The organism is Burkholderia sp. RF7-non_BP4, from assembly GCF_001521935.1.
GTDB classification, from domain to species: Bacteria; Pseudomonadota; Gammaproteobacteria; order Burkholderiales; family Burkholderiaceae; genus Burkholderia; species Burkholderia diffusa.
Genome location: NZ_LOTA01000031.1, coordinates 114,562 through 334,475, shown reverse-complemented (window position 1 = coordinate 334,475; position 219,914 = coordinate 114,562). Strand labels below are relative to the sequence as shown.

Here is a 219,914-nt window from a genome sequence, read left to right as displayed (position 1 = left end):
ATGCTCGGCAACACGGTCGACGGCGTGTTCACGACGGTGCAGGACGTCGCGCAGACGGTGCTGTTCCTGTCGGCGTTCCCGAGCGCCGCGCTCACGGGCCAGTCGTTCATCGTCAGCCACGGCTGGTTCATGCAGTAACGTCCTCGCCTCCCTGACGGAAGGCGATTCCCGCATCACGTCCATTCTCACGACTCACGATGGCGTACCGTCGAGCGACGGCACGCCATCCGTCTCCGCCGTCCACGGCGGGATTTCTCGGAGCAACTGATGAAACCGCACGCGCGTACAGAAAAGCAGGCCGTCGATGCGGCGGACCTGCATCACGAAGCCGGCGCGCCGGCCGCTGCGCGGTCGCTGCCTTACGAAACGATCGCGCTCGTCCTGCAGGGCGGCGGCGCGCTCGGCGCGTATCAGGCCGGCGTGTTCGAGGGCCTGCACGAAGCGGGCATTCCGCTCGACTGGATCGCCGGCATCTCGATCGGCGCGCTCAACACCGCGCTGATCGCCGGCAATGCGCCCGAACATCGCGTCGAGCGGCTGCGCGAATTCTGGGAAACGATCTGCCAGCCGGCGTTCTTTCCCGCGATTCCAGCCGCGTTCGAGTTCGCGCTGTTCAACAGCATCGATCAGATCCGCACGTTCTTCACCGCGTCGCAGGCCGCGAGCGCGATGATGCAGGGCCAGCAGGGCTTCTTCGTGCCGCGCTTCCCGCCGCCGCTGCCGGGCGTGTCCGATCATCCGGAAAAGATCAGCTGGTACGACACGTCGCAGTTGCGCGCGACGCTGCTCAAGCTGTGCGATTTCGACCGGATCAACTCGGGCGAGACGCGCGTATCGGTCGGCGCGGTCAACGTCGGCACCGGCAACTTCGTGTACTTCGACAACTCGCGCATCCGCCTCGAGCCCGAGCACTTCATGGCGTCCGGCGCGCTGCCGCCCGCGTTCCCGCCGGTCGAGATCGACGGCGAGTATTACTGGGACGGCGGCGTCGTGTCGAATACGCCGCTGATGGAAGTGCTGCGCGCGCGTCCGCGGCGCGACACGCTCGCGTTCCAGGTCGACCTGTGGAGCGCACGCGGGCCGCTGCCGCGCACGATGGCCGACGTCGCGGAACGCACGAAGGACGTGCAGTATTCGAGCCGCACGCGCTTCGTCACCGACACGCTGCAGCGCGAACAGCGCTACCGCAACGTGCTGCGCCACGTGCTCGAGCAGGTACCGGAAGAGCAGCGCAAGAACGACCCGTGGTGCGTCGAGGCTGAAGCGATGTCGAGCGGGAAGAAGTACAACATCCAGCACCTGATCTATCAGCAGAAGGCGTACGAGCACCACTACAAGGACTATCAGTTCGGTCTGTCGACGATGCGCGACCACTGGAGCGCGGGGCTCGACGACATCCGCAAGACGCTCGCGGTCAAGGACGGCCTCGCGCTGCCCACCAACGACGCGGGCTTCGTCACGCACGACATTCACCGCCGCCGGTAATGCCGCGTGCGACGGACCGGCGCGCTGCCTGCGCCGGTCCGTCCTCCTTTCCGATTCGACATGCCGATTTTCATTGCGCTGTTCGCGCTCATCGCCCTGGGATGGGGCGCGGTTCACCTGTTTCACGTCATCGCCGCGCAGTTCGGCCAGCCGGTCGCGATCGCGGCCGCCGTGCTCGCCGCCGCGATCCTGATCGCGCTGGTCGCGTGGTGGATCAAGCGCCGCCGTGACATCGCACCGAACACGAAGGAACAAGGCTGGACCCACATCGTGCATCGCGCGTGGGGCGAGGTGCGCGTGTCCGCGACGCAGGGGCTGCTGTGGCTGTCGCATGACGGCGCGGACGGCCGCTATACGTTGTCGCAGCTCGACGGCTGCGAAGCCGCGCCGATCGATGGCCGCTGGCATCTGGTCGTGCGTGTGTGCGACGCCGTACGCGGCGAATGGAAGCTGCCGATGATGGACAAGCGCGATGCGCAGCGCTGGGCGCGCGTGCTGATGCTCGCGCGGGACAACCGGCTGTGACGGGCCACGGCCACGTGCCGACGCCTGACGCCTGACGAACCGGAATACCGCTGGCCGCTTTCTAGCGTGCGCCGAGCGCCCATAACGCGTCGAGCACGTGCTGGGTCGACCGCTCGACCGGGCCGGCCCGATGGGCGATGCCCAGTTCGCGCCACAACGCCGGACGCAGCGGCCGCATGACGATGCGTGCGTCCGGCAACGGGGCGCCCGCCTCGTGCGGCAGCAGCGTCGCGCCGTAGCCCGCGGCGACCAGACTCTTGATCGCATCGTTGTAGTTGAGTTCGATGCGCGGCTCGGGGCGGTGGCCACCGAGCGCGAACCATTCCGTCGTGAGCCGCGACAGGCGGGTGGTCGCATCGTTGAGAATCAGCGGACGCGCGGCCAGATAGGCCGGCGTCACACGCGCCGGCAGCCGCCAGTCCGCGGGCAGAAAGGCCAGCACCGGATCGCGCCGCCATGCGCGGATCGACACCCCCGCGACCGCCGGCTGCGGCAGCGCCACCAGGCCGACGTCGAGCGTGCCCTGCGCGATGCGCGCCAGTGTGTCGTGCGACGTGAGTACCGCGATCTGGACATCGATGTCCGGATGCCGCTCGCGCAGCCGGGCCACCGCCTGCGGCAACAGATGGGCGATCGCGCCGGTCGAGGCGCCGAGACGCACCCGCCCGGTCAGCCCCTGCACTTGTCGCTCCACGTCGTCGAGGGTCGACTCGACCTCGGCCAGCAGACGGCGCGCCCGCTCCACCAGCACGGCACCGATGGTCGACGGCTGCACGTTGCCGCGCGTGCGCGACAGCAACGGCGCACCGATGCGGCTTTCGAGTTCGGCAACATGAAGGCTGACCGTCGGCGGCGCGAGATGAAGCAGTTGCGCGGCGGCCACGAAGGATCCCTGGTCGGCGATCGCGACCAGCGTACGCAGTCGATCCAGACTGATCTCGCGCATTTCCACCTCTCGTTCAGGAAATCTGAATCTCGCAATCAGGAAATTCAACTTTTCCTATTCTAGGCGTTCGATGGACGATATGGCTTTCCCGACGTCCGAAGCGAGGAACGCGACCATCATGAGCCTCTCCACTGTCTACATCGACGGCGACCAAGGTACGACCGGACTGCAGATCCACGAGCGCCTGCGGAATCGCACCGACCTGCGGCTCGTCACGCTGCCGGATGCCGAGCGCAAGGACCCCGCACGGCGCGCCGAAGCGATCAATGCATCCGATATCGCGATTCTGTGCCTGCCGGACGCCGCCGCGCGCGAAGCGGTCGGCTTCATCCGGAATCCGGCGGTACGCGTGATCGACGCGAGCTCGGCCCATCGCACCGATCCGGAATGGGTCTACGGCTTTCCCGAGATGACCGACGGACATGCGCAGACGATCGCGCACGCGCGGCGCGTCACCAATCCGGGCTGCTATCCGACGGGCGCGATCGGCCTGCTCGGGCCGCTGCAACGAGCCGGCCTGCTTCCGCGCGACTATCCGGTGAGCATCCATGCCGTGTCCGGTTACTCGGGCGGCGGCCGGGCCGCCGTCGACGAATTCGAATCGAACGGAGCCGCACGCACGAAACCGCTGCAGGTCTATGGCCTCGCGCTCGCGCACAAGCACGTGCCCGAAATCCAGCTGCACGCCGGGCTCGCGCATCGTCCGCTGTTCGTGCCGGCCTATGGCGCCTATCGGCAAGGCATCGTGCTGACCGTGCCGATCGAGTTGCGCCTGCTCCCGGCAGGCGTGACCGGTGAGTCGCTGCATGCGTGTCTCGCGCACCATTACGCCGGCGCGCGCCACGTCGAGGTCACTCCGCTCGCGGATACGCGCACGATCACGCATCTCGATCCGCAAGCGTTGAACGGTACGAACGACCTGCGGCTCGGCGTGTTCGTGAATGCCGAGCACGGTCAGGTGCTGCTGTCGGCCGTGTTCGACAATCTCGGCAAAGGGGCATCCGGCGCGGCCGTGCAGAATCTCGACCTGATGCTCGGTGCGGCGAACGCGACGAGCACATCGAAGGCGGCGTGAGCCGCGGGCGGACGTTATCATTGGCAGGTCCGGCGCATCGCGGCCGCCGGTGCGCGCGGCACGCTACCGGATCGCGACGCGGTTGCGAGCCAACGACGGGCGTCCGCCAACGCTTTCACACGCCCCCGTAAAAGCTCACCTTTGGCCGATTTCAGGCCGCATCGTCCCCCGCTGCGGCGTTCAACCCGGCAAGCGCCTCCGCGAGAAAATCGACGCACACGCGCACTTTCGCCGAAGCCGCGACGCGTTCCGGATACACCGCCCAGATATTCGCCGGCTGAATGACGTCCGGCAGCACGCGACGAAGCGCGCCGCGCTCGATCAGCGGCCCCGCTTCCCAGATCGAGCGCAGCACGATCCCGCGCCCGGCCAGCGCCCATTGCACGGCCACCTCGCCGTGGTTCGTCGACAGCGCGCCGCCGACCTTCACCGTTGCCGTTTCGCCGCGCAGGTTCAGCCGCCAGACGCCGAACAGATGGTCGCGCTCCTTGATCGCGAGGCAGTCGTGCGATGCGAGATCCGCGAGCGTCCGCGGCGTGCCGCGCCGTGCGAGATAGTCGGGCGACGCGCACAGCACGCGATAGTTCGCGGCAAGGCGGCGCGCGATCAGGTGATCGGCGATCTCGTCGCCGATGCGCACGTCGAGGTCGTAGCCTTCGCCCGCGACGTCGACGAGCCGGTCGAACAGATCGAGCCGCACGTTCAGCTGCGGATAGCGCGCGGAGAAGTCGAGCAACGCCGGCGCGACGACATGACGGCCGAAACCGAAGCTGCTCGAGATGCGCAGCGTGCCGCGCGGCACCGTGCGCGTGGTCGACACGTCCTCGACGAGATGATCGACGTCGTCGAGAATCTTCTCGGCACGCGCGAACACGCGTTCGCCGGCCTCCGTGACCGTCACGCGGCGCGTCGAGCGATGCAGCAGCCGCGTGCCGAGCTGCGCCTCGAGCAGCGCGATGCGCTTGCTCACATAGGCGGGCGAGACCGCGAGCTGCTCGGCCGCCGCGCTGAAGCTCGTCAGGCGGACGACCAGGCTGAAGACGCGCAGGTCGTCGAGATTCGGTGATTTATTCACGATTCGTGGAAAGTCGATTAACCTTTCGCACGATTTTAATCTGAATGGAAATAAATAAAATGACGTCGTGTTCCGCTGCGCACGCTGCCGGCGGCCCGACCAGCCAAGGAGGCTTGCATGAGCGACAAGACGTACAAGATTGCCGTCATCCCCGGTGACGGCATCGGCCGTGAAGTGATGCCCGAAGGCCTGCGCGCGCTCGACGCGGTGACGGCGCGCTTCGGCATCCGTTTCCAGTTCGAGCAGATCGACTGGGCGAGCTGCGACTACTACGCGCAGCACGGCAAGATGATGCCGGACGACTGGAAGGCCCGGCTGTCGGGCATGGACGCGATCCTGTTCGGCGCGGTCGGCTGGCCCGCGACGGTGCCCGATCACATTTCGCTGTGGGGTTCGCTGCTGAAATTCCGCCGCGAATTCGACCAGTACATCAACCTGCGGCCCGCGCGCCTGTTCGACGGCGTGCCGTCGCCGCTCGCCGGCCGCAAAGCGGGCGACATCGACTTCATGATCGTGCGCGAGAACACCGAAGGCGAATATTCGTCGGTCGGCGGCACGATGTTCGAAGGCACCGACCGCGAAGTGGTGATGCAGCAGTCGATCTTCACGCGTCACGGCACGGAGCGCGTGCTGAAGTTCGCATTCGAACTCGCGCAGCGCCGCGCGAAGCGCCTGACCGTCGCGACGAAGAGCAACGGCATCGCGATCAGCATGCCGTGGTGGGACGCGCGCGCGGCCGAGATGGGCGAACGCTATCCCGAGATCGCCGTCGACAAGCAGCACATCGACATCCTGTGCGCGCGCTTCGTGTTGCAGCCCGACCGCTTCGACGTCGTCGTCGCGTCGAATCTGTTCGGCGACATCCTGTCCGACCTCGGGCCGGCCTGCACGGGCACGATCGGCATCGCGCCGTCGGCGAACCTGAACCCGGACCGCACGTTTCCATCGCTGTTCGAACCGGTGCACGGCTCCGCACCGGACATCGCGGGCCAGTACATCGCGAATCCGATCGCGATGATCTGGTCGGCGGCGATGATGCTCGACTTCCTCGGCAACGGCGCGGGCCGCGAACGCGAGGCGCACGATGCGATCGTCGCGGCGATCGAGGACGTGCTGCGCACCGGGCCGCGCACGCGCGATCTCGGCGGCCAGGCGGGGACGCAGGAAGTGGGAGAGGCAATCGCGGTGCGGATCGCCGGCTGACGGAACGATCCGAAGGCGCGCGGCTCGGAAGGGTTCGATCGACGTCGTGCTCAATGGTGAGCAGCACGACTGACTGCCGCGCACCTTCGTCGATTCCGACGCGCGCGCCTGGAGGCGTGCGCGTCGAAGTCGAGCGGTGAGCAACGCGATTCGGCGGCACGCACGGTTACGTGTCGATTCATCGCGGTGGCCTGCATCACGTCGATGTCGAGCGGTGAGTTGCATCGCGCATCGATATACACCGATTGAAACTTGAAACTCACCGCCATGCATGTACGCAACAAGTGCGACGCCGATGTCGCATGCCGCGCTTCGATCAGTGCAACCGCACCGTTCCCTGCGAAGATCGATCGGTGAGATGCAGGGCGTGAAGGATCGCACCGTCCCGCACGAAATGCCTCCTCTCCCGAAAACGCTCACCTCAACCTGCGGCTCCCGTATTCCCTCACCGTTTAGCACAGGCGTCGCGCTCGATGCACGATCGAGCGCGTTCGCGCGACGCCATCGTGATGCGTCACAGCCCGAGATCGGACAGGCCGGGATGATCGTCCGGACGGCGACCGAGCGGCCAGTGGTACAGGCGATCCGCTTCGCGAATCGGCAGGTCGTTGATGCTCGCGTGACGATGCGCCATCAAGCCGTTTTCGTCGAACTCCCAGTTTTCGTTCCCGTATGAGCGGAACCAATTTCCGGCGTCGTCATGCCATTCGTACGCGAATCGCACCGCGATGCGATTGCCGCCGAACGCCCACAGCTCCTTGATCAGCCGGTAGTCGAGCTCGCGCGTCCATTTCCGCTGCAGCAGTCCGACGATCTCGTCGCGGCCCGTCACGAACTCCGCGCGATTGCGCCACCGGCTCTGCGGCGTATAGGCAAGCGAGACGCGCTGTGGGTCGCGCGTGTTCCACGCATCCTCCGCGGCACGCACTTTCTGGCGCGCCGTATCGAGCGTGAAGGGCGGAACGGGCGGACGAACTTCCGGGGAAGCGGACATGGGATGCTCCTGTTCAAGGTTGGGGCTGCGCACAAACGCAGCCGGTTGGGACGCGTTACTTCGACGCTCGACACACCGTATCGAGCAAGAGTTCGGCGGTCGCGCGCGCATCGCGCGCCGCGGTCGCATCGCCGCTGACGAGCGCGACGCCGATCGCGCCGTCGATCAACACCAGCCATTGGCGCGCGAGGCGGGCCAGGCCACGGCGCTCGATGCCGGCGTCGTCGGCATACGCGTCGAGCCGCTCGCGCACGAACGCAAGCAAGCGCGCCTTGTGCATACGCGCGACGACGCGTACCGGATCGTCGGTGTCGGCAATCTCGCCGGACGCGTTCAGGAACGCGCAGCCGTGAAAATCGGGTTGCGAGAACCAGTCGCGCAGCACGTCGAACATGCCGAGCAAATGCGCACGCGGCGACTTGCCGCGCGCCAGCGTGGCGTCGACGAACCAGTGCATCCAGCGCTCGTCGCGGCGCTCGAGCGCCGCGACGACCAGCGCCTCCTTCGATTCGAAATGCGAATAAAAGCTCTTTCGCGCGGCACCGGATCGCGTCACGATCGCATCGACGCCCGTGGCATGGATGCCGCCCGAGTAGATCAGCGCTTCGGCCGCGTCGAGCAGCCGGTCGCGAACGGCCGGTTCGCCGGAGAAGTCATCATGTGTGTTCATGGGTTTACGGTAGAACGATCGTTCTCCACCGTCAACTTCCACGTGAAAAAGCCCTGTCGTCGGAAGGGCCGAGCGCCGCCTGGTTTCGATGGCGGGCAGCGCATTGCAGGCGGCGTTTACGACATTTTTTCTTGAAGCTGACGCAGGGTGCTCACTACACTTCGGTCAACCTATCTGGCCGAAAGGACATCATGCAGCGACCGGAATCCGCACGCTCCGAGCGTGCCTATGCGGCTTATGCGAAGCGGCTCGATGGCCGTGTCGTCGTACGGCGTTTCGATCCGCGCAGCGATTCGTACGAGTCTTTGACCGCGTTGCTGCATCGCGCGTACGCGCCTCTCGGCGCCGCGGGCTTCAACTGTCCGGGGGTCGACCAGCCGGCGTCGGCGACGCGCGAACGCATGCTCACCAACGAGTGTTTCGTCGCGCTCGGGAACGCGCATCTGGTCGCGACGATCACGATGCAGCCGCACGATCCCGATTCGCGGTGCGATCCGTACCGCAGCCGACGCGTCGCGACGCTCGGCCAGTTGGCCGTCGATCCGGTGTGGCAGGATCGCGGCATCGGCCGTGCGCTGCTCGCGTTCGCGCAACGGCGGGCGGCCGCGCGTGGCGCGACGCACCTCGCGCTCGATGCGCCGCATGCGGCTATCCGACTCGTCGACTTCTATCGACGCGAAGGATTTCAGTTGATCGACGTGATGCGGTTTGCAGGGCACAGCTACGACAGCGCGATCCTGTGCAAGGCCGTTGGCTCGTTCGATGGGCGGATACCTGCATCCGACATGACGTCGATCCACGTCGCGCGGCGCGCCGGAGCGGCGTCATGAAACACGAAGCCGACGACGACCGCGCGCGGCTCGCACTGACGCATGCCCGCACGCGGGCAGCGCTGCGCATGCGCGGGCTGGTGAAGCTGACTGTCATCACGATCGCGGTCACGCAAGTTCTGACGTTCGTGTTCGACGCCCTGCTCGCCGCGGTCGGCTACGCGCCGGAAGCCGCGACGTTGCTGCTGTTCCGTTTCGTCACGTGCGCGCTCGTCAGCTTCTGGCTTCAGGCTGACGCATCCCGTGCGTATCGGCATGCGGCGCAGCACGGGTTCGTGACGGTGTCCGGTGCGCATGGCGAACTGATCGAGATCGCACCGCAATGCCCGAAACGCTGGCTCGTCGTGTTGAGTCTGCAACTCGAACCGCGATGGTTGAACGGTGAGCGGATCAAATAGCGGGCAGCGCACCGATCGATGCGGCCGGGGATGCTGACAGGTGAGTGCGCATGTCGTTGATCGGCTCACGCATCGAGGCAGTGCCGTGACGACGTTGCGTGGTGACGTGCTGGCGTGGAAGCACATCGCGGCAAGCGGGCGATGCGACAGAGCCTCGCTATCCAGGCGCGGCAAACGAAACGGAAGGGCAGGAAGAAAGACATGCGCCGAACGACGCGATGACGTGGACGGGTGAGCGACGCTGACAGGTGAGGTGCACGCGCGATTGCATGTCACCGATACGTGGCTTGCTGCGGGATCGAAGCGCGATCACCCTCATATCGCCAACGAGAAACGACGTGCAGCCCATTGACTTACTTGCCTGCACGCCTCGCGAATGCACGATCGAGCCGTCATTCGGCACGCAAACACAGCTCCCGAATAATCTCACCTCACGCGTTCGTCGAAGCCGCCCTGCCTCGACAAACGCTCATGCCGACACGAACGGGGCAGTCGGCAAACGCGCCGAGCCGCCCCGCCGGCACTCAGACCGTCCAGTCGAGGATCACCTTGCCGCTTTCACCGGACAGCATCGCGGCGAAGCCTTGTTCGTAATCGTCGGCCGCAAAACGATGCGTGATGATCGGCGAGAGATCGAGGCCGCTTTGCAGCATCGCGACCATCTTGTACCAGGTCTCGAACATCTCGCGCCCGTAGATGCCCTTGATCTCGAGCCCCTTGAAGATCACCTGGTTCCAGTCGATCGCCGTCTGCGCGGGCGGAATCCCGAGCAGCGCGACCTTGCCGCCGTGATTCATCGCCTCGAGCATGCTGGTGAACGCGCTCGGCACGCCCGACATCTCGAGGCCGACATCGAAGCCTTCCGTCATGTGCAGGTCGGCCATCACGTCGCGCAGCGACTCGCGTGCGACGTTGACCGCGCGCGTCGCACCCATCTTGCGCGCGAGCTCGAGCCGGTAGTCGTTGATGTCGGTGATCACGACGTTGCGCGCGCCGACGTGCTTCGCGATCGCGACGGCCATGATGCCGATCGGGCCCGCGCCCGTGATCAGCACGTCCTCGCCGACGAGATTGAACGACAGCGCCGTGTGCGTCGCGTTGCCGAACGGATCGAAGATCGATGCGAGATCGTCTGAAATCTCGGGCGGAATCTTGAACGCGTTGAACGCGGGAATCGCCAGATACTCGGCGAACGCGCCCTCGCGATTCACGCCGACGCCGACGGTGTTGCGGCACAGATGCCGGCGGCCGGCACGACAGTTGCGGCAGAAGCCGCACGTGATGTGGCCTTCGCCGGACACGCGGTCGCCGATCGCGAAGCCGCGCACTTCCTGCCCCATCTCGACGATCTCGCCGACGTATTCGTGGCCGACGTGCATCGGTACGGGAATCGTCTTTTGCGCCCAGTCGTCCCACTTCCAGATATGGATGTCGGTGCCGCAGATCGCCGTGCGGCGAATCTTGATCAGCACGTCGTTGTGTCCGACTTCGGGGCGCTTCACGCGCGTGAGCGTGAGACCCGGGCCGCGCTCGAGCTTTGCCAGTGCTTTCATGGTCGCGCCTCCGTCAGACGATGCCGAGCGACTTGCCGACGCGCACGAACGCGGCGACCGTCTGATCGATCTGTTCAGGCGTATGCGCGGCGCTCATCTGCGTGCGGATGCGTGCGCGACCGCGCGGCACGACCGGGAACGAGAAGCCGATCACGTAGACGCCTTCTTCGAGCAACTTGTCGGCCATGTTGGTCGCGAGCTGCGCGTCGCCGAGCATCACCGGGATGATCGGATGCGCACCCGGCACGAGCGTGAAACCCGCAGCGGTCATCTGTTCGCGGAAACGCGCGCCATTCTCGCGCACGCGTGCGCGCAGCTTCGCCCCTTCGTCGCTGCCGAGCAGTTCCAGCACCTTCAGCGACGCCGCGGCAATGCTCGGCGTCAGCGTGTTCGAGAACAGATACGGGCGCGAACGCTGGCGCAGCAATTCGACGACCTCGCGGCGGGCCGCGACATAGCCGCCCGATGCACCGCCCAGCGCCTTGCCGAGCGTGCCGGTGATGATGTCGACGCGACCGTCGACGCCGCAGTGCTCGGGCGTGCCGCGGCCATGCGCGCCGATGAAGCCGACCGCGTGCGAATCGTCGACCATCACGAGCGCGCCGTAACGATCGGCGAGGTCACAGATGCCTTTCAGATCGGCGATGATGCCGTCCATCGAGAACACACCGTCGGTCGCGATCAGCTTGTGGCGCGCGCCCGCTGCGTCGGCTTCCTTCAGCTTCGCCTCGAGATCGGACAGGTCGTTGTTCTTGTAGCGGAACCGCTTCGCCTTGCAGAGGCGGATGCCGTCGATGATGCTCGCGTGGTTCAGCTCGTCGCTGATCACCGCGTCGTTCTCGTCGAGCAGCGTCTCGAACAGGCCGCCGTTCGCATCGAAACAGCTCGAATAGAGGATGCTGTCTTCCGTGCCGAGAAACGACGCCAGCGCGCTTTCGAGCTGCTTGTGCACGGTTTGCGTGCCGCAGATGAAGCGCACCGACGCCATGCCGAAGCCATCCTGGTCGAGACCGGCCTGCGCCGCGGCGATCAGGCGCGGATCGTTCGCCAGACCGAGATAGTTGTTCGCGCAGAAATTCAGCACGCCGGCACCGCTGGCGAGCCGCACGGCCGCCGCTTGGGGACTCGCGATCTCGCGCTCGGTCTTGTAAAAACCATCCGCGCGGATCTGGTCGAGCGTCCCGCGCACCTGGGCGAGAAAGGCATCACGCATCGCAAAGCTCCTGACATGGGTTCGCAATCCGCCGCGCGCCGCTCGTGGCGGCAGCGCAACGGCCTGCTACTGTTATAGTCGGTCGTTCGGTTGACCGCATTTATCCGATATTCCGAACTAGAATTCGAAATACCGAACAACTCTAAGCGAACGGAAACCAAATGGCAAGTTCCTCCGCGTCGCGGCGCACGCGTGCCGGCGCCGCACCGCAGCCGCCGGGCGTGACGCCGCCGCGCGTCGGCGAGCAAATCCAGCGCCTGCGCAACGAACGCAAGCTGACCCTCGACGACCTGTCGCGCGCAGCTGGCGTATCGAAGTCGATGCTCTCCGAGATCGAGCGTGACAAAGCCAATCCGACGATCGCGGTCGCATGGCGGCTCACGAACGCGCTCGGCATCACGCTCGACGAGCTGTTCTCGCAGCCGAAAGCGCCGGAAACGATCCGCGTGGACGGCCCGCACGACATCCCGACGCTCGCCGGCCACGACGGCCGCTATCAATTGCGCGTATGGGGCCCGATCGACCTGGCCGGCAAGTTCGAATGGTACGAGCTGACGCTGCCGGGCGGCGGCGCGCTCGTGTCGAACGCGCACGAACCCGGCACGCGCGAGCACCTCACCGTGCTGCAGGGCGCGATGGAAATCGAAGCCGCGGCGGCGAGCCGGCGCCTGAAGGCCGGCGACACCGCGCGCTACCCGGCCGACACACCTCACGCCATCCGCAACCCGGGCAAGGCCGAAGCGCGCGCACTACTGATCGTGATTCATCGCTGACGATGCGAATAGCTGGCCGAAAGGCCAGTTGCGGAAAATACTGTATGTTTGTACAGTATACGGACATTCCGCCATGCATTGGCCGGGCCGGCGCACCGAGGTGCCCGCTCCGGTCGACAGGAGCCTGCGATGACAGAAGAACAAGATTTGGCCGCGCTCAGCTTCAAGGCTGCCGCGCAAGACCTCGAGTTGATTGTGCGTCATATAGCCGGGCGCTACATCCATCAGCGCGTCCCGCTGTCGTGGCGCCTGCTGCACGCCATCGAAGCCGAGGCACTCGCCGATCTCGGCTTTGCCAGCCGGCACGAAGCCGGCATGCGCCAGTTGTTCGAACGGCCGTCGGACATGACCTTTCCCGAAACGGATGATCCGATCGACTTCGGACGATCGAATGCACTACCCGCTGTCTTCTCGTTCGCGGTCCTCGCGTATGAAGCCGCAGCCAGATCGCAGGAAGCGGCACCCCGCGAGCGCATTCATCGCCCGTCCAAGGCGTGGGGCGACTGATACCCGGCCCCGGCCGTTCGAGACGGCGGCCGGCTTCCGCATCCTACTGCCCGCGACGTTGCGGATAGGGCTACCATATACGCAACTAACGGAATAAACGACATGTCCCTACCCACATCCTCCGACACGCCCGCACGCCCGGAAGAAAAGGATCTGTTCGACCGCGGTGCGTCCGACTGGATCATCTCGCCCGAAGCCGCGTTCGACGCCTGGCTTGCCATGCAGGACTACCGCCGTTCGTCGGCCGACGTCTACCGCGCACAATGGGGCGCTTTTCTCGCATGGCTACGAGCACATCAAAAAAACCTGGCCACGGTCGATACCGCAACGATCGCGAATTTCGTCGGCGAGCTTCCTATCCGGAAAACACAGCGAATGCGCTATTTGAGGCTGATCGAACGCGTGCTCGACCACATCCGGCGCACCGAGCTCGCGTCCACCAACCCGGCCCGCTTCATTGCTCAGGATGGCGAAGCGAACTGGCGCCAGGCGCGCGACAACGAGCCGACCGGTTTCCTGACACCGGCCGAACGCGCGAAGTTGCTGGCCTACCTGTTTTCGCCGATTAGTGTATCCGGCTCCGCATACTGGAAGGAGCGGCGCGACCGCGCACTCGTCGCCGCATTTCTCGGGGCCGGCGTGAAAACCGGCGAAGCACGCGTGCTCACAATTAGTTGCATCAATACGAGTGGAACGTCGCTGCAGATCCCGTCGACGCATCCCGATTTCGCGCGCGAAACCCATCTGGCCTCGTTCGCGATCGCGTTGCTCGAAGCATGGCTCGTGGAGCGCAAGCGCCAGGAGATTCCGGGGGAGCTCGTGTTTCCGGCATCGCACGCCGGGCGGCCGATGCACAAGGCGACGATGCTGCGCGCGATCGATGCGATCGTCGAATCTGCGGGGCTCACGTCATCACGCACCGCACGCGCGAGCCCGCAAACGCTGCGCAACACTTACGCAGCGGAACTGTTCGAACATGACGTGCCGCCCGAGCGGGTCGGCAAATGGCTCGGCTTCATGCGGCCGATTTCGTCGAACCGTCTGCACCGCGCATGGAAAAACTGGCGCGATGATCTCGCGAATGGTGACGTGCCCGAGCAAGACGAAACGCTCTGATGCCGAGCCGGCAGCTCACGCGACATGACTCGTGAGCAGCCTTGCGCGGCGTAGCCTCACCGTTTCACAGCTCCCGGAAAACCTCACCTCACGCGTCCCGAATCGTCTCACCTGTGCGATCCCTGTGTCGGGCGACACATCAGTCGCGCGCAAAGCGCGCGATCGCTTCGAATCGGGAAGGCCAAGGCCCCGACGCATGTTCGCACTCGGGGCACGACACTTCGAATCCGTCATCGCCATGCGACAACTCCGGTTCCCCGTCGCAATGCGGGCACTGGGTCGGCACCGGAATTTCGTGGTCCAGTGACGTCCCGATTGCGGAAAACGCATCCGCATCGAGCTGACCTGCGTCGGCCAGGCGGCGAATCAGTGCGGAAATCTCCGGATTCATCCCGCGGCTCGCGCGCAGCGTATTCACGTCGCGTGTCGCGCGGTCCAGTTCGTCGCTCTGGGTACGCAACTGTTCCTCGAGCCGGTCTGCGCGGGCCTTGGCCGAACTCAGTTGCTGAAGAAAATCGAATTCCTTGCGCTGCACGTCGCGCAGACCGCTCTGGTACGTCGACGCCATGCTGCGCAGCGAGTCCAGCTCGACCAGCATCGGTTTGACGCGGCGCTCGGCTTCGGCCACCGCATCCTTGATCTGCTGCGCGTAGTGTTCGGTGCGCTGCTGCAATTCGGCTTGCAGCGTGTCGATGCGGTCGCGCAGCGTCGCATTCTGCGTCTGCTCGGTGTCGACGCGGCCGGCCATGACGGCCAGTTCCTTTTCAAGTCGAGCGACTGTGGTGAGCAGTGTCGCCTCGTTTGCCGAACCGTGCGTCGACTGCGAAGCCAGTTGCACCTCGAGTTCGGTCACACGCGCCTGCAACTGCTCGTTGCGGGTTTCACTGCGCGTCAGGGCGCCCTCGAGGGTTTCCTGGCGAACCGTGGCATCGCGCAGCCGTTGTTCCGCATCGGTCAGCCCAGCGCGAACCTGTTCGCGATCGACATCGAGGCTTTCCCTGGCCGCTTTCAAGGCCTCTTCATATAGCGCGCCGAGCAACGCGCCGGCCTTTTCTTCGACCGCTTTCGGGATCGCCGCACCGTCGAGCCGGATTTTCGATGCAGAACGGATTCGTTCCCAGAAATGATCGATGTCCTTTGGAATGTCGCTGGCGCTGCCGGTCTGGGTCAGGTCGCGAACGTTGGCGGCCGACGGTCGGATACCGAGATCGAAGAACAACCGCTTGCACGCATGCAGCGACAACTCCTGGCGGCGCGCGCCGCTCGCGCGAAGCGATTCCAGTTCTTCTCGGATGACTTCACGCATTTCATCTAGCGTCATGGGAGGACTCACAGACATTGATATGTTGCGATCATAACGAAATACGTATTTTTTGATACTTTTTTCGCGGAGTGTCGTGAATTTACGTCGCCGTGCAGAGAAACCAGGGCTGTGGGCCAATCCGGACGAACCAGCTCGTCGATTCCGTGAAACAAAGCGAAGAAAACGAGGCAAGTCCTTGTCCCGAAAGCATTTTTGAGTAGGCCCCGAAAAAGTGCATTTGTTTCACATGACCGACGTCATCGCAGCCGGTCGGTGTTCAGGCGTTGGGGCTCTGTGGAAAACTCGACGACCGATGTCTTGAGAGTATTAGAAGTAAACACCCTTGAACCCTTAGTTAAAAACGTTAACGCCACGGCACAGCCTTATGTAGCAAGGCTTTCCGGCCGACAAGGTGAAGTTTTACGGGAACCAAGGTGATCTTCTGCGGGAGCTGAAGTGATGGGGTTCGGGGATCTGCGTGAGCCGATGCAGGAAAGGTCGTGAGCGGATTCGGGATCACAGTGAAACATGAGATTCCCCAAAGGTGAGGTTTTTCGGGGCCACACAGCCACAGACCCCTTGCGGTGCCTACGCGCACAGTTTTCTGCCTGTGCAGACACAGGTGAGAATTTGCGGGACCTTCTTCGCGCCCCTATTCTGCCCATCTTTTGAGCAGTTTTCGGGAAAGGTGAGGTTTCACGGGACTCCACAGGGATTTGCTGTGAGGATTTCCGGGAAACGACCGTCATTTTGCACAGCAAAAGTGCCCGGTGAAGCCAGTGAGGCCCGAAAGGTGAGGCTTTTCGGGAGCAAAATCCGGGTTTTCCTGCACGGATCCCGATAAGGTGAGCTTTTTCGGGGCATCAATCACAGGCTGCCGGGCGCCTCACAGGTGAGGTTTTTCAGGAGCGCCATTTGCTCGAAGATTGGCCAAAGGTGAGGGTTTCCGGGATCGGGAGTGCAGCGAATTCGCTGAAAAGCCCACCGGGACTGGCGGAAATCTGATTTTCGCTGTGCCACTTTTTGGCACAGGTGAGATTTTTCAGGAGGCAGCACACAGCTGCCGCATCCGCCCGACCGCCGTAAAGGTGAGGCTTTTCGGGGGATGATCGCCGGACACAGCGGAACGCCTGGCGCACATAAGTATCGGATGTCATTGACATTTTTGATACCGCGGCGGTTACGGTGAGATTTTTCGGGAGCAGCTTCCGCGTTCGTTGGAACGTCGTTTTTATCGTCAAGGTGAGGTTTTTCGGGAGCCTTGAACTGCTGATCCCGCGTGGGTCGGGGATTCGTCGATATCGAGGTCACAGAATTTCGAGCCGACAAGGTGAGAATTTTCGGGACTGAACGGATTCTGTGCGCTGTACAATGCGCGCCCGGGCCAGTGAAACGGTTTCGATCGACGTTGCGGACACGCTTTTCGGTGCCGGTTTCCGGATGCGGGGCGCGGTCGCGACTGGCCCATCAGCCGCGCCTGTACATGCATACAGGGCGTTGCGAGCCTGTCCGCTCGATGCCGCGACGGCCAGTGGCGACGCTGTGACGAGCCCCCGGAAGCGCAGTCGTAAAATTACGACAAATCGAAAGGTGAGCCGATACGGGAGCAAATTTCGCACGTATCGAGCACAGGCAAAAATCTGTGAATCCGCGCATCCCGCGACACGTCTGGACGAGTCCGAAACGCTTTAAATCCGGACCGGTGAGGGTTTTCGGGAGAGGGTTGGGGTGAGTGCCGTTTTGCGCGCGCACTTCACCGGCTATGGTGAGCATGTCGTTCTGGACGCACATCACCACAGGCGCTATCCTTCCGTGAAACTTCTCCTCCGACCAGACGCATGGCCACGAAGCGCGCCAAGAAAACCGATGTGGATGTGGTGAGTGCCAGTTCAGCCGAATTGCGTAAGGCCGTCGAGGCGATCGCAATTCAGCCGAAGAGCGGCAAGATCACGCTACTGACCCGCAAGCTGTTCAACGTCCTGCTCGCCGTCGCGCAGCAGGCCGACGACTCGGGCGATACCTATCGCGCGCTGCTGTCGGACATCGTCGCCAACTCCGCCTTCGATTCGAACGACACCGCTCTGGTGAAGGAACACCTGCGCCGTATGGTGTCGGTCCAGGTCGAATGGAGCACGGGGACGTCGAGCCAGAAGCCGGGCCGCAAGTGGGGGATCTCGACGCTGATCGCCGATGCCGAAATTCTCGAGGATCCGGCCACCCGCCGCGTGTGGGTCGAATTTTCATTTGCACCGAAGATCAAGAAGAAGCTGCTCGACCCGGTCCAGTACGCACGTCTGAGCCTGCAGTTCCAGAGCCAGCTGCGTAGCAGCGCCGGTCTTGCGCTCTACGAAATCTGCGTGCGCTACCTGACGAACCCGAGCCACCTGACGATGCGCGAGCCGTGGGAATGGTGGCGGCCGATCCTGTCGGGCACACCCGATACGGAAGCCGGCGACGAGGCGAAGCGCGAGTACAAGTACTTCAAGCGGGACTACCTGCGTCCGGCGATCGCCGAGGTCAACGCGGTCACCAACATCTTCGTCGAGCTGATCGAGCATCGTGAAGGGCGGCGGGTCGCGGAGATCCAGTTCCGCGTGACCGAGCGCAAGCAGCCGATGCTCGCGCTCGACGAGCATCCGAACGTGTTCGACAGCACGCTGGTCGACCGGATGGTGAAGCTCGGGATTCCGCTCAAGGAAGCGCAGACGCTCTACGCGGACAGCGAAGAAAACCGGATTCGCGCCGCGCTGCAGATGACCGAGCAGCGGATGCGCAGCACGACGCTGCCGCCGGTGCGCAGCGCGCCCGCGTTGTTCAAGGACGCGCTGAAGAAGGGTTATGCGCCGCCGGTCGAGTCCGTCGACGTGCTGCCTTCCGGCATGCCTGCCGCGAAGGCCGTCTCGGCGCAGCCGGACGATCTGAAGGCGCGTCTGTTGAGCGAATTCGCGGCGTTCCGCCGCAAGGAAGCGAAGGTGCTGTACGAGGAGCAGGGCGACGCGGAGCGCGAAGTGGCGCGCGAGTCGTTCGAGTCGGAGGTGTTGCCGACGATGGGCTCGCACTTGCGCGACGACTGGCGCAAGCGCGGTCTCGATTCGAAGCTGGCCGAGACGGCCTTTTTCGACTGGCTCGCCCAGAAGACCTGGGGCGAGCCGACCGACGGCGACCTGCTGTCGTTCACCCTGAATCAATCTCGGGCCGCCTGAGGCCCGTTCAGGCCCCTCTGACGGGGCCGTCGCCGGCCGCCCGCCATCGGGCGGGCCCGGCGCCTCACCAGGCCCTGCCGGCCGTTTCCATCACTCCGACAACAGCATCCGCTCGAGCTGCTCGAGGATCGCGTCGCGCTTGTCCTTCGGGAGGCCGCGCAGGCGCAGTTCGATGCGGTCTTCGCCATACGACTTCAGGTCGCCGACCGACTTGCCGCCGAGCTTGATCTCGAGACGCTGCGCATAGCGCTGGCGACCTGCCGGTTTCGGCGTTTCCTGCGCCGCGACGCGGCCCTTGACGATGTCCGACACCTGGCGCGTGCTGAGATCGTCGGACACGATCTTGTTGATCAGCCGCAGCGTCGCCTCGGTGCCGCGCGCATTGTGATAACGGCCGACCTGATACGCCATGTTCGACCCGAAGCGATCGGGGCGCGCGACCATCTCCTGCATCACGCTTTCCGGCAGCTTGCCGATCGACAGCGCAACCGCGACCGTCGACTCGTCGAGGCCGAGATGCTCGGACAGTTCCTTCTGACTCTGGAAATGTTTGTCGTCGAGGAAACGGCGCCATACGACGGCGTTGTCGAACACCGTCTGCGAATCGCGTTGCACGTTCAGGTCGTAGCCGAGCTTGTAGCTCTGGATTCCGATCGGCACGTCGATCACGATCGCCTTCACCGACTCCTTGTTCGCTTCCTTCAACGCACGCACACGACGGCCGCCGTCGCTGACGAAATACGAACCCGGATTGTCGTAGTCCGGAATCACGTGAATCGCCTGCTGTTGCCCCTGCTTCGCGAGGTTGACCGCGAGTTCGGCAATCGACGACTTCAGATAGAAGTGCCGCGGGTTGAACGGGCTATGCTTGATCGCCTTCAGCGACAGCTCGATCACCTGGCCGGGCGCATAGCGGTTCTCGAGGCGCCACGCGCGATATTGCGGCGATTCGTCGGTCGACGGATCGAGCAGGACGTCCGGGGCCGGCGGCGGCGCGATGTCCTTCTTGGCGGACTTCGCCGGGGCCGGCGTGGCCGTCTCGGACTTGACGATGCCGTCGATGGCATTCAGCCGATCAAGCGCCGTGCGCTTCTCGCTCGTCGTGATATCCGGGCGCGCCTGGAATCCTTTTGCAAATTGGGAGGGTTTCATGCGACTCCTTTATGCGCATAAAGTCAGGGCAGCATGGCGACGATTTCGTCGGCACATGCGCGGATTTCCGCGGCGGCCAGCTTCGCGCCACGATCGTTCATCTGCAGCACGGTCTGACCGAGCGCCATCGCCTGCTTGTACGCTTCCCGGGTCGGGATTTGCGTCTTCAGCAACGGGAAGCCGAGTTCCTCGAGCGCGCGCTTGAGCTCGCGGGTCAGCATGCGCTTCTCTTCGGTCTTGTTCAGCAGGAAGACGGCGCGGAGATCTTCGTTCATCACCTGCGCCTGCTGGATCAGCTTGACCAGCCCGACGCTCGACCAATAATCGGCCGGCGACGACGAAGTTGGGATCACGGCGATCGATGCGGCCAGCAGCACGACGCCGGAGACCTTCTCGGTGATCGACGGCGGGCAATCGACGACGATGATGTCGTAGTCGTTGATGAACTTCTTGATTTCGCGATGGATCTGGCCGCCGGCTTCGGCGAGGTTGACGACCGGGAACGGGATCCCGGCGTCGCTGTCACCGGATGCGCTCGACCAGTGAACCAGTGTGTTTTGACCGTCTGCGTCGATGACGAGGACGCGCTTCCCTTTCTCATGGAATGCCGCGCCGAGATGCATGGCAATCGTGCTTTTGCCGACGCCACCTTTTTGTTGAGTGACTGCAATGATTTCCGCGGCCAATTTTCACTCCTGTTTTTGGTCGTTGGAATTCTACAGGACGATATTTATATTTCAATGAAATTGTCGTTCGCTAACTACGCGTTAGCCATTCGGGCGATTGGTTTATGCGCATAAACGAGCTGGGGATGTCGGATGGCTGGTGCCGGTGGAGGAAGCGAGGTCGCTGCGGTGGATGATGAATGGCGATGCTCGTGACGACGGGCGGCTTCAGTTTCACGTTCGGCACACAGATCGGCACTGCCCTATCCATCGTTGAAGGGGGCGCTGCCGTGGTGTCGGGGGAGTTTGTGCGCAGAAACTTCGGCAGTGCCGGAGAGCACCGACGACTCTGAGTTCTCGCTTGAGCGTGCTCCCCGATGACAAACGCTGCGCGGCTCAGACCGATGCGACGCGATACATGCCATGTTCAGTGACGAAGCGCGCTGGCCGTCCCCACTGTGTTTATGCGCATAAACCATCTGGAGGCTCGGCCGTTATCGAAGGTCGCACGCCCCAGACTCCATCACGCATTGCGCTGATGATCGTTCGGCGCATCGAAGTGCCCGCGCCGACCGTGATATCCGCGGTCCTTTCCACCAGGGGACGCGCTAGCTTTATGCGCATAAACCCCGCGCGGATATATGAGGTGGCGCCACGTCGGCGCCGTCAACACGACATGACGATGAGTCTGATCCCCTGAGCTATCCGCCACCGAAGACGGCGTCGCAAATTCCCCATGCAACGTACTTTATGCGCATAAACGCACCAAGCGGACTAGGCACTCGTCGGCGCAACTCACTCGCCCCTGCACGCCACACCGAGATTCCAATCCCCTTCCACCCGTGTACCGACACCCCGCCGAAACACCCGCAACCAGACTGGCTACAATACGGGCCTTTCTCATCCAGGCCCGAACGATGATCACGATCTACCACAACCCCCGCTGCTCGAAATCCCGCGAGACGCTCGCATTGGTCGAGACGTTGAACACCACCGGCACGCCGGTGAACGTCGTCGAATACCTGAAGACGCCGCTGACGGTCGAGGAACTGGAAGCGCTGCATCGTCAGCTCGGGCGCCCGGCGCGCGACATGCTTCGCGATGGCGAGGAGCCGTACAAGACGCTGGATCTGGCCCGTACGAACCTGACGGACGCGGAAGCCTACGAAGCGATTGCGGCGCATCCGATTTTGCTGCAGCGTCCGATCGTCGTGTATCGAGGCAAGGCCGCTATCGGCCGCCCGCCCGAGTCGGTGCGGGCGCTGTTCGAATAATTTTAGTTCGGCGTATTTTTCTTATCGGATCGATCCCGGCGCGAGCGCGCCGGGATCGATCCGACAGAATGCGCAACCGCCAGCGATCCCCGACGCCACGCAGCGGACAGCCCGTACTCGGCGCGCTCGCCCCAAAAGCCGCCTCCAGCGTCGCCCCTACGACGTCAACAACGACATCGCCAACTGCGACGCGCAACCACAGACCGACATCGGCAACTTAGCCCTTCGGCGCGTCGCCCGACGACTCGTCCCGATCACTCCTCGCCTCATCCACCATCCCCCGCCCCGCCGCTGCATGCGCCGCCGTCCGCAGCATCGCGATCTGCCCGCGATATGCGCGGCATCCGCTGCAAGCCGGCAGATGCACGTGCACCTGCATGCGCTCATGGAGCGTCAACGCTCGATCGAGCGCATCCGACAGCAGTCGCGTCACGTCTTTACATTTCCCCGGCAGCATCTTCGGTCGTCAGTCCTTTTTCGCTCAGGCAGGTGCGCAGGCGCGTGCGCGCACGATACAGCAGCACGCTGCAATGATTCGTCGTCAATGTCAGTTCGCTGCAGATATCGGCAATCTCGACGTCGAGAAATTCGCGCATCATGAATACGCGTCCGATGTGTTCCGGCAGGTGGTCGAGGCAGACCTGAAACAGCGTCCAGAACTGCCGTTGCTGCAGCAGCGTTTCGGGGCGTGCCCATGGTCGCGGCTTCGTGTGCGCGGCCCAGTGCCCGTTTTCCTTGAACAGCTCGCGATCGAGCACGGATTCGCCGTCGAGCTCCGCATCGAGTGCGGACAGACTCACCGTCCGCTGCCGTGCACGCAGAATGTCGATCAGCTTGTTGCGCAGGATGCCGAACACCCAGGTCTTGTGGGCCGACCGTCCCGCGAACTCGCCCGCATGCGTCCACGCAGCGGTCAGGGCCTCCTGCACGGCATCTTCGGCCGCATCGGCATCGCGCAGTTGGAGTCGCGCGAAGCGCAACAGGTCGCGGCGCAGTTGCGCGAGATAGGTGGGGTCGTCGTATGCGGACGGCATGGCGGGTCGGGAGCCTTACGGAGCGGAGGCGATCATGTGCGCGCCGTCGGGCGGGCGCATCGCGGTGCGAGCAGCTTACTGGTCGAGACGCCGCGCTGCAACGGATGTTCCGTCACGAATTCACGAAGCCGGCCGGCGCGCTGCGCTATGCTTGCCGGAGCCCCGCACCACGCGTCGTGAAATCGCGACGCGGGCGGTCTGTAACATCAGATCATAGCGGCCAAGTTATCCACAATTTCTGTGGAAAACCTTGTGGAAAGTCGGCCGGTCGGCCCCGTGGGACGGCTCGCGGGCTGGCTTGCCTATAAACAGACCTTTGTCGCCTGTTCGGAATCAATCGATCCGATTCCTCACCCACCGGAAGGAGAAAGCCATGTCCTATCGTGTTGCAGTCGTCGTCGGCAGCCTGCGCCGCGGTTCCTGGAACCGCGCGCTCGCGCATGCCGCGATCTCGCTCGCCCCCGCCGATTTCTCGTTCGAATTCGTCGAGATCGGCGAACTGCCGCTGTACAGCCAGGACTACGACGCGGATTTTCCGGAAGTCGCGAAGCGCTTCAAGCAGTCGATCGAAGCCGCCGACGCACTGCTGTTCGTCACGCCCGAATACAACCGGTCGATCCCGGGCGTGCTGAAGAACGCGCTCGACTGGGGCTCGCGCCCGTGGGGTCACAACTCGTGGTCCGGCAAGCCGGGCGCCGTGCTCGGCACGTCGCCGGGCGCGGTCGGCACCGCGCTCGCGCAGCAGCACCTGCGCAACGTGCTCGCGTATCTCGACGTGAAGACGCTCGGGCAGCCGGAAATGTTCATCAAGCATGACCCGGCGCGCATCGACGACGAGGGGCAGATCGTCAGCGAGGACACCCGCAAGTTCCTGCAGGGTTTCGTCGACCGCTACGTCGACTGGGTGCGCGTGCTGAAGGCGGCCTGAGCGCCATCCCCTTCCCGCCGCCGGCACCGGTCCGCATGCCGCGGGTCAGGCGCCGGCATGCCGCGCATCGCGCGCTTCGCGGATGCCGAGCAGGATCTCGTCGAGCAGCGCGATGTCGAACGGCTTCGACAGCACGCGCACGTTGACGGTACGCGTGCGGTCGAGTTCCTCCGCGTATCCCGTGACCAGGATCACGGGCAGCTTCCCCGGCCGCTTGTCGATCGCTTCGGCGAGATCGATGCCGTTCAGGCGGCCCGGCATGTGGATATCCGAGATCACCAGATCGAAGGCGTCGTTCGCGGCCGCGCCCTCGATCAGGCGCAACGCGTCGTCGGCGGTGGGCGCGTAGGTGACGCGGTGCCCGAGCAGCGTCAGCAGCGCTTCGGTGCCGGCCGCGACTTCGCTGTTGTCTTCGACCAGCAGCACGTGCAGGCCCGCGAGCGCGCCGGTGTCGTGCGCGACGGGCTGCGAGCGCGCGACGATGTCCTCGACGCGTGCCCGCGGCAGGTAAAGGCGCACCGACGTCCCGGCGCCGACCGCGCTGTCGATCGTCGCGAGGCCGCCCGAGCGCTCGCAGAACGCGAACACCTGCGGCAGCCCGAGCCCCGTTCCCATCCCCTGCGCCTTCGTCGTGAACAGCGGCTCGAACGCGCGCGCGAGCACGTCGGGCGCCATGCCCGAGCCCGTATCGTCGAGCGAGATCTGAACGAAGTCGCCGATCAGCGGAAAGCCGTCCTCGCGGCGCAGCGTCACGTTGCGCGCACCGACCGTGAAGCGGCCGCCCGCCGTCATCGCATCGCGCGCATTGACGGCGAGATTGATCACCGCGAGCTCGAGCTCGGCGACATCGACCCGGATCGGCCAAATGCCGGGCTCGATCGCGACGACCAGCGACGACTTCGAACCGAGCGACGTCTTCAGCAGTTCGCGACACGTGCCGAGCCACTGGCCGACGTCGATCGTCTCGTTGTGCAGCGGCTGCTTGCGCGCGACGCCGAGCAACTGGCGCGTGAGCGACTGGCCGTTCTTCAGCGCGCGTTCGATCGCGCCGAGTTCCTTGTCGAGATGCTGGACGCCGCGTCGCCGCGCGATCTGCACGTTGCTCGAGATGATCATCAGCAGGTTGTTGAAGTCGTGCGCGACGCTGCCGACCAGGTTGCCGAGCGCCTGCATCTTGCGCGACTGCCGGTATGCCGATTCGATCGAGCGCCGCATCGACGCTTCGGCCTGCCAGCGGTCCCACGCCTCCTCTTCCGCCTTCAGCCGCTTCAGCGACAGCCAGATCACCGACCACAGCGCGATCGACGGCGCGAACATCGAGATGAACAGCACGCTCAGGTGTTCGTACCATTCATGCCAGATCGCGGAGGTGCGGTACGCGCAGGTCACGTACACGGGGTAGCTGCCGACCTGGCGGTACGCGACGATCTCGCTGCTGGCGCCGTCGTGGCGCACGCGCACGACGCCCGCGCGCGGATCGTTGCGCGCGTTGCCGAACGTTGCCGTGAGATCGGTGTGCGCGAGCGACGGCGGCGGCGGATACGACGCGATCACCGCGCCGTCGGAGCGCGCGAGCGCCATCGTCATCGGCGTGGCCGCGCCGCCGAGCAGGTCGCGGTAGAACGCATTGAAATACGACGACTTCAGCGCGATCGAGACCATTCCGGCGAACGAACCGTCGCTGTGGCGTCGCGCGACGCCCGTGTTGAACACGGGGATATTCTCGAGCTTGAGCGGCCCCATCATCAGTTTCGAGATGTGTTCGATCACCTTGCCGTCGCGGATGCCGGCGAAGTCGTCGCGATACGCGATCGACGCATAGGGCGCCGGATAGTAGAGGCTGTTCGCGAGCAGCATCCCGCTCGCACCGAAGATCGACACCGCGGCCACCTGCGGATAGCCGCCGCCGATCGTGTTCAGCGCTTCGTGGATGTCGGATTCGTGGCGGCGCACGGTGGCGTCGTCCATGTCCTGCACGAGGTCGACGATGCGCGCGTCGAGCGTCTCGCTCAGGTCGAACACCTTGAGCGCATGCTCCTCGGCGACGCGCACGGTGCGCATCGTCACGTCGCTCGCCGCGGCCTCGCGTGCCTTCAGGTCGTTGTACGCCATGACCGACACGTAGATGCACGGCAGCACGATCGCCGCGACCAGCAGCACGATCAGCGTCACGCGCCGGACCGCGAAATCGTGCTCGGGTGCGCCGGACGCATAGCTGCCGTCGTCCTGCCAGTCGTCGGCGGGCGGGGAGACGGGTGTACGGGAGTCGGCGGGACGTTCGGACGTCATCGAGGAAGGCGGGCCAAGCTGAGATGTTCAATCATAAACGAGTTGCGCTTGCTCGCCGTACCCGCCGCGCGGATGGGCAACCTGATGATTCCGACAGGGGCGAAATGAAAGTTTGAAAACGCTATGAATCCGGCAGCGCAAACGTACACAAAGAAAAATTTTGCGTGCTTATCTTGAAAATGGTCGCGCCTGTTTTCGGAATGCCAGCCGATCGAACCGATTTTGTTCGAAATGGTGAAAATGGCGAGTTGCACTGCCTTCGGTTTACTCAGAGAATCGCGCCTTGCTTTCCCTATGACAGATATATGCGCCCGCCGGCGTTCGCGGCGCGGTGTGTCGCGTGCCTCGCGCCGCGACGCCCGCGCTTGATTGCACGGCGCCTCAAGAAGCGCGCCGCGCGGTCGTTAACGCGAGAGAGACCATTCCGTATACCGCTTCGCCGCCATGCCTTTGCCGATCGTGATCGCCGACGACTCCTTGCTCGCTCGCAAACTTCTGACAAAGGCGCTGCCGGGAGACTGGGACGTCGACGTCGCGTATGCGGCGAATGGTCGCGAGGCTCTGGCGCTCTATCGTGACGGCAAAGCTTCCGTGATGTTTCTGGACCTGACGATGCCCGACATGAGCGGCTATCAGGTGCTCGAGACACTGCGCCACGAAGATCTGAACACGTTCGTGATCGTGGTATCCGCCGATATTCAGCCGCAGGCGCAAGCACGCGTGCGCGAGCTGGGCGCGATCGCATTCGTTGCCAAGCCCGTGACGTCGGAGGCGTTGCTGCCCATTCTCAAGGAGTATGGGTTGTATGCCTGAATCGGTGTTCACGGCGGAGCAACGCGACGCGTTGCAGGAGATCGCCAACCTCGCGATGGGCCGCGCCGCCGCACGGCTCGCGTTGCTGCTCGGGCATTTCATCGAGCTGTCGGTACCGCGCGTGCGCGTCGTGAAGGCCGCCGATGCGGGCGACGCGCTGCGCGAGATGACGGGCATCCACGATAACGTGACGGCCGTGCGCCAGGGATTCCGTTCCGACATCAAGGGCGAGGCGATCGTGCTGTGCCGCAGCGCGGGCGTCGCGCGGCTCATGTCGCTGATGGACCGCACGTTCGGCGACGGCGTGTACGCCGGCATGGCCACGCAGGACGAACTCGTGTTCGATGTCGCGAACGTGCTGATGAGCGCGTGCGTCGCATCGATTCTCGACGAGCTCGGCCGCAAGCCCGTGTTCTTCCCGCCGGGGCTGCTCGGCGCGAACGTGTCGTTCGACGACGTGTTCCAGCCGAACGCGCTCGCATGGAGCGTCGCGCTGCTGCTCGAAGTGAACTTCGGCCTCGAGGATCACGCATTCCGCGCACATTTCGTGATGCTGATGGCCGAGGATTCGATCCGGCTGATGGGCGACGCGCTCGACGCATTGCTGTCCGCGCTATGACCACTACCCCGACCACCACCGCCGCGTCGCTGAGCGACCTCGTGATCGAACGCGTCGGCTTCGGCCTGTTCGTGCTCGACCGCACGATGAACGTGCTGATGTGGAATCGTTTCATGCAGGACCACAGCGGTATCCCGGCTGCCGACGTGATCGGCTGCAACCTGTTCGACCGCTTTCCGGAACTGCCGCGCGCATGGCTCGAACGCAAGCTCGAGAGCGTGTTCCAGCTCGGCAGCTTCGCATTCAGTTCGTGGGAGCAGCGGCCTTATCTGTTTCGCTTCGAGCACGACCGGCCGATCACCGGCGGCGTCGACTACATGCAGCAGGACTGCACGTTCATGCCGCTCACGCGCGGCCGCGAAGTCGAGGCCGTCTGCGTGACGATCTCGGACGTCACGCACGTGAGCGTGATGCAGCGCGAGCGCGAGGAGGCGGTCGCGAAGCTGCGCGAGCATGCGAATCGCGACGGCCTGACCGGCATCGCGAACCGGCGCTTCTTCGAGGCGCGGCTCGGCGACGAATTCGCGCGCTGGCAGCGCTACGGCGGCGACCTGTCGGTGCTGCTGTTCGACCTCGACCACTTCAAGACGATCAACGACCGGTTCGGGCACGCGGCCGGCGATGCGGTATTGCGCGAGACGGCGCGCCGCGTCGCGTCCATCGTGCGCGCGCAGGATACGTTCGGCCGCTTCGGCGGCGAGGAATTTGCGCTGCTGCTGCCGTGCACGAATCTCGACGAGGCGATGCGGGTGGCCGACAAGGTGCGCGACGCGATCGGCAGCACGCCGGTCGACGCGGAAGGCGTCAGCGTGCCGGTGACGGCGAGCGTCGGCGGCGCGTGCGCGACGGCGGGCGCGTCGGGGTTCGACGCGCTCGTCAACGAGGCCGACACCGCGCTCTATCGCGCGAAGCGGCTCGGGCGCGATCGGTCGATCGCCTACGCGTAACCGCCGCGCCGCCGCTTCCCGCGTGCGCTGCGCGCCGTTCAGCTTTTCGCGATATCCGCGAGCACGCCGGCCAGCACGGCCGGCTGCGACACGAACGGAGAATGGCTGCTGTCGAGCTGGTGCACGTGCGTCGGGTTGCCGGGCACGAACGCGTCGGCTTCGTCGATGAAGCGCTGCTGCAGCGCGGGCAGGATCACGCGATCCGCCAGGCACTTGATGTAGTGACGATCGATCGCGCCCCAGCGCGCGGTGGTCGTCGGGATCGCGGTCGCGAACGGCGCGGCCGGCACGTCGCAGGTCATCAGGTTCGCCACCGCCTCGAAGTCGGCCTGCGGCACGTCGTCGTACAGCGCGCGCTTCGCCAGCTCGCGATACGCGGCATCGCCGCTGCGCGGATCGATCCGCAGCGCGCCCGCGACGCGCGGGCTCGCGAGCATCAACGGGCCCAGCATTTCGCCCTTGTTTTCGGGCGCACGCACATAGTCGAGGCCCGGCACGCCCGACGCGGGCATGAACGCCGCGAGATAGACGATCTTGGCGATCTTCTCCGGCGCGCGCTCCGCCGCGGCCGTGATCGCGAGGCCGCCCATGCTGTGGCCGACGAGCACGACCTTGCCGCGGCCGAGCGCATATGCGTCGTCGACCGCCTGCATCACCTGCGTCGCGTAATCGTCGAGCGTGGTATTCGCGACCGGCGACGGCTCGGCGCCGAATGCGTCCTCGTCGAGCGGCCGTTCGAGATACGACGCGGGAAAGCGGGCATTGATGCCGTGCGCGGGCAGGTCGCGCGCGATCGACAGGTAGCCGCGCGCGGCCAGCGCGGCCGCGACGTGCGCGTAGCACCACGCACCATGCCACGCGCCGTGCACCAGCACGAAAACGGGATGGTCGGATTGCGCGGCGGCGGTTACGTTCGTCTCCATGGTGTCCGTGTCTTTTTTCGAGAAAGATGTTCATCTTAGACGAAGCCGCGCGCGTCCAAGCATGAACGCGCGGCCCGACCGTGCGCGCGCCCGGATCGGCCGTCACGATCCGGCCCTTTTGTCTCGTTCAGGCCACATTTCGTCCAGATCTGATTTGAATTTGCGCCGAAGCGCGCTAATTTGACGCTTTGTTACCGATTGCGCTCCATGAACGTCGACTACCTCTTCTACCGGCGGCCGGAAAAGCCTGGCCCCTATTCGCTCGACGATCTGGGCGAGATCGCGCCGCCGATCGGTCCGAGCGACGTGGTGCGCGCGGGGATCGCGCGCGTGTTCGAGCAGATCGACTGGCACGAGTCGCCCGACGTGCCGGGCGCGTGGTTCGGCACCGGCGGCCCGTCGTTCCAGTTCACGGCGGAGCCCGACGGGCGCGTGACGAGCTTCATGGGCTCGCGCCTCGAGCGCCGCTCGATGCTGCAGCTGACCCGCGAAATGGGGCTCATCGCGCTCGATCTGCAGCGCGACATCGTCTACGGCTGACGGGCGGCGCGACGCCGTTCCCAGTCGCGGCCGGCCACGCCGGCACCGGGCCCCGAGGCGGCCCGCCGGGCGCGGCGTGTGTCCGCCATCGAACTTCAAAGATTGCTATACTTTCGCCCAATTCCGGCTTCCGGCCGGTAATTTGTGCCTGTCTGCGTCGATCGTTCGCATATCTCGCACGCATTTGACGCCCTGACCAACCCAGCCGGGCATGGCCTCTTCAATCGCCCCGCGTGGGTGTCTCCGTGGAGCTCGTCTTGGCCGTTTCCAATCTCGTCGTGGACGAACAAGAAACCGACGCCGCTGCCGTCACATCGGGCAGTTCTTTCTATCTGGCGATGCGCATCCTGCCGGCAGTGCAGCGCGACGCGATGTTCCAGGTCTACGCGTTCTGCCGCGCGGTCGACGACATCGCCGACAGCGACCTGCCGCGCGCCGAGCGCAACGCGGGCCTCGATCGCTGGCGCGCGGACATCGACGCGTGCTTCGCCGGCCAGCCGCCGCGCCATCTGGTCGCGCTCGAGCGCGAGATCCGCGCATTCGACCTGAAGCGCGAGGACTTCCACGCGATGATCGACGGGATGGCGATGGACGCCGCCGAGGACATCTGCGCGCCGGACGAACCGACGCTCGACCTGTTCTGCGATCGCGTGGCGAGCGCGGCCGGCCGTCTGTCGGTGAGGATTTTCGGGATCCCGGAGGCGGAAGGCATCGAGCTGTCGCACCACCTCGGCCGCGCGCTGCAGCTGACGAACATCCTGCGGGACATCGACGACGACGCGGCGATCAACCGCTGCTACCTGCCGCGCGAGCTGCTCGCGCGCGAAGGCATCGCGATCACCGATCCGGCGACGATCGTGCGCGACCCGGCGCTGCCGCGCGTGTGCGCGACGCTCGTCGAGCGCGCGCTCGAACACTTCCGCGCGGCGGACGCCGTGATGGATCGCTGCACGCGCGCGCAGGTCAAGGCGCCGCGCATCATGTCGGGCGCGTACCGCTGCATTCTGGAAGCCGCGATCGCGCGTGGCTTCGCCGCCCCGCGCGTGCCGCTGCGCAAGCCGAAGGCGCGCATGCTGATGATCGCCGCGCGCTACGCGCTGTTCTGAGCCGATGCCCAGAACCGTCCACGTGATCGGTGCAGGACTCGCGGGCCTGTCGGCCGCCGTCGAGCTGCAACGCCGCGGGCGGCGCATCGTGCTGCACGACGCGCATGCGCATGCGGGCGGCCGCTGCCGCTCGTGGTTCGACGGGACGCTGAACACGACGCTCGACAGCGGGCTGCACCAGGTCTTCGCGGGGCAGTCCGCGACGCAGCGCTACCTGCGTGCGATCGGCGCGGCCGATCAGCTGACGGGCCCTGCGCTGCCTGAATATCCGGTGGTCGACGTCGCGTCGCAGCAGCGCTGGACGCTGCGCTTCGGCAACGGGCGCTGGCCGTCGTGGCTGTTCGATGCGGCATCGCGTGCGCCGGGCACCACGCCGCTCGACTATCTCGCGCTGGCGTCGCTCGCGTTCGCGCGCACCGGCCGTTCACTCGCACAGACGATGCGATGCGACGGCGTGCTGTGGGATCGTTGGCTGCGACCGTATTGGCTCGGGGTGCTGAACGTCGAACCGCGCCACGCGAGCGCCGAACTCGCGCGCGCGGCACTGTGCGGGATGTTTGCCGCGGGCGGCCCCGGTTGGCGCCCGCTCGTCGCGCGCCACGGGCTCGGCAGCGCATTCGTCGAACCGGCGCTGCGGATGCTGCAGCACGGCGGCGCGCAGATCCAGCTGAATTCGCGGCTCGATGCGTTCGAATTCGGCGCGCACGGCAACGCGGTCGATGCGGTCACGATCGGCGGCGAGCGCGTCGATCTCGCGCCGGGCGACGCGGTCGTGCTGGCGGTGCCGCCCGAGGTCGCGCAGCCGCTCGTCCCGGATCTCACCGCGCCCGACACGTTCAGTGCGGTCGTGACCGCGTATTTCGCGGTCGATACACCGGCCGGCAGCCCGCTGCAGACGGCCGTCGTCAACGGCATCGTCGACGCGGTGCGCACCGGCGATGGTCCGCTCGCGGCGACGATCCGCGACGCGGGCCGCTGGCTCGACATGCCGCGCGATGCGCTCGCGCGGCGCATCTGGGAAGACGTCGCGCGCGTGACCGGCGCGAACCCGGAAACCCTCCCCGCGTGGCAGCTCGTCGTCGAGCCGCGCGCGGGGTTCGCTGCGGTGCCGTCGCAGGAAATGAAACGTCCGGCCGTGCGTACGCGCTGGACCAATCTCGTGCTGGCGGGCGACTGGATTGCCACCGGCTTGCCCGCCACGATCGAGGGCGCGATCCGTTCCGGCCAATTGGCCGCGGACGTGCTCCAGACACAATAAGAGAGGGACCGATGAACGATCTCACCGATATGGCTACCCTGTCCGCCGGCACCGTGCCGGCCGGGCTCGACGCGGCCGTCGCCAGCGCGACCGACGCGCTGCTGGCCGCGCAGAACGCGGACGGACACTGGGTCTACGAACTCGAAGCCGATTCGACGATTCCCGCCGAATACGTGCTGCTCGTCCACTATCTCGGCGAGACGCCGAACCTCGAGCTCGAACAGAAGATCGGCCGCTATCTGCGTCGCATCCAGCAGGCTGACGGCGGCTGGCCGCTGTTCACCGACGGCGCGCCGAACATCAGCGCGAGCGTGAAGGCGTATTTCGCGCTGAAGGTGATCGGCGACGACGAGAACGCCGAGCACATGCAGCGTGCGCGCCGCGCGATCCACGCGATGGGCGGCGCGGAGATGTCGAACGTGTTCACGCGGATCCAGCTTGCGCTGTACGGTGCGATCCCGTGGCGCGCGGTGCCGATGATGCCGGTCGAGATCATGCTGCTGCCGCAGTGGTTCCCGTTCCACCTGTCGAAGGTGTCGTATTGGGCGCGCACCGTGATCGTGCCGCTGCTGGTGCTGAACGCGAAGCGTCCGATCGCGAAGAACCCGCGCGGCGTGCGTATCGACGAGCTGTTCATCGACCCGCCCGTCAACGCCGGTCTCCTGCCGCGCCAGGGCCACCAGAGCCCCGGCTGGTTCGCGTTCTTCCGCGTGGTCGATCACGCGCTGCGCGCGGTCGACGGCCTGTTCCCGAGCTACACGCGCGAACGCGCGATCCGCCAGGCCGTGTCGTTCGTCGACGAGCGCCTGAACGGCGAGGACGGCCTTGGCGCGATCTATCCGGCGATGGCCAACGCGGTGATGATGTACGACGTGCTCGGCTATGCGGAAGATCATCCGAACCGCGCGATCGCGCGTAAGTCGGTCGAGAAGCTGCTCGTCGTGCACGAGGACGAAGCGTATTGCCAGCCGTGCCTGTCGCCGGTGTGGGACACGTCGCTTGTCGCGCATGCGCTGCTCGAAACCGGTGACGCGCGTGCCGAGGAAGCGGTGCTGCGCGGCCTCGACTGGCTGCGCCCGCTGCAGATCCTCGACGTGCGCGGCGACTGGATCTCGCGCCGCCCGAACGTGCGGCCGGGCGGCTGGGCGTTCCAGTATGCGAACGCGCACTATCCGGACGTCGACGATACTGCCGTGGTCGTGATGGCAATGGACCGTGCGCAGAAGCTCAAGCAGACGGATACGTATCGCGAATCGATGGCGCGCGCGCGCGAATGGGTCGTCGGCATGCAGAGCAGCGACGGCGGCTGGGGCGCGTTCGAACCGGAAAACACGCAGTACTACCTGAACAACATTCCGTTCTCGGATCACGGCGCGCTGCTCGATCCGCCGACCTCGGACGTATCGGGCCGCTGCCTGTCGATGCTGTCGCAGCTTGGCGAGAGTGCGCTGAACAGCGAGCCGGCCCGTCGTGCGCTCGACTACATGCTGAAGGAGCAGGAACCGGACGGCAGCTGGTACGGCCGCTGGGGGATGAACTACGTGTACGGCACGTGGACGGCCCTGTGTTCGCTGAACGCAGCCGGCCTGACGCCGGACGATCCGCGCGTGAAGCGCGGCGCGCAGTGGCTGCTGTCGATCCAGAACAAGGACGGCGGCTGGGGCGAGGACGGCGACAGCTACAAGCTGAATTACCGCGGCTTCGAGCAGGCGCCGAGCACCGCGTCGCAGACGGCGTGGGCGCTGCTCGGCCTGATGGCGGCCGGCGAGGTGAACAACCCGGCCGTTGCACGCGGCGTCGACTACCTGATCGCGCAGCAGAATGAAGAAGGCCTGTGGGACGAGACGCGCTTCACCGCGACCGGCTTCCCGCGCGTGTTCTACCTGCGCTATCACGGCTATCGCAAGTTCTTCCCGCTGTGGGCGCTCGCGCGCTATCGCAACCTGAAGCGCGCCAATGCGACGCGCGTGACGGTCGGGATGTAACGCGTGGCACCGGCGCAGCACAACGGCACGTTGCCCGTCATCGCCGTCACGGGGATGGCGTTCGAGGCACGCATCGCGCGCGGCCAAGGCGTCGAGGCCGTGTTCGCCGCGCGGGCCGACCGGCTCGAGCGCGCGCTGGCCGAGGCGACCGCGCGCGGTTGCGCGGGCATCGTGAGTTTCGGCACGGCGGGCGGGCTCGCACCCGATCTCGCGCCCGGCGCACTCGTGATCGCGGACGCGATCGACGGGCCGTTCGGCCGCGTGCAGACCGATCCGGGCTGGAGCGCGCGGCTCGTCGCCGCGCTGCACGACACGCCGGTGTGGGCGCGCGTCACGCGCGGCACGATGGCGGCGGTCGGCGCGCCGGTGGTCAGCGAGCAGGAAAAGACGTCGCTGCATCGCACGAAGGACGCGCTCGCCGTCGACATGGAGTCACATATCGCCGCGGCCTTCGCGGCGTCGCGCGGCGTGCCGTTCGCGGTGTGCCGCGCGATCGTCGACCCTGCGTGGCGCACGTTGCCGCGCGCGGCGACGGCCGGCCTGCGCGATGACGGCAGCACGGCCATCTTGCCGATCCTGCGCGAACTGCTGAAGCAGCCGTCGCAGCTCGGCCCGCTGCTGCAGGTCGCGGGCGACGCGCGCGCGGCGCGCACGACGCTGATCCAGGCGCGGCACGCATTCGAGCGTGCCGGCGCGATGCGGATCGTCTGAGCGGCGCTCGCCGCTTTCCGCTTCTCCTCTCCCTTCCCTTTTCGTTTCGCATACGCGCAAAAAAAGAGCGCTGCATGATGCAGCGCTCTTCGGCTTGCGGGCGGATGCCGTGCGCGTTACTGCACGGCCGGACCGCTCGCGGGCACCGTCGGCATCGCCGGAGCGATCGGCGCGCCGTTGGCAGCCGGCGCGGTCATCGCCCCGGCCGACGCAGCAGCCGGCGCCGCTGCCGGCGCACTCGCCGGCATCGCGCCGTCGGCACCCGGATCCTCATACTGCGGCAACCCCGGCGCGGCCGGCGCATTGCCCGGTGCCGTGCCCGATGCGCCGCCCGACTCGCCCGGATCCTCGTAATTCGGCAAGCCCGGCACGGTCGGCGCGGCCGCCGGCACCGCACCCGATTCACCCGGCTCGGTGTAGTTCGGCGGCGCGGCCGATGCCGACTGGCCGCGATACGTCAGCGACTTGCGCTGCTGCAGATACGCGTCGCGGACGAACGAGTACGGATCGAGCGCCGCCTGCTTCAGCAGATCGGTCGCGCCGAGCAGGTCCGAACGCGCGCTGATGAACTGCGCGATGTACATCGGATTGCGCGCGGCCGGCTCGATGTAGTTGAGCAGGTTGAAGCGGACGTCCACCGCGCGGCCGACGCCATCGCGGATCGTGCTCGGCCCGAACACGGGCAGCACGAGGTACGGGCCGGACGGCACGCCCCAGCGCGCCATCGTCAGCCCGAAATCCTGGTGATGCTTGGGCAGCCCGGCCGGCGTCGCGATGTCGATCAGGCCGCCGACGCCGAACACCGAGTTCATCGCCACGCGCATCAGATCCTGCGTCGCATCGGTGATGCGCAGCTGCAACAGGTTGTTGGCCATGTTGCCGAGATCGCCGAGGTTCGAGAAGAAGTTGCTGATCGCGGTGCGCACGGGCGTCGGCGTGACCTTCTGGTAACCCTTCGCGATCGGCACGGCGATGTTCGTGTCGACCGTGTCGTTGAACTTGTACATCGCCCGGTTCATCGGCTCGAGCGGGTCGTTGGGGTTGCGGTTCGGGCCCGTCGCGCAGCCGCTCAGCACCGCGCTGGCAGCGACGGTCGCCGCAATGATTCGCACCTTGTTCATTATTTCCTTGCGATTGGTTCTTTGGCGCGTTTGACGCGCGGTTTGCCCATCAGGACGGGCTGAAACACCACGGCGCCGATCAGGGTGCAGGTCAACGCCAGCGCGAGCAGCTTGCCCATGCTCGACGTGCCTGGATGATGCGACAGCCACAGGCTGCCAAAGGCGGTTGCGGTTGTCGCGGCGCTGAACAGCACCGCGTGCGTGAGGCTCGACTGCAGCAGGCCCGTCTGGCCCGCGCGCCACGCCATCACGAAGTACACCTTGAACGCCACGCCGACGCCGAGCATCAGCGGCAGCGCGATGATGTTCGCGAAGTTCAGCGACATGCCGAGCACGACGCACATCTCGAGCGTGACGAGCCCCGACACGAGCAACGGCACCAGCGTGCGCAGCACGTCGCCGAAGCGGCGCAGCGTGATCCACAGCAGGATCGTGATCGACAGGATCGACCACAGCGCCGCGTGCAGGAACGCGTTGATGATCGTGTCGGCCGAATGCAGGATCGAGATCGGGCCGCCGATCGCGCCCGGCTCAGCGGCCTTCACCGCCTTCGCGAAGCGGCGCAGCATCGTGTCGTCGTTCGGGTCGACGCCCTTCGGCACCTTCGGCGAAATCTGCACGAGCGCGTGACCGTCCGGCGCGATCCAGTCGCGCACGAGCTGCGGCGGCAGCGCGTCGCGCGTGATGTCCTGCGGCTGCAGCAGCGTCGCGAGCTGATTGAGCGCGATGCGCAGCGTGTCGGAGAACGCGCGTTCGGCGCGGTCGCGCGTCGCGCTGTCGGCGGCGGCGAGCTTCGCGAGCGATGCCGACAGATGCTGGGCGGCGGCCGCGCCCGGGCCCGGGTGATCTTCCGCCGCGTAGCTCAGCAGGTCCGACACGCGCTTGAGCGCGGCGACGCGCTGCGCGTCGGTCGCGGGCGGCGCGGCCGGTTGCGTCAGCGCGGGCAGCAGGTCGCTCGCGGCCGCGGTGATCGCCGCACGCTTGGTCGGCTGGTCGGCCGGCACGAAGGTCGACAGCGTCGTCGTGCGGCCGACTTCCGGCAGCGCGTCGAGGCGCTTCGCGGCCGCGTCGGCCTCGGCGAGCGACGGCGCGAGCAGCGTGACGTCGTTGACGGCCGCTTCGGGCGAATCCTTCAGCGCGAGCAGCGTCGCCATCGATTCGCTGTTCGGATCCTTCAGGTGCAGCGGATTGAAGTCGAAGTGCAGGAACGCGAGCAGCGGCAGCGCGCCGATCACGACCGCGAGCGTGCCGATCAGGATCGGCTTGCGATGGCGATCGAGGAAGTCGTCGACCGGCGCGAGCCACGGAAAGCCCGGCGTCTTCGATTCGCCCGGCGGCGCGAACAGGCGCAGCAGCGCGGGCAGCAGCGTGAGCGTGGTCAGCAGCGCGACGAACATCCCGACGCCCGCGATCAGGCCGAGCTCGGACACGCCGCGATAGGCTGTGGGAATGAACGAGAAGAAGCTCGCCGCGACCGCCGTGGTGGCCAGCGCGAGCGGCATGCCCATCGAGTGCGCGGCGCCGATCAGCGCGTGATCGATGCGCGGATCGCGGAAGCGTTCCTCGCGGTATTTCACGCCGTACTGGATCGAGAAGTCGACGCCGAGGCCGACGAACAGCACCATGAACGCGACCGAGATCATGTTCAGCGAACCGACCATCGCGAGGCCGAGCGCCGCGGTCACGACGAGGCCGACGAACAGCGTGACCAGCACCGAGCCGATCATCCGCTTCGAGCGCAGCGCGAGCCACAGGATCACGAGCACGGCGAGGAGCGTGAGCGCGCCGTTGAGCGCGGCGCCGTCTTCCACCGATGCGAATTCGTCGTCGGCGAGCGGTTGTTCGCCGGTCAGGCGCACGACCGCGCCGTAGCGTTGCTCGAGGCCGAGCGCTTTTGCCGTGTCGCGGATCACCTGGGTCGTTTCGGCGCCGGCTTTCAGCGCACCGTAGTTGACGACCGGCTGCACCGTCACGAACGCGCGGGCGGGCTGGCGTGCGGCATCGCTGTCGACCAGCCCGCGCCACGAGAACGCGGCGGGCTTGCCGGCCAGCACGTCGTCGACCGTCGCGGCGCTGCGCGCGAGCAGCTTCGCCATCGCGGGCAGCTTCACCTGGCCGGTCAGGAGCGGCTGGCCGAGCGTGGTGGACAGCGTGGTCGCGAGCCCGGTCAGGCTCGGGTTCTTCGCGAGCTCGTTGACGAGCGGCCGTGCGCTCGCGAGTTGCGTCGTCGTGTCCGTCACTTCCTGCGGCGACAGGAACAGCAGCCCGTTGTGCTCGAAGAACGGGCCGCCGCCGGGTTCGGCGACCTGGCCGATGCGGCCGGCGTCGGCCTGCTTCTGCAGGGCTTCGGTGAGCGTATGCGCGGCGGCGGTCGCGAATTCGGGCGCCGGGGCCTCGACCACCGCGAGGATCGTGCCGTTGCGTTGCGGGAAGGCCTTGTCGACGGCCTGGCCGAGCGCGGCCCACTGGGGTTCCGCGTCGACGAGCTTGCTGATGTCCGTGCTGATCTTGAAGTGCTGCGCGACGTAGACGCCGCTGAAGACGGCGACGACGAGCGACAGCACGACGACCCAGACGGGGCGGCGTACCGACCATGCGACGAGTCGGACGATGAGAGATGTCACCATGTGGCGGTGGGGAGGGGCTGGCAAGGACAAAACAACGAGTATACCGGCGCAACGTGGCGTCGGTCGCGACGATGGAGCGTAAAGGGGCGGGAAGGATATTTGCTCCGCGGCGCAGGAATCGGCGCGCAGCGCCCGGCGATTCGTATGGGGATACTTACATAATCGACCGGCATCGCGCCGTGGCGGGGCCTGTGACAAAAGGGGTTGAAAGGTAACAGTCGGTCACCGCGCGGCAGGCCGGCCGCCGGGCCGCTATACTTCGACCCACCGGCCGATGCCACCGATGCAATCCGCCGGCCGTTTTTTCTCATCGAGTGCGATATCCGTATGAAACGTCATCTGTTTGCTTTCGTCGCGGCGGCCGCCGTGTCGGTTTCCGCTTTCGCGCAGAGCGCGCCCGTCGACATCGTCCGCAATGCGGTCGAAGGCACCGTCAACGCGATGAAGGCCGATCCGGGTGCGCGCGGCGGCGACATGGCGAAAGTCACGCAAGTCGTCGAGCAGCGCTTCCTGCCCGCGACGAACTTCGAACGCACGACCCGCATCGCGGTCGGCGATGCCTGGAAGCAGGCGACGCCGCAACAGCAGCAGGAGCTGTACAAGCAGTTCAAGCTGCTGATGACGCGCACCTATGCCGCGTCGCTCGCGCAGCTCGGCGGCCAGGACGCGAAGTTCTCGTTCAAGGCCGGCGGCGCGTCGGGCGCCGATGCGCTGGTGCAGTCGACGGTCACGACGCCGGGCGACAGCCAGTCGGTCGGCTATCGCCTCGGCAAGGTCGGCAACGACTGGAAAATCTACGACATCGACATGTCGGGCGCGTGGCTGATCCAGGTCTACCAGGGCCAGTTCAAGGGCCAGCTCGCGTCGGGCGGCATCGACGGCCTGATCGCGTATCTGCAGAAGCACAACGCGCGGACGAACTGATCGCCGCCGGTCGGCCGGCATGTTCAGCATGCCGGCATGCATCAAGGGCGCCCTCGGGCGCCCTTTTTCGTTGCGGGTTCGGAATGACGCGGGGACCCGTGTCGGGGCGCTACCGCCGCCGATGCTCGACCGCGAACTTGATCAGCTCCGCCTGCCCCTCGATCTCGAGCTTGCGCTTCAGATTGAGCCGGTGCGTTTCCACCGTGCGCACCGACAGCCCCGTCTGCTGCGCGATCTGCTTGCTCGACAGCCCCTCGGCCAGCGCGTCGAGGATGTCGCGTTCGCGCGGCGTCAGGCGGTCGAGCGGCGACGCGGCCGCGCTCGCCTGGATCATCCGCGCGGCGAGCCCTTCGCTGAAGAACGTCTGCCCCGTGAGCACCGCGCCGATCGCGCGCACGATCTCGCTCGCGGGCGAATCCTTCAGCAGATAGCCGCTCGCGCCTGCGCGCACGGCCTGCGTCACGTATTCGATGTTGTCGTGCATCGACAGCATCAGCACGCGAATCCCCGGAAAGCGCTCGTGGAAGACGCCGGCGAGCGTGATGCCGTTCATTCCGTTCATGCCGACGTCCATCAGCGCGAGATCGGGTTCGAGCGACGCGGCGAGCGCGAGCGCCTCGTCCGCGTTGCCGGCTTCGCCGACCACGGACAGGTCGGCCGCCTCGAGCCGCATCCGCAGGCCGTCGCGCACCAGCGGGTGATCGTCGACGAGCAGCAGTCGGGCGGCGGGCTGGACGGTATCGGGGGCGCTCATGGGCAAAGGTCTCCGGTGATGGGGCGCGTGCTCAGGCGGCGCGCAGCGGCACGCGCGCGGCCACGACGGTGTGGCCGACCTGCGACGTGATCGTCAATGTGCCGCCGAGCGCGTCGAGGCGCTCGCGCATGTTGCGCAGCCCGATGCCGCGGCGCGCATCGGTCTGCGACCGCTCGGCATCGAAGCCGCAGCCGTTGTCGGCGATGGTCAGCGTGGCGGCATGCGCGCCGACGTCGAGCGTGACGGCCGCGCGCGACGCCTGCGCATGATGCACGATGTTGCTGAGCGCTTCCTGCGCGATCCGGAACAGCGCCGTATTGACCGGCGCGGGCAACGGCCGCGCGCCGCTGTGCGCGACCTGCGTATAGCCGATGTCGATGCCGCTTTCCGCGCCGAGCTCGCGCACGAGCTGCTCGAGCGCGGCCGCGAGGCCGAGATCGTCGAGCATCGCCGGGCGCAGCGCATGCGAGATGCGCCGCACTTCGCGCAGCGTGTCGCCGAGCCGCCCGACGCCGGACGCGAGCGCCTGCTCGGCTTCGGGCATGCGCGTCGCGCCGCGCTCGAAGCGCGCGAGCGCGGATTCGAGCATCAGCTTCGCGGACACCATCATCTGGCTGATCCCGTCATGCAGTTCGCGCGACAGCCGCTCGCGCTCCTGCTCCTGCGATTCGACGACACGCTGCGCGAGCTGCTTGAGCTTCGCGTCGGCGCTGCGCGATTCGCTGACGTTCAGCACCAGCGCGCAGACGGCGATCGCAGCCGCGCCGGTCAGCGCGATCGCGGTGAGCCAGCTCATCGTCCGCTCGATGTTCGCGGACGCGCGCGCGTCGATGCGTTGCAGCGCGGTGTCGACGTCGTCGAGATAGATGCCGGTGCCGACCATCCAGCCCCAGCGTTCGAGCGCGACGACGTAGCCGAGCTTCGGCGCGGGCTTGCCCGTCGACGGCCGCTGCCACGTGTAGCGCACGTAGCCGCCGCCGTGCGATGCAGCGCCGATCAGCTGCTGGATCGTCAGCGCGCCTTGCGGGTCGCGCATCGACCAGTAGTTGTGGCCGACGCGCTCGGGCTCGCGCGGATGCATCAGCGCATTGCCGTGCAGGTCGTAGACGAAGAAATAACCGTCGGGGCCGAAATCCATCTTCTGCAGCATCGCGAGCGCCTGCGTGCGCAGCAACGCGTCGTCGCGCGCATTGCGGCCGCTCGCGTCGTACAGCGGCATGATCGCGCTCGTCGCGAGCTCGACGTAATGCTTCAGCTCGATTTCCTTGCTCGACAGGTAGGCGGCCTGGATCGTCGCGTGCTGCGTGCGCGCGAGCGACGTCGCCTGCTGGCGCACGCCGAAGCCGATGCCGGCGATCGCGAGCAGGAATGGCACGATCGCCAGGAGGAAAATCTTTGCCTTGAGTCTCATGATGGTGTGAAGCGGGCGCGGGCCGGCCGGCGCATGTGTCTGTCGCGCGGCGGCGGCGAGCCGACATTGTCGGCGATTTCGCCCGCGGGCGATCGGAAGGCTCGGCGAAGGCCTGCCGGGCCGCCGTGGCTCAGGCGCGCCGCGGCGTGCGATCGACGCTCACGGCCGTCTGCACGACGACCCGGTTGCGCCCGCGTTCCTTCGCGCGGTACAGCGCGTCGTCGGCGAGCTTCAGCGCGGCCTGGATGCTGTCGTCGCGCTCCGGATAGCAGGTCGTCACGCCGATGCTCGCGGTCAGGCAGTCGGACGAGCCCGTGGCGTGCCGGATGCCGAGATCGAGGATGCCGGTGCGGATCGCTTCGGCGATCGTCACGGCGCCGGGCGTGTCGACGTCGGGCAGCACGACGACGAACTCCTCGCCGCCGTAGCGGGCCGCATAGTCGGCCGGGCGCCGCAGGCAGCCGGCGATGCAGCGGCCGACCGCGGCGAGCGCGTCGTCGCCGGCCTGGTGGCCTTGCGTGTCGTTGTAGCGCTTGAAGTGATCGACGTCGACGAACAGCAGCGACAGCGCATGTTGCGAGCGTGCCGCGCGGCGCCATTCGCGCTCGAGCGTGACGTCGAGCATGCGGCGGTTGTCGAGGCCGGTGAGGCCGTCGGTGCGCGCGAGCGCCTGCAGTTCGGTTTCCGCGCGGTGACGCTTGCGCAGTTGCACGTCGAGCAGCAGCGACAAGCCGACGAAGCCGAGCGCGAGCATGGCCATCGCCGAGCCGATCGGGATCGCGCGGTCGTACCACGCAGCGTAGGTGTCGGCTTCCGAGCGCGCGACCATGATGATCAGCGGCAGATTTTCGAGATGCCGGAACACGTACAGGCGCCGAACGCCGTCGATCGACGCGGTATCGGCGAAGCTGCCCTCGTTCGCGGTCATGAAGTGACGGAACGTGCTGGCCTTGCTGATGTCGCGGCCGACGATCGCCGGATCGTACGGCTTGCGCGCGACCATCCGGCCGTCGGTGTTGATCAGCGCGACGGAGCCGCGATCGCCGAGCGCCAGGCGCGAAAACAGGTTCTGGAAATATTCGAGCCGGATCGACATCACGGCGACGCCGCCGAACGACCCGTCGGGCCGCGTGATCCGCCGGCTGAGCGCGATGCTCAGCGAGCCGCCGCGCAGCCGCGAACGGTACGGATCGCTGATGTACACGCCGACGTTCGGGTGGTCGCGGTGCACCGTGAAATACGGTTCGTTGCGGAAGTTGGCCTTGCGCGGCACATCGCTCATGCCGTCGACCGCGATGTCGCCGTTCGCGTCGAGCACGTAGATGCCGCCGAGGTATTTGGCCGTCGTCGCGCGGTCGAACAGCACCTGGCGGCGCAGCGACATCGGCAGCGCGGCGACCGCGGGATCGTTCGAGCCGTCGACGACGGCCTGCAGCGACAGCGAATAGATCTCGATGTTGCGCTCGATGTCCCACGACGCCATCAGCGCGATGTTCTGCTGGGTGGTGCGCGCGCGATCGCGTGCGTCGATGCGGCCTTCGTACAGCACGATGGCGCACAGCAGCAACAGGAGCAGCGCGATCAGCAACCCTGAATAGAAGATCAGGTGCGGCAGCAGGAACCGGCGAAATTGCGCGGCGATGCGGCCCGTCAGGCCGGATTCGCTGGGCATTGCGTAGTCGGTTTCTGCCATGGTCCGTGGATCGATGGGCATCGCCGCCAGGCGGCGGGCCGATGCGATTGTTCGTATGATTTGCCGGCGGCGATCCGGTGCGCGGTCTCCGATGCGCACGCCGCCCGATCGACCGGAGAACCGGAGCCGATCATCCAAGATTGCGGCCGGATAAACCGCAAAAATCGCTCCATTCACCGGGAGGATTGGCCGCGATTCGACGATCCGACGAATCGGGCGGCGCGGATTGTTCCGAGTATAACGCGCGTATTTGTATACGCGGAGAATGTTGCGGACCGTTGATCCGGATCAAATTATCGCCGTGACCAATACTTGCCAATCGCGCGTGGAGCGTTGCGGTGCAAGGCTTTGCGCCAGGCGCGGAGCGGCGCGCATTCCACGGTCGCCGGTTTTACCGTTTTAACGGCCGGTGAAGCGGGAACTTGAAGCGGTGCGATACGGACCGATTATCGATTTCGGTGTCCGCGTGAATTCGCAGATGAAAACGGGCGGCCACGATGGCCGCCCGTTTCGCGAAACCGCATGCGGGAAAGCCCGCATGCAAGGGTTTACGCGCCGTGCTGCTGCGCCTTGTACGCGAGCCGGAACCGATGCAGCAGCGGCTCGGTATAACCGCTCGGCTGCGACGTGCCCTGCAGCGCCAGCGCGCACGCGGCCTTGAATGCCGTCGACTGGTCATAGCCGGGCGCCATCGGGCGATAGTTCGGGTCGCCGGCGTTCTGCTGATCGACGACGCGCGCCATCCGCTTGAACACGTCGAGCACGAACGCCTCGGTGATCACGCCGTGGCGCAGCCAGTTCGCGATGTGCTGGCTCGAGATGCGCAGCGTCGCGCGGTCTTCCATCAGGCCGACGTCGTGGATGTCCGGCACCTTCGAGCAGCCGACGCCCTGTTCGACCCAGCGCACGACGTAGCCGAGGATGCCCTGCGCGTTGTTCTCGACTTCGCTCAGGATCTCGGCCTCGCTCCACTCGGCGCGTTCGACGACCGGCACGGTCAGCAGGCCTTCGAGCAGCGCGTCGCGTTCGCTCGCATACGGCGTCTTCTCGAGTTCCTGCTGGACGGCCTGCACGTCGACGAGGTGGTAGTGCAGCGCGTGCAGCGTCGCGGCGGTCGGCGACGGCACCCACGCGGTGTTCGCGCCGGCGCGCGGATGCGCGATCTTCTGCTCGAGCATCGCGTGCATCAGGTCCGGCATCGCCCACATGCCCTTGCCGATCTGCGCGCGGCCGCGCAGGCCGGCCGACAGGCCCGCGAGCACGTTGTTGCGCTCGTACGACTGGATCCACGCCGACGACTTCATGTCGCCCTTGCGGATCATCGGGCCCGCCTCCATCGCGGTGTGCATCTCGTCGCCGGTGCGATCGAGGAAGCCGGTGTTGATGAACGCGACGCGCGCGGCGGCGGCCGCGATACAGGCGGCGAGGTTCACGCTGGTGCGGCGCTCCTCGTCCATGATGCCCATCTTCAGCGTGTTGCGCGGCAGGCCGTACAGGTCCTCGATGCGCGCGAACAGCGTGTCGGCGAACGCGACTTCGACCGGGCCGTGCATCTTCGGCTTCACGATGTAGATCGAGCCCGTGCGCGAGTTGCGCTTCGCCTTCAGGTCGTGCAGCGAGCACAGCACCGTGACGACGCCGTCGAGGATGCCTTCCGGAATCTCGTTGCCGTCGCGGTCGAGCACCGCGCCGTTGGTCATCAGGTGGCCGACGTTGCGCACGAACAGCAGCGAGCGGCCGTGCAGCGTCAGCGTGCCGCCGGCCGGCGTCGTGTATGCGCGATCGGCGTTCAGGCGGCGCGTGAAGGTCTTGCCGCCCTTCGCGACTTCCTCGACCAGCGTGCCCTGCATCAGGCCGAGCCAGTTGCGATAGAGCTGGACCTTGTCGTCGGCGTCGACCGCCGCGACCGAATCCTCGCAGTCGATGATCGTGCTGACCGCGGCTTCGAGCACGACGTCCTTCACGTTCGCGAGATCGGCGCGGCCGATGGGGGTCGACGCGTCGATCTGGATCTCGAGGTGCAGGCCGTTGTGCTTCAGCAGGATCGCGGACGGTGCGCCCGCCGCGCCTTGATAGCCGACGAACTGCGCCGGCTGCGCGAGGTGCACGACGCCCTTGCCGGTTTCGACGGCGAGCTGGCCGTCCTCCACGCGATAACGCAGCGCGTCGCGGTGCGAGCCGCTCGCGAGCGGCGCCGCGTTGTCGAGCACGTCGCGCGCGTAGTCGATCACGCGCTGGCCGCGCGTCGGGTTGTAGGCCGAGGTGCGTTCGGCGCCGCCGTCCTCGGGCAGCGCGTCGGTGCCGTACAGTGCGTCGTACAGGCTGCCCCAGCGCGCGTTCGCGGCGTTCAGCGCATAGCGCGCGTTCGACAGCGGCACGACGAGCTGCGGGCCGGCCTGCGTCGCGATCTCGCTGTCGACGTTCGCGGTGGCTGCCGCGACGTTCGACGGGACCGGCACGAGGTAGCCGATCTGTTCGAGGAACGCGCGATACGCGGCATGGTCGCGCACCGGGCCGGGGTGCGCGCGATGCCACGCGTCGAGTTCCAACTGCAGGCGGTCGCGTTCCGCGAGCAGTTCGCGGTTGCGCGGCGCGAGGTCGTGCACCAGGGCCGAGAAACCGCTCCAGAAGGCGGCCTTGTCGATACCGGTGCCCGGCAGTGCTTCGTTTTCAATGAACTGGCTCAGCGCTGGCGCGACTTGCAGTCCTGCTTGGTCGATCATCGTGATTCCTCCCGGGGAAAAAATCGCGCGCGGCTTGGCTGGTTATGCCGCGACGCTTTGTGTGCCGGCGCGGGCGATCTGCGCGTCCTGTTCGGACTTTACGCCGGATACACCGATCGCGCCCGCAATACGGCCGCTCACCGTCACCGGCACGCCGCCTTCGAGCAATCCTGTCAGCGGCACGCTCAGAAACGCCGTGCGGCCACCGTTGATCATATCCTCATACGCCTTCGTCTCGCGACGGCCGAGCGCCGCCGCGCGCGCCTTGTCCTGCGCGATGCAGGCGCTGGCCGCCGATGCACCATCGAGGCGCGCGAACGCGAGCAGGTGGCCGCCGTCGTCGACGACGGCGATCGACACGGCCCAGCCGTGACGCTCGGCCTCCGCACGGGCGGCGGCGAGCATGCGGTCGACGTCGGCGAGTTCGAGTTCGGGCTTCGTTTTCATGGCGTTCCCTCCGGAATCAGCGGTCAGTTGACGAGTCGGTTGTCGACGAGCTCGATCCAGTGGCGCACGCGCGTGCGGCCCGCGCCGTTCAGGTGAGTCTGGCAGCCGATGTTGGCCGTGACAATCAGGTCCGGCCGCGCGGCTTCGAGTGCGTCGAGCTTGTTGTCGCGCAGTCTGGTGGCGAGTTCGGGTTGCGTCAGCGCGTAGGTGCCGGCGGAGCCGCAGCACAGGTGGCCGTCGGCGACATTCGTCAGATCGAAGCCGAGCCGCGTCAGGGTGCGTTCCACCGCGCCGCCGAGCCGCTGCGCGTGCTGCAGCGTGCACGCGCAATGAACCGCGACGCGGCGCTGCGTCGCATCGGCCAGCGCGTCGAGCGGCTCGGCCGCGACGACTTCCGCGAGATCGCGCGCGAGTGCGCTGATGCGCCGCGCCTTGTCCGCATAGACGGGGTCGGAGCGCAACAGGTCGCCGTATTCCTTCACGAACGCGCCGCAGCCGCTCGCCGCCAGCACGATCGCTTCCGCGCCGGCCTCGATCGCGGGCCACCACGCGTTGTCGGTGATGCTGGTCGCGCACGAGAGGAACATCGGGGCCGTGGAGGCGAGGTTGCGGGAGGGCCGCCGGGCGACGCGTAACAGACGCGCTTCGGCATTGTTCGCCAGGCGTGCGGAGAACGGGCGCCGCGCGTCACGGCACGCTGCGCGGAACGAAAAAAAGCCCGCCGAAGCGGGCAATCCTCTCGATGAAGAGGGGGAGATCCGAATTCGCGATTGACGATCGGCGGTCAGCGCGAATTCAACCTTTGGTCGCCCCGAACGTCAGCCCCGCGACGAAATGTTTCTGCATCGCGAAGAACATCGCGACCGACGGCAACGCGGCGAGAATCGACCCGGCCGAGACGAGGTTCCACGACGTCGTCCATTGTCCCTTCAGCGCCGCCACCCCCGCGGTGATCGGCGCGGCCTCGTCGCCTTGCGTGAGACACAGCGCCCAGAAATAATCGTTCCACACGAACGTGAACACGAGAATCGCAAGCGCCGCCAACGCCGGCCGGATCAACGGCAACACGATCCGCCAGAACACCGTCCATTCGCCGGCGCCTTCGATCCGCGCCGCCTCGATCAGCTCGAACGGCAACTGCTTGATGAAATTCCGCAGAAACAGCGTACAGAACCCCGTCTGAAACGCGACGTGAAAGAGAATCAACGCCTCGACCGTATTGAATACCCCGAGCCTGAGCGACAAATCCCGCACGGGAATCATCAACACCTGCACCGGCACGAAATTCCCCGCGACGAACGTCCCGAACAACGCGGCATTCCCGCGAAACCGGTAAGTCGCCAGCGCGAACCCGGCCATCGCGGCAAGCGCGATCGACCCGAGCACCGACGGCACCGTGATCTGCACGCTGTTCCAGAAGTAATGCAGCATCGGCGACGTGGTCAGCGCGTCGCGATAGTTCTCGATCATCGAGAAGTGTCGCGGCCAGCCCCAGTAGTGACCTTCGACCAGTTCCTCGGTCGAGCGCACCGACGTGACGAACACCGCGATCATCGGCAGCAGCCAGATCACCAGCGCGACGGGCAGCGACAGCTTGTACAGCCGGCGCGATACCGGCTTCCAGTGGGCAACGGGTGTCGGAAACATGATGAAGGCATCCCCGGAAAGTCAGGTCACTGCTCGTTGCGCAGCATGCGGCGCAACTGGAACACGATGTAGACGAGCATGATCGCGAACAGCACGACCGCGATCGCCGCGGAATAGCCGAGCCGGTAGTACTTGATCGCCTGGTCGTACATGTAATACGCGAGCACGGTCGAGCTCTCGAACGGGCCGCCGCCCGTCATGACCGAAATCAGGTCGAAGCTGCGCAGCGCGCCGATCACCGTGACGACGATCGCCATGAACGTGGTCGGCCGCAACTGCGGCAGCACGACGTGCCACAGCAGCGCGAAGCCGCGCGCGCCTTCCATCCGCGCCGCTTCGATCTGTTCCGGGTTCACCGACGTGAGGCCGGTGAGGTACAGGATCATGCAGTACGCGGTCTGCGGCCACAGCGCGGCGAACACGATGCCGAACGTCGCGTAGCGCGCATCGCCGAGCACCGGGATGCCGTGTCCGGCAATCAGCGCGAGCAGCCCGAAGGTCGGATCGTAGAACCACGAGAAGATCAGGCCGACGACCACGCCCGACAGCACGAACGGCGCGAAGAACAGCGACTTCACGAGCCGGATGCCGGCGACCGCCTGGTTCAGGTACAGCGCGAGCGCGAGGCCGAGCGGCGGCGCGAGCATGAACAGCGCGAGCCAGATCACGTTGTTGCGCAGCGCGGTGTAGAACGTCGGCGCGTGCAGCAGCTCGGCGTAGTTCGCGAGACCGATGAACGTGCGCTCGGTCATCCCGTCCCAGTTGCAGAGGCTCAGCCACAGCGTCGACAGGATCGGCCAGATCACATAGACGGCAACCATTGCGCACGCGGGCGCGAGAAAGAGCCACGCGGCGCGCTGTTGCCGCCGCACGGCCGGCGACGGGCGACGCGCGCGCAGTGCGGCGGGCGACCTGCCGGCCGGCGGCGCGGCGGCGGCCGGTGCGGCAGGCGTTTCGACGGGTCTGGACGTGATCGGACTGGACACGGCAAGCCTCCTGGGCGGACGCGGCGGCACGGAGCCGCCGCAGGGGCACGCGGTTACTTCTTGTAGATCCGCTTGCGGGTCTGCTCGAGTTGCGCGAGCACGGTATCGAGCTGCGCGGGATTCGCGAGGAACTGCTGCATCCCCTTCATCCCTTCGTCGGCCATTTCCTTCGTCATGTCGCGGTCGTAGAACTGCGCGACGCCGCCACGGGTATCGGCGAGGATCCGGAAGCCGATCCGCGAGATCGGATCGGCCGGTTCCGGCGACTTGCTGTTGGCCGACAGCGAGCCGAGCCCTTCCGCGAGCTTCGCGCCCATCTCGGGCGTTTCGACGAACGCGAGGAACGTATGCGCGTCGGCCTTGTTCTTCGCCTTGGTCGGAATGTGCAGCGATTCGACCGGGCCGTCCTCGGCGGTCGGCACCTTCGGGTCGATGATCGGGAAGCGGTAATAGCCCATTTCCTGCTTCACGTTCGGCGGAAAGCCTGCGGCGATGAAGGTGCCCATCAGCATCATCGCGGCCTTGCCCTGGAACAGGAACGGCTGCGCGCCGTCGAGATCGTAGGACAGCGCGTTGTCGATGAAATAGCCCGAATCGATCAGCGATTTCCACGTCGTGTAGACCTTCTTCACGCGCGGGTCGGTGTACGGCACGTCGCCGGCCATCAGCTGCTGGTGGAACGCATTGCCGTTCAGGCGCAGGTCGAGATAGTCGAACCAGCCGGCGAGTGTCCACGCGTCGCGGCCGCCGACCGCGACCGGCGTGATGCCGGCCGCCTTCAGCTTCCTGCATGCGTCGAGGAACTGGTCCCAGGTCTTCGGCTCGTCCGCGATGCCGACCTTGCGGAACAGGTCCTTGCGATAGAACAGCCCCCACGAGTAATAGACGGTCGGCGCCGCGTACTGCTTGCCGTTGTACGACGATGCGTCGCGCGTCGACGCGTACATCGCGCCCCAGCCGTTCTTCGCCCAGTCGCCGCTCAGGTCCTCGAACAGCCCGCGCTTCGCGTAGTACGCCATTCGCTCGCCCGCGTGCCAGTTCACGACGTCGGGTGCGACGGTCGTGAGCCATGCGGGGAGCTGCACCTTGTACGCTTCCTCGTCGACGAAGGTGGGCTTCACGTCGATGTCGGGATGGGCCTTGTGGAACGCCTCGAGCGTCGACTGCCAGACCGCGCGCTGGCTGGCGCCCTTGAACGCGATGTTGATCGTCAGCGTGCCCGCGTCGGCCGGCGCCGCGGCGCCGAACGAAGCGAACGCGATGGCGGCGGCGGTCGCAAGCCGGGCGGCGACGCGAAGGGGGCGATGTGTCATGTATGTCTCCATTCCTGTGTGTCGTTGTGCTTGACCGGCGCGTCGCGGCGCCGGGGGCGGTTGCTACGAACGGCTTCGGTACACGGCGACGCCTTGCGGCTCGACCTGCGCGGCGCCGACCACGAACGCGGACGGCGGCACCGCATCGATCGTGTGCGGCGTGCCGCCGTAGTTGAATACGTAGGTCAGGCCGCCGCGCCGGCTTACGCGCACGCCGTCGCCAAGCGGCGACGGTGTCAGGCCGGCTTCGGCCGCGACGTCGGCGAACAGGCGCGCGGTGGTCGCATCGTCGAACAGCGCGGCCCAGTAGTGCAGCGTGCCATGCGACACGCAGGCCGGATGACCGTCGGCGAAGCGTGCACGCACGGCGCTGCGTGCGTCGTCGTGCAGCTCGACGAGGTCGCGCCAGTGGCGTGCGTCGCCGGCGAGCGGCGAGCCGTCGCGCAGCGTGCCGTTGATCCGCTCGGTCACGTTCGGCCGCAGCGATTCGACGCGCCACACGCGCATCGGCAGGATCGCGGCGAGCGGGCCGGGCGGCAGCGTCGGCGGAATCTGCAGGTCGATGGTCTTCGAACCGGTGCGCGGCCCGAACACCGCATGCGCGCCCGAGGCGGCGAGCCGCGCCGCGAAGTCGTCCGGCACGATCGGCAGCGGCGGCACGACGACGAGCCGGTAGCCGTCGAGCGGCGCATGCGCGGAAATGATGTCGACGTCGAGGCCGAGCGAACGCAGCGCCGAGTAGTACTCGAACGCGAAGCGCGGGTAGTGGAAATCGGCGCCTTGCGGCTGCACTTCGAGCAGCCACTTCGCTTCGTAGTCGAACACGAGCGCGACGGGCGCACGCACGGCGCCGTTCGCGTCGGCATCGGCGCCGATCACGGCGGCAATCTCGTGCGCGACGCGCTGTGCTTCGCGGCCGCCCTCGTCGAGTCGATCGTCCGGCGTGTGCAGGCCCGCATGCATCTGCTCCTGCGCGAACGGCGCCTGCCGCCAGCGGAAGTACGACACGCAGCCGGCGCCGTGCGCGAACGCTTCCCAGCTCCACAGGCGCACCATGCCCGGCAGCGGCGCGGGATTCCAGTGCGCCCAGTTCACGGGCCCCGGCTGCTGCTCCATCACCCAGAACGGCAGCTTCGACATCCCGCGATAGAGGTCATGATTGAACGACGCGAAATCCGGGTGGCCGGTGCGCAGCCAGCGCGCCTTTACGTCGGGCGCGAACCATTGCTCCTCGAGCGCGCCGAGCGGATAGCTGTCCCACGTCGCGACGTCGAGGTCGCGCGCGACCTCGTAGTGATCGAACTCGGTGAAGAGCTGCATGAAATTGTGCGCGACGGGGCGGCCCGGCGAATGGGCGCGGATCACGTCGACCTGCATCCGGTGATAGCGCGCGACTTCGTCCGACGCGAAGCGCCGGTAGTCGAGGCGGTGCGACGGATGCGCTTCGGTCACGGTGCCGACCGGCGCGTCGACTTCGTCGAAATGCCGATACTCCATGCTCCAGAACACGGTGCCCCACGCGCGGTTCAGCGCGTCGATCGTGCCGTAGCGCGCCTGCAGCCATGCGCGAAAACGCACGAGCGCGGCGGGCGAATAGCTGACGACCGTCTGATGGCAACCGAGCTCGTTGTCGGTCTGCCAGTAGCGCACGGCCGGGTGGCGACCGTAACGTTCGGCGACCGCCGTGCAGATGCGGCGCGACGCGTCGAGATAGGTCAGCGACGAGAAGTCGTAGTGGCGGCGCGAACCGAACGTGCGCGGCCGGCCGTCCGCGCCGATCGCGAGGATGTCGGGGTGACGGTCGACGAGCCACTTCGGCGGCGTCGCGGTGGGCGTGCACATCACGATCTCGAGACCGGCCGCGGAGAGCACGTCGACCGCGCGGTCGAGCCAGCCCCAGTCGTATTCGCCCGGCGACGGCTCGATGCGGCTCCACGCGAATTCGGCGATCCGCACCTGCGCGATGCCGAGCGCCTTCATCCGGCGGGCGTCGTCGGCCCACATCGATTCCGGCCAGTGTTCCGGGTAGTAACAGACTCCGAGGCGCATGCCGATCCTTATGCGTAATGGTGGACGGGAAGGTCGGCGCACGCGGGCAGCGCGCGGCCGTCTTCGGTGAAGAGGTGGCAGGCCGCGGCCGGCGCATGCGCGTGCACGCGCTCGCCGCGACGCAACGGCGCGTCGCCGGGCACTTTCGCGATCAGCGGCGTGCCGCCGGGCTGGTCGAGGTGAACGTAGGTCTGCTCGCCGAGACGCTCGACGAGCACGACGTCGCGCGCGAGCGTGGTCGCGTCGTGCGCGGCGCCGAGCGTCAGGTGTTCGGGGCGGATGCCGAGCGTGACGGCCGCGCCGACCGCGAGCGCGGAACCGTCGCGAGCCAGCGTGAAGGTTTCGCCGGACGGCACGACGGTGACGATCGTGCGCTGCGCGTCGCAGGCGACGACGATGGCCGGCAGGAAGTTCATTCGCGGCGAGCCGATGAAGCCGGCGACGAAGCGGCTGGCCGGATGGTGATAGAGGTCGAGCGGCGCACCGACCTGCGCGATGCTGCCGTGCCGCGCGGTGTCCGCGCCGGCGTGCAGCAGCACGATCTTGTCGGCGAGCGTCATCGCCTCGGTCTGGTCGTGCGTCACGTAGACGACGCTCGCGCGTTCGAACTGCCGGTGCAGCTTTGCGATCTCGATGCGCGTCTGGCCGCGCAAGGCCGCGTCGAGGTTCGACAGCGGTTCGTCGAACAGAAACACGCCGGGCTCGCGCACGATCGCGCGACCGATCGCGACGCGCTGCCGCTGGCCGCCCGACAGCGCCTTCGGCTTGCGCTCGAGCAGCGTGTCGAGCTGCAGGATCCGCGCGGCGTCGCGCACCTTCCGGTCGATCTCGGCCTTCGGCACGCGCGCGAGCTTCAGCCCGAACGCCATGTTCTCGTAGACCGTCATGTGCGGAAACAGCGCGTAGCTCTGGAACACCATCGCGACGCCGCGTTCGGCGGCCGGCACGTCGTCGACGCGGCGGCCGTCGATCGAGAGCTCGCCGTCGCTCAGGTCCTCGAGGCCCGCGATCATCCGCAGCAGGGTCGATTTGCCGCAGCCGGACGGACCGAGGAACACGCAGAACTCGTGCGCGCCGATCTCCAGATCGACGTCGCGAATGACCGGCGCGTGCTCGCCGTAGGCTTTCTGCACGCGCCGCATCGAGATGCTCGCCATTGTCTCCGCTCCATGTTCTAATGCGCTCTCATCGATGCTTAAGCGCTTAACCATCGCGATCAAAAAAAGCGCCGATAGCGATCGTGGCCGAGTCGCGCCCGTTGATCGGGCGGCAGGGTGTGCGGCGATAGTGCGCCGCTTCGGTGAGCGAAGCAAATACTGGATCGGCATCTCATATAGTGGACACATCATGGCGACACTCGATGAAGTGGCCCGCCGCGCCGGCGTGACGGCCGCGACGGTCTCGAACGTGCTGCGCAACCGCGGCCGGGTCGGCGAAGCCACGCGGGCGCGGGTGCTCGACGCCGTGCAGGCGCTCGGCTACCGGCCGCATCTGGCCGCGCGGGCGCTGGCGGAAGGGCGCGCGCCGACGGTCGCGCTGATGGTGTCGAGCATCGCCAATCCGTTTTATCCGGAATTCGCGCTCGCGGTCGAACGCGCGGTGCGCCGCAACGGACAATTCCTGATCGTCTGCAATACCAACGAAGATCCGTTGCAGGGGCGCGCGTATCTCGACCAGATCGCCGGCACGATTTCCGAAGGCATTCTCGTGACCAACGCGAACCTGCATTTGCCGGATCTCGTCGACGTCGCGCGGCGCGGCGTGCCGGTCGTGCTGTGCCTGTGGGAGCGGCCCGATGCGCCGCCCGACGGGTTGCCGTGCGTGGCCGTGGATTTCCGCGAGGCGGGGCGGATCGCGACGCGGCATCTGCTCGAGCTCGGGCACCGGACGATCGGCGTGATCGTCGGCGGCTCGGCGAGCGGCGTGCAGGCGGCGCGCTACGACGGCTTCGTCGACGTGATGCGCGAAGCCGGGCTCGACGCGTCGATCGTCGCGGCCGAACCCGATTCGATCGAAGGCGGCGTGCGCGCGGCGGGCTGGCTGCTCGACGCGCATCCGGAGCTGACCGCGCTGGTCGCGACCAACGACCTGCCCGCGATCGGCGCGCTGCACGCCGCGGCCGATCGCGGCCGGCGCGTGCCCGACGATCTGTCGATCGTCGGCATCACCGATATCCATCTGGCCAGCGACACGCGTCCCACGCTGACGACCGTTGCGATCCCGACCGCCGAGGCCGCGGGGCTCGCGGTCGAACTGCTCAACGCATTGCGCGAGGCGGGCGGGCACATCGACGATGCATCGCGCGTGCGGACGGCGCCGGTGCCGCGGCTGATGGTGCGGGGTACGACGGGCGCGGCGCCGGGGCGGCGCGCGATGGCGTAGACGCCGACGGGGGCGCGAGTTTTTCCGGTACCGGGCGCGGGCTGGAAGCTGCACATGGGGCGGGCCGCGAACCGGTGGATGCAATGACGAGGCCGGGCCGGATCGCCCGGCATCGTCACCCGCCTTCGACGAGCCGCATCACGATGCGCCGTGCCGAATCGAGATGCGCGACCGTCATCGCGCGGGCGCCACGTGCATTGCGTTCGCGGCATGCTTGCAGGATTGCGTCGTGCTCGACCTGGAACGACGGCGTATCCGCGAGCAACGTGGTTTGCAGCCGCTCGTAGCGCTCGACTTGGCTGCGCAGTTCCGCGATCGCCTTCAACTGCCGCGCGTTGTCGCAGCACGAATACAGCAACGCATGGAATTCGCGATTCAGTTCGCCTTGCCGGCGCGGCACGTTCGATTCGCCGAGCAGCCGGTGCACGAGTTCGGCACGCGCGAGCGTTTCGTCGTCGAGCCGCTTCACGCTGCGGTAGATGGCATCGCCTTCGAGCAGCGCGCGCATGTCGTAGATTTCCTGCACGTCGGACGCGCTCAGCATCCGCACGACCGCGCCGCGATTGCGGAAGATGTCCAGCAAGCCTTCGCGCTCCAGACGCTGGATCGCCTCGCGCATCGGAATCCGGCTGATTCCGAAGCGCTCGGCGAGGTCGCGCTCGACGAGCCGCTCACCTGCGTGCAACTCGCCGTTGATGATCATCTCCCGCAACGATGCGGCCACGGCGTCCGCCGTGGAATCGGGTCTGGCTTCCATGCTTCCGGGTTCCTCATTTTGGAATAATGGTATACCAAACGACATTCCGGTGCCACAATGACGGCCTCACGTTCCGACAGCAGAGGAGAGCGAGATGGCGCATGGCGAACACAAGTACCGCGTAGCAGTGGAGTGGACCGGCAACCGGGGCACCGGCACGTCGGGGTATCGCGAATACGGCCGCGATCATGTGATCCGCGCGGGTTCGAAGCCGGACATCCCGGGCTCGTCGGATCCGGCGTTCCGCGGCGACGCGGCGCGCTGGAATCCGGAAGACCTGCTGCTGGCGTCGGTATCGGCGTGCCACAAGCTCTGGTATCTGCATCTGTGTTCGGATGCGGGCGTCCGCGTGCTCGCGTATGTCGACGACGCCGAAGCGACGATGCTCGACAGCCCCGAGCCGGGGCGCTTCACCGAAATCGTGCTGCACCCGCGTGTGACGATCCGCGCGGGCGACGACCGCGAACTGGCCGAGCGGCTGCATCATGACGCGCATGCGAAGTGCTATGTGGCGAATTCGGTGAATTTCCCGATCCGGTGCGAACCGGTGATCGAGTGCGCGGCGGGGTGATGCCACGTTTGGAGCGGGCCGGGTTCGCTGCGCGCCGGGCGTAACCGCAACGCGGCACGCGGGCCGGACGAAACCGGCCCGCGCCGCGTTACACCCCGACCCCGTAAACCTCCCTCGCCGCCGCCCGAATCGCATCCGCCATCACCTCGACAGCCGGCGAATGCAGCCGGTCGGTGCGCGTGATGATCCCGAAATCGTCCATCCGGCAATCCATCTCCAGCGGCAGCACCGAGACGATCCCGTGTCGCGCGTAGTACAGCGCGACATCTTCCGCGAGCACCGCGATCATGTCGCTCTGCTCGATCAGCTGCGTGATGAACAGCAGCGCGGCCGTCTCGACGACGTTTGCGGGCGGCGCCAGGCTCGCGCGCTGGAACACGAGCTCGAAGCGATGGCGCAGCACGCTGCCGGCCGGCGGCATCACCCACGCGGCGCGCTGCACGTCGGCGAGCGACAGCGGCGCCTGCGCGAGCAGCGGATGGCCGGGCCGCACGACCGCGGCGACCGGCTCGCCGGTCAGCGGCTCGTAGCGCAGGTGCAGCTTGTCGTGTTCGGCGGACAGCCGGCCGAGCACGATGTCGAGCTTGTCCTGCGCGAGGTGTTCGAGCAGCGCATTACTCGTGTCGATCGCAACGGACACGCGCACGTTCGCATGCGTGCCCTTCACCGCGGCGACGGCCGGCGGCACGAGCCGCAGCCCCGGCGACGTGATCGCGCCCACCGCCACGTGCCCGAGATGGCCGGCCTTCAGCGCGGCCAGTTCCTCGCGCGCCTGATCGAGGCTGCCGAGCGCCGCACGCGCGTGGCGGATCAGCACGTCGCCATACAGCGTCGGCCGCATTCCGCGCGGCAGCCGCTCGAACAGCACCGCGCCGATCGATTCCTCGAGCTCGCGCAGCAGCTTCGACGCGGCCGGCTGCGTCATGTTCAGCGCGGCCGCCGCGCGGTGAATGCTGCCTTCGTCGGCGAGCGCGACGAGCAGCAGGAGCTGGCGGGTCTTCAGGCGGTTGCGGTTTCCCCACGGGCTGGCTTCTTGCATCGTACGGGTTTATATCGATATCGGAATCGATATCGTAATCGCCTAAAACGTCATTAGCCAGTTATCAAAATTCTGCCTAGACTGCGCCGGTATCCCGTCACCACAGGACTGACGATGTCGGCAACAAAACCCAGGCTGCGCTCCACCCAATGGTTCGGCACGAACGACAAGAACGGCTTCATGTACCGGAGCTGGATGAAGAACCAGGGCATCCCCGATCACGAGTTCGACGGCCGGCCGATCATCGGCATCTGCAACACGTGGTCCGAACTGACGCCGTGCAATGCGCACTTCCGCAAGCTCGCCGAACACGTGAAGCGCGGGATCTCGGAAGCCGGCGGCTTCCCGGTCGAGTTCCCGGTGTTCTCGAACGGCGAATCGAACCTGCGGCCGTCGGCGATGCTCACGCGCAACCTCGCGTCGATGGACGTCGAGGAAGCGATCCGCGGCAACCCGATCGACGCGGTCGTGCTGCTCGCCGGCTGCGACAAGACGACCCCGGCGCTGCTGATGGGCGCGGCGAGCTGCGACGTGCCGGCGATCGTCGTGTCGGGCGGGCCGATGCTGAACGGCAAGCTCGAAGGCAAGAACATCGGCTCGGGCACGGCCGTGTGGCAGTTGCATGAATCGCTGAAGGCGGGCGAGATCGACCTGCACCACTTCCTGTCGGCCGAGGCCGGGATGTCGCGCTCGGCCGGCACCTGCAACACGATGGGCACCGCGTCGACGATGGCGTGCATGGCCGAGGCGCTCGGCGTCGCGCTGCCGCACAACGCCGCGATTCCGGCCGTCGATTCGCGCCGCTACGTGCTCGCGCACATGTCCGGCATCCGTATCGTCGAGATGGCGCTCGAAGGGCTCGTGCTGTCGAAGGTCCTGACGCGCGCCGCGTTCGAGAACGCGATCCGCGCGAATGCGGCGATCGGCGGCTCGACCAACGCGGTGATCCACCTGAAGGCGATCGCGGGCCGCATCGGCGTGCCGCTCGAGCTGGAGGACTGGATGCGCATCGGCCGCGACACGCCGACGATCGTCGACCTGATGCCGTCCGGGCGCTTCCTGATGGAGGAGTTCTATTACGCGGGCGGGCTGCCGGCCGTGCTGCGCCGGCTCGGCGAAGGCGGGCTGCTGCCGCACCCGGACGCGCTGACGGTCAACGGCAAGTCGCTGTGGGACAACGTGCGCGAAGCGCCGAACTACGACGACGAGGTGATCCGCCCGCTCGACCGGCCGCTGATCGCGGACGGCGGCATCTGCATCCTGCGCGGCAATCTCGCGCCGCGCGGCGCGGTCCTGAAGCCGTCGGCGGCGAGCCCCGAGCTGCTGAAGCATCGCGGCCGCGCGGTGGTGTTCGAGAACCTCGATCACTACAAGGCGACGATCAACGACGAAGCGCTCGACGTCGATGCCAGCTCGGTGCTGGTGCTGAAGAACTGCGGGCCGCGCGGGTATCCGGGGATGGCCGAGGTCGGCAACATGGGGCTGCCGCCGAAGCTGCTGCGCCAGGGCGTCAAGGACATGGTGCGGATCTCGGATGCGCGGATGAGCGGCACGGCTTACGGCACGGTGGTGCTGCACGTCGCGCCGGAAGCCGCCGCGGGCGGGCCGCTGGCCGCCGTACGCAACGGCGACTGGATCGAACTCGACTGCGACGCCGGCACGCTGCACCTGGACATTACGGATGACGAACTGCAACGTCGCCTGTCGGACGTCGATCCGACCGCGGCGCCCGGCGTGGCCGGCCAGCTCGGCAAGGGCGGCTACGCGCGGCTGTACATCGATCACGTGCTGCAGGCCGACGAGGGGTGCGACCTCGACTTCCTGGTCGGCATGCGCGGCGCCGACGTGCCGAGTCATTCGCATTGAGCGGCAGGCGGGCGCGGGCGATGTTCCGCGCGATGCGAAGTGGCGATACGAAACCGTGAACGCTTGATGGCCTCGCCTCGAGGCCGATGCAGGACCGAACCATGACATCGAGCAGCACGCCGCGTTATCGCGGCATCTTTCCCGTCGTCCCGACGACGTTTTCCGACACCGGCGAGCTCGACCTCGCGAGCCAGAAGCGCGCGGTCGACTTCATGATCGACGCGGGCTCCGACGGCCTGTGCATCCTCGCGAACTTCTCCGAGCAATTCGCGATCACCGACGACGAACGCGACGTGCTCACGCGCACGATCCTCGAACACGTCGCCGGCCGCGTGCCGGTGATCGTCACGACGTCGCACTACGGCACGCAGGTGTGCGCCGCGCGCAGCCTGCGCGCGCAGCAGCTCGGCGCGTCGATGGTGATGGCGATGCCGCCGTATCACGGCGCGACGTTCCGCGTGCCCGAAGCGCAGATCTTCGACTTCTTCGCGCGCGTGTCGGACGCGATCGACATTCCGATCATGATCCAGGACGCGCCCGCGAGCGGCACCGCGTTGTCCGCGCCGTTCCTTGCGCGGATGGCGCGCGAGATCGAGCAGGTCGCGTACTTCAAGATCGAGACGCCCGGCGCGGCGAACAAGCTGCGCGAGCTGATCCGGCTCGGCGGCGACGCGATCGAAGGGCCGTGGGACGGCGAGGAAGCGATCACGCTGCTCGCCGACCTGCATGCCGGCGCGACCGGCGCGATGACGGGCGGCGGGTTTCCGGACGGCATCCGGCCGATCCTCGAAGCCTTCCGCGAAGGGCGGCACGACGATGCGTTCGCGCGCTATCAGGCGTGGCTGCCGCTGATCAATCACGAGAACCGCCAGTCCGGGATCCTCACCGCGAAGGCGCTGATGCGCGAAGGCGGCGTGATCGCGTGCGAGCGGCCGCGGCATCCGATGCCGGAACTGCATCCGGACACGCGCGCGGAGCTGATCGCGATCGCGCGCCGGCTCGATCCGCTCGTGCTGCGCTGGGCGCACTGAGCAAGTGGCGAAGGAGGAACGCAGATGAGCAACGTGATTTCGCTGGGCGTGATCGGGATCGGCAAGATCGCGCGCGACCAGCACCTGCCGGCGATCGCCGCCGAACCGGGTTTCGTGCTGACCGCGTGCGCGAGCCGTCACGCGGAAGTCAGCGGCGTGCGCAATTATCAGGACCTGCGCGCGCTGCTGGCCGCCGAACCCGAACTCGACGCGGTGTCGCTGTGCGCGCCGCCGCAGGTGCGCTACGCGCAGGCGCGCGCCGCGCTCGAAGCCGGCAAGCACGTGATGCTCGAAAAGCCGCCGGGCGCGACGCTCGGCGAAGTGGCCGCGCTCGACGCGCTCGCGCACGAACGCGGCCTCACGCTGTTCGCGACCTGGCATTCGCGCTGCGCGAGCGCGGTGGAACCGGCGCGCGCATGGCTCGCGACGCGCACGATCCGCGCGGTGCAGGTGCGCTGGAAGGAAGATGTGCGGCGCTGGCATCCGGGCCAGCAGTGGATCTGGGAACCCGGCGGCCTCGGCGTGTTCGATCCCGGCATCAACGCGTTGTCGATCGTCACGCGGATCCTGCCGCGCGAACTCGTGTTGCGCGAGGCGACGCTCTACGTGCCGAGCGACGCGCAGATGCCGATCGCGGCCGAACTCGATTGCGCCGATACGGAAGGCGTGCCCGTGCGCGCGGAATTCGACTGGCGGCACGGCCCCGTCGAGCAATGGGAAATCGCGGTCGACACGTCGGACGGCGTGCTCGCGATCAGCCGCGGCGGCGCGCAATTGTCGATCGGCGGCGAGCCGGTCGAGATCGGGCCGCAGCGCGAATATCCGGCGCTGTATGCGCAGTTCCGCGCGCTGATCGCGCGCGGCGAAAGCGACGTCGACGTGCGGCCGTTGCGGCTCGTCGCCGATGCGTTTCTGTTCGGGCGGCGCGTCGGGACCGACGCGTTCGGCCGCTGACACCGTGCCGGCGCGCGCCATCGCGAGCGCGACCGCGCACGACGGTAGTTGAAGACCCAAGCCAATACAAGGAGACACCGCATGAACCGCACGATTCGCCGACACACCCTGCGCGCGCTGCTGGCCGCGCTTTGCATTGCGCCGTTCGGGATGCACGGCGCGGCGCACGCCGACGCGCCGCTGAAGATCGGCTTCCTGGTGAAGATGCCCGAGCAGGCATGGTTCATCAACGAGCAGAACGCGGCGTCCGCGCTGGGCCAGAAGGAAAACTTCTCGGTCGTGAAGATCGGCACGCCGGACGGCGAGAAGGTGCTGGCCGCGATCGACAACCTCAACTCGCAAGGCGCGCAGGGCTTCGTGATCTGCGCGCCCGACGTGCGCCTCGGGCCGGCGATCGCCGCGCGCGCGAAGCGCTACAACATGAAGTTCGTGACGGTCGACGACCAGCTCGTCGACTCGACCGGCAAGCCGCTCACGAACGTGCCGCACCTCGGGATGTCGGCGACCAAGATCGGCAACCAGGTCGGCCAGGCGATCGCCGACGAGATGAAGCGGCGCGGCTGGAAGCCCGAGGAAGTCGGCGCGCTGCGCATCACCAACTACGAGCTGCCGACGGCGAAGCTGCGCACCGACGGCGCGACGCAGGCGTTGCTCGCGAACGGCTTCCGCAAGGAGAACATCTTCGACGCGCCGCAGAAGACGACCGACGACAGCGGCGGCCTCGAGGCGGCCTTCCCGGTGCTCTCGCGCCATCCGAACGTGAAGAAATGGGTGGTCTTCGCGCTGAACGAGGAAACCGTGCTCGGCGCGGTGCGCGCGACCGAACAGCTGCACATCCCGGCGGCCGACGTGATCGGCGTCGGCATCAACGGCGCGGGCGAGGCGTTCGCCGAATTCCAGAAGAAGGAACCGACCGGCTTCTACGGAACGATCGCGGTCAGCTCGACGAACCACGGCAAGGACAGCACGCAGAACCTCGTCGACTGGATCCGTAACGGCAAGACGCCGCCCGCCGACACGCAGACGAGCGGCAAGCTGATGACGCGCACGAACTGGCAGGCCGTGCGCACCGAGCTCGGCATCTGAGCGTGCGGGGCGACGACGCGATGACGATGCAGACGATGACGGCCGTGTCCGACCACGACGACGCGGCCACGTCCGGCGATGCGCTGCTCGCGCTCGACGGCATCACCGTGACGTTCCCCGGCGTGCGCGCGCTCGACGGCGTGTCGCTGTCGGTGCGCGCGGGCGAAGTGCACGGGCTGATGGGCGAGAACGGCGCGGGCAAGTCGACGCTGCTGAAGGTGCTGTCCGGCGTGAACCAGCCGCAGGCCGGCACGCTGACGCTGAACGGCACGGTGCAGCGCTTCGCGTCGACGCGCGCCGCGCTCGAGGCCGGCATCGCGATCATCTACCAGGAGCTGCATCTGGTGCCCGAGCTGACGGTCGCGGAGAACCTGATGCTCGGCCAGTTGCCGAGCCGGCTCGGCGTGGTCGACGAACGTGCGCTTGCGGTGCGCGCGCTCGATGCGCTGGAGCGGCTCGGCGAGCATATCGATCCGGACATTCCGGTGAAATATCTGTCGATCGGCCAGCGCCAGATGATCGAGATCGGCAAGGCGCTGATGCGCGACGCGCGCGTGATCGCATTCGACGAACCGACCAGCTCGCTGTCCGCGCGCGAGACCACGCAGCTGTTCCGTATCATCCGTTCGCTGCGGGCGGAAGGCCGCGCGATCATCTACGTCACGCACCGGATGGAGGAAGTCGACGCGCTGTGCGACCGCGTGACGGTATTCCGCGACGGCCGCCGGATCGAGACGTTCGAATCCGTCGCCGATCTCGACCGGGACCGGCTGATCGGCTGCATGGTCGGCCGCTCGATCGAGGACGTGTACGGCTACCGGCCGCGCACGGCCGGCGACGTGCTGATCGAGGCGAAGGGGCTGATGGGGCCCGGCCTGTCCGAGCCGGTGTCGTTCGCGGCGCGGCGCGGCGAGATCGTCGGCTTCTTCGGGCTCGTCGGCGCGGGGCGTTCGGAGCTGATGAAGCTGCTGTACGGCGCGGCGCGCCCGAGCGGCGGGCACGTCGAGCTGGGCGGCAAGCGCGTCGCGTTCGCGAGCCCGCGCGACGCGGTGCGTGCCGGCATCGCGCTGTGCCCGGAGGACCGCAAGCAGGAAGGCATCGTCGCGATCGCGTCGGTCGCCGACAACCTGAACATCAGCGCGCGCCGCCATTTCAGCCCGGCGCGCGTGCTGCTCGACGCGCGGCGCGAACGCGAACTCGCGCAACGCTACATCGAGCGGCTCGCGATCAAGACCCGCGACGGCGAGACGCCGATCGGCGCGCTGTCGGGCGGCAACCAGCAGAAGGTCGTGCTCGCGCGCTGGCTGGCCGAGCGCATCGACGTGTTCCTGATGGACGAGCCGACGCGCGGCATCGACGTCGGCGCGCGCGCGGAAATCTACAACCTGTTCTACGAGCTCGCGGAAGCGGGCCGCACGGTGATCATCGTGTCGAGCGACCTGGCCGAGGTGATCGGCGTGTCGGACCGCATCGTCGTGATGAAGGAAGGGCGGATCGCGGGCGAGATCGCGAAGGCGCAGGCGACGCCCGATGCGCTGATCAAGCTCGCGCTGCCGCGCTAGCGCAGTCAACCGGAAAGCAACCGATATGAGCCAGGCAATGCAACCCCAACGTACTTCCCCGTCCCCGGATGCCGCGGCCGCGCCCGCGCGAGCGCGCGGCGGCGTGTGGCAACTGATCAACCGCTCCGGCATCGTGATGGTGTTCCTCGTGCTGTTCGCGACGCTGTCGCTGACCGTGCCGGACTTCCTCACGCCGCGCAACATCCAGGGCCTGCTGCTGTCGGTCACGCTGATCGGCTCGATCGCGGTGACGATGATGTTCGTGCTCGCGCTCGGCGAAGTCGACCTGTCGGTCGCGTCGATCGTCGCGTTTTCGGGCGTCGTCGCGTCGACGCTGATCACCGCGACGCACAGCGTCGTGCTCGGCATCGCGGCCGGCGTGCTCGCGGGCGGTGCGGTCGGGCTCGTCAACGGCGTGCTGATCGCGCGCTGGCGGATCAATTCGCTGATCGTCACGCTCGCGATGATGGAAGTCGTGCGCGGGCTCGCGTTCATCACGTCGAACGGCGACGCGGTGATGATCTCCGAGGAGCGCTTCTTCGATCTCGGCGGCGGGTCGTTCCTCGGCATTTCGTATCCGATCTGGAGCAACATCGTCGGCTTCGTCGTGTTCGGTTTCCTCTTGCGCAAGACCGTGTTCGGCAAGAACGTGCTGGCCGTCGGCGGCAACGGCGAGGCCGCGCTGCTCGCGGGGCTGCCGGTGATGCGCATCAAGATCGCGGTGTTCGTGCTGCAGGGGCTCGTGACCGGCTTCGCCGGCGTGATGCTCGCGTCGCGGATGAGCCTCGGCGATCCGAAGACGTCGGTCGGCCTCGAACTCGGCGTGATCTCCGCGTGCGTGCTCGGCGGCGTATCGCTGACGGGCGGCGTCGCGACGATTTCCGGCGTGCTGGTCGGCGTGCTGATCATGGGTTCCGTGCAGGACGCGATGAGCCTGCTGAACGTGCCGACCTTTTACCAATATCTGATACGCGGCGGAATTCTGTTGCTCGCGGTGCTGTTCGACCAGTATCGTCGCAACCAGCGGCGCGCGATGAAGATCTGACCCTGACGAACGCGCGTCCGCCCGCGAAGGCGACAGATATCGGGAGACGGCATGCAACAGATTGATCCGGGCGCGGCGGCGCTGCTCGTCGACAGCCGCAACACGCTCGGCGAAGGCGCGACGTGGTGCGACGCCACGCACGCGCTGTACTGGACGGACATCGAAGGCGCGCGGCTGTGGCGCTGCCGCGCGGACGGCTCGGACCTCGCGCAGTGGCCGATGCCCGAGCGGCTCGCGTGCTTCGCGCTGACGAACGAGCCGAACGTGCTGCTCGTCGGGCTCGCGACGCATCTCGCGTTTTTCGACCTGCGCAGCGGCGAATTCACGCGGATCGTCGACGTCGAACCCGATCTGCCGACGCGGCTGAACGACGGCCGCTGCGATCCGTTCGGCGCGTTCGTGTTCGGGATGAAGGACGAAGGCGGCGACCCGCCGCGCGCGGTCGGCGGCTTCTACCGGCTCAATCCGGACCTCACGCTCGAACGGCTTGCGTTGCCGGCGGCGGCGATCGCGAACAGCATCGCGTTCTCGCCGGACGGGTCGAAGATGTATTTCTGCGATTCGATGGTGCGCGAGATTTTCGTCTGCGATTACCGTGCAGGCGGCGATGTCGCGAACGTGCGGCCGTTCGCGCGCCTGACCGATCCCGACGGCGATCCGGACGGTTCGATCGTCGATCGCGACGGCGGCCTGTGGAATGCGCAGTGGGGCGGCCGGCGCGTGGTGCGCTACGGGCCGGACGGCGTCGAGACGGACCGCGTGACCGTGCCGACCGCGCAGCCGAGCTGCGTGACGCTCGACGGCGAAGGCCGGCTGTACGTGACGAGCGCGCGCGTCGGATTGAGCGACGACGCGCTGGCGAGCGATGCGCACGCCGGCGGCGTATTCGTCGCCCGGACGCGCTACACGGGGCTGCCGACCGCGCGATTCGCGGGGGCGCCGCGCGGCTGACCGCGTGTCGGATCCCGTTCATGGGATGCGTCCGACGCAGCGAGCCAGGCGATCCGGCGCGCGGTCAGCCGCGCATGCACGCGCGCACGGAGGCGGTCCGGCTTGCCGGAACACGCCGATCGCTCCCCCGACGTGCTGGTAAGATGGCCCGCAATTCCATCCCGCCCGCACCATGAGTTCCGCACCGACCAAGCCCGCGAACGCGAAAAACGCCGCGAAGAACGCCGCCCGCGCGACGGGCGACAAGCAGAAGGCCCGCGTGCCGCAGCGCCTGACCTACGTGGTCGGCAGTCTCGAACGGCTGCTGCGCCGCCACATGACCGACGCGCTCGCGCCGCTCGGCATCACGCTCGCGCAATACACGGCGCTGTCGGTGCTCGAGGCGCGCGGCGCGTCGTCGAACGCGCAACTGGCGGAACGCTCGTTCATCACGCCGCAATCGGCGAACGAGGTGATGAGCGTGATGGCCGCCCGCGGTTTCGTCACGCGCGAAGCCGACCCGTCGCACGGCCGCATCATCCTGCTGACGCTGACCGACGAAGGCGCGGCGATGCTGCGCGAATGCGAAGCCGTGCTGCGTCCGCTCGAGACGCGGATGCTCGGCGACGTCTCCATCGACGACGCCACGCACGTGCAGCGCACGCTCGAACTGTTCGCGCGCAACCTGCGCCGCTGACCCTTTCCCGAACCTGCACGACACGGGCCCGTGCGGCCCGTGTTCGCGTTCCCGCCCGCTCGCCGGTCGCCTGACCGTTCCCCGATTCCAGCATCGCCGCCGCTTTCCGCTCCGGGTTTACACCGGCGCTCGTGCCGCTTGCAATATCAGGTAGCCTGATATTAAATGAAGTCGTTCGCAGCAGGAATGCTGCGCACCGAATCGCACAGGAACGAACGACAGGAACAGACATGAGCAAGTACGACAACCGCTGGCAGACCGTTGAAGTGAAGGTGGAGGCCGGCATCGCGTGGGTCACGCTGAACCGCCCCGAGAAGCGCAACGCAATGAGCCCGACGCTGAACCGGGAGATGCTGGAGGTCCTCGACGCGGTCGAATTCGACGACGAGGCGAAGGTGCTGGTGCTGACCGGCGCGGGCGCGGCGTGGACGGCCGGCATGGATCTGAAGGAATATTTCCGCGAGATCGACGGCGGCTCCGACGCGCTGCAGGAAAAGGTGCGGCGCGACGCGTCGGAATGGCAGTGGCGCCGCCTGCGGATGTACAACAAGCCGACGATCGCGATGGTGAACGGCTGGTGCTTCGGCGGCGGCTTCTCGCCGCTCGTCGCGTGCGACCTCGCGATCGCGGCGGACGAAGCGGTGTTCGGGCTGTCCGAAATCAACTGGGGCATCCCGCCGGGCAACCTCGTCAGCAAGGCGATGGCGGACACGGTCGGGCATCGCCGCGCGCTGCACTACATCATGACCGGCGACACGTTCACCGGTGTCGAGGCGGCTGAAATGGGCCTCGTGAACAGCAGCGTGCCGCTGGCCGGCCTGCGCGACGCGACGATCGCGCTCGCCGCGCGGCTGATGGACAAGAACCCGGTCGTGCTGCGCGCGGCGAAGCACGGCTTCAAGCGTTCGCGCGAACTCACGTGGGAGCAGTGCGAGGATTACCTGTATGCGAAGCTCGACCAGGCGCAGCTGCGCGATCCGGAGCGCGGCCGCGAGCAGGGGCTGAAGCAGTTCCTCGACGACAAGACGATCAAGCCGGGCCTGCAGGCATACAAGCGCTGATACAAGCACGAGCGCCGATACAAGCGCCGACGCAACCGACAGAGACAGGCAAGGCAGGAGACGACATGACCGACAGACGGATGCTGATCGCCGGCGAGTGGTGCACCGCCCGCGACGGCCGAACCTTCGACCGATTCAACCCCGCGACGGGCGCGCTCGCGTCGCGCGCGCCGGCGGCCGGCCCGGCCGACGCCGACGCGGCGATCGAAGCCGCGCATCGCGCGTTCCCCGCATGGGCGGCGCTCGCGCCGACCGAACGGCGCCGCCGCCTGCTGAAGGCCGCGGACCTGATGGACGCGCGCATCGACGCGTTCATCGCGACCGGCGTCGCCGAAACGGGCGCGACGCCCGGCTGGCTCGGCTTCAACGTGAGGCTCGCGGCGAACATGCTGCGCGAGGCCGCGTCGATGACGACGCAGATCGACGGCGACGTGATCCCGTCCGACGTGCCCGGCAATCTCGCGCTGGCGATGCGCGTGCCGTGCGGCGTCGTGCTCGGCATCGCGCCGTGGAACGCGCCGGTGATCCTCGGTACGCGCGCGCTGGCGATGCCGCTCGCATGCGGCAACACGGTCGTGCTGAAGGCGTCCGAAGCGTGCCCGGGCGTGCACGCGCTGATCGGCGCGGTGCTGGAGGATGCCGGGCTCGGCGCGGGCGTCGTGAACGTGATCACGCACGCGGCGGCCGATGCGCCCGAACTCGTCGAGCGGCTGATCGCGCATCCGCACGTGAAGCGGATCAACTTCACCGGCTCCACGCACGTCGGGCGCATCATCGCGCGCCATGCGGCCGCGCACCTGAAACCCGTGCTGCTCGAACTCGGCGGCAAGGCGCCGGTGCTCGTGCTCGACGATGCCGATCTCGATGCGGCCGTCGACGCGATCGCGTTCGGCGCGTTCTTCAACCAGGGGCAGATCTGCATGTCGACCGAGCGCGTGATCGCCGCGCGGCCGATCGCCGATGCGCTCGTCGAACGGCTGGCCGACAAGGCGCGCTCGCTGGTCGCCGGCGATCCGCTGGCGGGCCATGCGCTCGGCACGATGGTCGATGCGGCCGCGGCCGCGCGTGCCGCGTCGCTCGTCGAGGATGCGCGTGCGCACGGCGCGCGCCTGCCGCTCGGCTGCCGGATCGAGGGCGCGACGATGCAGCCCGCGATCGTCGACGGCGTCACGCGCGACATGCGGCTGTATCGCGAGGAATCGTTCGCGCCGGTGGTGGCGATCCTGCGCGCGGACAGCGACGACGAAGCGGTCGCGCTCGCGAACGACAGCGAGTTCGGGCTGTCGGCGAGCGTGTTCAGCCGCGATATCGCACGCGCGATGACGGTCGCGCGCCGGATCGAATCGGGGATCTGCCACATCAACGGGCCGACCGTGCACGACGAGGCGCAGATGCCGTTCGGCGGCACGAAGGCGAGCGGCTACGGCCGCTTCGGCAGCCGCGCGTCGATCGCCGAATTCACCGAGCTGCGCTGGATCACCGTGCAGACCACACCGCGTCATTACCCGATATGAGCGAACCGACGATGAATGTTGCGACGCCCGTAAGCGGGCCGGCGAACGACACCGGCGGCGTGCGCTATCGCGCGGCGGCCGTCGCGGTCGGCGCGGCCGAGATTCGTCGCGCGGAAAACGGCACGTGGTACCTGCGCTCGCGCGAACCGCTCGGCGACTACCCGACGCGCCTGACCGACTGCCTCGTGCGCGGCGCGCACGCGCATCCCGACCGCGTGCTCGCCGCGCGGCGCGGCGCCGATGGCAACTGGATCGAAATCACTTACGCGCAGATGCTCGAACGCGCCCGCGCGCTCGGCCAGGGTCTCATCGATCTCGGGCTGTCGGTCGAGCGACCGCTCGCGGTGCTGTCCGGCAACGATCTCGAGCATCTGCAGCTGATGTTCGCGGCGATGCTGGCCGGCGTGCCGTATGCGCCGATCTCGCCCGCGTATTCGCTGGTGTCGACCGATTACGGCAAGCTGCGTCACACGCTCGGCGTGCTGCGGCCGGGCGCGGTGTTCGTCGCCGAGCGCGCGCCGTTCGCGCGTGCGCTCGACGCGACGCTGCCGGCCGATGCGGCGCTGATCGTCGCGAACGATGCGGATGCCGATGGCGTCGCGGCGGGCCGCGTCGTGCCGCTGTCGCGCCTGCTCGCGACCGTTCCGCGCACGATCGACGCGATCCATGAAGCGGTCGGCCCCGATCATCTCGCGAAGATCCTGTTCACGTCGGGGTCGACGAAGCAGCCGAAGGCCGTGCCGACCACGCACCGGATGCTGTGCAGCAACCAGCAGATGCTGCGCCAGACGATGCCCGAGCTGACGCGCGAACCGCCGGTGCTGGTCGACTGGCTGCCGTGGAATCACACGTTCGGTGGCAGTCACAACCTCGGCATCGCGCTGTACAACGGCGGCACGCTGTACATCGACGACGGCCGCCCGGTGCCGGGCCGCTTCGATGAAACCGTGCGCAACCTGCGCGAGATCGCGCCGACGATCTACTTCAACGTGCCGAAGGGCTGGGAAGAGCTGACCGTCGCGCTCGAACGCGATGCCGTGCTGCGCGACACGTTCTTCTCGCGCGTGAAGCTGTATTTCTTCGGCGGCGCGGGGCTGTCGCAGGCCGCGTGGGACCGGCTCGACCGCGTGACCGACGCGCATTGCGGCGAGCGCATCCGGATCATGGCCGGCCTCGGGATGACGGAGGCGTCGCCGTCGTGCCTGTTCACGACCGGGCCGCTGATGCGCGCCGGCTACATCGGCCTGCCCGCACCCGGCTGCGACGCGAAGCTCGTGCCGTGCGGCGGCAAGCTCGAACTGCGCTTCAAGGGGCCGAACGTGATGCGCGGCTACTGGCATGCCGACGTCGATCCGCGCGACGTATTCGACGACGAGGGTTATTACCGCAGCGGCGACGCGGGGGTCTTCGCCGATCCTGAGCGGCCGGAACTCGGGCTGCTGTTCGACGGCCGGCTGACCGAGGATTTCAAGCTGAGCAGCGGCACGTTCGTCAGCGTCGGGCCGTTGCGGGCGAACGCGGTGTCGAGCGGCGCGCCGTACGTGCAGGACGTGGTCGTCACCGGGATCAACCGCGACGACATCGGGCTGCTGGTGTTTCCGCGCATCGACGCATGCCGCGCGCTGGCGGGGCTCGCAGCCGATGCACCGGTTTCCGACGTGCTGCGCGCGCCGGCCGTGCGCGCGGCGTTCGCGTCGTGGCTTGCCGTGCTGAACCGGCATGCAAGCGGCGGTTCGACGTTCGTCGCGCGCATCCGGCTGATCGATACGCCGCCGTCGCTCGATCTCGGTGAAGTGACCGACAAGGGTTCGCTGAACCAGGCGGCCGTGCAGAAGCATCGCGCGGCGACGATCGACGCGCTGTACGACCCGGCGCGGCGCGATCCCGACGTGATTTACGCGTAGGCGGAAGCCAACCGAAGCAAACCGAAGCAAGCAGCGACAACGACCTGCCGGCCACGATACCGGCAGGCATTCTTGCGGCCAGTGAATCAGGCTGCCTGATAAGGCCTGCCGATGCAGGCCGACCGACTACAAGACATGGGACTGGAGACACGATGAACACTTACGTTGCCGAAAAACCCACGGTCGCGACCACGCTCGCGCTGTGTTTCGCGATCGCACTCCTCGAAGGGCTCGACCTGCAGTCGGTCGGCGTCGCCGCGCCGCGCATGGCGCGCGAATTCGGGCTCTCCGTGTCGCAGATGGGCATCGCGTTCAGCGCGGGCACCTTCGGGCTGCTGCCGGGGGCGATGCTCGGCGGGCGCCTCGCCGACCGGATCGGACGCAAGCGCGTGCTGATCGCGTCGGCCATGCTGTTCGGACTGCTGTCGATCGCCACCGCGCAGGTGTCGACCTTCGCGATGCTCGTCGTCGTGCGCGTGCTGACCGGCATCGGCCTCGGCGGCGCGATGCCGAACCTGATCGCGCTGTCGTCCGAAGCGGTCGAGCCGCGCTCGCGCAGCAGCGCGGTGGCGACGATGTATTGCGGCATCCCGTTCGGCGGCGTGATCGCGTCGCTGATCGGCGTGCTGCTCGCCGGCGACACCGAATGGCGGCACATCTTCTACGTCGGCGGCGTGGGGCCGCTGCTGCTCGTGCCGCTGCTGGCGTTGTTCCTGCCGGAATCGCGCGCATATCTCGACGTCGCCGGCACGCCGGCCGCGCGCACCAGCGTCGCGCGCACGCTGTTCGGCGATGGCCGCACGACGTCGACGGTCGCGCTGTGGGTCAGCTATTTCTGCACGCTGATCGTCCTCTACTTCCTGCTGAACTGGCTGCCGTCGCTGATGGCCTCGCGCGGGCTCGATCGCGCGCACGTCGGCCTCGTGCAGATCGCGTTCAACGTCGGCGCGGGGCTCGGCGCGCTCGGCATCGGCGCGGCGCTCGACCGGATGCGCGCGTCGCGCGTGGTCGGCGGCATGTATGTCGGGATCGTGCTGTCGCTCGCCGCGCTCGCGGCCGCGCCCGGCTTCGCGTCGCTCTCGGCGGCCGCGTTCGCGGCGGGGATGTTCGTGGTCGGCGGGCAGTCGGTGCTGTATGCGCTCGCGGCGATCTACTACCCGACCGCGATGCGCGGCACCGGCGTTGGCGCGGCGGTGGCCGTCGGCCGGCTCGGTTCCGTCGTCGGGCCGCTCGCGGCCGCGACGCTGCTGGCCGCCGGCCGCAGCGCGCCCGTCGTGATCGGCGCGAGCATCCCCGTCACGCTCGTCGCGGCCTTCGCTGCATTCGTGCTGATTCGCCGCCCGCAAGCCGGCGACTGAAACGTTTCGTTTTTTCAATGCGCGCCGTCAGAGCGCGCGATTCAACACGGTCTGGAGACGCAACGCTATGAAGACGAAGACAAGGAACGGCCTGCTGGCCGCCGGCGCGTGCTGCGCGCTCGCCGCGCCGGGCGCGCACGCGCAGTCGAGCGTGACGCTGTACGGGATCATCGATACGGGCGTCGAGTTCGTGTCGCACGCGAACGCGGCCGGCGATCACGTCGTGCGCATGCCGGGCGTGACGGGCGAGCTGCCGTCGCGCTGGGGCCTGCGCGGCACCGAGGATCTCGGCGGCGGCTACCAGGCGGTGTTCACGCTCGAAAGCGGCTTCAACGTGCGCGGCGGCGATCTCGGGCAGGGCGGCCGGCTGTTCGGGCGGCAGGCGTTCGTCGGGCTGAAGAGCGGCTTCGGCACGCTCGCGTTCGGCCGCCAGTACACGATGACCTATCTCGCGCTGCAGGGCGCGGACATCATCGGCCCCGACATCTACGGGCTCGGCTCGTTCGACGCGTACGTGCCGAACGGCCGCGCCGACAACGCGGTGACCTACGTCGGCACGTATCGCGGCGTGACGCTCGGTGCCGCGTATTCGTTCGGCCGCGACGGCGCGGGCACCGGCAATTCGCCGGGGCAGGGCACGTGCGCGGGGCAGGTGCCGGGCGATGCCGTCCAGTGCCGCAACTGGTCGGTGATGCTCAAGTACGACAGCGCGTATTTCGGTGCGGCGGCGTCGTACGAGGAGCAGCGCGGCGGCACCGGCGCGGCCGCGAACTTCTTCGACGGCGTCGCGCCGGTCGCCTTCACCAGCAGCGGCGGCAAGGACGCGCGCACGCACGTGAGCGCGTATGCGCAGGCGGCCGGCGCGCGCATCGGCGCGGGGTGGATCGGGCGGCGCGTGTCGACCGGTTCGCCGGCCGCGCCCGGCGCGCATTCGGATCTGTTCTTCCTCGGTGCATCGTATGCGATCAAGCCCGACTTCGTCGTCGACGGCGAGGGCTACCGGATCGTCAACAGCGCGCACGACACGCGCGCGACGATGGCCACGCTGCGCGCGACCTATCTGCTGACCAAGCGCACGGCCGTCTACGCGCAATCCTCGTATCTGTGGAACAGCGCGCATGCACGCTACGCGGTCAGCGGCGGCGGCCCCGGCACGACGCCCGGCGCGGGGATGGGGCAGCTCGGCGCGATGGTCGGCGTGCGGCACATGTTCTGATCCGGCAGCCTGACGAAGGGGAGATATCTTGAACGGAAAATCTGCATTCCTTTGCATTGCGCCGCTGTCGGCGGCGGCCATGCTCGCCGGATGCGGCGGCGACGATTCGGTCAGCGCCACGCCGACACATCTGAGCGCCGCGACGCCGGCCGCGATGACGCAGGCCTGCGACGCGCTCGCCGCGAAGCTGTCGTATGCGAACACGTCGTTCACGTCGGTGACGACCGCGGCCGCCGGCGCGCTGAAGGTGGCCGGCAAGCCGATCGCCGAACACTGCGTGATCGACGGGAAGATGAACGAGCGCGTGAGCGCGGTGGACGGCCAGACCTATGCGATCGGCTTCGAGATGCGTTTGCCGAAAGCGTGGAACGGCCGCTTCTTCTACCAGGCGAACGGCGGGCTCGACGGCAACGTCATGACCGCGACCGGCGAGATCGGCGGCGGCGGACCGCTGACCGACGCGCTGAACATGGGCTTCGCGGTGATCAGCTCGGATTCCGGGCACAGCGCCGCGCAGAACCCGCTGTTCGGCCTCGACCCGCAGGCGCGGCTCGATTACGGCTACGGCGCGGTCGACGCGCTCACGCCGATGGCGAAGCAGGTGATCCGGCTCGCATACGGGAAGATGCCCGACCGCAGCTATTTTGGCGGCTGCTCGAACGGCGGCCGTCACGCGATGGTCACGGCCGTGCGCAACGCGGGCGACTACGACGGGATCATCGCGGGCGACCCGGGCTTCCACCTGCCGAAGGCGGCGATCGGCGAGATGTACGGCGCGCAGCAGTTCGCGAAGATCGCGTCGGCGACCGGCGCGAACGGGCTGCCGGACATCCGTAGCGGCTTCACCGACACGGAGCGCCGGTTGGTCGGCGCGGCGATTCTCGACAAGTGCGATGCGCTCGACGGCGTGGCCGACGGGATGGTGCAGGACGTCGGCGCATGCCAGGCGCATTTCAGCGTCGAGACGGACATCCCGACCTGCGCGAACGGCACGCGCACGGGCGCCTGCCTGACGACGGCGCAGAAGAGCGCGCTCGAAAACGTGTTCGCGGGCGCGCGCAACAGCGCGGGCACGGCGCTCTATGCGAGCTTTCCGTACGATCCGGGCATCGCGGCCGGCGGCTGGGCCGCGTGGAAGCAGTCGAACTCGGTCACGCTCGACCCGGCCGCGATGGCGTTCACGTTCACGACGCCGCCGAAAACCGCCGCGACGCTCGCGAACCTCGCCGGTTTCGCGCTCGGCTTCGACATGGACAACGACGCGCCGGCGATCTTCGCGACGAGCGGCGTCTATACGCAATCCGCGTGGTCGTTCATGACGCCGCCCGACGAGACCAACCTGTCCGCGCTGAAGTCGCGCGGCGCGAAGCTGCTCGTCTATCACGGCATCGGCGACCCGGTGTTCTCGTACAACGACACGAGCGACTGGTACGGCCGGCTCGCGCAGGCGAACGGTGGCGACGCGTCGGACTTCGCGCGCTTCTATCCGGTGCCGGGCATGAACCATTGCTCGGGCGGGCCGGCAGCCGACCAATTCGACATGCTGACGCCGCTCGTCGCGTGGGTCGAGCAGGGGCAGGCGCCCACGGCGATCGTCGCCACGGCGCGCGACACGACGAACGCGGTGCCGAATGCGGATGTGCCGACGTCGTGGGGCGCGGGACGCACGCGTCCGCTGTGTCCGTATCCGCAGGTCGCGCGCTACAACGGGTCGGGCGACGTGAATTCGGCGGCGAGCTTCAGTTGTCGCTGACGCAGCGGGCGTGCCGGCCTGCACGGACCTGGCGATGCGCCACGCACGACGACGGCGTTTGCCGCCCGACACCGCATCCGGGGATACTATGGCGCTTTTCCGTCGGCGCGACGCGTCCCGATCGACGTGGCGCGCCAGGTATCCCTCCTCCGATTCGACCATGCAAACCGTAGCGGTACTCGACTTCGAAACAACCGGGCTTTCCCCGAACATGGGCGACAGGGCGACCGAGATCGCCGTGATTCTGCTGCGCGACGGCGAGATCGTCGACCGCTACCAGAGCCTGATGAACGCGGGGCGCCGCATTCCGTCCGACGTCGTCGCGCTCACCGGCATCACGAACGAGATGATTGCGTCGGCGCCGCCGGTGTCGAAGGTCATGAAGGAAGCCGCCGCATTCGTCGGAAGCCACCCCGTCGTCGCGCACAACGCCGGCTTCGACAAGCGGTTCTGGCAGGCCGAGCTCGGCATGCTCGGCGTGGCGGCCGAGCATGCGTTCGCGTGCACGATGCTCGTCGCGCGGCGCATCTACCCGCACGCGCAAAGTCACCGGCTGTCGAGCCTCGCCGACATGCTGCGGCTGCCGAAGGCAGGCCGCGCCCACCGCGCGATGGTCGACGCGGAGATCGCGACCCATCTGTGGTGTCGGATGCAGCGCGACATCGGCGAGACTTACGGGCTGCGACAAGTCGATCACGGGCTCATGTCGCGCTTGCAGACGACGAGCAAGGCCAAGGTCGCGACGTTTTTCGGTTCATTGGCCGCCGACCGGCGCTGACGCCGGTCGTCAGTCTCCGATCTCCACCGGCACCTCGAGCCCGACCTTCACGCGGCTGCCGCCGGAGCAGGGCGGCCTGCGCGCAGCCGGCTTTACGCTTCGGCCGCCCGCTTGCCCGGCGCGTCGGCCGTGCTCGTGCGATCGAGGATCGCCAGCACTTCGCGCGCGGTGTTTTCCGAATGGCTGCGCAGCACCTGCGGCAGCTGCGTGTGGTCGGGATCGGCGAGCGCGGCCATGATGGCTTCGTGCTCGTGCAGCGATTCGGCCCAGCGCAGCGTGTCCGCGTTCGCGGCGCCGCGTGCGCGGTGCACCTTCGACATCAGCGACGCATAGATGCCCGACAGCACCGGGTTGCCCGCCGCGTCGACGATCATCTGATGAATCTGCTGGTTCAGCCGGAAATATTCGACGCGCTTGCCGGCCTCGTGGCAATCGACCATCCGCCGGTGCTTCGCCTGCAACGCGGCGAGCGTCGACGCGGCGATGCGCTTGCGCAGCAACTCTCCCGCCATCGCCTCGAGCCCGTGCAGCAGCTCGAACGTCGACACGAGATCGTCGACGTCGATCGGTGCGACGCGATAGCCGATGTACTGGCGATGCGTGACGGCACCTTCCGCGACGAGCACCTTCAGCGCTTCGCGCAGCGGCGTCTTCGACACGTCGAACGCGAGGCTCAGTTCCTTTTCGTCGATCCGCGCGCCGGGCGGCAATTCGCCTTCGTCGATCATCACGCGCAGGCGCGCGGCGATCTCCGCGGCCATGCCGCGGGTGCGCAGAAGCAGGGGATTGCGGGGTGTCTGGCTCATGATGGGGCAAGCTTATCACGATATCGGGGCTTACCCTGCACCATCGTAGTGATCAAACAAATTCAATTAAACCAAGTGTTTACGCTAACGGTAATTATAAATTTCTAATCCTATACTCGGTTCCACGTTGCGCGACGTCCTGACCATCCTCGTTCACTCCTGGAGTCCGTCCATGTCTTCAACCTCCGGTGTCGCCGGCCTGACGGTCGGCAAATCCGCCGTCCGCTGGAAGATATTCGTCGTCATGCTGAGCCTCATCGCGATCAACTACGTCGATCGCGCGTCGCTGTCCGTCGCCATGCCTTACATCTCGCAGGAGTTCAACATCGGGCCGGCGATGGAGGGTCTGATCCTCAGCTCGTTCTTCTGGACCTATGCGGTGATGCAGATCCCGGGCGGGATGCTCGCCGACCGGTTCAAGCCGCGCATCGTGATCGCGACGGCGACCGTGTTCTGGGGCTTCTTCCAGGCCATCGCCGCGCTGTGCACGAGCGCGCCGGCGCTGCTGCTCACGCGCCTCGGCCTCGGCGCGTCCGAAGCGCCGATCTATCCGGCCGGCGGCAAGCTCAACGCGATCTGGATGACGCAGACCGAGCGCGGCCGCGGCGCCACGCTGCTCGACGGCGGTGCGCCGCTCGGCGCGGCCCTGGGCGCGGTGCTGATCGCCGGTCTCATCGCGCTGCTCGGCTCGTGGCGGCTCGCGTTCGCGGTGGCCGGGGTCGGCACCGTGCTGGCCGGTTTCCTCGCGTGGTACTACATCCGCAACACGCCGCGCGAGCACCCGGGCGTCAACGATCTCGAAGCCGATTACATCGAGGCGTCGCACGCGAGCGATCGCGCGGCCGAACCGGCCGATGCATCGGGCCGCTCGCGCGACTTCTTCAAGTACCGCTCGGTGTGGTGCATGTTCTTCGGCTGGATGTGCTTCAACAGCGTGTTCTACGGGCTGCTCACGTGGATGCCGAACTATCTGCACAAGGTGCACGGCTTCGACATCAAGCAGATGGGCGGCTCGACCTTCATCATCTTTTTCTGCGGCTTCGTCGGCGAGCTGCTCGGCGGCTGGATCGCCGACAAGTGGAAGGCCGCGGGCGGCCGGCCGAACGTCGTGATGCGCACGCTGTTCGGCATCGCGGCCGTGATCGCGACCGTGTCGATCTTTTCCGTCGCCTACGTGAAGAGCCCGGTCGTGTGCGTCGCGCTGCTGTCGTCGACGCTGTTCTTCCTGCGCTGGTGCGGGCTGTACTGGTGCATTCCGTCGTCGCTCGGCACGCGCGACAAGATCGGCTTCCTCGGCGGCTTCATGAACCTCGGCGGCAACATCGGCGGCATCACCGTGCCGATCGTCGTCGGCGCGATCGTGCAGTTCACCGGTTCCTATTTCCTTGCGCTGATGGTGTTCGCGGCGGCCGGCGTCGGCCTGCTCGCGTGCTCCAGCGCGATCGACTACGAAAACAAGCTCCCCGTCTGACCGACCCCTTTCACTGCATCGACTGCATTCACTGGTAGAGAGAAATCCATCATGAAGAAACGTACCCTGCTCGGCATGCTCACCCCGTCGTCCAACACGTCGCTCGAACCGCTGACGAGCGCGATGGTCGCCGGCCTGCCGGGCGTGTCCGCGCACTTCGCGCGCTTTCCCGTCACCGAGATCTCGCTGACGGGCCAGGCGCTCGGCCAGTTCGACGACGACAAGATCATCCAGGCCGCGATGCTGCTCGCCGACGCGAAGGTCGACGTGATCGCGTGGAACGGCACGTCGTCCGGCTGGCTCGGCTTCGAGGCGGACGAACGGCTGTGCCAGCGCATCACCGCAGCGACCGGCATTCCGGCCACGACCTCCGTGCTCGCGCTCAACGAGATCCTGAAGAAGACCAGCGCGCACGAGTTCGGCCTCGTCACGCCGTATCTGGACGACGTGCAGACGAAGATCGTCGACAACTATCGCCGCTCGGGGTTGAACTGCATCGCCGAGCGCCACCTGAACCTGAAGGTCAATTTCTCGTTCTCCGAAGTAACGGGCGACCAGATCGGCGCGATGGTGCGCGAAGTCGCGAAGGCCGGCCCGCGCGCGATCTCGATCTTCTGCACGAACCTGAACGCCGCGCACCTGGTGCCGGCGCTCGAGGAAGAGACGGGCATTCCGATCTACGACACGATCTCGACCGTGGTGTGGAAGTCGCTGCAGCTCGCCGACTACGACACGCGGCAGGTGAAGGGCTGGGGGCGTCTCTTCAGCGACGTGATCTGAGGCGCGCGCCATGTCGAACGATCTCGATTTCGTGATCCGTCACGCGGACGTCGTGACGGCGGCGGACCGGTTCTCGTGCGACATCGGCATCCGCGCGGGGCGCGTGGCCATGCTCGGCCACGGGCTCCCGCGCGCGCCGCGCGAGCTCGATGCGACCGGGATGCTGGTGATGCCGGGCGGCGTCGATGCGCACTGCCATCTCGACCAGCCGATGCCCGACGGGCTGAAGATGGCCGACGACTTCCTGTCCGGCACGCGCTCCGCGCTGTGCGGCGGCACGACCACCGTCGTGCCGTTCGCCGCGCAGGCGAAGGGGCAGTCGCTGCAGGCGGCCGTCGACGACTATCACCGGCGCGCGGAAGGGCGCGCGTTGATCGACTACGGCTTTCACCTGATCGTCGCCGATCCGACGCCGCACGTGCTGGCCGAGGAGCTGCCGCGGCTGATCGCGAACGGCTACACGTCGTTCAAGGTGTACATGACCTACGACGACCTGAAGCTGAACGACCGGCAGATGCTCGACGTGCTGTCGGTCGCGCGCGAGCACGGCGCGCTCGTGATGGTGCATGCGGAAAACTCGGACTGCATCGGCTGGCTGACCGAGCGGCTGCTCGGCGACGGCCACGTCGCGCCGCATTTCCATGCGCATGCGCGGCCGGCGGTGGTCGAGCGCGAGGCGACACATCGCGCGATCGCGTTCGCGGAACTCGTCGACGTGCCGATCCTGATCGTGCACGTGTCGGGCGCCGAGGCGATCGAGCAGATCCGCTGGGGGCAATCGCGCGGGTTGCCGATCCTGGCCGAAACCTGCCCGCAGTATTTGTATCTGACGGCAGCCGATCTCGGTCATCACGGTCACGACGGCTACGAAGGTGCGAAATGCGTATGCAGCCCGCCGCCGCGCGATCCGGCCAACCAGCAGGCCGTATGGAAGGCGCTGAAGCAGGGCGTATTCTCGGTATTCTCGTCCGATCACGCGCCGTTCAACTACGACGATCCGTGCGGCAAGCATCCGGGCGGGCAGGCCGTGTCGTTCGACCATATCCCGAATGGAATCCCGGGCCTGGAGACGCGCCTGCCGCTGCTGTTCGACGGCGTGCGCAAGGGGCAGTTGTCGCTGCATCAGTTCGTCGAGCTGACGTCGCTGCGGCCCGCGAAGCTGTACGGGCTGTATCCGCGCAAGGGGACGATCGCGGTTGGCGCCGATGCGGATATCGTCGTGTGGGATCCGGACAAGCGCGTGCGGATCGCGAATGCGTCGCTGCATCACGCGGTCGACTACACGCCTTACGAGGGGATCGAGGTGACGGGCTGGCCGCGTCATTGCCTGTCGCGCGGCGAACTGCTCGTCGAGGACGGCCGGCTGCTCGCGGCGGAGCCGGGGCGCGGGCGCTTCCTGCCGGCCAGCAAGCCGTGTCTCGATTGATTTCCCGGGATTCGACGCGACAGCCCGCCCGACGTGGCGGGCGCGCGTTTCAACAGGAGCAAGGATGAGCGTTTCCCTCGCAATGCGCGGCATCGCGGCCGCCGCGATCGTCGCCGGGTCGTGCGGCGGCCCGGCGCTGGCCGCGGGCGGCGCGCCGCAGGACCTGCCGAGCGTCGTGCCCGAAGCGGCCGGCGTCGATTCGGCGCCGCTCGTGCGGATGTCCGAATGGCTGCGCCGCGACCGGATGGACGTGCGCAGCCTCGTCGTCGTGAAGGACGGCAGGATCGTGTTCGAGCGCTACGGCGACGGCCTCACGCGCGACAACAACTACGAGCTGTATTCGGTGACGAAGACGATCACCGCGCTGCTCGCCGGCATCCTCGACGGCGAGGGCAAGCTCGGCCCGTCGACGAAGGTCGCGCGGCTGATCGCGGCCGCGCGGCCCGATCTCGCGAGCGAACTCGCGGACAAGCAGGACATCGAGCTGCGGCATCTGATGTCGATGTCGAGCGGCTTGCGCTACACGACGCGCGAAGGCACCGATCCGCTGTACTACGACGCGCCCGACCGGCTGCGCGTCGCGGTGACGAGCCGGGCCGCGCAGGCGCCCGGCACGCATTTCGACTACATCGACGTGAACCCGGTGCTGGTCGGCACGGCCGTGTCGATCGCCGCGCGGGAACGCGAGGACGACTTCGCGCGCCAGCGGCTGTTCGAACCGCTCGGCTTCGCGCATTACCGCTGGAGCGGTGCCGACGGCACCGGCGCGGTGGCGGGCGGCTGGGGCCTGCGGCTGCGCGCCGTCGACATGGCGAAGATCGGCATGCTGCTGCTCGACAACGGCCGCTGGAACGGCAAGCAGATCGTGCCGGCCGGCTGGGTCCGGCAGATGACCACGCCGTCGCCGGCCGCGGCCGACTACGGCTATTACTGCTGGATCGGCCACGTCGTCGAACACGGCACGCCGGAATTCGGCGCGATGGGCTTCAAGGGGCAGTTCATCACGGTGCTGCCCGCGCAGCGCGCGGTCGTCGTGATGACGAGCCTGCTGCCGACCGACGGCGGCTTGCGCGACGCGACCTATCTGAACCTGTATCGACGGATGGTCGGCGATTACATCCTGCCGGCGCTCACGCCCGCGCAGCCGCCGGTCGAGCGCGCGGAAACCACGCAGGCGCTGCGCGACGAACTCGCGCGCAGCCGTCGGACGAAGGGTGTGCCCGGCACCGCCGCTGCGTTCAACGATGCGCCGGAGATTTGATGAGGATTGCACATGTAATTGACCCTTCGTCCACGTGGCGTCGCGATGGGCGGCGTCCCGCGGCGCCTTTCATGCGACGGCTGCTCGCGCGGGTGGCGGCGCTGCTGATCGGCGGCGGCGTGCTGGCGTCGGCGCCGGTGCCGGTGCTGTCCGTGGCGCATGCGGACGATGTGCTGCCGCCGCTGCATGAAACCGGCATCGCGGCGGCCGCGCCCGAAGACGTCGGCGTGGATTCGCGCAAGCTCGTCGAGCTGTCGCGCTGGATTCGCGAACAGAAGCTCGACGTGTACAGCCTGCTCGTCGTGAAGGACGGCAAGCTGATCTTCGAGCGCTACGGGGCGAACGCGTCGCGCGATTCGACCTACGAACTGTATTCGGTGACGAAGGCCGTGACGTCGCTCGTCGCGGGCATCCTGGTCGATCGCGGTGCCGTGCATCTTGACGAGCCGGTGGCCGCGCGGCTCGCCGCATGGCGCCCCGATCTCGGCGACGCGCTCGCGGACAAGCGTGGCATCGAGCTGAAGCACGTGCTGTCGATGTCGAGCGGCCTGCATTACGACTTCAGCCCGAAGGACGATCCGATCTACTACACCGCGCCGGACCGGCTGAAGCTTGCCGCGTCTGCCGCGCCGAAGATCGCACCCGGCACCGCGTTCGAGTACACCGACGTGAATCCGATCCTCGCGTCGGCGATGCTGAGCGCGGCGGCCGGCGAACCCGTCGAGCGCTATGCGCAGGCGCATCTGTTCGGCCCGCTCGACATGAAGCGCGCCGCATGGGAGCGCGCGGACCGCACGGGGCTCGTATCGGCCGGCTGGGGGCTGCGGCTGCGCGCGGTCGACATGGCGAAGATCGGCATGCTCGTGCTCGACGGCGGGCACTGGCAGGGGCATCAGGTCGTGCCGCAGGCGTGGATCGCGCAGATGACGTCGCCGCGCGTGTCGCCGCATTTCGGCTACTACTGGTGGATCAACAACATCGTCGCGAGCGAGCCCGAATTCGACGCGATGGGCTTCAAGGGGCAATTCATCACGGTGCTGCCGAAGCGCAACACGGTGATCGTGATGACCGGCGTGCTGCCGGTGGACGGCGGCCTGCGCGACGCGGAGAACGTGAAGCTGTTCCGCCGGATGGTGAATGGCTACATCCTGCCGGCACTCGATGGCGGCGGTGCGTCGGGGCAGGATTCCGGCGGCGGCGACACGCGCGCGGCGCTGCGCGACGAGCTTGAAGCGAGTGCGCGCACCGCAGGCGTGCCCGGCACGCAGGTCGATCCGACGGATCTGCCGAAGTAGCGCCGGGCGTGCGGTCGGCTTGCCGTCGCGGGCGAGCCGAACGCTCGCTGCATCACGTCACGCCAGTTCGCCCAGGCACGCGTCGAACTGTGCGACGAGCGTATCGACGTCGGCGGCCGTCGTTTGCGGGCACACGAGCATCATGTTGTGGAACGGCGTGATCAGCACGCCGCGGTTCAGCAGGTACAGATGCACGATGTGCTCGAGCTCGCTGTCGAGCTGTTCGCCCGCGATCGTACCGTTGCGCGGCGGCACGGGCGTGAACTGGAACTCGGTGCGCGCGCCGATGCGCGTCACGCACCACGGCAGCCCGTGTTTCGCGATCGCCCGTTCGAGCCCGGTCGCGAGCCGCGCGGCCAGTTCGAACATGTGCGCATACGCGGCATCGGTCGCGACTTCGGCGAGCGTCGCGCGCATTGCATGCATGGCCAGCATGTTCGCGGTGAGCGTCGTGCCGATCCCGGAATGGCCGGGCGGCGCGTTCAGCTTCGCCTCTTTCGCGCGCGCCGCGAATTCGGCGCTGAACCCGTAGACCGCGCACGGGACGCCGCCCGCGATCGGCTTGCCGACCACCAGCGCGTCCGGTTCTAGACCGTGCGCGGCCGCATAGCCGCCGGGGCCGCTGCTGATCGTGTGCGTTTCGTCGATCACGAGCAGCGTGCCGTAGCGGCGTGTCAGTTCGCGTGCGGCTTCCCAGAAGCCCGGATCGGGCAGCACCATTCCGATGTTCGTCATCGCCGGCTCGGCGAGCACGCACGCGACGTCGCCGTCCTTCAGCGCCGCTTCGAGCGCGTCGAGATCGTTGAACTCGACGACGCGCGTGTTCGCGAGCAGGTCGTAGGACTGCCCGAGCAGGCTGTCGCGCTGCACCGGGCGGCCGTCGACGAGATCGACGAACACGTCGTCGACCGTGCCGTGATAGCAGCCGTTGAACACGACGATCGTATTGCGGCCGGTGGCCGCGCGCGCCCAGCGCAGCACGAAGCGGTTCGCGTCGCTCGCGCTCAGCGCGAATTGCCAGACCGGCAGCTTGAAGCGGCGCGCGAGTTCGCGCGAGACCCACGCCGCGTCCTCGCTCGGCAGCATCGTCGTGTAGCCGCGCGTCGCCTGCTCGGCAAGTGCGCGCGCGACCGGCTCGGGCGCATGGCCGAACATCGCGCCGGTGTCGCCGAGACAGAAGTCCGCGTAGCGATGACCGTCGACGTCGGTGAAGGTCGCACCGCGCGCTTCCTTCACGACCAGCGAGAACGGCGTCGACCAGTCCTGCATCCAGTGCAACGGCACGCCGAACAGCAAGTGCTCGGACGCTTCCGCGGACAACGCGCGGGAGATCGGCATGGCTTCGGTGAATGCACGGCGCTCGCGATCGAACAGTGCGCGGGCGCGGATGAGGTCGACTCCGTGGCGGGTCTGCAATTGAGGCTCCTGTGACGGGGTTGCATGGACGGGTGATGCTTCCGCGAGCTTGTCATATTCCATGCGCGCGGTCGATTCGGGCCTGACCGCGTATCCATCAGGTATGGAGTTTTTGCGCATAAAGATACGACAACATATGTCTTTTTCTCTATGGCTGAGAAGTGAGTGGGCGCACACAGGCGATCGTCGCGCAGGGGCCGATCCATGCGTTCAACGTGAGCGCGATGACGCTGACGAACGTGACGATCGCCGACAAGCGGTGACGGAGCGACGCGTCATGCCAGCGTCTTGACCATGTGGTGTTCGTCGTAGAAGCGGCCGTCGACGAACAGCGACCGCGGTTCCGTGCCGAACCGGACGAACCCCTGCGACGCGTACAGCCGTTCCGCGGTGCCGTTGATCGCGTTCACGCACAGGACCAGTTGCGTGCACTGCCACGCGTGCGCTGCGTGCGCGGTCGCGCTGTCGAGCAGCGATTGCGCGATGCCGCGCCCGCGATACGCGGGGTCGACGAACACGCCCCAGATCGTCGCCTTGTGCGCGACCTTCGCGCGCGCATCGCGGCGCACGCCCGTGATGCCGACGAGCGTTGCGTCGTCGAACGCGCCGAACACGGCGCGCTCGCGGGTCGGGGTGATGCGTGTCGCGAATTCATCGATCGGGACGCCTGCTTCTTCGTCGCGGGTCGGCAGGAACGAGGTCGGCGACGTGTCGACCGCGCGCAGGCGGACGGACTGGAATTGCGCCGCGTCGGCGGCGTCGAGCAGGCGGATCGCGATCATTGGTCGGGATTGTCGTTGGTGTGCCGGGATATCGGAATCTGCGGCGCGATGCGCGGCAGGGCATCGGCAATGCTAAGCGGAAACGCATGCGCTTGCTCGTGCGTTCGACGTGCCGCATCGGCATGCGTGAAGCAACGCGGCACCGATGGGCGAAGGGCGATGGAGGTGACGCGTGGAGAATCGATGAGCGTTCGCGATGCCTGCGGGCAATCGCGCACTCGGTGTCGAACGGATGCAAGCGGAAACGAACCGGATGCGGACATACCGGCCGCTGCGTTCGATGCGAGCCCGACCGCGGGTGGCGCGCGACGTGCGGTGCGTGACGACGCAACGCCGAACGCGACAAACATGCCGCGCGGAGGGAAGGAGCGGGATGAAGCGAGGCGCGCCCATGCGTTGCGCCGAAGCGGCGCACGGTGTCAGACGCGCGAAATGCCGACGCGACGTGAGGTGAGACGTTCGCGATGCGCCCGATCAGCTCAGGCGCATGCGACTCACGTCAATACCGCGACAGCTGATTGCCGTTGATCTGGACGCGATCGCCCGGGCGCAGGTTGCCCGGCGACTGCACGTCGAACGAGCGCGTCGAGCCGTCGCTGACCTGCACGTCGATCCGATAGCTGCTCGGCGGTTGGGCCGCGCCCATCTGCTGGCCGATCTGGTTGCCGGCGACGGCGCCGCCGAGCGCGCCGATCACGGTGGCCGCATCGCGGCCGTGGCCGCGGCCGAACTGGTTGCCCACCAGGCCGCCGACCAGCGCACCGACGACGGTGCCGGCCACGCCCGACGCGCCGATCGAGCCGCTGACCGGCTGGATGTTCGCGACGGTGCCGTATTGCGTGCCGTAGCCGTTGCCGTACTGGCCGCCGTACTGCGGGTTGCCGTATTGGTCGTACTGCGGCGCCTGGCTCGGATACGCCGGCTGCTGCACGTAGCCGGGTTGCGAATACGCGGGCTGCGCGTAACCGGGCGTCGCGTATTGCTGCTGCGGATAGCCGGGCTGCGCGCCATAGTAGCCCGGCGCGACACAGGCGGTCAGCGGAAGCGCCGCCACGGCGACGAGCGAGGCGAACAGAACGGTCTTCGTGGAAGGCATGCGCATCATGATGTTTCCTGCATCGGCAACGTGTTCGCCGACGAATTCCGGGACGGGTGGCGAACTCGGCGTGAGTATAAGGAAAGGGCGATTGCGCGTCCGGTGCGGCCGGGTAACAACGTGTAAAGTCTGTTGCCGCGCAAATCGCGGCCGGGCGCGGCGGCGCGATTCGCCCGACCGCGCCCGCGCCGATGCACGTTTATCGGCAATGCGGGCGCCGCCCCGATGATCGCACCCCATCGCCGCGCCAGGCCCGACGGGACGGCCCGTCCGCACATCGCGAAATCGAATGCACGGCATCGCGACATTTAATTGGCCACTGGCCGCCCCGTCCGATATCGTGACCGCATTCCCTGCCAACGGCCGTGCCGTGCCGGCCGCGGATCTTTCCCCCGTCCGCGCCGGCGTCGCGCAGCGACCGCCCCACACATTCCGAGTCATGACCGATCGCTTTTTCACCAACGCCGTCGATGCCGGCGGCCAGCCCGTCAACCTCGCCGTCCATGACGGCCGCTTCGTCGCAATCGGGGCCGATTGCACGGCCGCGCCCGGCGCGGAAACGATCGACCTCGGCGGGCGCGTCGTGCTGCCCGGCTTCGTCGACGGCCACATCCATCTCGACAAGAGCTTCGTCGGCGACCGCTGGGTGCCGCACGAACCGGTCGGCTCGCTGCGCGAGCGGCTCGCGGTCGAGAAGCGCCAGCTCGCGGCCGCGCCGCCGATCGTCGAACGCGCGAATGCGCTGATCGCGCAGGCCGCCGCGTTCGGCACGATCGCGATGCGCAGCCACGTCGACGTCGACGCGACGACGGGCCTGTCGAACCTGCAGGCCGTGATGGCCGCGCGCGAACAATGGCGCGGGATCGTCGACATCGAACTGGTCGCGTTCCCGCAGGCCGGCGTGGTGACGTGCCCGGGCACCGCCGCGATCCTCGACGCGGCCGTGCGCGAAGGCGCGGACGTGGTCGGCGGGATCGACCCGACGACGCTCGACGGCGACGCGGACGGCCAGCTCGACATCGTGTTCGGCATCGCCGAGAAGCGCGGCGCGAAGATCGACATCCACCTGCACGAACCGGGCGAGACCGGCATCGCGCAATTGTTGCGGATCGCGGCGCGCACGCGCGCGGCGGGCCTCGGCGGCCGCGTGAACGTGAGCCACGCGTATGCGCTCGGCCAGGTCGATCACGGCGACGTCGAGCGTGCGGCCGCGGCACTTGCCAGCGCGGGCGTGTCGATCCTGACCAACGCGCCGGGCGACTGCGCATTTCCGCCGGTGCGGCAACTGCGCGATGCGGGCGTGCACGTGTTCGCCGGCAACGACAACATTCGCGATGCGTGGTGGCCGTACGGCAACGGCGACATGCTGCAGCGCGCGATGATGATCGGCTACCGCTCGGGTTTCTACACCGACGAAGCGCTCGGCATCGCACTCGACATGGCGACGCATGCCGGCGCGCGCGCGATCGGCAAGGCCGACTACGGCATCGCGGTCGGCTGCGACGCGAGCTTCGTCGCGGTGCGCGCGCCGAACGCGGCGGCCGCCGTCGCCGGCGTGCCGGCCGAACGCTGGGTGTTCCGACGCGGCGAAAGCGATACCGGTGCGCCGTTCGCGCCGGCACAGCGTTTCACGCAATAACGCGATAACGACCTGACCGCCGTCGCGGTGCGTGCATCGTGACGGCCTTGCACTGACCGACCACACCGGAACCGACATGACGAACCTGCTGATCCGCAACGTGCGCACGCACGCCGACGAAGCGCTCGACATCCTGATCGAAGGCGAGCGCATCGCGCGCGTCGGCCCGTCGCTCGACGCGCCCGCCGGCTGCGCGATCGAGGACGGCGCGCGCGCGCTCGCGCTGCCTGGCCTCGTCGAAGGCCACACGCACCTCGACAAGACCCACTGGGGGATGCCGTGGTATCGCAACGCGGTGGGGCCGCGCCTCGTCGACCGCATCGAGAACGAACGCAACTACCGCGCGACGAGCGGCCATGAGGCCGGCGCCGCATCGCTCGCGCTGTCGCGCGCGTTCCTCGCGGCCGGCACGACGCGCATCCGCACGCACGTGGACATCGACACCGAGGCCGGGCTGCGGCATCTGCACGGCGTGCTCGCGACGCGCGAGACGCTGCGCGGGCAGGTGGAGATCCAGATCGTCGCGTTTCCGCAGTCGGGCGTGCTGAAGCGGCCCGGCACCGCCGCGCTGCTGTCCGACGCGCTCGGCGCGGGCGCCGACCTGCTCGGCGGGCTCGACCCGTGCGCGATCGAAGGCGATCCGGTCGAGGCGGTGGACGTGCTGTTCGGGATTGCCGAGCGTCACGGCCGCGGGCTCGACCTGCACCTGCACGAGCGCGGGTCGATGGGCGCATACTCGCTCGACCTGATCCTGCAGCGCACCGCCGCGCTCGGCATGCAGGGCAAAGTCACGATCAGCCACGGCTTCTGCCTCGGCGACATCGCGGAGCGCGAGCGCGACGCGCTGCTCGCGCGGATGGCCGAACTCGGCGTCGCGATCGTCACGACCGCGCCGGCCGCGGTGCCGGTGCCGCCGGTCGCCGCGTGCCGCGCGGCCGGCGTGACCGTGATCGGCGGCAACGACGGCGTGCGCGATACGTGGACGCCGTACGGTTCGCCCGACATGCTCGAACGCGCGATGCTGATCGGCATGCGCAACGATTTCCGCCGGGACGACGCGCTCGAAGTCGCGCTCGATTGCGTGACGCACGGCGCGGCACGCGGCTGCGGCTTCGCCGACTACGGTCTGGAGGCGGGCAAGCGTGCGGACGTCGTGCTCGTCGATGCGCTGACGTTCGCCGAGGCCGTCGTCGCGCGGCCGACGCGGCGGCTTGTCGTGTCGTCGGGGAAGATCGTCGCGCGCAACGGCGTGCTGGTCTGAGCCGAGCGCCGCATCGTGCCGGTATGATCGGGCCTTCTTCAGCCTGATCTCCGGGGAGACGACGATGCGATGCACGCGCACGAGGGCGGCACGCGCCGCCAGATGGATGGCGGCGGCAACGTTCGCGGCGACCGCCGCGCATGCGATGGCGGCCGGCCCCGACGACGCGCGGCAGGAAGCGAATCGCCGCACGGTGCTCGCGTTTTACGAGAAAGGCCTGAACGAGAAGGATGCGGATGCCGCGCTCGCCTATGTCGGCGAACGATACGTGCAGCACAACCCGAACGCGGCCGACGGCCGCGACGGCTTCCGCCAGTTCGTCGCGTTTCTGCGCGACAAGTATCCGCGGTCGCACAGCGAGATCAAGCGGTCGTTCGTCGACGGCGACTACGTGATCCTGCACGTGCACGCGGTGCGCGAACCCGGCACGCGCGGTAGCGCGATCATGGATATCTTCCGGCTCGAGCACGGCAAGATCGTCGAGCATTGGGACGTGAACCAGCCGGTGCCGGAGCAGGCGGCAAACGGGAACACGATGTTCTGATGCGCGTGCATTCCCCGGTTACGCGGTTGCTCGGCTAATGCCGACCCGCATCGCCGCGCTCAATCCTCTTCGTGCTCCAGCATCGCCGCGAGCGCCTTCGTCAGTTCGCCGACCATCGGATCGGCTGTCGGCCGATGCAGGATCGCGATGTCCATGTTCTCGATCGGCGCGAAGCCGCCGTGTTCCTCGGTCAGCACCACGTGGTCGTCGGTCACCACGCGCGCGGGCAGCACGCTGATGCCGAGCCCGTCCGCGACGGCCGCCTGGATGCCGCTCAGGCTCGACGTCGTGAAGCTGATCCGCCAGCGGCGGCCGCGTTCCTCGATCGCTTTGATCATGTCGTCGCGATAGAGCCCGCGCGGCGGAAACACGACGATCGGCACCGGGTCGAGCTCGATCGTCGGATGTTGCGCGCTGTCGATCCAGCGCAGCTTCTCCGGCCAGCGCGCCACCGCCTCGCGGCTGTCGCGCCGCTGCTTGATCAGCACGAGATCGAGCTCGCCGCGATCGTAGGCCGCGCAGATGTCGCGGCTCAGCCCGCACATCACTTCGAGCTTCACCTGCGGATGATCGCGCTTGAACGCGGCGAGCGCATGGGTCGTGCGGCCCGCCGCGAAATCGTCGGGCACGCCGAGCCGGATCGTCAGCGCGACGGTCGCGCCCGACAGCGCCTCCAGCATCTCGTCGTTCAGCGCGATCATGCGTCGCGCGTAGCTGAGCACGGTCACGCCGGCGTCGGTCGGCCGCACGTCGCGCGTGCCGCGGTCGAGCAGGCGGTGCCCCGCGATCTCCTCCAGCCGCCGCACCTTCTGGCTGACCGTCGACTGCGTCGAATGCAGGCGCGCGGACGCGGTCGTGAAGCTGCCGCAGTCCGCGACCATCACGAGCGCGCGCAACAGGTCGAGGTCGAACAAAGGTCTATTCATATCCGCACTTTTTCGGCTTGCAACATTTCATTTTCAAATACGCGCGACGATTTTTAACATGGGCCGAGCCCGTGGGCAATCGCGGTTTCGCCGGACCCGGCGCCCCGCGGACCGGCTGCGCGGCGCGGTTGATTGCGGTGCACGGGCGGCGATGATGTGGAAGCGGTGCGGGCGGGTATGAACGCCGATCACATGAGTCGGTTCGACCGTGGCATCGATGCGGTATAGGTCGGAATCGCGGCCAAGGTGACTCCCGAAGGGCGACGGTCTGATTTGCCGGCGATTTCTGATCGTCCCGGTTTGTGGATATCCGATCAGATATGCTCTCTGCTGGCTGTGCGCAGCACCGGGTAAACGCCTGAACACCCACAAACTCCCGGCAAGTTTCTATATTTGGTGGGTTAGATCGCTCTTTCTGCGCGATTTCTCCGCGTAATTCCCGCCCGTCCACTCCACCTCCATTTCTTCGGCTTGCACTCGAAAATCGAGCGGTCTAGACTGCATCGCAGTTTCATCGAAGTCCCAGTCTTTCGCGTACCGCGCCGGGCCTGCCGGCACGACGCTCCCCAACGGACGCCCGGCGCTCGCCCGCCGCGTCGAGACCACAAGGACACACCATGAACCGCACTGCAAAGCTCGTCGTTTCCGCGCTGGCGTTCGCGCCGCTCGTCTCGGTCGCGCAGGACACGGCGACGATCCGCTGGGGCATCGATCCCACCTATCCGCCGTTCGAGGCGAAACAGCCCGACGGTTCGCTCGCCGGCTTCGACATCGACCTGCGCAATGCGATCTGCGAGCAGTTGCGCGCGAAATGCGTGTGGGTCGAGCAGGGCTTCGACGGGATGATTCCGGCGCTGCGCGCGCGCAAGTTCGACGTGATCATGTCCGCGATGACGGCCACCGACGAGCGGCTCAAGCAGATCGACTTCTCGAACAAGCTGTACGCGTCGCCGGGTGCGCTCGTCGCGCCGGCCGGCTCGAAGCTGCTGCCGACCGCCGCGTCGCTTGCCGGCAAGCGGGTCGGGATCGACCAGGGCACGACGCAGGAGGCATACGCGAAGGCCGAATGGGCGACCAAGGGCGTGACGATCGTGTCGTACCAGAACCAGGACCAGGTGTATCAGGATCTGGTGAACGGCCGTCTCGACGCGACCTTCCAGGACAAGACGCAGGCCGGCTATTCGTTCCTGAAGACACCACGCGGCAAGGGCTACGCGTTCGCGGGCCCCGACGTGACCGACGTGCGCATCACCGGCTACGGCGTCGCGATGGGCGTGCGCAAGGGCGACGCCGAGATGAAGAAGCGGCTCAACGACGCGATCGCCGCGATCCGCGCGAACGGCACGTACCAGAAGATCGCCGCGAAATATTTCGACTTCGACATCTACGGCGCGAAGCAGCAGCTGACCGCCGCACCGTGACCCCGTGACTCATTCAATCGACAGGCAAGCCATGACGAGTATCCAGGACCGCGTCGCGACAGCCGTGACGCCCGAACTGATCGCCGCCTTCCGTGAAGAAGGCGCGGTCTGCATCAAGGGCATCTTCTCGCCCGACGAAGTGGCCGCGCTGCGTGCCGGCATCGACGCGAACCTCGCGCAGCCCAGCGAGCGCGCGAAGGTCGCGAGCCGGCCCGACGACCCGGGCTGGTTCTTCGAGGACTTCTGCAACTGGCAGCACAACGACGCGTACCGCGACTTCATCGTGCGCTCGCCCGCGCCGTCGGTGGCCGCCGCGCTGATGGGCACGCGGACGGTGCGGCTGCATCACGACCATCTTCTGGTGAAGGAGCCCGGCACGCGGCAGCGCACGCCGTGGCATCAGGACCAGCCGTACTACAACATCGAAGGCGACGACAACGTCAGCATGTGGATTCCGGTCGATCCGGTGCCGCTCGAATCGACGCTGGAGTTCGTCGCGGGTTCGCACCGGGGGCCGTGGCTGATGCCGCGCACATTCATGGACAAGGAGGCGAAGTGGTTTCCGGAAGGCAGCCTCGCCGACCTGCCCGACATCGAGGCCGACCGCTCGGCGTTCCCGATCCGCCACTGGGCGCTCGAGCCGGGCGACATGGTGTGCTTCCGGATGCTGACGCTGCACGCGTCGGGCGGGACGCAGAATCGTCGGCGCGCGTTTTCGATCCGCTTCGTCGGCGACGACATCCGTCACGCGCCGCGCCGCTGGAAGACGTCGCCCGATTTCCCGGGGCTCGCGGACGAACTGCCGGACGGCGCGCCGCTCGAGCACCCGCTGTTTCCGGTCGTGTGGTCGCGCGGCGCGGGGCAGGTCGGGGCGATCCGGGCGTAAGCGGCGGATCGCGACGACATCAAGTGACATCACGCGCGCGGCGTCCGCTTCGCGATGAAGCGGACGCCGCGCGTGGTCGTTTTCGAGCGTCGCGGGAGGTTCAGGTCTGGTGCCGCCCGGCGCCCGGCTTGAAGCGCGAGCCGAGCCGATAGCGGTTGCCCGGGTGCAGGAAGTGTACGAACGTGACGGGCAGTCCGTTCGTCCAGGTGCGGCGCGTGAGCGTGAGGCACGGCTCGTCGGCGCGCATGTCGAGCAGCCGCGCCTGTTCGCCGGTCGGCAGCGACGCGTCGACCACGTGCTCGATCTCCAGTTCGTAGTGCGACACGTTGTTGAACAGGTATTCGGACGGCGGCTCGACCTGGAAATCCTGGTCGATGAATTCGGGCGCGGCGGCCGGGTTCACGTAGCGATCCTCCAACTGGATCGGGCGGCCGTTTTCCTCGTGCACGCATACCACGTGAAAGACCGGCGTGTTGACCGCCAGCCCGAACGCGGCCGCGACGTCGAACGACGCGGGCTCGCGCGACTGGCTGAGCACGCGGCAGCGATATTCGTGGCCGCGCGCGCGGATCTCGTCGCGGATGTGCGCAATCATCAGCAGGTTCGACTGCGGCTTCACCTCGGCGACGAAGGTGCCGACGCCCGCGATGCGTTTCAGCACGCCTTCCTCGGTCAGCTCGCGCAGCGCGCGGTTGACCGTCATGCGCGCGACGCCGAATTGCGCGGCAAGATCGAGTTCGGACGGAATGCGGTCCCCCGGGCGCCAGTCGCCCGCGTCGACATTCTGGCGGACGAGCGTCTTGATCTGCTGGAACGGAGCGGTGGTCTTCGTGACCATCGGGGGATCCTCGGGGGAAGGCAACCGCGAAATTCTATCCCGGATCAGGTTGCGGGCAATTCGCGAACGTCGACCGTCGGCACCGAACCGAACGCGTCGCTCAGTGCATAGCCGATCAATTGCCGCGCGGCCGCCTCGGGCGTCGACAGCGCGCCGCTCGACTTCAACTGGTCGAATTTCTCGCGCATCGGGAAGTTCGCTTCGCTGGTCGAGCGGATCGTCGCCTGCATGCCCGTGTCGACGACGCCCGGCGCGACACTGCAGATCCGCAGCGCGCGGTTCGCATCGAGCGCGACGGCGCGCGCGTGATGATCGAGCGCCGCCTTGGTCGCGCAGTAGACGCTCCAGCCCGCATACGCGTTGCGCGCGGCGCCGCTCGACACGTGCAGGATCCGGCATTCGGTCGGCGCCGCCGCCGCCTGCACGAGCGCGGCCGACAGCATCAGCGGCGCCGCGACGTTCACGCCGACCGCGCGCGCGACGAGCGCCGGATCCTGCGCGTCGAGCGCGCCGATCGGATCGACGATGCCCGCGTTGTTGAAGAGCATCACGATCGACGCGCCGTCGACGAAGCGGCGCAGCGTGTCGCCGGCGAGCCAGGCCGCGACGGCCGACGTGTCCGACAGGTCGAGCTCGATGTCGGCGAAACGGTCGCCGGCCTGCGCGGCGAGCGACGGATGACGGCTGCGCGACACGCCGAGCACGGCGATGCCTTCCTGCAGCAGTTGTTCGGCGAGCGACGCGCCGAGGCCGCGCGTGTGTCCGGTGACGATGGCGCGCACGTGCGGCGCTGAAATGGATGAGGTCATGGCGGTGATTGAGTGAACGGATGAAGCGTGTCGACGCGTGGCGCGCATGCGCCGCGGCACGGCGTGCGGGACGGGCGATGCGCGGTGCTGGCGTGGCGTGCGAAGTCGGCCGCGTGCGGCGCGGCATGTCCAAAAGTGAACGCGTATCGTAGCGCCGGCCCGGGCGACGCGCAAACGCGGGGCGACGCCGCGCGCGGGCGCGGTGCGTGAATTCGCGACGTCGAACGCATGCACCGCCGCGCGGCCGATACGTTGGACGAAAGCGGACTGCGGCAAGTCCGCACGCCATGGCGGCGCGTGGCGCCGGGCCCCACGTCGCGAGCTATCATATGGCTCCCCCGTTCGCGACGCCGGACGGGGCGCGACCGTTTCCTTTCACTTGCCGCACGCTGCGACGCATCCATGAACACCACGCCGGACATGCCCACGCCACGCGCCTTGCGCGAACTTACGCCCCTCGAGGCCCGCATTCTCGGGGTGCTCGTCGAGAAGCAGCACACCGTGCCCGACACCTATCCGCTCTCGCTGAATGCGCTGACCTCGGGCTGCAACCAGAAGACCGCGCGCTCACCGGTGATGAACGTCAGCGAGGACGAAGTCACGACCGCGCTCGACGGGCTCAAGCACCTGAGCCTCGTGATGGAAGGAAGCAGCAGCCGCGTGCCGCGTTTCGAGCACAACATGAACCGTGTGCTCGGGATTCCGAGCCAGGCGATCGCGCTGCTGACGATCCTGCTGCTGCGCGGCCCGCAGACGGCCGCCGAACTGCGCCTGAACAGCGCACGCCTGCACGGCTTCGCGGACATCTCGTCGGTCGAGGCGTTTCTCGACGAACTCGCGGCGCGTGCGCAGCCGCTCGTCGTCCGGTTGCCGCGCGCGCCCGGTGCGCGCGAGAATCGCTGGATGCACCTGATGTGCGGCGAGGTGAACGTCACCGACTTCGCCGGTTCGGACACGGGCGGCGGCGCGGATTCCGTTCCGCCGTCCGAGTTCGAGGCGCTGAAGGCCGAACAGAAGCGGCTTGCGGATGAAGTGGCGCGGCTGAACGCGCTCGTTCAGCGCATGGCGACCGAACTCGGGATCGACGTCGATACCCCGGGCGACGCGGGCTGACCGCCCGCCGAGCCAACTCGACACCGGCGCGGATCAGGGCGCGCCGGTGACGAACCCACCTCCCGACACCGCTCGAACCTGCGCTACCAGCGGCACCCCGTCTTCTCGGACGCATCGACGTCCTGCGCCCACGCGAAATCGGTCTTCTTGCCGGTGCGCGCATTGGTGTACGTCATCGAATAGACGATCGCACCCTGGCTCATCATTTCGTATTCGCCGTTGATCTTGCCGTCGACCATCTCCCACCACGTCGTCGTGAACTGGTACGGGCGGCCTTCCGCGAGTGCTTCCTGATCCACGTGCTTGAGCAGCAGCGGAATCGCCGTCTTCGATTTCGCGTAGCGGACGACGCCCCCTTGCCACTTCGCCACGTCGTCGTAATACGTGCGCAATTCGAAGCGCACGGGTTTGTCGCCGGTCGTCCTGAAGCACAGCACCTCGGTGCTGACCTCGGCCGACGCAGGCAATGCGATGCACAGCAGCAACGCGGCAAGTGTCTTTTTCATGTATGTGTGTGAGTCGTGGATGGCTCGTGCCGAACGTGAGGCCCCATCGGCGGCGGACAGTCGTGATCGTACGGTACCTCAGTGATACGCGATACTCGGCCGTACGGTTGGAACGTCTCGCGCAGCGTGATCGTCGCGACGGGGTTTAGGCGTTTACCTTCAAACAACGGGAAATCCGCATCGATTCCGTTCTCGCTGTGCTTCAATTCATCCGGTTTGCAGTCCTACTAAATTCCATACCGAAAACAGAAGGGACCCGTCACTCAAAGGAGACAGCCGATGGCCAGGAACCCGTCTTGACGCCGCAATCCGGACAAGTCGCAACACAGCGAACTTCCTTGATGAAAAGCAGGTTATCCCCAGAGGCAACTCCGATGTCCTCCAAACGTTTGATGACGATCGCGGCCGCCGTGCTGGCCGTCGCCACGTCGTCGGTTCATGCAGGCGCGGCCGCCGTGACCGACCCGTTCTACACGTATACGGGCGCCACGCCGTTGAAATCGATTCCACCCGGCACGGTGCTCAACACGCGAACCGTCACCTATCACGTGGCCGGAATGCCGACCGCGGTGACCGCCCAGCAGTTGCTGTATCGCACCAACGACGCGCAGAACCGGCCGGTCGTCAACGTGACGTCGGTGATCCGGAGCCCGGTCAGCAACGGCCGGGCGATCTCGTACCAGTCGGCCTACGACTCGCTGAATCCTTACGACGAACCGTCGCAGGTGATCGCCGGCGATCGCGACGTCACGAAGATCATCAACGTCGGCACCTTGCTCTACAGCGCGGAATCGATCCCGCTGTCGACGCTGCTGCTGCTCGGCTACAACGTGATCGTGCCCGATACGGAAGGCCAGACGGCGGACTTCGCCGCCGGCCCCGAATACGGGATGACGACGCTCGATTCGATCCGCGCGGCGCTCAACACGCCGTCGACGGGCCTCGCGCCGTCCAGCAAGGTCGCGATGATCGGCTATTCCGGCGGTGCGATCGCGACGAACTGGGCCGCGCAACTCGCGCCGAGCTATGCGCCGGACGTCAACAAGCAGCTCGTCGGCGCGGCCGAGGGCGGCGTGCTGGTCGACCCCGCGCACAACCTGCGCTACGTCGACGGCAGCATCGTCTGGGGCGGCGTCGCGGCGGCCGCGCTCGCCGGGCTGTCGCGCGGCTTCGGCTTCGATCTGACGCCGTATCTGAGCGACAGCGGCGTCGCCGTATTCAACGACATCCGGAACCAGTCGCTCGCCTACATCCTGCCGAAATACACGGGGCTGCGGTGGGCGACGCTGTTCAAGCCGCAATACGCGAACGACATCAACAGCATTCCGGCGTACGTGACCTACGCGAACAAGGTGAACGCCGGGCTGGCCGCGTCGCCGAGGATTCCGATGTACATCGTTCAGGGCACGGCCGGTGTGCTCGACGGCACGTTCGGCAGCCAGGTGGGCGACGGCGTGATGCTCGCGTACGATGTACGCGCGCTCGCGCAGAAGTTCTGTGCCAGCGGCGTGCCGGTCGTGTACACCGAATATCCGCTCGAACACGCGGGCGCGATCGCACCGTGGGTGGCCGGCATGCTGCCCTGGCTCTACGACCGCTTCGGCGGCAAGGCCGCGCCGAGCAATTGCGCGCTGACGGCATTGTTGCCGAGCAACTCGCTCGCGCCCGAGACGCTGCACTAGCGCGCCCCGCGCATCGACACAATCGCCGGGCGATCCTTCGCGGATCGCCTTTTTTCATCCGGCGCCTTGACGCCGGTCGCCTTCCCCCGCCGCGCCTCGCTGCCGCCACGCGCGAGTGCCATAATCGAGCCTGCACATCATTCCAGACGTCCCCGGAGAACCCCCATGCAGAACCTCGACAATCCTTCTCACGATCGCGAGGTAGGCAGCGCCGACGCGACGCAGGACACCACGCGCATCGACGACGTCCGCATCGGCGCCGTGCGCCCGCTGATCTCGCCCGCGCTGCTGCAGGACGAACTTCCGGTGCCGGCCGCCACGCAGACGCTCGTCGAGGACACGCGCCGCGCGATCGGCGACATCCTGCACGGCCGGGACGACCGGCTGCTGCTCGTCGTCGGCCCGTGCTCGATCCACGACCACGACCAGGCGCTCGACTACGCCCGTCGCCTGAAGGCCGCCGCCGATGCGCTGAAGGACGACCTGCTGATCACGATGCGCGTGTACTTCGAGAAGCCGCGCACGACCGTCGGCTGGAAAGGCTACATCAACGATCCGCGCCTGGACGGCAGCTTCCGCATCAACGAAGGGCTGCGCGCGGCGCGGCAACTGCTGCTCGACATCAACGCGCTCGGCCTGCCGGCGTCGACCGAATTCCTCGACCTGCTGAGCCCGCAGTACATCGCGGACCTGATCGCGTGGGGCGCGATCGGCGCGCGCACGACCGAGAGCCAGAGCCATCGGCAGCTCGCGTCGGGGCTCAGCTGCCCGATCGGCTTCAAGAACGGCACCGACGGCGGCGTGCAGGTCGCGTCGGACGCGATCGTCGCCGCGCGCGCGAGCCACGCGTTCATGGGGATGACGAAGATGGGCATGGCCGCGATCTTCGAGACGCGCGGCAACGACGACGCGCACGTGATCCTGCGCGGCGGCAAGAACGGGCCGAACTACGATGCCGAGCACGTCGAGGCGAGCTGCGCGGTGCTGCGCAAGAGCGGGTTGCGCGAGCAGGTGATGGTCGATTGCTCGCACGCGAACTCGAACAAGTCGCATGAGCGGCAGATCGAAGTCGCGCAGGATCTTGCGCGGCAGCTGTCGCAGGGCGAGCACCGGATCGTCGGCGTGATGGTGGAGAGTCATCTCGAGGCGGGGCGTCAGGATCTGAAGCCCGGCGTGCCGTTGCAGTATGGCGTGTCGATTACGGATGCGTGTTTGAGCTGGACCCAGACGGAGCCCGTGCTCGACGTGCTGGCGGAGGCGGTGCGGCATCGGCGAGTGTATTCGCGCAATGCATGAGGTTGCGGCGGCGGGTTGATGCCCGCCGCCGTCATGGTCGGCCCATCGACGAAGACGGGTGCCGAGCGGCGGCACGTCGCATAGCGGCGATATCCGAACGACTGGCATCGCGGCGCGTGCGCCCGAGGTGCCGTGCGGCGAGCGGTCGCGCTGTGGGCCATCCTGCTGATGCGAATCCCCTCGCCTCCGGCCAAAATTAGGACAATTCCTAAGGCGTCTGTCTGAAATAGGATTGGATGGACGGCCGATTTGCGGATCGTCGGATAGAGTCGCCCCATCTGCAAACCTCAACCGACGGCGCATGCCGTGCATGGTCTCCGATGCACTCGCTCCGGCCGCCGTATCGTACATGGAAGGACGTCTTATCGCGTGCCGCGCCGCACCGCGCCTGCTCTTGCGCGCAATATTCCTTTGGTTCGTCGTCTCGTCGCTCCCTGCGAACGGCGCGACCGCCTGCTGGAAGCCCACCTTCACTGACGAGGAGCTTCGGTGGATGCGCGCGCATCCGGTCGTCAATATCGCAGTCGAGGCGAACTGGCATCCGATCGAATACATGCGCAACGGCAACCATGCCGGCCTCGTCGCAGGGTACCTGGACGCAATCTCGAAAATGACCGGGCTGACGTTCAAGACGGTGCCGGGCACGGAATGGGGGCATGCGTACGATGCGCTTGCATCGCACAAGGTTGATCTGCTGCCGGGCGTATGGCGCGACCTGGTGCCGGACCGCGTCGGCGCCGGTGCTCTCGTCAGTGCGCCCTACCTGGTCGGGCGGCTGACGGCCGTCACGCGCAACGACTCCGCGATGATCTTCAACCTGAAGCGGCTCGAAGGCCGGCGTGTCGCGATCAAGGGGCGAGGCGCGGTCGAGTATTTCACGCGCAACAGCGGCGTGATGCTCGACGTGCTTACGTTCGACACCGAGGAACTCGCGCTCGCCGCGGTTGCCAACGGCGAGGCGGATGCTGCGCTCGGCGTCGACGTCACGATTCTGCCGATCGTGCAGCGGCAGTTTCCCGGGCAGCTTTACATGTCGGGGATGCTTGCCGACCGCCCCGTATCGCTGGCGATGCTTACACGGGCAGACCTGCCGATCCTCGCGTCGATCATCGACAAGTCGCTCGCGGCCATTCCCGTGAGCAAGACGGCGGAGCTCACGCGCGACTGGGTCGAGATGGCCGATTACGGCAAGCCGACGCTCCGTTCGATCCTGCATTACCGGGCGCCCCAGGTGATCGCGATTGCCGCCGCGCTGCTGGCATTCGCGATGCTCGCATTCCTGTCGTGGAAGTCGCGCGTGGCCGCGATCCGCAGCGAGCGCGAAAAGGCGACGTTTCTCGCGTTCGTCAGTCACGAAATCCGCACGCCGATGCATACGATCCTGTCGTCGCTGGAATTGCTGCAACGCTCGCGATTGACCGGGCAACAGGCGAATCGCGCGGATGCGGCGATCTCGGCATCCGAGACGCTTCTGACGCTACTCGACGATATCCTCGAATATTCCCGCCTTGAATCGCGCAAGGTCTGGCTTGCCACGCAGGCCGTCGAGCTTGAGTCGTGGGCGCGGCATACGGTCGACATGGTGCGCTGGCGTGCCGACGAGAAAAACTTGAGCCTGGAGCTCGACTTTGCTTGTCCGTCGGCGGTGCGCGTCGCAATCGATCCGGTCCGTGTGCGGCAGATCGTTCTGAATCTGCTCGTCAACGCAATCAAATTCACATCCGCGGGCTCGGTGACGCTGCGCGTCGAGTATGTTTCAGGTCGCCACGGGCAAAATGGCACGCTGACCCTCGCGGTGCGCGATACCGGCATCGGCATTGCGCCCGAACGGATCGAACACATCTTCGACGCATACTGGCAGGGGCCTGCCTCGCTTCACCAGGACGTCAACGGCAGCGGGCTTGGTCTCGCGATCTGCCGTGAACTGGTCGCATTGATGCACGGCACGATCACCGTCCAAAGCCTGCCGCACGTCGAAACGACGATGACGGTGCGATTGCCTGTCACGACAGTGGACGAGCCGTTGCCGGTGCGGCCCGCAACATCGATGCCCGTGCTGGTCGACGCACTGCCTGGACACGCTCACCCTGAATCGCCGCGCATCCTGATTGTCGACGATCACGAAACCGTGCAGTTCGCGCTGCAGCAGCAATGCGAGGAACTCGGCTGCGTCGGCATCGTCGCCGGCACCGGCGAGGACGCGCTGCGTCAATTGGCGGACGGCCGTGTCGACCTCGTGCTGCTCGATGGCGATCTGCCGGACGTCGACGGCTATGCGCTCGCGAAGATGATCCGTCAGGACGAATCGGCACGCGAGGCCAGACACGTTCCGATCATCGGGATTTCCGCTGTATCCGGCGACGCGCATCGCGAGCGCTGCTTCGACAGCGGCATGGACGGCGTGCTGGGCAAGCCGCTGCGGCTCGAAACGTTGCGGCAACTGATCGCGATGTGGTGCCCGGCGTATGCCGAGATGGAACCGGCGGCAGCGCATGCCGACGATGCCGCCGATCTCAACGCCGTCTATGACCGCGAAGTGGCGAAGGATCTCGACGCGCTTGTCAACGAATTGCTGTCGCGCGATTTCGCCGCAGCCGCACGGGCCGCGCACCGGATTGCGGGGGCGTCGCATCTGGCCAAACTGGGCGATATCGCCAATATCGCGTCGCATATCGAAACGCGGCTTCGCGAACTCCACGGCATTCATCAAGTCGACCCGTCTCCGACAGATCGATAGTCCCGGTCCACTGCCGTTCACGCGGCGGCTGCCCGGCTGCTTGACGCGTGGGTACGGCGCGAAAATGCGACGCTGGCGATCGGGTGGAATGCCGATGCCGGTGTCGCGGACTTCGATTGCGCGCGAGCTGGCATGGCGCGGTTTGCCGTCGAGATAAACGACGCGCAGCGCAATCGAGCCGGCCGACGTGAACTTGATCGCGTTGGCAAGCAGGTTCAGCACGCTCTGCCGCATGCGCACCGGATCGATCGGCACGCACAGCGCGGCGGGCACGCGAGTTCGAGTTTCAGGTTGAGATTTTTCTCGTCGACGCGCCAGCGCATCATGTCGACAGTTGCGCTGCGCTACGCTCATGCGCGGCCGGGCGTCGGCTCGGGCGAGCGTCACGTTTCGAGACTCGAGACGCGAATATTCCAGGACGTCGTCGAGCAACGTCAGCAGCGATTCCGAAGCAACCGCCGCGTTCGTCGTCGCAAATCAGCAGGATCACGGGCACGCCGGCATGCCGGATCGCGTCCGCCGCCATGTCGATCTTCCCCGACATGAGAGCGTGGTACGAATTGGCCCATGTTACGTTGTCGACATACTCGAAGCGCAGTCAGCTGATTTGCGAAATTCGAACGGACGTCAATGCGTGTCGGCACAGGTGCGCACGCCCGGATGCTCGGCTATCGATGCCTTCGCCTCAGGCGTGAACCGCGCACGTGTGATGACCTGTATCAGGCGCTGCAGTGGTAGCGTGAGAAATACTCGGAGCGAGGTCGTCATCACAAAGGGTTTGTTGCGTCGACGCAACGCGGTGCAGACGGGAGCAACGACATCAACCGTGCCTTTCGATGACGCGAGCGCCTGCGTCGGCGATTCGTTGCGGGGGCCGCGCCGGCGCCGGCGGCATATGCCGTTCTGATGGTGGAGACGGGGCGCGCGGGCCGTTTCCCATACTGTCGCTGCCGCGGATGCCGAATCGGACTGCAAGGCCTCCGCCATGACTGCTCGCACCTCGGCTGTTTAGCTGGCGGGGTTAAAAATTATCCAGAAAGCCGGTAAGCTAATCCGGATCATCCGTTCCGGTTTGCCATGGCAAGAAGCGGCCAACCGTTGATGGGCCGTATCGCCAGAATGAAAAGGGGTAGTAATGAGACCAGAGCTCCAACCGATCCGCGTCGTGATTCTGGACGACCATGCCGTCGTCCAGCACGGGATCGCGAGTTATCTGACGGAGAGGACCGGCATCGAAGTGGCGGCGAGCTTTGCGAGGTCGCGCGATCTGATCAGCTGGCTCGAGTCGAATCACGCCGACGTCGTGCTGCTCGACTACACGTTGGGCCCGGACGAGATCGACGGCCTCAATCTCGTCAAGCTGGTGAGCACGCGCTTCCCGGATTGCAAGATCCTGATGACGTCGAGCAGCGATACGCCCGCGACCGTCAACATGACGATGCGCGCAGGCGCGCTCGGTTTCTTCGGCAAGAGCGAAAATCTTCGCGAACTGGTGCATGCGATCCGTGTGGTCGCAGATGGACGTTCGTATATCAGTGCCGAACTGGCAGGCAGGGTGATGGCGAGCGCGACGCCTGTCCAGAGCGCGACGGCGCCGAAACCGGCGGTCAGCGACGACGCACCCGCAGCCGAATCGGAAGCGTCCGCAGATCTGCGCCTGAGCCCGCGCGAGCACGAGGTGCTGCGCTGTTATCTGGCGGGCATGTCGGTATCCGATATCGCATTGAAATTTTCCCGCAGCCGCAAGACGATCAGCGCGCAAAAGCAATCGGCGTATCGCAAGCTCGGCATCCGTAGCGATGCCGAATTGTTCGCGTCCCGCAAGCTGCTCGAGAAACATTGAGCGTCGTCTGATTCCGACTCTCCCTCGGCATTTTTCACGCCGACATTGATCTTCGTTCATCGCTGTGCAATGCAGCCTCATGGCAGCACTTCTCGACTGGCGCTACCATGACCCGTGTTGCGTTAACCGACGGGCCCGTCCGGGCCCGTTGCGCGCACACGCAGCGGCGGCGCGGCCGGCCGCTGCTGCATCGACGAAGCGCGGGGTGCTCACCGATTCGCCACCGCACCTGCGCCGCTTCGCTCCCGGCACCAACAACAACCTAACCGGAGTGCAATCAGCATGGCTTTCACCAAGACAATCGTCGCAGCCGCCGTTCTCGTATCGAGCCTCAACGTGCATGCGCAGATCGCGGGCGCCCAGCCACTCAGCGTCACCGTCGAGCAATCGCAGGCGCTGCTCGAAGGCTGGAGCGTGAAGAAGAGCGTGCTCGGCAAGGCCGTGTACAACGACCAGAACCAGAAAGTCGGCACGGTGCGCGACCTGATCGTCGCGCCTGACGGCTCGGTCTCGGCCGCGATCGTGTCGGCCGGCGGTTTCCTGGGCGTCGCGGCGCATGACGTCGCGGTGCCGATCGCGTCGCTCGACGTCCGCAACGGCAACATCTATCTGCCGGGCGCGACGAAGGACGCGCTGAAGGCAACGCCCGCGTTCCAGTACGCGAAGGTGCCGTCGCCGCCGAAGCCGAAGAAGCTCGACGACAAGCACTGATGCAACCGACCCGGCGCGCAATGCGTCGGGCATGGCCAACCGCGGGGCGTGTCCGGCCGCGCGTCGGCCGATCGCGGCCGCAACCCGAACTTTCGCCCCTCGGCTACGTAATTCTACGTAGCCTCGCATACGTAGTTGTGCGCTTGTAAGCCTCCCCCGTCGCGCGGAATACTACGGCCCACCGCCGTGTCTTCCGCGAGACGCGGCACGACGCATCGACGTCACGCGGGTCCGGCGCCCTCGCCGGATCCACTCAAAACCACATTGGAGACCAGGAGACGCCATGAATCGGGCTTCCAGTACCCTGCTCTGGATCGCGGTCGCGCTGCTCGGCGCGTTCGCGTTCGGGACGATCGCACTTGCGCACGGCGAACGCGTCAGCGCGCTCTGGATCGTGATCGCCGCAGTCTGCGTATATCTGATCGCATATCGCTTCTACAGCCGTTTCATCGCCAGCAAGGTCATGCAGCTCGACGGGCTGCGGATGACGCCGGCCGTCCGGCACAACGACGGCCTCGACTACGTGCCGACCAACAAGTACGTGCTGTTCGGCCATCACTTCGCCGCGATCGCCGGCGCCGGGCCGCTCGTCGGGCCCGTGCTCGCCGCGCAGATGGGCTACACGCCGGGCATGCTGTGGATCCTGGCCGGCGTCGTGTTCGCGGGCGCGGTGCAGGACTTCATCGTGCTGTTCATCTCGACGCGCCGCGACGGCCGCTCGCTCGGCGACCTCGTCAAGATGGAGCTCGGCACGGTGCCCGGCGTGATCGCGCTGTTCGGCGCATTCCTGATCATGGTGATCATCCTCGCGGTGCTCGCGCTGATCGTCGTGAAGGCGCTGACGAATTCGCCGTGGGGCACGTTCACCGTCGCCGCGACGATTCCGATCGCGCTGTTCATGGGCGTCTACACGCGCTACATCCGCCCGGGCCGCATCGGCGAAGTGTCGATCATCGGCTTCGTGCTGCTGATGGCGTCGATCGCGTTCGGCCAGACCGTGCACGATTCGCCGGCGCTCGCCGCATGGTTCACCTTCAGCGGCACGCAGCTGACGTGGATCCTGATCGGCTACGGCTTCGTCGCATCGGTGCTGCCGGTGTGGCTGCTGCTCGCACCGCGCGACTATCTGTCCACGTTCCTGAAGATCGGCACGATCCTCGGCCTCGCGATCGGCATCCTGGTCGTCGCGCCGGAACTGAAGATGCCCGCGCTGACGAAGTTCGTCGACGGCACGGGCCCGGTGTGGTCGGGCAACCTGTTCCCGTTCCTGTTCATCACGATCGCGTGCGGCGCGGTGTCGGGCTTCCACGCGCTGATCTCGTCGGGCACGACGCCGAAGCTGATCGACAACGAAACCAATGCGCGCTTCATCGGTTACGGCGCGATGCTGATGGAATCGTTCGTCGCGATCATGGCGCTGGTCGCCGCATGCGTGATCGAGCCGGGCATCTACTTCGCGATGAACGCGCCGGCGGCCGTGCTCGGCTCGACGCCTGAAGCCGTCGCGAACACGGTTACGCAATGGGGCTTCGTGCTGACGCCCGACATGCTCACGCAGACCGCGAAGGCCGTCGGCGAAACGACGATCATCGCGCGCGCGGGCGGTGCACCGACGCTGGCCGTCGGCATGGCGCACATCCTGCACCAGGTGATCGGCGGCGAAGCGATGATGGCGTTCTGGTATCACTTCGCGATCCTGTTCGAGGCGCTGTTCATCCTGACGGCCGTCGATGCCGGCACGCGCGCGGGCCGCTTCATGCTGCAGGACCTGCTCGGCACGTTCCACCCCGCGCTCAAGCGCACCGAGTCGCTGCCGGCGAACCTTGTCGCCACCGCGCTGTGTGTGGCCGCATGGGGCTATTTCCTGTATCAGGGCGTGGTCGATCCGCTCGGCGGCATCAACACGCTGTGGCCGCTGTTCGGCATCTCGAACCAGATGCTCGCCGCGATCGCACTGGTGCTCGGCACCGTCGTGCTGTTCAAGATGAAGCGCGAGCGCTACGCATGGGTGACGATCGTGCCGACCGCATGGCTGCTGATCTGCACGCTGACGGCCGGCTGGCAGAAGATCTTCGATTCGAATCCGAAGGTCAGCTTCCTCGCGCACGCGGCGAAGCTGCAGGCCGCGGTGGACGAAGGCAAGGTGCTCGCGCCGGCCAAGTCGATCGCGCAGATGAAGCGGATCATCTTCAACGACTACATCGATGCGGCGCTGGCCGGCCTGTTCATCTTCGTCGTCGTGGCGATCGCGGGGTACGGCCTGCTCGCCGTGCTGCGCGCGCGTCGCGAGTCGAAGCCGACCGTGCGCGAGACGCCGTACGAAGCGATGCCGGCCGCGCAGGCGCTCGGCAGCGGACGATAACGGGAGGCCGCGATGTTCACCGATCTCGGCAGCGACCTGCGCAGTGCGGGGCGTTACCTCGGGCAGGCGTTGCGGCTGATGGTCGGCCTGCCCGACTACGACACCTATGTCGCGCACATGCGCGAAACCCATCCGGACCGCGAGCCGATGACGTACGAGGAATTCTTCCGCGAGCGTCAGAATGCGCGGTACGGGTCGGGGGCAGGGAAGTGTTGCTGAACCGGGCCGGCGCAGCCGGCCGGTGAGGCGGTCCGGTGATGGACGGAGAAGCGCCGCGAAGACATTCGCGGCGCTTTTTCTTTGGCGGCCGGTGCGGTGCGCGCGAGGCGCCCGTCACTGCGGCGTTTGACTTCGTCCAGCGCGGAGAAGTCCGGGCGTCGGTATCATATGAGGCATCCTCTTTCCCCGAAGAATCCGCGCAGGAGAACCCGTCGTGCATGTCGGTGAGCGTTTCAACAGCATTTCCCATCTCGTCGGCGCGGTGCTGTCGGTGGCAGGGCTGGTCGCGCTGGTGACGATGGGCGCGCTCGACCGCGATCCCTACAAGATCGTGAGCTTCAGCGTGTACGGTGCGATGCTGATCCTGCTCTACGGAATCTCGACGGCGTATCACAGCGTGCGCAACCCGCGCCTGAAGGCGATCCTGCAGAAGTGCGACCATTCGGCCATCTATCTGCTGATCGCGGGCAGCTACACGCCGTTTACGCTCGTCACGCTGCGCGGCCCGTGGGGCTGGTCGCTGTTCGGCGTGAGCTGGGGGCTCGCCGCGTTCGGGATCGCGCAGGAACTCACGCTCGGTCGGCGCACGCGCATCGTGTCGATGGTGCTGTACGTGCTGATGGGCTGGCTCGCGCTCGTCGCGATCCGCCCGCTGATTCACGCGCTGCCGCCGGTGGGTGCCGCATGGCTCGTGGCCGGCGGTGTCATCTACAGCGCGGGGATCTACTTCTTCATCAACGACGAGCGCATCCGCCACGGGCACGGTATCTGGCATCTTTTCGTGCTGGCCGGCAGCCTGTGCCAGTTCGTCAGCGTCGCGATGTATGTCGCGTGAGCGTGCATGCGGGCGGCACGGCGCGCGTCATGCGTGCCCGGCCGCCCGTGCCGCGCCGCGCAGCGCCATGAACCCGACCCACCCCCAGTAGACGCGGTGATGCGCGATCAGCCCGTCGCGCAGATCCATCACCTCGACGAGATCGACCTGATTGCCTTCCGGCGTTTCGCGCGGATATTCCCACGTGAGTTGCCGGCCGTTCGAGAAGAACAGCCCGGTTCGATACCAGCGTCCGAGCTTGTTTCCCGGATTGCGCAGGCCCGCCGCGAAAAACGCGCCGATCGCGGCCTTGCCGTGCAGCACGCCCGAGCCGTGATCGGGCAGCGTGACGACGATCAGCGGCGTTTCGAGTATCGCGTCGTCCGCGTACAGCGACATCAGTGCGTCGAGGTCGCGTGCGACGACGGCGGCGTGCCAGTCTTGATGGATGCGTTGTGCGTCGGTGTCGGCTTGTGTCATGGCGGGTTCCGGCAAACGTGGGTAACGGAACCACTGTATCGACGCCGCGCCGCCGGACGTTTCAGCTCGGGCCGAAACGTGGATGCCGCGTATGTCGAACGCGACCGCGTGCGGTTCGTCAGCCCGCGAGCGCGCCGAGATTCAGGTCATGCGACTTGCCGATCCACACCGCGCTGTCGCGATGGTCGCGCAGATCGTCGCCGGTATTCGGATGCAGGAAGATGTCGAGCGCGCCGTGATTCAGGATGAGCCACGGCACGATGGTGTCGAAGCGCGCGGCGTCGAACGCGATCTGGTACGACCAGGCCGGATGCGGGCCGACGAGGCGCTCGTGAAAGCGGCCGAGCTCGATGATCGCGCCGAATCGTTCTTCGACGACGAGGCGGAACGCCCAGGCTGCGTCGCGGCTCGCGGCGTCGAAGTAGACGTGTGCGTGCCAATTGTCGATGGCGGAGGTGTCGATGGCAGCCATGGCGGAACTCGGGAAAAGAATAGGGAACGGATAAACGCCGTGACTGACGGCGCGATGCGTGATTATCGCGCGTCCGTGTCGCACACGTCTTCTCGCGGAGCGGTAAATCGGCGCGGAGGTTTTGTCGTATGTCAGGAAAACGAGCGCATTTGTCGAATCGTTTCCCGCCTGTGCCGGCGTGTGCGACATCGCGCCGAAAGCCGCGCCGGGCAGGGCTTTGGCCGAAATCGCATCGGCAATACGTCATTTCAAAAACCGCAAAAGCGATTCACGCGACACGTCGATTCGTCTGCAAAAACGCGATCAGGTAGTTGAATGAAATAAAGAAATTCCGCTCGGGCAGCATTGGCGAATCGCATGGATCGCACCTCGTCCGTCGATGCCGAAAATATCAATTGCGGAATCGGCTATTCAAGCGCGTGGTTACGCGACATACGATGATTGCACCGCATCGACGACGACGATCGATGCGGAAACAACCATCTGGAGGCCATGATGCGATCCGTTGTTTCCCTTGCTGTCCTGTCCGGCGCGCTTGCCGTGCTGCCCGCCGCGAGCTTCGCGCAGTCCGTCGATACCGAGAGGCAGTCGAACGTTGCGCCGTTGACCTGGTCGGCGGCGCGTGCCGAAACCGATGTGCAACTGAGGCAGATGACGCGCGCCGGCTATCGTGCGACGACAGCTGGCAATCAGAACTATCCGCTCGCGATGCAGCGTGCGCTCGAACGCGTGAGGTACCCGGTGCCCGACCGCTCGCGCGAGGAGAAGGCCGCGATGGAAGCGCGCGCGGCCAGCGCGGCGCAGAGCGGTCATCCGGTGAAGGCGTTCTTCGTGAAGACCGCGTACTACCTGAAGGGCGAGAACACGTTCTGATGCGGGAGCAGAGCATGGCATGCCTTGACCGACTCCCCGACGTGTTGCGCGCATCCGCGATCCGCCGGCTGCCCCAGGCGTGTGCGACGCGGCGACGGGACGACGTGTACGGCAGCGCGCGGCGCCGCGCGAACGGCGGTCGCGATGCACGGCGCGGCGCCCGCGCGTGCCGCGCCGCGTGGCCGGCATTCGACGTGGACGACGTCGCGGCAGGCGAGGGCGGATCATGAAGGCCGCCCGGAAAGGCCGTCGCCACCCGCCGTTGACGCGCGAGTGGCTGCTGCCGCTGCCACCCGCGCATGTGCGCGATATCTCGCTGAAATGCCACATGGCGCTCGTCGCGCTGCGCGGCGAGCACGGCAGCGAAGCGTTGCTGATGCGGCTGCGCACGAGCGTCTATCTGGTGTTCCTCTCGCTCGACGACGCGGTATCCCCGGATGCGAACGTCGACCTGTGCGTCGACGCGGAGCGGGTGCTCGACGCGAGCATGGCGCGCGCCGCGCAAAGCGGCGCATGGACGCTGCACGACGACGAGTGCGCGGCGCTCGAACGTGTGCTCGCGGCGAACGACGCGTGCGTCGCGACGCTCACGCGGCACCGGCTCGCCGAGCTGTGGCGCCACGTGTGCGCGTTCGCGTCGAGCGAGCAGCCGGGGCTGGTCGCGCAGGCGGCGGCCCGGATGCGGGAAGCGGCCGTTCTGCATTGAGCGGTGGCAACGCGACCGAGCCCTGGCCGCGTTTCATGCGCGTTCCGTTCCCCGGGGCTGACGCTCGCCGCCAACGGGTTCGGTCGATGACCATCCATCCTCGCGTTCGCGGCGATCGTGCGTGTCGCCGCGAATGCATTCGTTTCAGTCAGGAGGCGCGATGGCGCTATACAGGATCGGTGGCTACTTCACGTGCGGAAGCGGCCGCGCATTCAACGAGAACCTGCCGCCGGGCAGCGAGACGCCGGTTGCGGGCATCTATCGATGCACCGTATGCGGCGACGAGATCGGCATCGCGAAGTCGCAGGCGCTGCCGTCCGACGACGCGCATCGTCACGATTTCGATCCGCCGTCCGACCCGCTGCTCTATCGCGGGCCGACAGCATGGCAGCTGATCGCGGCGGCCGAGTCGAGACACTAGCGTGCGGGCATTCGCATGCTCATGCGTGCGCGACTGCACGCGGCGTTACGACGACACCCATCAAAACAAAAGCGCCACGGAGCGAACTCCGTGGCGCTTCTTCGATGCGGGCCGACGCGGAGGCGCGAACCTCCGCGTGGCGATACGCGCTTAAGCCGCCGTTGCCGGCTTCGCCGGCTTCTGCAGCTTGCCCTTGCCGGCGCGCTGGATTTCCTCGAGCTTGATCTCGACGTGGCGCGAGAACACATACTCGGCCGGGCGCTGCTTCGCGATCGAGATGTCCGGCGCGAATGCGCCTTCCGTCTTGATACCCTTGCGGCTCACGGCAAACGCCTTCAGCGGATGCGCGATCGTGTCCATCACGGCGGTGGCTTCGAAGCCGCAGTGGACCATGCAGTCCGCGCACTTCTCGTAGTTGCCGACGCCGTAGTTGTCCCAGTTCGTGTCTTCCATCAGTTCCTTGAAGGTCTTCACGTAACCTTCGCCGACCAGATAGCACGGCTTCTGCCAGCCGAACACGGTACGCGCCGGGTTGCCCCACGGCGTGCACTTGTACGTCTGGTTGCCGGCCAGGAAGTCGAGGAACAGCGACGACTGGCTGAACGACCAGCGCTTGCCGCCTTCGCCGCGCTTCAGGATCTCGCGGAACAGGTTCTTCGTCTTGTCGCGGTTCAGGAAGTGCTGCTGATCCGGCGCGCGCTCGTACGCATAGCCCGGCGACACGGTGATGCCGTCGACGCCGATCGGCCCCAGCGTGTCGAAGAACTTCGCGACGCGCTCGGGGATCGCATCGTTGAACAGCGTGCAGTTGATGTTCACGCGGAAGCCGCGGCGCTTCGCTTCCTTGATGGCCGCGACCGCCTTGTCGTACACGCCTTCCTGCGACACGGAATGGTCGTGCATGTCCTTGTCGCCGTCGAGGTGGACCGACCAGACGAAGTACGGATTCGGCTGGTAGTCGTCCATCTTCTTTTCCATCAGGAGCGCGTTCGTGCACAGGTACACGAATTTCTTGCGCTTCATGATGCCCTTGACGATCTCCGGCATCTCCTTGTGGAGCAGCGGCTCGCCGCCGGCGATCGACACGATGGGCGCGCCGCACTCGTCGACGGCTTCCAGGCATTCCTCGACGGACAGGCGCTGGTTCAGGATCGGGTCCGGATAGTCGATCTTGCCGCAGCCGTTACAGGCGAGGTTGCAGCGGAACAGCGGCTCGAGCATCAGCGCGAGCGGATAGCGTTTGTTGCCGGACAGGTGTTGGCGCATGATGTATGCGCCGACGCGGACTTGCTGGAGCAGCGGAATAGACAAGAGTTGTCCTCCTTAAACTTCGCGGGCGACAGCTTGCGTAAGCTTCGCCGGCAACTTGAATTCGACTTTTTCCTCACGGCCCGCCATCGTCGTGACATCGACGGGCCCCAGCGCGCGCAGCGCGCCGATTACATCCTCAACCATTTCCTCGGGTGCCGACGCGCCGGCGGTCAGGCCGACCGTCTGCACGCCCGCGAACCATTCGGGCTTCACTTCCGAGCCGTCGGCGACGAGATAGCTCGGCACGCCGCTTTCGGTGCCGATCTCGCGCAGGCGGTTCGAGTTCGAGCTGTTCGTCGCACCGACGACCAGCAGCACGTCGACCTGGCCGCTCAGCTCGCGCACGGCGGCCTGGCGGTTCTGCGTCGCGTAGCAGATGTCGCGCGTGTCCGGGCCGACGATGTCGGTGAACCGGCGCTGCAGCGCTTCGATGATGCCGCGCGTGTCGTCGACCGACAGCGTCGTCTGCGTGACGTACGCGACCGGCGCGTCGACCGGCAGCGTCAGCGTATCGACTTCTGCCTCGCTCTGCACGAGGATCACCTCGGCCGGAATCTGGCCGATCGTGCCCTCGACTTCCGGATGGCCCGCATGGCCGATCAGGATCAGCCGGCGGCCCGCCGCGACGTACTGGCGGCCCTGCACGTGCACTTTCGTGACGAGCGGGCAGGTTGCGTCCAGCACGTCGAGCCCGCGCGTTTCGGCGTCGCGTTCGACCGTCTGGGCGACACCGTGCGCGCTGAAGATCGCCACGGCGCCATGCGGCACCTCGTCGAGCTCCTCAACGAATCGTGCCCCTTTATTACGCAGATTTTCGACGACATGCCGGTTATGCACGATCTCATGACGCACATAGACCGGCGCGCCGTGCTGTTGCAGCGCGCGATCGACGATCTCGATCGCACGGACAACCCCCGCACAGAAGCCGCGGGGCTGGGCAAGGATGACTCGCATAAGTGAGCGAACTCCGACGACAGACGCCGGGGTTCGAGGAGCTGGCACTGCTCGCTCGCCCCGGCTTGATGTTATGAAGGCAGGAAACGAACCGGCCAGGCCAGGCCCCGGAACCCCGAATTAATCGCGCATTTTAACCCTATCGCGCCGTCCTTGCTCTGGTGCCGTATCGGCCGTGTTGCATCCGCCGCAGAGCCGCGTCGGCGCTCGCGCGCGCGGAACCCGGTAAACTGCGCGGTTTCGCGGGCAACCTGTCCGGCTGCCCGGCGTCGCGCTCATTTCAAGGCCATTCGATGACCGTCGATTCTTACGCGTATTGCCCTGCCGCCGATGCGGTCATGGGTGTTTTCACCCCGACCCCTATTATGACCGGACGATCCGGTGCCGCTCACGCCGGTATCCGGCAGGAGGCGTGCCGATGATGCTGGCGATTACCTTCCTGGTATCCGGCCTGTCGCTGCTGATCTGGATCGTGCTGCTCGTCGCGCGCGGCGGCTTCTGGCGCGCACGCCCCGCGCGGCCGCTGCCGCCCGACGCACGCGGCGCCGCGGCCGACGCCGGCTGGCCGGCCGTGGTCGCGGTCGTGCCGGCGCGCAACGAGGTCGACGTGATCGCCCGGGCGGCGACGTCGCTGCTCGAGCAGGATTATCCGGGCGACTTTCATCTGATCATCGTCGACGACCACAGCGACGACGGCACCGCCGATGCGGCCCGCGCCGCCGCGCTCGCGATCAACCGCGCCGACCGCCTGACGGTGCTGGCCGCGAAGCCGCTGCCGGCGGGGTGGTCGGGCAAGGTGTGGGCGCAGTCGCAGGGCATCGCCGCGGTGCGCACGCTCGGGCTGCCGGCCGACTATCTGCTGCTGACCGATGCCGACATCGGCCATCCGCCGGACGCCGTCGCCCAGCTCGTCACGCGCGCGCAGGCCGAACAGCGCGATCTGGTGTCGCTGATGGTGCGGCTGCGTTGCGATTCGTTCTGGGAAAAGGCGCTGATCCCGGCGTTCGTGTTCTTCTTCGCGAAGCTCTATCCGTTCGCGTGGATCAACAATCCGCGCAACCGGACGGCCGGCGCCGCAGGCGGCTGCATGCTGGTCAAGCGCAGCGCGCTCGAGGAGGCGGGCGGCATCGAATCGATCCGCGGCGCGCTCATCGACGACTGCAGTCTTGCCGCGCAGATCAAGCATCGCGGCAGCGGCCGGCATCCGATCCGGCTCGATCTCGCCGACCGCAGCGTGTCGCTGCGTCCGTACGACAGCTGGCGCGACATCTGGAACATGATCGCGCGCACCGCGTTCACGCAGCTCCACTATTCGCCGCTGCTGCTCGCCGGCACGTTGCTCGGAATGACGATCATCTACCTCGTGCCGCCCGTGGCCGCGCTCGCGTACGGCGCGCGCGCCTGGCCGGCGTGGCTCGCATGGGCGTCGATGTGCACCGCATATGCGCCGATGCTGCGCTACTACCGCCGCTCGCCGCTGTGGGCGCCGGCGCTGCCGCTCGTCGCGCTGTTCTACGTCGGCGCGACGTTCGCGTCCGCGTGGCGCTACTGGCGCGGCAAGGGCGGCCAATGGAAGGCGCGCGTGCAGGCGCCGGTGGAGCGCTGACGGACGCCGGCGGATGCCGGTCGTTCCTCCGGATTTCGGAAAGCAAAAAGCCCGATCGATTGTGAATCGATCGGGCTTTGTCGTATGCGGCGGCGCCGCCGCACGTGCTTACCGCTGCGTCAGCATCATGTACATCTGGATCACGACGTCCGGCGAGAACGTGAACGGCACCCAGCCGTAGCCGGTGTGGCGCGCGACCAGCAGGCGGTCGCCGTTGGACTGCTTCTGCACGGCCATCATCGGGTTCTTCGTCGTCACGAAGCGCCAGCCGGCCGGGATGCCCGGCGGCGGTTCCGGCTGCATCGACGCGCGCGCATGCGCGAGTTCCTCGATCAGCTGGCCGAGCTGCTCCGGGTGCAGCGTGATCGACTGGCCGTTGACGGTCAGCGTCAGTTCGTTCTGCGACGGGCGGGCGACATGCAGCGTCGGCTTGTCCGCGACGGCGTCCGCTGTTTCGGCTGCGGGGGCGACTTCGATTGCGGTGTCGGCGGCCGGCGCGACGACGGCGGTGCCGGCATCGGCGGGCGCTGCCGCGGCTTCGTCGGCGGTCACCGCCACGGCTGCGTGCGCTACCGGCTCGACCGCGGACTCGACAACCGGTTCGACGACTTCGGCCGCGACGGCCGGCGCGGCTGCCACAGCCGCCGCGTTCGTCGCGGCGTCTTTCACGACGGCTTCGACCAGCGCTTCCGCGTCGGCGATCGCCTTCGCGTGACGCTCGGCGGCCGCTTCGGCCTGCGCGATCGCTTCGGTGTGGCGCTGCGCGACGGCCTCGGCCTCGGCAGTCGCCGCCGCGTGGCGTTGCGCGGCCGCGTCGGCTTGCGCGATCGCTTCGGTGTGGCGCTGCGTGACGGCTTGGGCTTCGGCGGTTGCCTCGACATGGCGCTGCGCGGCGGCTTCCGCTTCGGCGATCGCCTGCGTGTGACGCTGCGCGAGTGCCTCCGCCTCGGCGATCGCGGCGGCGTGACGCTGCGTCGCGGCCTCGGCCTCGGCGGTTGCTTCGGCATGGCGCTTCGCGGCGGCTTCGGCTTCCGTGGCGGCCGCCGCATGACGCTGCGCGGCTGCATCCGCTTCGGTCGCGGCGGCGTGATGACGTTGCGCGGCGGCCTCGGCTTCGGCGATCGCGGCCGCATGACGCTGCGACGCGGCTTCGGCATCCGCGTGACGCTGGGCGAGCGCTTCGGTCAGCGCGGTCGCCTCGGCGTGCCGCTGGACGGCGGCCTCGGCCTGTGCGGTGGCTTCGATGTGGCGTTGGGCGGCGGCTTCGGCCGCGGCGGTGGCGTCCGCGTGGCGCTGCTGCGCGGCTTCGGCGTCGGCGGCTGCGGCCGTGTGGCGCTGCGCGGCGGCCTGGGCTTCGGTCTCGGCGGCGGCGTGACGGGCGGCGGCGGCCTGGGCTTCAGCCGCGGCGGCGCGCGCGAACGCTTCCGCGCTGCGTGCCGCCTGCTGCGCGGCGTGGTGATCGTGGAGGAGCCGATCGACGCCCGCGTTGAGCGAATCGATCTGTTCGTTCAGGTTCATGCGTGTCTTCTCTGCGTAAGACCCGCGATTTTAACCGCTGCGCCGGTGCCGGTCCGTCAGCGACGTGTAACAAAGTGCGCAAAGCGGCGTGACGCACGCCGCTTTGTGTTACTTCAGATAGCCCGCCGAGCCGAACCAGTCCAGCGCGTCGCGCAGTCCTTCCCGGTACGGACGCGCGCGGTAGCCGAGCTCGCGCTCGGCCTTCGCGGACGTGAAATACATCTTGTTCTTCGACATCCGCAAGCCGTCGACGGTCACGAACGGCTCCTTCTTCGTGAACTTCGCGACGGCCTCCGCACCGACCGCGAGCGGGTAGAGCGGCCAGCGCGGCAGCGCGATCGTCGGCGCCTTGCGGTTCGTCATCTGCGCGATGTCGGCCAGCATCTGCTGCAGCGGCAGGTTCTCGCCGCCGAGGATGTAGCGCTCGCCGATGCGGCCGCGCTCGAGCGCGAGGAAGTGGCCGTGCGCGACGTCGTCGACGTGCACGAGGTTCAGCCCGGTATCGACGAACGCGGGAATCTTGCCGAGCGCGGCCTCGACGATGATGCGGCCGGTCGGCGTCGGCTTCACGTCGCGCGGGCCGATCGGCGTCGACGGGTTGACGATCACGGCCGGCAGCCCTTCGTCGGCGATCATCCGCTCGACCGCGCGCTCGGCCAGCACCTTGCTGCGCTTGTACACGCCGATCGCCTGCTCGGCGGTCAGCGGCCGGTTCTCGTCGGACGGATCGCCGGCGCTCGTGACCTTCAGCGTCGCGACGCTGCTCGTGTAGACGATCCGCTCGACGCCCTCGGCACGCGCGGCGCGCATCGTCGCGACCGCGCCTTCGAGGTTCGCGCGCTCGATCTCGTCCGGATCCGGCGCCCACAGCCGGTAGTCGGCCGCCACGTGCAGCAGATAGCGCACGCCGCGCAGCGCGGCGCGCATCGACGTCTCGTCGCGCATGTCGCCGGTGACGATTTCGGCGTCGAGATCCGCGACGTTCGTGCGCGGGCTGGTCGGGCGCACCAGCACGCGCACCGCATAGCCTTTCTGCTGCGCGATGCGTGCGACGGCCGAGCCGACGAAACCGGACGCGCCGGTGACGAGAACGAGATCGCGGGAGGTATCAGTCATGCGTTTCCTTCGGGGCCGCGCGCGGGCGGCGCGGTGGTTGTGCGTCGGCGAGATTGTACGTGGTCGGCGCGCCCGGCGACGCGAGCGCCGCGCGGCGGCCGCGGCGGGCGTCGGCGGCCGCGTGCGGCCCGCTTGCCGGGCGCGTGTGCGAAGCCGCCGACGCGACTACAATGCCGGGCTTGAATGCTACGGGAGGGCGACGCGATGAGCCGCAATGAACTGGACGAACGGATCGAGACCTACTACGTGCGGGTGCGCGGCGTCGTGCAGGGCGTCGGCTTCCGTCACGCAACGGTGCGCGAGGCGCACGCGCTGAAGCTGCGCGGCTGGGTCGCGAATCTCGAGGACGGCAGTGTCGAGGCGATGATCCAGGGCCCCGGCGCGCAGATCGACCGGATGCTCGCCTGGCTGCGGCACGGGCCGCCGTCCGCGCACGTGACCGAGGTGACGTTCGAGGAGCGTCAGGTCGAAAAGCGCTTCGAGCGCTTCCAGCAGCAGTAAGGCGAAAACAACATGACGGGGTATCCGGAGGCCGGTCGCGGCATCGCGCTGTCGGTGATGGCGTCGACGCTGTTCGCGCTGATGTCCGCCTACGCGAAACTGCTCGCGCCGCTCACCGGGCTCGACATCTTCGCGTGGCGCATCCTGTGGACCGCGCCGGGCGCACTCGCGCTGATCGCGCTGCGCGGCCGCTGGCCGGCGCTCGTCGACCTCGTGCGGCGCGGCGTGCGCGACTGGCGCCTGCTGATCGCGCTGCCGGCGAGCGCGGCGCTGCTCGGCCTGCAGCTGTGGCTGTTCCTGTGGGCGCCGCTGCACGGGCGCATGCTCGAAGTGTCGCTCGGCTATTTCCTGCTGCCGCTGACGATGGTGCTCGTCGGCCGCTTCTACTATCACGAACGCCTCGATCCGCTGCAATGGGCGGCGGTCGCCTGCGCGGCGCTCGGCGTCGCGCACGAGGTGTGGGCGACGCGCGCGTTCGCGTGGCCGACGCTCGTCGTCGCGCTCGGCTATCCGCCGTATTTCGTGCTGCGTCGCCGGATCAACGCCGATTCGCTCGCCGCGTTCGCGCTCGAGATCGCGCTGCTGTGCCCGGTCGCGCTCGCGATGGTGTCGGCAAGCGCGACGCCGGTCGCCAGCCATCCGCTGCTGTGGGCCGTGCTGCTGCCGGGGCTCGGCGTGCTCAGCACGCTCGCGCTCGCGAGCTACCTGAAGGCGAGCCGGATGCTGCCGATGGCGCTGTTCGGGATCCTCGGCTACGTCGAGCCGGTGCTGCTCGTCGCGGTGTCGCTGCTGCTGCTCGGCGAGACGCTGAGCGTCGCGCAGCTCGCGACGTACGGGCCGATCTGGGCCGCCGTCGCGCTGACCGCGTGGCACAGCGCGATGCTGATGCGGCGCTTGCCGATGCGCGGCTGAGCGTCGTCGCCCGGCGGCGCGACGGCGGCAGCGAACGTGCCGCGCATCGCGCGTGCGTTGCGTCGAATCTCGCGATGCCGGCGTCGAACTGGCATCGTGCTGACGCCCGGCTGACGGCCTTGCCAGCTTCGTATCGTCGACGTCACGCCTGTAATCGAATAGAAGATTCCGTTGCACTTTGTTACTTAGGGTATCCCCCGACCGGCCGCTAGACTGACCTGACCGTCTTTTCTTCGTATGCGGCTTTTCCATGAACGGTCATTTCCGTGCCGGGCCGGCCGGATTGGCGCGATGCGAGCATACGCGCATCGCCGCCGATCGCGTTCGCCTTCTCCTTTCCGAATCTTCCACCGGTGCGTGCCGCGCCGTCGTCGCGCAGGTGCGACCATGTCGTTGAGCATGCCGCCCGCCGTCTCGATGCCGCCGGCGCGCGGCGGCCGCCTGATCGAAGTCGATTTCTTCCGCGGCATCGTGCTGCTGATGATCGTCGTCGATCACATCGGCGCGAGCATGCTGTCGCGCGTGACGCTCCACGCATTCGCGCTGTGCGACGCGGCCGAGGTGTTCGTGTTCCTCGGCGGCTTCGCGACCGCGAGCGCGTACGGCGCGATCGCCGACCGGCACGGCGCGCGCGCCGCGCAGCGGCGGTTCGTGCACCGCGCGATGCAGATCTATCGCGCGTTTCTCGCGACGTCGACGCTGATGCTCGTCGTGTCCGCCGTGCTCGACCATTTCGGGATCGACGCGCCGAACCTCGCGCTCGACGACGTCAGCGTGATGCTCGCGTCGCCGCTCACGGGCGCGGCCGAGCTGCTCACGTTCCAGCGCCAGCCGTATCTCGCGTCGGTGCTGCCGATGTACGTGCTGTTCGCGCTCGCGTCGCCGGTGATCGTGCCGTTCGCGCGCCGCCATCCGTGGCTGCTCGTCGCGTCGAGCGCGGCGTCGTGGCTCGCGGCCGGCTGGCTCGGCCCCGAACTGCTGGACACCGACGGGTTTCGCTGGAGCTTCAACCCGTTTGCATGGCAACTGATGTTCGTCGCCGGCGTGCTCGCGCGCTGCCAGCCGTTCTACCGGCACGTCGCGCTCGGGCGCTGGAGCGCCGCGGCGACCGGTGTCGCGTGCGCGATTGTGCTCGGTTGCGCGAGCTACAAGCTGTTCTCGGGGCTGCCGGTGCCGGAAGGCGTGCTCAAGCGCGATCTCGCGCTGCCGCGCATCGTGAGCTTCGCGGCGATCGCGTGGCTGATGGCCGATTGCGTGCGCCGCGGCTGGATCGCGCGCATCGCGCAGGCCGTTCAGCCGGTCGTCGCGGTCGGCCGGCGCGGCCTGATCTGCTTCGTCGCGGGCGCGGCGATTTCGCTCGTCATCGATTCGCTGCTGCATCCGGTCGCGAACGGCGCCGAGCTGCGGCACATCGGCGTGGGCTTCGCGGCCGACGCATGCGCGGTCGGGCTGATGATGGCCGTGGCGGGTTCGGGAACGTGGTTCGCGCGCTGGCGCGGCGCGACCGCATGAGCGCCACGGAAGCATCGGCAACGCGGAAGCACGGAGGCGGCACGCAGGGTGCCGCGCGGCGCAGGTGCGCTCAGTGAGGTGAGCCGATGCGGGAGCGGGGGACGGCGGTCGCGTCGTCGGATTCTGCGTCGTCGCGTTCGTCGGACTTCGGGTCGTCCTGCTCCGCGAGCACCGCGTCGGCTTCGGCCGCGGCCCGGGCGGCGCGCAACGCGGTGCAGCGCTGCGCGTGCCGGATATCCGACAGTATCCTCAAGAGCCGAGTCGTTTTGCTTTTCATGATCTTCTCCCGCCAGTGCGCATCGCGACGGAGCGGATGCGCCGTTGCAACCAGTGTAGGACGTGCTGGCCGCGCTGGCGGGAGAATGTGGCGTGCAGGCCGCACGCCGAGGGATAGTACTTACTGCGCCGAGGCCATCGCCTGCGCCTGAACGGCTTCTTCTTCGCGGCGCTCTTCCGCGCAGCGCTGATGCTGACGCGACAGGCGGTTCATCATCGGCAGCAGCAGCAGTGCGAGCAGCATGCCGATCGCGGCGAGCCAGCCGAGCTTCTCGAACAGCGACAGGTAGAGCGGCAGCGATTCGGTGGCCGGCAGGTCGTGCGACGGCATCTGCGCGAAGTTCGCGACGACGCTGCCCAGATACTGCGACACACCCGTCGCGACGAAATACGCGCCCATCATGAAGCCGCTCATGCGCGCCGGCACGTAGCGGGCGATCATTGCGAGGCCGAGGCCGCTCACCAGCAGTTCGCCGAGCGAGTAGAGGCCGTAGCCCCACACCATGAACCACGACGACACGCGACCGTCCACCGCGTAGCGGCCGCTGATCGTGAACACCAGGTAGCCGGCCGCCACCGCGCCGAAGCCGAGTGCATACTTCGCCGCGACCGGCAGGTCACGGCCGCTCTTCGCGACCGCGTTGTAGACCCACACGAGCACCGGGCTCAGCATCATGATCCAGATCGGGTTCAGCGCCTGGAACTGCGCGGCGCTCCACGTGAACAGCGTCGTGCCGAACAGCATGAAGCGCGGATCGACGTTGCGCAGCGCGAACAGCGTCAGCGACGTCGACATCTGCACGTAGAAGATGAAGAACAGGATCACCTGGCCGATCAGCACGAGCGCCGCGATCAGGCCCGCGCGCTCCGAGCGCTCCGACTTCGCGATCATGTACGCGAAGATCGCGAGAATCGCGAATGCGGCCGTCCACACGCTCGCGACCGCGAGCTGCTTGTGCTGCAGCACGTACAGCGTGATCAGCGCGAGCGCGACGCCGCCTGCCGCCACGCCGCCGAGGCGCTTCCAGCGGATCGGTTCGTCGTCGGGCTGCGAGCCGATGTGCGCGAGCGTGCGGTGCATCAGCATGAAGTTCAGGATCGCGAGCAGCATGCCGGCGCAGCAGACCGCGAACGCGGTGTGCCAGCCCCAGTGATCCTTGATCCACGGCGTCGCGAGCATCGACACGGTCGAGCCGATGTTGACCGCCATGTAATAGATCGTGAACGCGCTGTCGATGCGCGCATCGTCGCCTTCGTAGATGCGGCGCACGAGGTTCGCCGCGTTGGCCTTGAACAGGCCGTTGCCGACGACGATCACGCCGAGCGACGCATACATGTATGCCAGCGCGTCGTTCGGCACCGCCAGCATCAGGTAGCCGGCGCACAGCACGGCCGCGCCGATGATCATCGTGCGACGGGCGCCGAGCACCTTGTCGCCGATCCAGCCGCCGATCGACGGCGACGCGTAGACGAGCGCGGTGAACGCGCCCCAGGTCAGGTTCGCATGGCTGTCGGTGAAACCGAGCCGGTCGACCATGAAGAGGACCAGGAGCGCGGCCATGCCGTAGTAGCCGAAGCGCTCCCACATTTCGATAAGGAAGACCGTCGTAAACGATCGGGTCTGTGAAACAGGTGCGTGCATCATCAATCTCGTTTGAAACGGACGGCGCGGATCGCGCGTCGCCTTGGGGGTCGAACTGGCGCCGGAGCACTGTGGCCGGGTAGGCTTTGCGTCGGCGATGGAGCAGTCGGGCGGTTAGCCCGGGCCGGGGTCGGACGCCGCCAGGCAAGGCGGTGCAAGGCCCCGACCGGCGCGCGAATGGTAACGTTTGCCGGTCCGGTGCGTCAGGTCCGCGCCACTCAGGGAAACTCCCGATATGGCAGCAGCTTTCAGGAACATTTGTCTCATCATCTATTTGTAAGCTTCGCGCCCGTTCTCCGCAAATTCCCGGAGAGCCGCTTGCAGCTTGCCTGTGAAGCGGGCGAGTCTGGCAAGATAGCGCGTCGTTTCGCTCGCTTCGTGCCCTGTTTAGTGCACCGGGCTCAACACCGAAGACGTGTGCGAAACCGAAGACTAAGCCAAATCGATCTAACTTAGTTACTTTCCATCAAACATTTTTTGACGACCACTTTTCGGCCTGCTATGGTTCCCCCCACTGAAAACTCGCAGTCGGCAGACGCTGCCGCAGCACTGGGCAGCAAGATCCGCGCGTTGCGCCAACGACTCAAGCGCACGCTCGACGACACCGCTACCGCCGCGGGGATTTCGAAGCCGTTTCTGTCTCAAGTCGAACGCGGGCTCGCGTCGCCGTCGCTGACGTCGCTGGCCGGTATCGCACAGGCGCTCGGCGTGACGGTGCAGTACTTCGTGGATACGCCGAGCGAGGAACGCTCGGTCTGCAGAGGCGATCAGTTGCGCTTCTTCGGATTCGCCGATTCGGCGAACCTGTTCGCGAGGCTGACCAACGTGACCGAAGGGCGTCAGCTCGAGGCGATCCTCGTGCGGATGCCGCCGGGGCAGAAGCGGTCTGAAGTGACGACACATGCAGGAGAGGAGTTCCTGTATGTGATTGAAGGGGAAGTGTCGCTGACGCTGGAAGGCAAGACGTTCGTCCTGCAGGCCGGCGACAGTTCGCACTATCAGTCGACGGTCCCGCACAGCTGGGTCAACACCGCGAAGATCGAGTCGGTGGTGGTCTGGGTCGGTACACCGCGGCTGTTCTAACGCACAGGTATTCCTTCGTTTTCCGAGACGGAATGCCTGTCGAAAGAAACGTAAGGAATACTAAGATGCAATACGAGAATCACGGGCCTCCTCAATCGCTGAACCCGTCAGCGTCTCACGCGTAACCGCGGCATTCGCCGCGCATCGCTCACCGAACAACCTTCTCAAGACCGCCACGATGAAATCCTTGCATGCCATGTCGGCCGTGCTGGCCGCGCTCGCCCTGACGACGCCCGCCGCTCACGCCGTGACCGTTCCGTCGAACGTCGCGCTCGCTCCTCAACAGGACCTGACGCGCCAGGTGCCCGCCGAAGTCGAGTCGCTCGACCCGGCGCACATCGAGTCGTGGACCGGCAACACGATCGGCCTCGACCTGTTCGAAGGGCTCGCCCGCATCGATGCAGCCGGCCAGGTCGTGCCGGGCGTCGCGCAGTCGTGGGAGCGCAAGTCGCCGCAGACGTGGATCTTCAAGCTGCGTCACGACGCGAAGTGGAGCAACGGCCAGCCGGTGACGGCCGCCGATTTCGTCTATGCGTGGCAGCGCCTCGTCGATCCGAAGACGGGCTCGAAATACACGATCCTCGTCGAGTTCGTGAAGAACTCGAAGGACATCATCGCCGGCAAGGCCGCGCCGACGACGCTCGGCGTGCGCGCGGTCGACCCGTACACGCTGGAAGTGACGACCGACGTGCCCGTCGCGTTCTTCCCCGAACTGACCGCGATGGTGCCGCTCGCGCCGGTGAACAAGGACACCGTCGCGAAGTTCGGCGACGCATGGACGCGACCGGGCAACATCGTCAGCAACGGTGCGTACCAGCTCGTCGACTGGCAGCCGAACAACCGCATCGTGATCTCGAAGGACGCGAAGTACTGGAACGCGCCGAAGGTCGTGATCAACAAGGTCACGTACCTGCCGATCGAAAGCGACGAAACGGCGATGCGCATGTACCAGGCCGGCCAGATCGACTACAGCTACTCGATCCCGTCCGGCATCTTCCAGCAGGTCAGCAAGCAGTTCGGCGGCGAACTGCGCCCGGGCCTGCAGCTCGCGACCTATTACTACTACCTGAACAACAGCGACGCGGCGCTCAAGGACAAGCGCGTGCGCCAGGCGCTGTCGATGGTGATCGATCGCGACGTGCTGACGTCGAAGCTCACGCAGGCCGGCGAGAAGCCGATGTACGGCCTGATGCCGAACGGCACGAAGGGCGTGCAGCCGTTCACGCCGGAATGGGCGTCGTGGCCGATGGCCAAGCGTATCTCGACCGCGAAGGACCTGCTGAAGCAGGCTGGTTACTCCGACGCGAAGCCGCTGTCGTTCACGCTCACGTACAACACCAACGACCTGCACAAGAAGGTCGCGCTGTTCACCGCATCGGAATGGCGCACGAAGCTCGGCATCAACACGAAGCTCGAGAACGTCGAGTTCAAGGTGCTGATGAAGGAGCGGCATGACGGCAAGGTGCAGATCGCGCGCGACGGCTGGTTCGCCGACTACAACGACGCGATGACCTTCTTCGACCTGATCCGCTGCGGCAGCTCGCAGAACACCGTCGGCTACTGCAACAAGCAGGTCGACACGTTCGTCGACGACGGCAACCAGAAGCTCGACGACAAGGCGCGCGCCGCGCTGCTCACGCAGGCGCACGACACGGCGATGAACGACACGCCGATGGTGCCGCTGTTCCAGTACTCGGCGGACCGTCTCGTGAAGCCCTACGTGGGCGGCTACTCGCTGAAGAACGTGATCGACATGCGTGCTTCGCAGGACATGTACCTGATCAAGCACTGAGCGGAGCGATCATGCTGGCCTACGCATTGAGGCGCACGTTGTGGGCGGTGCCGACGATTCTCGCCGTCATCACCGTCTGCTACCTGCTGCTGCACTTCACGCCCGGCGGTCCGTTCGATACGGAGAAGCAGCTGTCCGCGGCGACGCTCGCGAACCTGAACGCGAAGTACCACCTCGACGAGCCGCTGTGGAAGCAGTACCTGCTGTATCTCGGTTCGCTGCTGCAAGGGGATCTCGGCCCGTCGTTCCGTTACGTCGACTGGTCGGTGAACGATCTCGTGAAGAAGGCGCTGCCCGTGAGTCTCGGCGTGGGCGGTGTGTCGATCCCGATCTCGATCGTGTTCGGCGTGCTGCTGGGTACCGTCGCGGCCGTGCGCCGCGACAGCCTGATCGATCGCTTCGTGATGCTGATCGGCAACTTCGGCAACGTCGTGCCGCCGTTCGTGCTCGGCCCGGTGCTGGTGTGGATCTTCGCGATCCTGCTCAAGACGTCGGCCGGCAACGGCTGGCTGCCGGCCGGCGGCTGGGGCGACGGCGGCTGGCAGTACCGGCTGCTGCCGATCGTGCTGCTGACCTTCATCAACGTGTCGCTCCTCGCACGCGTGATGCGCGGCTCGATGATCGAGACGCTGTCGAGCAACTACATCCGCACCGCGCGCGCGAAGGGCCTGCCGGGCTCGACGATCGTGCTGCGCCACGCGCTCAAGCCCGCGCTGATGCCGGTCGTGTCGCTGTTCGGCACGGTCTGCATCACGTCGATCACGGCGGCCGTCGTCACCGAATCGGTGTTCGCGCTGCCGGGGCTCGGGCAGCTCGTCGTGAACGGCGCGATCAACCGCGACTACACGCTGGTGCTCGGCCTCGTCGTGCTGACGACCGTCTGTGCGGTGCTGTTCAACCTGCTGGTCGACCTCGCGTACGCGTGGCTCGATCCGCGCATCCGTTATTGAGCGAGGCACAGCGATGACTCCGACCACTCCCGTCGTCAGTCTGCCCGTGCAGACCGACTCGCCGCCGCGTTCGCGCTCGCCGCTCGCGCTCGCGTTCGCGCGCTTCCTTCACAACCGCGCGGCCGTGTTCAGCCTCGTGCTGCTCGCGCTCATCACGCTCGCATGTTTCGTCGGCCCGTGGCTGCTCGCGGCCGATCCCGCCGCGAGCGACTGGGGCGCGATCAGCCTGCCGCCGACGCTCGCGAACCAGCACTGGTTCGGCACCGACGAACTCGGCCGCGACCTGCTCGTGCGCACGCTGATCGGCGGCCGCGTGTCGATCGAGGTCGGCCTGCTCGGCACGCTGGTGTCCGGCCTGTTCGGCGTCGCGTGGGGCGCGACCGCCGGCTTCGCGGGCGGCCGTGTCGACTCCGCGATGATGCGCGTCGTCGACATGATGTACGCGATCCCGTATCTGTTGATCGCGATCCTGATGATGACCCTGTTCGGCCGCTCGTTCATGCTGGTCGTGCTGACGATCAGCGCGTTCTCGTGGATCGACATGGCGCGCGTCGTGCGCGGCCAGACGCTGTCGCTGCGCAATCGCGAGTTCGTCGACGCGGCGCGCGCGATCGGCGTGTCGCCGGCGTCGATCGTGGTGCGCCACGTCGTGCCGAACCTGCTCGGCGTGGTCGTCGTGTACGCGACGGTGTCGGTGCCGAACATCGTGCTGACCGAATCGGTGCTGTCGTTCCTCGGCCTCGGCGTGCAGGAGCCGATGACGAGCTGGGGCGTGCTGATCCAGGACGGCGCGCAGAAACTGGAATCGATGCCATGGCTGCTGCTGGCGCCGGCCGTCATGCTGTGCGTGACGCTCTATTGCGTGAACTTCGTTGGCGACGGCCTGCGTGACGCGCTCGACCCGAAGGATCGCTGAAATGGCTGCACTGCTGGAAGTTGAAAACCTCGGCGTGCGCTTCTCGCGCAAGGACGCGCCGCCGATCGACGCCGTGAGCGGCGTGTCGTTCTCGCTCGAAGCCGGCAAGACGCTCGGCATCGTCGGCGAATCGGGCTCGGGCAAGAGTCAGACCGTGATGGCGCTGCTCGGCCTGCTGGCCGGCAACGGCACGACGACGGGCACCGCGCGCTATCGCGGCGACAACCTGCTCGAGATGGATACGCGCGCGCTGAACGCGGTGCGCGGCGACCGGATCGCGATGATCTTCCAGGATCCGATGACGTCGCTCAATCCGTTCCTGACGATCGAGCGGCAGATGACCGAGACGCTGCAACTGCATCGCAAGCTGTCGCGCAAGGAAGCGACCAGGCGCGCGATCGAGGCGCTCGAGTCGGTGCGCATTCCCGACGCGGCGCGCCGCATCCGCATGTATCCGCACGAATTCTCCGGCGGCATGCGCCAGCGCGTGATGATCGCGATGGCGCTTCTGTCCGAGCCGGAAATCCTGATCGCCGACGAGCCGACCACCGCGCTCGACGTGACCGTGCAGGCGCAGATCATCGATCTGCTGCGCGAGCTGAACCGCGAGCGCGGCACCGCGATCGTGCTGATCACGCACGACATGGGCGTGGTGGCAGGCCTCGCGGACGACGTGATGGTCATGTATGCGGGCCGCACCGTCGAATACGCGCCGGCCGAATCGATCTTCGCGGCGCCGTCGCATCCGTACACGATCGGTCTGCTCAACGCGCTGCCGCGCCTGACCGACGCCGACGATGCGCCGCTCGTCGCGATTCCCGGCAATCCGCCGATGCCCGGCACCGCGCCGGCCGGCTGCGCGTTCGCGAAACGCTGCACGTATGCGCAGGAGCGCTGCGGCGCCGCGCGCCCCGCGCTCGAAACCTATGGCGCCACCGGCGCGGTGCGCGCGTGCCACCGGCCGCTGGCCGAACTGACGGGAGGTCTGCGATGAGCGTCGATGAACGCCGCAATGCCGGCGCGACGGGCGACACGCTGCTGTCCGTCGAGGATCTGAAGGTGCATTTCCGCGTGCCGCTCGGCGGCTATCCGTGGTCGCCGAAGGGCACGCTGCGTGCGGTCGACGGCGTGTCGTTCGACGTGAAGCGCGGCGAGACGGTCGGGCTCGTCGGGGAGTCGGGCTGCGGGAAGTCGACGCTCGCGCGTGCGCTGATCGGCCTCGTGCCGATGACGGCAGGCACGGTGCGCTGGCGCGGCGAAGCCGTCGCGCCCGACCACCTGCGCGGCACCGCGATGCGCCGCGAAGTGCAGATGATCTTCCAGGATCCGCTCGCGTCGCTCGATCCGCGCATGACGATCGAACAGATCGTCGCGGAGCCGCTCGTCACGCACCACGCCGGCCTCGGCCGCGCCGAAGTGCGGCGCCGCGTGGTCACGATGCTCGAGCGTGTCGGCCTGAACGCGCATCACCTGCTGCGCTACCCGCACGAATTTTCGGGCGGACAGTGTCAACGTGTCGGCATCGCGCGTGCGCTGATCGGCGAGCCGAAGCTCGTGATCTGCGACGAGCCCGTCTCGGCACTCGACGTGTCGATCCAGGCGCAGATCGTGAACCTGCTGCGCGATCTGCAACGCGAACTGTCGTTGTCCTATCTGTTCGTCGCGCACGACCTGGCGGTGGTGAAGGCCATCAGCCAGCGCGTGCTCGTGATGTATCTCGGCCGCGTGATGGAGTTCGGCACGCGGCATGACGTGTACGGCGTGCCGCAGCACCCGTACACGAAGGCGCTGCTCGATGCGGCGCCGACGCCGGAGCCGGCGCGCGAGCGTGCTCGCCGTCCGATGCTGCTGGCGGGCGAGATGCCGTCGCCGCTCAACCCGCCGTCCGGCTGCGCGTTTCGCACGCGCTGCCCGGTCGCGATCGACGCGTGCGCGCAGGACGTGCCGCTGCCGGAAGTGCGGCACGGCTCGGCGGCGCGCGTCGCGTGCATCCGGGCGGGCGTGGCGGCATGAAGTGACGCAGCAAACATAACCAGGCAGGTCAACAGGGGTAGGTGCGGCGCGAACGATCTTCGCGCCGCGGGTAAAGGCGCGTCCTTAACCGGGCTCGCCGGGGGGCTGGAAGCGGATCGCGACCGGCGTGGACGACATCAACACAAGACGAGAATGACGATGAAAAAGCAAAAGACGATCGGGACGGCATCGAAGATGCTGCTTGCATGGGGCTTGCCTGCGCTTGCCGGCGTATCGCTGAGCGGCGTCGCGCACGCCGACGACGCGGCCCCCGCACCGCTGACGGTCGCGCAGGCCGCGCCGTCCGCCGGCGCGACGGTTGCGCAGGCAACGACCCCGAACGCCATTATCAACGCCGAGGCGAACCAGGCCGTCACGCCGCCGGATGAACCTTCGGCGCAGTCGAAGTCGAACGGCTTCATCGCCGACAGCCACCTGAACTTCCTGTTCCGCAACTATGCGGACACGCTCGACAACAAGGGCGGACCGCATCGCCACGCGTGGGTCCAGGGTGCGATGGCGAACTTCGAATCCGGCTACACGACCGGCCTGATCGGCATCGGCTTCGACGCGTCGCTGTATGCGGCGTTGAAGCTCGACGGCGGCGCCGGCGCCGGCAGCATGGTGCACATCGCGAAGGGCGGCGGCGGTTCGAACCAGCTTGCGTGGGCCTATCCGGGCATCTACGACGTGAAGGCGCGCATCTCGAACACGGTGGTCAAGTACGGTCTGCAGGCCGTCGACAACCCGTTCATGGAGCAGCACGACAACCGCGCGCTGCCGCCGACGTTCCTCGGCGCGACGATCGTCAGCAACGAGTTCAAGAACGTGATGCTCGAGGCCGGCAGCTTCACGAAGACCGACGCGCGCGGCCACACGACGCTCACCAATCTCACGACCCAGTACGGCGGCACGCGCATCAATCGCCTGACCTACGTCGGCGGCACGTGGGACTACTCGCCGGACGGCGAAGTCGCGCTGTACGCAAACCAGGCCGATGACGTATGGCACCAGTACTACGCGTCGGTGAAGCACAGCATCGGCGATACGAAGTCGATCAAGTGGACCGGCTTCGGTAACGTTTACTCGACGCACGACACGGGCGACGCGCTGCAGGGCAAGATCAACAACAACGCGTACAGCCTGTCGCTGGCCGCGCAACACGGCCCGCACGAACTGCTGCTCGGTTATCAGCAGGTGCTCGGCGACCAGTTCTTCGACTACCTGAACGAAACCAACGGCATCTTCCTGACCAACTCGATGGACGTCGACTACAACGCGCCGCACGAAAAGTCGCTGCAGCTGCGTTACACGTTCTACGGCAAGGAAGCGGGCCTGCCGGGCTTCAAGGCGATGGTGTGGGGTGTGACGGGCTGGGGCGCGGATGCGAGCGCGGGCGCGGCGGCGGATCCGAGCAAGTCGAGCATCTACTGGAGCAACGGTGCACCGGTGCAGGGCCGTCACCACGAGTTCGGCTTCATCCCGTCGTACACGTTCCAGAGCGGCAAGCTGAAGGACACGAAGGTCACGTTCATCGCGATGTGGCACAACGGTTCCGCGCACTACTCGGACGCGACCAACAAGGAATACCGCCTGGTCGTGAACGTGCCGCTTCACGCGTTCTGATCGAAGGGGGGCGCAACGCCCCCTTCGGCATTTCTCGTCTCGCGCGGCCGGCCTGCGGTCAGTTCGATCAGGCCGGCTTGTGCAGCCCCGCCACCGGATCGTTCGCGGCGGGGATGTCTTCCACCAGCGACGTGAGCTGGCGGCCCGTGTCGCGCCAGGCGTCGAGGCCGCCGCGCAGCGGCAGCGCATCGGTGAAGCCCGCGTCGAGCAGGCGCTTGGCCATCAGCGCGGCCGTCACTTCGTTCGGGCACGAGCAATACACGACGAACTTCTGCGAGAACGGGTAGCGCGCGACGATGTCCTCGATGTGCCGCTCGTCCGCGAACTGCGCGCCCGGAATCGTGAACGGGTCGAGCTTGCGGTGCTCGGGCGAACGCACGTCGAGCACCACCGGCGCGGCCGCGTCGCGCAGCAGCAGGTCGAGTTCGTCGACGCCGATCCGCGCGCTCGCGAGCTGGCGGATCAGCGCACGGCGGCGCATCCAGCGCACGGCCGCATAGACGGCCAGCAGCGCGACGATCACCAGCAGCACCGCGCGGCCGAGCCGGCTCGCGCCGGCGAACAGCCAGTCGATCTGTCGATAGAACACGAGCCCCGCGACGAGCCCGACGGTCGTCCACAGCGCGGCGCCGAGCGCATCGTAGCCGGCGAACGTGCGATAGCGCGTGCCGAGCGCGCCGGCCATCGGCACCGACACGAGCGACAGCCCCGGAATGAAGCGGGCGACCGCGAGCACGCGCACGCCGTAGCGGCCGAAGAAGCGTTCGGTTTTCCTCACGCAGGTATCGCGCGACAGCGACAGCCGGCAGATCGTCTTCAGCGTCGTGCCGCCGTAGCGCCGCCCGGCGACGTACCACACGGTGTCGCCGATCAGCGCGCCGAGGACCGACAGCGCCAGCACCGTCAGGAGCTGCGAGCCGATCATCGCCGGATGCATCGCGGCCATCGCGCCGAACAGCACGAGCGTCGGCATCGCCGGCACGGGCAGGCCGATGGCCGCCGCCAGGACGTTGGCGAAGACGAGAAGCGGCCCGTATTGGGCGACGAGGTCACGGAGCATGACGGCTGGCCGAAAAGGGAGCGCGTGAGGAAGGTACGCGAATGGGCCGATTATCGGCCATTTTCAAGCGGGCGGAGGGGAATGACGGAAAGCGCCTGACGGCGGCAGGGAAATGCGGACAGAACGGTGAGCCAGTGCATTGCACGCGGCTCACCATTCGACATCAGGAAGGGGTGCGGGCGAGCGAGGCGGCGCCGTGGTTTTCGCCGGGCAGCTCGGCGCCGTGCGAGCGGATCGCCGCGATCAGTTCGGCCGGCGTGATCTCGTAGCGGACTTCGCGGTGAATGCCGGGCTTGCGTTCGTCGATCTCGATCAGCAGCACGCTCTTGCCGTCGCCGGTCGATTCGAGCCTGAGCGAGCGCAGTTCGCGGCCATCGGCCGGGTCGTGTTCGGTGAGCAGGGTCATTGCCCCGGATGAGCCGGTTGTGCGCATCGAACCTATCCTCGTGTCGTGTGTGCCAGATTGGCGAAGATGTCGTTGTTGAATGCAGCTTGATGAAGTTTAACGCGAACGGGCGGCAATACGGAGCATTTTCGTGGACCCGAAATGAGGGCTGCACCACCGATCCCTCTGATGTATGAGCCGCGCCGGGCGGGCGTTTCAGCCGGATCGGACCGCGCCGCGCCCGGCGCCCGGCCGGTGCTCGGGTCGGGCGGGGGCAGTGCCGTCGGAAGCGGCCGGTGAGCCCCATCGCCGGGGCGCTGACCGAGTGGCGACCCGTTTCGACGCGGCCGGTCACGCGGGGCGAGAAGATGGCGTCGCTGTCGGCGGTGACGACGAAGTCGTACCAGTGGGCGAGGTCGCCGGTGAAGCGATGGTGATAGCCGTTCGGGCCAAGCATCCACAGGTCATATTTGCCGCCGTCGTCGGCCAGCGCCGCCCAGTCGCCGCGCAGGGCCTTGTCCGGTTCGACGACGTAGCGGCGTGGCGCGCGGTCGAGGTGCAGCTTGTCGTGATGTGGAACACCGCTGCCGCGCGGCCCGTGTTCGCGATCGTCTGCGTGACGGTGCCCTTGCGGGCGTCGATCTGCGCGCTCGCATGCAGCTCGTATGGCAACGCGCGCGACAGCCGTTGCCGGGATTCGGCACGCTGTGCGTTCGTGACGTTGCGTGCGCAACGAACAAGCGACGCGCGGTGCGGATGTTGGAGCGGTCGGAAATTACCGATTTGTGCGGGTGATGGCGGTAAGAAATTGCCGATTCCTGAAGGCGACGTGACGCCATGTCGTTGCGCGTGCAACGTTATAGACTTGTGCGTCGACCATGTTTCGTTCGCATGAAATCGGATAAGCTCGATGTGTTGTTGCGCTCGCGCGGCGACATGCCCCGGCCCGATACCTTCGACTCCACCCAGTCATGACCGATATCACGATCCGGCACGGCGAGACGCACGACGTCGACGCGATCCGGCAGATCATCGTCGCACCCCGCGGTGTATATGAACACGCTCCAGCATCCGTTTACGTCGCGCGAGAAATGACGGCAGCGGCTCGAACGCCTGCGCGAACAGTGCATTCGTGCATGGGATCGGGCGGCATGACGGGAGGCTGTCGACGAAGCGCACGTCATATCCATTCGAGAATTCGTTCGTTTTCAACCGGCCGCATGAATCGTATCGTCGAGCGATTTGCCGGTCGTCGCGATTGTCGCGGTCGACACGGCTGCGCGATGTGAGCATGCAGCGGCCGGACGTGGCTTTCCTTGTCGATGCCTGCGTGACGCGCTCGGTCGATTCCGGCATGCGTGACGCCATCCGTCGATGCCCTTCGTTGCTTCATCGTGTTTTCGTTTCGCCGCTTCCCGCAACCGTCTCTTTCAACGGAACTCGTCTCGATGAAAACCGTTCTCCGTAACGTGACTGCAGCCTGCCTGTTCGCCGCCGCGGGTGCGGCGTTCGCCACCACCGCGCCGCAGGGCGCCGCCGTATCGAGCCCGTCGGGCGACAGTGCGCACCTGCCGCCCGGCATCGCGTGGCAACAGGGCGACGTCGATGCCGCGTTCGCGCTCGCGAAGCGCACCGGCAAGCCGCTGCTGCTGTACTGGGGCGCCGTGTGGTGCCCGTCGTGCAACCAGGTGAAGTCGACGATCTTCAGCCAGCAGGCATTCAAGACCCGCTCGTCGTTCTTCGTGCCCGTGTATCTCGACGGCGATACCGAAAGCGCGCAGAAACTCGGCGAGCGCTTCAAGGTGCACGGCTATCCGACGATGATCCTGTTCCGCCCGGACGGCACCGAGGTGACGCGGCTGCCAGGCGAGGCCGATCTCGACCGCTACATGCAGGCGCTGTCGCTCGGGATGACGGCCGCGCATCCGGTGCGGCAGACGCTCGCGACCGCGCTGAACGACGGCGCGGCACTGACGCCAGCCGAATGGCATCTGCTGGCCGACTATTCCTGGGACACCGACGGCGCGCTGCCGGTGCCGGCCGACCGTGTCGCGGTGACGCTGCAGACGCTGTCGCAACGTGCGCGTGCGGCCGGCGCGAAGGCGGACGCCGCGCGGTTCGCGCTGAAGTCGGCGGTGGTGGCGGCATCGGACGATCCCGCACAGGCCGGCGCCCTCGACAAGGCGGCGCTCGCCGACGCGCTGCGCGCGGTGCTGCGCGAGCCGGCGCTGGCGCGTGCCGATTCGGACGTGCTCGTCGCGGCGCCCGCGCGCGTGGTCGCATACCTCGGCGGCGACGCCGCGCAGCGCACGAAGTTGCGCGGCGCGTACGACACGGCACTCGCGCGCCTGTCGACCGATACGACGCTGTCGTCCATCGACCGTCTGATGGCGCTGCACGGCCGCGTGCTGCTCGCGCGCGACGATGCGCACGCCGGCGCGCCACTCGCCGCGCCGGCGCTGATCGATACCGCACGCAAGCAGATCGCGGCATCGGTGCAGGGCGCCGCGAACGCGTACGAGCGCCAGGCGCTCGTCAGCGAAGCGGCGGACACGCTGACCGACGCCGGGCTGTACGACGAATCCGACGTCTTGCTGAAGGCCGAGTTGCCGCGTTCGTCGACGCCGTACTACTTCATGTCGGGACTGGCGGCGAATGCGAAGGCGCGCGGCGACAAGGCCGCGGCGCTCGACTGGTACCGGAAGGCGTACGACTCGGCGAGCGGCCCGGCCACGAAACTGCGCTGGGGCGCGACCTATTTCGCGAACGCGGTCGCGCTGGCGCCGGACGATTCGGCGCGGATCGAGGCGATCGCCGCGAGCGTGCTCGCGCAGGCCGGCAAGACCAAGGATGCGTTTTATGGGGCGAACCTGCGCGCGTTGACCAAGGTCGTCACGCAACTGAATCGCTGGCGCGGCGGCGGCGCGCACGACGCGTCGGTCAGGTCGGTCGTGAAGCAGTTCGACGGGGTGTGCGCGAAGTTGCCTGCGGGCGATCCGCAGGCGGCGGCATGCGCGAAACTGATCGAACCGGTGAAGGCGTGAATGCCTGCGAGAAAGCGGCCGGATGGAACGGCCGCGTCGTGACGTCGATTAGTGGCTCGACTCCGACGATGCGCCTTGATCGCTGCCATACCCGGCACTCTGCTGACGGGCGATCTTCGCTTCGGCGGAAACGATGCTGGCCGGGTAGAACCAGTCGCTCGGCTGGAAGCCGGCCTGCTTGAGCGCCTTCACTTCGGCGTGAACCTGCGCGCGCGTGAGCGGCGGGTTCGACTGCGCTTGCGCGGCGAGCGGCGCGGATACGGCCAGGGCAACGGCAACTGCGTGAATCAGGCGCTTCATGATCGTGACCTCCATGTTTCCAACTGGGCGTCCGGCCTTCGTTCGACGAAGCGGCGGCGGTTGAAAGCAGTGTAGGCCCGGCCGCGCGCGCGAAAAATGCGATCGCGCCCAACGCAGTGTTCTGCTGCCGGTAACAATGGATGGCGGGACGGACCGTGCCGGATGGCGGTGCGTGACGGGCGTCGGGCCGTGCGGGCCGCGCGGCGGTGTGGCACCGTGCGGCTCCGATCGGGCGGGGGATGAGCCGGCGGATGAGAACCCCGGCGATTCGCCCCGGCTTGCATGCGGAGGTATCGGGAGGGAGCGGCGCGTCGCGACCGGCGTTGCGCCGCCTGCTTCGACGATGCAGGGCCGGTTGCCCAGGCTTGGCGTGCAGAGGAAGGAAGGTGCGCGGGCCGCGGCGATGCGGCCGGACGCGGCGCGGCGCGGCGGCGTTCGGAACGCCGCCGCATGCGCAGACTTACACGAGACCCGTCGTGTAGTACACGGCGATCACGAAGAACACCGCGAGCGTCTTGATCACGGTCACCGCGAAGATGTCGCGATACGACTCGCGGTGCGTGAGGCCCGTGACCGCGAGCAGCGTGATGACTGCGCCGTTGTGCGGCAGCGTGTCCATGCCGCCGCTGGCCATCGCGACGACCCGGTGCAGCACGTCCATCGGGATGTTGGCTGCCTGCGCGCCCTTGATGAACAGGTCCGACATCGCGGCGAGCGCGATGCTCATGCCGCCCGACGCCGAACCGGTGATGCCGGCGAGCGAGCTGACCGACACGGCCGCGTTCACGAGCGGGTTCGGAATGCTCTTCAGCGCATCGCTGACGACGAGGAAGCCCGGCAGCGCGGCGATCACGCCGCCGAAACCATATTCCGACGCCGTGTTCATCGCGGCGAGCAGCGCGCCGCCGACGGCGGCCTTCGAACCGGCCGCGAAGCGGTCGCTGACGCGCTTGAACGCGGTCAGGACGACCAGCACGATGCCGAGCAGCAGCGCGGCCTCGACCGACCAGATCGCGACGACGGTCTTGATCGACGTCGTGACCGGCGTATGCACGCCCGGCAGCACGTCTGGCGCGACCGTGTACGACGCGGCGCCGTACCACTGCGGGATCAGTTTCGTGAACGTGAAGTTCGATGCGCCGACGAGGATCAGCGGCAGGATCGCCAGCGCCGGATTCGGCAATGCCGTCGCTTCGACGCGCTCCGGCTCGTTGACGAGCGACGTGCCGTAGCCTTCGCCCTTTGCCATCGCCGAACGGCGGCGCCATTCCAGATACGAGAGGCCGACGACGATGATGAACAGCGAGCCGATCGTGCCGAGCACGGGTGCGGCCCAGGCGGTCGTCTTGAAGAACGTGGTCGGGATGATGTTCTGGATCTGCGGCGTGCCGGGCAGCGAATCCATCGTGAACGAGAACGCGCCGAGCGCGATCGCGCCGGGCATCAGCCGCTTCGGAATATTGCTCTGGCGATAGAGTTCGGCCGCGAACGGATACACGGCGAACACCACGACGAACAGCGACACGCCGCCATAGGTGAGCAGCGCGCACACCGCGACGATCACCGCATTCGCACGCGAGCGGCCGATGTAGCGGATCGCGGCATGGACGATCGACTCGGAGAACCCGGACAGCTCGATCACCTTGCCGAACACGGCACCGAGCATGAAGACCGGGAAATACAGTTTGACGAAGCCGACCATTTTCTCCATGAAGATGCCGGAGAAGACCGGTGCGACGGCGGCGGGTTCGATCAGCAGGACCGCGCCGAGCGCGGCGATCGGCGCGAACAGGATCACGCTGTAGCCGCGATACGCGGCGAACATCAGGAACGCCAGCGCGGCGAGGACGATCACGAAAGACAAGGGGAGTCTCCTAATAGCTTGGAATGGCTTTGGTTGTTGTTCGATCGCGGGACGCGCCGCGAACCGGCTCAGGTTCGTGCAGGTTTCGTGCCATCGGCCGGATTGCGCCGCCGGACGTGGATCCGGCGCAGGCCGACGGGCCCGCGCCGGCCAATGTCTGAAGATTCTACATAAATCGTCTCCATCGGGAGACGATTCGGCCGCCAGGACCGCCCGCTGAATCGGGCAGGGCTTTCCCGGACAAGGCATTCCGGGGCGTCTCCGAAATGAGATACTGCGTCTCGTTCCGGAGACGTCCGGCCAAGCATACGCGGAGACAACGACACGATGATGAACGACTGGGCCCGCCTGCCCGTCAATTACGGCGACGTGCTGCGGCGCGCCGCAGAGTCGCTGTTTCAGACTTTCGAGGATTCGAGCGCGGGCACGGTGGTCGTCGATCGCGACGCGCGCGTCGTGTGGATGAACGAGCGTTATGCGGCGCGATTCGGGTTCGCCGATCCGCAGCAGGCGGTCGGCCTCGACTGCGAGGCGGTGATTCCGAACAGCCTGATGCGCGAGGTCGTGTCGACCGGACAGCCGATCCTGCTCGACATCATGGAGACGGGCCGCGAGCCGCTCGTCGTCACGCGCCTGCCGTTGAAGAACGAGACGGGCGAGACGGTCGGCGCGATCGGCTTCGCACTGTTCGACCAGCTGAAGACGCTCACGCCGATCTTTTCCCGTTACGTGCAGCTTCAGCAGCAGTTGATCGCAACGCAGCGTTCGCTCGCGCAGGCACGCCGTGCGAAATACACGTTCGCGAGTTTCGTCGGCACGAGCGCCGCAAGCCTCGAAACCAAGCGGCAGGCGCGGCGCGCCGCACAGGTCGATTCGCCGGTGCTGCTGCTCGGCGAGACGGGCACCGGCAAGGAACTGCTCGCGCATGCGATTCACGCGGCGTCGGCGCGCGCGCTTCAGCCGCTCGTGACCGTCAACGTGGCCGCGATTCCCGACACGCTGCTCGAAACCGAATTCTTCGGCGCGGCGCCGGGCGCATATACCGGCGCCGATCGCAAGGGACGCGTCGGCAAGTTCGAGCTGGCCGATCGCGGCACGCTGTTTCTCGACGAAATAGGCGACATGCCGCTGCCGCTGCAGGGCAAGCTGCTGCGCGTATTGCAGGACAAGGAGTTCGAACCGGTTGGCTCGAACCGGATCGTGCGCGCCGACGTGCGGATCATCGCCGCGACGTCGGCCGACCTGCCCGCGCTGGTCGAGGCCGGCCGCTTTCGCGCGGATCTCTATTACCGGCTCAATGTGCTGACGATCCACGCGCCGCCGTTGCGCGAGCGGGCGTCCGACATCGCGGCGCTCGTCTACGCAACGCTCGAGGAGCTCGCTGCGCAGCACGGTCGCGCTGCGCACTGCGAACTGACCGACGATGCGCTGCGGATGCTGTGCGCGTACCCGTGGCCGGGCAACGTACGTGAACTGCGCAACACGCTCGAGCGTGCGCTGATGCTGTCGGACCGCTCGGTGATCGATGCGGGTGCGCTCGCGCCGTTCCTCGGGCCGGTGCGCGTGGTGTCGGATGCGGTGCCGGCAGGCATGCGGGCTGCTCCGTCGCCGGTCGGCCGGGATGCGGACGATGCAGCGGGGGCGCCTGATGCGCCGGTCGTTTCGTATACCGATGCATTGGCCGCGTGGGAGCGCCAGTTCCTGATCGACGCGCTTGCGGCTTGCGACGGGAAGGTGGTCGAAGCGGCCGCGCGCATCGGCATCGGCCGGGCGACGCTGTACAAGAAACTGACGGCGCTCGGGATCGACCGGTAGCAAGCAGCGGTGGATGCGCTGGGACATGACGAACGGCACCGGTGAAGTGCCCGACAGGAGACGACGATGAAGCGACTCGCAATTGCCGGATGGCTGGCCGCACTGGTGGCGACGTCCTTGCTCGCGCAGGCGGGTGACGCGGACGCGCCCGTGGTACGGCGCAACTGGTACAACGATCCCTTCGTCGCGCTGTCGCGAGGCTTCGCCGAATGCCCGTTGCCGCTCGGCCCGTGGATGACGCGCGCCGAGATGGAAGACGACGCGCATTACCGCGTCGAGCGCGGGACCACCTGCTGGCTCGCCCACCGCTGCACGAAACCGAATTCGTATATGTATGACGCGCCGATCGCCGAGGCGGCGAAAGCGCATTTCGCGGGCACCGATCGTCTGCAGGGCACGAGCCTGTGGATCACCGTGCAGCGGCGCTTCATTTATGTCGAAGGGTGTGCCGATCCGGCATTCGATCGGCAGGCGCTGGAGCGCGAACTCGGCACGCTTCCCGACGTCGAGCGGGTATTCGTTCGCATCACCGACGATCCGCACCGGGCCGTGCCGTACAAGACGCGTGGACGGCCGGACCGGACGCCCGATTGAACGCCTGACGGTGGTGCATGGCATACTCGCGGCATTAAAAAATCGGTTGACGGAAAGAACAATGAAACACATGCTTGCGTCGGTCTGTCGGTGGCCTCGAACGCATTGGCGTCGGGCCGGATTGTTGGCCCTGGTTGCGGGGCTCGGCGGGTGCGGCGGCGGGGCGCCTCTGTTCACTTCTGACGGGCGCCCGACTTCGCAGGTGCAGTGCACCGGCAGCGACTGGAGCAATTGCACGGACAATGCCCGAGCCATCTGCAATGGTGAATTCGACGTCCTCCAGCAATCAACCGATGACGCAACGCGAAATCTTCTCTTCGCATGCAAGAAGAAAAGCGGTTATTGATCCCGACATGGCCGGATAAGGAGACCGTAATCGGGAGAAGCGCTTTTCTATTCGCTTGGAGTTGGCTATTTTTCATGAATAACACTCACGGAGTCCCATCCATATGGCGACCTACAGGCAACTGACAGCGCAGCTCGAAAGACTTCAGCAAAAGATCGACAAGGAACGCGAAAAGGCAATTGCCGATGCGATTGCCGCCATTCGGGCGAAAATCGAGGAATTCGACATTACCGCGGAAGAGCTCGGTTTTCGACCGATCGGCGCCGCTGCTGCCGCGAAACCGAAGCGTCCGTTGCCGCCGAAGTACCTGAACCCGAAGACGGGTGAAACGTGGAGTGGCCGCGGGCGGGCGCCGGCATGGCTCGGCAAGAATCGCGCGCGTTTCCTGATCAAGGACTGACTCCCGAATATCCTCACCTTTCGTGCGCTGACTGACGGTGCGAACGGCCATGCGGCCGTCGCACCGTTTTGTTTTTGGGCAGCCGCGGCACGACGCGAAACCGCGAATTGAACACCGATGCCGTGCGATTAACGGATATCGTTTTGCGAATTCGCCGCGATTCGACCGGATATCGCCGCGAATTCCCGTAAACAACGCTGCAATGACGCGGCATGCGCGCATTGGCATTCCCGATCTGCGCGGTGCAGACGTACCGCCGATTGCGATCACCTCTCGCGCATTTCCGCTGCGCGCCCTGCAATTCCCGAACTTGCTCACCATGCCTCCTGTAAATCCTCACCTTTGAAGCGGCGACCGGAAGACCGCATCGTGTCGCCCTCGCCCGTTGCGTGTGCGAAGACGTCGGTGACCTGCCCATGTTGCGGGCATTGATGCGCGTCGCACAGTCGGCCGTTCGGCATATAGGCAGCCGCATCGGGTTCGCCTATGCTTGGAGTTCGCGGCGACCTGCGCACGGCCATCCGGCTCGTGCGCCGGTCGGGTCGTCTTTCGTTACCGTATGGAGCCGATGTGACCGTCCGTCATCTCGATGCGTTGTTCCAGCCCAGGTCCGTTGCGATCGTCGGTGCATCGTCGCGCGCGGGCAGTATTGGAGCGATGGTGTGGGCGCGCGTGCTCGATGGCGCGTTCGAGGGGCCCGTGTGGCCCGTCAATCCGAAGTACCGCGAGCTGAACGGGTACGCGGTCGTGGCCGATGTCGACCGGCTGCCCGCGCCGCCATCGGTCGCCGTGATCTGCACGCCGCCCGCCACATGGGCCGGCATCGTGCGCAAGCTCGGCGAGATCGGCACGCGTGTCGCGGTGATCGTCGGCGAGGCGCGCACCGACGCCGACCGTGCCGCGCTCGATCGCACACTCAAGGCCGCGAAGCCGTTCGTGCTCCGTATCGTCGGGCCCGGCAGCCTCGGCGTGCTGTCGCCCGCACGGCATGCGCATTTCGGCGCACCGGCCTATACGGCGCGATCGGGCGGCGTCGCCTGGGTGTCGCAATCCAACGCGCTGACGAATGCGGTGCTCGGCTGGGCCGATGCACGAGGCCTCGGCTTTTCACACGTCGTCGCGCTGGGCAGCGAGGCCGACGTCGATGCGGGCGACGTGCTCGACTACCTCGCGAGCGACCCCGGCACGCGCGCGATCCTGCTCGAGCTCGACACGGTGTGTGCCGCGCGCAAGTTCATGTCGGCAGCGCGTGCGGCGGCGCGCAACAAGCCGGTGCTCGCGTTGCGCACCGGGCGCGCCGATCCCGGTGATGCGCTTTACACCGCGGCGTTCCAGCGTGCGGGGATGGTGCGTGTCGATGCGCTCGACGATCTGCTCGACGAGATCGAGACGCTCGGCGTCGGGCGCGTCACCGCGCGCGGCGCGGCGACACTCGTGACGAGCGACGCAGGCGTCGCGAAACTCGCGGTCGATGCGGTCGCGGAGGTGCGCGATGTGCTGGTCGACTGGCCGGCCGAGGCAGCGTCGGCGGTCGCGGCCGCGCTGCCGCATCTCGCCGGGCCCGGCAATCCGCTGACGCTCGGCGACGATGCGCGCCCCGAGCATTTCGGCGCCGCCATCAAGGCGCTCGCGCCGTTCCCGCAAACGGGCACGCTGTTCGTCGTGCATTCGACGTCCCACAGCGCGCCGGCCGATGCGGTCGCGCGCACGCTGATCGAATCGCGGCAGTACGCGTACCGCGGCATCCTCGCGTGTTTCTTCGGTGCGGTCGATGCGGCGACGCGCGACGCACTGCACGCGAACGGCATTCCGGTGCACACCACACCGCAGCGGCTTGCGCGCGCATACGCACGGCTCGTCGACTACAACCTCGGGCGGCAGTTGCTGATGCAGACGCCCGAGGGCACGCCGCTGCAGCCGGCCGAGTGCGTTGCGTCCGCGCAGGCCGAGGCACGGCGGATGGTCGAGGCCGGCGAGCATGAACTCGCCGGCGAAGCGGCGTTGCGCTGGCTGTCCCACTTCGGCGTGCACGGCGAGCCGGCCGATGCGTCGGCGGGCGCCAGAGTCGTCGACGTCACGGTCGAGATGTACGACGATTCGAACTTCGGCCCGGTGTTTCGTTATGCCGTGCCATCGGCCGACGGCGTATCGGCGCCGTTCGTCGTGTACGGGCTGCCCCCGCTGAATACGGTGCTCGCCCGCGTGGTGATGGAGCGTTCGCCATATGCACGCCGCACGCCCGTCGAACCCACGCTCGACGCGCTGACGGCGCTGTCGCAGGTCGTTTGCGACGTGCGCGAGGTCGTCGCGATGTCGGTCACGCTGCGCGTGCTCTCCGACCGGGCATACGTGGTCGCGCCGCGCGTCACGCTGGCGGCCGGGCGCAGCCGGCTCGCGATCATGCCGTATCCGCGCCATCTCGAGCAGACGCTCGAATGGCGCGGCGAGACCGTGACGATCCGGCCGATCCGTCCGGAAGACGAGGAAGCGCACAACGAGCTGCTTGGCGCGATGACGCCGGACGATCTGCGGATGCGTTTCTTCGGTGCGGTGCGCAGCTTCGATCATTCTCAAGTCGCGCGCATGACGCAGATCGACTACGACCGCGAGATGGCCTTCATCGTGTCGTTCACCGACGTGTCGGGCCGGTCGCACACACTCGCGGTGGCGCGCGCGGTTACCGATCCCGACAACGAGACGGCCGAGTTCGCGATCGCTGTCCGGCCCGATCAGAAGGGCAAGGGTCTCGGGCGGCTGATGATGGCCCGCATCATCGACTACGCGCGATCGCGCGGCACCGCGTGGATGGTGGGCGAGGCGCTGCGCGAGAACACCGCGATGATCTCGCTGGCGAAATCCTGCGGTTTCGAGGTGTCGACGACGGAGGAACCCGGCGTGGTGGGATTCAGGATGAAGCTGCAACCGTAATCGCGTCGGCGAGCGTGTCCGAAGGTCCGGCGGTGTCGTGCGCAGCCGCTGCGGAACGCGCGATGTCGGTGATTCACGGTCGCGACGGAGCGAATTGGTTGTAGTTCGGGATGCATATCGTTCAACTCTTTCGCTCCCATATGCGGATCGGCAAAGCGCTGGCGTCGCGACCGACGGGGAAGGGCGAGTGCATCGGGTCATGGCGTCCGCGGCGGTCGGTTGCGTGCGCCAATGACCTGCGGGTGCCACCGGTCCCGGTGCCATATTTGAGCGCACTGACGCCCGCATTGCGCACCGGCACGTCGGAAACGGAACAAAGGTGAGAATTTTCAGGAGCCGAGGGTGAGCCTTTCCGGGAGCAATTGGGTGAGTCGATACGGGAGCACCCGGTGAGCCTTCGCGGGAGCTGCCGGTGAGCCCTTGCGGGAAGCCCCGGTGAGCCTTTCCGGGAAGGGGAGGTGAGCGTCTGCGGGATGCGTTGGTGAGGACGTTCGGGAGGGGCCGGTGAGCCTCTTCGGGAACCTCAGGTGAGCTTTTACGGGATGCTCTGGTGAGCGCTTACGGGACGCTCTGGTGAGCGCTTACGGGACGCTTCGGTGAGATTTTTCGGGAGCCTGCGGACGCAGTGCTCCGGCTGGCGTGGCGCGGGCTTCTGCCGGCGTCCACGCCGGTGCGGGCACGCATGAACCGTGCCCGCGATGGCATTTACGCAGCGAGTTTCGACGCTGCGTCGTTCACCTGGTCACGCGAAATCGCGAGCTCTTCGAGGTGTGCGTCGGCATAGACGCCGCCGGTTTCGCGCTCGAGGCGGGCGATCGTCAGGGCGCAACGCGCGGTGTCTTTCGGCATCGCGATGAAGCGCTTGACCGATTCGCCGGACGTAAATGCATCGAACAGCGCGCCGCGCACGTCGTCCGGAAGCGTCTTGGTCCATTGGTACGGCTTGCCGTTGAACGTGATCGACGGCGGCAGCGTGCGCTCCTTCTTGGTGGCCGTGATGAGGCCATAGGTGCGCGCGGCCTCGCCGATCTGCTCGGGCGAGAAGAGTTCGTCGGGCGTGATGTCGAACTGCTCGATGTAGTTCTCGATCGCCCGCATCGCTTCGGCACGGTCGTCGCGCTTCTTCTGCGCGCGCGCGACGATGTCGCGCAGCTCGTCCGCTTCCTCGGGCGTGATCGTGAAGCTCGCCTGCTTCTGCTGAAGTTCGGAGAAACGCTGGAATTCTTGATCGTTCAGAAGTTTGGCCATGACATCCATCGGATACGACGGCCGCGACAGCCGGCCGTCGTAGTTTTTGAGAGGGCCGCTATTCTAGCGTAGCGCGGCGTCCGCGCATCCGGAAACGGTCTGCGGAATGCCGGGACGAAAGCCCGCGCGGCCGGCACGCGTCGCACACCGCGTGCGCGATGTCGAGCCCGCCCGCCTGCCCGATCCGCTGGCCGTGTGACCGAACACCTGCCGTGCCCGAACGGTCGACCGCCATCAGCGCGGTCGCCCGTTCTGCAACGTTCAGCAAGTCTCCGCGCGGCACATCGACAACTGGCCTGCCGTATCGCGCAGTCCTGCGACGACCACCTCGACCGACGGCGCCATATGCGCGTCGATCCGGCGCATGTACGGGCAGGTCAGCACCGCGATCGCATGGCCGGCCGGGCCGAGAATCGGCGCGCTCAGGTCTGTCACGCCGTATGCCTGGCGGCTGTCCTGGCGCACGTAGCCGGATTGGCGAATGGACTGGCACGCGTGCGCGAGTTCCTGCTCGTTCATCGCGGCTTCGCCTTTGACCTTGCGATGCTCGGCCAGCATGTGCGCACGCTGCTCGGCACCCTGGAACGACAGCATCACGCGCCCCGACGCCGTATCGGCGAGCCCGACGCGCGAGCCGAGCCGCACCGACACGCCCCACGGGCCGGGGCCGTCCACCTGCGCGATCACGAGGAGGTTGCCGCGATCGTAGACGGTCAGGTGGCACGACTGTTCGGCCGCGTCGGCAAAGCGCTGCATCAGCGGCAACGCCTCGGCGATCAGCCGGTTCATCGGCGGATGCCGATGCGCGAGCGCGAACAGTTTCAGGCTGAGCGTGTAACGGTCGCCGCCGCTCGAGCGCATCACGTAGCGGCGTGCGACGAGACGCTCGAGCATCCGGTAGATCTCGCTCGCGTTGCGGCCGAGCTCCTTCGTGATTTCGGTGCGGGTGAGTCCTTCCTTCTGTTCCGACAGGAGTTCGAGAATGTCGAGACCCTTGTCGAGCGCGGGCGCGCGATAGCGGTCGGCTGCGCCCATCGACTCCCGTGCGTCGCTGCCGGGGAGCGGATTATTGGTCGTTTGCATCATGGGGTAGGAAGTCCGGGGATTGCCAATCGGTGGGCGACGCACGCTGGCCGGTTTGCACGCGGATTCGCGAAGACGCATGCGGATTTGACTGCCATCCGCGCGCTCAACAACAAACGTCCAGTGTGCAATGCAGCGTCCTTTCACCGATCGTTACCCAGCAAGAACGGATTACATATCGTTCCCGATGACAGGGTCATAAGAAATATTCGCAATTCATCTTTCGGTGTCGACGGATGGTGGTTTTTGGCGTAAAGCCGAATGGTTCGGCGGGCCCGATGCTGCGGTGCAACCGCCGCGGGCGCACCAATAGTCGTTATCCGTCGCGGGCCATTTCACGGCGGGCCGCCGATGGTACAAAGAGCGGCGGGCCAGCGACGGCGTGGCCGCGCGTGAAGCCGGCCGGCACTGCACAGGCCGGCACGTGTCGCGGATGCCGGGCCGTCGTCGCCGATGCGCAGACCGGCGGCCGCCCGTTCGATGCGCGTCGCACTCCGGTGCGGCGCCGCGATCGCTGCGCCAGCGCGAGCCTCGCGTGTCGATTGGCCTGCCGGATGCGGCGCCGACGCGCGTCATCGACGATCGGCATTCAGTCCGGCGCGTGGCCACAGGCGGCTGCGTCGGCCGGTATCCTGTCACATTCGACAATAGAGGTTGAGCACGATGAAACTGCTTCGCTATGGCCCGTCCGGCCAGGAAAAGCCCGGTATTCTCGACGCGGACGGCCGGATTCGCGACCTGTCCGCGCACGTGCCGGATCTTGCCGGCGACGCGCTGTCCGACGCCGCTCTCGCGCGCCTGCGCGCGATCGACCCGGCCACGCTGCCGCTGGTCCCGGGCGAGCCGCGCATTGGCGCGTGCGTCGGGCGCGTCGGCAAGTTCATCGGCATTGGTCTGAACTATGCCGATCACGCGGCCGAAGCCGGCATGCCGGTACCGAAGGAGCCGGTGGTATTCGGCAAATGGACGAGTTCGATCTGCGGTCCGAACGACGGCATCGACATCCCGAAGGGCTCGGTGAAGACGGACTGGGAAGTCGAGCTGGGCGTCGTGATCGGCGCGACGTGCAAGGACGTCGACGAGGCGCGCGCGCTGGATTACGTCGCCGGCTATTGCGTCGTCAACGACGTTTCCGAGCGCGAGTGGCAGATCGAACGCGGCGGCCAGTGGGACAAGGGCAAGGGCTTCGATACGTTCGGCCCGATCGGCCCGTGGCTCGTGACGCGCGACGAGGTGCCCGATCCGCAGCGCCTCGACCTGTGGCTCGAAATCGACGGCCACCGCTACCAGAACGGCAATACGCGCACGATGGTGTTCACCGTCGCGCAACTGATCGCCTACCTGTCGACCTGCATGACGCTGCAATCGGGCGACGTGATCACGACCGGTACGCCGCCGGGCGTCGGGATGGGCATCAAGCCGTCGCCGGTGTTCCTGAAAGCCGGCCAGACCGTGCGCCTCGGCGTCGAGGGGCTGGGCGAGCAACTGCAGCGCACGCGCAACGCGCAGTAGACCGGGTCGCGCCGTCCGACCGTCCGCTCGGTCACTGGCGCGATTGTTCGCGGTGGCCGCCGCGAACCGGACATCGATGCAGCAAAGACGAGGGCCCAATTCCGCGCGATGCGGAATCGGGCCCTCGTCATTCACCCGTGTCGGTGCGAACCGGATCAGACGACGTTGTCCAGCTCGCAATGGGCTTCGAGCCGATATCCGTCGGGATCGACGACGAACGCCGCGTAGTAGCCGGGGCCGTAGTGCTCGCGTTTGCCTGGCCCGCCGTTGTCGCGTCCGCCGTGCTGCAGCGCGGCGCGATAAAACGCGTCGACTTCCACGGGCGACGATGCGCGAAACGACAAGTGCAACCCGGAATCGGGATCGGCGACGACCGGACGCGCCGCGTGCTGCAACCACAGCACCGGTTCGCTGGTGCCGTAGCCGAGTGCCCCGTCGTCGCTGTACAGCCGCTTGTAGCCGAGCGCGCCGAGCGTGCTGTCGTAGAACGCGCGGCTGCGGTCGATGTGGGCAACGCCGAACGAAAGGTGATCGATCATCTGTGGCTCCTTGGACTGAAGTGGGACGTCAGTGCGGCAAACCCGTTTACAGGCACCAGGCCAGCCGCTTGTAGCGAAGCGCGCCGAGCGCGCTGTCGTGGAAGTCACGGCTGCGGCCGGTGTGGACAACGTCGCAGGAAAAACGATCGATCATCTGTGGCTCCTTGAACTGAAGAGGGGACGTCAGTGCAGCAAACCTTGTTTAACCACCTTGCTGGTTATGTTAGAAAGCGTCCGGATGCTTGTCAACCGGCATGGTGGTTAGATACGATCGCGTCATGAGCAAAACGCAACCTTCCGTCATGACGGACTGCCTGGTTCCGGCGCCGTCCGAAACGCTGAGCATCGATTTCGCGAACACGCTGTATTGGCGCGGCGCGGACGCGCCGACCGAAACCTTCGGCACGCTGGACGACCTGTTCACATGGTGTCGCGAGCAGGCGGGCGTGCCGGCCGGCCTGGCCGACGTGTGTCGTGCACAGGTGACGGAGAAAGGAGGCGAGCCGGCGATGTTGGCGCGCGCGCTCGCGTTGCGCGAGGCGCTGTATCGGCTCTTTCACGCGCAAGCCGAGCGGCGCGAGCCGCAAGCCGACGATCTCGCGCTGCTGGGCGGTTTTCTGGCGGAAGCCGCGCCGCGCGTGGTGCTCGCGCGGATCGACGGCGGCTACGCGTGGCGGCTCGGGGCAGCGGACGCGACGCTCGCGGGGCTGCTGAGCCCGGTGCTGTGGTCGGCGACGGATCTGCTGGGCGGCACGCGGCTCGCGAAGGTCAAGCGCTGCGCGAACGATGCATGCCAGTGGCTGTTCATCGACGACAGCAAGAACGGCAGCCGCCGCTGGTGCTCGATGTCGTCGTGCGGCAATCGCGCGAAGGCTTACCGCCACTATCACAAGGCCGATTGACGGCGGCGCGCGCGCGGCATGTCATGCTGCCGCGCCCATTCCACCCACACCTATTTCGCAGACAACTTTCGCCACAGCGTCGTCTTGCTGATGCCGAGCATCGCGCACGCACGATCGCGGTCGCCGCCGCACGCATCGAGCACCGCGCGGATCTCGTCGGCTTCGGCGCGACGGCGACGCGCGTGGAGCGTCTGTGCGTCGTCGGTGTCGGTCGCGTCGGGCGGCGCCGCGAACAACTCGGGCGCGATCGCCTGCAGCGCACCGGGCGTGAGCGCCGCGCACGCGGCGCCCGGATCGTGTTCGTCGACTTCCTCGGCCAGTTCCACCGCGATCCGCTCGACCACGTTCTGCAGTTCCCGCACGTTGCCGGGCCAACGGTAGCGCGCGAGCGTCGCCTGGGTCGCGTCGAGCACGCGCATCGCATCGCCGACTTCGCGTACGCGTTCGGTCAGCCGCGGTTCGCGCCGCGCGGCCTGCACGAGCAGCGTGGCCGCGAGCGCCGGAATGTCGGCGGCGCGCTCGCGCAGTGGCGGCAGACCAATGTTCAGGATGTTGAGCCGGTAATACAGGTCCGCGCGGAACGTGCCGTCCTCGACGGCCGCGAGCAGCGGGCGGTGCGTCGCGGCGATCACGCGCACGTCGATGCGGATCGGCTCGGTCGAGCCGAGGCGGATCACCTCGCGCTCCTGCAGCACGCGCAGCAGCCGGCTTTGCAGCGATGGCGGCATCTCGCCGATTTCGTCGAGAAACAGCGTGCCGCGGTGCGCGGCCTCGAACAGCCCGGTCTTGCCGCCGCGCCGCGCGCCGGTGAACGCGCCTTCCTCGTAACCGAACAGCTCGCTCTCGAGCAGCGCCTCCGGAAACGCGCCGCAGTTGATCGCGACGAACGGATAGTTGCGCCGCACGGACAGCGCGTGCAGGCTCTGCGCGATCATTTCCTTGCCGGTGCCGCTTTCGCCGAGCACGAGGACGGTCGCGTCGGATTTCGCGTAGCGGCGCACGAGGTCGCGCACGCGCGCCATCGGTGCGGACGCGCCGACCACGTCGTCGAGCGTGAAGCGCGCCGCGAACTGCTGCGTGTTCGGTTGCGAGCGCAGCGCACGGTCGAGCCGTTCGACCGCGCGCGATTCCTGGAACGTCAGCACGCTGCCCGACGTGACGCCGCGATCGACCAGCGGCCCGCGATGCACGACGTAGCGCACGCCGCGCACGGTCGCGAGCGCGTCGCCGTCCTCGCCGCGCAGCGTGCGCAGCTCCGGACGCAGGTCGACGAGCGCGCGGCCGACGGCCGCCGCGGGTTCGACCCCGAGCGCCGACGCGAGCCGCTCGTTGATGGCTTCGACGCGACCGCGCGCATCGAGCGCGACCACACCGTCGCGCAGGTGCTGCAACAGGTTGTCGAGCCGCTGGCGGCGAAACGCCTCGGCGTGCGTGGCGTACGCGACTTCGAGCGCCGTCTCGACCGCCTTGCGCACCGACGCGTGCGAATACAGAAACACCGCGCCCATGCCGGCGCTTGCCGCGAGATCGGTGACGAGGCCGGGGCCCACGATCGTCTCGATGCCGCGGTCGTGCAGGTCGTGCACGCAGGCTTCCGCTTCCTGCGCGGACTGATATGACGCAAACTGCACGTCGAGGCCGTAGGCGGCGACGAAGCGGCGCACTTCGGGCGGCGTCTCGCCGGCGCTGACGAGCGCGATCCGCGATGCGTCGCGCCGCGCGCGCGCGAGCGCCTGCATCACGTCGAAGCCGGTCGGCGACACCACCACGACCGGCACCTGCGCACGCGTTTTCAGGAAGCCGCCGTTCGAGCCGGCCGCGACGATCACGTCGGGCCGCGCGGTGCCGGCCTCCGCGATCGCGCTCAGCGCGTCTTCGTACGCGCGCGTGACGATGCGCACGTCGGCACGTTCGTCGAATTCGCCGGCGATCTCGCGAAACAGGTCGCGCAGGCGGCTGATGCCCATCGCCCAGATGCGCGGGCGAACGGTGCGGTCGGCCGGGCCGACGGGCTTGGTCGAGGAGAGGTCCATGGCGATCGATTATGCGCGCGCGATTTCATTTTTGAAACATGGAATTGCCGAATTGAAATCACCGGACGATTCAATGCACCTGCCGGTTGCTTAAGAATCAGTGGGTTAGCGGCGTTTCGCGAGCTGGCCCGGTCCTTGCTGTTGATGGGCATTCCTTCAGGAGGCCGTTCATGAGCAACACGCATCTTCAGAGCGCCGGCGCGAAATTCCGCGCGGCAGTCGCGGCCGAGCAGCCGCTGCAGGTGGTCGGCGCGATCACCGCGTACGCAGCCAAGATGGCGCAGGCCGTCGGCTTCAAGGCCGTCTACCTGTCGGGCGGCGGCGTCGCCGCGAATTCGCTCGGGATCCCCGATCTCGGCATCAGCACGATGGAAGACGTGCTGATCGACGCGAACCGGATCACCAACGCGACCGACCTGCCGCTGCTGGTCGACATCGACACGGGCTGGGGCGGCGCGTTCAACATCGCGCGCACGGTGCGCTCGTTCATCAAGGCCGGCGTCGCGGCCGTCCACCTCGAGGACCAGGTCGGCCAGAAGCGTTGCGGCCACCGTCCGGGCAAGGAAGTCGTGCCGACCGACGAAATGGTCGATCGCGTGAAGGCCGCGGTCGATGCGCGCACCGACGACCAGTTCGTGATCATGGCCCGCACCGACGCGGCCGCCGCCGAAGGGATCGACGCCGCGATCGAGCGCGCGATCGCATACGTGGAAGCCGGCGCCGACATGATCTTCCCGGAAGCGATGAAGACGCTCGACGACTACCGCCGCTTCAAGGCCGCCGTGAAGGTGCCGATCCTCGCGAACCTGACCGAGTTCGGCTCGACGCCGCTGTTCACGCTCGACGAACTGCGCGAGGCGAACGTCGACATCGCGCTGTATTGCTGCGGCGCGTATCGCGCGATGAACAAGGCCGCGCTGAATTTCTACGAGACGCTGCGCCGCGACGGCACGCAGAAGGCTGCCGTGCCGACCATGCAGACCCGCGCCGAGCTGTACGACTTCCTCGGCTATCACGCCTACGAGCAGAAGCTCGACGAACTGTTCGCGCAGGGCAAGAAGTAACGCGGCCCGCGCGCCGGGACACGGTTCCCGGAATGCTTTGCATGAAGCCGGAGCGCGCGCGTCCGCGCCGCGCCCGGCCGACATGACACCCCGATACCCATTGGAGAACGGAAACATGAGCGAGACGAAAGACGCAGCAGCACCGGCCGCCGCAGGCGCATTCAAGCCGAAGAAGTCGGTGGCGCTGTCGGGCGTGACGGCCGGCAATACGGCGCTGTGCACGGTCGGCAAGACCGGCAACGACCTGCACTACCGCGGCTACGACATTCTCGACGTCGCCGAATCGTGCGAGTTCGAGGAAATCGCGCACCTGCTCGTGCACGGCACGCTGCCGAACCTGACCGAACTGGCCGCGTACAAGACCAAGCTGCGCGCGCTGCGCGGCCTGCCGAACGCGCTGAAGACCGCGCTCGAGCAGATCCCGGCCTCCGCCCACCCGATGGACGTGATGCGCACCGGCGTGTCGGTGCTCGGTACCGTGCTGCCGGAGAAGGACGATCACAACCTGCCGGGCGCGCGCGACATCGCCGACCGCCTGATGGCGTCGCTCGGCTCGATGCTGCTGTACTGGTATCACTTCTCGCACAACGGCAAGCGCATCGAGACGGAAACCGACGACGACTCGATCGGCGGCCACTTCCTGCACCTGCTGCACGGCAAGACGCCGTCGAAGTCGTGGGTCGACGCGATGCACACGTCGCTGATCCTGTACGCGGAGCACGAGTTCAATGCATCGACGTTTACCGGCCGCGTGATCGCGGGCACGGGCTCGGACATCTACTCGGCGATCACCGGCGCGATCGGCGCGCTGCGCGGGCCGAAGCACGGCGGCGCGAACGAAGTCGCGTATGAAATCCAGAGCCGCTACAGCTCGCCGGACGACGCCGAAGCCGATATCCGCCGCCGCGTCGAGAACAAGGAAGTCGTGATCGGCTTCGGCCATCCGGTCTACACGATCTCCGATCCGCGCAACAAGGTGATCAAGGGCGTCGCGCACAAGCTGTCGAAGGAAGCGGGCGACCTGAAGCTGTACAGCATCGCCGAGCGCCTCGAATCGGTGATGTGGGACGCGAAGAAGATGTTCCCGAACCTCGACTGGTTCAGCGCCGTGTCGTATCACATGATGGGCGTGCCGACCGCGATGTTCACGCCGCTGTTCGTGATCTCGCGCACGTCCGGCTGGAGCGCGCACATCATCGAGCAGCGCGTCGACAACAAGATCATCCGCCCGAGCGCGAACTACACCGGCCCGGAAGATCTGCAGTTCGTGCCGATCGAGAAGCGCTGACACGCCCGCCGCGCGCACCGGCGCCCATGATGCGGGCTGCCGGCGCGCGCGGAACGTCTTACCCCGATTTCCGCCCCACATCATGAATACCGCCTACCGCAAACCCCTGCCCGGCACGTCGCTGGACTTCTTCGACGCGCGTGCCGCGGTCGAAGCGATCGCCCCCGGCGCGTACGACACGCTGCCGTACACGTCGCGCGTGCTCGCCGAAAACCTCGTGCGCCGCTGCGATCCGGCGATCCTCGCCGATTCGCTGAAGCAGATCGTCGAGCGCAAGCGCGAACGCGACTTCCCGTGGTTCCCGGCGCGCGTGGTGTGCCACGACATCCTCGGCCAGACGGCGCTCGTCGACCTCGCGGGCCTGCGCGACGCGATCGCCGAGCGCGGCGGCGACCCGGCGAAGGTGAACCCGGTCGTGCCCGTGCAGCTGATCGTCGACCACTCGCTCGCCGTCGAGTGCGGCGGCTTCGATCCGGACGCGTTCGCGAAGAACCGCGCGATCGAGGATCGCCGCAACGAGGATCGCTTCCACTTCATCGAATGGACCAAGCAGTCGTTCGAGAACGTCGACGTGATCCCGCCGGGCAACGGCATCATGCACCAGATCAACCTGGAGAAGATGTCGCCGGTGATCCAGGTGCAGGATGGCGTCGCGTATCCGGACACCTGCGTCGGCACCGACAGCCACACGCCGCACGTCGACGCGCTCGGCGTGATCGCGATCGGCGTGGGCGGGCTGGAGGCGGAGAACGTGATGCTCGGCCGCGCATCGTGGATGCGCCTGCCCGACATCGTCGGCGTCGAACTGACCGGCAAGCGCCAGCCCGGCATCACCGCGACCGACATCGTGCTCGCGCTGACCGAATTCCTGCGCAAGGAAAAGGTGGTCGGCGCGTACCTGGAATTCCGCGGCGCGGGCGCGGCGAGCCTCACGCTCGGCGACCGCGCGACGATCTCGAACATGGCGCCCGAATATGGCGCGACGGCCGCGATGTTCTTCATCGACGGCCAGACGACCGACTACCTGCGCCTCACCGGCCGCAGCGACGAGCAGGTGAAGCTCGTCGAGACCTACGCGAAGGCGGCGGGCCTGTGGGCCGACACGCTGGACGGCGCGCAGTACGAGCGCACGCTGACGTTCGACCTGTCGAGCGTGGTGCGCAACATGGCCGGCCCGTCGAATCCGCACAAGCGGCTGCCGACGTCCGACCTCGCCGCGCGCGGCATCGCCGGCCAGTGGGAAGAGAAGGCGGGCGAGATGCCCGACGGCGCGGTGATCATCGCCGCGATCACGAGCTGCACGAACACCAGCAACCCGCGCAACGTGATCGCCGCGGCCCTGCTCGCACGCAACGCGAACGCGAAGGGCCTCACGCGCAAGCCGTGGGTGAAGAGTTCGCTCGCGCCGGGCTCGAAGGCGGTCGAGCTGTATCTGGAAGAAGCGAACCTGCTGCCGGAACTCGAGAAGCTCGGCTTCGGCATCGTCGCGTTCGCATGCACGACCTGCAACGGGATGTCGGGCGCGCTCGATCCGAAGATTCAGCAGGAGATCGTCGATCGCGACCTGTACGCGACCGCCGTGCTGTCCGGCAACCGCAACTTCGACGGCCGCATCCACCCGTATGCGAAGCAGGCGTTTCTCGCGTCGCCGCCGCTCGTCGTCGCGTATGCGATCGCCGGCACGATCCGCTTCGACATCGAGAAGGACGCGCTCGGCCACGACCAGGACGGCAAGCCCGTCACGCTGAAGGACATCTGGCCGACCGACGAGGAGATCGACGCGATCGTCGCATCGAGCGTGAAGCCCGAGCAGTTCCGCAAGGTCTACGAACCGATGTTCGCGCGCACCGCCGATGCGGGCGAGCGCGCGGCGCCGTTGTACGACTGGCGTCCGCAAAGCACGTACATTCGCCGTCCGCCGTACTGGGAAGGCGCGCTGGCCGGCGAGCGCACGCTCAAGGGCATGCGCCCGCTCGCGGTGCTCGGCGACAACATCACGACCGACCACCTGTCGCCATCGAACGCGATCCTCGCGAACAGCGCGGCCGGCGAGTACCTCACGAAGATGGGCCTGCCGGAAGAGGACTTCAATTCGTACGCGACGCACCGGGGAGACCACCTGACCGCGCAGCGCGCCACCTTCGCGAACCCGACGCTGATCAACGAGATGGCGGTCGTCGACGGCGCGGTGAAGAAGGGCTCGCTCGCGCGCGTCGAGCCCGAAGGCAAGGTCATGCGGATGTGGGAAGCGATCGAGACGTACATGAATCGCAAGCAGCCGCTGATCGTCGTCGCCGGCGCCGACTACGGCCAGGGCTCGTCGCGCGACTGGGCCGCGAAGGGCGTGCGGCTCGCGGGCGTCGAGGCGATCGTCGCCGAAGGATTCGAGCGGATCCACCGCACGAACCTGATCGGGATGGGCGTGCTGCCGCTCGAGTTCAAGCCGGGCACGAACCGCGCGACGCTCGGCATCGACGGCACCGAGACCTTCGACGTGATCGGCGAGCGTACGCCGCGCGCCGACCTCACGCTCGTGATTCACCGCAAGAACGGCGAGCGCGTCGCGACGCCCGTGACGTGCCGCCTCGATACGGCCGAGGAAGTGTCGATCTACGAGGCGGGCGGCGTGCTGCAGCGTTTCGCGCAGGACTTCCTCGAATCGTCGCAGGCCGCCTGACCGGGCCACACAGGGACAACGCAAACATGGCTCATATTCCTCAAATCAGGATTCCGGCGACGTATATCCGCGGCGGCACCAGCAAGGGCGTGTTCTTCCGGCTGCAGGATCTGCCGGACGCCGCGCAGGCGCCGGGCGCCGCACGCGACGCGCTGCTGCTGCGCGTGATCGGCAGCCCCGATCCGTACGGCAAGCAGATCGACGGGATGGGCGGCGCGACGTCGTCGACCAGCAAGACGGTGATCGTGTCGAAGAGCACGCGCCCCGGCCACGACGTCGACTACCTGTTCGGGCAGGTCGCGATCGACAAGGCATTCGTCGACTGGACCGGCAACTGCGGGAACCTGTCGGCGGCGGTCGGCCCGTTCGCGATCAGCGGCGGGCTCGTCGATGCGTCGCGCGTGCCGCGCGACGGCATCGCGACCGTGCGCATCTGGCAGGCGAACATCGGCAAGACGATCGTCGCGCACGTGCCGGTCACGAACGGCGCGGTGCAGGAGACAGGCGATTTCGAGCTGGACGGCGTCACGTTTCCGGCCGCCGAAGTGCAGCTCGAGTTCATGGATCCGGCCGCGGAGGAAGAAGGCTCGGGCGGCTCGATGTTCCCGACCGGCAACCTCGTCGACGACCTCGCCGTGCCGGGCATCGGCACGTTGAAGGCGACGATGATCAACGCGGGGATTCCGACCATCTTCGTCGAGGCCGAGGCGATCGGCTATACGGGCACCGAGCTGCAGGACGCGATCAACGGCGACCCGAAGGCGCTCGAGAAGTTCGAGACGATCCGCGCGCACGGCGCGCTGCGCATGGGCCTGATCGACACGCTCGACGAGATCGCGACGCGGCAGCATACGCCGAAGGTCGCGTTCGTCGCGAAGCCGGCGGATTATGTCGCGTCGAGCGGCAAGCGCGTGAACGCGGGCGACATCGACCTGCTGGTGCGGGCGATGTCGATGGGCAAGCTGCATCACGCGATGATGGGCACGGCGGCGGTCGCGATCGGCACGGCCGCGGCGATTCCCGGCACGCTCGTCAACCTGGCGGCGGGCGGCGGCGAACGCAACGCGGTGCGCTTCGGCCATCCGTCGGGGACGCTGCGCGTCGGCGCGGAAGCCCGGCTCGAAAATGGCGAATGGACCGTCACGAAGGCGATCATGAGCCGCAGCGCGCGCGTGCTGATGGAAGGCTGGGTGCGGGTGCCGGGGGATGCGTTCTGAGCGTGCCGCGGTTCGCGCGTACAACCCGGCAGTGCTGAACCGGATCGATCCCTGCGAAGCGGACCCGCTGCGCAGGGATTTTTCGTTTGGCGCACGTGTGACGAAGGCCATTCGCTACGCAATGTGTCGCATCGGTGGCCGTATCGGTGCGCTAAAGCACTAACGCTGGTCGACAGGAGAATCGTATGTCGCTTGGTGTCCCGCTTGCCGGCGTCCACATCGTCGAATTCGAAGGCCTCGGCCCCGGCCCGCTCGCGTGCTGGATGCTCGCCGGGATGGGCGCGCGCATCACGTTGATCGCGCGTCCGGCGGGCCGCACCAGCGCGCCGGACGCGCTGCAGGGCCGCGACGGCGACCTGCTGCGCGAAGGCAAGACGATCGTCGAACTCGATCTGAAGACGCCGGCCGGCCGCGACGCGGCGCTCGCGCTGATCGCACAGGCCGACGCGCTGATCGAGGGGCTGCGGCCCGGCGTGATGGAGCGCCTCGGCCTCGGCCCGGACGATTGCGCACGCGGCAATCCGAAGCTCGTGTACGGACGGATGACGGGCTGGGGCCAGGACGGACCGCTCGCGGCGGCCGCCGGGCACGACCTGAACTACGTCGCGCTGACGGGGCTGCTGTCGCTGTCCGCGCCGCGCGACGGCCGGCCGGGCGTGCCGCCGACCGTCGTCGGCGATGCCGGCGGCGCGCTCGGGCTCGCATTCGGGATCGTCTGCGCGCTGTTCGACGTGCGCGGCGGCGGGCCGGGGCGCGTGGTCGACGGCGCGATCGTCGACATCGTGTCGATGCTCGGCTCGCTCGCACTGTGGGCACGCGCGAACGGGCAACTCGATGGCGCGCAGCCGAGCCTCTTCCATGATGCGCCGTTTTACGACGTATATCGCTGCGCGGACGGCGAATGCGTGACGATCGGCGCGCTCGAGCCGCCGTTCTACGCGCTGCTGGTCGAGCGGCTCGGGTTGAGCGATGTCGATCCGGCGTCGCAGTACGATCGCGCGCGCTGGCCGGCGCTGAAGGCGCGTTTTGCGGAGGTGTTCGCGCAGCAGTCGTCCGCGCACTGGCGCGCGCTGCTCGAAGGCACCGACGCGTGCTTCGCCCCGGTGCTGAGCGTGGCCGCTGCGGTCGAGCATCCGCACATTGCGGCGCGCGGGATCTATCGAACTGACGAGAACGGGAACGTGCGGGCGCGCGTGGCGCCGCGGTTTCTATCGTTGCAGGATGATGACGCGGGTTGACGGAGCCGGGTGCGCGGGGCTTGCCGCCGCGTGTGCTCCGCCGTGTCGAGCGATATCGGCCGCTTACGCCGTTTCCTCCGGCGCATCCGGCATCTTGCCGTCGCCGACGCGGTTGATCGTGCCTTGCGCGATCGCGACGAGCCGCTCGTGATCGCCGTCGATGACGAACACATGACACTGGCAGGTCGCCTGATGCCGGCCCGCGTAGACGACCTTCGCGCGCGCGACGAGCGTGCCGTTCACGGCCGGCCGCAGGTAGTTGATCTTGTATTCGGCGGTGATGACGCGCGGGCCGAGCACGAGCGCGCCGGCGAAGGTCAGCGCGTTGTCGGCGAGGTAGCCGATCACGCCGCCATGCACGAAGCCATGCTGCTGCCGCAGCTCTTCCCGCACGGGCAGGCACAGCGACACTTCGTTGTCGCCGATATGCATCAGCTCCGTGCCCAGCAGCATGCTGAACGGTTGCGCGCGCAATGCGCCGCGCGCGTGGTCCGTGATGTCCGTCATCGACTGCCCTCGCAATGCGTGTCCGCTTGCGCTGAACTCTAGGAAGGGGGCTGCGGATAAGCAAGGAAATTCGTCCGCATTTCGCGTAACGGCCGGCGCGATGCGACGCGATTATTGCGCCGAACGCGCGCGTTGTCCTCGTTTGCCGGCGATTCGACGGGGATGGCGGGGACTGGCCGGGCGCCGCTCGCCGGATGTTCCTAAAGTCCGACGAAGAAATGCCGCTAATGCCGGGGCATTGCTCCATCGTCGCCTCTCCAGGAATCTCCCCCATGTTCGGAAAAATCAAGCTCGCGTCGGGTCTGCTCGGCGTGTTGACCGTGTTTTGCCTCTTTCTGTTCGCGATCGAGGCGCTCGGCTTCTGGGCGCTCGCATCGACGCGCAGCGGCGTCGACGACCTGTCGAACGTCGCGATCGCGCAGGTCGACGCGGCCAGCCAGGCGACCGAGCGCCTGCTCGACGCACGCGTGAACCTGTCGCGCGCGGGCACGCGGATGGTGCGCGGCGGCCCGAAGCCCGACGAGATCATCCGCCATGCCAGCGCTTCGCTCGCCGAAGCGGACAAGGCGTTCGCCGCGCTGACGGCCGCGCAGGCCGTCGACGCGACGAACCGCGCGCGCGTGGCGGCGCTCGTCGAGCGCTATCGCGCGCTGCGCGGCGCGCTGGGCGAACTCGTGCAGTTCCTCGACGCCGACAACATCCAGGCGTTCCTCGACCAGCCGACGCAGGGCTTCCAGGACGCATACCTCGCCGAACTGCATCGCTTCGCCGACTACGGCGCCGCGTCGAGCCGCGACGCGCTCGCCACGATCGATAGCGGGATTCAGTGGTTCAAGTGGGTCGGCATCGTGCTGCTGGTGGCGATGCTCGCCGCGAGCGCGGCGATTTACGCCGCCGCGCGGCGCGCGGTGGTCGCGCCGCTGGACGAGGCCGGCCGCCATTTCGAGCGCATCGCGCAGGGCCGGCTCGACGAAGCCGTGCGGGCGGGCGGCGTGTTCGAGATCGACCGCATGTTGCGCGGCCTTGCCACGATGCAGGCGAGCATCGCGGACACCGTGCGCACCGTGCGTCACGCGTCCGACGCGATCCACCTCGGCGCGGGCGAGATCGCCGGCGGCAACGCGGACCTGTCCGCGCGCACGGGCACGCAGGCCGCGTCGCTCGAGGAAACCGCCGCGAGCATGGAGGAACTGACCGCGACCGTCCGCCAGAACACCGACAGCGCGCGTGCGGCCAGCGCGCTGGCCGACGCGGCGCTCGACGCGACGCGCCACGGCGGCGGCGTGGTCGACAGCGTGATCGACCGGATGCGCGGCATCGCCCAAAGCTCCGGGCGCATCGCGGAGATCATCTCGGTGATCGACGGCATCGCCTTCCAGACCAACATCCTCGCGCTGAACGCGGCGGTCGAGGCCGCGCGGGCCGGCGAGCAGGGCCGCGGCTTCGCGGTGGTCGCGGGCGAAGTGCGCTCGCTCGCGCAGCGCAGCGCGCAATCGGCGAAGGAAATCAAGGCGCTGATCGAGGAGTCGGTCACGCAGATCGACGGCGGCTCGGAACTCGTCGAACGGGCCGGCGACGCGATGCGGACGGTTTCGGCGTCGATCACGCGGGTCGTGCAGACGATGTCGGAGATCACGGCCGCGTCGGTCGAGCAGAGCGTCGGCATCGAGCAGGTCAATCAGGCGGTCACGCAGATGGACCAGCTGACGCAGCAGAACGCGGCGCTGGTGGAGGAAGTCGCGGCGGCGGCCGCGTCGCTGAACGACCAGACCGCGCACCTGATGCAGGCGGTGTCGGTGTTCGAACTGGGCGACGCGCGCGCGGCTCGCGGTGTCCGAGACGCGCGCGCGTCGTCGTCGTTTGCCGGCGCCGGTTACGAAACGGCGGGCAGCGCCGCGTAAGCGGTCGCGAGGTGGTAGGGCGTCGTCGACGGCATGTCGGCGCGCGACACCTGCCCGTCGGCCGTCTTGCACTCGAACCAGCCGCGCGGATGCAGGAAGCGCGCGGCGAAGCGCTCGATCTGCTGCGCGAGCGGTGCGGAGGCCGGCGTGCCGCCGTGCGTGGCGAGCGCGCGCAGGTATTCGGTCTGCGCCCAGATCCGCTGCGTGCCGTCGATGCATGTGCCTTGCGCGTCGACCGCCGCGCACACGGCGCCCGTTTGCGGATCGATCCCGTGCTGCTCGGCGAACGCGAACGCGCGCGCGAGCGCGTCGGGGAGCCCGGTTTGCGCGAGGCGCGCGCCGGCCGCATCGACCAGATAGAACCATTCGAACTGATGGCCGGGCTCGAAGCGGTTGTCGGCCGCCCCGAGCGGCAGTTCGGCGACGCAGCCGGTCGCCGTATCGACGAACGTGCGCTCGACGGCCTGCGCGGTGCGCACGAGCGCATCGTCGAACGCCGCGTCGCCGAACGCATCGGCGGCCGCGAGCCATGCTTCGGTCAGGTGCATCAGCGGGTTCTGCAGCGCGCCGCTGCCCGACGACGAGAAGTCGGCGTGACGCGCGGCGTCGAGCAGCGCGTCGCCCGGCTGCGGCGCGAAGCGGTCCTGGATCAGCGCGGCGGTGTCCTCGGCGACCGTGCGCGCCGCGGCGTCGCCCGACGCCGCATGCCATGCGGCACACGCGAACACGACGAACGCGTGCGTATAAAGGTCCTTGGTCGTGTCGAGCGGCGCGCCTTGCGCATCGACGCTGTAGAACCAGCCGCCGTGGCGCGGGTCGCGGAAGCGGCTGCACAGCGAGTCGAACAGCGTGGCCGCGTGCGCGGTGTGGCCGGCCTGCGCGAACACGAACAGTTGTCGCGCGCATGCCATTGCGCGATAACGGGTGACGGGCAGCGGTGCATGGGTGGCCGGATCGACGGCCTCGAACGGCAGCCGCAGCGTCTGGTCGAACCCTGAACCCTGCCAGATCGGCAGGATGACGTGCGCAAAATGGTCGCGCAATCGGGCGGCCTGGGCGGAAGCGGAATCGGGAACGGACATGGCGGGGTTGAGCGCTTGGATCGAATTGAGTCGGCGCGGAGCGGCGCGGCCGGGGCCAAGGATAAACCATTCCGCGCGGCAGTCTTCAAAACGGGAGAGAAATCGAATGCTCGGCAACCTGGAACTCGTGATGCGCCTGGTCCTCGCGGCGGCGCTCGGCAGTGTCATCGGCTTCGAGCGGGAGCGCCTGTCGTGGGCGGCCGGCTTGCGCACGCACATGCTGGTCTGTGTCGGCTCGACGCTCATCATGATCGTGTCGGCGTTCGGTTTCGCCGATGTGCTGGGCAGCAGCGACCACATCGTGCTCGATCCGTCGCGGATCGCCGCGCAGGTGGTCTCGGGCATCGGTTTTCTCGGCGCGGGCTCGATCCTGCTGCGCGGCGAGATCGTGCGCGGGCTGACGACGGCCGCGAGTCTCTGGTCGGTCGCCGCGATCGGCCTCGCGGTGGGCGGCGGGCTGTACGTCGCGTCGATTTCCGCGACGATCATCATCCTGATCATCCTGGCCGGCATCAAGCCGCTCGAGCGGCGCTACTTCACGGTGCGGCAGCGGCGTCAGCTCGCGCTGACGGTGGTGGGCGGCGCGTTGACGTTCGATTCGCTGCACGCGGCCCTCGGCCCCGACAGCGCGCGCGTGAAGCAATTCATCGTGCAGCGCGCCGACGACACGGGCGAGCACGACGAGGTGCGCATCGCGCTCGGGCGCGTGTCGGATCTCGAATACCGCGCGATCTGCGACAAGCTGCGCGGGCTGTCGTGCGTGACGCGATTCGAGGAAGGCGGCGGGTTGTCGGGCGACGAATAGACGGCATCCGATCGGCCGGATCGGCGATCGGTCATGCGACAATGGCCGGTCACTGATTCCGTTCGACATCCGGTTCCGCGTTCGCGGACCTGTAATCCGACTCCATGACCGAATCCGTTTCCCTGTCCCGCTCCGACCGCTCGTCGGCCCGTTCGCGTCCGCGTTCCGTCGCGGCCGCGGCAGACACCGCCGCGAGGGCAACCGCGCGGTCCGGCAACGCGACGGGCGGCGATGCGCCGCGGGACGAACGCACGCTCGACCTGTTCGGCGATCCGGTGCTCGAGCCGGCTGCGCGTGGGCCGCTGGTGTCGCGCGATGACGGGGCGGTGGATGCCGACACGGCGGCCGCCGTCGCGGACAGCGATGACGGCGGTCGGCAGGCGACGCTGGATGGATTCGGCACGCCGGGCGCCGACGGCGGGGCCGTCGCGAAAACGACGGCGCCTGCGTCGACGCGCGAAAGCGGCGACGTGGCCGATGCCGATGCAACGAAGCCCGGCGAGGCGCGGCTGCCCGATGGTGTCGTCGCGACGGCAACCGGCGAGCCGGCAACCGATGGCAGCCAGGTGAAGACCGGCGGCGTGGCGGAAGCAGGCGACGCGGCCGGGACGCACGCCGATCGTTCGACGGCGAATGCCGGAGCGGCGGAAGGTGCGGTCGATGCGGTCATCGGCGACCGACCCGTGAAAGCGAGCGATGAGCCCGAAGGCGCCGCCGTGCCAGCCACACGCGACGAAGCCGTGCGGACACCTGGCGAGACTACGAAGGGGCGTCGCGCAGCCGCCGGCGGCAAGCGCCGCGCGGCCGCTGGCGCGCGCGAAGCGATAGCGGCGCGTGGCGCGCCGGAAGTGGCCGCCGTCGACGCGGCGTCGGAAGCGACCCCGGCGCAGCACCTGGCGCCATCCACTGAACGGTCGGCGACCGCCGAACCGGCCGAGCCCGCGGTTGCCGCGCGTGCCCATGACGTCACGCAAGCAGCCGCGGCGCCGGCCGCGCCGTTCGCGCAGCCTGTTGCGTCCGCGGCGTCGTTCGTGACGAAGCCGTCGGCGGAACGTGCGCAACCGGCCACGTCGAGCGCGTCGGCCTTCGATCCCGACACGCAACTGCGCCCGCTGTCGGACCGGCTCGCCGCGCTGCAGGCCGAGACGGCCGGCATGAAGCAGGCGGCCGATCGCGAGATGCGTCGCGTCAACCGGCTGCTGCTGGCGCTGGCGATCGTCGTGTTCGCGGGGCTCGTCGCGCTGGTGTTGCAAACGCGGCAAATCGCGCACCTGAAGCAGGAAGTCGACGCCCGGCAGCAGCGGATCGACCGGCTGGCTGCCGACCTGTCGACGCAGCAGGCAACGCTGATGACGCTCGCGGAACACCACGAAGCGATGCTGTCGCAGGTCGACCGGCTGCAGCGCAATGCGAACCGCGAGGCGGCGGCCGCGAAGCGCGTGCGTCGAACGCGCTAAATCGTCCGACCCTACCTGCAAACCCCGGCGTGACAAGGCGTGTCGGGGTGGACCGTCGATCGGCGGTGGCGCGGGTGCGGCAAACTGATGCGGTGAGCTGGCAGAGTTCAGGGAAAACCCTTAGAATGGCATCCATCTAAGGGAAAACCCTAGAATCATCTGTCAGGAGTCTCACATGAGCTTCATTCTTGCCCTGCTGCAAAAGATCGACGACCTGTTCGTCTCCCCGCACCTGCCGCTCGACGCGGAATATTCGTACGCTGCCCGTCACGCCGAAGCCGAGCGCGTGCGTCGTGCGAACCGCGTTCCGACCGTCCTGTACCGTCGCTGATTCGCTGATTCGCTGATTCGCTGATTCGCTGATTCGCTGATTCGCTGATTCGCTGATTCGCTGATTCGCTGATTCGGCGCGGCGCTCGCCGCCTCTGCCTGCCCGTTTTCCACCGCCGCATCGCGCGCCGGTGCGACCGTCCCGCTACACTGGAAGTCCGACTTCCCTCGCGACACCCGGGCCATGCTGCAGATGCGGCCGATGACGGCCGGTGAATTCCACGCATACCGCACGCGCGCCATCGACGGCTACGCGCGCGATCTCGTGTCATCCGGGCAGAACGCCACCGACGACGCGCAGACCCGCGCCCGCGCCTGCTTCGATACGCTGCTGCCCGATGGCCTGCTCACTTCCGGCCAGACGCTCGTCCAACTGATCGACGCCGCCAGCGGCGACACGGTCGGCGACCTCTGGTACGCGATCGTGCCCGAAGGGCCGAACCGTACGCTGTTCATCTACGATCTCGACATCGTCCCGACCCGGCGCCGCCAGGGCTGGGCCACGCGCGCGCTCGACGCACTCGAGGCCGAGGCGCGCCGTCATGGCGTCACCGAAATCGGGCTGTCGGTGTTCAATCACAACACGGCGGCCCGTGCGCTGTATCGGGCGTGCGGCTTCGTGCCGATCACGACGACGCTGATCAAGCCGGTCGTCCAGGGCTGAGGCCCGCACGCGCGCGTCGGTGACGCGCGTTGCCGTTCTTTCCGGCCGCCTTCCAATGATCTGTTCCGGCGCAGCGCATGCAATTTGCGCCCCGCCGGACGGCAAGCGATTCCCGATACGACAAGCGCCGGGCCGTCCATCGAACGGCCCGGCGCTTGTCGCGGCCCACATCAGCGTGCGCGGCCTTTCCATCTCCTCAGCAGCAGCGCATTCGTCACGACACTGACGCTGGAGAACGCCATCGCCGCGCCCGCGATCACCGGATTCAGCCAGCCGAGCGCCGCGAGCGGCACGCCGATCAGGTTGTAGACGAACGCCCAGAACAGGTTCTGCTGGATCTTCCGATACGTCCGCTTCGAGATGTCGATCGCATCGGCGACGAGCGCCGGGTCGCCGCGCATCAGCGTGATGCCGGCCGTATGCATCGCGACGTCGGTGCCGGTCGCCATCGCGATGCCGACGTCGGCCGCGGCGAGCGCGGGCGCGTCGTTGATCCCGTCGCCGACCATCGCGACGATTCCGCCGTGCGTGCGTTTCAGTTCGGCCACCACGCGTGCCTTGTCGTCGGGCAGCACCTGCGCATGCACTTCGCCGATCCCGAGCGTCGCCGCGACGGCCGCCGCGCTGCCGCGGTTGTCGCCCGTGACGAGCACGCTCGCGACGCCACGCGCCGACAATGCCGCGATCGCGTCGCGCGCGCCCGGCTTCACGGTGTCGCCGAACGCGATCAGCGCGAGCAGCGCGCGCGGTGCGTCGGCACGCATCAGCCACGAGATCGTGTTGCCCGCGCGCTCGAGTTCCGCGGCACGCGCGTCGAGTTCCGGCGGCACGACGATGCCGAGTTCGTCGCGCCAGCGGGTGCTGCCGAGTGCGAGAAGCTCCCCGCCGACGCGCGCCTCGACGCCGCGTCCGGCCACCGCGCGCGCGTCGGCCGCGACAATCTCGGCCGAACCCGCGCCGCCGCCGCGGGCCACGACGTCCGCATCGTGCGCGGCGACCACGGCGCGCGCGAGCGGGTGGTCGCTTTGCCGCTGGACCGCGGCCGCGAGAGCGAGCGCTTGCTCACGTGGGATGCCGACGGCGTCGAATGCCGTCACGGACGGTTTGCCTTCGGTCAGCGTGCCGGTCTTGTCGAACGCGATCACCGTGGTGCGCTGCGCGAGTTCGAGCGCCAGGGCGTCCTTGATCAGCACGCCATGGCGGGCCGCGACGCCGGTGCCCGCCATGATCGCGGCGGGCGTCGCGAGGCCGAGCGCGCACGGGCACGCGATGACGAGCACCGCGACCGCGTTGAGGATCGCCGTTTCGATGCCGGCGCCGGCGATCAGCCAGCCGGCCAGCGTCAGCACGGCGATGCCGAGGATCGCCGGCACGAACACTTCGCTGACGCGATCGACGAGCCGCTGGATCGGCGCCTTTTCCGCCTGGGCGGATTCGACGAGGCGGATGATGCGCGCGAGCGTCGTCTCCGCGCCGATCGCGGTGGTTTCGACGACGAGCGCGCCTTCGCCGTTGATCGAGCCGGCCGTGACCGGATCGCCGTCTTCCTTCGGCACCGGCAGGCTTTCGCCGGTGATCAGCGATTCGTCGACGTGCGAGCGGCCCGACGCGATCCGGCCGTCGACGGGCACACGCTCGCCCGGACGGATGCTGACGGTCGTGCCGACCCGCACCTGCGCCAGCGGCACGTCGCGTTCGACGCCGTGCTCGACGACGCGCGCGCGGTCGGGGCGCAGCGCGTTCAGCGCGCGGATCGCCTCGGTCGTCTGGCGTTTCGCGCGCGCTTCGAGCCATTTGCCGAAGCGCACCAGCGTGATGATGACGGCCGATGCCTCGAAATACAGATGGCCGGGGTGCGCGGGGTCGCGCAGCAGCATCCACAGGCTCAGGCCGTACGCGGCCGACGTGCCCAGCGCGACGAGCAGGTCCATGTTGCCGGTGCGTGCCTTCACCGCATGCCAGGCGGCGCGGTAGAAGCGTGCGCCGAAGCCGAACTGGACGACCGACGCGAGCACGAGCTGCAGCCAGCCGGGCAGCATCGCGTCGATGCCGAACGGCGCGACGAGCATCGGCACGATGAGCGGCACGCTCAGCACGGCCGAGCCGATCACGAGATTGCGTTCGCGGATCGCTTCGCGGCGCTTGCGGGCGTCGGGGGCTTGCGCGGGTTCGGCGGCGCGGGCTTCGGCGTCGGCCGAGGCGTCCGCGTCCGGCGCAACGGCGAGCGACGCCCGATAACCGGCCGTCGTGACCGCCGCGATCAGCGTGGCGGCGTCGAGCGTGCCGGCGCCATGCACCGACGCGCGTTCGGTCGCGAGATTGACCGACGCGCGCGTGACGCCAGGCACGGCGGCCAGCGCCTTTTCGACGCGGCCGACGCAGGATGCGCACGTCATGCCGCCGATGTCGAATTCGAGATCGCGGGAAGCGGCCGGAGGCGGCGGCGCGGCGACCGGTGTCGCGCCGTAGCCGGCTTGCCGCACGGCTTCGGCCAGTTGCGACGCGGAAACGTCCGGGGCCGCGTCGACGGTCGCGCGCTCGGTGGCGAGGTTGACGGACGCGCGCGCGACGCCGGGCACCTTCGCCAGCGCCTTTTCGACGCGCGACACGCACGACGCGCAGGTCATGCCGTCGATGTCGAGTTCGATGCTGGCGGCGGGCGCGGGCAGTGCGCTTGCCGGCGCTGCGGGCCGGGCGGTCGCGTGCATCGCATGCTCGACGTGCGCGGACGCAACGGCTTCGACCGCCGCTTCGCGCACGGCGGCGCGATAGCCGGCGGCGTCGACCGCGGCGACGAGCTGCGCGGGCTCGACCGTGTCCTGCACGGTCACCGTCGCCGCATGCGCGTCGAGATCGACCGTCGCCTCGACGACGCCCGGGACGGCGGCCAGCGCACGCTGCACGCGGCCCGTGCAGCCGCCGCAATGCATGCCGTCGATGGACAGTTCGATCGTTTGCATGTCGGCGGAGGCGAGTGGTTCAGTCATGTCGGATTCCCCAAAAGCGCGGTTCGTGCCGCGAATGACGCCAGTATCAACATTCCCATGATGGGAAGGTCAAGGGGTGGCGATGCAATACGGCATCGTGCCGACGGCCGGCCCATTCCCGCCCGACCTGCCGCCCCGCGCAGGCGGCGGGCGGCTCCGGACAAGGGTCGGATCAATGGAAGTCCAGGGCGGCTACCGCTGCGCCCGATATTCGGCATATTGGGGGATGCCCTTAGGCGCTATGATACCGGCCTGACATCAGCGCCCGCCGAGCGAAGCGGCGATCGGGCATGCTGGGGTGCCTTGCTTTCGCCGATCGTGAGTCGAACAAGGCGTTGACTGACAAGAACGATATTCGGCCAGTACTCAATGATTGAAAACCTACGAGAATCAATTTCTCTGCGGCGCGCGGCAGGCGCGTCGCTGGCTCTGGCGGCGCTGCTGGCAGGATGCGCGTCGCAGCCGGACGCGATCCAGCGGAAAACCGGCTGGATGCGTGCCGAAGTGGCCGACTCCTATGTATACGCGTATCCGCTCGTGCTGATGGACGTCGCGAAGGAAGCCGCGACGGGCGGCGACAGCGCGCAGCCGGGCCAGGCGCCGCTCAACACGCTGCGCCACGCGCAGGCGCTGCCGCCCGTCGGCGCGCTCAACCCGCCGCTGCCGGGCGTCGACACGCTCGACTCGACCGGCTGGCTCGACGTCGGTGCCGAGCCGGTGATCGTGACGCTGCCGGATACCCGCGGCCGCTACTGGGATGCCCGCGCGCTCGACATGTGGACGAACGTGCTGTGGTCGTCGTCGAGCGTGGCGGCGCGTGGCGCTCGCGGCGCCGCGCGATCGCAAACGATTGCCTTCGCCGCGAAGGACTGGCAGGGCACGCTGCCGAAGGGCGCATTGCGTATCGACGTGCCGTCGGCCAACGCGTGGCTCGAGGTGCGGCTGCAGACGAGCGGCGGGCGCGACCTCACGAACGTGAAGAAACTGCAGCGGGCGATCCGCGTGGTGCCGCTGTCCGTCTATACGGGCAGCACGCGTGGCGCGTCGGTCGCGGTCCACGCGGGCAGCGCGCCGTTGGAAGCGGCGAGCGGCGGCACGCCGGCCGAGCAGGTGGCCGCGCTCGACCCGAAGGCGTTCTTCACGCGCTTCGCGCGGGCGCTGCAGGACAATCCGGCACCGGCCGACGACGCGCACGCGAACGAATTGCTCGGCGACATCGGCGTGACGGCCGGCTACCCGGTGCTGTGGACGGGCGATCGCCTGAACGCCGCGACGGCCGGCGTCGCCGAGGCGCGCGCGCGGCTCGCGACACCGCCGTCGAACCTGCTGAACGCGAACGGCTGGAGCTGGATCGGCGACACGGCCGGCAAGTACGGCCAGGACTATGCGCTGCGCGCATACGCGGCCTACACGCAGTTCGGCACCGCGACGCGCGACGACGAGACGCTCGCGCTCGTGCGCGTCGATAGCGACGGCCACACGCTGAACGGCGCGAACCGCTACGTGCTGCACTTCGCGCCGGGCGCGCTACCGCCGGTGCGCGGGTTCTGGACGCTCACGCCGTACACGACGAACGGCGCGCTGCCCGACGTCGGCTCGGCGCGCCGCTCGCTTGGCGACCGCGACCGCTTGCGCCGCAACCACGACGGCTCGATCGACGTGGTCGTGTCGGCGTCGCCGGGCGGCACGCACGCGGCCAACTGGCTGCCGGCGCCGCGCGCCGACTTCGCGCTCGCGCTGCGACTCTACGCGCCGAAGCCGCAGGCGAGCGACGGCTCGTGGATGCCGCCCGTCGTCGTCCGAAAGTGAACCGACGGGCGCCGCCGCTGTCCGACCCGCGGGCGCGGCGGCCTCGCCCGAGCGTCGTTCCGTCACCACCTGAGCCTATACTTTCGGGATAGCGTGCGCGGCCGTGCCGGTTTTCCGGCGCGGCCCGGCATCCATTCCCGAGGCATCCAAGCATGTCAAGCGCAGACAAAGAAACCGTACCCTCGACCTTCCAAGCCCTCGGCAGCGTTGCACGCTCGCGCCGGACCCGACGTATCGGCCTCGGCGTGCTGATCTTCCTCGTTTTATTCGGACTGCTCGGATTCTTCGCGGCGCCGCCGCTGATCCGCCACATCGCCGAACAGCAACTGAGCCAGCAACTCGGCCGGCCGTCCACCGTCCAGCGCATCGCGCTGAACCCGTACACGCTGAACCTCGAAGCCGACGGCGTACACGTCGGCGAGCGCGGCGGCCAGGGCGACTTCATCGACATCGGCAAGCTCGTCGTGCGGCCGTCGTGGTCGTCGCTGTTCCGCGGCGCGCCGATCGTCAACGAAGTGCGCGTCGACTCGCCGCGCTTTCATATCGTCCGCTACGACGCGCAACGCTTCAACTTCACCGACCTGATCGAGAAGTTCTCGACGCCGTCCAAACCCGAAAGCAAGCCGACCCATTTCTCGGTGTCGAACATTCAGGTCAACGACGGGCGGATCGACTTCGACGACCGCCTGCTGAACGAAAAGCACGTGGTCGACAACTGGACGCTCGGCATTCCGTTCATCGCGACGCTGCCGTCGAAGACCGACATCTTCGTGCAGCCGAAGCTGCGCGCGCGATTCGACGGCAGCCCGATCGCGATCGACGGCAAAACGAAACCGTTCGCGCTGTCGCGCGAGTCGGAAGTCGCGCTGAAGTTCGACCGGCTCGACGTGCCGAAGCTGATTTCCTACGCGCCGGCGAAGCTGCCGGTGATCGTCACCAGCGGCCTGCTGAGCAGCGACCTCACGCTGAACTTCGTGATGAGCGGCGCCACGCCGTCGCTGCGCGTGTCGGGCACCGTGGACCTCAACGACGCGAAGGTGACCGACCGCGCGTCCGCGCCGCTGTTCGCCGCGCGCGGCGTGCACGTCGCGGCCGCCGGCCTCGAGCCGCTGCGCAACGTGCTGCATTTCGACGAGATCCGGCTCGACCAGCCGGTCGTCGACCTGGCGCGCGACAAGCAGGGCGTGCTGAACGTCGAGAAGCTCGCCGGCACGCCGGCCGCCGCGCCGAAGGCCGACGCGGGCAAGCCGGCCGTGTCGGGCGCCGCCGCATCGACCGCCGCAGCCGCCAACGCCGCGAGCGGCGCGAAGGCCGAAGTCGCCGCGAAGGAAGCGCCGCCGCTCGACCTGACGATCCGTCATTTCGCGATCGACGGCGGCACGATCAACGTCGACGACCGCGTGCCCGCGACGCCGACCGCGCTGTCGCTGACGAAGCTCGCCGCGACACTCGACGGCTTCACGCTGCAGGGCAAGACGCCCGCGAAATACACGCTGTCGACGTCGCTGTCGCGCGGGGGTGACGTGAAGGCCGAAGGCGCGTTCAGCCTGGCCGCGAAGCAGGCCGACACGAAGCTGACGGTCGACGCGCTGGCGTTGCCGGCGCTGCAGCCGTATCTCGGCGAGGCGACCCGCGCGCGCGTGCTCGACGGCACGCTCGGCGCGAGCGTCAACGCGAAGGCCGACTGGGGCAAGACGCCGCTCGACGCGCAGGTCGCCGACAGCACGGTGAGCCTGAAGTCGCTGAAGCTCGCGACGCCGGACGCGAAGGCGCCCGCGATCGTGCTGCCCGACGCGAGCGCGAAGATCGCGAAGGTCGACGTCGCCGCGCGCACCGCGGAAATCGCGAGCGTCGATGCGACCGGGCTCGCGCTCGACGTGAAGCGCCTGAAGGACGGCAAGATCGACCTGGCCGCGCTGGCCGAACCCGCGCAGGCGCCGGTGCCCAGGCGCACGGTCGCGCGCAAGGCCGAGGCGGCCGCGCCGTCGTGGCATTACCGGATCGACGCGCTGAACGTGAAGGAGTCGTCCGCGAACTTCACGGACCTGTCGACGCCGCGTCCGGTGAAGCTCGCGATCAAGCCGCTCGACCTGTCGGTGCAGAAGATCAGCGACGACATGACGAAGCCGCTGCCGGTGCAGCTGAAGGCGACGCTGAACCGCAAGGGCTCGGTGAACGTGTCGGGCGACGTGACCGCGCAGCCGCTGAAGCTCGGCCTGAAGATCAACGGCAACCGCCTCGACGCGGCCGCGTTCGAGCCGTACTTCGGCAGCGCGCTGAACGCGACCATCGCGAGCGCGCTGCTCAACGCGCAGGGCAACCTGACGTTCGCGCAGGTGAAGGACACGCCGCGCGCGACCTATCGCGGCGATGTCGCGCTGGTCGACGTGCGGATGCTCGACAAGGCGACGTCCGACCCGTTCGCGGGCTGGCGCTCGCTCGCGCTGTCGAACCTGAAGGTGAACTACGACGAGAAAGGCACCGACGTCGACGCCGCGCGCGTGACGTTCTCGAACTTCTACGGCCGCGTGCTGCTCGATGCGCAGGGGCGGCTGAACCTGAAGGACGTCGTCGCGAAGGAGACGGGCCCCGCGCAATCGCTCACGCGTGACTCGAGCAAGGGCGAACCCGTGCCGCTGTCGCCGGGCGTGACGCCGCCGGCCGCCGCGCAGGCCGCATCGGCCGCGGCCGTGCAGCAGGCGTCCGCGCCGGCCGCCGCATCGGCGACGGTCGTCGTGAAGGCCGCGCCGCCGCCGCAGAATCCGGTGCGCATGCATTTCGGCCAGCTCCTGCTGCAGAACGGCCGCGTGACCTACACCGACAACTTCATCAAGCCGAACTACACGGCGAATCTGGTCGCGATCAAAGGGACGGTCGGCGCGTTCGGCACGGACTCGACGACGTCCGCGCCGGTCGACGTCGCCGCGAACCTCGCGGGCAACGGGCCGATCTCGATCAAGGGCTCGGTGAACCCGCTGATCGACAAGCCGGCGCTGGACCTCACGGCGACCGCGCACGACATCGAGCTGACCAACCTGACGCCGTATTCGGCGAAGTACGCCGGCTATCCGATCACGAAGGGCAAGCTCAACGTCGACCTGCACTACCAGCTCGCGAACGATCAGCTGCAGGCGAACAACCACATCTTCATCGACCAGCTCACGTTCGGCGATCACGTCGAGAACGACACGGCGACGAAGCTGCCCGTGAAGCTCGCGATCTCGCTCCTGAAGAACACGCGCGGAGAGATCGACGTGAACCTGCCGGTGTCGGGCTCGCTGTCGAATCCGGAGTTCAGCGTCGGCGGGCTGATCTGGCGTGCGGTGCTGAACCTGATCGCAAAGGCCGTCACGTCGCCGTTCACGCTGCTCGCGAACGCGTTCGGCGGCAGCGGCGGCGAGGATCTCGGCTACGTCGAGTTCGCGCCGGGCACGTACGCGCTGACCGACGCGCAGCAGAAGAAGCTCGACACCGTCGTGAAGATGCTGACCGAAAAGCCGTCGATCCGGCTGGACCTGATCGGCCGCGTCGATCCGGCGAAGGACACGCCGGGGCTGCGCGACGCGTACGTCGAGCGCCTGGTGCGTCAGCAGAAGCTGAAGGACGTGGTCGGCCAGGGCGAGAGCATCGACCCGATGTCGGTGAAGGTCGAACCGGCCGAGTACAGCAAGTACCTGACGCGTGCGTACAAGGCCGCCGACTTCAAGAAGCCGCGCAACCTGATCGGCTTGCAGAAGACGCTGCCCGATGCGGACATGAAGCAGGCGCTCGCCGATCACGCGCCGGCCGACGACAATGCGCTGCGCGCGCTCGCGCAGCGGCGCGCGGAGGCCGTGCGCCAATACCTCGACGGCAAGATCGATTCGAGCCGCATGTTCGTCGTGGCGCCGAAGCTCGATGCGAAGGGCATCGAGGACAAGGGCGCGACGACGCGCGTCGACTTCGGCCTGCAGTAAGCCGCGTCACGCCATCATCCGCCGCCGCCGCGCCCGACCGGCAATCGGGCGCGGCGGCGCGCCTTCCTGTCAGCGCTCGGCGATCGCCGGTTCGCGCTTGTCCAGTTCCTTCCTCGCGGCCAGCGGCAGGCGGGCGTCGTCCCACTGCGTCAGCCACTCGACTTCCTTCGCGGTGAACACCTGTCCGTAGTTGCGCAGCGCGTACTGCAGCGCGTCGACGACGTGATGGCGAATGATTTCGGGGGTACGTGCATCGTCCAGCACGAACCGGAGAGCTTCCAGGGTCGACATAGTCGTGCTCCGGGTCAGGGAAAACCCTTTATCACACGCCAATAGTCATGCGCCAAGCACGAAAAAAAATCGCGCGGCGGGCGATGGCGCGCACCCTGCACCGGCCCGGTGCGCGCGTCGCGGCGTGCGCCTGGGGCACCCTGCATTGCGACGGCGTCGTGTCATTTGCGATTGGTTACGTTTGACAGAAAACAGAAAGCCCCGCTTCATCGGAGCGCCGCACGATCCGGCCATATTTTGCGCGCCTGTTGGCAGGTCACGCAGTTCAACGTCAATCGATGAGGTGGGGTGATGATGTCTTTCCTTGGTAAGCAGCGGAAGGTGGTGGCGATGGTGGCGGGCGCGCTGGCGCTCGCAAGCGCGGGTGTCCACGCCGCGCAGCAGGACGGCAACGGTCAGGGCGACGCCGCCGGCCACGGCCGGCGCGTCGTGAAGCACGTGCTGCTGATCAGCGTCGACGGCCTGCACGAGCAGGACCTCGCGCGCTGCATCGGCGCGAACACGTGTCCGAACATCGCGGTGCTCGCGCAAAACGGCGTCACGTACACGAACGCCTATACGCCGGGCCTGTCGGATTCGTTCCCGGGCCTCGCGGCGCTCGTGACGGGCGGCTCGCCGAAGACGGCCGGCCTGTTCTACGACGTGTCGTACGACCGCAATCTGTATGCGCCGAGCGACACGACCTGCTCGGGCAAGCAGGGCTGGAACGTCGTGTTCGACGAGACGACCGGCATCGACGCCATCAACGGCGGCGCGCTCGTGCACCTCGACGGCGGCGGCGCGTTCAATCCGCAGGCGATCCCGCATGCGAAGGTCAATGGCCAGTGCGTGCCGGTCTATCCGCACAACTACGTGAAGACCAACACGGTGTTCGAGGCCGTCAAGGCCGGCGTGCCGAACGCATACACCGCATGGGCCGACAAGCACGCGTGGGGCTACGACTGGCTGAACGGCCCGTCGGGCACCGGCGTCGACGATCTGATGCGCACCGAGATCAACTCGATCGACCCGGCGACGAACACCGCCTACACCGACGTCTATTCGCACACCGCGCGCTTCGACAACCTGCACGTGCAGGCGCTGGTCAACCAGATCGACGGCCGCGATTCGACCGGCACGAAGAACGCGCCGGTGCCGACGCTGTTCGGCGCCAACTTCCAGACGCTCAGCGTCGCGCAGAAGGCGCCGGTCGCGAAGGGCGGCGGCTATCTCGACGCGAACTTCACGCCGAACGGCCAGGTCGCGAACGCGATCACGTACGTCGACAACTCGATCGGCCGCATCGTCAACGAGTTGAAGCAGCGCAACCTGTACACGTCGACGGCGGTGATCGTCACGGCGAAGCACGGCCAGTCGCCGACCGATCACACGAAGCTCGTGAAGAACGGCGACACGCTGACGAAACTGCTCGAAGCGAACAACTATCTCGACCCGAACGGCAACTTCGGCCAGAACAACACGACGACGGGCAACCTGAACGACGGTTCGGGCCTGGTCGGCACGGGCTTCGTGCAGACCGACGACGTCGGCCTGATCTGGCTGCGCGACCGCAGCCAGCGCACGGCCGTGGTGCAGACGCTGAAGGCGAACCTCGGCTGCAACGCGCCGGGGATCTGCGCCGACGGCTCGCAGGCATACATCCTGTACGGCGCGGCGCTGGCCGACCGGTTCGGCGATCCGGCGAACGGCCGCACGCCGGACATCGTCGTCCAGCCGAATCCGGGCGTGATCTACACGTCGAGCACGAAGAAGGACGAGGAGCACGGCGGCAACGCGCCGGACGACAGCCACCTCGGCCTGCTCGTGTCGTATCCGGGCCTCCACCGCGCGCGCACCGTGAGCGATCTCGTCGGCACGAAGCAGGTCGCGCCGACCATCCTCGGGCTGCTCGGCGCCGAACCGAAGCTGCTGCACGCGGTCGTGGCCGAGAACACGCGCGTGCTGCCGGGGCTCGGTATCGACCACTGACGCAACGTGACGGACGGCACGGCGACGTGCCGTCCACGCGTGCCCGGCCCTGTCGGGCACGCTCATCTGTCCGCGCATTCGTCGAGCATCCATTCCCTGAAGCGTCGCAACGCGGCGCTCGTCTCGAGGCGCTCCGGCGCGTAGCACAGGTAGTGCCCCTGCGCGTCGACGTCGACGGGCGCGTCGAACGGTTCGACGAGCGCGCCGCTCGCGAGCGTGTCGACGATCAGGAAGCGCGGCACGAGCGCGAGCCCGAGCCCGGCTTGCGCGGCCTGGATCAGCACCGAATACTGTTCGAAGCGCGGCCCCGCGAGCGCGTTCATCCGGGCGACGCGATGGCGCTCCGCCCAGAGCGACCATGCGATTTCCGCCTGCTCGTGCACGAGCCGCGGCGCGGCGGCCGTGTCGGCGGGCGTGCGCAGCGCATGCCGCGCCGCGAATTCGCCGGAACAGACCGGCACGAACGTGCGGCCGTCCAGGTAATCGCACCGGACGCCCTCCCATGCGCCGTCGCCATAGCGGATCGCCGCGTCGAGCCCGAACGGAAACACGTCGCCGTGCGCGAGATGGCGGCGAAAACTCAGCGTGACCGCTGGCGCGACGGCCAGAAAGCGCGCGAGACGCGGCACCAGCCACTTCGTCGTGAAGGTCGGCACGCTGGCGATCGTCAGCAGGTCGCTGTCCTCGCGCGCGCTCAGCAATTCGATCGATGCGTTGCCGATCTCGCGCAGCGGGCCGATCACGCGCGCGTGATAAACCTGCCCGGCCCGCGTGAGCGCGAGATTGCGCCCCTCGCGCACGAACAGCTTCACGCCGAACAGCGCCTCGAGATTCGCGATCTGCCGGCTGACCGCGCTCGGCGTCAGGCCAAGCTCGCGCGCCGCATACGAGAAGTTCAGGTACTTCACGGAACTCGCGAACGCGTGCAGCTCCGCGACGTTGGGAAACAGGTGCTTCACGGCGAACTATTCCTTGCGCGCACAGATCGATGCGGGCGTTGTACGTTTTTTTCATGACGATGCCATGTCGGATCCGCACACTGCGTCCGTCACGACAACGCGTGCCGGCCCGGCCCGGCGGGCGTTGCGTGACCCGTTCCGTGTCCGTCAGCGAGATTCGCCATGCATTCGCCATCCGCTCCGGCTCTTGCCGAAGCTATTCCGATTCGTCGTAACAAACGGCCGCGCGCGATGGCGGGACACCTGCTGCTGCGGGCGTTCGTCGCGGCGTTCGGGCTGTATCTCGCGCTGCCGATCGTGCTGCTGCTGATCGGCTCGGTCGGCCAGTCGTGGACGAACACGCTGCTGCCGACCGGCATCACGTCGCACTGGTTCGCTGATCTGGCCGCGAATCGCAGCTTCACCCGCGCATTCGGCACGAGCCTCGCGGTCGCGCTCGCTTGCTGCGCGATCAATGCCGTGCTGGCGCTGCCGCTCGCGTATGCGCTGCATCATCGCGCACTGGCCGGCCGCGGCTTCGCGGCGCGCATCGTGATGCTGATGCCGATCGCGGTGCCGGCGCTGACGCTCGGGTTCGGCTACATCGCGATCTTCAGCGGCGATGCGCTGCCGTGGCTCGGCACGCTGCCGCTGATGATCGCCGCGCACGCCGTGCTGACGCTGCCGTACCTGTTGCAGACGCTGCTGAGCGACCTGCGGCACCTGGGCCTCGCGCATCTCGAGGCATGTGCGGCGACGCTCGGCGCGACGCCGCTGCGCCAGTTCGTCACGATCGTGCTGCCGAACTTGCGGCACAGCCTGTTCTCCGGCCTCGTGATGGTCGCCGCGCTGTCGATCGGCGAATTCCAGATCTCGAACCTCATCGCCGGCTTCCGTTACCGCAACTATCCGATCGTGCTGCTGCAGGCGTTCTACGGCGCGTCCGGGATGGCCTGCGCGGCGACCGTCGTGCTGCTCGTCCTCGCCGTGCTCGCGACGCTCGCCTCCGTCTTCACCGTGCAACGCCTGAAGTGAAACCGTCATGAGTCTCGATTTCGAAAACGTCAGCTTCCAGTATCCGGGCGCCCGTCACGGCGTCGACGCGGTCACGCTGTCCGCGGCCCAAGGCGAACTGCTCGCCGTGATGGGCCGCAGCGGCTCCGGCAAATCGACGCTGCTGCGCCTCGCCGCCGGCCTGCTCGACGGCTACCGCGGCCGTATCGCGATCGGCGGCCGCGACATGGCCGGCGTGCCGGTGTGGCAGCGCGAGGTCGGGATGGTGTTTCAGCACTACGCGCTGTTTCCGAACCTGTCGGTCGTCGACAACGTCGCCTATGGCCTGAAGATGCGCGGCATGGCCGCGGCGCCACGCCGCCGCCGCGCGCTCGAGATGCTCGAACGTGTCGGTCTCGCCGCGCAGGCCGGGCGCAGCACGGCGCTGCTGTCCGGGGGGCAGCAGCAGCGCGTCGCGCTGGCCCGCGCGCTCGTGATCGAACCGAAGCTGCTGCTGCTCGACGAGCCGCTCGCGGCGCTCGACGCCGGCATTCGCCACCAGCTGCGCGACGAGATCCGCGCGCTGCAGCGCGCATGCGGCGCGACGACGCTGCTCGTCACGCACGACCAGGACGAAGCGCTCAGCATGGCCGATCGCGTGGCGATCGTCGACGGCGGACGCATGCTGCAGGCCGGCACCCCGCGCGACCTGTACGAGCGTCCGGCGACCGCGCAGGTCGCGCGTTTCGTCGGCCATTCGACGCTGCTGCGCGGCCGTGTGCTCGCACATGGCGCGGTCGACGTGCGGTTCACGACGCTGTGCGCGGATACGGGTGCGCACCGGCCGGGCGACCCGGTCGAGGTGCTGATCCGTCCGGAGCACCTGCAGCCCGATCCCCCCGCGTACGTCGCGAACCGCATCGATGGCCGGGTCGGCGAGGTGCGCTACTTCGGCGCGACACAGCGCTTCGATTTCGTGCCCGCCGGCGCGACCGACGCACTGCTCGGCGAAGGGCGCGAACTGCCCGCGCGCTGCGTGTCGATCGAGCCGCGCCATCTGCTCGTGCTGCCCGCCGCGTGAGCGCGGGCGACCTATTCATTCAACGGAGAATCACGATGTCCGCACGCCGCCACATTCTTCATGCGACGCGCCGCCGCCTGCTGGCGCTCTGCGCGTTCGCGACCCTCGCGCCGGCGCTGGCCCATGCCGCGCCGCTGTATCCGGGCGAGGATGCGCTGTACGAGAAGGCCGCCGACGAAGGGCTCGTCGTGTCGTTCGACACGGGCCCGGAGTGGGCGAACTGGAAGTCGCTGTTCGCCGAATTCCGCAAGCGGTACCCGAAGGTCGAGATCACGTACAACGACATCGGATCGGCGGCCACGGTCGTCGCGCTCGACAAGTCGCGACGTCGCCCGCAGGCCGACACGGCCTACTACTTCGCGGCGTCGGCGCTCGATGCGACGGCCAAGGACGTCGTCGCGCCGTTCAAGCCGGTCAATTTCGACAAGCTGCCCGCGGTGTTTCGCGCGGCCGACGGCCGCTGGTTCGCGGTGCACTCGCTGAACATCGCGTTGCTCGTCAACAAGAAGCTCGTGAAGAACGTGCCGCAGCGCTGGTCCGACCTGCTGAAACCCGAATATCGCAATGCGGTCGTCTATCTCGACCCGCGCTCGACCGGGCAGGGGCAGGTCGCCGTGTTCGCCGCCGCGTATGCGAACGGCGGCAGCGTCGACAACCCGAAGCCGGGCGCGGAGTTCTTCGGCAAGCTGAAGCAGGCGGGCAACGTGCTGCGCGTCGAGGGGACGACGCCGTACGCGAAATTCGTCAAGGGCGAGATTCCGATCCTGATCGGCTACGAGAACGACGGGCTCAAGGCCAAGTACACGGACGGCATGGGCGATGCGGCCGAAGTCGTGATTCCGCAGGACGGCAGCGTATCGGCGCCGTATGCGATGAGTCTCGTGAAGAATGGACCGAATCCGGCCGCCGCGCAGTTGTGGCTCAACCTCGTGATGAGCGACGTCGGGCAGGGGCTGTTCGCGCAGGGCTACGTGCGCCCGGCCGTGCCCGGCACGCCGGTCGCGCAGGATGTCGCCGCGAAGCTGCCGAACGCGCCGCAGGTGCGTCCGCTGGACGTCGCGAAGGCCGCGACGCACAAGGCCGAAGTCGACCAGCTCTGGTCGCAGGCCACGCTCGGCAAGTAAGGGGCGCGCGATGCGGGTTTCGTCCATGCGGGATGGCGTCCTGCGCCGCTACGGCGCGACGCCGGCGGCCGCGCTGTTCGCGGTGTGCTTCGTGCTGCCGCTCGGCGCGCTCGTCGGCGCCGCGTTCGACGGCGGCGGCCGCGCGTTCGCCGCGGTGTTCGGCGATCCGCTCGTCGCCGACGCGATCGTGCATTCGCTGGCGCTCGCGATCGGCGCCGGCACGCTGTCCGTCGCCGTCGGCGTGCCGGTCGCGTTCGTGCTGGCCGGACAGTCGCCGGCGCGGCGCCGCTGGTCGCTGGCGCTGCTCGGCGTGCCGCTCGCCTTCTCCGGCCTCGTGATCGCGTACGGCTTCATCCTCGTGTTCGGCCGCGCCGGTTTCGTCACGATGCTGCTGGCGTCGCTCGGCGCGGACCCGACCGTGGTCGGCGGCGCGATCTACTCGATGCCGGGGCTCGCGTTCGCCTATGCGTATTACCTGATCCCGCGCGTCACGCTGATGCTTTACCCGGCGCTCGCGAATCTCGACCGGCGGCCGCTCGAGGCGGCGCTGACGCTCGGCGCGCGGCCGTGGCGCGCGTGGTTCGACGTCGCGTGGCGCGAGTTGTGGCCGTCGATCGCGTCCGCGTGGTGCCTCGTGGCTGCGATCGCGCTCGGCACGTACGGCACGGCGCTCGCGCTGGCCGGCACGCAGGTCAACATCCTGCCGCTGCTGATGTATCTGAAGCTGTCCGACGGACAGACCGATTTCTCGCAGGCCGCCGTGCTGTCGATCGTGCTGACGGCGCTTTGCACCTGCGTTCTTGCACTGGGGGAAGGACTTGCACGGCAACGACGTCATTGAATGGTCGAACGACACGCGCGACGCGCTGGCGCAACTCGCGCAGCGACAGCGCGGCGCGCAACGGCATCGGATGCCGGTCGGCGTGATCGGGCCGCGCGACGCGACGCACGCGCAGCTCGCCGTCGCCGAGCGGATCGCGCACGGGATCGCGGCGACGGGCCTCGCGATCGTCGGCGGCGGCAAGCAGGGCGTGATGGAGGCCGCCGCGCGCGGCGCGCGGGCCGCGGGCGGATGCGCGATCGGGCTGCTGCCCGAGGATGACGCGCGGGACGCGAATCCGTATCTGACCGTCGCGCTGCCGACCGGGCTCGGCATCACGCGCAATGCGCTGATCGCGCGCGCGTCCGTGTGCCTGATCGCGGTCGGCGGCGGGCTCGGCACGCTGTCGGAAATCGCGCTGGGGCTGCAATGGGGCAAGCCGGTGTTCGGGATCTGCGACGCGCCGCAGGTGGCGGGCGTCGAGCGTTTCGACGAAGCAGACCCGCTCGTCGCGCGTGTTGCGCGATGGCTGTCCGCCTCGGCGTAGCGCGACTTGAAATGGGGCGCATGACGCGCCATATTGGCCGCGTACGGTGTTCGTCAACGATGTGAAAAGGAAATCCGATGCGTCTGCTGCTTGCCCTCTTGCTGCCGTGGTTCCAGTTCTTCACGATCGGCCGCCCGATTGCCGGCGTCATCTGCCTGATCCTGCAGCTCACGATCATCGGCTGGCTGCCGGCCGCGATCTGGTCGGTGTATGCGCTGAGCCAGTACAAGACCGATCGCAAGATCGAGGCGGCGCTGCGCGAGCGGGGGTAGGCGACGGGCGTTTCCCTTCGACCGCTGCTTCTGGCGTTCAAGGGCTCGCTTCCTATTTCGGTAGAAATTTATATAATTCAGCTACGATGAACGGCATGATTTATATAGATTTCTGCTGAAATGAGCGCCTCCTGCACGATCCAGCTTCACGCCGACGGTATTTGGCACGACATCGGCGTCGTCACCCTTTTCGGCGAGCCTGACCAGGGCTGGCGCAGTCGCGCCTATACGGGTTACGACGTCGAATGGGTCGTCCGGCATCAATTCGCCCGCGATGCGCATGCGATGGCGTGCGGCTTTCCGGTCGATCTCGAGCCCCTGATGACGCCCCACTGGCCGATTTTCCTGATCGATTTGTTGCCGCAAGGCTTCGGCCGTCAGGAACTGTTGCGTCGCCTCGATCTGCCGGAAACGGCGGAGGAACGTGCCGACTGGCCGTTGCTGCTCGCGGGGGCAGGCAACTCGATCGGCAATCTGCGCGTCAAGGAAGCCGCGCAGTGGCTTGCCGAGCGCCAGGGGCCGCGACAAGGTTTTACTGACGACGACGTTGCCGCGCGCGGAGACGCATTCAGCGAATATCTCGCCGAACACGGATTCTTTGTCGCGGGCTCCTCGGGGGTGCAGGGCGAGTGGCCGAAACTCCTGCTGACCCGTGCCGACGATGGCCTGCTCTATCTCGATCACACGCTCCCGGACGCGCACGCGGCCGAGCACTATATCGTCAAGTTCGGACGCGGCGCGAACGAGCGTCTGGCACAGATCCTTCGTCACGAAGCGCCCTACATGGCATTGGCTCAGCGGCTTGGGTTGCGCGTGCATGCGGCGCTGACGCTGCGCGATCGGTCGCTATTCATCCCGCGGTTCGACCGCGCGCGCGTCGATGGCCGCGTCGTCAGGTTCGCTCAGGAAAGCATTGCGTCACTGACCGGCAAAGCCGGCTTCGGCGTCGTGCCGAGTCACGACGAGGTGTGCGGGCATCTCGTGCGCCGATGCACCGACCCTCAAACCGAGGTGGCCGAGTATCTGTGCCGCGACGTCGCGAATCTTGCGTTGGGCAACAAGGACAATCATGCACGGAACACCGCATTGCAACGCGACTTCGATGGACGCGTCGCGTTGACGCCGCTTTACGACTTCGCGCCGATGCATCTGCATCCCGACGGCATTGCACGGCGCATCCGCTGGGAAGGCAACGACGGGGGGCGGCCGGACTGGGCGCGGGTACTCGATGCGGTCGTTCGGGCGAGCGAGCCGCAGGCGGGGGAGGCGCATGCCGCGCTCGATCGCGACGCATTGCGGGCACGGCTGCAGGCAATGGCGCCGCGCTTGGCGGAGATCGCAGATCAGGGCGTCGATCTCGGCCTGGAGCACGATGTGCATGCTTTCCTGAAACCGGGCATCGAGCGGCTCGCCCGCGAACTGGATGCACTGCGCTAGGCGGAGGCGACACGATGGACAAACGCTATAACGCGATGTCGCTTCCCGATCAGCTCGCGTTGCGTCGGCAAGCGATCGAGGACGTTCTCGCGCATCCCGAGTGGTCGCTGCGCGAATCCGTGCGTCATCTGAAGCAGACGATGCGGCTGACGAGCGCAGAGATGGCGAAGCTCGCCGGCGTGTCGACGAAGACAATCCAGGATATCGAGCAGGGCCGCAGCGACGGGACGGTACAAACGATGAACCGCATATTCGGCATGCTCGGACTGAAACTCGGCGTCGTGCGGCGGGTGCCGCAATGACGTACGCGGCGGGCGGGACGTTACTTCACCGCGAACAGCGTCAGGTTCATGAAGATCTTGAACGCATAGCCGAGCGTGACGGCGCCGAGCACGCCGCCCGCCCACAACACGACGAACCACATCCAGCCGCGCATCCGCATCCGCGGCGCGTCGGGCTGGCGAGCGGCGGAATCAGTGGTGGTAGTAATGCTGGTCTTCATGGCGCACCTTGCCTCGGAATACCCAGTAACCCATCGTCGTGTAGGCGATGATGATCGGGAGGATAACCGCCGCGCCGACGAGCGTGAAGGTCTGGCTCGAACGCGGTGCCGCGGCTTCCCAGATCGTCATCGTCTGCGGAATCGCATACGGGAACATCGTGACGAGCAGGCCGACGTAGCCGAGCAGCACGAGCGCCAGCGCCAGCACGAACGGCGTCATGTCGTGCCGGTCGCGCACCGCGCGACGCATCCATACCGCGCACCCGGCGACCAGGAACGGCACCGGCAGCAGGCGCCAGAACAGCCCCGAATCGAACCAGCGCTGCGCGATGGCCGGGTCCTGCAGCGGCGTCCACAGGCTGACGACCGCGATGAAGCCGAGCAGCACGACCGTCAGCGGCCACACGACGCGATGGAGGCGCCGCTGCAGGTCGCCTTCCGTCTTCGCGACGAGCCAGCAGCAGCCGAGCAGCGCATAGGTCACGAGCAGGCCGAGGCCGGTCAGCAGGCTGAACGGCGTGAGCCAGTCGAACGCGCCGCCCGCGAACACGCCGTCCTTCACGTCGATGCCCTGCAGGAACGCGCCGAGCGCGATCCCCTGGAACAGCGTCGCGCCGGCCGAGCCGCCGATGAACGCGAGGTCCCACAGCTGCTTCGTGCGCCGCGCCTTCGCGCGGATCTCGAACGACACGCCGCGGAAGATCAGGCACACCAGCATGAAGATCAGCGGCAGGTACAGCGCCGACAGCACCGTCGAATAGACGATCGGGAACACCGCGAACAGCCCGGCGCCGCCGAGTACGAGCCACGTCTCGTTGCCGTCCCACACGGGCGCGACGGTGTTCATCATCAGGTCGCGTTCCTTCTCGTCCGGGAAGAACGGGAAGACGATGCCGATGCCGAGGTCGAAGCCGTCGAGCACGACGTACATGAAGAGGCCCAATGCGATGATCGCGGCCCAGATTACGGTGACGTCCATAGGTTTTCTCGTTTGCGAATATGAAGGGGCTCAGACGGTCTCGATCAGCTCGTCGACGGCCGACATCGGGCGGCGCGCGGTGTGGTCGGGGCGCGTGTCGGGCTCGCCGTGGTGTGCGTCGTGCCCGACGTCGGGCAGCGCGGGGCCGGCCTTCATCAGCTTCAGCATGTAGTACACGCCGGTGCCGAACACGAGGAAATACACGATCACGAACGTCATCATCGACAGGCTGACCTGCTGCACCGACAGCGGCGACACGGCCTGCGCGGTGCGCATCACGCCATAGACGACCCACGGCTGGCGGCCCGCTTCGGTCGTCACCCAGCCCGCGAGCAGCGACACGAAGCCGGTCGGGCCCATCACGAGCGCGAAGCGCTGGAACCACTTCGATTCATACAGGCCGCCGCGGCGGCGCAGCAGCCAGGCGAGCGCGGCGAGACCGATCATCGCGAAGCCGAGGCCGACCATGATCCGGAAGCTCCAGAACACGACCGTCGAATTCGGGCGGTCTTCGGGCGGGAAGTCCTTGAGCCCGCGGATCTCGCCGTCCCAGCTGTGCGTGAGGATCAGGCTGCCGAGGTGCGGCACCTTCACCGCGTAGCGGGTCGTTTCGGCCTTCATGTCCGGAATGCCGAACAGGTTGAGCGCCGTGCCGCCCTTTTCGGTCTCCCACAGCCCTTCGATCGCGGCGATCTTCGCCGGCTGGTGCTTCAGCGTGTTGATGCCGTGCTGGTCGCCGATCACGGCCTGCAGCGGCGCGAGCACCAGCAGCAGCCACAGCGCCATCGAGAACATCTTCTTCACGCCCTTGTCGCGGCGGCCCTTCAGCAGGTGCCATGCACCCGTCGCGGCCACGACCAGCGCGGCGACGATGAACGCGGCGATCGCCATGTGGAACAGGCGGTACGGGAACGACGGGTTGAAGATGATCGCGAACCAGTCGGTCGGCACGACGCGGCCGTCGACGATCTCGAAACCCTGCGGCGTCTGCATCCAGCTGTTCGACGCGAGGATCCAGAACGTCGAGATCAGCGTGCCGATCGCGACCATCAGCGTCGCGCCGAAGTGCGCGCGCGGGCTGACGCGATTCCAGCCGAACAGCATGATGCCGAGGAAGCCGGCTTCGAGGAAGAACGCGGTCATCACCTCGTACATCAGCAGCGGCCCGGTGACGGCGCCGGCGAAGCTCGAAAAGCCCGACCAGTTCGTGCCGAACTGATAGCTCATCACCACGCCGGAGACGACGCCCATCCCGAACGCGACGGCGAAGATCTTCGACCAGAACAGGCAGAGGGTTTTGTAATACTGCTTGCCGGTCTTCAGCCAGCGATATTCGAGCACGGCGATGAAGCTGGCGAGGCCGATGCTCAGCGCCGGGAAGACGATGTGAAAGGAGACGGTGAACGCGAATTGCAGGCGGGCCAGATCGAGGGCCGAAAAAGCGGTGTCCATACCAGTTGACCGAAGCTGACGATACCCGCCGGCGGGGTGCCGGCGGACCCCGGCCGACGGGGCATCGGGGTTGGCTGGAGTATGTGCCGCGATGTTGCGCCGCGAAATGCGCCAACTCGTCGCAGATGTCCAGCCCTTCACGGGCGGTTTCGGGATAAATCGTTGATTCGTATCAAGATCGCGACGCGCGCCGCGAGTGCCGGCAGCGTGGCGGTCTGCCGCATGTGCGGCAATATGGCGCGTCGCATCACGGGAACGACGCGCCGGCGCGGAGTGTGTGCGCCGTGCCGGTCGTGCCCGGATCGGGCGGTGCGATGCATCGGCAAGCGCTGCGCGAATTGCGTACACTCTGAGTCTCGTTTCGGCAGGGCCGGGCGCATCGGTTCCGGTCCGCATTCACTCAGGGCACGAAGATGATCGATTTGCGCAGCGATACCGTGACACGTCCGAGCCAGGCGATGCTGGCCGCGATGACTGCCGCCGAAGTCGGCGACGACGTTTGGGGCGACGACCCGACCGTGCTGCGTCTGCAGGCGGTGACGGCCGAGCGGGCCGGCAAGGAAGCCGGCCTGTTCTTCCCGAGCGGCACGCAGAGCAATCTGGCCGCGCTGATGGCCCATTGCGAACGCGGCGACGAATACATCGTCGGGCAGCTCGCGCACACGTACAAGTACGAAGGCGGCGGTGCGGCCGTGCTCGGCAGCATCCAGCCGCAGCCGATCGAGAACGCGCCCGACGGCACGCTGCCGCTCGCGAAGATCGCCGCCGCGATCAAGCCGCTCGACAATCACTTCGCCCGCACGCGCCTGCTCGCGCTCGAAAACACGATCGGCGGCCAGGTGTTGCCGGACGGCTATGTCCAGGAAGCCGTCGCGCTCGCGCGTGCCCGCGGGCTGGCCACGCACCTCGACGGCGCGCGCGTGTGCAATGCGGCCGTTGCGTCCGGCCGTCCGATCGCGGAACTGTGTGCGCCGTTCGATACCGTGTCGATCTGCTTCTCGAAAGGGCTCGGCGCGCCGGTCGGTTCGGTGCTGGTCGGCAATCGCGCGCTGGTCGAGCGCGCGCAGCGCTGGCGCAAGGTGCTGGGCGGCGGGATGCGCCAGTCGGGCATTCTCGCGGCGGCTTGTCTCTATGCGCTCGACCACAACGTCGAACGGCTGGCCGACGATCACGCGAACGCTGCGCATCTCGCCGCGGGCCTCGCGCGCATCGAGCCGGTGAAGGTGCTGTCGCATGCGACGAACATGGTGTTCGCGCAATTCCCCGAAGCCGATTGCGCGCCGCTCGAGGCGTGGCTCAAGGAACGCGGAATCCTCACGCAGATGCTGTACGCGTCGCGCTTCGTTACGCATTGCGACGTGTCGCGCGCGGACATCGATACCTTCATCGACGCGGTCGGCGCGTATTTCGCGCAGCGGCGCGCGTAAGGCGGCGTGCGCCGGCCGGCGGAGGCGCCGGCGCGGCGCGAAGCGGGAGTGGGGCGGCGACGTGGCGGTAGTGCCGCCCGTCTGTCGATATCTGGCGTGCTGGCGGATTACGCTTGCCGGGGCATGTCGGCGGGCGGCGTGCCGTCGCGGAACAGCGCTTTCAGCTGCGTGCGAAGTTCGGCGCTGTCGGTGTGCTGGTGCACCGAGACCGCGTGCTGCACGGCGGCCTCCAGTAGCTCGTTGTCGGAGTCGGCGGAAATCGCGATCGAGCAGTGCATCGCGCTGGGAAACTCGCGGCAGTCGATATAGCGGCGGGACATGATGTTCTCCTCACCGGACAGGGAACGGCCGGGTGTGCTTGATCGGCCGCGCGGCGCGTTCGCGAGGCCGATGAAAAAAGTATAGGCGGCGCGGCGCGGTTGCTCGCCGTCACACGTACCGCACCGCGTGCCGCGCTGGCGACGTCGGTCGCCCGCGGGTCACGGCAGCGGCGCGAGCAGCCGGCGCGCCGCTTCGACCACCCGCGCGGACAGCGACGCCATCGTCGGCGACTGCACGGTCCATGCGTGCCAGTACAGCGCGATATCGGTCGGATGCATGGGCGCGAGATCGACGAGCCCCTGCGCGTCGAGCGGCGCGCCGCCGATCAGCGGCTCCGGCACCATCGCGTAGCCGAGCCCGTGCCGCACCGCCGCGAAATGCGCGTGCGTGCCCGGCACGTAATGGCACGGATACGCGCCTTGGGGCAACCCGAATTTCTCCTTCAGGAACGTGGACTGCAGCGTGTCGCGCCGCGAATACGCGACGACGGGCGCATGGCGCGCGCTCGTGCGGTTCAGCCCGCGCGGAAACCAGCGCACCGCGAACGCGGCGGCCGCGAGCAGGCGGTAGCGCATCGTGCCGAGCGGCGTCGCGACGCAGCCGCGCATCGGTTTCGGCTCGGTCGTCACGCAACCGACGGCCATCCCGCTTTCGAGCAACGCGAACGTGTGATCCTGGTCTTCGACGATCAGCTCGAACAGGATGCGCTCGCCCGCGAGCACCGACGTCAGGGCGGGCAGGAACCAGGTGCCGAGGCTGTCGGAGTTCAGCGCGATCGTGACGGAGATCGGCGATTCGCGTTCGGCCGCGAGCGTGCTCTGCAGGTCGGCCTGCAGCAGCGCGACGCGGCGCAGGTGCTGCAGCACGCGCTGTCCGGCCACCGTCGGCCGGCATGGCCGCGCGCGCAGCACGAGCGGCGTGCCGAGGCTCGCCTCCAGCGCGCGCACGCGCTGCGTGACGGCGGACGCGGTCACGTGCAGGCGCACGGCGGCCTGCTCGAAGCTGCCGGTGTCGGCGACGGCCAGCAGCGCGGCGGCCTGCTTCGGATCGATCGTCATCGACATGTCGGCGCAATTCCTGTGAACGTAAGACGAGAACAGGCGGTAGTGTAAGGCAGCGCGCGCGACGCTCCGGGCGCGGCATGACGTCTCGCCGCCGGTGGCGCGCGTGTTTTGAACTACGCTGTATGAACGTGCGCCCCGCGCGCCGGCGATACACGCGGGGCGGGTTGTCCGACCCGCACCCTCCATCCAACCGACACGCCCAGCCGACGGAGCGACTTCGCCATGATCTTCCGGCAACTCTTCGACCCGCAATCGTCGACCTACACGTACCTGCTCGCCGACCGCGCATCGGGCGAGGCGCTGCTGATCGATCCCGTGTTCGAGCAGGTGCGCCGCGATGCGGCGCTGCTCGACGAGCTCGGACTGCGGCTCGTCGCCACCATCGATACGCACGTGCACGCCGATCACGTGACGGGTGCGTGGCTGCTGAAGCAGCGCACCGGCAGCGCGATCGCGATTTCGGCCGCGAGCGGCGCGCAGGGCGCCGACCGCTACCTGAACGACGGCGATCGCTGCGCATTCGGCACGCGCTACCTGACCGTGCGCGCGACACCGGGCCATACGAGCGGCTGCATCAGCCTCGTGCTCGACGACGAATCGATGGCGTTCACCGGCGACTGCCTGCTGATTCGCGGCACCGGCCGCACCGATTTCCAGCAGGGCGACCCGCGCGCGCTGTATCGGGCGGTCCACGGTCGGCTCTTCACGCTGCCGGCCGCATGCCTGCTGTACCCCGCACACGACTATCGCGGGTTGACGGTGACGAGCGTCGGCGAGGAGCGGCGCTTCAATCCGCGCCTCGGCGGCGATCTCAGCGAGGACGATTTCGCGGGCTACATGCGCAATCTCGGGCTCGCGCATCCGCGCCAGATCGACGTCGCGGTGCCGGCGAACCTGCAGTGCGGCGTTGCCGCGAACGCGCCCGACGTGCAGGCGGCGCCCGACTGGGCGCCGCTCGTCTATACGTTCGCCGGGTTCTGGGAAATCGATCCGCAGTGGCTCGAGGATCACCTGTCGGCGGTACAGGTGGTCGACGTGCGCGAGCCGGACGAATTCACCGGCCCGCTCGGCCATCTGCCCGGCGCGACGCCGATTCCGCTCGGCGAACTGGCCGCGCGCACCGGCGAGCTTGCGCGCGACCGGCCGATCGTGACCGTATGCCGCGCGGGCGGCCGCTCCGCGCAGGCGACCGTGATTCTGCTGAAAGCCGGTTTCGATGCCGTCGCGAACCTCGGCGGCGGGATGCTGCGCTGGCGCGGCGAAGGCCGCGTCGTGATGGACGGCCGCTCGTAGCGGCGCGGTGCGCGCGGAGCAAAAAAAATCGATCGGTCCGATGTCGAATCGGCCTGGCGCCGTTCGTCGTCAAGGTATCCGATCACGTGGCGCCGCATGACGCGGCGCCGAAACCCTGAGAGACCTCGCGATGATGCCGACGCTATACGCCCATCCCTTTTCCTCCTATTGCCAGAAGGCGCTGACCGCGCTGTACGAGAACGGCACGCCGTTCGCGTACCGCGTGCTCGCACACGACGATCCGAAGCCGATGCAGGAACTGGCCGCGCTGTGGCCGCTGAAGCGCTTTCCGGTGCTCGTCGACGCGGGCCGCACCGTGATCGAGGCGACGATCATCGTCGAGTATCTCGATCTCTATCATCCGGGGCCCGTGCGGCTGGTGCCCGAGGACCGGCGCGCGGCGCTGGAAGTGCGGACGATGGATCGTTTCTTCGACAACTATGTGTCGACGCCGCAGCAGAAGGTCGTGTTCGATGCGCTGCGGCCGCCGCACGAGCGCGATGCGCGGGGCGTCGCCGATGCGCGCGCGATGCTCGAAACGTCGTACGCATGGCTGGATCGAACGATGGCCGATCGCGAATGGGCGGCCGGCGACCGCTTCAGCCTCGCCGACTGCGGCGCGGCGCCGTTCCTGTTCTATGCGGACTGGACGCACCGGATCGACCCGTCGTTCGCGAACGTGATCGCGTATCGCAAGCGGCTGCTTGCGCGGCCGTCGTTTGCGCGTGCGGTCGACGAGGCGCGGCCGTATCGTGCGTTCTTCCCGCTCGGCGCGCCCGATCGCGACTGACGAGCGCGGCCGCGGTTGCCGGCGCGGCGACGACCTGACCGGCGGCGCGCGCGGTGCGCGATGCCGCCGCGCAGGGCCGGCAGCGCGTGCCGGGGCGTCGTGACGACAGCAGCGGATGCATCGCGGCGCCGTCCCGTTACATCGTCGTGTGCTTGACCGACTGCGCGAGCGTCAGCAGTTCGTCGAACTGCGTGATCAGCTCGAAGCACAGCAGGAACGCGAGCGTATAGGCCGGTGCGGGAAAGCGCCGGATCGCCTCCAGCACCTGCGGCGCGAAGCGCGATCGGACCGCATCGCGCGTCAGCAGCCACGCGATCGCGATGCCGATCGCGGCGCCGGCGATCAGGTCGGTCGGATAGTGATAGCCGAGATACGCGCGCGGCACGCAGATGAACACGACCGCGTACAGCAGCGCGAGCACGCCGGCGCGGCGCGCGATGATGAAGATGCCGGTCGCGATCGCCATCCACAGCATCGCGTGATCGCTCGGAAAGGAACTCCAGGCCTGCAGCGTGGCCGCACGCAGCTCCTCGGACGGGAAGTGCAGATGCAGATCGGGGTTGTAGATCGGCCGCACGCGGAACGGCAGGACTTTCGCGAGCAGCCGGCCGAACGCGAGCGCGACGAGCCCGCTCGCGACCGTCGCGATGACCAGTTCGCGTTGCCGTTCGCGTTCCGGTCCCGGCTGGAACCACAGCCAGCACAGCACGGGGATGAGGATGAAGCCCTTGAACGTATAGAGGCCGGCGATCACGCGGATCGCGTGGTTCATCAGCGGTCCGAACGAGATGTGGGTGAGGAAGACCTGGATCGTGGTGTCGAAATTATTCATGTTCTGCGACCCCGGCGGACACGCAGCACATGACACGCGACCGGCGGGGATCAGGAAGCGCGCTCGCACCGGAGCGCAATGGGGGGCAAGTATGTCACCGGTAATTTCGAAGAAAATGGGAAAAAATACCGGGATTCCCCTGAGAAAACGCGATTTTCCGATGGGGCCGGATTGGAGGCGACCGTGCGGCGCGGTCATGTCGAATCATCTGACGGTTGCGCGCGCATTCGCTGCGCATCGTCGAAAATAATCCGTTGAACTGGACAATTCGGCAGGTCACCGAGGATCTTGCATCGGATGACCGAATGCGCATCGCGTCTCGCGCGGATCTCCCGTGCCGCGCCGGGCCGCGCAGCACCGAACGAAAATAAAAATAAAAAGAAAAGGCGGGCAGGCCGTGTGGGCCTGCCCGCTTCGCATTTGCCAACGGCGCTTGCGCCAGGTGCTGCTCGCGGACTTCGTCGCGATGACGCGAAGCCGTGCCGCTGCGCGTCGTCGTGCGTGCCGTCAGCCGCGCCGGATGCCTTCCGGCAGCGCGCTGATGCGGCGCACTTCGGGCGAGTCGAGCCACGCGCGGGACGTCGCGCAGTCGACGAACATGTCGGTCGCATCGTCGCCCCAGAACAGGTCGCCGTCGAGCTCGAAGGTCGGCACGCCGAACACGCCGTGCGCGATCGCCTGATCGGTGTTCGCGCGCAACGCGTCCTTCACCGGTTGAGCCTCGACGGCCGTCACGCCTTCCGGAAAGCCGACCGCCTCGCACAGCGCGGCGAAGCCGTCCGGCGTCGACACGTCCTGGCCGTCGCGCCAGATGTGCCGGAAGATTCGCCGGATCGCATCGGGCGTGTTGCCCATCGCGATCGCGAGACGCAGCGGCCGGATCGGGTTGAACGGATGCGCGGGCGGCATCCGGAACGGGATGCCGAGCTTGTCGGCCCGGTATTGCGCGTGGCGATAGGTGAAGATGCGCTTCGCGGCGATCTCGGCCGGCGCTTTCTGGCCCCAGTGCGTGAGCAGCGCGCCGAGCACGATCGGTTTCGGCTCGTATGCGGCGGCAGGCGGCAATTCGTCGAACCGTTCCTGTTGCAGATACGCGAACGGCGAAACGAAATCGAAATACCAGGTGGCGGTGCGCGCGGTGTTCATCGTGGGGTTCCCTTGCGTGTCCGGACGGCGGTTGCATGTGCGGCGCCGACGGGCGGCGTGCCGCATGCGTCGACGGCCAGTGTCGCATGCGGCCGCCTTTTGCGCTGCCTCGTCGCCGCATGCGCGCGGCCGGCTATGGCTGGGCAGGGCTGTCCGGTATCGCGAATCGGGCGAGACTGTCGCGCACGGCTTGCGCATCGTAGCGCGCGCCCGCGCCACCGAGCGCGACCGTCGCCTTCTGCGCGAGCGGCAACAACATCGCGAGCGCCGCGGCCATCGCCGGCGCGGCGGCCAGCCGCGATATCGGACCGGACACCGTCAGCGCGCCGACGCAGTCGCCGGCCGCGCCGAACACCGGCACGGAGGCCGACGCGGTTTCCGGGTCGCGCTCGCCGTACGACGCAGCCCACAACTGTTCGCGCACGTCGTTCCAGCGCGCATCGTGCGGCTCGGTGAACGCGAGCAGCACCTTCCCCGACGCCCCCTGGTGAACCGGAAACTCCTCGCCGACCCGGATCGACACGCGCACCGTGCGCGTGGGTTCGACGCGATAGAGCACCGAGCGCATGTCGCCATGGCGCACGTAGAACGATGCCGTCTCGCCGAGTTCGCGGCTCAGCGTCTCGAGCAACGGTTCGACGACCGGGCCGACCCGGAACGAGCGCTGATACAGCGCGGCAAGCCGCAACGGCTCGTGTCCGACCGCGTACTGGCCGTCGTCGAGCTTGCGCACGAAGCCGCCGTGCTCCAGCGCGGCGAGCAGGCGCAGGATCGTGCTCTTGTACAGCCCGGTGCGGCGCGACAGTTCCGCGAGCGACAGCCGGTCGTCGGTTTGCCCGAAAGCGTGGAGGATCGCGAACGCGCGATCCAGGACGGCGACGCCGCTGGAGGCTTCGGCCGACGCGTCGGGCATTTCGTCGGTGTGATCTGCGGAAGTCGAGGTCGGGGGCACGGCGCGTGGTTCCTTTGGGTAACGGTCGATCGACTATATCGTTCTGTCTGACAGAACTCAAGTTCCAAAAAATCGCAATTTCACGGGTATACCCCGCTTACAGCCGATTCGACGCGCCTCTAAAGTTCCGTCAAACAGAACGATGTTCTTTTGGATAGAACTATGAGGTGTCGAATGAGCGTTGCCGGGTATTCGAAGGTGCTGGTCAGCGAGGTCGGGCCGCGAGACGGCCTGCAGAGCATCAAGGCCGTGATGCAGACGGCCGACAAGTTGCGCTGGATCACCGCGCTCGCCGCGGCCGGTCTGCGCGAGATCGAGGTCGGGTCGTTCGTGCCCGCGCGGCTGTTGCCGCAGATGGCCGACGTGCAGGCGGTCGTCGCGCATGCGCTGACGATTCCGGGGCTGCACGTCGCCGCGCTCGCGCCGAACCTGCGCGGCGCCGAAAGCGCGTTCGAGACGGGGATCCACAAGTTGACGCTGCCGGTATCGGTGACCGAAGCGCACTCGCTGGCGAACATCCGCAAGACGCCGGCGCAGATGATCGACGAGGTGCGCGCGATCGTCGCGCTGCGCGATGCGCGGTTTCCGTCGGTGCAGATCGAGGCCGGCGTGTCGGTCGCGTTCGGTTGCACGATCGCCGGCGCGGTCTCCGACGACGAGACGATCGCGATGGCGGCCGCGATGGCCGAATGCGGGGTCGACGAGATCGGTCTGTCCGACACGAGCGGCTACGCGAATCCGGCGCAGGTGCGCCGGCTGTTCGTGCGCTTGCAGCGCGAAGTCGGCGACAAGGCCGGCGGCGCGCACTTCCACAACACGCGCGGGCAGGGGCTCGCCAATGTCGTCGCGGCGCTCGACGCCGGCGTGACGACGATCGACGCGAGCCAGGGCGGTCTTGGCGGCTGCCCGTATGCGCCGGGCGCGACCGGCAACATCGTCACCGAGGATCTCGTGTTCCTGCTGGAGTCGATGGGCGTCGACACGGGCGTCGATGCCGACGCGCTGCTCGCCGCGCGCGCGATCCTGCACGCGGCGCTGCCCGGGGAGCCGCTGTATGGCCACGTGCCGGACGCGGGGCTGCCGAAGGGGTTCCGATACGCGGACGGCCGTGCGCCGGCGGCGGCCCAGCCGGAAGGCTGCGTGACGGGAGTTGCGCAATGAACGATCGCCAACCGGCTTCGCCGCTGCCGTACGAAGGCGTGCGCGTGATCGAGATGACGCACATGGTGATGGGCCCGACCTGCGGCATGCTGCTCGCGGATCTCGGCGCGGAAGTCATCAAGATCGAGCCGATCGCGGGCGACAGCACGCGTGCGCTGCGCGGTTCCGGCGCGGGCTTCTTCGGGATGTTCAACCGCAACAAGAAGAGTCTCGCGGTCGACGTGAAGGATCCGCGCGGTCTGGAGATCGTGCGGCGGCTCGTCGCGACGGCGGACGTCTTCAGCGAGAACTTCAAGAGCGGCACGATGGATCGGCTCGGTCTCGGTTATCCGGCGCTGTCGTCGCTGAATCCACGCGTGGTGTACGTGTCGCACAAGGGCTTCCTGCCGGGGCCGTACGAACATCGCACCGCGCTCGACGAAGTGGTGCAGATGATGGGCGGTCTCGCCTACATGACAGGCCCCGAAGGCCGGCCGTTGCGCGCGGGCTCGAGCGTGAACGACATCATGGGCGGGATGTTCGGCGCGATCGGCGCGATGGCCGCGCTCGCGCAGCGCGAACGCACCGGCCGCGGCCAGCAGGTGCAGAGCGCGCTGTTCGAGAACAACGTGTTTCTCGTCGCGCAGCACATGATGCAGTTCGCGGTGACGGGGCAGGCCGCGTCGCCGATGCCGAGTCGCATTTCCGCGTGGGCCGTCTACGACGTGTTTGCCGTCAAGGACAACGAACAAATTTTTCTTGCGGTGGTGTCCGATACGCAGTGGGCGCTGTTCTGCGACGCGTTCGGTTTCGCCGCACTGAAGGACGACGCGCGCCTCGCGACCAACAACCTGCGCGTGCAGGCCCGCGAGTGGCTGCTGCCCGAACTGCGTGCGCGGCTCGCCGTGCATTCGGCTGAGGAGATCGGCGCGATCTTCGAGTCGATCGGCCTGCCGTATGCGCCGATCACGAAGCCGCAGGACCTGTTCGACGATCCTCACCTGCTCGCGACGGGCGGGCTCGAAGCCGTGACGCTGCCGGCCGACGCGAGCAGCGCCGGCCGGCCGGTCGACACGCATACCGCGCTGCTGCCGCTCACGCTCGCGGGCGAGCGCTTGCGGCTGCGTTCGGCGCCGCCCGCGCTCGGTCAGGACACGTGCGCGCTGCTCGGCGAGCTTGGCTATACGCCGGACGAGGCGCGGGCGCTGATCGAAGCCGGCGTCGTCGCCGGGCGGCACGCGCAGTGCGCGGACGGCCAACCGCCGGGTGTGCCGGCCGACACGCCTTCGCCGAACGAAGTGGCGAGCGCGTAGCGCCGCCGCGACCCAACGAACGAACAACGCATCCCGCCCGCGATCGCGCGGGCGCGGAGTGCCGCATCCACGGAGACAACCATGACATCCGCTTCCCCGGCGCTGGACGCCGATCACGAAACCGACGCGTCGATCGAGCAACGGGCCGTGCGCAAGGCCGCATGGCGCTTCATTCCGCTGCTCGCGCTCGCGTACTTCTTCAACTACCTGGACCGCACGAGCGTCGGGTTCGCCGCGCTGACGATGAACCGCGATCTCGGCCTGACCGCGACGCAGTTCGGCTGGGGCGCGGGGATCATGTTCGCGGGCTATTGCGCGTTCGAAGTGCCGAGCAATCTCGCGCTGTACCGCTTCGGTGCGCGGCGCTGGCTCGCGCGCATCATGATCACGTGGGGGCTGATGGCGGCGGCGACCGCGCTCGCGACGGGGCCGACGAGTTTTTATGCGATCCGGCTGCTGCTCGGCATCGGCGAGGCCGGGTTCTTTCCGGGCGTGATCTTCTTCCTCGCGGTGTGGTTTCCGGCGAGTTACCGCACGCGCGTGCTTGCCTGGTTTACCGTGTCGACACCGCTGTCGTCGCTGATCGGCGGCCCGCTGTCGACCTGGCTGCTGCAGCTCGACGGTGCGCTGGGCCTCGCGGGTTGGAAGTGGATGTTCATCGTCGAAGGGCTGCCCGCGTGCGCGCTCGGCTTTCTCGTCCTGAGGCTGCTGTCGGATTCCCCGGCCACGGCCGCGTGGCTGTCGGACGACGAGCGTGCCGCGCTGCAGCGCGCGTTCGAGCGCGACGGCGCCGCCGCCGGCCGCAAGAAGCGCTTCGGCGTCGCGCTGCGTGACGTGCGCGTCTACGTGCTCGCGCTGATCTCGTTCGGCTTCACGATGGGCTCGTACGGCATCGGCATCTGGCTGCCGCAAATGCTGAAGGCGCACGGGATGTCCACGATGCAGACCGGCTGGCTGTCCGCGGTGCCGTACTTCTTCGCGACGATCGCGTTGCTGTGGTGGGCGAAGCGGGTGGACCGGCGCGGCGGCCCGGTCGCGAACCTGGCGATCGGATTGTTCATCGGCGCGGTGGCGCTCGGCGTGTCGACCCATTTCCTGACGCTCGGGCCCGCGCTCGTCGGCATCACGCTCGCGCTGATCGGCACGATCGCCGGACGCACGATCTTCTATACGCTGCCTTCGCGCTTCCTGTCCGGCCAGGCCGCGGCCGGCGGGCTGGCGCTGATCAATTCGATCGGCGCGCTCGGCGGATTCGCGGGCCCGTATCTCGTCGGCTACCTGAAGGACAGCTTCGGCACCTTCACGGCCGGGATGCTCGGCCTTGCGATCGTCCTGGCGATCACGACGCTGCTCACGCTGTCGCTGTATGCATTCGACCGGAGCGAATGACATGACCATTTCGATCAAACGACGCCGGTTGCTCGGTGCGGCCGCCGCCTCGCTCACGCTGCCCGGGTGCGTCAATACGCGCGCGCCGGCCCAACACGGACCTTCCCGCATGACGACCCAAGGCAACTACCTCGCGGTGCGCAACGACTGGCTCGCATCCGCGCTCGAACCCGCACTCGACCCCGGTCTGCCGATCGTCGATGCGCACCATCACTTCTACGAGCGGCCGGGCTGGATCTACATGCTCGACGACTATCTGCAGGATGCGCGATCCGGCCACAACGTCCAGGCATCCGTCTACATGCAGGCGCTGACGCGCTATCGCGACGCGGGGCCGGCCGAACTGAAGCCGGTCGGCGAGACGGCCTACGTCGCCGGCGTGACGGCGCCGCTGCAACGGAGCGGTCCGGCCGTCGCGAAAGGCATCGTCGGGCATGCCGACCTGCGGCTCGGCGAGCGCGTGCACGACGTGCTCGAAGCGCATGTCGACGCCGGTCGCGGACGCTTTCGCGGCATTCGACACCTGACGACCTGGGATGCCGATCCGTCGCTCGCCAACCCGTTGTCGGCGGTGCCGCGCGGGCTGTTGCTCGATCCCGCGTACCGCGCCGGCGTCGCGCAGCTCGCGCCGCTCGGACTGTCGTACGACGCGTGGCTGTTCTTTCCTCAATTGCCCGAGCTGTTCGATCTGGCGAAGGCGAACCCCGACACGCGGATCGTCGTCAATCACTGCGGCGGCGTCGTGCGGATCGCGAGCTATGCGGACCAGCGGCCGGAAGTGTTCAAGCGATGGTCTGCGTCGATGCGCGAACTGGCGCGGCTGCCGAACGTATTCGTGAAGGTTGGCGGCCTCGGCATGCGGATCAATGGCTTCGAGTTCGAGAAGGGCGCGCGGCCGCCGTCGTCCGAACAGCTCGCCGACGCATGGAAGCCGTGGATGCTCACGTGCATCGAGGCGTTCGGCGCCGAGCGCTGCATGTTCGAGAGCAATTTCCCGGTCGACAAGGGCTCGTATTCGTACGTGAACGGCTGGAACGCGTTCAAGCGGCTGACCGCGCACGCGAGCCCGAGCGAGCGCGATGCGCTGTTCCGCGGGACCGTCACGCACGCGTACCGGCTCGGCTGACGCGTATTGCGTGGTCGCCTCGGGCTAGCCCGTCTCGACCAGCGCGGCCAGCCGGGCGAGCGCCATTTGCCAGCCGGCCTCGTTGTCGGCGGCCGGCACGCCGGGCGGCACACCGTCGTGCACTGCATCGACGCGTGTGCCGCCTGCTTCGTCGGACAGCGTGATCGTGACCGTCATCGCGCCGCGCAGCATCGGATCGTCGGTTTCGAATACGTCGATTTCGACGATCTGCTGGTCCGGCACGAGCGTCACGAAGCGGCCGTGATAGGTGTCGGTGTGCGCGGTGGTCTTGCCGGTGCCGTCCGACGGTTCGTCGTAGCTCAGCGACACGCGCAGCGCGCCGCCTTCGCGCGTGTCGTATGCGTGCACGCGGCACGTCATGCCGTCGGGCACCTTCCATTGTTCGACGGCGTGCGGATCGAGCAGCGCGCGATAGACGCGCCCGCGCGGCGCGTTCAGGTGCCGGCTGACCCGGGTCGAATGCGTGTGCATGTGCAGCATGTGGCCTCCCGCGGAACGCGCACGACGGTGCACGCCGGATGCCGGCGTGTCGTCATGCTTCCTTCAGGAATCCTAGGCGCGCGCGAGGCCGCATGCAATGGCCCGCGCATGCGGCCGCATTCAGCGCAACGCGGCCGCGAATTCGTCGAGCTGCGTGATGCAGATGTTCCAGCCCTCGAAAAAGCCGAGGGCCTCGTGGCGCTCGCGCGTCGCGGCATCAGGATGCATCACGCGCGCTTCGTAGCGGCAGCCGGCGGGGTCGTCGGCCATCGTGATGACGGCCGTGAAGCCCAGCCACGGCACCTGCGGCCGCCAGCCGCCCGTGAGCATCGACGTGAATGCGATTCGCGCTTCCGGCACGATTTCGAGGAAGCAGCCGGGGTTGTCGCTCGTGCCGCCGTCGGGGCCGCGCATGAACGTGTGGAAGGCGCCGCCCGGGCGCAGGTCGAACGCGCGCACTTCGGTGGTCCACGGTTTCGGGCACCACCATTCCTTCAGCAATTCCGGGTCGGTCCATGCGCGCCAGAGTGCCTGGCGCGGCGCGCGCAGCGTGCGCGTGATGACGAGGTCATGGGCTTCGGCGGGGTCGACGTGGCTGGTTGACATGCGCTTGCTCCTCCTGGTGACGGCGTTCGACGAATGCCACGAGGCGATCGGAGCGCGCTTCCCACTGCGCGCGCTGCGCGGCAAGCCACTGTTCGGCTTCCGCCAGCCGGCTGCCGACCAGCTCGCAGGTGCGCGAGCGGCCGGTTTTCCGGGTCGTGACGAGGCCGCTGCGCTCGAGCACCGCGAGATGCTTCATGAACGACGGCAGCGCCATGCCGAACGGCGCGGCCAGTTCCGAAACGGTTCGCCCGCCATTGCCGAGCGCGCCGACGATCGCGCAGCGTGTCGGATCGGCGAGGGCGTGGAATACGTCGCTGATGCCGGGTTGAAAGTTAGCCATGTGGCTAAGCATAGGCGATGCAGCGGGATTTTTCATCGCGTAGCATGATGGGGCGGGAACGCGCGCCGATCGGGCTGGGCGCCGTGTTGCCCGACACCGGCCGGCCGCCGTTGCGCATGCATTGACCGCACGCCGGCATTCCATTCGATCCGGGCGCACGCCGACCGAACGCGTGCCCCACCTGACATACCGGAGAGGGTATGACCGAACCCGTGACCGTGCGCCGCCTCGATGCGGGCGAAGCGCATGCGTGCATCGACGCGCTGGCCGATGTGCTGATCGATTGCGTCGAGGGTGGCGCGTCCGTCAGCTTCATGTTGCCGATCGAGCGCTCGACCGCCGTGGCGTTCTGGACGCGCGTCGCCGACGGCGTCGCGAGCGGCGAGCGCATCCTGCTGGTGGCCGAGGACGCCGCCGGCCGGATCGTCGGCACCGTCCAGGTCGTGACCGCGCAGCCGGAGAACCAGCCGCATCGCGCGGACATCGCGAAGATGCTCGTGTCCCGTCATGCACGCCGGCAGGGGATCGCGGCGCGGCTGATGACGGCTGCCGACGAAGCCGCGCGCGATGCCGGCAAGACCGTGCTCGTGCTCGACACGGTGACGGGCGGCGATGCCGAGCGTCTGTACGAGCGGGCCGGCTGGCAGCGCGTCGGCGTCGTGCCGAACTTCGCGCTGATGCCCGACGGCGCATTGTGCGCGACGACGTATTTTCACAAGCAGCTCGCGTAACCGGGCTGGATGCGATCGCAAGCCGGTTCGCGATCGGCGTGCCTTGCGGCGGAGCGGGCCGCGGGCAGGACGCCGGGCGGACACGAAAATCCGGCCGGCGACGGCGCCGCTCCGATATATTCGTGCTGGAACACGCCACGACCATGCCAACGGAAGGAATCGCCGCCTCGATGAAACGCTCCCATGTCGCCTTCGCCCTCACGGGCCTGCTGGTCGCGGTGCCGATTGCCGCCTACGCGCTCGTCAAGCCGCTGCGCGTCGTCGCGCCCGCGCTGCTTCCCGGCGTGTCGTGCCCCAGCGCGGACATCTGCACGGACGATGCCTCGACGTTCAGCGCAGCGCAGCAGCTCTATCGCGACGGTTATGCGCGCGCGGCGGCGGCCGTGGGCGCGTTTCGCGAGGCCCCGCGCGTCGTGTTCTGCTCGACGCGCGAGTGTGCCGACAAGTTCGGTCTCGGCGAACGCGCGGCACTGACGCTGGGGGATTTCGGCGTGGTCATCGCGCCGCGCGGCTGGCAGACCTACTTTCTCGCGCACGAACTGATTCATCACCGTCAGGCCGAAGTGCTCGGCAACCTCGCGGTCGCGACCAAGCCGCGCTGGCTGATCGAGGGGATGGCGTACGCGCTCAGCGACGATCCGCGTCATCCGCTGACGGAGCCGTTCGAGTCGTGGCGCGCGCGTTTCGGCGCGTGGCATGCGGCGCTGGGCGGAAAGCCGATGTGGGATGCCGCAAGGGCGGTGGAATAGCGCGGGACGCGCGCGCACGGCGGGCGAGCGCGAACCGCGTTGTCGGCGGATGTGTGAAGAGGGGGCGACGCCGCTTGTGCTTCGCCCCTGGAGAGTCAGCCCGTCGCCGCGCGTCGTGCGCGGCGGGCCCGGTCGTCAGACCGTGGTGTCGATGATGCCCGGGATCTTCACGTCCGGGTTCACGTCCGCGTCGTAGTCGACGCCGGCGATCTCGAAGCCGAACAGGCGCAGGAACTCGGTCTTGTAGCCGGCGAAGTCGGTCATCTCGTACAGATTCTCGTTCGTCACCTTGTCCCACATGGCGACGACCTTGGCCTGCACTTGCGGATCGAGCTCCTTGTAGTCCGCGCGCAGGCGGCCTTCGTCGTCGATGTGCGGCGTCGCGCCGTACATGCTGTCCTTCAGGAGCCCGTACACCTGCTCGATGCAGCCTTCGTGCGTGCCCTTTTCCTTCATCACCTTGAACAGCAGCGACAGGTAGAGCGGCATCATCGGGATCGCCGAGCTCGCCTGCGTGACGACGGCCTTCAGCACCGACACGCGGGCATCGCCGCCGTGCGCGGCGAGCTTGTCGCGGATCGACAGCACCTTCTTGTCGAGATCCTTCTTCGCTTCGCCGATCGAGCCGTTCCAGTAGATGTCGTGCGTGATCTGCTCGCCGAGATACGTGAACGCGGTCGTCTTCGCGCCGTCGGCCAGCACGCCGGCTTCAGCGAGCGCGTCGATCCACATCTGCCAGTCCTCGCCGCCCATCACGGCGACGGTGCCGTCGATCTCTTCCTGCGTCGCCGGCTCGAGCGAGACTTCGCGGATCACTTCCTTGTCGGTGTCGAGGCCGCGGAACGTGACCGACTTGCCGACCGGCTTCAGCGTCGAGCTGATCGTTTCGCCCGTCTTCGGATGCGTGCGGCGCGGTGCCGCGAGGCTGTAGACGACCAGGTCGACCTTGCCGAGATCCTGCTTGATGGTGTCGATCGTGATCTGCTTGACCTTGTCGGAGAATGCGTCGCCGTTGATGCTGCGCGCATAGAGCCCCTTTTCCGCGGCGAATTTCTCGAACGCGGCGCTGTTGTACCAGCCGGCGGTGCCCGGCTTCGTTTCGCTGCCGGCACGCTCGAAGAACACGCCCAGCGTGTCCGCGCCCGAGCCGAACGCGGCCGAGATCCGGGCGGCGAGGCCGTAGCCCGTCGACGCGCCGATCACGAGCACCTTCTTCGGGCCGTTGGCGATCGGGCCGTGCGAAGTCACGTAGTCGATCTGTTCCTTGACGTTGGCTTCGCAGCCGACCGGATGTGTCGTCACGCAGATGAAGCCACGCACGCGCGGTTTGATGATCATGAAAACCTCTAGTCAGAAAGGCGCGGACGGCCTGAAATCGGAAAAATCCCGCGCATTGTAATGGAAGCGGGCGGTCAGGGCGGGAAAGGCGGGCGGCGGTGGCATTCGCGGTGGCCCGGGGTCGGATCATCGAGGGCGGCGATTGACGTCGCCGCCAGTTATTTCTCTCTTGACAGAAATAACTGAAAAAAACTAAATTTCCGGACATGGAACTCACACCGATTGCCGAACGATTCATTCTCCACTGGGGCGAAATGGGCTCGCGGTGGGGCGTCAACCGCACCGTCTCGCAGATTCATGCGCTGCTGTACCTGGCCGGAAGGCCGGTCGCGGCCGACGAGATCGCCGAGACGCTCAACGTCGCGCGCTCCAACGTCAGCACGAGCCTGAAGGAACTGCAGGCGTGGCGGCTCGCGAAGGTCGTGCACGTGCTGGGCGATCGCCGCGACCACTTCGAGACGTCGACCGACATCTGGGAACTGTTCAAGCTGATCGTCGAAGGGCGGCGGCAGCGCGAGATCGAACCGACGCTCACGGTGCTGCGCGATTGCCTGACGAGCCCCGAGATCGCCAACGAGAGCCGCGAAACCGAACAGCGCATTCGCGACACGCTGCAGTTCGTCGAGACGCTCACGACCTGGTCGGACGAGATGCTGCGGCTCAAGCCCGACACGCTGATGAAGGCGCTCGGGATCGGCGCGAAGATCAGCCAGACGGTCAGGCGCAAGTCGTCGAAGTAGGCGGCACCGGACATGCGGGCACGCAGCCCGCTTTTTTTGGAATCTGTATTTCTGTCATTACAGAAATAACTGTATATAGAGGATGAAACAATGAACGAAATCGCGCTGTCGATCCGCCGGCATCGAGCATCGCGGAGCGCGACATGAACATCCTCGTCTGCGGCGCGAACGGCTTCATCGGGCGGGCGCTGGGCGCGCGGCTCGAGGCCGGCGGCCATCGCGTGCTGCGCGGCGTGCGGCATGCGGTCGGCCCGCACGACGTCGCGATCGACTTCGCGAAGGATGTCGATGCCGACGCGTGGCTCGCCCGGCTGGATGGCGTCGACGTGGTGATCAATGCGGTCGGGATCCTCGCCGGCCGGCGTGACGAGACGTTCGACACCGTGCATCGCGCGGCGCCCTGCGCGCTCTTCACCGCATGCTGCCGTGCCCGCGTGCGACGCGTGATCCAGATCTCGGCGCTGGGCGTCGAGCGCGGCGACACGCCGTATTTCGCCAGCAAGTACGCGGCCGACACCTTCCTGCAGACGCTGCCGCTCGATTACCGGATCGTGCGTCCGGCGCTCGTCTACGGCACCGCCGGCACGTCCGCCCGGTTCTTCCGGATGCTCGCGAGCCTGCCCGTGCACGTGTTACCTGCGGGCGGCCATCAGCGGCTGCGCCCCGTGCACGTCGACGATCTCGCCGAACTCGTCGCGCGGCTCGTCGATGCGCCGGCGGCCGGCCGCGCCGTCATCGACGCGGTCGGCGGCGATGAAGTCGAGTATCGCGAGATGTTGAGCGTCTATCGCGCCGCGCTGGGCTTTCCGCCGGCGGCGCGCGTGACGCTGCCGGGCCCGCTGGTCGGCGCGGCGGCCGCGCTGCTCGGCACGATGCCGGGCGCGATGCTGACCCGCGACACATGGACGATGCTGCGCGGCGGCAACACCGGCGATCCCGCCGCGCTCGCGGCCGTGCTCGGCCGGCCGCCGCTCGGCCTGCGGGATTTCATCGGCGCGAACGCGAACGCGGCCGCGCTGCGCGGCGATGCGCTCGCGATGTGGCGGCGGCCGCTGCTGCTCGGCGCGCTCGCGATCGTCTGGATCTGGACGGCCATCGTCAGCGCGTTCATTCATCCGCGGCACGACAGCCTCGCGATGCTCGCCCGCGTCCACCTGAGCGGACTGCCCGCGCTGATCGCGCTCTACGGCGCATGCGCGCTGGACTTCGCGTTCGGCGTGGCGACCGTCGCCGCGCCGTCCCGCCGTCTGTGGGCCGCGCAAGGCGCGCTGATCGTCGCGTATTCGGCCGTCATCGCGGTCACGATGCCCGGGCTGCTCGCCGAGCCGTTCGGCCCCGTGCTGAAGAACGTGCCGATTCTCGCGATCCTGTTGATCCTTTTTTCAGAAGAAGAACACGCATGAACATCTATCTCGTGATCAAGACGCTGCATATCCTGTCCTCGGTGCTGATGGTCGGCACGGGCTTCGGCACCGCGTTCTACTTGTTCTTCGCGAACCGCACGCGCTCGGTGCCGGCGATCGCCGCCGTGTCGCGCCTCGTGGTGCGCGCGGACTGGTGGTTCACGACGCCGGCCGTGCTGTTCCAGCCCGCGTCCGGGCTGTGGCTCGCGCACACGGCCGGCTGGCCGTTGACGACGCCGTGGCTCATGGCGTCGATCGTGCTGTATGCGGTCGCGGGCGCGTGCTGGCTGCCGGTCGTGTGGCTGCAGATCGAGCTGGCCGCGATGGCGAAGCTCGCGCATGCGAATGGCGATGCGGAGCTGCCGGCACGCTACTGGCGTTATGCGAAGCGCTGGGAGTTGCTCGGCTATCCGGCGTTCTTCGCTATGTTGAGCGTGTATTTCCTGATGGTGGTCAAGCCGATGTAAGCGCGTTGCCGGCGCACGGGAAAGCAGTCGATCGATTCATGATGCACGCGAAAACACAAGGAGTGCGAATCATGGACTCAGGTGAACTGGTGCTGTACTTCGACGGGCGATGTCCGTTATGTGTCGCGTCGATACAGCGTCTTCGGGCCCGCGACGCGCGACAGCAGCTGGCTTTCGTCGATATCGCCGGGCCGGGCTTCGATCCCGCTCCGCTGGGCGTCGACCTGCCCGCGCTGAATCGGGAGCTGCACGTGCGCCTGCCGGACGGACGCATGCTGACCGGTGTGGACGGCATCCTGGCCGCCCATGCGCTGACCGGGCGAAGCCGGCTCGTCCGGCTGCTTCGCGTGCCGGTCGTGCGCACTGCGCTGGCGCTGCTGTATCGCCGCGTCTCGCGCAACCGGCTTGCCGTCTCGCGCTGGCTCGGCTATCGCGCCGAAGCACCGTGCGACGGGGTGGCGTGCGGTATCGACCGAGCCGCCGAATCCGCAGCGGATCGTCCCGCACGTGATGACGTGCGCCGCATCGTGTTGGCCTGGATGTACGGCGCGGCGATCGCACATCTGCTCGTCGGCATTGCCGTTCCGTGGGTAGCCGGCACGCCATGGTTCGACGCGTATCACAGCGTCATCGAGCGGCATTTCTGGGCGGGAATGGCGCCCGAACCGGCGCGCGCGCAGCAGATCTGGTGGATGGCGCTGATCGGTGCGACGGTGCAATGCGCGTCGGTCTGGATGCTGGCGCTCGTCCACCTCGGTAACCGGCTGCGCCGGCGGGAAGTGTGGGGGTGGCTGCTGGCCGGCCTGTTGATCTGGGCGCCGCAGGACATGCTGTTTTCATTGCAGGCACATGTATGGGGCCACGTCGCGATCGACGCGGCGGCACTCGTCGCGATGGTGCCGCCACTCGTCTGGCTCTGGAGGAGGGACAGCGTATGAACACCTTGCCCGCTTTCGATTGGGCGCTCATCCTGTTGATCGTGCAGGGCGCGATGGGCGCATTCGATACGCTCTATCACCACGAGCTCACGCAGGATCTGCCGCACCGCCCGCGCGCGCGGCTCGAGCTGACGATTCACGCGGTGCGCTCCGTGCTTTACGGTCTCGTGTTCGCGTCGATCGCGAACGTGGCCTTTCACGGTGCCTGGGTCGCGGCCATCGCGGCGGTGGTGGTCGTCGAGGTGGTGCTGACGTTGTGGGATTTCGTCGTCGAGGATCGGAGCCGCAAGCTGCCGGCGACCGAGCGCGTGCTGCACACGCTGCTGGCCGTCAACGGCGGTGCGCTGTTCGGGATGGTCGCGATACAGCTGGCCGCCTGGGCGCACGAGCCGACCGCGCTGCAGGCGCTCGATCTCGGCTGGCGCGGCGGGTTGCTGAGCTTGTTTGCCGTCGGCGTGACGGTATCGGGAATCCGCGACGGGATCGCGGCCTGCCGGATCGCGCGACGCGCGCCGGCCGCCAATCCGTTCGCGGGGCACCCGCCGGGGAACGTGCTCGTCACCGGCGGGACCGGCTTCATCGGCGAAACCCTCGTGAACGGGCTGCTCGATGCAGGGCATACGGTCACGTTGCTGGCACGTGATCCGCTGCGCGCGGCCTACCAGTTTCACGGCCGTGTGCGCAGCGTGACGTCCGTCGAGCAGTTGCAGCCGCATGAGCGTTTCGACACGATCATCAATCTCGCGGGGGCGCCGGTGCTCGGCGCGCGCTGGAGCAAACGCCGGCGGGCATTGCTGCTCGCCAGCCGGGTTGGCGTCACGGAATCGCTGATGCGCTGGGTCGAGACCGCCGAGGTCAAGCCGCGCACGTGGATCCAGGCGTCGGCGATCGGCTACTACGGCGTGCGTCCTTCCGACGAGCCGCTCGACGAGAGCAGCAGCGCCGGCACCGGCTTCATGTCCGAGCTGTGCCGGCAGTGGGAGCAGTCCGCGCAGGCGCTCGAGCGTCACGGCGTTCGCTCGGTGGTGCTGCGGCTGGGCCTCGTGTTCGGCCCCGGCGGCGCGTTGCGCGCGATGCTGCTGCCGCATTACTTCGGGGTGGGCGGGCGATTCGGCGACGGCACGCAGGTAATGAGCTGGATCCACCGGGACGACGTGCTGCGAATCATCGCGCGCGCGATGGGGAATTCGGGCATGCACGGCGTCTACAACGCGGTCGCACCCGCGCCGTTGACCCAGCGCGAGTTCGTGCAGGTCGTGTCGAAGGTGCTGCACCGCCCGGCCTGGCTGCACGTGCCGGCCGCGCCGCTGCGCGTCGCGATGGGAGAGATGGCCGCGCTGCTGCTGGATGGGCAGCGGGTGATGTCGGCGCGGCTGTATCAGGACGGATTCGTGTTCCGGTTCCCGACGGCCGAGCATGCGCTGCGTGACCTGACGGATCGGCCGCACGCGGATTTTCCGCGTACGGCATGTCGTTTGCCGGGTGGTCGTGTATAAACTCGACGGGAGCGCGTTCGGGCCGTTTCGCGCGTTCCGAACGCTTCGCATTCGACCTCACAAGGAGCCTGCATGCTGCACATCCTCGGCAAGATCCCGTCCATCAACGTCCGCAAGGTGCTGTGGCTGTGCACCGAACTCAACCTGCCGTTCGAACAGGAAGACTGGGGCGCGGGCTTTCGCACGACCAACGATCCGACCTACCTCGCGCTGAATCCGAACGGCCTCGTGCCGGTGATCAAGGACGACGACTTCGTGCTGTGGGAGTCGAACACGATCATCCGCTATCTCGCGAACCGCTATGGCGGCGACGCGCTCTATCCGGCCGAGCCGCGCGCACGTGCGCGGGTCGATCAGTGGATCGACTGGCAGGGCACGGACCTGAACCGTTCGTGGGTCGGCGCGTTCCTCGGCCTCGTACGCAAGTCGCCCGATCACCAGGACCCGGCGGCGATCGCGCAGTCGATCGCGGGCTGGACGAAGCACATGCAGATCCTGAACGCGCAGCTCGAAGCGACCGGCGCGTTCGTGGCCGGCGACCACTTCACGCTCGCCGACATTCCGATCGGCCTGTCGGTGAACCGCTGGTTCGGCACGCCGTTCGAGCACCCGGATTTCCCGGCGGTGAAGCGCTACATCGAGCGTCTGGCGACGCGCGAGGGCTTCAAGCAGTATGCGGGCAGCGCGAACCCGTAACGCATTGCATGTCGCGCGCGATGCGGCGGCTTGATCGCAGCCGCATCGCTGTCTCCCCGCGGCACGTCACGTGCCGGACGCCGGTACGGCCTCGAGCACGCGCGCGAGAAACGCCTCGTGATTCCATGCGGATTCCGGCCGCGACACGCCGAGCCGCACGACCACCAGCTCGCGGCTCGGCACCACGCTCACGAACTGGCCTTCATGGCCGACCGCATGAAACGCATCGGCGGGCAGCGTGCGCGCGTGCGGATCGCGATCGTTGAACGGCTCCGGCACCTTGACCCACAGATGCGCGCCGAATTCTCCGCGCGTCGACAGCGGCGTCGCGCGCGTCAGGTAGCGCACCCAGCCTTCCGGCAGCCGCCGCTGCCCGTCCCACACCCCGTCCTGCAGCAGAAGCTGCCCGAAGCGCGCCCAGTCGCGCGCGCTCGCATACATGAACGACGCGCTGCCGAGCGTGCCGGCCGCATCCGGCTCGAACACCGCGCTGCGCATCCCGAGCGGCGCGAACAGCGCGCGGCGCGGAAACGCGAGGTAGTCGCTCTCGGTGCCGCCCATCGCCTCGCGCATCACGCGCGCGACGATCGCGCTCGTGCCGCTCGAGTAGTACCACTGCGTGCCGGGCTGCGCGGCGAGCGGCTTGGCCGACGCGAAGCGCGCGGTGTCCGGCTGCGTGAATAGCATCACGGCGACGTCGGACAGCGGGTCGTCGTAGTCCTCGTTGAATTGCAGGCCGCTCGTCATCCGCAGCAGCTCGTCGAACGTGATCGCCGCGCGCGGGTCGCCGCCGTCGCGCCATTCGGGCAGCAGCGCCGACGCGTCCGGCGACAGCTTGTGCTGCGCGACGAGCACGCCGGCCAGCGCGGCCGTCACGGTCTTCGTCATCGACCAGCCGGGTAGCGGCGTATCGGCGGTGAAGCCGGGCGCATAGCGTTCGGCGACGATCTGGCCGCGCCACATCACGACGACCGCGCGGGTCCGCCGCGGCCGCGCCGGATCGGGTTCGTCGAACGCGCGGTCGAGCGCGGTCTGCAGCTTGCGAGCGTCGATGCCGGCGGGCGGTGCGGCCGGCGCCGCCGCCTGCGCGGGTGGCGGATCGGAGACGGGCGGCAGCGCGGCCGGCAGCACGCCGGGCGACGGCCCGAGCGCGAGCGTGCAGCCGAGCCCGGGGCGAAAGTCCGCCTCGCGTTGCGCGAACCCGGCGAACGTTGCGACGGCGCGATGATGCTCCGGATCGATCGACGGGCGCACCAGTTTCAGCAGCGGGTGCACGCCGGCCATGATGTCGACGTCGATCACCGACGCGGCCGGGCGTCCCGACACGAACACGCCGGAACACAGCGCCTTCGCGGCATAACCCGTCGCGATCGGGGCCAGCCGCGACAGCATGTAGCCGGTGTAGCCGGCCGCGGCGACGAGCGCGACGGCGGTACCGCGCAGGATCAGCGATTTGAAGGGGATCGTCATGCGCGAGCGTCCTCGGTGGCGTGCCGGCCGGCAACGATCCGGCAGTGTCGCAGGTTCGGGCGAGCGGTGGCAATCGCGGGGGTGGCGACGCCGGGCGGCGTCGATCAGGCGGCATGGTGCCCGGCGTGTGCGAATCGCATGTGTCGATCGCGCAGGGGCGAACGGGCCGCAGTCGGCCCGTCCACGCGGTGCGTCATTGCGCGTTGTCGTTGTCCGAACGCAGTGTCCAGATCGTCGCGGTATTCGTGTTGTCGTCGACGGCCGCGAATTCCGGCTGGCCCTTGCTGCCGTGCCCGAACGCGAGGCCGAAGGCCGCTCCCGGCACGGTGTCGACCTGCATCTGCGCGACGAAGTGTCCGGTCACCGTGAATTCGACGATCTCGCTCGGTTGCAGCGGGTCGGGATTGACCGCGTCGCCGTTGGCGGTCACGAGATGGCCGTTCGGCGCGAGCGCCAGTGCGAGCGGGCCGTGCAGGTGCGCCGCGTCGAAGTAGATCATCCGTCCGACGCCGGCGTTGCGATTCGTCGACGCGGCGTTCTGGATCGCGAACACCGCGTTGTCGCCGGTGGACGCGACGTACAGCACGTCGATGTTCGGATCGTACGCGAGGCCGGTCGGGCCGACCACCAGCGCGTTGGGATCGGTCCGGTTCACGTAGCCCGACGCGATGATGCGCGAGCCCGGCAGCATCCTGACGCCGTTGTTGTCGATCGCCAGTTCGATCCGCGCGACGGTCCCGTTCAGCACGTTCGACACGAACGCGGTCACGCGCTGTCCGCGGTCGATCACGGTCATGTCCCACGGTCCGTCGAGCAGCGTGCTGCTCGACAGTTGCGTGACGAGATTGCCTTGCGGACCGATGACGAGCAGCGAGCCCGGGGGCACGACCGTCTTGCCGTCCGGCGCGGGGACGTTGCCGACCAGCACGAAGCCGCTGCGCAGCACCGCGAGCGCGGTCGTCAGGCCGAGATTGCTGCCCTGGAAGAAGGTCGTCGGCGTCTTGCCGGGCGACAGCTTCACGACCGTCGTGCCGGTGCCTTGCGCGTTCGACGCCGCGTTGAAGTTGGACACGACGACGTCGCCCGGTTTGAGCGTGCTCCAGCTCGGCACGCCGCGCGGCACGAAGGCGATGCCGTACGGATTGACGTCGCCGTTGGCGGGCACGGTCGACGCGGTGACCGACGAGACCGGCAGGATGACGTCGTTGCCGCCGGCCCACGCGAACGCCGACGACAACGCGACGAGCCCGGCGCCGCAAGCCGCGCGGCATAGCGTGCGCGCCATCGTGCGGCAGGCGTGGGCGAGGAGCGGCGGGTGAATGGCGAGGGCGGGGGAACGACAGGAGGGGAGAGGATCCATGGCATGACTCCGGTTGGTGATCGCGAGCAGTCATCCCGGCTGCCGGCCCTGCGCAGCTGGCGGATGTCCGGTGCGGATCCGCAGTCTTGCCGTGCGAATCCGCACTCGGAATAAACGAATGGCGACGGCCGGATATTCCATCCGGCGAGCGACACGACGTGCGAGCCGGCGTGCATTGTTCACCGCGATCGCGACACGGCCTGACAAGTTGAAATCCGACCCGCCGTCGGCCGATAATCGTCCGGCATCGTTCCCAGTCAAACCGCAATCGCCAAATCGGAAAACGCCATGTCCTACGACAACAACAACCCGTTCGCCCGGATCCTGCGCGGCGAACTGCCGTGCGTGAAGGTCGCCGAAGACGACGCCACGCTCGCGATCATGGATCTCATGCCGCAGGCCGACGGTCACGTGCTCGTGATCCCGAAGGAGCCGGGCGCGCAGATCTTCGAGCTGTCCGGCGACGCGGCGGCGGCCGGCATCCGCATGACGCAGCGCGTCGCGGCGGCCGTGCGCGCGGCGCTCGGGCCGGACGGCGTGTTCATCGGTCAGTTCAACGGCGCGGCGGCGGGCCAGACGGTCCCGCACGTGCATTTCCACGTGATTCCGCGCTGGGAAGGCGTCGACCTGCGGATGCACGCGCGCGACATCGCCGACGCGGCCACGCTCGAATCGCTCGCCGAGCGCATCCGCGCGCATTTCGTGTAACGCCTGTACGGCTCGTGATTCGGGCGGCGCCAGCGGGCGCGTGCGGCGACGCCGTTCGCGCCTGTTTCAGCGGTCACACCACGTAACACGTGTAACCGCTCGCGAAACTCGTCCTGGCGGCGCCGGCGCTAGACTCCGCGCATTCGCATTGCCGCATCGAGCGACAGGAAAGGCCGGTCGCCTCTTCTTCGTGCCAGCCGTTACGGGTTGCGACGGCACGGCTTTCGCGCGATGCGACGTGTCCTCTTCGCCGGGAATCGAGCCATGTACAAAGTTCTCATCACGTTTGCGCTGATCGGCGGCCTGTCCGGCTGCTATGTCGCGCCGCCTTACGGCTACGCGCCCGCGCCGGTCTATTACGGCTATGCGCCGGCCTATTACGCACCGCCCGTCAGCGTCGGGATCGGCGGCAACTTCCGCATTCGCTGACCGGACGGCGGTCGCGGGCACAGCCCGCGCGCCGATCGAGCGCGTCGTTCGACGCGCCGCCGCCGCTTCTCGCAGGGAAAACGCGCGCGCCGCATGACGGTGCGCGTGCGCATCGCCCGCCCGGGTTCCTATACTTCACAGGAAAGCCCACTCCGGCGAGGCAAGCCATGGCCGTTACGCGCAAGTTCGCAATCGTTGCGAGCGTCTCCACGCTCGTCTATCTCGGGCTTGCCGTGCTCGGCATCGGCGGGTTCGCCGCCTTCTTCTCGCATCCGCCACTGATCGCCATTGCCGTCGCGACGCTCGCGCTTGCCGTCGTCGCGATGTTTACCGAAGGCAACCTGAGCGCCGGCGAACGCGAGAACCGCGACAACCGCTGGGTGCTCGCGGCCTTCGGCGCGAGCGGATTCCTGCTCGCGTATTTGCCGGCGCTGACCGACCGGCTCGACGTGTGGACCTTCGGCGGCGACACGGTGCGCTGGATCGGCGTCGCGCTGTACGTCGCGGGCGGCGTGCTGCGTCTCTGGCCCGTGTTCGTGCTCGGCAAGCGCTTCAGCGGGCTCGTCGCGATCCAGCCGGGCCACACGCTGGTGACGGACGGCATCTACAGCAGGATCCGCAACCCGAGCTATCTCGGCCTGCTCGTCAATGCGGCCGGCTGGGCGTTGGCGTTCCGCTCGGGCGTCGGGCTGCTGCTCGTCGCGTTGACGTTGATTCCGCTCGTCGCGCGGATCCGTTCCGAGGAAGCGCTGCTGCGCACGCAATTCGGCGCCGAATACGACGCGTACTGCGCGCACACCTGGCGGCTGATTCCGGGCGTGTACTGACCCTCGTCTGGCCCGAACGAACAAGCCAAATTCCACCGGCTCGCGGCATGCCGCCGATGTGTTGCCACGTGTGTCCGAACCCGCGCGACGGGCACGTTCCGCATCGCCGAAAAACAGAGCTTGACCATGGCCGGAGCCCATGCCGGCGGGCGTTCCCGGCAGTTTCCGGCAAGCTTTTCCGGTCCGCTTTCGGTAAACAACTTGTTACCAGAATGTCGACGGCAAGCAGGCTCGACCGGTGCTATTCTTCGCCGCAAGCTCATTGAAATGAATTGGTCCGGGATTCGGCACAATGCCGGCATCGACGTCGATCGATTCAGATCGTCGTATCGAGCGGACCTTCGATAACCAGATTGCGAACAAGGAAGAATACGGGAATGTGGAAGAAAATCGCCCCCGCTCTCGTCGTCGCCGTGCTGACCGGCGCGACCGCAGTGCCGGCATTGGCCGGTGACATGAACAACGCGCTCGGCGGCGCGCTCGGCGGGGTTGCCGGCGCAGCGGTCGGCGGCGCGGTCGGCGGCAGCACCGGCTCCGTGATCGGTGGCGCGATCGGCGGCGGCGCGGGTGGCGCCGTGACGTCGAACCGTCGCGAGCGCACCGGCGCGATCATCGGCGGCGCACTCGGTGGCGGCGCGGGTACCGCGGCCGGCAACGCGATGGGCGGCCGCACGGGCGGCCTGCTGGGCGCGGCCGTCGGCGGCGGCGCCGGCGCGGCGCTCGGCGGCAACCTGTCGCGCAACTCGTACGATCGCGGCGGCGATTATGGCGATCGCGGCCATCGTCACCGCAAGCATCGTCATCACCGCGACTGGGACTGATCGCCGCGGGCGCGGCACGGTGCGCGGCCTGCGCACCGGCGCGCCCGACGCGTCGGCACCCGATCCGACAGCCGGCCCGGCGGCCTCAGCCGGGCCGCCATCGCCGGCAAGACCGGCGGCCTTCACCCCCTTCGGCAGTTCATGCCCGGCCCCGCTCGACGGGTTGGCACGCTCTCTCCCGCTTCACCTTTCCCGCTTATAGACGACATCGCCAGTTGCATCGACATGCAACCGCGCAGGGTCGGCCCTCCCCATTTCGCCATCGCCGATCGACGGGTTGCCGTCCGGTCATCAGGATTTCCCCGAGGCGCCGACGCGTCCGCGTCACGCGTTCACGGGCCATCGCGCGCAATGGCGGGTAGTGGGAAATCGAATGGATGTCATCGCAACATTTAATTGGTCGATCCGGATCGACTTCGCTATCGTCAACGCTGCCCGCGTACGGAATCGAACCGTGCCGTCCCCCGTGCCCCGCCGCATGACCCCGAGTGTCCGCGGCCCGGCCGCCGGACCCGCAAGCATGGGGCGCCCCGCCCGCTGAACCGGGCGGGCCCGTCGCGAAGCCTGGCCGACCGAACGAAGGCGCCCGCGCTTTCAAGCCACCCCGGCAACGATGTCCCGCCGTCGCATGCGTGCCCCACGCGCGTGCCGCGCCTGCCGTTGCGACCCGGGGCCGGACCAACCCATTGCCTGGATGCTTTATGTCTAAGACAACGTATTACGCGCCGCATGGCGGCCACCCGCCGCAGACCGATCTGCTGACCGATCGCGCGATGTTCACCGAGGCGTATGCGGTCATTCCGAAGGGAGTGATGCGCGACATCGTCACGAGCTGGCTGCCGTTCTGGACCCACACGCGCCTGTGGGTGATCGCGCGTCCGCTGTCGGGTTTCGCCGAAACCTTCTCGCAGTACATCGTCGAAGTGAATCCGGGCGGCGGCAGCGACAAGCCCGAGCAGGACAAGAACGCCGAAGCCGTGCTGTTCGTCGTCGAAGGCGAGGCCGAGCTGACGCTGCAGGGCAAGCAGCACACGCTGAAGCCGGGCGGCTACGCGTTCATCCCGCCGGGCGCCGACTGGACGCTGCACAACGTCAGCGATGCCGCCGTGCGTTTCCACTGGATCCGCAAGCACTATCAGGCCGTCGACGGCATTGCGCTGCCGGAAGCGTTCGTGACCAACGAGCAGGACGTCGAGCCGATCCCGATGCCGGGCACCAACGGCGCATGGGCGACGACGCGCTTCGTCGACATGAGCGACATGCGTCACGACATGCACGTGAACATCGTGACGTTCGAGCCGGGCGGCGTGATTCCGTTCGCGGAGACGCACGTGATGGAGCACGGCCTGTACGTGCTCGAAGGCAAGGCCGTGTATCGCCTGAACCAGGACTGGGTCGAGGTGGAAGCGGGCGACTTCATGTGGCTGCGCGCGTTCTGCCCGCAGGCATGCTATTCGGGCGGCCCCGGCCGCTTCCGTTACCTGCTGTACAAGGATGTGAACCGTCACATGAACCTGACGCTGAATCCGGCGCGCTAAGCGTCGCGCACGTCGGACACGAAAACCCGCCGGTGCATGCCGGCGGGTTTTTTTATTGATGCCGCCGTGCGATGCAGCGGACGTGGCGGCCGGGCCGTCGTCGCACGCTACGCGTCGAGCGCCGAGGCGGCCAGCCTCGCGACCTGCAGCCGCGTATCGGGCGGCAGGCCGTCCTCGATCAGCCAGACCGCCGACAAGCCGGCCCACGCAAGAATCCACTGCAGCAACCGGCGGCGGTCGAGTTGCGCAGCCTCGGCGACGAGCGCGACGCGCCGCGCGAAGCGGGCGGGATCGACGGCGATGTCGTGCGCGGGATTGCAGAACAGGTTCGCGTAATCGAACGCGCGGTCGCCGCGCAAACCCTTCGGGTCGATCGCCAGCCAGCCGCGATCGCCGAAGTGCAGCACGTTGCCGTGATGGATGTCGCCGTGCAGCACGACGTCGTCGACGGGCGGCGCGGCCAGCAGCCGGTGCGCCGTCGCGGCAGAACGCCGCAGCGTGTCATCGCCGGTGTCATGCGACAGCAGCGCGTGGAACCAGTCGGTCAGCGGCACGACCTCGGGCGCTGCCGGTGCGCGATGCGCATGCAGCCGCGCGACCGCGCGGCATGCGATCCGGATCGCATCGTCGTCGTGGCCCGCGCCGGACAGGCCGACGAGCGTCGGCGCCGGCTGCGCGCGTTCGAGCAGCACCGCGTCGCTGTCGTGCAGCCACACGCGCGCGGCGCCATCCCCGTTCCACCAGGTCATCAGCGCATTGCCGCGGCGCTCTTCGTCGCAGGTCGCGACCTTGAGCATCGCGGGGCGCGCGTGCCAGACGACGGGCAGCACGCCGCCGCTCGCGGTCAGGATCGGGCCGCCGTCGGGAACGAGGTCCCACAGGCGCAGGTACGTGTCGAACATGCAGACGATGGTACAGGCGAACCGGCTCGTGCGCCGCGCGGGGCACCCGGCACGGCTGCCGCGCAACCATTCCTAAATAAAATTTAGCCAGCCAAACTTAGGCTAAAGAGTGTTCCGATATCCCGGCATCCCTTCGACAATGCGCGCCTTCCGTGACCGACGGGCGCCTGTTGCGCGCCCGCGTTCGCCGCATTGAAGAAGGAGCCTGCATGACCGACCACACCGCCAACCCTCCAACGCCACCGGCCCCGCCTCCCGCATCGCCGCGCCGCCGCGCATGGCGCATCTTCGCCGGCGCGCTCTTCGGCCTGACGCTCGCGTGCGCGGGCATCGGCGCATGGACGATCGATCGCATCTGGACGCAGTTGCCATCCGTCGAGCACCTGGCCGTCTACCGGCCCGCGCTGCCGCTGCGGATTTTCTCGCGCGATGGCGAGCTGCTGGCCGAGTACGGCGTCGAGCGCCGCGAATTCGTGCCGCTCGAACGCATTCCGCCGCTCATGCGGCACGCGCTGCTCGCGGCCGAGGACGCGAAGTTCTACCAGCACGGCGCGGTCGATATCGGCGGCCTCGCGCGCGCGATGTTCGCGAACGTCGTGACGGGACAGCCGGGGCAGGGCGGCAGCACGATCACGATGCAGGTCGCGCGCAACTTCTACCTGACGCGCGACAAGGTGCTGAGCCGCAAGCTCGCCGAGATCCTGATGGCCATCAAGCTCGAGCGCGAGTACAGCAAGGACAAGCTGCTCGAGCTTTACATGAACCAGATCTATCTCGGCGAGCGCGCGTATGGTTTTGCGGCGGCCGCGAACGTGTATTTCGGCAAGCCGCTCGACGCGCTGAGCGCGGGCGAAGCGGCCGTGCTCGCCGGATTGCCGAAGGCGCCGTCCGCGTTCAATCCGGTCGTCAATCCGGCGCGCGCGACCGCGCGGCGCAACTACGTGCTCGGTCGCATGCATGCGCTCGGCGAACTCGACGAGGCGACCTATCGCGCGGCGGTCGACGCGCCGATCGCGCTGGCGACCACGCCGCCGCCCGGCATCGTCGCGGCGCCGTACGTCGCGGAGCGCGCGCGCCGGATGATGGTCGAGCGCTTTCACGACGACGCCTATACGCTCGGCCTCGACGTGACCACGACGATCTCGATGCGCGACCAGCGCGCGGCCGAAGCTGCGCTCCAGCGCACGCTGAGCCGGCAGCCGCGCGCGAGGCGCGATGCGCGCAACGGGCTCGAAGGCGCGCTCGTGTCGCTGGATGCGGCGACGGGCGACATGCTCGCGCTCGTCGGCGGCGCGGATTTCAACCGCAACGTGTTCGACCACGCATTGCAGGCGTATCGCCAGCCGGGTTCGAGCTTCAAGCCGTTCGTCTATTCGGCGGCGCTGGAGAAGGGCTACTTTCCGGGCGTGCTGGTCGACGACACGCAGCGCACGCTGACCCATGAGGAAACCGGCGCGCGGCCGTGGCGCCCACGCAATTTCGGCAACCGCTACGAGGGCTTCATTCCGGTGCGGCGCGGGCTCGTGCGCTCGAAGAACCTGGTCGCGGTCAGCCTGATGCAGGCCACGGACGCGCGCTACGTGCAGCAGCACGCGGTGCATTTCGGCTTCGACGCGCAGCGCAATCCGGCGTCGCTGCCGCTCGCGCTCGGCGCGGGCGCGGTGACGCCGCTCGAACTCGCGAGCGCGTACAGCGTGTTCGCGAACGGCGGGACGCGGATGGAGCCGCGCCTGATCCTGTCGGTGAAGCAGCGTCACGGCGGCGCGATGTACGAGGCGACGACGCCTGAAGGCGCGCGCGTCGTGTCGGCGCGCAACGCGTTCATGATGGACAGCATGCTGCGCGACGTCGTGAAGGCCGGCACCGCGCGTGGCGCGCTCGCCTTGCGCCGCGACGACGCAGCCGGCAAGACGGGCACGTCGAACGGATCGAAGGATGTCTGGTTCGCCGGCTACTCGTCGGGCATCGTCGCGGTCGCGTGGCTCGGCTACGACACGCCGCGCCCGATGGGGCGCGCGACCGGCGCGACGCTCGCGCTGCCGGTCTGGCTCGACTACATGAAGACGGCCGTCGACGGACGCACGCCGGTCGCCGCGACGCCGCCGCAGGACGTCGCGCTCGTCGACGGCGATTTCGTGTACGCCGAATACACGCGCGGCACGTGCACGGCCGACGTGCCGCCGTACATCCGCAGCCGCTTCGCGTGCGGCGGCGCGCCGGCGGCCGAGGCGCCGGATGCTTCGGGCGAGAAGGGCAGGCCCGACGAGCCGATGCCCGCGGCCGTCGATGCGGCCGAGCGCGAACGCGTGCTCGACCTGTTCCGTACCGAAGACTGAGGCGCGCGATGCATACGCTTTATCTGATCGCGATCGTCGCGGAGGCGATGTCGGGTGCGCTGATGGGCATGCGGCGCGGGATGGACCGCTTCGGGCTCGCGCTCGTCGGCGCGGTGACGGCGCTCGGCGGCGGCACGGTGCGCGACGTGCTGCTCGGCCACTATCCGCTCGGCTGGATCGCGCATCCCGAATATCTGGTGATCACGCTCGTCGCGGCGACCGTCGCGTCGTGGGCCGCGCGGCACGTCGCGCGGATGAAGACGCTGTTCGTCACCGTCGACGCGATCGGTCTTGCGGCGTTCACGATCATCGGCTGCGATATCGGCGCGTCGACGGGCAGCGCGCCGATCATCG

195 protein-coding genes and 6 pseudogenes (1 of these 201 running past the window's edge) are annotated in these 219,914 nt (G+C 67.7%); 125 read left to right on the top strand and 76 right to left on the bottom strand.

The window, feature by feature from the left end; translation table 11 throughout:
• The 3 genes and pseudogenes from WS49_RS34995 to WS49_RS13625 form a co-directional block, all read left to right on the top strand.
• A pseudogene (locus tag WS49_RS34995) lies at window positions 1-138 on the top strand (3-hydroxybutyrate dehydrogenase); the annotation flags it as partial.
• 129 nt (window positions 139-267) lie between these two features.
• A complete protein-coding gene (locus tag WS49_RS13630; protein ID WP_059529084.1) occupies window positions 268-1,485 on the top strand; it encodes a patatin-like phospholipase family protein in 1,218 nt (405 codons plus the stop codon).
• A gap of 60 nt (window positions 1,486-1,545) precedes the next feature.
• Window positions 1,546-2,010, top strand: a complete 465-nt coding sequence (locus WS49_RS13625) for a hypothetical protein (RefSeq protein WP_059529081.1) — start codon at window positions 1,546-1,548, stop codon at window positions 2,008-2,010.
• A 61-nt stretch (window positions 2,011-2,071) separates the two neighbouring features.
• Here WS49_RS13625 and WS49_RS13620 read toward each other — a convergent pair whose 3' ends face one another.
• On the bottom strand, window positions 2,072-2,956 hold the full coding sequence (locus WS49_RS13620; protein WP_059529078.1) for a LysR family transcriptional regulator: 885 nt from the start codon (window positions 2,954-2,956) through the stop codon (window positions 2,072-2,074).
• A gap of 118 nt (window positions 2,957-3,074) precedes the next feature.
• Here WS49_RS13620 and argC point away from each other — a divergent pair, with 118 nt between their 5' ends.
• Window positions 3,075-4,031 carry an N-acetyl-gamma-glutamyl-phosphate reductase gene (gene argC, locus WS49_RS13615; protein WP_059529133.1) on the top strand — a complete coding sequence of 319 codons (957 nt, stop codon included), beginning with the start codon at window positions 3,075-3,077 and terminating at the stop codon, window positions 4,029-4,031.
• A gap of 151 nt (window positions 4,032-4,182) precedes the next feature.
• On the opposite strand, the gene WS49_RS13610 is transcribed toward argC, so the two are convergent.
• Window positions 4,183-5,106 carry a LysR substrate-binding domain-containing protein gene (locus WS49_RS13610; protein ID WP_059529075.1) on the bottom strand — a complete coding sequence of 308 codons (924 nt, stop codon included), beginning with the start codon at window positions 5,104-5,106 and terminating at the stop codon, window positions 4,183-4,185.
• A gap of 117 nt (window positions 5,107-5,223) precedes the next feature.
• Here WS49_RS13610 and WS49_RS13605 point away from each other — a divergent pair, with 117 nt between their 5' ends.
• A complete protein-coding gene (locus WS49_RS13605; protein WP_059529072.1) occupies window positions 5,224-6,309 on the top strand; it encodes a tartrate dehydrogenase in 1,086 nt (361 codons plus the stop codon).
• 514 nt (window positions 6,310-6,823) lie between these two features.
• On the opposite strand, the gene WS49_RS13600 is transcribed toward WS49_RS13605, so the two are convergent.
• On the bottom strand, window positions 6,824-7,303 hold the full coding sequence (locus WS49_RS13600; RefSeq protein ID WP_012365039.1) for a nuclear transport factor 2 family protein: 480 nt from the start codon (window positions 7,301-7,303) through the stop codon (window positions 6,824-6,826).
• Between the two features lie 55 nt (window positions 7,304-7,358).
• Complete coding sequence (locus WS49_RS13595) at window positions 7,359-7,973, bottom strand: TetR/AcrR family transcriptional regulator (protein ID WP_059529069.1); 615 nt, start codon at window positions 7,971-7,973, stop codon at window positions 7,359-7,361.
• Between the two features lie 191 nt (window positions 7,974-8,164).
• Between WS49_RS13595 and WS49_RS13590 the strand changes: the two genes are divergently transcribed.
• A complete protein-coding gene (locus WS49_RS13590; RefSeq protein WP_059529066.1) occupies window positions 8,165-8,803 on the top strand; it encodes a GNAT family N-acetyltransferase in 639 nt (212 codons plus the stop codon).
• Window positions 8,800-9,201 (top strand): hypothetical protein, encoded by a 402-nt coding sequence (locus WS49_RS13585; protein WP_059529063.1) that lies wholly within the window; start codon window positions 8,800-8,802, stop codon window positions 9,199-9,201. The genes WS49_RS13590 and WS49_RS13585 overlap by 4 nt, the downstream gene beginning before the upstream one ends.
• Before the next feature lie 524 nt (window positions 9,202-9,725).
• Here WS49_RS13585 and tdh read toward each other — a convergent pair.
• Window positions 9,726-10,754: an L-threonine 3-dehydrogenase gene (gene tdh / locus WS49_RS13580; RefSeq protein WP_059529060.1), complete on the bottom strand. Its 1,029-nt coding sequence runs from the start codon at window positions 10,752-10,754 to the stop codon at window positions 9,726-9,728.
• 13 nt (window positions 10,755-10,767) lie between these two features.
• Window positions 10,768-11,967, bottom strand: coding sequence for a glycine C-acetyltransferase (locus WS49_RS13575; RefSeq protein WP_059529057.1), 1,200 nt, complete (start codon window positions 11,965-11,967; stop codon window positions 10,768-10,770).
• A 161-nt stretch (window positions 11,968-12,128) separates the two neighbouring features.
• Here WS49_RS13575 and WS49_RS13570 point away from each other — a divergent pair, with 161 nt between their 5' ends.
• The 3 genes from WS49_RS13570 (at window position 12,129) to WS49_RS13560 (ending at window position 14,363) form a co-directional block, all read left to right on the top strand.
• Window positions 12,129-12,740, top strand: coding sequence for a helix-turn-helix domain-containing protein (locus WS49_RS13570; RefSeq protein WP_059529054.1), 612 nt, complete (start codon window positions 12,129-12,131; stop codon window positions 12,738-12,740).
• A 129-nt stretch (window positions 12,741-12,869) separates the two neighbouring features.
• Complete coding sequence (locus WS49_RS13565; protein ID WP_059529051.1) at window positions 12,870-13,247, top strand: DUF2471 family protein; 378 nt, start codon at window positions 12,870-12,872, stop codon at window positions 13,245-13,247.
• Between the two features lie 102 nt (window positions 13,248-13,349).
• Window positions 13,350-14,363, top strand: a complete 1,014-nt coding sequence (locus tag WS49_RS13560) for a tyrosine-type recombinase/integrase (protein WP_059529048.1) — start codon at window positions 13,350-13,352, stop codon at window positions 14,361-14,363.
• A gap of 139 nt (window positions 14,364-14,502) precedes the next feature.
• On the opposite strand, the gene WS49_RS13555 is transcribed toward WS49_RS13560, so the two are convergent.
• A complete protein-coding gene (locus tag WS49_RS13555; protein WP_059529045.1) occupies window positions 14,503-15,684 on the bottom strand; it encodes a DNA-binding protein in 1,182 nt (393 codons plus the stop codon).
• A 1,820-nt stretch (window positions 15,685-17,504) separates the two neighbouring features.
• On the opposite strand from WS49_RS13555, the gene WS49_RS13550 reads away from it, so the two are divergent.
• Window positions 17,505-18,869, top strand: a complete 1,365-nt coding sequence (locus tag WS49_RS13550) for a replication initiation protein (protein ID WP_059529042.1) — start codon at window positions 17,505-17,507, stop codon at window positions 18,867-18,869.
• A gap of 90 nt (window positions 18,870-18,959) precedes the next feature.
• Here the strand turns inward: WS49_RS13550 and WS49_RS13545 are convergent, their stop codons facing one another.
• Window positions 18,960-20,021, bottom strand: a complete 1,062-nt coding sequence (locus WS49_RS13545) for a ParB/RepB/Spo0J family partition protein (RefSeq protein ID WP_059529039.1) — start codon at window positions 20,019-20,021, stop codon at window positions 18,960-18,962.
• Window positions 20,022-20,044: 23 nt separating this feature from the next.
• On the bottom strand, window positions 20,045-20,707 hold the full coding sequence (gene parA / locus WS49_RS13540; RefSeq protein WP_040138954.1) for a ParA family partition ATPase: 663 nt from the start codon (window positions 20,705-20,707) through the stop codon (window positions 20,045-20,047).
• A gap of 179 nt (window positions 20,708-20,886) precedes the next feature.
• Here parA and WS49_RS34990 point away from each other — a divergent pair, with 179 nt between their 5' ends.
• Together WS49_RS34990 and arsC are read left to right on the top strand one after the other, a co-directional pair.
• The gene (locus WS49_RS34990) at window positions 20,887-21,039 is read left to right on the top strand and encodes a hypothetical protein (protein WP_156441387.1); all 153 of its coding nucleotides are present in this window, start codon (window positions 20,887-20,889) and stop codon (window positions 21,037-21,039) included.
• Between the two features lie 564 nt (window positions 21,040-21,603).
• Entirely contained in the window at window positions 21,604-21,960 is a 357-nt protein-coding gene (gene arsC / locus WS49_RS13535; protein WP_059529036.1) for an arsenate reductase (glutaredoxin), read from the top strand.
• Between the two features lie 217 nt (window positions 21,961-22,177).
• Here the strand turns inward: arsC and WS49_RS13530 are convergent, their stop codons facing one another.
• Window positions 22,178-22,417: a zf-HC2 domain-containing protein gene (locus WS49_RS13530; protein ID WP_059529034.1), complete on the bottom strand. Its 240-nt coding sequence runs from the start codon at window positions 22,415-22,417 to the stop codon at window positions 22,178-22,180.
• The gene (locus tag WS49_RS13525; RefSeq protein WP_059529031.1) at window positions 22,398-22,994 is read right to left on the bottom strand and encodes an RNA polymerase factor sigma-70; all 597 of its coding nucleotides are present in this window, start codon (window positions 22,992-22,994) and stop codon (window positions 22,398-22,400) included. Before WS49_RS13525 ends, WS49_RS13530 begins: the two co-directional genes overlap by 20 nt.
• Before the next feature lie 373 nt (window positions 22,995-23,367).
• On the opposite strand from WS49_RS13525, the gene WS49_RS13520 reads away from it, so the two are divergent.
• On the top strand, window positions 23,368-23,922 hold the full coding sequence (locus WS49_RS13520) for an NADPH-dependent FMN reductase (RefSeq protein WP_059529029.1): 555 nt from the start codon (window positions 23,368-23,370) through the stop codon (window positions 23,920-23,922).
• A gap of 45 nt (window positions 23,923-23,967) precedes the next feature.
• Here the strand turns inward: WS49_RS13520 and WS49_RS13515 are convergent, their stop codons facing one another.
• A complete protein-coding gene (locus tag WS49_RS13515) occupies window positions 23,968-26,211 on the bottom strand; it encodes a hybrid sensor histidine kinase/response regulator (protein ID WP_059529027.1) in 2,244 nt (747 codons plus the stop codon).
• Window positions 26,208-26,465 (bottom strand): hypothetical protein, encoded by a 258-nt coding sequence (locus WS49_RS35625; RefSeq protein ID WP_059596251.1) that lies wholly within the window; start codon window positions 26,463-26,465, stop codon window positions 26,208-26,210. The genes WS49_RS13515 and WS49_RS35625 overlap by 4 nt, the downstream gene beginning before the upstream one ends.
• A 190-nt stretch (window positions 26,466-26,655) precedes the next feature.
• Here WS49_RS35625 and WS49_RS13510 point away from each other — a divergent pair, with 190 nt between their 5' ends.
• Genes WS49_RS13510 through WS49_RS13500 form a run of 3 tightly spaced genes read left to right on the top strand, consistent with a single transcriptional unit; the run spans window position 26,656 to window position 28,590 of the window.
• On the top strand, window positions 26,656-27,024 hold the full coding sequence (locus tag WS49_RS13510) for a response regulator (protein WP_011548759.1): 369 nt from the start codon (window positions 26,656-26,658) through the stop codon (window positions 27,022-27,024).
• Window positions 27,017-27,643 carry a chemotaxis protein CheC gene (locus WS49_RS13505; RefSeq protein ID WP_059529024.1) on the top strand — a complete coding sequence of 209 codons (627 nt, stop codon included), beginning with the start codon at window positions 27,017-27,019 and terminating at the stop codon, window positions 27,641-27,643. Before WS49_RS13510 ends, WS49_RS13505 begins: the two co-directional genes overlap by 8 nt.
• The gene (locus WS49_RS13500; RefSeq protein WP_059529022.1) at window positions 27,640-28,590 is read left to right on the top strand and encodes a GGDEF domain-containing protein; all 951 of its coding nucleotides are present in this window, start codon (window positions 27,640-27,642) and stop codon (window positions 28,588-28,590) included. The genes WS49_RS13505 and WS49_RS13500 overlap by 4 nt, the downstream gene beginning before the upstream one ends.
• Before the next feature lie 38 nt (window positions 28,591-28,628).
• Here the strand turns inward: WS49_RS13500 and WS49_RS13495 are convergent, their stop codons facing one another.
• Complete coding sequence (locus WS49_RS13495; protein WP_059529019.1) at window positions 28,629-29,513, bottom strand: alpha/beta fold hydrolase; 885 nt, start codon at window positions 29,511-29,513, stop codon at window positions 28,629-28,631.
• Window positions 29,514-29,720: 207 nt separating this feature from the next.
• On the opposite strand from WS49_RS13495, the gene WS49_RS13490 reads away from it, so the two are divergent.
• The 5 genes from WS49_RS13490 (at window position 29,721) to WS49_RS13470 (ending at window position 35,113) form a co-directional block, all read left to right on the top strand.
• A complete protein-coding gene (locus WS49_RS13490; protein WP_059529016.1) occupies window positions 29,721-30,053 on the top strand; it encodes a hypothetical protein in 333 nt (110 codons plus the stop codon).
• A gap of 257 nt (window positions 30,054-30,310) precedes the next feature.
• Window positions 30,311-31,159 carry a presqualene diphosphate synthase HpnD gene (gene hpnD / locus WS49_RS13485; RefSeq protein ID WP_059529130.1) on the top strand — a complete coding sequence of 283 codons (849 nt, stop codon included), beginning with the start codon at window positions 30,311-30,313 and terminating at the stop codon, window positions 31,157-31,159.
• A gap of 4 nt (window positions 31,160-31,163) precedes the next feature.
• Window positions 31,164-32,417 (top strand): hydroxysqualene dehydroxylase HpnE, encoded by a 1,254-nt coding sequence (gene hpnE, locus WS49_RS13480; protein ID WP_059529014.1) that lies wholly within the window; start codon window positions 31,164-31,166, stop codon window positions 32,415-32,417.
• Window positions 32,418-32,428: 11 nt separating this feature from the next.
• Window positions 32,429-34,402 carry a squalene--hopene cyclase gene (shc, locus tag WS49_RS13475; RefSeq protein WP_059529011.1) on the top strand — a complete coding sequence of 658 codons (1,974 nt, stop codon included), beginning with the start codon at window positions 32,429-32,431 and terminating at the stop codon, window positions 34,400-34,402.
• 54 nt (window positions 34,403-34,456) lie between these two features.
• On the top strand, window positions 34,457-35,113 hold the full coding sequence (locus WS49_RS13470; RefSeq protein ID WP_059529127.1) for a phosphorylase: 657 nt from the start codon (window positions 34,457-34,459) through the stop codon (window positions 35,111-35,113).
• A 116-nt stretch (window positions 35,114-35,229) separates the two neighbouring features.
• Here the strand turns inward: WS49_RS13470 and WS49_RS13465 are convergent, their stop codons facing one another.
• Together WS49_RS13465 and WS49_RS13460 are read right to left on the bottom strand one after the other, a co-directional pair.
• Window positions 35,230-36,234: an MlaA family lipoprotein gene (locus WS49_RS13465; protein ID WP_059529008.1), complete on the bottom strand. Its 1,005-nt coding sequence runs from the start codon at window positions 36,232-36,234 to the stop codon at window positions 35,230-35,232.
• Window positions 36,230-38,861: pseudogene (locus WS49_RS13460) on the bottom strand (MMPL family transporter); the annotation flags it as partial. The gene WS49_RS13465 and the pseudogene WS49_RS13460, both read right to left, overlap by 5 nt.
• A 327-nt stretch (window positions 38,862-39,188) precedes the next feature.
• Between WS49_RS13460 and WS49_RS13455 the strand changes: the two are divergent.
• Window positions 39,189-39,785 carry an MlaC/ttg2D family ABC transporter substrate-binding protein gene (locus tag WS49_RS13455; protein ID WP_059529002.1) on the top strand — a complete coding sequence of 199 codons (597 nt, stop codon included), beginning with the start codon at window positions 39,189-39,191 and terminating at the stop codon, window positions 39,783-39,785.
• Between the two features lie 109 nt (window positions 39,786-39,894).
• Here WS49_RS13455 and WS49_RS13450 read toward each other — a convergent pair whose 3' ends face one another.
• The 11 genes and pseudogenes from WS49_RS13450 to WS49_RS13400 all read right to left on the bottom strand — a co-directional run bounded on the left by WS49_RS13450 (window position 39,895) and on the right by WS49_RS13400 (window position 53,965).
• Window positions 39,895-40,539: a response regulator gene (locus WS49_RS13450; protein WP_059528999.1), complete on the bottom strand. Its 645-nt coding sequence runs from the start codon at window positions 40,537-40,539 to the stop codon at window positions 39,895-39,897.
• A gap of 31 nt (window positions 40,540-40,570) precedes the next feature.
• Window positions 40,571-41,950, bottom strand: coding sequence for a cache domain-containing protein (locus tag WS49_RS13445; RefSeq protein WP_059528996.1), 1,380 nt, complete (start codon window positions 41,948-41,950; stop codon window positions 40,571-40,573).
• Window positions 41,951-42,080: 130 nt separating this feature from the next.
• Window positions 42,081-43,643 carry a sensor domain-containing diguanylate cyclase gene (locus WS49_RS13440; RefSeq protein WP_059528995.1) on the bottom strand — a complete coding sequence of 521 codons (1,563 nt, stop codon included), beginning with the start codon at window positions 43,641-43,643 and terminating at the stop codon, window positions 42,081-42,083.
• Window positions 43,644-44,191: 548 nt separating this feature from the next.
• On the bottom strand, window positions 44,192-46,366 hold the full coding sequence (locus WS49_RS13435; RefSeq protein WP_059528991.1) for a malate synthase G: 2,175 nt from the start codon (window positions 46,364-46,366) through the stop codon (window positions 44,192-44,194).
• Between the two features lie 42 nt (window positions 46,367-46,408).
• The gene (locus WS49_RS13430; RefSeq protein ID WP_059528988.1) at window positions 46,409-46,813 is read right to left on the bottom strand and encodes a GlcG/HbpS family heme-binding protein; all 405 of its coding nucleotides are present in this window, start codon (window positions 46,811-46,813) and stop codon (window positions 46,409-46,411) included.
• A gap of 23 nt (window positions 46,814-46,836) precedes the next feature.
• Window positions 46,837-47,367 (bottom strand): annotated as a pseudogene (locus WS49_RS13425) (heterodisulfide reductase-related iron-sulfur binding cluster); the annotation flags it as partial.
• 241 nt (window positions 47,368-47,608) lie between these two features.
• The gene (locus tag WS49_RS13420; RefSeq protein WP_039318652.1) at window positions 47,609-48,460 is read right to left on the bottom strand and encodes a carbohydrate ABC transporter permease; all 852 of its coding nucleotides are present in this window, start codon (window positions 48,458-48,460) and stop codon (window positions 47,609-47,611) included.
• 26 nt (window positions 48,461-48,486) lie between these two features.
• Window positions 48,487-49,446, bottom strand: coding sequence for a carbohydrate ABC transporter permease (locus WS49_RS13415; protein ID WP_059528985.1), 960 nt, complete (start codon window positions 49,444-49,446; stop codon window positions 48,487-48,489).
• 53 nt (window positions 49,447-49,499) lie between these two features.
• Window positions 49,500-50,759, bottom strand: a complete 1,260-nt coding sequence (locus tag WS49_RS13410; RefSeq protein ID WP_059529124.1) for an ABC transporter substrate-binding protein — start codon at window positions 50,757-50,759, stop codon at window positions 49,500-49,502.
• A gap of 63 nt (window positions 50,760-50,822) precedes the next feature.
• The gene (locus WS49_RS13405) at window positions 50,823-52,808 is read right to left on the bottom strand and encodes a beta-galactosidase (RefSeq protein WP_059528982.1); all 1,986 of its coding nucleotides are present in this window, start codon (window positions 52,806-52,808) and stop codon (window positions 50,823-50,825) included.
• Window positions 52,809-52,816: 8 nt separating this feature from the next.
• Window positions 52,817-53,965, bottom strand: coding sequence for an ABC transporter ATP-binding protein (locus WS49_RS13400; protein WP_059528979.1), 1,149 nt, complete (start codon window positions 53,963-53,965; stop codon window positions 52,817-52,819).
• A gap of 190 nt (window positions 53,966-54,155) precedes the next feature.
• On the opposite strand from WS49_RS13400, the gene WS49_RS13395 reads away from it, so the two are divergent.
• Entirely contained in the window at window positions 54,156-55,190 is a 1,035-nt protein-coding gene (locus WS49_RS13395) for a LacI family DNA-binding transcriptional regulator (protein ID WP_059528975.1), read from the top strand.
• 115 nt (window positions 55,191-55,305) lie between these two features.
• Here the strand turns inward: WS49_RS13395 and WS49_RS13390 are convergent, their stop codons facing one another.
• Window positions 55,306-55,947, bottom strand: coding sequence for a GntR family transcriptional regulator (locus WS49_RS13390; protein ID WP_059528972.1), 642 nt, complete (start codon window positions 55,945-55,947; stop codon window positions 55,306-55,308).
• A 94-nt stretch (window positions 55,948-56,041) separates the two neighbouring features.
• Between WS49_RS13390 and WS49_RS13385 the strand changes: the two genes are divergently transcribed.
• Window positions 56,042-56,518, top strand: a complete 477-nt coding sequence (locus WS49_RS13385) for an OsmC family protein (protein WP_059528969.1) — start codon at window positions 56,042-56,044, stop codon at window positions 56,516-56,518.
• A gap of 88 nt (window positions 56,519-56,606) precedes the next feature.
• On the opposite strand, the gene WS49_RS13380 is transcribed toward WS49_RS13385, so the two are convergent.
• Entirely contained in the window at window positions 56,607-57,557 is a 951-nt protein-coding gene (locus WS49_RS13380; RefSeq protein WP_059528966.1) for a LysR family transcriptional regulator, read from the bottom strand.
• 114 nt (window positions 57,558-57,671) lie between these two features.
• Between WS49_RS13380 and WS49_RS13375 the strand changes: the two genes are divergently transcribed.
• The 15 genes from WS49_RS13375 to WS49_RS13305 all read left to right on the top strand — a co-directional run bounded on the left by WS49_RS13375 (window position 57,672) and on the right by WS49_RS13305 (window position 76,312).
• Window positions 57,672-59,423, top strand: coding sequence for an IlvD/Edd family dehydratase (locus tag WS49_RS13375; protein ID WP_059528963.1), 1,752 nt, complete (start codon window positions 57,672-57,674; stop codon window positions 59,421-59,423).
• A 101-nt stretch (window positions 59,424-59,524) separates the two neighbouring features.
• A complete protein-coding gene (locus tag WS49_RS13370; RefSeq protein ID WP_059528961.1) occupies window positions 59,525-60,454 on the top strand; it encodes a dihydrodipicolinate synthase family protein in 930 nt (309 codons plus the stop codon).
• A 24-nt stretch (window positions 60,455-60,478) separates the two neighbouring features.
• On the top strand, window positions 60,479-61,408 hold the full coding sequence (locus WS49_RS13365; protein WP_059528959.1) for a Gfo/Idh/MocA family protein: 930 nt from the start codon (window positions 60,479-60,481) through the stop codon (window positions 61,406-61,408).
• A gap of 81 nt (window positions 61,409-61,489) precedes the next feature.
• Window positions 61,490-62,494, top strand: a complete 1,005-nt coding sequence (locus tag WS49_RS13360; RefSeq protein WP_059528956.1) for an arabinose ABC transporter substrate-binding protein — start codon at window positions 61,490-61,492, stop codon at window positions 62,492-62,494.
• Window positions 62,495-62,514: 20 nt separating this feature from the next.
• Window positions 62,515-64,056 carry an L-arabinose ABC transporter ATP-binding protein AraG gene (gene araG, locus WS49_RS13355; protein ID WP_059529121.1) on the top strand — a complete coding sequence of 514 codons (1,542 nt, stop codon included), beginning with the start codon at window positions 62,515-62,517 and terminating at the stop codon, window positions 64,054-64,056.
• 25 nt (window positions 64,057-64,081) lie between these two features.
• Window positions 64,082-65,101, top strand: a complete 1,020-nt coding sequence (gene araH, locus WS49_RS13350) for an L-arabinose ABC transporter permease AraH (RefSeq protein ID WP_044847378.1) — start codon at window positions 64,082-64,084, stop codon at window positions 65,099-65,101.
• A gap of 51 nt (window positions 65,102-65,152) precedes the next feature.
• Entirely contained in the window at window positions 65,153-66,052 is a 900-nt protein-coding gene (locus WS49_RS13345) for an SMP-30/gluconolactonase/LRE family protein (RefSeq protein ID WP_059528954.1), read from the top strand.
• A gap of 172 nt (window positions 66,053-66,224) precedes the next feature.
• Complete coding sequence (locus WS49_RS13340) at window positions 66,225-66,728, top strand: MarR family winged helix-turn-helix transcriptional regulator (RefSeq protein WP_059528951.1); 504 nt, start codon at window positions 66,225-66,227, stop codon at window positions 66,726-66,728.
• A gap of 230 nt (window positions 66,729-66,958) precedes the next feature.
• The gene (locus tag WS49_RS13335; protein ID WP_059448873.1) at window positions 66,959-67,789 is read left to right on the top strand and encodes a p-hydroxycinnamoyl CoA hydratase/lyase; all 831 of its coding nucleotides are present in this window, start codon (window positions 66,959-66,961) and stop codon (window positions 67,787-67,789) included.
• A gap of 65 nt (window positions 67,790-67,854) precedes the next feature.
• Window positions 67,855-69,303, top strand: a complete 1,449-nt coding sequence (locus tag WS49_RS13330) for an aldehyde dehydrogenase (RefSeq protein WP_059528948.1) — start codon at window positions 67,855-67,857, stop codon at window positions 69,301-69,303.
• Complete coding sequence (locus WS49_RS13325) at window positions 69,300-71,207, top strand: feruloyl-CoA synthase (protein ID WP_059528946.1); 1,908 nt, start codon at window positions 69,300-69,302, stop codon at window positions 71,205-71,207. Before WS49_RS13330 ends, WS49_RS13325 begins: the two co-directional genes overlap by 4 nt.
• Window positions 71,208-71,359: 152 nt before the next feature.
• Complete coding sequence (mhpT, locus tag WS49_RS13320; protein ID WP_059528943.1) at window positions 71,360-72,565, top strand: 3-(3-hydroxy-phenyl)propionate transporter MhpT; 1,206 nt, start codon at window positions 71,360-71,362, stop codon at window positions 72,563-72,565.
• Window positions 72,566-72,632: 67 nt separating this feature from the next.
• Window positions 72,633-73,781: a porin gene (locus tag WS49_RS13315; protein WP_059528940.1), complete on the top strand. Its 1,149-nt coding sequence runs from the start codon at window positions 72,633-72,635 to the stop codon at window positions 73,779-73,781.
• 28 nt (window positions 73,782-73,809) lie between these two features.
• The gene (locus WS49_RS13310; protein ID WP_082725509.1) at window positions 73,810-75,534 is read left to right on the top strand and encodes a tannase/feruloyl esterase family alpha/beta hydrolase; all 1,725 of its coding nucleotides are present in this window, start codon (window positions 73,810-73,812) and stop codon (window positions 75,532-75,534) included.
• 160 nt (window positions 75,535-75,694) lie between these two features.
• Complete coding sequence (locus WS49_RS13305) at window positions 75,695-76,312, top strand: 3'-5' exonuclease (protein WP_059528935.1); 618 nt, start codon at window positions 75,695-75,697, stop codon at window positions 76,310-76,312.
• Between the two features lie 92 nt (window positions 76,313-76,404).
• Here the strand turns inward: WS49_RS13305 and WS49_RS13300 are convergent, their stop codons facing one another.
• On the bottom strand, window positions 76,405-77,118 hold the full coding sequence (locus tag WS49_RS13300) for a GntR family transcriptional regulator (RefSeq protein WP_059528932.1): 714 nt from the start codon (window positions 77,116-77,118) through the stop codon (window positions 76,405-76,407).
• 172 nt (window positions 77,119-77,290) lie between these two features.
• Here WS49_RS13300 and WS49_RS13295 point away from each other — a divergent pair, with 172 nt between their 5' ends.
• The 5 genes from WS49_RS13295 to WS49_RS13275 all read left to right on the top strand — a co-directional run bounded on the left by WS49_RS13295 (window position 77,291) and on the right by WS49_RS13275 (window position 83,351).
• Entirely contained in the window at window positions 77,291-78,589 is a 1,299-nt protein-coding gene (locus tag WS49_RS13295; RefSeq protein WP_059528929.1) for an MFS transporter, read from the top strand.
• Between the two features lie 51 nt (window positions 78,590-78,640).
• Complete coding sequence (locus WS49_RS13290; protein WP_059528927.1) at window positions 78,641-79,369, top strand: maleate cis-trans isomerase family protein; 729 nt, start codon at window positions 78,641-78,643, stop codon at window positions 79,367-79,369.
• Window positions 79,370-79,379: 10 nt separating this feature from the next.
• Window positions 79,380-80,795 carry a dihydropyrimidinase gene (gene hydA, locus WS49_RS13285; RefSeq protein WP_059528923.1) on the top strand — a complete coding sequence of 472 codons (1,416 nt, stop codon included), beginning with the start codon at window positions 79,380-79,382 and terminating at the stop codon, window positions 80,793-80,795.
• A gap of 64 nt (window positions 80,796-80,859) precedes the next feature.
• Window positions 80,860-82,056, top strand: coding sequence for a serine hydrolase domain-containing protein (locus tag WS49_RS13280; protein WP_059528920.1), 1,197 nt, complete (start codon window positions 80,860-80,862; stop codon window positions 82,054-82,056).
• Between the two features lie 71 nt (window positions 82,057-82,127).
• The gene (locus WS49_RS13275; RefSeq protein WP_059528917.1) at window positions 82,128-83,351 is read left to right on the top strand and encodes a serine hydrolase domain-containing protein; all 1,224 of its coding nucleotides are present in this window, start codon (window positions 82,128-82,130) and stop codon (window positions 83,349-83,351) included.
• A gap of 57 nt (window positions 83,352-83,408) precedes the next feature.
• Here the strand turns inward: WS49_RS13275 and WS49_RS13270 are convergent, their stop codons facing one another.
• From WS49_RS13270 to WS49_RS13260, 3 genes are all read right to left on the bottom strand, one after another.
• A complete protein-coding gene (locus WS49_RS13270; protein WP_059528914.1) occupies window positions 83,409-84,767 on the bottom strand; it encodes an aspartate aminotransferase family protein in 1,359 nt (452 codons plus the stop codon).
• A 275-nt stretch (window positions 84,768-85,042) separates the two neighbouring features.
• On the bottom strand, window positions 85,043-85,549 hold the full coding sequence (locus WS49_RS13265; protein ID WP_059528911.1) for a GNAT family N-acetyltransferase: 507 nt from the start codon (window positions 85,547-85,549) through the stop codon (window positions 85,043-85,045).
• Between the two features lie 499 nt (window positions 85,550-86,048).
• A complete protein-coding gene (locus tag WS49_RS13260) occupies window positions 86,049-86,654 on the bottom strand; it encodes a glycine zipper 2TM domain-containing protein (RefSeq protein WP_059528908.1) in 606 nt (201 codons plus the stop codon).
• Between the two features lie 430 nt (window positions 86,655-87,084).
• On the opposite strand from WS49_RS13260, the gene WS49_RS13255 reads away from it, so the two are divergent.
• From WS49_RS13255 to WS49_RS13245, 3 genes are all read left to right on the top strand, one after another.
• Window positions 87,085-88,284, top strand: a complete 1,200-nt coding sequence (locus tag WS49_RS13255; RefSeq protein ID WP_059528904.1) for an amidohydrolase family protein — start codon at window positions 87,085-87,087, stop codon at window positions 88,282-88,284.
• 76 nt (window positions 88,285-88,360) lie between these two features.
• Complete coding sequence (locus WS49_RS13250) at window positions 88,361-89,545, top strand: amidohydrolase family protein (RefSeq protein WP_059528900.1); 1,185 nt, start codon at window positions 88,361-88,363, stop codon at window positions 89,543-89,545.
• A 106-nt stretch (window positions 89,546-89,651) separates the two neighbouring features.
• Window positions 89,652-90,089, top strand: coding sequence for a nuclear transport factor 2 family protein (locus WS49_RS13245; protein WP_063888590.1), 438 nt, complete (start codon window positions 89,652-89,654; stop codon window positions 90,087-90,089).
• A gap of 59 nt (window positions 90,090-90,148) precedes the next feature.
• On the opposite strand, the gene WS49_RS13240 is transcribed toward WS49_RS13245, so the two are convergent.
• Window positions 90,149-91,015 carry a LysR family transcriptional regulator gene (locus WS49_RS13240; protein WP_059528894.1) on the bottom strand — a complete coding sequence of 289 codons (867 nt, stop codon included), beginning with the start codon at window positions 91,013-91,015 and terminating at the stop codon, window positions 90,149-90,151.
• A gap of 617 nt (window positions 91,016-91,632) precedes the next feature.
• Between WS49_RS13240 and WS49_RS13235 the strand changes: the two genes are divergently transcribed.
• Entirely contained in the window at window positions 91,633-92,436 is an 804-nt protein-coding gene (locus WS49_RS13235) for an ABC transporter substrate-binding protein (protein ID WP_059528891.1), read from the top strand.
• Window positions 92,437-92,467: 31 nt separating this feature from the next.
• The gene (locus WS49_RS13230) at window positions 92,468-93,322 is read left to right on the top strand and encodes a phytanoyl-CoA dioxygenase family protein (protein WP_059528887.1); all 855 of its coding nucleotides are present in this window, start codon (window positions 92,468-92,470) and stop codon (window positions 93,320-93,322) included.
• 100 nt (window positions 93,323-93,422) lie between these two features.
• On the opposite strand, the gene hutC is transcribed toward WS49_RS13230, so the two are convergent.
• Both hutC and WS49_RS13220 read right to left on the bottom strand, forming a co-directional pair.
• A complete protein-coding gene (gene hutC, locus WS49_RS13225; RefSeq protein WP_059528884.1) occupies window positions 93,423-94,160 on the bottom strand; it encodes a histidine utilization repressor in 738 nt (245 codons plus the stop codon).
• 44 nt (window positions 94,161-94,204) lie between these two features.
• Complete coding sequence (locus WS49_RS13220) at window positions 94,205-94,969, bottom strand: SDR family oxidoreductase (RefSeq protein WP_059528882.1); 765 nt, start codon at window positions 94,967-94,969, stop codon at window positions 94,205-94,207.
• Between the two features lie 402 nt (window positions 94,970-95,371).
• Here WS49_RS13220 and WS49_RS13210 point away from each other — a divergent pair, with 402 nt between their 5' ends.
• Window positions 95,372-96,082, top strand: a complete 711-nt coding sequence (locus WS49_RS13210; RefSeq protein ID WP_059528876.1) for a YceH family protein — start codon at window positions 95,372-95,374, stop codon at window positions 96,080-96,082.
• Between the two features lie 83 nt (window positions 96,083-96,165).
• Here the strand turns inward: WS49_RS13210 and WS49_RS13205 are convergent, their stop codons facing one another.
• Complete coding sequence (locus WS49_RS13205; RefSeq protein WP_059528873.1) at window positions 96,166-96,588, bottom strand: hypothetical protein; 423 nt, start codon at window positions 96,586-96,588, stop codon at window positions 96,166-96,168.
• A 374-nt stretch (window positions 96,589-96,962) separates the two neighbouring features.
• On the opposite strand from WS49_RS13205, the gene WS49_RS13200 reads away from it, so the two are divergent.
• From WS49_RS13200 to WS49_RS13190, 3 genes are all read left to right on the top strand, one after another.
• On the top strand, window positions 96,963-98,270 hold the full coding sequence (locus tag WS49_RS13200) for a lipase family protein (protein ID WP_059528870.1): 1,308 nt from the start codon (window positions 96,963-96,965) through the stop codon (window positions 98,268-98,270).
• Between the two features lie 165 nt (window positions 98,271-98,435).
• On the top strand, window positions 98,436-99,566 hold the full coding sequence (locus WS49_RS13195) for a 3-deoxy-7-phosphoheptulonate synthase (RefSeq protein WP_059528867.1): 1,131 nt from the start codon (window positions 98,436-98,438) through the stop codon (window positions 99,564-99,566).
• A gap of 493 nt (window positions 99,567-100,059) precedes the next feature.
• Window positions 100,060-102,303, top strand: coding sequence for an ATP-binding protein (locus tag WS49_RS13190; protein ID WP_306453904.1), 2,244 nt, complete (start codon window positions 100,060-100,062; stop codon window positions 102,301-102,303).
• Window positions 102,304-102,324: 21 nt separating this feature from the next.
• Here WS49_RS13190 and WS49_RS36375 read toward each other — a convergent pair.
• Both WS49_RS36375 and WS49_RS34985 read right to left on the bottom strand, forming a co-directional pair.
• Window positions 102,325-102,537 (bottom strand): annotated as a pseudogene (locus WS49_RS36375) (ATP-binding protein); the annotation flags it as partial.
• A 393-nt stretch (window positions 102,538-102,930) separates the two neighbouring features.
• On the bottom strand, window positions 102,931-103,290 hold the full coding sequence (locus WS49_RS34985) for a hypothetical protein (protein ID WP_156441384.1): 360 nt from the start codon (window positions 103,288-103,290) through the stop codon (window positions 102,931-102,933).
• Window positions 103,291-103,438: 148 nt separating this feature from the next.
• On the opposite strand from WS49_RS34985, the gene cblR reads away from it, so the two are divergent.
• From cblR to trhA, 5 genes are all read left to right on the top strand, one after another.
• Entirely contained in the window at window positions 103,439-104,146 is a 708-nt protein-coding gene (gene cblR, locus WS49_RS13185) for a cable pilus system response regulator transcription factor CblR (RefSeq protein WP_059528864.1), read from the top strand.
• 282 nt (window positions 104,147-104,428) lie between these two features.
• Window positions 104,429-104,857, top strand: a complete 429-nt coding sequence (locus tag WS49_RS13180) for a PRC-barrel domain-containing protein (protein WP_059528861.1) — start codon at window positions 104,429-104,431, stop codon at window positions 104,855-104,857.
• 283 nt (window positions 104,858-105,140) lie between these two features.
• The gene (locus tag WS49_RS13175) at window positions 105,141-107,219 is read left to right on the top strand and encodes a carbon starvation CstA family protein (protein ID WP_059528858.1); all 2,079 of its coding nucleotides are present in this window, start codon (window positions 105,141-105,143) and stop codon (window positions 107,217-107,219) included.
• A 12-nt stretch (window positions 107,220-107,231) separates the two neighbouring features.
• Window positions 107,232-107,438, top strand: coding sequence for a YbdD/YjiX family protein (locus WS49_RS13170; RefSeq protein ID WP_027781714.1), 207 nt, complete (start codon window positions 107,232-107,234; stop codon window positions 107,436-107,438).
• Between the two features lie 214 nt (window positions 107,439-107,652).
• Window positions 107,653-108,273, top strand: a complete 621-nt coding sequence (gene trhA, locus WS49_RS13165; RefSeq protein ID WP_059448906.1) for a PAQR family membrane homeostasis protein TrhA — start codon at window positions 107,653-107,655, stop codon at window positions 108,271-108,273.
• Between the two features lie 27 nt (window positions 108,274-108,300).
• Here trhA and WS49_RS13160 read toward each other — a convergent pair whose 3' ends face one another.
• The gene (locus WS49_RS13160) at window positions 108,301-108,732 is read right to left on the bottom strand and encodes a nuclear transport factor 2 family protein (protein WP_059528855.1); all 432 of its coding nucleotides are present in this window, start codon (window positions 108,730-108,732) and stop codon (window positions 108,301-108,303) included.
• A gap of 118 nt (window positions 108,733-108,850) precedes the next feature.
• Complete coding sequence (locus WS49_RS13155) at window positions 108,851-109,204, bottom strand: DOPA 4,5-dioxygenase family protein (protein WP_059528852.1); 354 nt, start codon at window positions 109,202-109,204, stop codon at window positions 108,851-108,853.
• Between the two features lie 495 nt (window positions 109,205-109,699).
• On the opposite strand from WS49_RS13155, the gene WS49_RS13150 reads away from it, so the two are divergent.
• The 3 genes from WS49_RS13150 (at window position 109,700) to WS49_RS13135 (ending at window position 111,204) form a co-directional block, all read left to right on the top strand.
• Window positions 109,700-110,077 (top strand): hypothetical protein, encoded by a 378-nt coding sequence (locus WS49_RS13150; RefSeq protein WP_059529118.1) that lies wholly within the window; start codon window positions 109,700-109,702, stop codon window positions 110,075-110,077.
• Between the two features lie 226 nt (window positions 110,078-110,303).
• Window positions 110,304-110,783 (top strand): hypothetical protein, encoded by a 480-nt coding sequence (locus tag WS49_RS13140; RefSeq protein ID WP_059528846.1) that lies wholly within the window; start codon window positions 110,304-110,306, stop codon window positions 110,781-110,783.
• A gap of 160 nt (window positions 110,784-110,943) precedes the next feature.
• On the top strand, window positions 110,944-111,204 hold the full coding sequence (locus WS49_RS13135) for a hypothetical protein (protein WP_059528843.1): 261 nt from the start codon (window positions 110,944-110,946) through the stop codon (window positions 111,202-111,204).
• Window positions 111,205-111,354: 150 nt separating this feature from the next.
• Here WS49_RS13135 and hpnH read toward each other — a convergent pair whose 3' ends face one another.
• Both hpnH and ispH read right to left on the bottom strand, forming a co-directional pair.
• The gene (gene hpnH / locus WS49_RS13130; protein WP_059528840.1) at window positions 111,355-112,515 is read right to left on the bottom strand and encodes an adenosyl-hopene transferase HpnH; all 1,161 of its coding nucleotides are present in this window, start codon (window positions 112,513-112,515) and stop codon (window positions 111,355-111,357) included.
• A gap of 12 nt (window positions 112,516-112,527) precedes the next feature.
• On the bottom strand, window positions 112,528-113,469 hold the full coding sequence (gene ispH / locus WS49_RS13125; protein WP_059528838.1) for a 4-hydroxy-3-methylbut-2-enyl diphosphate reductase: 942 nt from the start codon (window positions 113,467-113,469) through the stop codon (window positions 112,528-112,530).
• A 418-nt stretch (window positions 113,470-113,887) separates the two neighbouring features.
• On the opposite strand from ispH, the gene WS49_RS13120 reads away from it, so the two are divergent.
• A complete protein-coding gene (locus WS49_RS13120) occupies window positions 113,888-115,075 on the top strand; it encodes a glycosyltransferase (protein WP_059528835.1) in 1,188 nt (395 codons plus the stop codon).
• 108 nt (window positions 115,076-115,183) lie between these two features.
• On the opposite strand, the gene WS49_RS13115 is transcribed toward WS49_RS13120, so the two are convergent.
• Together WS49_RS13115 and hpnA are read right to left on the bottom strand one after the other, a co-directional pair.
• Complete coding sequence (locus tag WS49_RS13115; protein ID WP_059528832.1) at window positions 115,184-116,593, bottom strand: hypothetical protein; 1,410 nt, start codon at window positions 116,591-116,593, stop codon at window positions 115,184-115,186.
• A 108-nt stretch (window positions 116,594-116,701) separates the two neighbouring features.
• Window positions 116,702-117,709 (bottom strand): hopanoid-associated sugar epimerase, encoded by a 1,008-nt coding sequence (hpnA, locus tag WS49_RS13110; protein WP_059528829.1) that lies wholly within the window; start codon window positions 117,707-117,709, stop codon window positions 116,702-116,704.
• A gap of 204 nt (window positions 117,710-117,913) precedes the next feature.
• On the opposite strand from hpnA, the gene WS49_RS13105 reads away from it, so the two are divergent.
• From WS49_RS13105 to WS49_RS13095, 3 genes are all read left to right on the top strand, one after another.
• The gene (locus WS49_RS13105; protein ID WP_059528826.1) at window positions 117,914-118,210 is read left to right on the top strand and encodes an acylphosphatase; all 297 of its coding nucleotides are present in this window, start codon (window positions 117,914-117,916) and stop codon (window positions 118,208-118,210) included.
• 12 nt (window positions 118,211-118,222) lie between these two features.
• Window positions 118,223-119,122, top strand: coding sequence for an EamA family transporter RarD (rarD, locus tag WS49_RS13100; RefSeq protein ID WP_059528823.1), 900 nt, complete (start codon window positions 118,223-118,225; stop codon window positions 119,120-119,122).
• Window positions 119,123-119,509: 387 nt separating this feature from the next.
• The gene (locus WS49_RS13095) at window positions 119,510-120,634 is read left to right on the top strand and encodes an OpgC domain-containing protein (RefSeq protein ID WP_059528819.1); all 1,125 of its coding nucleotides are present in this window, start codon (window positions 119,510-119,512) and stop codon (window positions 120,632-120,634) included.
• 70 nt (window positions 120,635-120,704) lie between these two features.
• Here the strand turns inward: WS49_RS13095 and WS49_RS13090 are convergent, their stop codons facing one another.
• Together WS49_RS13090 and WS49_RS13085 are read right to left on the bottom strand one after the other, a co-directional pair.
• Window positions 120,705-120,911: a hypothetical protein gene (locus WS49_RS13090; RefSeq protein ID WP_059528816.1), complete on the bottom strand. Its 207-nt coding sequence runs from the start codon at window positions 120,909-120,911 to the stop codon at window positions 120,705-120,707.
• Window positions 120,912-121,031: 120 nt separating this feature from the next.
• Entirely contained in the window at window positions 121,032-122,555 is a 1,524-nt protein-coding gene (locus tag WS49_RS13085; RefSeq protein ID WP_059528813.1) for a peptide MFS transporter, read from the bottom strand.
• 498 nt (window positions 122,556-123,053) lie between these two features.
• On the opposite strand from WS49_RS13085, the gene WS49_RS13080 reads away from it, so the two are divergent.
• The 7 genes from WS49_RS13080 (at window position 123,054) to WS49_RS13050 (ending at window position 130,932) form a co-directional block, all read left to right on the top strand.
• Window positions 123,054-123,635, top strand: a complete 582-nt coding sequence (locus WS49_RS13080; protein ID WP_059448921.1) for a cupin domain-containing protein — start codon at window positions 123,054-123,056, stop codon at window positions 123,633-123,635.
• Window positions 123,636-123,813: 178 nt separating this feature from the next.
• A complete protein-coding gene (locus WS49_RS13075) occupies window positions 123,814-125,427 on the top strand; it encodes a peptide ABC transporter substrate-binding protein (RefSeq protein ID WP_059528810.1) in 1,614 nt (537 codons plus the stop codon).
• A gap of 11 nt (window positions 125,428-125,438) precedes the next feature.
• Window positions 125,439-126,377 (top strand): ABC transporter permease subunit, encoded by a 939-nt coding sequence (locus WS49_RS13070; protein ID WP_059528807.1) that lies wholly within the window; start codon window positions 125,439-125,441, stop codon window positions 126,375-126,377.
• A gap of 13 nt (window positions 126,378-126,390) precedes the next feature.
• Window positions 126,391-127,293, top strand: coding sequence for an ABC transporter permease (locus WS49_RS13065; protein WP_059528804.1), 903 nt, complete (start codon window positions 126,391-126,393; stop codon window positions 127,291-127,293).
• Window position 127,294: 1 nt separating this feature from the next.
• Window positions 127,295-128,287, top strand: a complete 993-nt coding sequence (locus WS49_RS13060; RefSeq protein ID WP_059528801.1) for an ABC transporter ATP-binding protein — start codon at window positions 127,295-127,297, stop codon at window positions 128,285-128,287.
• Window positions 128,284-129,306: an ABC transporter ATP-binding protein gene (locus WS49_RS13055; protein ID WP_059528798.1), complete on the top strand. Its 1,023-nt coding sequence runs from the start codon at window positions 128,284-128,286 to the stop codon at window positions 129,304-129,306. Before WS49_RS13060 ends, WS49_RS13055 begins: the two co-directional genes overlap by 4 nt.
• 159 nt (window positions 129,307-129,465) lie before the next feature.
• Entirely contained in the window at window positions 129,466-130,932 is a 1,467-nt protein-coding gene (locus WS49_RS13050; RefSeq protein WP_059529116.1) for an OprD family porin, read from the top strand.
• Between the two features lie 67 nt (window positions 130,933-130,999).
• Here WS49_RS13050 and WS49_RS13045 read toward each other — a convergent pair whose 3' ends face one another.
• From WS49_RS13045 to WS49_RS33475, 3 genes and pseudogenes are all read right to left on the bottom strand, one after another.
• Window positions 131,000-131,992: a DedA family protein/thiosulfate sulfurtransferase GlpE gene (locus WS49_RS13045; protein ID WP_059528794.1), complete on the bottom strand. Its 993-nt coding sequence runs from the start codon at window positions 131,990-131,992 to the stop codon at window positions 131,000-131,002.
• 163 nt (window positions 131,993-132,155) lie between these two features.
• Window positions 132,156-132,425, bottom strand: a complete 270-nt coding sequence (locus WS49_RS13040; RefSeq protein WP_040138862.1) for a hypothetical protein — start codon at window positions 132,423-132,425, stop codon at window positions 132,156-132,158.
• Between the two features lie 238 nt (window positions 132,426-132,663).
• Window positions 132,664-133,064 (bottom strand): annotated as a pseudogene (locus WS49_RS33475) (phospholipase domain-containing protein); the annotation flags it as partial.
• A 284-nt stretch (window positions 133,065-133,348) separates the two neighbouring features.
• On the opposite strand from WS49_RS33475, the pseudogene WS49_RS36370 reads away from it, so the two are divergent.
• A pseudogene (locus tag WS49_RS36370) lies at window positions 133,349-133,469 on the top strand (GNAT family N-acetyltransferase); the annotation flags it as partial.
• 356 nt (window positions 133,470-133,825) lie between these two features.
• Window positions 133,826-135,421, top strand: a complete 1,596-nt coding sequence (locus tag WS49_RS13035; protein ID WP_059528792.1) for a thioredoxin family protein — start codon at window positions 133,826-133,828, stop codon at window positions 135,419-135,421.
• A 48-nt stretch (window positions 135,422-135,469) separates the two neighbouring features.
• Here WS49_RS13035 and WS49_RS13030 read toward each other — a convergent pair whose 3' ends face one another.
• Together WS49_RS13030 and WS49_RS13025 are read right to left on the bottom strand one after the other, a co-directional pair.
• Window positions 135,470-135,721 (bottom strand): DUF4148 domain-containing protein, encoded by a 252-nt coding sequence (locus WS49_RS13030; RefSeq protein WP_059529113.1) that lies wholly within the window; start codon window positions 135,719-135,721, stop codon window positions 135,470-135,472.
• 460 nt (window positions 135,722-136,181) lie between these two features.
• Window positions 136,182-137,585, bottom strand: coding sequence for a GntP family permease (locus WS49_RS13025; RefSeq protein ID WP_059528789.1), 1,404 nt, complete (start codon window positions 137,583-137,585; stop codon window positions 136,182-136,184).
• A 327-nt stretch (window positions 137,586-137,912) separates the two neighbouring features.
• Between WS49_RS13025 and WS49_RS13020 the strand changes: the two genes are divergently transcribed.
• The 5 genes from WS49_RS13020 to WS49_RS13005 all read left to right on the top strand — a co-directional run bounded on the left by WS49_RS13020 (window position 137,913) and on the right by WS49_RS13005 (window position 143,668).
• Window positions 137,913-139,400: a sigma-54 interaction domain-containing protein gene (locus tag WS49_RS13020; RefSeq protein ID WP_059528786.1), complete on the top strand. Its 1,488-nt coding sequence runs from the start codon at window positions 137,913-137,915 to the stop codon at window positions 139,398-139,400.
• Between the two features lie 66 nt (window positions 139,401-139,466).
• Window positions 139,467-139,994 (top strand): BON domain-containing protein, encoded by a 528-nt coding sequence (locus tag WS49_RS13015; RefSeq protein ID WP_059528783.1) that lies wholly within the window; start codon window positions 139,467-139,469, stop codon window positions 139,992-139,994.
• A 61-nt stretch (window positions 139,995-140,055) separates the two neighbouring features.
• Window positions 140,056-140,340, top strand: a complete 285-nt coding sequence (locus WS49_RS36050; protein WP_257127682.1) for a hypothetical protein — start codon at window positions 140,056-140,058, stop codon at window positions 140,338-140,340.
• 103 nt (window positions 140,341-140,443) lie between these two features.
• Complete coding sequence (locus tag WS49_RS13010) at window positions 140,444-140,740, top strand: H-NS histone family protein (protein WP_059467298.1); 297 nt, start codon at window positions 140,444-140,446, stop codon at window positions 140,738-140,740.
• A 570-nt stretch (window positions 140,741-141,310) separates the two neighbouring features.
• Window positions 141,311-143,668, top strand: coding sequence for a GNAT family N-acetyltransferase (locus tag WS49_RS13005; protein ID WP_059528782.1), 2,358 nt, complete (start codon window positions 141,311-141,313; stop codon window positions 143,666-143,668).
• Between the two features lie 705 nt (window positions 143,669-144,373).
• Here the strand turns inward: WS49_RS13005 and WS49_RS13000 are convergent.
• Entirely contained in the window at window positions 144,374-144,925 is a 552-nt protein-coding gene (locus tag WS49_RS13000; RefSeq protein WP_059528779.1) for a hypothetical protein, read from the bottom strand.
• Window positions 144,926-145,177: 252 nt separating this feature from the next.
• A complete protein-coding gene (locus WS49_RS12995; RefSeq protein ID WP_179949117.1) occupies window positions 145,178-146,002 on the bottom strand; it encodes an IclR family transcriptional regulator in 825 nt (274 codons plus the stop codon).
• A 660-nt stretch (window positions 146,003-146,662) separates the two neighbouring features.
• On the opposite strand from WS49_RS12995, the gene WS49_RS12990 reads away from it, so the two are divergent.
• Window positions 146,663-147,511 carry an ureidoglycolate lyase gene (locus WS49_RS12990; RefSeq protein ID WP_059528776.1) on the top strand — a complete coding sequence of 283 codons (849 nt, stop codon included), beginning with the start codon at window positions 146,663-146,665 and terminating at the stop codon, window positions 147,509-147,511.
• A 155-nt stretch (window positions 147,512-147,666) separates the two neighbouring features.
• Here the strand turns inward: WS49_RS12990 and WS49_RS12985 are convergent, their stop codons facing one another.
• Entirely contained in the window at window positions 147,667-148,050 is a 384-nt protein-coding gene (locus tag WS49_RS12985; protein WP_059528773.1) for a VOC family protein, read from the bottom strand.
• Window positions 148,051-148,304: 254 nt separating this feature from the next.
• Between WS49_RS12985 and WS49_RS12980 the strand changes: the two genes are divergently transcribed.
• A complete protein-coding gene (locus WS49_RS12980) occupies window positions 148,305-148,952 on the top strand; it encodes a CGNR zinc finger domain-containing protein (protein ID WP_059528771.1) in 648 nt (215 codons plus the stop codon).
• Window positions 148,953-149,002: 50 nt separating this feature from the next.
• Here WS49_RS12980 and prpR read toward each other — a convergent pair whose 3' ends face one another.
• Window positions 149,003-150,985: a propionate catabolism operon regulatory protein PrpR gene (gene prpR, locus WS49_RS12975; protein WP_059528768.1), complete on the bottom strand. Its 1,983-nt coding sequence runs from the start codon at window positions 150,983-150,985 to the stop codon at window positions 149,003-149,005.
• 170 nt (window positions 150,986-151,155) lie between these two features.
• Between prpR and prpB the strand changes: the two genes are divergently transcribed.
• The 5 genes from prpB (at window position 151,156) to WS49_RS12950 (ending at window position 158,469) form a co-directional block, all read left to right on the top strand.
• Window positions 151,156-152,049 carry a methylisocitrate lyase gene (prpB, locus tag WS49_RS12970; RefSeq protein WP_044845010.1) on the top strand — a complete coding sequence of 298 codons (894 nt, stop codon included), beginning with the start codon at window positions 151,156-151,158 and terminating at the stop codon, window positions 152,047-152,049.
• 115 nt (window positions 152,050-152,164) lie between these two features.
• Window positions 152,165-153,337 carry a bifunctional 2-methylcitrate synthase/citrate synthase gene (gene prpC, locus WS49_RS12965; RefSeq protein ID WP_059528765.1) on the top strand — a complete coding sequence of 391 codons (1,173 nt, stop codon included), beginning with the start codon at window positions 152,165-152,167 and terminating at the stop codon, window positions 153,335-153,337.
• 82 nt (window positions 153,338-153,419) lie between these two features.
• Window positions 153,420-156,014 carry a Fe/S-dependent 2-methylisocitrate dehydratase AcnD gene (gene acnD, locus WS49_RS12960; RefSeq protein WP_059528762.1) on the top strand — a complete coding sequence of 865 codons (2,595 nt, stop codon included), beginning with the start codon at window positions 153,420-153,422 and terminating at the stop codon, window positions 156,012-156,014.
• A gap of 26 nt (window positions 156,015-156,040) precedes the next feature.
• Window positions 156,041-157,231, top strand: coding sequence for a 2-methylaconitate cis-trans isomerase PrpF (prpF, locus tag WS49_RS12955; RefSeq protein ID WP_059528759.1), 1,191 nt, complete (start codon window positions 156,041-156,043; stop codon window positions 157,229-157,231).
• Between the two features lie 185 nt (window positions 157,232-157,416).
• Complete coding sequence (locus WS49_RS12950; protein ID WP_059528757.1) at window positions 157,417-158,469, top strand: CaiB/BaiF CoA transferase family protein; 1,053 nt, start codon at window positions 157,417-157,419, stop codon at window positions 158,467-158,469.
• A gap of 63 nt (window positions 158,470-158,532) precedes the next feature.
• Here WS49_RS12950 and WS49_RS12945 read toward each other — a convergent pair whose 3' ends face one another.
• Complete coding sequence (locus WS49_RS12945) at window positions 158,533-158,976, bottom strand: PaaI family thioesterase (RefSeq protein ID WP_059467287.1); 444 nt, start codon at window positions 158,974-158,976, stop codon at window positions 158,533-158,535.
• 272 nt (window positions 158,977-159,248) lie between these two features.
• Between WS49_RS12945 and WS49_RS12940 the strand changes: the two genes are divergently transcribed.
• Entirely contained in the window at window positions 159,249-160,877 is a 1,629-nt protein-coding gene (locus tag WS49_RS12940) for a methyl-accepting chemotaxis protein (RefSeq protein WP_059528754.1), read from the top strand.
• Here the strand turns inward: WS49_RS12940 and WS49_RS12935 are convergent.
• Window positions 160,850-161,959 carry an AGE family epimerase/isomerase gene (locus tag WS49_RS12935; RefSeq protein ID WP_059528751.1) on the bottom strand — a complete coding sequence of 370 codons (1,110 nt, stop codon included), beginning with the start codon at window positions 161,957-161,959 and terminating at the stop codon, window positions 160,850-160,852. The two genes, WS49_RS12940 and WS49_RS12935, sit on opposite strands and share 28 nt — an antisense overlap.
• A 106-nt stretch (window positions 161,960-162,065) precedes the next feature.
• On the opposite strand from WS49_RS12935, the gene WS49_RS12930 reads away from it, so the two are divergent.
• The 4 genes from WS49_RS12930 to WS49_RS12920 all read left to right on the top strand — a co-directional run bounded on the left by WS49_RS12930 (window position 162,066) and on the right by WS49_RS12920 (window position 165,215).
• Window positions 162,066-162,764 carry an MgtC/SapB family protein gene (locus WS49_RS12930; RefSeq protein WP_059528748.1) on the top strand — a complete coding sequence of 233 codons (699 nt, stop codon included), beginning with the start codon at window positions 162,066-162,068 and terminating at the stop codon, window positions 162,762-162,764.
• Between the two features lie 104 nt (window positions 162,765-162,868).
• Window positions 162,869-164,221 (top strand): hypothetical protein, encoded by a 1,353-nt coding sequence (locus WS49_RS12925; RefSeq protein WP_059528745.1) that lies wholly within the window; start codon window positions 162,869-162,871, stop codon window positions 164,219-164,221.
• A 175-nt stretch (window positions 164,222-164,396) separates the two neighbouring features.
• Window positions 164,397-164,552: a hypothetical protein gene (locus tag WS49_RS35620; protein WP_175908567.1), complete on the top strand. Its 156-nt coding sequence runs from the start codon at window positions 164,397-164,399 to the stop codon at window positions 164,550-164,552.
• Between the two features lie 183 nt (window positions 164,553-164,735).
• Window positions 164,736-165,215 carry a GNAT family N-acetyltransferase gene (locus tag WS49_RS12920; protein ID WP_059528743.1) on the top strand — a complete coding sequence of 160 codons (480 nt, stop codon included), beginning with the start codon at window positions 164,736-164,738 and terminating at the stop codon, window positions 165,213-165,215.
• Between the two features lie 170 nt (window positions 165,216-165,385).
• On the opposite strand, the gene WS49_RS12915 is transcribed toward WS49_RS12920, so the two are convergent.
• Entirely contained in the window at window positions 165,386-168,202 is a 2,817-nt protein-coding gene (locus tag WS49_RS12915) for a heavy metal translocating P-type ATPase (protein WP_082725507.1), read from the bottom strand.
• A 369-nt stretch (window positions 168,203-168,571) separates the two neighbouring features.
• On the opposite strand from WS49_RS12915, the gene WS49_RS12910 reads away from it, so the two are divergent.
• Both WS49_RS12910 and WS49_RS12905 read left to right on the top strand, forming a co-directional pair.
• Window positions 168,572-170,011, top strand: a complete 1,440-nt coding sequence (locus WS49_RS12910) for a DUF1254 domain-containing protein (RefSeq protein ID WP_059528740.1) — start codon at window positions 168,572-168,574, stop codon at window positions 170,009-170,011.
• Window positions 170,012-170,163: 152 nt separating this feature from the next.
• Window positions 170,164-173,967: a DUF748 domain-containing protein gene (locus WS49_RS12905; RefSeq protein WP_059528737.1), complete on the top strand. Its 3,804-nt coding sequence runs from the start codon at window positions 170,164-170,166 to the stop codon at window positions 173,965-173,967.
• Between the two features lie 69 nt (window positions 173,968-174,036).
• Here the strand turns inward: WS49_RS12905 and WS49_RS12900 are convergent, their stop codons facing one another.
• On the bottom strand, window positions 174,037-174,258 hold the full coding sequence (locus tag WS49_RS12900; protein WP_059448952.1) for a hypothetical protein: 222 nt from the start codon (window positions 174,256-174,258) through the stop codon (window positions 174,037-174,039).
• A gap of 291 nt (window positions 174,259-174,549) precedes the next feature.
• On the opposite strand from WS49_RS12900, the gene WS49_RS12895 reads away from it, so the two are divergent.
• Window positions 174,550-176,226: an alkaline phosphatase family protein gene (locus WS49_RS12895; protein WP_059528734.1), complete on the top strand. Its 1,677-nt coding sequence runs from the start codon at window positions 174,550-174,552 to the stop codon at window positions 176,224-176,226.
• A 62-nt stretch (window positions 176,227-176,288) separates the two neighbouring features.
• Here WS49_RS12895 and WS49_RS12890 read toward each other — a convergent pair whose 3' ends face one another.
• Window positions 176,289-177,185, bottom strand: a complete 897-nt coding sequence (locus WS49_RS12890) for a LysR substrate-binding domain-containing protein (RefSeq protein WP_059528731.1) — start codon at window positions 177,183-177,185, stop codon at window positions 176,289-176,291.
• Between the two features lie 162 nt (window positions 177,186-177,347).
• Here WS49_RS12890 and WS49_RS12885 point away from each other — a divergent pair, with 162 nt between their 5' ends.
• From WS49_RS12885 to WS49_RS12850, 8 genes are all read left to right on the top strand, one after another.
• Window positions 177,348-178,199 carry an ABC transporter permease gene (locus tag WS49_RS12885; protein ID WP_059528728.1) on the top strand — a complete coding sequence of 284 codons (852 nt, stop codon included), beginning with the start codon at window positions 177,348-177,350 and terminating at the stop codon, window positions 178,197-178,199.
• 7 nt (window positions 178,200-178,206) lie between these two features.
• A complete protein-coding gene (locus WS49_RS12880) occupies window positions 178,207-179,238 on the top strand; it encodes an ABC transporter ATP-binding protein (protein ID WP_059528725.1) in 1,032 nt (343 codons plus the stop codon).
• Between the two features lie 35 nt (window positions 179,239-179,273).
• A complete protein-coding gene (locus WS49_RS12875) occupies window positions 179,274-180,362 on the top strand; it encodes an extracellular solute-binding protein (protein ID WP_059528723.1) in 1,089 nt (362 codons plus the stop codon).
• Window positions 180,363-180,387: 25 nt separating this feature from the next.
• Window positions 180,388-181,203, top strand: a complete 816-nt coding sequence (locus WS49_RS12870; RefSeq protein ID WP_179949262.1) for an ABC transporter permease — start codon at window positions 180,388-180,390, stop codon at window positions 181,201-181,203.
• A gap of 70 nt (window positions 181,204-181,273) precedes the next feature.
• Window positions 181,274-181,729 (top strand): TIGR00725 family protein, encoded by a 456-nt coding sequence (locus tag WS49_RS12865; RefSeq protein ID WP_156437022.1) that lies wholly within the window; start codon window positions 181,274-181,276, stop codon window positions 181,727-181,729.
• Between the two features lie 77 nt (window positions 181,730-181,806).
• Window positions 181,807-182,001, top strand: coding sequence for a YqaE/Pmp3 family membrane protein (locus WS49_RS12860; RefSeq protein ID WP_059528716.1), 195 nt, complete (start codon window positions 181,807-181,809; stop codon window positions 181,999-182,001).
• A 120-nt stretch (window positions 182,002-182,121) separates the two neighbouring features.
• Window positions 182,122-183,438, top strand: coding sequence for a type II toxin-antitoxin system HipA family toxin (locus tag WS49_RS12855; protein WP_059528713.1), 1,317 nt, complete (start codon window positions 182,122-182,124; stop codon window positions 183,436-183,438).
• A gap of 14 nt (window positions 183,439-183,452) precedes the next feature.
• Window positions 183,453-183,740 (top strand): helix-turn-helix domain-containing protein, encoded by a 288-nt coding sequence (locus tag WS49_RS12850; RefSeq protein ID WP_059528711.1) that lies wholly within the window; start codon window positions 183,453-183,455, stop codon window positions 183,738-183,740.
• Window positions 183,741-183,760: 20 nt separating this feature from the next.
• Here the strand turns inward: WS49_RS12850 and WS49_RS12845 are convergent, their stop codons facing one another.
• From WS49_RS12845 to WS49_RS12835, 3 genes are read right to left on the bottom strand one after another with little or no spacing between them, the layout of a single operon-like run.
• Entirely contained in the window at window positions 183,761-183,940 is a 180-nt protein-coding gene (locus WS49_RS12845) for a hypothetical protein (protein ID WP_059528709.1), read from the bottom strand.
• A complete protein-coding gene (gene cydB, locus WS49_RS12840; RefSeq protein ID WP_059528706.1) occupies window positions 183,912-184,919 on the bottom strand; it encodes a cytochrome d ubiquinol oxidase subunit II in 1,008 nt (335 codons plus the stop codon). The genes WS49_RS12845 and cydB overlap by 29 nt, the downstream gene beginning before the upstream one ends.
• Window positions 184,920-184,949: 30 nt before the next feature.
• Entirely contained in the window at window positions 184,950-186,371 is a 1,422-nt protein-coding gene (locus tag WS49_RS12835; protein ID WP_059528704.1) for a cytochrome ubiquinol oxidase subunit I, read from the bottom strand.
• Window positions 186,372-186,784: 413 nt separating this feature from the next.
• Here WS49_RS12835 and ltaE point away from each other — a divergent pair, with 413 nt between their 5' ends.
• On the top strand, window positions 186,785-187,798 hold the full coding sequence (gene ltaE / locus WS49_RS12830) for a low-specificity L-threonine aldolase (RefSeq protein WP_059528702.1): 1,014 nt from the start codon (window positions 186,785-186,787) through the stop codon (window positions 187,796-187,798).
• Window positions 187,799-187,905: 107 nt separating this feature from the next.
• Here ltaE and WS49_RS12825 read toward each other — a convergent pair whose 3' ends face one another.
• Entirely contained in the window at window positions 187,906-188,118 is a 213-nt protein-coding gene (locus tag WS49_RS12825; RefSeq protein ID WP_059528699.1) for a DUF1059 domain-containing protein, read from the bottom strand.
• A gap of 159 nt (window positions 188,119-188,277) precedes the next feature.
• A complete protein-coding gene (locus WS49_RS12820) occupies window positions 188,278-189,183 on the bottom strand; it encodes an HTH-type transcriptional regulator ArgP (RefSeq protein WP_059528697.1) in 906 nt (301 codons plus the stop codon).
• 222 nt (window positions 189,184-189,405) lie between these two features.
• Here WS49_RS12820 and WS49_RS12815 point away from each other — a divergent pair, with 222 nt between their 5' ends.
• Entirely contained in the window at window positions 189,406-190,476 is a 1,071-nt protein-coding gene (locus tag WS49_RS12815; protein WP_059528695.1) for an MBL fold metallo-hydrolase, read from the top strand.
• 130 nt (window positions 190,477-190,606) lie between these two features.
• Window positions 190,607-191,266 (top strand): glutathione S-transferase family protein, encoded by a 660-nt coding sequence (locus WS49_RS12810; RefSeq protein ID WP_059528692.1) that lies wholly within the window; start codon window positions 190,607-190,609, stop codon window positions 191,264-191,266.
• A 136-nt stretch (window positions 191,267-191,402) separates the two neighbouring features.
• On the opposite strand, the gene WS49_RS12805 is transcribed toward WS49_RS12810, so the two are convergent.
• From WS49_RS12805 to WS49_RS12795, 3 genes are all read right to left on the bottom strand, one after another.
• Window positions 191,403-192,098 (bottom strand): phosphatase PAP2 family protein, encoded by a 696-nt coding sequence (locus WS49_RS12805; RefSeq protein ID WP_059528690.1) that lies wholly within the window; start codon window positions 192,096-192,098, stop codon window positions 191,403-191,405.
• A 507-nt stretch (window positions 192,099-192,605) separates the two neighbouring features.
• Window positions 192,606-193,244 carry a 2-hydroxychromene-2-carboxylate isomerase gene (locus tag WS49_RS12800; protein WP_059528688.1) on the bottom strand — a complete coding sequence of 213 codons (639 nt, stop codon included), beginning with the start codon at window positions 193,242-193,244 and terminating at the stop codon, window positions 192,606-192,608.
• 133 nt (window positions 193,245-193,377) lie between these two features.
• Window positions 193,378-194,157: an IclR family transcriptional regulator gene (locus WS49_RS12795; protein WP_059528685.1), complete on the bottom strand. Its 780-nt coding sequence runs from the start codon at window positions 194,155-194,157 to the stop codon at window positions 193,378-193,380.
• A gap of 213 nt (window positions 194,158-194,370) precedes the next feature.
• On the opposite strand from WS49_RS12795, the gene WS49_RS12790 reads away from it, so the two are divergent.
• The 4 genes from WS49_RS12790 (at window position 194,371) to WS49_RS12775 (ending at window position 199,164) form a co-directional block, all read left to right on the top strand.
• Window positions 194,371-195,357 (top strand): hydroxymethylglutaryl-CoA lyase, encoded by a 987-nt coding sequence (locus WS49_RS12790; RefSeq protein WP_059528683.1) that lies wholly within the window; start codon window positions 194,371-194,373, stop codon window positions 195,355-195,357.
• A complete protein-coding gene (locus WS49_RS12785; RefSeq protein ID WP_059528680.1) occupies window positions 195,354-196,649 on the top strand; it encodes a CaiB/BaiF CoA transferase family protein in 1,296 nt (431 codons plus the stop codon). Before WS49_RS12790 ends, WS49_RS12785 begins: the two co-directional genes overlap by 4 nt.
• Window positions 196,650-196,730: 81 nt before the next feature.
• Window positions 196,731-198,038: an MFS transporter gene (locus WS49_RS12780; RefSeq protein ID WP_059528679.1), complete on the top strand. Its 1,308-nt coding sequence runs from the start codon at window positions 196,731-196,733 to the stop codon at window positions 198,036-198,038.
• Window position 198,039: 1 nt separating this feature from the next.
• Window positions 198,040-199,164 carry an amidohydrolase family protein gene (locus WS49_RS12775; RefSeq protein ID WP_059528678.1) on the top strand — a complete coding sequence of 375 codons (1,125 nt, stop codon included), beginning with the start codon at window positions 198,040-198,042 and terminating at the stop codon, window positions 199,162-199,164.
• 24 nt (window positions 199,165-199,188) lie between these two features.
• Here the strand turns inward: WS49_RS12775 and WS49_RS12770 are convergent, their stop codons facing one another.
• The 3 genes from WS49_RS12770 to WS49_RS12760 all read right to left on the bottom strand — a co-directional run bounded on the left by WS49_RS12770 (window position 199,189) and on the right by WS49_RS12760 (window position 200,611).
• Complete coding sequence (locus WS49_RS12770; protein ID WP_059528677.1) at window positions 199,189-199,665, bottom strand: SRPBCC family protein; 477 nt, start codon at window positions 199,663-199,665, stop codon at window positions 199,189-199,191.
• A 120-nt stretch (window positions 199,666-199,785) separates the two neighbouring features.
• Window positions 199,786-200,271, bottom strand: a complete 486-nt coding sequence (locus WS49_RS12765) for an SRPBCC family protein (RefSeq protein ID WP_059528676.1) — start codon at window positions 200,269-200,271, stop codon at window positions 199,786-199,788.
• The gene (locus WS49_RS12760; protein ID WP_059528673.1) at window positions 200,234-200,611 is read right to left on the bottom strand and encodes an ArsR/SmtB family transcription factor; all 378 of its coding nucleotides are present in this window, start codon (window positions 200,609-200,611) and stop codon (window positions 200,234-200,236) included. Before WS49_RS12760 ends, WS49_RS12765 begins: the two co-directional genes overlap by 38 nt.
• Before the next feature lie 200 nt (window positions 200,612-200,811).
• Between WS49_RS12760 and WS49_RS12755 the strand changes: the two genes are divergently transcribed.
• Together WS49_RS12755 and WS49_RS12750 are read left to right on the top strand one after the other, a co-directional pair.
• A complete protein-coding gene (locus tag WS49_RS12755; RefSeq protein WP_059528670.1) occupies window positions 200,812-201,342 on the top strand; it encodes a GNAT family N-acetyltransferase in 531 nt (176 codons plus the stop codon).
• Between the two features lie 170 nt (window positions 201,343-201,512).
• Window positions 201,513-202,091 carry a hypothetical protein gene (locus WS49_RS12750; protein WP_059529105.1) on the top strand — a complete coding sequence of 193 codons (579 nt, stop codon included), beginning with the start codon at window positions 201,513-201,515 and terminating at the stop codon, window positions 202,089-202,091.
• A gap of 135 nt (window positions 202,092-202,226) precedes the next feature.
• Here the strand turns inward: WS49_RS12750 and fabV are convergent, their stop codons facing one another.
• The gene (gene fabV, locus WS49_RS12745; protein WP_059467255.1) at window positions 202,227-203,429 is read right to left on the bottom strand and encodes an enoyl-ACP reductase FabV; all 1,203 of its coding nucleotides are present in this window, start codon (window positions 203,427-203,429) and stop codon (window positions 202,227-202,229) included.
• A gap of 206 nt (window positions 203,430-203,635) precedes the next feature.
• Here fabV and WS49_RS12740 point away from each other — a divergent pair, with 206 nt between their 5' ends.
• The 6 genes from WS49_RS12740 to WS49_RS12715 all read left to right on the top strand — a co-directional run bounded on the left by WS49_RS12740 (window position 203,636) and on the right by WS49_RS12715 (window position 209,169).
• Complete coding sequence (locus WS49_RS12740) at window positions 203,636-204,169, top strand: GbsR/MarR family transcriptional regulator (protein WP_047902276.1); 534 nt, start codon at window positions 203,636-203,638, stop codon at window positions 204,167-204,169.
• A gap of 143 nt (window positions 204,170-204,312) precedes the next feature.
• Window positions 204,313-205,572 (top strand): SDR family oxidoreductase, encoded by a 1,260-nt coding sequence (locus WS49_RS12735; protein WP_059528667.1) that lies wholly within the window; start codon window positions 204,313-204,315, stop codon window positions 205,570-205,572.
• Window positions 205,569-206,039, top strand: a complete 471-nt coding sequence (locus tag WS49_RS12730) for a DUF2269 family protein (protein WP_059528664.1) — start codon at window positions 205,569-205,571, stop codon at window positions 206,037-206,039. Before WS49_RS12735 ends, WS49_RS12730 begins: the two co-directional genes overlap by 4 nt.
• Window positions 206,040-206,110: 71 nt before the next feature.
• Window positions 206,111-206,977, top strand: a complete 867-nt coding sequence (locus WS49_RS12725; RefSeq protein ID WP_059528661.1) for a thiol-disulfide oxidoreductase DCC family protein — start codon at window positions 206,111-206,113, stop codon at window positions 206,975-206,977.
• The gene (locus WS49_RS12720; RefSeq protein ID WP_059528658.1) at window positions 206,974-208,473 is read left to right on the top strand and encodes a TIGR01777 family oxidoreductase; all 1,500 of its coding nucleotides are present in this window, start codon (window positions 206,974-206,976) and stop codon (window positions 208,471-208,473) included. Before WS49_RS12725 ends, WS49_RS12720 begins: the two co-directional genes overlap by 4 nt.
• Before the next feature lie 72 nt (window positions 208,474-208,545).
• The gene (locus WS49_RS12715) at window positions 208,546-209,169 is read left to right on the top strand and encodes a glutathione S-transferase family protein (RefSeq protein ID WP_059528655.1); all 624 of its coding nucleotides are present in this window, start codon (window positions 208,546-208,548) and stop codon (window positions 209,167-209,169) included.
• A gap of 66 nt (window positions 209,170-209,235) precedes the next feature.
• On the opposite strand, the gene WS49_RS12710 is transcribed toward WS49_RS12715, so the two are convergent.
• Window positions 209,236-210,639, bottom strand: a complete 1,404-nt coding sequence (locus tag WS49_RS12710; RefSeq protein WP_059528652.1) for a serine hydrolase domain-containing protein — start codon at window positions 210,637-210,639, stop codon at window positions 209,236-209,238.
• Between the two features lie 193 nt (window positions 210,640-210,832).
• On the bottom strand, window positions 210,833-211,999 hold the full coding sequence (locus WS49_RS12705; protein WP_179949261.1) for a hypothetical protein: 1,167 nt from the start codon (window positions 211,997-211,999) through the stop codon (window positions 210,833-210,835).
• A 288-nt stretch (window positions 212,000-212,287) separates the two neighbouring features.
• On the opposite strand from WS49_RS12705, the gene WS49_RS12700 reads away from it, so the two are divergent.
• The 5 genes from WS49_RS12700 to WS49_RS12685 all read left to right on the top strand — a co-directional run bounded on the left by WS49_RS12700 (window position 212,288) and on the right by WS49_RS12685 (window position 216,322).
• Window positions 212,288-212,707 (top strand): HIT family protein, encoded by a 420-nt coding sequence (locus tag WS49_RS12700; protein ID WP_059528649.1) that lies wholly within the window; start codon window positions 212,288-212,290, stop codon window positions 212,705-212,707.
• Window positions 212,708-212,971: 264 nt separating this feature from the next.
• On the top strand, window positions 212,972-213,136 hold the full coding sequence (locus WS49_RS35615; protein WP_175908542.1) for a hypothetical protein: 165 nt from the start codon (window positions 212,972-212,974) through the stop codon (window positions 213,134-213,136).
• Window positions 213,137-213,303: 167 nt separating this feature from the next.
• The gene (locus WS49_RS12695) at window positions 213,304-213,963 is read left to right on the top strand and encodes a methyltransferase family protein (protein WP_059528646.1); all 660 of its coding nucleotides are present in this window, start codon (window positions 213,304-213,306) and stop codon (window positions 213,961-213,963) included.
• Window positions 213,964-214,340: 377 nt separating this feature from the next.
• Window positions 214,341-214,784, top strand: a complete 444-nt coding sequence (locus WS49_RS12690; protein WP_059528642.1) for a hypothetical protein — start codon at window positions 214,341-214,343, stop codon at window positions 214,782-214,784.
• Between the two features lie 701 nt (window positions 214,785-215,485).
• The gene (locus tag WS49_RS12685) at window positions 215,486-216,322 is read left to right on the top strand and encodes a bifunctional allantoicase/(S)-ureidoglycine aminohydrolase (protein ID WP_059528639.1); all 837 of its coding nucleotides are present in this window, start codon (window positions 215,486-215,488) and stop codon (window positions 216,320-216,322) included.
• Window positions 216,323-216,429: 107 nt separating this feature from the next.
• Here the strand turns inward: WS49_RS12685 and WS49_RS12680 are convergent, their stop codons facing one another.
• On the bottom strand, window positions 216,430-217,224 hold the full coding sequence (locus WS49_RS12680) for an aminoglycoside phosphotransferase family protein (RefSeq protein ID WP_059528636.1): 795 nt from the start codon (window positions 217,222-217,224) through the stop codon (window positions 216,430-216,432).
• A gap of 209 nt (window positions 217,225-217,433) precedes the next feature.
• Between WS49_RS12680 and WS49_RS12675 the strand changes: the two genes are divergently transcribed.
• Window positions 217,434-219,560, top strand: a complete 2,127-nt coding sequence (locus WS49_RS12675; RefSeq protein ID WP_059528632.1) for a penicillin-binding protein 1A — start codon at window positions 217,434-217,436, stop codon at window positions 219,558-219,560.
• Window positions 219,561-219,568: 8 nt separating this feature from the next.
• Window positions 219,569-219,914, top strand: partial view of a trimeric intracellular cation channel family protein gene (locus tag WS49_RS12670; protein WP_059528629.1) — the 5' portion only. 266 nt of this gene lie beyond the right edge of the window; only the first 346 of its 612 coding nucleotides appear in the window; it begins with the start codon at window positions 219,569-219,571; its stop codon lies off the right edge, out of view.

What these genes read in the sequence shown, in the direction of transcription:
- WS49_RS13525 (WP_059529031.1), bottom strand. Translation starts at nt 22,994, where the DNA reads ATGCCGTCCGCATACGACGACCCCACCTATCTCGCGCAACTGCGCCGC.
- WS49_RS13300 (WP_059528932.1), bottom strand. Translation starts at nt 77,118, where the DNA reads ATGAGCCAGACACCCCGCAATCCCCTGCTTCTGCGCACCCGCGGCATG.
- tdh (WP_059529060.1), bottom strand. Translation starts at nt 10,754, where the DNA reads ATGAAAGCACTGGCAAAGCTCGAGCGCGGCCCGGGTCTCACGCTCACG.
- WS49_RS13340 (WP_059528951.1), top strand. Translation starts at nt 66,225, where the DNA reads ATGAGTTCCGCACCGACCAAGCCCGCGAACGCGAAAAACGCCGCGAAG.
- WS49_RS13080 (WP_059448921.1), top strand. Translation starts at nt 123,054, where the DNA reads ATGGTTCCCCCCACTGAAAACTCGCAGTCGGCAGACGCTGCCGCAGCA.
- WS49_RS13135 (WP_059528843.1), top strand. Translation starts at nt 110,944, where the DNA reads ATGGCGCTATACAGGATCGGTGGCTACTTCACGTGCGGAAGCGGCCGC.
- WS49_RS12865 (WP_156437022.1), top strand. Translation starts at nt 181,274, where the DNA reads ATGCCGGTCGGCGTGATCGGGCCGCGCGACGCGACGCACGCGCAGCTC.
- WS49_RS13190 (WP_306453904.1), top strand. Translation starts at nt 100,060, where the DNA reads ATGCGCGCGCATCCGGTCGTCAATATCGCAGTCGAGGCGAACTGGCAT.
- WS49_RS12825 (WP_059528699.1), bottom strand. Translation starts at nt 188,118, where the DNA reads ATGTCCCGCCGCTATATCGACTGCCGCGAGTTTCCCAGCGCGATGCAC.
- cblR (WP_059528864.1), top strand. Translation starts at nt 103,439, where the DNA reads ATGAGACCAGAGCTCCAACCGATCCGCGTCGTGATTCTGGACGACCAT.
- WS49_RS13255 (WP_059528904.1), top strand. Translation starts at nt 87,085, where the DNA reads ATGACCGATCGCTTTTTCACCAACGCCGTCGATGCCGGCGGCCAGCCC.
- WS49_RS13015 (WP_059528783.1), top strand. Translation starts at nt 139,467, where the DNA reads ATGAAGCGACTCGCAATTGCCGGATGGCTGGCCGCACTGGTGGCGACG.
- WS49_RS13495 (WP_059529019.1), bottom strand. Translation starts at nt 29,513, where the DNA reads ATGGAGACGAACGTAACCGCCGCCGCGCAATCCGACCATCCCGTTTTC.
- WS49_RS13105 (WP_059528826.1), top strand. Translation starts at nt 117,914, where the DNA reads ATGAGCCGCAATGAACTGGACGAACGGATCGAGACCTACTACGTGCGG.
- WS49_RS12705 (WP_179949261.1), bottom strand. Translation starts at nt 211,999, where the DNA reads ATGGATCCTCTCCCCTCCTGTCGTTCCCCCGCCCTCGCCATTCACCCG.
- WS49_RS13550 (WP_059529042.1), top strand. Translation starts at nt 17,505, where the DNA reads ATGGCCACGAAGCGCGCCAAGAAAACCGATGTGGATGTGGTGAGTGCC.
- WS49_RS13060 (WP_059528801.1), top strand. Translation starts at nt 127,295, where the DNA reads ATGGCTGCACTGCTGGAAGTTGAAAACCTCGGCGTGCGCTTCTCGCGC.
- WS49_RS12920 (WP_059528743.1), top strand. Translation starts at nt 164,736, where the DNA reads ATGCTGCAGATGCGGCCGATGACGGCCGGTGAATTCCACGCATACCGC.
- WS49_RS13330 (WP_059528948.1), top strand. Translation starts at nt 67,855, where the DNA reads ATGACCGACAGACGGATGCTGATCGCCGGCGAGTGGTGCACCGCCCGC.
- WS49_RS13555 (WP_059529045.1), bottom strand. Translation starts at nt 15,684, where the DNA reads ATGACGCTAGATGAAATGCGTGAAGTCATCCGAGAAGAACTGGAATCG.
- WS49_RS12875 (WP_059528723.1), top strand. Translation starts at nt 179,274, where the DNA reads ATGTCCGCACGCCGCCACATTCTTCATGCGACGCGCCGCCGCCTGCTG.
- WS49_RS13035 (WP_059528792.1), top strand. Translation starts at nt 133,826, where the DNA reads ATGAAAACCGTTCTCCGTAACGTGACTGCAGCCTGCCTGTTCGCCGCC.
- WS49_RS13420 (WP_039318652.1), bottom strand. Translation starts at nt 48,460, where the DNA reads ATGTTTCCGACACCCGTTGCCCACTGGAAGCCGGTATCGCGCCGGCTG.
- WS49_RS12775 (WP_059528678.1), top strand. Translation starts at nt 198,040, where the DNA reads ATGACCATTTCGATCAAACGACGCCGGTTGCTCGGTGCGGCCGCCGCC.
- WS49_RS12995 (WP_179949117.1), bottom strand. Translation starts at nt 146,002, where the DNA reads ATGATGCAAACGACCAATAATCCGCTCCCCGGCAGCGACGCACGGGAG.
- WS49_RS13345 (WP_059528954.1), top strand. Translation starts at nt 65,153, where the DNA reads ATGCAACAGATTGATCCGGGCGCGGCGGCGCTGCTCGTCGACAGCCGC.
- WS49_RS13450 (WP_059528999.1), bottom strand. Translation starts at nt 40,539, where the DNA reads ATGAGCGCCCCCGATACCGTCCAGCCCGCCGCCCGACTGCTGCTCGTC.
- WS49_RS13050 (WP_059529116.1), top strand. Translation starts at nt 129,466, where the DNA reads ATGAAAAAGCAAAAGACGATCGGGACGGCATCGAAGATGCTGCTTGCA.
- WS49_RS13370 (WP_059528961.1), top strand. Translation starts at nt 59,525, where the DNA reads ATGACATCGAGCAGCACGCCGCGTTATCGCGGCATCTTTCCCGTCGTC.
- WS49_RS12980 (WP_059528771.1), top strand. Translation starts at nt 148,305, where the DNA reads ATGGTGGTTAGATACGATCGCGTCATGAGCAAAACGCAACCTTCCGTC.
- WS49_RS13195 (WP_059528867.1), top strand. Translation starts at nt 98,436, where the DNA reads ATGCAGAACCTCGACAATCCTTCTCACGATCGCGAGGTAGGCAGCGCC.
- araG (WP_059529121.1), top strand. Translation starts at nt 62,515, where the DNA reads ATGACGATGCAGACGATGACGGCCGTGTCCGACCACGACGACGCGGCC.
- WS49_RS13245 (WP_063888590.1), top strand. Translation starts at nt 89,652, where the DNA reads ATGGCGGCGGCAACGTTCGCGGCGACCGCCGCGCATGCGATGGCGGCC.
- WS49_RS13150 (WP_059529118.1), top strand. Translation starts at nt 109,700, where the DNA reads ATGCGATCCGTTGTTTCCCTTGCTGTCCTGTCCGGCGCGCTTGCCGTG.
- WS49_RS13240 (WP_059528894.1), bottom strand. Translation starts at nt 91,015, where the DNA reads ATGAATAGACCTTTGTTCGACCTCGACCTGTTGCGCGCGCTCGTGATG.
- WS49_RS12720 (WP_059528658.1), top strand. Translation starts at nt 206,974, where the DNA reads ATGAACACCTTGCCCGCTTTCGATTGGGCGCTCATCCTGTTGATCGTG.
- WS49_RS13275 (WP_059528917.1), top strand. Translation starts at nt 82,128, where the DNA reads ATGCGACGGCTGCTCGCGCGGGTGGCGGCGCTGCTGATCGGCGGCGGC.
- prpR (WP_059528768.1), bottom strand. Translation starts at nt 150,985, where the DNA reads ATGGACCTCTCCTCGACCAAGCCCGTCGGCCCGGCCGACCGCACCGTT.
- WS49_RS12985 (WP_059528773.1), bottom strand. Translation starts at nt 148,050, where the DNA reads ATGATCGATCACCTTTCGTTCGGCGTTGCCCACATCGACCGCAGCCGC.
- WS49_RS12810 (WP_059528692.1), top strand. Translation starts at nt 190,607, where the DNA reads ATGATGCCGACGCTATACGCCCATCCCTTTTCCTCCTATTGCCAGAAG.
- WS49_RS12735 (WP_059528667.1), top strand. Translation starts at nt 204,313, where the DNA reads ATGAACATCCTCGTCTGCGGCGCGAACGGCTTCATCGGGCGGGCGCTG.
- WS49_RS13630 (WP_059529084.1), top strand. Translation starts at nt 268, where the DNA reads ATGAAACCGCACGCGCGTACAGAAAAGCAGGCCGTCGATGCGGCGGAC.
- acnD (WP_059528762.1), top strand. Translation starts at nt 153,420, where the DNA reads ATGAATACCGCCTACCGCAAACCCCTGCCCGGCACGTCGCTGGACTTC.
- WS49_RS12700 (WP_059528649.1), top strand. Translation starts at nt 212,288, where the DNA reads ATGTCCTACGACAACAACAACCCGTTCGCCCGGATCCTGCGCGGCGAA.
- WS49_RS12835 (WP_059528704.1), bottom strand. Translation starts at nt 186,371, where the DNA reads ATGGACACCGCTTTTTCGGCCCTCGATCTGGCCCGCCTGCAATTCGCG.
- WS49_RS13530 (WP_059529034.1), bottom strand. Translation starts at nt 22,417, where the DNA reads ATGCTGCCGGGGAAATGTAAAGACGTGACGCGACTGCTGTCGGATGCG.
- WS49_RS13010 (WP_059467298.1), top strand. Translation starts at nt 140,444, where the DNA reads ATGGCGACCTACAGGCAACTGACAGCGCAGCTCGAAAGACTTCAGCAA.
- ltaE (WP_059528702.1), top strand. Translation starts at nt 186,785, where the DNA reads ATGATCGATTTGCGCAGCGATACCGTGACACGTCCGAGCCAGGCGATG.
- WS49_RS13570 (WP_059529054.1), top strand. Translation starts at nt 12,129, where the DNA reads ATGGCAAGTTCCTCCGCGTCGCGGCGCACGCGTGCCGGCGCCGCACCG.
- rarD (WP_059528823.1), top strand. Translation starts at nt 118,223, where the DNA reads ATGACGGGGTATCCGGAGGCCGGTCGCGGCATCGCGCTGTCGGTGATG.
- WS49_RS13380 (WP_059528966.1), bottom strand. Translation starts at nt 57,557, where the DNA reads ATGCAAGAAGCCAGCCCGTGGGGAAACCGCAACCGCCTGAAGACCCGC.
- WS49_RS13090 (WP_059528816.1), bottom strand. Translation starts at nt 120,911, where the DNA reads ATGAAAAGCAAAACGACTCGGCTCTTGAGGATACTGTCGGATATCCGG.
- WS49_RS12695 (WP_059528646.1), top strand. Translation starts at nt 213,304, where the DNA reads ATGGCCGTTACGCGCAAGTTCGCAATCGTTGCGAGCGTCTCCACGCTC.
- prpB (WP_044845010.1), top strand. Translation starts at nt 151,156, where the DNA reads ATGAGCAACACGCATCTTCAGAGCGCCGGCGCGAAATTCCGCGCGGCA.
- prpC (WP_059528765.1), top strand. Translation starts at nt 152,165, where the DNA reads ATGAGCGAGACGAAAGACGCAGCAGCACCGGCCGCCGCAGGCGCATTC.
- hydA (WP_059528923.1), top strand. Translation starts at nt 79,380, where the DNA reads ATGTCGAACGATCTCGATTTCGTGATCCGTCACGCGGACGTCGTGACG.
- WS49_RS13390 (WP_059528972.1), bottom strand. Translation starts at nt 55,947, where the DNA reads ATGGAAGCCAGACCCGATTCCACGGCGGACGCCGTGGCCGCATCGTTG.
- WS49_RS13325 (WP_059528946.1), top strand. Translation starts at nt 69,300, where the DNA reads ATGAGCGAACCGACGATGAATGTTGCGACGCCCGTAAGCGGGCCGGCG.
- WS49_RS12935 (WP_059528751.1), bottom strand. Translation starts at nt 161,959, where the DNA reads ATGTCCGTTCCCGATTCCGCTTCCGCCCAGGCCGCCCGATTGCGCGAC.
- WS49_RS13470 (WP_059529127.1), top strand. Translation starts at nt 34,457, where the DNA reads ATGGCGTTCGAGGCACGCATCGCGCGCGGCCAAGGCGTCGAGGCCGTG.
- WS49_RS12770 (WP_059528677.1), bottom strand. Translation starts at nt 199,665, where the DNA reads ATGCTGCACATGCACACGCATTCGACCCGGGTCAGCCGGCACCTGAAC.
- hutC (WP_059528884.1), bottom strand. Translation starts at nt 94,160, where the DNA reads ATGGTCACGAAGACCACCGCTCCGTTCCAGCAGATCAAGACGCTCGTC.
- WS49_RS13375 (WP_059528963.1), top strand. Translation starts at nt 57,672, where the DNA reads ATGTCGGCAACAAAACCCAGGCTGCGCTCCACCCAATGGTTCGGCACG.
- WS49_RS13295 (WP_059528929.1), top strand. Translation starts at nt 77,291, where the DNA reads ATGTCTTCAACCTCCGGTGTCGCCGGCCTGACGGTCGGCAAATCCGCC.
- WS49_RS12950 (WP_059528757.1), top strand. Translation starts at nt 157,417, where the DNA reads ATGTCGCTTGGTGTCCCGCTTGCCGGCGTCCACATCGTCGAATTCGAA.
- WS49_RS13170 (WP_027781714.1), top strand. Translation starts at nt 107,232, where the DNA reads ATGTTCACCGATCTCGGCAGCGACCTGCGCAGTGCGGGGCGTTACCTC.
- WS49_RS12765 (WP_059528676.1), bottom strand. Translation starts at nt 200,271, where the DNA reads ATGTCAACCAGCCACGTCGACCCCGCCGAAGCCCATGACCTCGTCATC.
- shc (WP_059529011.1), top strand. Translation starts at nt 32,429, where the DNA reads ATGAACGATCTCACCGATATGGCTACCCTGTCCGCCGGCACCGTGCCG.
- WS49_RS12895 (WP_059528734.1), top strand. Translation starts at nt 174,550, where the DNA reads ATGATGTCTTTCCTTGGTAAGCAGCGGAAGGTGGTGGCGATGGTGGCG.
- WS49_RS12910 (WP_059528740.1), top strand. Translation starts at nt 168,572, where the DNA reads ATGATTGAAAACCTACGAGAATCAATTTCTCTGCGGCGCGCGGCAGGC.
- WS49_RS13520 (WP_059529029.1), top strand. Translation starts at nt 23,368, where the DNA reads ATGTCCTATCGTGTTGCAGTCGTCGTCGGCAGCCTGCGCCGCGGTTCC.
- WS49_RS34985 (WP_156441384.1), bottom strand. Translation starts at nt 103,290, where the DNA reads ATGGCGGAGGCCTTGCAGTCCGATTCGGCATCCGCGGCAGCGACAGTA.
- WS49_RS13455 (WP_059529002.1), top strand. Translation starts at nt 39,189, where the DNA reads ATGAAACGTCATCTGTTTGCTTTCGTCGCGGCGGCCGCCGTGTCGGTT.
- WS49_RS13055 (WP_059528798.1), top strand. Translation starts at nt 128,284, where the DNA reads ATGAGCGTCGATGAACGCCGCAATGCCGGCGCGACGGGCGACACGCTG.
- WS49_RS13085 (WP_059528813.1), bottom strand. Translation starts at nt 122,555, where the DNA reads ATGATGCACGCACCTGTTTCACAGACCCGATCGTTTACGACGGTCTTC.
- WS49_RS13625 (WP_059529081.1), top strand. Translation starts at nt 1,546, where the DNA reads ATGCCGATTTTCATTGCGCTGTTCGCGCTCATCGCCCTGGGATGGGGC.
- WS49_RS13250 (WP_059528900.1), top strand. Translation starts at nt 88,361, where the DNA reads ATGACGAACCTGCTGATCCGCAACGTGCGCACGCACGCCGACGAAGCG.
- WS49_RS12740 (WP_047902276.1), top strand. Translation starts at nt 203,636, where the DNA reads ATGGAACTCACACCGATTGCCGAACGATTCATTCTCCACTGGGGCGAA.
- WS49_RS12850 (WP_059528711.1), top strand. Translation starts at nt 183,453, where the DNA reads ATGGACAAACGCTATAACGCGATGTCGCTTCCCGATCAGCTCGCGTTG.
- WS49_RS13315 (WP_059528940.1), top strand. Translation starts at nt 72,633, where the DNA reads ATGAAGACGAAGACAAGGAACGGCCTGCTGGCCGCCGGCGCGTGCTGC.
- WS49_RS13575 (WP_059529057.1), bottom strand. Translation starts at nt 11,967, where the DNA reads ATGCGTGATGCCTTTCTCGCCCAGGTGCGCGGGACGCTCGACCAGATC.
- WS49_RS12805 (WP_059528690.1), bottom strand. Translation starts at nt 192,098, where the DNA reads ATGAATAATTTCGACACCACGATCCAGGTCTTCCTCACCCACATCTCG.
- WS49_RS12710 (WP_059528652.1), bottom strand. Translation starts at nt 210,639, where the DNA reads ATGACGATCCCCTTCAAATCGCTGATCCTGCGCGGTACCGCCGTCGCG.
- WS49_RS12675 (WP_059528632.1), top strand. Translation starts at nt 217,434, where the DNA reads ATGACCGACCACACCGCCAACCCTCCAACGCCACCGGCCCCGCCTCCC.
- WS49_RS13505 (WP_059529024.1), top strand. Translation starts at nt 27,017, where the DNA reads ATGCCTGAATCGGTGTTCACGGCGGAGCAACGCGACGCGTTGCAGGAG.
- WS49_RS12925 (WP_059528745.1), top strand. Translation starts at nt 162,869, where the DNA reads ATGACCGAATCCGTTTCCCTGTCCCGCTCCGACCGCTCGTCGGCCCGT.
- araH (WP_044847378.1), top strand. Translation starts at nt 64,082, where the DNA reads ATGAGCCAGGCAATGCAACCCCAACGTACTTCCCCGTCCCCGGATGCC.
- cydB (WP_059528706.1), bottom strand. Translation starts at nt 184,919, where the DNA reads ATGGACGTCACCGTAATCTGGGCCGCGATCATCGCATTGGGCCTCTTC.
- WS49_RS12725 (WP_059528661.1), top strand. Translation starts at nt 206,111, where the DNA reads ATGGACTCAGGTGAACTGGTGCTGTACTTCGACGGGCGATGTCCGTTA.
- WS49_RS12800 (WP_059528688.1), bottom strand. Translation starts at nt 193,244, where the DNA reads ATGAACACCGCGCGCACCGCCACCTGGTATTTCGATTTCGTTTCGCCG.
- WS49_RS13180 (WP_059528861.1), top strand. Translation starts at nt 104,429, where the DNA reads ATGGCTTTCACCAAGACAATCGTCGCAGCCGCCGTTCTCGTATCGAGC.
- WS49_RS12900 (WP_059448952.1), bottom strand. Translation starts at nt 174,258, where the DNA reads ATGTCGACCCTGGAAGCTCTCCGGTTCGTGCTGGACGATGCACGTACC.
- WS49_RS12820 (WP_059528697.1), bottom strand. Translation starts at nt 189,183, where the DNA reads ATGTCGATGACGATCGATCCGAAGCAGGCCGCCGCGCTGCTGGCCGTC.
- WS49_RS13030 (WP_059529113.1), bottom strand. Translation starts at nt 135,721, where the DNA reads ATGAAGCGCCTGATTCACGCAGTTGCCGTTGCCCTGGCCGTATCCGCG.
- WS49_RS13120 (WP_059528835.1), top strand. Translation starts at nt 113,888, where the DNA reads ATGATGCTGGCGATTACCTTCCTGGTATCCGGCCTGTCGCTGCTGATC.
- WS49_RS34990 (WP_156441387.1), top strand. Translation starts at nt 20,887, where the DNA reads ATGGCGATGCTCGTGACGACGGGCGGCTTCAGTTTCACGTTCGGCACA.
- WS49_RS13585 (WP_059529063.1), top strand. Translation starts at nt 8,800, where the DNA reads ATGAAACACGAAGCCGACGACGACCGCGCGCGGCTCGCACTGACGCAT.
- WS49_RS13260 (WP_059528908.1), bottom strand. Translation starts at nt 86,654, where the DNA reads ATGATGCGCATGCCTTCCACGAAGACCGTTCTGTTCGCCTCGCTCGTC.
- WS49_RS13230 (WP_059528887.1), top strand. Translation starts at nt 92,468, where the DNA reads ATGACGAGTATCCAGGACCGCGTCGCGACAGCCGTGACGCCCGAACTG.
- WS49_RS13500 (WP_059529022.1), top strand. Translation starts at nt 27,640, where the DNA reads ATGACCACTACCCCGACCACCACCGCCGCGTCGCTGAGCGACCTCGTG.
- WS49_RS13220 (WP_059528882.1), bottom strand. Translation starts at nt 94,969, where the DNA reads ATGACCTCATCCATTTCAGCGCCGCACGTGCGCGCCATCGTCACCGGA.
- WS49_RS12685 (WP_059528639.1), top strand. Translation starts at nt 215,486, where the DNA reads ATGTCTAAGACAACGTATTACGCGCCGCATGGCGGCCACCCGCCGCAG.
- WS49_RS13155 (WP_059528852.1), bottom strand. Translation starts at nt 109,204, where the DNA reads ATGGCTGCCATCGACACCTCCGCCATCGACAATTGGCACGCACACGTC.
- WS49_RS13440 (WP_059528995.1), bottom strand. Translation starts at nt 43,643, where the DNA reads ATGGCAGAAACCGACTACGCAATGCCCAGCGAATCCGGCCTGACGGGC.
- WS49_RS35615 (WP_175908542.1), top strand. Translation starts at nt 212,972, where the DNA reads ATGTACAAAGTTCTCATCACGTTTGCGCTGATCGGCGGCCTGTCCGGC.
- WS49_RS13210 (WP_059528876.1), top strand. Translation starts at nt 95,372, where the DNA reads ATGAACACCACGCCGGACATGCCCACGCCACGCGCCTTGCGCGAACTT.
- ispH (WP_059528838.1), bottom strand. Translation starts at nt 113,469, where the DNA reads ATGCGAGTCATCCTTGCCCAGCCCCGCGGCTTCTGTGCGGGGGTTGTC.
- WS49_RS12905 (WP_059528737.1), top strand. Translation starts at nt 170,164, where the DNA reads ATGTCAAGCGCAGACAAAGAAACCGTACCCTCGACCTTCCAAGCCCTC.
- WS49_RS13405 (WP_059528982.1), bottom strand. Translation starts at nt 52,808, where the DNA reads ATGCGCCTCGGAGTCTGTTACTACCCGGAACACTGGCCGGAATCGATG.
- WS49_RS12915 (WP_082725507.1), bottom strand. Translation starts at nt 168,202, where the DNA reads ATGACTGAACCACTCGCCTCCGCCGACATGCAAACGATCGAACTGTCC.
- WS49_RS35620 (WP_175908567.1), top strand. Translation starts at nt 164,397, where the DNA reads ATGAGCTTCATTCTTGCCCTGCTGCAAAAGATCGACGACCTGTTCGTC.
- WS49_RS13175 (WP_059528858.1), top strand. Translation starts at nt 105,141, where the DNA reads ATGAATCGGGCTTCCAGTACCCTGCTCTGGATCGCGGTCGCGCTGCTC.
- WS49_RS13410 (WP_059529124.1), bottom strand. Translation starts at nt 50,759, where the DNA reads ATGACACATCGCCCCCTTCGCGTCGCCGCCCGGCTTGCGACCGCCGCC.
- WS49_RS13545 (WP_059529039.1), bottom strand. Translation starts at nt 20,021, where the DNA reads ATGAAACCCTCCCAATTTGCAAAAGGATTCCAGGCGCGCCCGGATATC.
- WS49_RS12760 (WP_059528673.1), bottom strand. Translation starts at nt 200,611, where the DNA reads ATGGCTAACTTTCAACCCGGCATCAGCGACGTATTCCACGCCCTCGCC.
- WS49_RS12940 (WP_059528754.1), top strand. Translation starts at nt 159,249, where the DNA reads ATGTTCGGAAAAATCAAGCTCGCGTCGGGTCTGCTCGGCGTGTTGACC.
- WS49_RS13020 (WP_059528786.1), top strand. Translation starts at nt 137,913, where the DNA reads ATGATGAACGACTGGGCCCGCCTGCCCGTCAATTACGGCGACGTGCTG.
- WS49_RS13620 (WP_059529078.1), bottom strand. Translation starts at nt 2,956, where the DNA reads ATGCGCGAGATCAGTCTGGATCGACTGCGTACGCTGGTCGCGATCGCC.
- WS49_RS12880 (WP_059528725.1), top strand. Translation starts at nt 178,207, where the DNA reads ATGAGTCTCGATTTCGAAAACGTCAGCTTCCAGTATCCGGGCGCCCGT.
- WS49_RS12845 (WP_059528709.1), bottom strand. Translation starts at nt 183,940, where the DNA reads ATGAAGACCAGCATTACTACCACCACTGATTCCGCCGCTCGCCAGCCC.
- WS49_RS13595 (WP_059529069.1), bottom strand. Translation starts at nt 7,973, where the DNA reads ATGAACACACATGATGACTTCTCCGGCGAACCGGCCGTTCGCGACCGG.
- WS49_RS13235 (WP_059528891.1), top strand. Translation starts at nt 91,633, where the DNA reads ATGAACCGCACTGCAAAGCTCGTCGTTTCCGCGCTGGCGTTCGCGCCG.
- WS49_RS13000 (WP_059528779.1), bottom strand. Translation starts at nt 144,925, where the DNA reads ATGGATGTCATGGCCAAACTTCTGAACGATCAAGAATTCCAGCGTTTC.
- WS49_RS12755 (WP_059528670.1), top strand. Translation starts at nt 200,812, where the DNA reads ATGACCGAACCCGTGACCGTGCGCCGCCTCGATGCGGGCGAAGCGCAT.
- WS49_RS12750 (WP_059529105.1), top strand. Translation starts at nt 201,513, where the DNA reads ATGAAACGCTCCCATGTCGCCTTCGCCCTCACGGGCCTGCTGGTCGCG.
- hpnA (WP_059528829.1), bottom strand. Translation starts at nt 117,709, where the DNA reads ATGACTGATACCTCCCGCGATCTCGTTCTCGTCACCGGCGCGTCCGGT.
- WS49_RS13290 (WP_059528927.1), top strand. Translation starts at nt 78,641, where the DNA reads ATGAAGAAACGTACCCTGCTCGGCATGCTCACCCCGTCGTCCAACACG.
- WS49_RS13280 (WP_059528920.1), top strand. Translation starts at nt 80,860, where the DNA reads ATGAGCGTTTCCCTCGCAATGCGCGGCATCGCGGCCGCCGCGATCGTC.
- WS49_RS13435 (WP_059528991.1), bottom strand. Translation starts at nt 46,366, where the DNA reads ATGATCGACCAAGCAGGACTGCAAGTCGCGCCAGCGCTGAGCCAGTTC.
- mhpT (WP_059528943.1), top strand. Translation starts at nt 71,360, where the DNA reads ATGAACACTTACGTTGCCGAAAAACCCACGGTCGCGACCACGCTCGCG.
- WS49_RS36050 (WP_257127682.1), top strand. Translation starts at nt 140,056, where the DNA reads ATGAAACACATGCTTGCGTCGGTCTGTCGGTGGCCTCGAACGCATTGG.
- argC (WP_059529133.1), top strand. Translation starts at nt 3,075, where the DNA reads ATGAGCCTCTCCACTGTCTACATCGACGGCGACCAAGGTACGACCGGA.
- WS49_RS12885 (WP_059528728.1), top strand. Translation starts at nt 177,348, where the DNA reads ATGCATTCGCCATCCGCTCCGGCTCTTGCCGAAGCTATTCCGATTCGT.
- WS49_RS13075 (WP_059528810.1), top strand. Translation starts at nt 123,814, where the DNA reads ATGAAATCCTTGCATGCCATGTCGGCCGTGCTGGCCGCGCTCGCCCTG.
- WS49_RS13335 (WP_059448873.1), top strand. Translation starts at nt 66,959, where the DNA reads ATGAGCAAGTACGACAACCGCTGGCAGACCGTTGAAGTGAAGGTGGAG.
- WS49_RS13395 (WP_059528975.1), top strand. Translation starts at nt 54,156, where the DNA reads ATGGCGACACTCGATGAAGTGGCCCGCCGCGCCGGCGTGACGGCCGCG.
- WS49_RS13430 (WP_059528988.1), bottom strand. Translation starts at nt 46,813, where the DNA reads ATGAAAACGAAGCCCGAACTCGAACTCGCCGACGTCGACCGCATGCTC.
- WS49_RS13070 (WP_059528807.1), top strand. Translation starts at nt 125,439, where the DNA reads ATGCTGGCCTACGCATTGAGGCGCACGTTGTGGGCGGTGCCGACGATT.
- WS49_RS13265 (WP_059528911.1), bottom strand. Translation starts at nt 85,549, where the DNA reads ATGATCGCGATCCGCCTGCTCGACGCCGCCGACGCGGCGCAATTCCAG.
- WS49_RS13040 (WP_040138862.1), bottom strand. Translation starts at nt 132,425, where the DNA reads ATGCGCACAACCGGCTCATCCGGGGCAATGACCCTGCTCACCGAACAC.
- WS49_RS12680 (WP_059528636.1), bottom strand. Translation starts at nt 217,224, where the DNA reads ATGTTCGACACGTACCTGCGCCTGTGGGACCTCGTTCCCGACGGCGGC.
- WS49_RS13385 (WP_059528969.1), top strand. Translation starts at nt 56,042, where the DNA reads ATGGCGCATGGCGAACACAAGTACCGCGTAGCAGTGGAGTGGACCGGC.
- WS49_RS13445 (WP_059528996.1), bottom strand. Translation starts at nt 41,950, where the DNA reads ATGAGACTCAAGGCAAAGATTTTCCTCCTGGCGATCGTGCCATTCCTG.
- WS49_RS12870 (WP_179949262.1), top strand. Translation starts at nt 180,388, where the DNA reads ATGCGGGATGGCGTCCTGCGCCGCTACGGCGCGACGCCGGCGGCCGCG.
- WS49_RS13515 (WP_059529027.1), bottom strand. Translation starts at nt 26,211, where the DNA reads ATGACGTCCGAACGTCCCGCCGACTCCCGTACACCCGTCTCCCCGCCC.
- WS49_RS13305 (WP_059528935.1), top strand. Translation starts at nt 75,695, where the DNA reads ATGCAAACCGTAGCGGTACTCGACTTCGAAACAACCGGGCTTTCCCCG.
- WS49_RS12860 (WP_059528716.1), top strand. Translation starts at nt 181,807, where the DNA reads ATGCGTCTGCTGCTTGCCCTCTTGCTGCCGTGGTTCCAGTTCTTCACG.
- WS49_RS12815 (WP_059528695.1), top strand. Translation starts at nt 189,406, where the DNA reads ATGATCTTCCGGCAACTCTTCGACCCGCAATCGTCGACCTACACGTAC.
- WS49_RS12930 (WP_059528748.1), top strand. Translation starts at nt 162,066, where the DNA reads ATGCTCGGCAACCTGGAACTCGTGATGCGCCTGGTCCTCGCGGCGGCG.
- WS49_RS13160 (WP_059528855.1), bottom strand. Translation starts at nt 108,732, where the DNA reads ATGACACAAGCCGACACCGACGCACAACGCATCCATCAAGACTGGCAC.
- arsC (WP_059529036.1), top strand. Translation starts at nt 21,604, where the DNA reads ATGATCACGATCTACCACAACCCCCGCTGCTCGAAATCCCGCGAGACG.
- WS49_RS12795 (WP_059528685.1), bottom strand. Translation starts at nt 194,157, where the DNA reads ATGCCCGACGCGTCGGCCGAAGCCTCCAGCGGCGTCGCCGTCCTGGAT.
- WS49_RS12990 (WP_059528776.1), top strand. Translation starts at nt 146,663, where the DNA reads ATGAAACTGCTTCGCTATGGCCCGTCCGGCCAGGAAAAGCCCGGTATT.
- WS49_RS12855 (WP_059528713.1), top strand. Translation starts at nt 182,122, where the DNA reads ATGAGCGCCTCCTGCACGATCCAGCTTCACGCCGACGGTATTTGGCAC.
- WS49_RS13600 (WP_012365039.1), bottom strand. Translation starts at nt 7,303, where the DNA reads ATGTCCGCTTCCCCGGAAGTTCGTCCGCCCGTTCCGCCCTTCACGCTC.
- WS49_RS12715 (WP_059528655.1), top strand. Translation starts at nt 208,546, where the DNA reads ATGCTGCACATCCTCGGCAAGATCCCGTCCATCAACGTCCGCAAGGTG.
- WS49_RS13590 (WP_059529066.1), top strand. Translation starts at nt 8,165, where the DNA reads ATGCAGCGACCGGAATCCGCACGCTCCGAGCGTGCCTATGCGGCTTAT.
- WS49_RS13365 (WP_059528959.1), top strand. Translation starts at nt 60,479, where the DNA reads ATGAGCAACGTGATTTCGCTGGGCGTGATCGGGATCGGCAAGATCGCG.
- WS49_RS13065 (WP_059528804.1), top strand. Translation starts at nt 126,391, where the DNA reads ATGACTCCGACCACTCCCGTCGTCAGTCTGCCCGTGCAGACCGACTCG.
- WS49_RS13510 (WP_011548759.1), top strand. Translation starts at nt 26,656, where the DNA reads ATGCCTTTGCCGATCGTGATCGCCGACGACTCCTTGCTCGCTCGCAAA.
- WS49_RS12790 (WP_059528683.1), top strand. Translation starts at nt 194,371, where the DNA reads ATGAGCGTTGCCGGGTATTCGAAGGTGCTGGTCAGCGAGGTCGGGCCG.
- WS49_RS12780 (WP_059528679.1), top strand. Translation starts at nt 196,731, where the DNA reads ATGACATCCGCTTCCCCGGCGCTGGACGCCGATCACGAAACCGACGCG.
- WS49_RS13560 (WP_059529048.1), top strand. Translation starts at nt 13,350, where the DNA reads ATGTCCCTACCCACATCCTCCGACACGCCCGCACGCCCGGAAGAAAAG.
- WS49_RS13045 (WP_059528794.1), bottom strand. Translation starts at nt 131,992, where the DNA reads ATGCTCCGTGACCTCGTCGCCCAATACGGGCCGCTTCTCGTCTTCGCC.
- WS49_RS12730 (WP_059528664.1), top strand. Translation starts at nt 205,569, where the DNA reads ATGAACATCTATCTCGTGATCAAGACGCTGCATATCCTGTCCTCGGTG.
- fabV (WP_059467255.1), bottom strand. Translation starts at nt 203,429, where the DNA reads ATGATCATCAAACCGCGCGTGCGTGGCTTCATCTGCGTGACGACACAT.
- prpF (WP_059528759.1), top strand. Translation starts at nt 156,041, where the DNA reads ATGGCTCATATTCCTCAAATCAGGATTCCGGCGACGTATATCCGCGGC.
- WS49_RS13400 (WP_059528979.1), bottom strand. Translation starts at nt 53,965, where the DNA reads ATGGCGAGCATCTCGATGCGGCGCGTGCAGAAAGCCTACGGCGAGCAC.
- WS49_RS13200 (WP_059528870.1), top strand. Translation starts at nt 96,963, where the DNA reads ATGTCCTCCAAACGTTTGATGACGATCGCGGCCGCCGTGCTGGCCGTC.
- WS49_RS13140 (WP_059528846.1), top strand. Translation starts at nt 110,304, where the DNA reads ATGAAGGCCGCCCGGAAAGGCCGTCGCCACCCGCCGTTGACGCGCGAG.
- hpnE (WP_059529014.1), top strand. Translation starts at nt 31,164, where the DNA reads ATGCCCAGAACCGTCCACGTGATCGGTGCAGGACTCGCGGGCCTGTCG.
- WS49_RS12785 (WP_059528680.1), top strand. Translation starts at nt 195,354, where the DNA reads ATGAACGATCGCCAACCGGCTTCGCCGCTGCCGTACGAAGGCGTGCGC.
- WS49_RS12945 (WP_059467287.1), bottom strand. Translation starts at nt 158,976, where the DNA reads ATGACGGACATCACGGACCACGCGCGCGGCGCATTGCGCGCGCAACCG.
- WS49_RS13360 (WP_059528956.1), top strand. Translation starts at nt 61,490, where the DNA reads ATGAACCGCACGATTCGCCGACACACCCTGCGCGCGCTGCTGGCCGCG.
- WS49_RS13465 (WP_059529008.1), bottom strand. Translation starts at nt 36,234, where the DNA reads ATGAACAAGGTGCGAATCATTGCGGCGACCGTCGCTGCCAGCGCGGTG.
- WS49_RS13565 (WP_059529051.1), top strand. Translation starts at nt 12,870, where the DNA reads ATGACAGAAGAACAAGATTTGGCCGCGCTCAGCTTCAAGGCTGCCGCG.
- WS49_RS13095 (WP_059528819.1), top strand. Translation starts at nt 119,510, where the DNA reads ATGTCGTTGAGCATGCCGCCCGCCGTCTCGATGCCGCCGGCGCGCGGC.
- WS49_RS13115 (WP_059528832.1), bottom strand. Translation starts at nt 116,593, where the DNA reads ATGAACCTGAACGAACAGATCGATTCGCTCAACGCGGGCGTCGATCGG.
- WS49_RS12690 (WP_059528642.1), top strand. Translation starts at nt 214,341, where the DNA reads ATGTGGAAGAAAATCGCCCCCGCTCTCGTCGTCGCCGTGCTGACCGGC.
- WS49_RS13490 (WP_059529016.1), top strand. Translation starts at nt 29,721, where the DNA reads ATGAACGTCGACTACCTCTTCTACCGGCGGCCGGAAAAGCCTGGCCCC.
- WS49_RS13605 (WP_059529072.1), top strand. Translation starts at nt 5,224, where the DNA reads ATGAGCGACAAGACGTACAAGATTGCCGTCATCCCCGGTGACGGCATC.
- WS49_RS13205 (WP_059528873.1), bottom strand. Translation starts at nt 96,588, where the DNA reads ATGAAAAAGACACTTGCCGCGTTGCTGCTGTGCATCGCATTGCCTGCG.